The organism is Variovorax sp. J22P240, from assembly GCF_030316855.1.
GTDB lineage: Bacteria > Pseudomonadota > Gammaproteobacteria > Burkholderiales > Burkholderiaceae_C > Variovorax.
This window is the reverse complement of the sequence record NZ_JASZYR010000012.1, coordinates 1-177,360: the sequence shown is the minus strand read 5'-3', so window position 1 is coordinate 177,360 and position 177,360 is coordinate 1. Positions and strand designations below refer to the sequence as shown.

Below are 177,360 nucleotides of genomic sequence, written 5' to 3'. Positions count from 1 at the left end.
CCGTGAAGTGACCAAGAGCGAACGCCCTGAACTGACGGCCGCCAAGATCATCGTCTCGGGCGGCCGGGCGCTGGGCAGTGCCGAGAAGTTCACCGAAGTGATGGCGCCCCTCGCGGACAAGCTCAACGCAGGCCTCGGTGCGAGCCGCGCGGCAGTGGACGCAGGCTACGCCCCGAACGACTGGCAAGTGGGCCAGACGGGCAAGATCGTCGCGCCGCAGCTCTACATCGCAGCGGGCATCTCGGGCGCGATCCAGCATCTGGCGGGCATGAAGGACTCCAAGGTGATCGTGGCGATCAACAAGGACGCCGAAGCGCCGATCTTCTCGGTCGCCGACTACGGCCTGGAAGCCGACTTGTTCACGGCCGTGCCCGAATTGGTCGCCGCCGTCTAGATAGAGACACCTCCATGGCCTTCCTGCGTCAGTGCCTCTGGTCGAAGTATGAGCAAGGGGTCGTGCTCCATGGACCGAGTCGCGGGGTCATCGAACAAGTCGGTCCCGTTGTCCGCATGGGCGGCGCAGGCGCCATGAGCCAAAGTGATTTCTTCCGCAAATAGGCCGAGCGCCTTTGGGTTTCGTTGTGCGCGCGCGACGCATCCCGCAACGATTGGAACGAGGGCCCCGGCGCGGGCAATTAAGATCATGCAGATGTGCACCCACCCAGAGGTGGCGGTCCGCAGCGGTACGAAATACCGTCTAGCGTTTCATTTTGCGAGCCATAGCGCCGCACATGCAAGGCCCCTCGCGAGGGGCCTTTTTTGTGGCCGGGCTGACAAGGGCGGTAAGCCATGATTGGAAATTCGTCGTTCGCAGGGCTGGGCAACTCGTCCTTCGCCAGCCTCACGCCCGCGCCGGCCTCGGCCGACGAGGCCGAGCCGTGGGTGCGCGGCGAGCTGATCCGCAGCCTGATGCGGGCCTCCCGTGGCTCCTACCTGCTGGCGGCAGCGCTGATGCCGGCGATGGTGGGGCTGAGCTGGGGGCACGTGCCGCCATGGCAACTGATCGTGTGGTTCTGCATCGGCATCGCCGCCACGGGCTGCCGGATCTGGGGCGAGCAGCTCTACGCACGGCACTACGCCGACCGGGATTCGGCCGCGCAGCAGTACTTCGTCGAGCGCTATCGCTGGCTCTGGAGCACGAGCGCGTTCGCCTGGGGCCTGTCGATACTGATCTTCTTCGAGCGCACGCCGCTTGTGAACCAGTTCATGAGCTGGCTGATCGTCGCCGGGGTGGCGACCTTCCCACTCAACGGCCTTGCCTTGCATCCGCCGCTGCTCAAGCGCTACGTGAACACGCTGTTCTTCACGATGCTGGCGGCGATCCTCCTGCGGATGATCGAGCTCAATTTCGAGCGTCCGCATTTCCACTACGGCTTCCTGATGCTGCCCGGACTGCACTGGTGGCTCCTGCTGCGTGCGGGCCGGCGCATCCACGAAACGGCGCGCAACAGCTTCGAACTGCTCTTTCACAACCACATCCTGATCAACTCGCTCACGCAGCAGCGCCAGGCGGCCGTCTCAGCCGTCGCGATGAAGAACCGCTTCCTCGCCAGCGCCGCGCACGACATGCGTCAGCCGGTGCTGGCGCTCTCGCTCTATGCCGACTGGCTGCGCAACGAACCCGAACTCGTCGCCGAGATCGCACCGAAAATCGTGCGGGCCACGCACGCGGTCAACGCGCTCTTCGATTCGCTCTTCGATCTGGCACGGATCGATTCGGGTCAGGTGAGGTTGCACATCGAGCGCGTCGACGTCGCCCAGCTGCTGCACGACCTCGAACTGCAATACCGCCCCGTCGCGGAAGCCAAGGGGCTGGCCTTCCGCATGCACGTGACCCCAGGCACCGTGCTGACCGATCCGATCCGAGTTCGCCGCATGATCGGCAATCTGCTCGCCAATGCCATCAAGTACACGGCCGAAGGCGGCATCCTGCTGGCATCCAGGCAGACCCGCGACGGCCTTCGCGTGGAGGTGTGGGACACGGGTATCGGCATCGCGCGCGAGCATCTGCGCGACGTGTTCCTGGAGTTCTACAAGGTGGCCGACCATGCCGGCACCTCGGACGGCTTCGGCCTGGGCCTGGCCATCGTGGCGCGCCTGTCGCACGCATTGGGACACCCCGTCAGCGTCCGATCGCGCCTGAGCCGCGGCAGCGTCTTTCGCGTCGCACTGCACGACGCCGACGAGACCCAAGCCCAAACCCGCATCTCAGGGGCCGTTGGCTAGGGGTCGCGTAGCGTGCCCCTTTGATGAGCCGCCGCGGAACCGGCTTCGCCGGGCCGCAGGGCGGCGGTCAGCCAGAAAGCAAGCCGTTCGTGCGGGCGTGGTGGAGGGCTTGGGTGCGGCTCTTTACACCGAGCCTGCGGAACAGCCGCCACAGGTGCACCTTGACCGTGTGCTCGCTGATGTCCAGCTCCGTCGCGATATCGCGGTTGCTCATGCCCTGGTCCAGCATCGCGATCAGCTGGGTCTGGCGCTTCGACAGCTTGCTGTTCGCAGCGGCAACGGGCTCTTCGGCGTCGGTATCGGCCATCAGCAGCCCACGCAGCACCGCGGTGAGTTCGGCCGAGCTGGCCGACTTCTCGATGTAGGTATCGGCACCGGCTTCGATGCACGCTTCTTCCATATCGGCCGACGGCGATGCGGAGTACACCGCGATCGGGACGTCCGGATAGGCACGCTTCACCTCGACCACGCCGGAAACGCCCGTCGTGTCCGGCAGCTTCAGGTCAAGGCAGAAGAGGCCCGGCGCACCGTGCTGCTTGACCGCGGCAGCCAGCTTGTCCAGCCGCTCGAGCTCGACGATGTTCTCAGCCGGACGTAGGCGCCGCAGCACCATCACGATGGCGTCGCGCATCAGGGGGTGGTCGTCGATGACATAGATACTCATGGTTTTCTCACTGTGTCCGCAGGTCGGGGATGGCCCATCGCCGCGTGTTGGCTGTCACTTGAATTAGCTCCCGCTTGCTGCGTCGGCAGCCAGCGCCTCCAGCGCGGCAGATGCCGCACTTGTTCCTTCATTGTCGATGGGCTCGAGCTGTGCGGCGAGTAGGGCAAGTGCGGCCCCGCGCTGCTCTCGCAGCATGCCGATCGCGCGACCCGCTTCCTGCGGTGACGCGAACCCCCGGCTTTGTACCAGTTGCGCGCCGCTCGCATCGAGCAGCTTGAAATAGAAAAGCCCATCGCTCTCGCGGTACTGCTTGAAACTCGGGCGTGCGACCTTGGCCGCCTTCTGCCTTGCAGTCTTGTCCTGGGTCGCCAGATTGCGAAGGCCGACCGCGTGGCGCAGCTCGGCCATGAACGGACGCGAAATCTCGCGTGCCTTGTCGGCACCGGCGCGCAGGACCTTCTCGATCTGCGCCGGATCGTTCAACAGGGCTTCGTAGTGCTTGCGCATCGGTGCGACCTCGCGGTCGATGCGCTCGAACAGGATCTGCTTGGCGTCGCCCCAGCCGATGCCGTCGGCATAGGCCGCGCGCAAGGTCTCGGTTTCCTCGCTGTCCGCGAAGGCCTGGTAGATCTGGAACAGGGCGGAGCCTTCGGTGTCCTTGGGTTCGCCGGGCGCGCGCGAGTCGGTCACGATGCCGGCGATCAGCTTCTGCAACTGGGCGCGCGGCGTGAAAAGCGGAATCGTGTTGTCGTAGCTCTTGCTCATCTTGCGGCCGTCGAGGCCGGGCAGCGTGGCCACGGCATCGTCGATCTCCGCCTCGGGCAGGGTGAAGTGCTCGCCGTAGAGATGGTTGAAGTGCTGCGCCATGTCGCGCGCCATTTCGATGTGCTGGACCTGGTCGCGGCCCACCGGCACCCTGTGCGCGTTGAACATCAGGATGTCCGCGCCCATCAGCACCGGGTACATGAAGAGGCCCGCGTTCACGTCGGCATCGGGGTCGTCGCCCTTTGCAGTGTTCTTGTCGACCGATGCCTTGTAGGCATGGGCGCGGTTCAGCAGGCCCTTGCCCGTGACGCAGGTGAGGAACCAGGTCAGCTCCGGGATCTCGGGGATGTCGGACTGCCGGTAGAAGGTGACGCGCTCGGGGTCCAGGCCGCAGGCCAGCCAGGTTGCCGCGATTTCGAGGGTCGAGCGCTGGATGCGCGCAGGTTCGTCGACCTTGATCAGCGCGTGATAGTCCGCCAGAAAATAGAAGCTCTGCACATCGGCCCGGCGGCTGAAACGCACGGAATGGCGCACCGAGCCCACGTAGTTGCCGAGGTGCGGCGTACCGCTTGTCGTGATGCCGGTGAGGAAGCGAATGGTTTCGGGAGAAGACGAGGCCATGGGAGAAGACTCAGCGGATCAGGGCGGCGATGGGCGTGAGCAGCAGGTCGATGGCGCCGTAGCCGAAGCCCATCAACGGCCTCAGCCAGTAGGTGCTGACGATGCCCGCGAGGACCAGACCCATCACGATGAAGAAGCCATAAGGCTCGATGCGCGCCAGAAAGTTCTGCGCGCCGCCGCGCGGAAGCAGGCCAGCCAGCACGCGGCCGCCGTCGAGCGGGGGCAGGGGAAACAGGTTGAAGGCCCACATCACGAGGTTCACGAGCACGCCGCCCTGCGCCATCTTGATGAAAAAGGGTTCATTGATGCCTGCTCCGACGAGCCCGTAGAAGAACAGGGCCCAGATGATCGCCTGGATGAAGTTGGATGCGGGGCCGGCCAGAGCGACCCAGATCATGTCGCGCTTCGGATTGCGCAAATGGCCGAAATTGACCGGCACCGGCTTCGCATAGCCGAACAGGAAGGCGCCCGAAGTCGCGAAGTACAGCATCAGCGGCATCAGGATCGTGCCGATGGGGTCGATATGCTTGATGGGGTTGAGCGTCACGCGGCCGAGCACGTAGGCCGTGTTGTCGCCCAGGTAGCGCGCCACATAGCCGTGCGCGGCTTCATGCACGGTGATCGCGAAGATCACGGGCAGTGCGTAAATGAGGACGGTTTGGATGAGGTTGGAGAAATCCACCGCTGGATTGTCTCAGACCGTTGCCTGTCCCCTGCGGGACTCAGAGACCGAGCACCGCGAGCGGTCCGCGGCCTTGCCGCACCAGCACGGGATCGCCGCCCGTGCCCATCGGCGTGAGGTCGACCACGGTGGTCGGTTCCGAGGGGCAGGCGCCGGAGTCGATCACGGCGCCGATCTGCTTTTCGAAGCGCTCGCGGATCTCCGCGGCGTCGTTCAGGGCCTCGGTTTCGCCGGGAGGGATGAGCGTGGTCGCCAGCAATGGCTCGCCGTGCAGCATGAGAAGTTCGCCGAGCACCCTGTGGTCGGGCACGCGCAGGCCGATGGTCTTGCGCTGGGGATGGCTCACGCGCCGCGGCACTTCCTTGGTGGCTTCGAGGAGAAAGGTGTAGGGGCCAGGCGTGGAGGCCTTCAGGAGCCGGTATTGCTTGTTGTCGACCCGCGCGTAGTTGGAAAGCTCGCTCAGGTCGCGGCAGATCAGCGTCAGGTGGTGCTTCTCGTCGACCTGGCGAATGCGCCGCAGTTGGTCGACCGCATCCTTGTCGTCGAGATGGCAGGCCAGCGCGTAGCTCGAGTCGGTCGGCACGGCGACGATCTCGCCGCGCGCAAGCAGCGCCACGGCCTGCTTCAGCAGGCGCTGCTGGGGATTGTCGGGATGGACTTCGAAGTACTGGGCCATGGCGTCACTGGATCTGAAGGTGCAAAGTATCGGGCCTCAGGACTCCGCCGGCTCGATCGGCACGCGACGTTCGCGCACCGTGAGCCAAGCGCCGGCGGCGCCGCAGATGGCGATCAGCGCCATGCCGGTCAACGAGATCGTGTCCGGAATCTGCGAAAACATGAGCCAGCCGCCCAGCATCGCGAACGCGATCTGCGCATAAAGATAGGGCGTGAGCGTCGATGCCGGCGCGCGCTGGTAGGCGAGGATCAGGATGAAGTGGCCCACCGTCCCCATGAACCCCATGAGGCACAGCAACGCCCACCAGTGCCACGAGGGCAGGGTCGTCCACGCGAAGGGCAGCGCGACCGACGCGAGCAACGCGCCCACCCAGCCGGTATAGAAATGCATCGTGAGCGGGTTCTCGGTGCGTGCCAGCTTGCTGGTCAGCACCTGGAACCAGGCGTTGGTCAGCACCAGCCCGATCGGCAGCAGCATCGCCCAGCTGAACGCCTCGCCGCCCGGCCGCAGAATCACGAGCGTACCGGCGAAACCGCCCGCTACCAGGGCCCAGCGCAGTGGCGACACCTGTTCCTTGAGGGTGGTCGCGGCCAGCAACGTGATGACCAATGGCGCGATCAGCACGATCGAGGTGAACTCCGCCAACGGCATGTAGCGCAGGCTCAGGAAGGCCAGCGTGCTCGACGCGAGCAGCAGGGCGCCGCGCAGCAACTGGTATTTGGGGTGCTGCGTGCGCAGCAGTCGCGGGCCGTGCTTCGGCAGCAGCACGAGCGTCGTCGCGACCGCCTGGAAGGCATAGCGCACCCAAACGCCCATCAGGATCGGCACGGCAGCCGTCGAGAGCTTGGTAGCGGTGTCCAGCGTGGCAAAGCACGCGACGGCGAGCAGCACGAGGCCGATGCCGGCGAGGATGCGCTCCGATTCGAGGTCGCGCGTGCTCTTTCTCGCGGCGATGCCGCCGCTTTCCAACGCGCTCACTGGATGCGGTGCTCCAGCAATTCCCACACCGGCGTGAGCTTGCCCGGGAGCCAGGGCAGCTTGCCGAGGTCGCAATGGCTTTCGTCGGGGCTGTGGAAATCGCTGCCGCGCGAGGCGGCAAAGCCGAACTCCAGCGCCTTGTCCGCGTATTCGACGTACTCGGCGGGCGTGTGGCTGCCGGTCACGACCTCGATCGCCTTGCCGCCATGCGCCTTGAATTCGACAAAGAGCGCGTATTCCTCATTGGCGGTGAACTTGTAGCGCCCGGGATGGGCGATCACGGCGAGCCCGCCCGCGGCGGTGATCCACTGCACCGCGTCCTTCAGCGTGGCCCAGCGGTGCGGCACGTAGCCGGGCTTGCCCTCGGTGAGGAACTTGCGGAATACCTCGGAGGTGTCCTTGCAGTGGCCCGCTTCCACCAGAAACCGGGCGAAATGGGTGCGCGAGATGAGTTCGGGATTGCCAACGAACCTGAGCGCTCCTTCATAGGCGCCGTGGATGCCGACCTTGGCCAACCCCTCGGACATCTCCTGCGCCCGCTTGCCGCGGCCGCCGCGTGTGTCGTAGAGGCCTTCGCTCATGGCCGCGTCGTCGGGGTCGAAGCCCAAGCCCACGATGTGCACGGTTTCGCCGGCGAAGGTGACCGAGATCTCGGTGCCGGTGAGGTACTTCATGCCTTGCTCGCGGGCCGCGGCCGCCGCCCGGTGCTGGCCGCCGATTTCGTCGTGGTCGGTCAGGGCCCACAGCTCGACGCCATTGGCTGCTGCGCGGGCCGCCAAAGCTTCGGGCGTCAGCGTGCCGTCGGATACCACGGAGTGACAGTGCAGGTCGGCGTTGAGGATGGAAGTCACTCCGCGATCTTATTCTTTCTCGAAAAGGCTTGCAGAGCGCATGGCGTCTGCGGAAGCTGCTACCAAATGGATAGCACTTGTGCGGCTCCGGCCTTGCGGATGCCGCCGTTGCCCCTCAGCGCTTCTTGCGGAAGGCCACCCATGCCGCGACAGCCGTGAAGCTCAGCACGATGGCCACGACGATCCAGAACCCATGCTTGTGCTCGGCCAGTGGAATGCCGCCCACGTTCATGCCGAACAGCCCGGCGAGGATATTGATGGGCAGCGCCAGCACCGTCACCACGGTGAGCACGAACAGGCTGCGGTTGTTGTCCTCGTTCACGTTGTCGGCGATCTCTTCCTGCAGGAGCTTGATGCGCTCCTGCAGAGCGCCCATGTCGCGCAGCACCACTGAAAACTCCTCGGTCGAGCCGCGCAGTTCCTGGGCATCGGGCTCGGCCATCCAGGCGGGCGGGTTCTGAAGCAAGCGGAAGAGGGCGGCCGGCTCTGGTGCCAGGAGGCGCTGCAGCCGCACGAGCACGCGGCGCAGCACGCCCAGCCGCGCGCGCTTGTGATCGAGACGGCCGGCCAGCAGTTCGTCCTCGATGCGGTCGATGCGCGTCGTCACGCCGCGCACGATGTTTACCAGCACGTCGGCCTGCACCCGCAGCAGGTGTTCGAGCAGTTCGGTGCTGGAGCGCGGCGCGTCACCGGCCTTTACCGCCGTGCGCAGCGCATCGACCGAGCGCAGCGGCTGCGTGCGCGCCGTCACCACCAGGCGCGGGCCGACGCTGATCCACAAGGTCGAGATGTCCGAGGGCTCGAAGCTGAATTCGAAATGCACGTCGTTGATGACGGCGATCAGCGAGTCGTCGGCGCGCTCGATCCGGGTCGAGTGCAGTCCTTCCTTGAGCGTCTCGAAGAACAGGTCGGAGAGACCGGCATGCCGCAGCAGCCAGCGTTCGGCCTGCGCATGGCTCAGGTTGAAGTGGAGCCACATGTAGGCACCGCCTGTTTGCGGGCCCGCATTGCCGTGCCGGGCGAGCCATTCGGCGGCCTGCGGCGAATCGACGGAGCGCGACGGCTCGGGCGAGTCCGCATCGAACAGGTAGCCGCAGATCAGTCCGGCTTCGTCGCTTCCATACGCGCCGGCCATTGAAACTCAGGGTGTCCTTGTCATGAACGCGCCATCCTGGCCGGGGCGTGTGTCAGCCGTGTGACGACGCCGAGTGGGCACACTTTCTGTCACATGACAGTCATGCTGCGGGATGAGCATGCGGTTTTCCCTTGCCTTCATCCAGAGAACGACCATGACGCTGCCCACCACCCTCGGAGACCAGGACGACCTGATCGAGCGCATCGCGCGCGACCTGATCGACAGCTATGACGAGGAGATCGAACTCGAACTCGAGGACCGCAGCCTCGACGAGCTCGAATCCGGCAGGATCACCGACAAGGCCGGCCGGCAGGCCTATTTCAAGGAGCTGTTTCGCCTTCAGGGCGAGCTGGTCAAGCTGCAGGATTGGGTGCAGCACAGCAGGCAGAAGGTCGTGATCCTGTTCGAGGGGCGCGATGCGGCTGGCAAGGGTGGCGTGATCAAGCGAATCACGCAGCGGCTCAATCCCCGCGTGGTCCGCGTAGCCGCGCTGCCGGCGCCCAACGACCGCGAACGCACCCAGTGGTATTTCCAGCGCTACGTGGCGCATCTGCCCGCCGCGGGCGAGATGGTGCTGTTCGATCGCAGCTGGTACAACCGCGCGGGCGTCGAACGGGTGATGGGCTTCTGCACCGACGACGAATACGAGGAGTTCTTCCGCACCGTTCCAGACTTCGAGCGGATGCTGGTGCGATCGGGCATCAAGCTCATCAAATACTGGTTCTCCATCACGGACGAAGAACAGCACATGCGCTTCCTGGGCCGCATCCACGACCCGCTCAAGCAGTGGAAGCTGAGCCCGATGGACCTGGAATCCCGCCGCCGCTGGGAGGAATACACCAAGGCCAAGGAGACGATGCTGGACCGCACCCACATCCCCGAGGCACCCTGGTGGGTCGTGCAGGCGGTCGACAAGAAAAAGGCCCGCCTGAACTGCATCACCCATCTGCTGGGCCAGTTGCCCTACCAGGAGGTCGAACACGCGCCGATCACCTTGCCGGCGCGCGTGCGCAATGAGGACTACCTGCGCCACCCGGTGCCGGCCGACATGTACGTTCCCGAGGTGTACTGACCCGAGCGGCCGGCCGGATGAGCGGCTCGTTTGGGTGGAAAGGTGCGGTCGAAGCTGCTACCGTGCGTCGACCGACCCACGCGCACTTCGATGCCCCGCCGCCTCCTTTCCCCGCTCACGCGTGCCTATCAGCGCAACCTCAAGGCGCTCACCAAGGCCACGTTGGGTAGCAGCAAGCGCATCGCCAACCAGGTCCAGCGCGCGGCAGCGAAGCAGCTCAAGCCGCCGCCCGGCAGCGGGGACTGGCTTCCGGGCGTGGCACTGGGTCCGGCCGGCGCGCGGCGCTATCACGTCTACCGTCCGCCGGACCTGCATCTGCAGCTCGGCGAAAAGCTGCCCCTGATGGTCATGCTGCACGGCTGCGGCCAGACCGGGCGCGACTTTGCCGTCAGTACCCGCATGAACCGGCTCGCCGCGCGAGAACGCTTCCTGGTGCTCTACCCCGAGCAGGACCGACTTGCCAACGCGCAAGGCTGCTGGAACTGGTACGACCGCCGCTCAGGCAAGGCCGACGCCGAAGCGGCGACGCTGATCGCGGCGATCGACCAGGTTCAGATGCTCTATCCCGTGGACCGTGAGCGCACGGCGCTCGCCGGTCTTTCGGCCGGCGCCAGCATGGCGGCCCTCCTGGCGACGCGGTATCCGTTGCGCTTCAAGGCACTGGCCATGCACTCCGGCGTGGCGCCCGGCGCGGCCAAGTCGCCCGCCACGGCACTCGGCGCCATGCGGGGGCAGCACGTGCCGCCCATGCCGGCGACGGCGGTGGGCAAGGCCATGGGCGCCGCAGCGGCGTTCACGACGCTGCCGCCCCTGCTGATCCTTCATGGCGATGCCGATACCGTCGTGTCGGCCAGCAATGCCGGCAGCACCGCCGAGGTCTGGGCCGTGGCCACCGGCGCACGGCCCGGCACGAGCCGGGTGCTGCAGCGCGGCAAGCGCCACGCCATGCGCATCACTGACTACACGCGCCGGGGCCGTACCGTGGTCTCGTTGTGCGAAATCGCGGGGCTCGGGCATGCCTGGAGCGGTGGCGTGCCTAGCATGCTCTTCACCGACGCCTCCGGCCCCGACGCGACCAAGCTCGTGTGGGCGTTCGCGTCGCGGCAGTTCCGGTTGGCCGGGGAACCGCAGTAGAGTGGATGCGCGAGGCTCCAGCCCATGCCCCTCATCTCCTACGACGCAAGCCGATCGGCGCTTTATTCGCCCGAGCGGCATGAGGCGTTGTTCGAGCAGGGCCGCAATTACACGCCCACGCAATGGGCCATCGAGGCTTCCCGCCTGGCGTACTACCGCGCCGAGACGTCCGAGGCCGAGCAACTGCGACTGACCGACGCGCTGGCCAACGCAGGCTTCGGTGCCCCGACGCTGTTCCTGGATGGCGCGACCTTTGCGTTCGGCACCTTGCATGCAGGCGACCGCAGTGCGCTCATCGCCTTCCGCGGCACCCAGCCCGATGAAATCCGCCACCTCGCGACCAATCTGCAGGCGCAGCAGTCGGCCTGGAGCGAAAGCGGCGGCCGAGCGCACGCCGGCTTCGCCAAGGCGGCACGTGGCGTCATGCCGCAGTTGAGCGAATGGCTGGCGGGCGAGGGAATCAGCCGAAGCCGCCTGATCCTTGCCGGCCACAGTCTGGGTGCGGCGCTCGCCACCTTGACCACGACAGTGCTGCGGCCGGAATTGCTCGTTACGCTCGGCTCACCCCGCGTGGGTGACGCGGATTTCGTGGCGGCGCTGGCGGAGACGAACATCGTGCGCCTCGTCGATGGATGCGACGTGGTGACGCAGTTGCCGCCGGCCCTGTCGTTCTATGCGCATGCCGGCGCGGTGACTTACATCACCTGCCTGGACGGCGTCTGCGTCGACGATCCGGCGCCGCCCATGATCGAGGCAGATCGCATCGAGGGCCGCGCCCGCTATGCGACGGAACATGCATGGAAGCCCGGCGCCGTGCTGCTGCGCGAGTTGGCGGACCACGCACCGATCAATTACGCGCGAGGGTTCTTTTAGAGCCTTCTAGCTCGCCCCCAGCCTTGCCCGCTTCGTGTGGCTCGGACACCCCCGACCGGGGGCAACCGGCGGCCCTGGCTTCGCCGGCCGGGAAACAGAGGTGCGCGCACATCGGGGGCAGCCGCGGAACCGGCTTTGCCGGGCCGCCGGCTTCGCCCCCGGCAGGGGGTGGGAGGGCTACACGCAGTGAGCCCGACCTGGGGGCGAGCAAACCCCCGTACGCCACCCGGCGTATTCCCGCCCCGAGACCTCTTCCGCAGACTCCTCTCCATCGTTCACACCACACCAGGAGAAGGAAATCACCATGCAACGTCGTTTCACCCTCAAGGCGCTCACCGCCGCTGTCGCTCTGGCGAGCCTTTCTGCCGCGCCTGCTTTCGCACAGGACACCATCAAGGTCGGCGTGCTGCACTCGCTCTCCGGCACGATGGCGATCTCGGAGACCGTGTTGAAGGACACGGTGCTGATGGCCATCGATGACATCAACGCCAAGGGCGGCGTGCTCGGCAAGAAGCTCGAGCCCGTGGTGGTCGACCCGGCTTCCAACTGGCCCCTCTTCGCTGAAAAGACCAAGCAGCTGCTCGGCCAGGACAAGGTTTCGGTGATCTTCGGCTGCTGGACCTCGGTCTCGCGCAAGTCGGTGCTGCCGGTCGTCGAGGAAATGAACGGCCTGCTGTTCTACCCCGTGCAGTACGAAGGCGAAGAACTCAGCAAGAACGTGTTCTACACCGGTGCCGCGCCGAACCAGCAAGCCATTCCGGCCGTCGACTACCTGATGAGCAAGGAAGGCGGCGGCGCCAAGCGCTGGGTGCTGCTGGGCACCGACTACGTCTATCCGCGCACCACCAACAAGATCCTGCGTGCCTACCTGAAGAGCAAGGGCGTGGCCGACAAGGACATCGACGAGAAGTACACGCCCTTCGGCCACAGCGATTACCAGACCATCGTCGCCGACATCAAGAAGTTCTCGGCCGGCGGCAAGACCGCAGTGGTCTCGACCATCAACGGCGACTCCAACGTGCCCTTCTACAAGGAACTCGGCAACGCCGGCCTGAAGGCCAAGGACGTGCCTGTGGTCGCCTTCTCGGTCGGCGAGGAAGAACTGCGCGGCGTGGACACCAAGCCGCTGGTCGGCCACTTGGCTGCGTGGAACTACTTCATGAGCATCAAGAACCCGACCAACACGGCGTTCATCAAGCAATGGAGCGACTACGCCAAGGCCAAGAACATCGCCGGCCACAAGGACAAGCCGCTGACCAACGACCCGATGGAAGCCACCTGGATCGGCATCCACATGTGGAAGCAGGCAGTCGAGAAGGCCAAGAGCACCGACACCGACAAGGTGATCGCCGCGATGGCCGGCCAGACCTTCACGGCACCCTCGGGCATCGTCTCGAAGATGGACGAGAAGAACCACCACCTGCACAAGAGCGTGTTCATCGGCGAGATCAAGGCCGACGGCCAGTTCAACGTGGTGTGGAAGACGCCGGGTCCGGTCAAGGCCAAGCCGTGGAGCCCGTACATCGAGGGCAACGACAAGAAGCCTGACCAGCCTGCCGGAAAGTCACTCTAACCCCCAGCCTCGCCCACTTCGTGTGGCTCGGACACCCCCTTTCAGGGGGCAACACCAGCGGGCCGGCAGAGCCGGCCCGCGGTGTTTCTGGAAACTGAGAACGGCCGTCACACATCTATGCGTCTTATCTACCTCTGCGCAGCGGCACTGTTGCTGCTGACGAACATTCCGGCCCACGCGCTGACGACCGATGAGGCGAAGGCCATCGCTTCTGGCGAATCCGAAGCGCGCATTGCGGCGCTCAACAAGGCCGTTGCGACGGCTGACGAGAAGACTGCTGCCTTCATCCAGGCGATGTCGGACGACGCGGTCAAGTTCACTGAGAGCAAGGTCTTCGTCATCAAGGACGACAAGGCCTACGATCCGGTCACAGGCGCGGAGCAGAAGCTGCCCGACGATGCCGAGGACGTGGTCAACAACAACATGATGCGTGGCGCGCTCGATGCGGCGCAGGCTGCGCTCAAGCTCACGAGCAAGGACGACGCGGTGCGCGCGGAAGCGGCGCAGGCGCTGTTCAAGGAGCCCGACGAGTCGCGGTTGCCGTTGGTCGAGAAGGCGCTGGCTGCCGAAACGAATCCGAAGATCAAGGCACAACTCGAACTGGTGCGTGCAGCCAGCATGCTCAGCAGCGCGGACAAGGGCAAGCGGCTGGTCGCGGCCAAGGACCTTGGAGAGAGCCGCAGCCCCGACACCAAGCTGCTGCTCAACCAGCGCCTCGCCGAAGAGACCGAAGCGGACGTCAAGGCGGCCATCGTCTCGTCGATCAGCAGCATCGACGGATCGCTCGTCTGGGGCGACCGCATCAACGCGATCTTCAGCGGCATCAGCCTCGGCTCGGTGCTGCTTCTTGCCGCTCTGGGTCTCGCCATCACCTACGGGCTGATGGGTGTGATCAACATGGCGCACGGCGAATTGATGATGATCGGCGCCTACGCGACCTACGTCATGCAGGGCATCTTCCAGCGCTACTTCCCGGAGTCGGCCTTCGGCTGGTACCTGGTCGCGGCAATCCCGGTTGCCTTCCTCGCCTCGGCGCTGGTCGGTGCGGTGCTCGAACGCGGCGTGATCCGCTTCCTCTACGGCCGGCCGCTCGAAACGCTGCTCGCCACCTGGGGCATCAGCCTGATGCTGCAGCAACTGGTGCGCTCGCTCTTCGGTGCGCAGAATGTCGGCGTTGAGAATCCCGCATGGATGAGCGGCGGCTTCACCATGCTGAGCAACGTGACGCTGCCATGGAACCGCATCTGCATCATCATCTTCGCGGGCCTGGTGCTGCTCGCGATGGGATGGCTGATCGGTCGCACGCGGCTGGGGCTCTTCGTGCGTGGCGTGACGCAGAACCGGCCGATCGCCTCCTGCATGGGCGTCAATACGGCGCGCATCGACACCTACGCCTTCGCGCTGGGCTCCGGCATCGCGGGGCTTGCGGGTTGCGCGCTTTCGCAGATCGGCAACGTCGGCCCGGATCTGGGCCAGAGCTACATCGTCGATTCGTTCATGGTGGTCGTGATGGGCGGTGTCGGCCAGCTCGCCGGAACAGTGTACGCGGCCATGGGCCTGGGCATCCTGAACAAGTTCATCGAAGGCTGGGCCGGTGCGGTGCTCGCGAAGATCGCGGTGCTCGTCTTCATCATCATCTTCATCCAGAAGCGTCCGCAAGGAATCTTCGCGGTGAAGGGCCGGAGTGCCGAGGCATGAGCAAAGTCGTACTTCCTTCCAAGGGCCCGCTGCTCAGCGGCAAGGGCTGGACCACCTTCTTCGTCGTGCTGATCGTCGTCTGCGCCCTCGCGCCCGTGCTCAACATCGTGGTGCCCCCCGGCGGCGCGCTGCACATGAGCGACTACGCCGTGGCTCTGGTCGGCAAGATCATGTGCTACGCCATCTGCGCGCTGGCCATGGACCTGATCTGGGGCTACACCGGCATCCTCTCGCTGGGCCACGGCCTCTTCTTCGCGCTGGGCGGCTACATGATGGGCATGTACCTCATGCGCCAGATCGGCCGCGACGGCAACTACAAGAGCGACCTGCCGGACTTCATGGTGTTCCTCGACTGGAAGACGCTGCCCTGGCACTGGACCTTCAGCGACAGCTTCATCGCCACGCTCATCCTGATCGTCGCGGTGCCGGGCCTCATCGCCTTCGTGTTCGGCTTCTTCGCCTTCCGTTCGCGCATCAAGGGCGTGTACTTCTCGATCATCACGCAGGCAATGACATTCGCGGCGATGCTGCTTTTCTTCCGCAACGAGACGGGCTTCGGCGGCAACAACGGCTTCACGGACTTCAAGCGCATCCTGGGCATTCCGTTGGCGACGCAGGAGATGCGGATGACGCTCTTCGTGCTCACGGGCCTGACGCTGCTCGGCTTCTTCCTTTTCTCCAAGTGGCTGATCGGCAGCAAATTCGGCCGCGTGCTGCAGGCGATTCGCGATGCCGAGTCGCGCGTGATGTTCTCGGGCTACAACCCGCTGGGCTACAAGCTCACGATCTGGGTCATCTCTGCCGTCATGTGCGGCGTGGCCGGCGCGCTCTACGTGCCGCAGGTCGGCATCATCAACCCCGGCGAGATGAGTGCGGCCAACTCGATCGAGATCGCGATCTGGGCGGCGGTCGGCGGTCGCGCGACGCTGATCGGGCCGATCATCGGCGCCTTCATCGTCAACGGGGCGAAGAGCTGGCTCACCGTGGCTTATCCCGAGTACTGGCTGTACTTCCTCGGGGCACTGTTCATTGCCGTGACGCTGTTCTTGCCCAACGGCATCGTCGGCCTGGTCAAGAAATGGGCGACGAGGGAGAAGGCCGCGCCGAGCGAAGGCCGCCGCGAGGTGCAGCGCGCCATGGCGGCGGAGCAGGGCGTCGAGCCGGCTGCGCTCACGCCCCCCCTTGCCGTCGAACCGAAGGGAGCGCGCGCATGACCCCCGACCTGATGGACGCCGGCGCGGAACGCGTCGCCAGGCACATCGCCTTCGACCACGCCCTGCAGACCGAATCGGGCGGCCGCGCGGCAGGCTACGGCCGACACACGACGGCGGGCGAAGTGGACACGACGCACGGCCGCATCCTCTATCTCGAAGACGTGAGCGTGAGCTTCGACGGCTTCAAGGCGATCAACAAGCTTTCGCTCGACATCGCACCGGGCGAGTTGCGCTGCATCATCGGGCCGAACGGCGCGGGCAAGACCACGATGATGGACATCATCACCGGCAAGACGCGTCCCGACGAAGGCACCGTCTTTTTTGGCAGCACCATCGACCTGCTGCGCCACAAGGAAGCCGAGATCGCCCAACTGGGCATCGGACGAAAGTTTCAGAAGCCGACCGTGTTCGAGCATCTCACTGTGTTCGAGAACCTCGAACTGGCGCTCAAGACGGACAAGGGCGTGAAGGCGTCGATGCTCTTCAGGCTGGATTCGGCGCAGTGCGACCGGCTGGCTGAAGTGCTGCACACCATTCATCTGGAAGGCAGCGTGTTGCGGTTGGCGGGCAATCTGAGCCATGGGCAGAAGCAGTGGCTGGAGATCGGGATGCTGCTGATGCAGGACCCGAAGCTGCTGCTGCTTGATGAGCCCGTCGCGGGAATGACTGATGAAGAGACCGCGCGGACGGCCGAGCTGTTCCTGTCGTTGAAAGGCAAGCATTCGTTGATGGTGGTGGAGCACGACATGAGCTTCATCCGGACCATCTCGGAGATCGTGACGGTGCTGTGCGATGGGTCCGTGCTCGCGCAGGGAACTCTGGATGAGGTCCAGGCCGACGAGCGTGTCATCGAGGTTTATCTGGGGCGTTGAGGATCGCATGCTGAGCGTAAAAAACATCCACCAGTACTACGGCGGCTCCCACATCCTCCGGGACGTCGGCTTCGAAGCGCGCCTGGGCAAGGTCACCGTACTCCTGGGCCGCAATGGCGTAGGCAAGACCACCCTGCTCAAGTCCCTCATGGGCCTGGTCCCCATCAAGAGCGGCAGCATCGAGTTCGACGGCGCCCCCATCCAGAAGAGGACGCCGTACGAAAGAGCCCGTGCCGGCATGGGCTTCGTCCCGCAGGGCCGCGAGATCTTCGCGCGCCTCACGGTCGAGGAGAACCTGCGCATGGGCCTTGCCTACAAGTTGGGCAGCACGCCGATCCCTCCGGAGCTTTACGAGCTCTTCCCGGTGCTCAAGCAGATGTTGAACCGCCGCGGCGGCGACCTCTCCGGCGGCCAGCAGCAGCAACTGGCCATCGCCCGCGCGCTCGCGCCGAAGCCCAAGCTGCTGATCCTGGACGAGCCGACCGAAGGCATCCAGCCCAGCATCATCAAGGACATCGGCCGGGTGATTCGCATGCTGGCCGACCGCGGCGACATGGCGATCGTGCTTTGCGAGCAGTACTACGACTTCGCTCAGGAGCTGGCCGACGACTACCTTGTGATGGAGCGCGGCGAGGTCATCGCGCGCGGCCTCGGCAAGGACATGGAAGCGCAGGGCGTGCGCCAACTGGTGGCGATCTGATCAGCGCGCAGCGCTTTCCGCAGTCGCCATTCGATCTCGCACGAGCGTAGCGAAGGCTTGCAGTTCGGCCGGATTCAGGTCGGATACCGCCCAGGCCTGCATGCCGCCTCCCGTCCAGTGCGCAAGGTTGTAGCCGCGCCTTGCCAGCAGCTGCGGGGCTGCCGGATTTTCATCCGGAGCAGGCCAGACGAACAGGTTGATGACGTGCGGCCCCGACTGGTAGACCAGCGCGGCGACCGACCGACCGGCGATGTAGTCGAGCCGCGCGCCGATCAGCGGCAGGCCCTCCGCTGCGAGGTCGACCACGGGCGGCGAGAAATCGAGCTTGCCGGCAAACCAGGGCTTGACCGTGTGGCGGTCGGAAGACAGCACATCGGCGAGGTGCGATCCCATCAACGAACGCACATGGCTGTCGGTGATGGAGTCGCTCATGACCTCCTGCGCCGGCATCACCAGCAGGCCCAGCGCGATGCCCCAGGCGGTGGCGGCACCTGCGACGAACATCGTGATGGCCTGAAGCCAGGGCCACGCAGTCGGACGGCGCTGTGGGCGGAGCGGTTCACGCACGTCTGCCTTGTGCAAGTCGGCAAGGATGCGCTCGGCCAGTGCCGCGGGCGGCGCATGTCGCGTCGCTTCGCGCCGGATCAGGGGTCCGAGTTCGTCGTCGTCAGTTGCTGGCATCACGCTTTCCTCCAACCTGCGCGCGAGGCGCCTCCGCGCCAAGCGCGGCGCGCAACAGGGCACGGGCACGCGACAGGCGCGACATCACCGTGCCGATGGGAATGCCGGCGATGCGCGCGATGTCCTCGTACGACAGGTCCTCCAGTTCCCGGAGCACGATCACCTCGCGAAAGGCCGGTGCCAGCGCCTCGATCGCCGCATCGACGCGCTGGCCGGTCGCACGCTGTTCCCATAGCGCGGCCGGGTCGCCCCCGCCCGGCGGGCTCGACCCGATGCCGGGCTCGTCGACGCTGCTGTCGCGCAGTTCGTCGAATTCCACCTGATCCGCCAGATGGCGATGCTGGCGCATCCAGTCGTAGCAGGCGTTGCGAACGATGCCCAGCAGCCAGGGCCGCGCGTCTTCGCCGCGCAGGTTGTCAAAGAAGCGAAAGGCGCGCAGGCAGGCCTCCTGCACGGCGTCCTCGGCCTGCTGGTCGTCGCGCAGAAGCCAGCGCGCGAGGTTGTACGCGGCGGGCAGGTGCGGCAAGGCGGCGGCCTCGAATCGACGGGTGCGGTCGTTCAACGGATTCCTTCCCCTGCATGACGGGCGGGCGGATGGCTTTATTCCGCCATTCGTTTTTCGCTCGGATCGGGAATAGCCGGCGCGCCCGGTCCGTCATGCGTGATGGCGATTCTGTTCCTTCTTTACCCACTCGGGAGTGTGCTCATGAAGCTGCATTCGATTCTTGCGCCAGCGTTCGCGGCGCTGTTTCTCGCCGCACCGGCCTGGGCCGCGGGGCCCAAGGCCTACGTCGGGAACTTCAAGGACAACTCGGTCAGCGTGATCGATGCCGCCGCCTTGCGCGTGGTGGCCACGGTGCCCGTGGCCGCGGGGCCCGATGGCATCGCCGTCGCGCGCGACGACACCCAGGTCTTCGTGAGCGGATCGAGCGCATCGAGCCTCAGCGTGATCGACACGGCCAGCGATCAGGTGGCGGCGACGGTCGAGGTCGGCAAGGGGCCACAAGGCCTCGCGATCACGCCCGACGGCCACTGGCTGCTGGTGGCAGTCAACGGCGACGACCGCGTGGCCTTCGTCGACACGGCCACCCGCGCGGTGAGTGCGACCGTGCCGGTTCCCAAGCCGCACACCATCGCAATCCGTCCGGACGGCCAAAAGGCCTACGTCTCCTCGCAGGCGCCGGGGAATTTCGCGCTGGTGGTGATCGACCTCCCGACGCGCGCGGTGACGGCCAGCGTGCCGGTAGAGAAGACGCCGCGCGACCTCGAGTTCGGCCCCGATGGCAAGGCGCTCTACGTGACGCTGGCCGGCGTGAGCGCGGTGCAGGTATTCGACCCTGCTTCCAACCGCGTGGTGGCGCAGATACCCACCGGCGTTTCGCCGCATGTCGCGCATCACTTCGCCGGCACGCCGGCGGGCGTGGTGGTGGTGCAGGGGCCCGGCGAGCTCATGCTCTTCGATCCGGCGACGCGCGCAGCGTCCGGCAGCATCGCGGTGGGCAAGCAACCGCATTGGGTCGACGTCCTCCCCGACCGCAAGAAGGTGCTGGTGACCAACGAGGGATCGAACGACGTCAGCGTGGTCGATCTCGCCGGCGGTCCGGTCGCCACCATTCCCGTCGGCAATGCGCCGCGCAAGGTGGCTGTCCAGCATCGCGCCGGGACGGGCGCCGAGGCGAAGGTCTCGATCGACAACTTCGCCTTCGCTCCGGTGGAACTCGCCATTGCCGTGGGGCAGAGCGTGACCTGGACCAACAACGACGGTGCGCCGCACGGCATCGCCTTTGCGGATGGCGCCAAGGGCATGGACCTGATGTTGCCGGGCCAGTCGTTCAAGCGCACGTTTTCCAAGCCCGGCGCGTACGAGTACGTCTGCTCCGTGCATCCCTACATGACGGCGCGGGTCACGGTCGGCGCCGCGCATTGAGCTTTCGCTGCAGCGCGGCCGGGCCGGCGGTACGCTCGGGGGTTTCCTTCGCCCGAGAGACCCATGCCCAAGCTCCCGACCTCCTGCCGTCAGCCACCGACCGGGAGCGCAGCGTGCAGGAACTGATGCTGCTGATGGTCGGCCACGCGATTCCCGTGGTGTTCCTCGTGACCTTCGCGGCAAGAGTCGGGTTGCCCGTGCCGGCATCGCCGGTGCTCGTGGTGGCCGGTGCGCTGGCGGCTGTGGCGGAACCGGCGTTGCTGATCTACATGGTGGCTGCAGCCGTGCTGGCGAACGTGCTCGGCGACGCCGTCTGGTTTTACGCAGGGCGCATCTACGGCTACCGGTTCATGCGGCTGTTGTGCAAGATCTCGATCTCGCCGGATTCCTGCGTGCGGCGCAGCGAGACACTGATCGGCCGATGGGGTGGCCTGTCGCTCGTGGCGGCCAAGTTCGTGCCCGGCGTGTCGGTGGTGGCGCCTCCGATGGCCGGCGCGCTGGGCATGTCGTCATGGCGCTTTCTGGTCTTCGAGGTGGCGGGCGCGTTGTTGTGGGTGGTCGTGTTCCTGGGTTTGGGCTGGCTGTTCCGCGACGAGATCCAGGCCGTGCTGGAAGTCATCGCGGACGCTGGCACCCTCGCGACGGTGGCGCTTGTGGTGGTGCTCGCCGCGATGCTGGTCGTGCGCTACTTGCGGCGGCGGGCCTTCCTGCGGCTCACCGGCATGCCGCGCGTCACCGTCGGCGAGCTTCGGGCGTTGATGAGTGGCGAGCCGCCGCCCATCGTCATCGACGTGCGCGGTGACGCCGGGGTGCAGGTCGACCCGCGGCGCATCCCGGGCGCACTGCCGGTATCGCTCAAGGAACTCCAGCAACGGCGATCCGAGCTGCCTTTCGACGGTGGCGACCGCGAGATCATCCTGTACTGCAGTTGCCCCAATGAAGTCTCGGCCGCGCTGGCCGCACAAGCACTCGCGGCAAGGGGCATGAAGCGCGCGCGTCCGCTGTTGGGCGGGCTGGAAGCGTGGGTGGACGCGGGGCATCCGACCACGCTTCATTGAAAGCGTTCAGCGACCGCCGGTTCGCGCTTCCGTTTCCGATCCAAGCGGCGGCGCGACCTCTTCCAACGGCTTGCGCTCGGCGTTCACCGCATAGCGCAGCGCGAGCAGGCCCGCCACGATGACCAGCGCCGCGCCGATCGCGTAGCCCACCGCCACCGCACCGCGGCTGCCGGTCTCGATCAATGCGCCGAAGAGCACCGGCGCCACGAAGCCGCCGGCGCCCGTGCCCACCGCATAGAAGAGCGAGATCGCGATCGCGCGCATCTCGAGCGGGAACACTTCGCTCACTGTGAGGTAGGCCGAACTCGCCGCCGCCGATGCGAGGAAGAACACCGCCGACCAGCACAGCGCCTGGCTGCGCGCATCGAGCCAACCTTCCATGAAGGCCCACCCGGTGATCGCCAGGCCCACGCCCGACAGCACATAGGTCAGCGCAATCATCCGGCGCCGGCCCACCCGGTCGAACAGCGGACCCAGCAGCAGCGGTCCGAGCACATTGCCGAGCGCGAACGGAAAGATGTAGAGCGCCACCTTGCCTTCGGGCACCCCGTGAAAACGTGTCAGCACCAGCGCGTAGGTGAAGAAGATCGCGTTGTAGAAGAAGGCCTGCGAGATCATCAGCGCCAGAGCGACCATGCTGCGCTGCGGGTAGCGCCGAAAGAGCACTTGCGCCACTTCGCGCCAGCCGGGGTTGGCGCGGCGGCCGAATGTCACCTGGCCGATGGCGCTCGGCAGCGCACCGTGCTGCGCACTCACTTCGGCTTCGATGCGCTGCACGATGCGCTCCGCTTCCTCGACCCGGCCATGGGCGATCAGCCATCGCGGGCTTTCCGGCACGTCGCGCCTCACGAGCAGGATCGCCACGGCGAGCAACGCGCCGAGTGCAAAGCCCACGCGCCAACCCAGGACTGGCCCCAGCACACGTGGGTCGAGCAGCCAGAGACTCAGGCCGGCTCCGAGCGCGGCGCCGATCCAGAAGCTGCCGTTGATGGCGAGGTTCACGCGGCCGCGCACCCGAGCGGGGATCAGCTCATCGATGGCGGAGTTGATCGCCGCGTACTCGCCGCCGATGCCCAGACCGGTCGCGAAGCGGCACAGCGCGAAGAAGGCGAAGTTGGGCGAGAAGGCCGTGGCCAGCGTCGCCAGCGCGTAGACCGCCAGCGTGATCAGAAAGAGCTTCTTGCGGCCCAGCCGGTCGGCCAGCCGGCCGAACACCAGCGCGCCGATCACCGCGCCGCCGATGTAGAGCGACCCCGTCCAGCCGATCTGCGCGGCACTCAGCCCCAGCGTGTCGGGCCGCTCCAGCACGCCGCCCAGCGAGCCGACCAGCGTCACCTCCAGCCCGTCGAGCACCCAGGCCACGCCGAGCGCGATCACCACTCGCCAGTGCCAGCGCGACCACGGCAGACGGTCCAGGCGGGCCGGTATGTCGCTGTGCGTGAGGCTCATGGCAGGGCCGTCCCGATGGTCTACATCGACCAGATCCGCGGCGCTTGGCCGGGCAGCTTCCACAGCTCGGAGCGCCACGCCATCCACACCTGGCGCAGCAGGTGCATGGCGGGCTCGACCACCGGTGCGAGCGCGCGCAACACGATGATTTCCGCATGCGGGCTGGTCGCGCCTGCGCTCTCGTGCAACGCATGGGCATCGATCAGCGAGCGCGCGATGTCGAGCGCGGCATCGCGACGCGCCCGGTCGATGGGCGATCCGGCGACGAAGAAGATCGACGCGATGCACCGATGGCCCGCGAAGCCGACCGGGCTCTGCAGCAGTCGATGATCGGCGGCATCGATGCGCCCGCGCTCCAGCCATACGCCCGGCACCTCGATGTGCTGCTGCAGCGTGCCGAGTTCGAAGGGCTTGCCGGCATGCGGCAGGCCGAGGGCGGTGACGTCCCAGCCGATCAGCTCCGCGCCCGCGGCGACGCGCAGGGTCAGCCGGTTCTCGGCACGGCAGCCGCTGTAGCAGATCGCCTCGAGCGGCAGCCATTCGAGGCGCGAGCCGGCGTCCGCGGTCAGATCGGCGCGTTGCAGCGCCAGTTCGCCGTCGGAGCGGTAGAAGCGGCTGGCACCCGGCGTTGTGATCAGGCCGTGGGCGCCGGCCTTCGCGTGCACGCGGATGTCCAGCGTGTCGCCGCCGACCAGGCCACCCGGGGGATGCACCAGCACGTTGTGGCACACAGCGTCGCCCTCGGGGTAGAGGCTCTGCAGGATGCGCAGCGGCCCGTCGTGGCGAAAGCGTGCGACGCTGCGTTGTTGTTCAAGTTGGTAGTCGAGGTCGAGTCGAGCGTGCCATGGCATGGGCGGAGTGTAGGGTGCAGGAAGCCTCAGGTCTTCCAGGCCCCCACGTGCGCGGCACTCGCCTCGTCGATCAGCGCGGGCCCGATGCATTCGATCGTATGCGGCGACGCGCGGAACACGTCGCGACACGACAGTTCGGCGTCGCGCTGGTCGCCGCGCTCCCCGCGAAAGAGCCGCAGCCGCTCGGCGTCGATGCCGAACACCACGCGGCCGATGTTCGACCAGAAGATCGCGCCCGCGCACATCACGCAGGGTTCGCCCGACGAATAGATCGTCGCGCCGGCCAGCTCTTCGCGCGAGAGCTTGCGATCGGCCAGCATGCGCACGGCGTTGGTCTCGGCGTGACCGGTGACGTCGCCAGTCTCCGCCGTATTGCAGTAGGCCTCCGCCAGCACTTCGCCGGCGGCCGACACCACCACCGCGCCGAAAGGCCGATTGCCGCGCCGTCGCCCCGCGTGCGACCACACGATCGCCTTGCGGAGATAGCGGCCGTCGCGTTCGTCGAGCTGGTTTTCCGGGGAAAAGTTGCCTGGAGGATCTGAGCTCATGCCTTGATGTTACGTTCGCCGCGTGCGGGCAGCATCGAGCTGTTGAAGATCGCATCCGCCGAGGGCCTGGTCTTCAGGCCGAAGACCTCTGCCACCTCGTCGACCTGCTGTTCGAGCGTGAGCTTCTTGATGTCGCCGAGCCCGTGCGTGCGCGTATCGGCGGCACCCACGTACTGTGCGGTGATGCTCCAGCGGTCCAGTTCCACCTTGGCGTCCAGGATGGGTTCGCGCTGGCGCATCGCGGCAATGCTCGGGGCCGGATTCGCAAAGGTCTCGACGATCGCGCGGTTGGTCGCGCGCAGGAAGGCCGCGACCGCCTTCGGGTTCTGCACGATCAGGTTGCTGCTCGCGAGGATCGCATTGCCATACAGGTTGACGCCGGCATCCGAATACTTGAGCACCGCGAGTTCATCGGTCTTCATGCGCGCGAAGAGCGACACGGCCGAGTCGTGGAAGTAGGTGGCGGCATCGACGTCGCCGCGCACCATGACGTTGTCGCGCGCGCTGAAGTCGGTGGTCTGCCACTGGAAGGCGTCGGGCTTCATGCCTTGCTTGCGGGCCACCATGGGCCAGGCGCGGCGTGTCGATTCCACCGCGGCGGCGGCGACCTTCTTGCCCTGGAGGCTCTTGAACTCGCCGGTGACGCCGCGGTCCTTGCGGCCGATGATCACGAACGGTGCGCGGTTGTAGTACTGGTACACCGCCTGCACCACCGGCGTGCCCGAATTCTGCGCATTGAACTCGACCAGCGAGCTGATGTCGCCCAGGCCCAGCTGGTACACGCCGCTGGCGATGCGTGTGATCGAGGCGACCGAACCGGCGCCCGTGTCGATCGTGACGTCCAGGCCTTCGTCCTTGTAGTAGCCCTTGCTCTCCGCGAGGAAGAAGGGTGCGGTCTGCCCGTTGATGCGGAAGTCGAGCGTGAACTTGAGCGGCGTCAGCTTGGGTGCGCCCTGTGCGAAGACGCTGGGAGCGACAAGGGCGGCGGCGCTGGTTGCGCCTGAGGCGAGGAAGGTACGGCGTTGCATGGAAAGTTATCTCCGGAAGATCGTGGAACTTGAACGCCCGCCGTTGCGGCCGGGCACTTCAAGAGCAATTTCCGGGCGGCGCACTGACGCTGTGCGTGCGCTGCTGAACGCTTCTACTCTTGGGTTCGTTCATGCACGACGCATGCCAAGGTGATTCGCCCGGGATGAGGCCGCTCGCCTGGCCTTGCGCACCGGCACGGCGGGACAATCCGGGCGCGCAAATTGCATCGACGCTGGCGCAGAGTAGAAGCGTTCAGCCGGATGTCCCGGCGGGAAATTGCTCTTTCATGGTCGTCCCCAACGCACACCCGAAGGAGTCTTTTTTCATGCTCGTCACGCAACAATCCGTCTTCCGCAAGTTCTGGCATGCCGTCATGCCTCTGGTCGATCTGCAGCAGGGCCCCAAGCCTTTCACGCTGCTCGGCGAGAACATCGTTCTCTTCCTCGATGCGGACGGCCAGCCCGCCGCGCTGCGCGACCGCTGCTGCCACCGCACCGCCAAGCTCTCCAAGGGCTGGTGCGTGGATGGCGAAGGCAAGGCCTGCGGGCAAGGCGCGATCCAGTGCGGCTACCACGGCTGGACCTACGACCGCAGCGGGCAGGTCATCCGCATCCCGCAGTACGAGCCGGACCGCAAGATCTCGCCCGAGTACAAGACCACGGCCTACCACTGCACCGCACGCTACGGGTACGCGTGGGTGGCCCTCGAGGAGCCCATTGCCGACATCCCCGAGATTCCAGAGTTCGCCGATCCGGCTTACCGCACCATCCACCAGTTCCACGAAGAGTGGCAGACCAGCCCGATGCGCGCGCTGGAGAACTCCTTCGACAACTCGCACTTCAGCTTCGTGCACCGCGCGACCTTCGGGGTGGCGGCGAGCCCCAAGCCGAGCAAGTACGAGCTGGTCGAGAACGACAGCGGCTTCTACGCCGAGACGGTGATCGAAGCGGTGAACCCGGCGAAGTTTCATGCGATCAGCGGTGTGACCGATCCGATCACCACGCGCCACATGCGCAATGCCTACTTCCTGCCGTTCTCGCGCCGGCTCGACATCGAGTACCCCTCGGGGACCCGCCACATCATCATCAACTGCTTCACGCCCATCGACGATGGCCGCATGCAGCTGTGCCAATGGCTGTTCCGCAACGACACCGAAGCCGACTGCGCCGCACAGATGCTGATCGACTTCGACGAGGAGATCACGCGCGAGGACAAGGACATCCTCGAATCGACCGACCCCGATGCGCTGGTCGACACCCGCCGGCGCGGCGTCGAGTACTCGATGGAGTCCGACCGCCCCGGCATGCTGATCCGCAAGCACCTGATGCAGCTGCTGGCGAAGCACGGCGAGGCCGAGGTGCACCGCGGCATTGATTGAGTTCGCCCCCAGCCTCGTCCACTTCGTGTGGCTCGGGCACCCCCTTCCGGGGGCAACCCCTGCGGCCCGGCCGAGCCGGTTCCGCGGGATTACTGGGATTGAGCGGGGCTACCATCGCCGGCTGATCATCAGGAGACTTTCATGAGCATCACCGTTCGACGCGACAGCACCACCGCCACCCGGCACACCGTGAAGGTTCGCGCGCACGAGATCCCGGTCGACGCGTCGCCGGACGCCGGCGGCAAGGATGCGGGGCCGTCGCCGCACGATCTCTACGATTCGTCGCTGGGGGCCTGCAAGGCGCTGACCGTGCTGGTCTATGCGCAGCGCAAGGGCATCCCGGTCGAGGACATCGAAGTCGTGGTCGATCGCGACGCCAGCGAGGAGCGCAAGGGCACCTATCGCCTCAAGACCTCGCTGCGCGTGACGGGCAATCTGAGCGACGAGCAGCGCGCCGAGTTGCTGCGCGTGGCCGGCAAGTGCCCGCTGCACCGGCTGATGACCGAGGTGAAGACGGAGATCGAGACCGTGCTTGCCTGAGTCGCCGACGTTCAGCCCACGACCACTTCGCTGATCTGCATCACTGGCTGGAGGTCCGTGTAGTTCGGGATGTCCCCCAGGATCTCCTTGGCATGCGGCCCGAAGGCGGCTTGAAAGGACTCCACGGAGTCGCAGAAGATGTGGCACATGCCAACATAGGTCGCCGGTGCGCCCGGCGCGCCGCCGGCGATTCCCTTGTCGATCGTGTAAGACTTGCAGGCATCGCCCATCCTGGCTTTCAGCAGCGGCATGTGCTTGTCGCGGTAGTAGTCGTGGTCGAATCGCGCTCCCGGGGTGTTGGGGTACATCACACTGACCTTGATCATGGCTTGTCTCCTTGTCGGGTTCGCGAGCATAGGAGAACCCGCCGCGGGAGACAAGGGCACACTCCGGCGCCCTTGCCGCGCCTCACTCGTTCTGCGAACCGCGGTGCGCCCAGGCCGTGGTGTGCTTCTCGACCGCGCTGAAGAGTTCGTACATCCCCATGGCCATCGCGCCCACCACCATCAGGCCCGCGAAGGCCAGCCCCATCTGCATGGAGGAGCCGGCGGAAATCAGCAGGTAACCGATGCCCTCGTTGGCGGCCGTCATCTCCGACACCGTGGTGCCGACGAAGGCGAGTGTGATCGCCACCTTGAGCGAGCCGTAGAAGTAGGGCATCGAACGCGGCAGGCCGACCTTCGTCAGCACATCCCAGCGCTTGGCGCCGAGCACGCGCAGCACGTCTTCCAGCTCGGGCTCCAGCGTCGCAAGACCGGTCGCGATGTTGACCATGATCGGAAAGAAGCTGATGAGAAACGCCGTGAGGACCGCCGGCCCGATGCCGATGCCGAACCACACCACCAGGATGGGCACGAAGGCCGCCTTGGGCAGCGCGTTGAAGGCCGTCATCAGCGGGTACACCGCCGCGTAGGCGAGCCGCGAGCTGCCGATCACGAAGCCCAGCAGCACGCCCACCACGATCGCGATGCCGAAGCCCGCCATCGTGACCCAGAAGGTGCGCCACGCATGGCCCGCGATGATTTCCTTGAACTCCCAGAACTGCGTCCAGATGCGCCACGGGCTCGGAAAGATGAACTCCGAGACGCCGAAACCCGAGCAGATGACCTGCCACAGCACGAGGACTGCCACCAGCAGGAGCCACGGCGACCAGCGTTCGAATTGCTTGTTGTTTTTCATGAAAGGCTTACTGCGGGATCACGGCGGGCGCCGATGCGGCGGTCGCATTGCTGCGGATCGCGCCGATGTGGCTGCGCAGCTCGAGCACGATGTCGGTGAACTCCTTGGTGTAGGTCAGTTCCAGCTCGCGCGGGCGCGGCAGCTCGATCTCGCGCTTCACCACGAAGCGGCCGGGGCTCTTGCTCATCACGTAGACCGTGTCGGCCAGGAACACCGACTCGCGCAGGTCGTGCGTGACCAGGATCACGTTGAACTGCTGCTCGGTCCAGAGGTCGCGCAGGATGCACCACAGCTCCTCGCGCGTGAATGCGTCGAGCGCGCCGAAGGGCTCGTCGAGCAGCAGCATCTTGGGCTCGTGGATGAGCGCGCGGCAGATGCTCGCGCGCTGCTGCATGCCGCCGGAGAGCTGCCACGGGAACTTGTCCTCGTACCCGCCGAGGCCGACCTTCTGCAGCAGCCTGCGCGCACGCTCGACGTATTCCTTTCGCTTCGCCTTGAAGGTCGAGCGGTAGGGCTCGACGATTTCCAGCGGCAGCAACACGTTGTCGACCGTCGTTCGCCAGGGCAGCAGCGATGGCGCCTGGAAGGCCATGCCCGAGATCTTCAGCGGCCCGGTCACGGGCTCGCCGTCGATCCGGATCTTGCCCATCGACGGCATCTTGAGACCCGTCGTCAGCTTCATGAAGGTCGACTTGCCGCAGCCCGAAGGCCCGACGATGGCGATGAATTCCCCGCGCTTCACCTGCAGGTCGATGGCCTCGACAGCGAAGTGATTGGCGCGAAGCAGTTCCTCGTTGTAGGCGAGCCAGACGTCTTGGAAATCGACGAAGGGGGTGTTCCCGGTGTCCTCCATCACTTGCGAAGGATGTTCAGCTCGGCCGCGGTGGGCAGCAGAGAGCCGTTCCACACTGCATCGGGATTTACGCGGGTCTTGGTCGCGAAGGCGTCCGACACTTGGGAGGCCATCAACGACAAGCGGCCGGCGTTGATCTGGCCGAAGCCTTCGGCGCGTGCATCGGGCGTGTTGACCACGGTGTCGATCGCGAGCTTGAGGCGGCGCGTCTCCAACTCGCTGTTGACGATCCCGTCGCGTGCCTTGATGGATTCGATGGCGACCGCGGGGCTGGCGATCACTTCCTTCGCGCCCTTCGTGAAGGCCAGCAGGAAGGCCTTTACCGCCGCCGGGTTCTCCTTGATGAGCTTGGGCGAGACGATGATCGCGTTGCCATAGAGCTTCACGCCGAATTCGGGGTAGGGGAGGATGACCACGTCCGCCGTCTTGGCGCCTCGCGCCTCGAGGTTCAGCAGCGAGGTGAAGGTGAAGCCCGTGATGGCGTCGATGTCGCCGCGCATCAGCATGGTCTCGCGCAGGGTCGGGTCCATCGCGGTCCAGTTGACCGCGCCGACGTTGTTGGCCTTGGCGAAGATCGGGAACGAGCGGCGGCCCGCATCGAACACCGGCGCGCCGAGCTTCTTGCCCGTGAGGTCGGCGGGCTTGGTGATGCCGCTCTTCTTGAGCGCCATGACCGATGCCGGCGTGTTGTTGTAGACCATCATGACCGCGACCGGCTTGTTCGGGCTGTCAGGGTTGTTGGCGTGGAACTCCATCAGCGCCGCCAGGTCGGCGAAGCCCATGTCGTAGGCGCCCGATGCCACGCGGGTGACCGCGCCGCCGGACCCGTTGCCCGCGTCGACCGTGACGTCGAGGCCGCTGGCCTTGAAATAGCCCTTGGCGGCAGGGTGCGTGAAGAAAGCGCCCGGCCCCTCGAAGCGCCAGTCGAGCTGGAACTTGATCGGCGTGGTCTGGGCGTGGGCGGTGCCCAGGCCGAAGCTCAGAGCCGATGCGGCGAGGAAAGTCTGGATCAGTTGGCGCTTGTTCATGCAGGATTCCGTGAAAGATGAGTGCACGGGATTCAAGCAAAAACGGTGCCGGCACGCGATTGGTGCGAACCCTTCCGATGAGCCAATGGGGTGCATGTCGGGGCCTTGCCTCGAGGCCGCCCAGGAGGCGGCCGGACGTGACAACGCCCCGCCGCGTGCACCGCTGCGGGGCGTCACTTTGGTGCGCGACTCAGCGCGGCGAGCTGGCGTTGGCCACGGCCAGTGCCGTCATGTTGACGACGCGCCGCACAGTGGCCGAAGCCGTGAGGATGTGGGCTGAGCCTTGTGCGCCCATCAGGATGGGGCCGACTGTCACGCCGTTGCCGCCGGTCATCTTCAGCACGTTGAAGAGGATGTTGGCCGCGTCGAGGTTCGGGCAGATCAGCAGGTTGGCCTCGCCCGTGAGCCTGCTTTCAGGTAGGGCCTTGCGCCGCACTTCCTCGGAGAGCGCGGCGTCGCCGTGCATCTCGCCGTCGCATTCGATGTCGGGCGCCATCTTCGCGAACAGTTCCTTGGCGAGCCGCATCTTGCGCGCCGAGCCGCGATCCGACGAGCCGAAGTTGGAGTGCGACAGGAAGGCCACCTTGGGCGGCAGGCCGAAGCGGCGCACTTCTTCCGCGGCCATCATCGCGATGTTCGCGAGCGTCTCGGCGCTCGGGTCTTCATGCACGTTGGTGTCGGCGATGAAGAGCGTGTACTTCTCGAGCGTGAGCGCATTGAGCGTCGCGAAGCCCGGCGCGCCGGCCTTGAGGCCCAGCACGTTGTCCAGGATCTTGAGGTGGCTGTCGAAGCGCCCGACCAGGCCGCACAGCATCGCGTCGGCGTCGCCCAGGTGCACCATCAGCGAGGCGATGGTCGTGTTGGAGCGGCGAACCATGGCCTTCGAGGCTTCGGGCGTGATGCCCCGGCGGCCCATGAGTTTGTGGTACGTCTCCCAGTAGGTCCGGAAGCGCGGGTCGTCTTCGGGGTCGACGCACTCGACGTCGGTGCCCACGCGGATGTGCAGCCCGGCCTTCTTGATGCGCGCCTCGATCACGGCCGGACGGCCCACGAGGATCGGCTTGGCCAGGCCTTCGTCGACGGCCAGTTGAGCGGCGCGCAGTACGCGGTCGTCCTCGCCTTCGGCGTAGGCCACGCGCTTGGCGGTCCCGCACTTGGCGGCGCTGAAGACCGGGCGCATGAACATCCCGGTCTGGTAGACGAAGCGCGTCAGGTGCTGGCGGTAGGTTTCCAGGTCCTCGATCGGCCGCGTCGCCACGCCCGACTCCTCGGCTGCCTTGGCGACGGCGGGCGCGATGCGCAGGATCAGCCGCGAATCGAAAGGCTTGGGGATGATGTAGTCGGGCCCGAAGGAGAGCTCCTGCCCGGCGTAGGCGTTGGCGACTTCCTCGCTGATGTCGGCCTTGGTCAGATCGGCGATCTCGCGCACGCAGGCGAGCTTCATTTCTTCCGTGATCTTGCTCGCACCGCAGTCGAGTGCCCCGCGAAAGATGTACGGGAAGCACAGCACGTTGTTGACCTGGTTCGGGTAGTCCGAGCGGCCGGTCGCGATGATGCAGTCGGGGCGCACGGCCTTGGCGAGTTCGGGCCGGATCTCGGGCTCTGGGTTGGCGAGCGCCAGGATGATCGGCTGGCGGGCCATGCTCTTGACCATGTCCTGCGTGACCACGCCGGGTGCCGAGCAGCCGAGGAACACGTCGGCGTCCTTCATGACGTCGGCCAGCGTGCGGGCGCCGGTGTCCTTCTGGGCGTAGCGCGTCTTCGAGTCGTCGAAGCCGCCTGCGCGCCCGACGTAGATGAGACCCTTGGAGTCGACCGCGTAGATGTTCGAATGCTTGGCGCCGAGGCCGACCATCACGTCGAGGCAGGCGATGGCCGCCGCGCCCGCGCCGGAGACGGCGATCTTCACGTCCTCGATCTTCTTGTCGACGAGTTCGAGCCCGTTGATGAGCGCGGCCGCCGAGATGATGGCCGTGCCGTGCTGGTCGTCGTGGAAGACGGGGATGTTCATGCGCTCGCGCAGCTTCTTCTCGATGTAGAAGCACTCGGGCGCCTTGATGTCCTCGAGGTTGATGCCGCCCAGCGTGGGTTCGAGCGCCGCGATGATGTCGACGAGCTTGTCGGGGTCGGTCTCGGCGAGTTCGATGTCGAACACGTCGATGCCGGCGAACTTCTTGAACAGGCAGCCCTTGCCTTCCATCACGGGCTTGCTTGCCAGCGGGCCGATGTTGCCCAGGCCGAGCACTGCGGTGCCGTTGGTGACGACGCCGACCAGATTGCCGCGAGAGGTGTATTCGGCTGCGAGCGACGGGTCGGCCTCGATGTCGAGGCAGGGGTAGGCGACGCCCGGCGAATAGGCCAGGGAGAGGTCGCGCTGGTTGAGAAGAGGCTTGGTGGGCGAGATCGAAATCTTGCCCTTCACCGGCGAGCGGTGGTATTCACGCGCCGCATCGCGCAGTGCCTGTTCGGCGGGGGATAGTGTGTTTGCCATCAGTGTCTCCTTGCTTCTTGGCTCAGGACAGAGGCTACCCCAAAGTCTGGCGATGCAGGGGAGAAGCGGCCCGTAGTTGCCCTGCTTTTTCAGCTGGGTTTTTCATACGTGGAACGTCGAGCCATTGCGCCGGTCGCGGTGAGCGCCCGGGCTTCGGGCATAGCTCTTTTGTCTGATGCGCCATGGCCGGTGGCGCGTCACGATCCGTGTCGGGGGGAGTGAACCATGGCCACCAAGAAACCCATCGACCCCGCCGATAGCCCGAAGCTCGTGCTCCAGGGCCGCGTCGTCACGATGAACGGCAGCTTCAAGGTGATCGCCGACGGCCGCGTCTACACGCAGAACGGCGACATCGTCGCGGTGCAGGAGGCATCGGCGCCCGCGCCCGCCGGCTTCGGCAACACGGCGGTGACGAACTCGGGGGGCACCATCTACCCCGGACTGATCGACCTGCACAACCACATGCCCTACAACGTGCTGCCGCTGTGGCAGGTGCCGAAGAAATTCAGCAACCGTGGCCAATGGGCGCGCCACGCGGAGTACCAGAGCAAGATCTCCGCGCCGATGCAGACGCTCGCGGCCACGCCCGATTTGCTGGCGTCCATCTGCCGTTACGTCGAGGCCAAGGTGCTGATTGGCGGCACCACCACCGGCCAGGGCATCACGCTGGCGAACCAGTCGGGCATCCGGCGCTACTTCCGTGGCGTGGTGCGCAACGTCGAGGCCACCGACGACGAAGCCGCCCTGCCTGCAGCCTCCACGCGCGTGCCCGACGTCGCGGCCAAGGACGCGAAGACCTTCCTCACCCGGCTGAAGAAGGAGAAAACCTGCTACCTGCTGCATCTCTCCGAAGGCACCGACCCGACCGCGCGCCGCGCCTTCCAGTCGCTGCGGATCGGCGACGACAACTGGGCGATCACGTCCTCACTGTGCGGCATCCACGCGGCGGCGCTGCAGGCGCCCGATTTCCAGGTGCTGGCAGCCAACGGCGGCAGCATGGTCTGGTCGCCCTTCAGCAACCTGCTGCTGTACGGCGGCACCGCCGACGTCGCCGCAGCCAAGGCGGCCGGCGTGCCCATCTCCCTCGGTTGCGACTGGGCGCCCTCGGGCAGTCGCAACCTCCTCAACGAACTCAAGGTCGCGCAGCTTTTCAGCGAGGCCAACGGCGGGATCTTCGCGGCGCGCGAACTGGTGGCGATGGTCACGCGCGAGGCGGCCGGACTGCTCGGCTGGGAGCGCGTGGTCGGCACGGTCGAGGCCGGAAAGCGTGCCGACCTCATCATCGTGCAGGGCGCTTCGGGCGACCCCTACCAGCAGCTCATTCGCGCCAAGGAATCGGACCTTCTGCTCGTGATGATCAGCGGCGTCGGTCGCTTCGGCGACGCGACGCTGATGCGCAAGCTGGGCTTCGCGGGCGAGGCGATCACGATCGGCGGCACCAAGCGCATGCTGTTCCTCGCGCACCCGGCCGAAGATCCGCTGACGCAGAACCTCACGCTCGCCGGCGCGGGCGAGCGACTGACCCGCGCATTGCGCGGCCTGCCTGCGCTCGCACGCCAGGCCGAGCGACCGCGGCCGATCTCGCGATTGGCGATGGCAAGCGCCGGCGCCAACACCTGGCGGCTGGCGCTCGACGAGGTACTCGACACCGGCGTCGAGATGCGCGTCGACCTGCCGGTGAGAACGCCCGGCGGCCGATCGCTGCGGGCCGCGGCGATGCGGCCGGTGTTCGCCCAAACGAAGAAGCTCTCGGCCACCGTCATGCCACTCGCCATCGATGCGTTGACCGTCGTCGACGATGCCGCCTACCTCGACGCCCTGGACACGCAGAAGAACGTTCCCGACACCATCAAGGAGGGGCTGCGCGACCTCTGGTCGTGAACGCCGCACCACCATGGCCTTGCTGCGCGACGCACTGAACGACTTCACCGTCAACTGGCGCAACGACCTCACGCCCGCCTGGCGCACCGTGCTCGCCGGCGCCAGCCCGAACCCGACCGCCGTGGGCAGCACGCTCACCTACGATGACCTGCAGCCCATCTATCCGTCGCGGCGTGACAAGCCGCTGCCCGGTGCGCGGGCCGATGCCCACGTGTTCCGCGCCTTCGACGGCATTGCCCCCGCGGACGTGCGCTGCGTGCTGATCGGCCAGGATCCCTATCCGGCGCTGAGCCGTGCGACCGGCCGCTCCTTCGAGCAGGGCGACATCGACACCTGGAGCCTGCCAGCGGCCGCCGTCGCGAACAGCCTGCGCGCGCTGCTGCGCATGATGGTCGCCGTGCGCACCAACGATCCGGCCGTACTGAAGATGAACTGGGCGGCCTTCGCTCGCCACATCGCGACGCCCGCCGTCGCGCTCGAACCGCCTCGCGCCTTGTTCGACAGGCTTCAGCAGACGCAGGGCGTGCTATTTCTCAATGCCGGCCTCACCATCACGCGCTACAAGTCAGGCGGTGCGCCGGAGCAGACGCGTGGCCACATTCCCTTCTGGAGGCCGGTCGTCGGCCAGGTGCTGCGATCCACGGCGACACGCCAGAGCGGACAGGTGGTCTTCCTCTGCCTCGGCGCACTGGCGCAGAAGCTCCTGGCGAGCGAAAGCGTGAAGCTCGCGGCCACCCAGGCGGGCACCTGGGACACCCGCGCCGGCGAGGTCGCGATGCCGCACCCGGTGGCGCCCGGCTTCATGAACGGACCGAATCCGTTCGAAGCGGTCAACGCCAAGCTCGTGGCCTTCGGAGCGGAGCCGATCGCCTGGTAGATCAGCCAGCATCCGGCGCAACAGGGTGCTGTGCCATCGCCTCCAGCGCACGGACGAGCGCCGAGTGGTCCTGCTGCCCATACCCCAGAGCAGCGCAGGCATTCATGAGCTGTGCCGCGCTCGCCGTCTGTGGCAGCGCCACGCCGAGCGCTCGTGCACCCTGGAGCGCGAGGTTCAGATCCTTCTGGTGCAGGGCGATGCGGAAGCCCGGCGCGAAGGTGCGCTTGATCATCCGCTCGCCATGCACTTCGAGAATGCGCGACGACGCGAAGCCGCCCATCAGCGCCTGTCGAACCTTCGCAGGGTCGGCGCCGGCCTTCGACGCGAAGACCAGTGCCTCGCCAACCGCCGCGATGTTGAGCGCCACGATGATCTGGTTGGCGACCTTGCAGACCTGGCCGTCGCCCGCAGCGCCGACCAGCGTGATGTTCTTGCCCATCTTTTCGAGGAGGGGCCGCACGCGCCCGAAGGTGCCTTCATCGCCGCCGCACATGATCGTGAGGCTCGCCGCCTTGGCGCCTACCTCGCCGCCGGAGACCGGTGCGTCGATGTAGCCGCAGCCGAGGTCGGTGATCTTCTTCGCGAAAGCCTTGGTCGCGATCGGGTCGATCGAGCTGCAGTCGACCACGGTCTTCCCCTTGGTCAGGCCCGCGGCGACGCCGCCTTCGCCGAACAGCACCTTCTCCACGTCCGGCGTGTCCGGCACCATGATGAAGACGATGTCGGCCTGGCGCGCGACCTCGGTGGCCGTGGCGCAGACCATCGCCCTCGAAGCGAAGGGTTCGGGCGTGTTGCCGTGCGTGTTGACGAAGAGCTGGTGGCCCGCTTCGAGCAGGTGGCCCGCCATCGGGGCGCCCATGATGCCGAGGCCGATGAATCCGATCTTTTGTGCGGTGGATGCCATGTCGCTGGATTTCCTTTGTTGTCGCGTCTCTTGCGTCTCTTACTGGGTGAGGGTGATGCGCCACTGGAGGCCATCGAGGGTCGTGGCGCGTGGCTTGTATTCGCAGCCGATCCAGCCGGCGTAGCCCAGCGAGTCGATGTGCCTGAAGAGCCACGGGTAGTTGATCTCGCCCGTTCCCGGCTCACCGCGCCCGGGGTTGTCGGCGAGTTGGATGTGGCCGATGCGCGTGATGTTCTTCGTCAGCGTGGCGCCCAGCTCGCCTTCCATGCGCTGCGCGTGATAGATGTCGTACTGCAGCAGCAAGTTGGGCGAGCCGACTTCGTCGATCAGCGAGACCGCCTGGTCGGTGCGCGTGAGATAGAAGCCGGGGATGTCGAAGCTGTTGATCGGCTCGATCAGCAGGCGGATGCCCGCGCCCTGCAGTTCCTTCGCGGCGAACCGCAGGTTGTCGACGACCACCTTGCGCGCATCGCCGTTCGTCAGGCCTTCGGGAAGCTTGCCGAGCAGACAGTTGACCTGTGGGCAGCCGAGTGCGGTCGCGTAGTCGATCGCACGGGCCACGCCTTCGCGGAACTCGCCCGCGCGCTCCGGGTGGCAGGCGATGCCGCGCTCGCCGCCGTCCCAGTTGCCCGCGGGCAGGTTGTGCAGGACCTGCTCGAGGCCGTTCGCATGCAGCGCGGCGGCCAGCTCCTTCTTGTCGTAGGCGTAGGGGAACAGGTATTCGACGGCCTTGAAGCCCGCCTTGGCGGCGGCCTCGAAGCGCTGCATGAACGGCAGTTCGTTGAACAGCATCGTCAGATTGGCTGCAAATCTAGGCATGATTTTCTCTTTCCATTCGATTCGGGAAGCACCGCGGAACCGGCTTTGCCGGGCCGCTGATGCTGCCCCCTGCAGGGGGTTGGCGAAGCGACACGAAGTGCGCGAAGCCTGGGGGGGCGCTTAATCCAGCATGGCGGCAGCGACGGCCGTGGGTGCGTCTTCTCGGCTTTCGGCGAGCGCTTCGAATTCATTGATGGCATCGATCTCCGTGCCCATCGCAATGTTGGTCACCCTTTCGAGCATCACCTCGATCACCACCGGCACGCTGAACTCGGCCATGAGCGCTTCGGCGCGCTGGATCGCCGGCTTGATCTCTTCCTGCTTGTAGACGCGGATCGCCTTGCAGCCCAGGCCCTCGACCACCTTGAGGTGATCGACGCCGTAGCTGCGCTCGACTCCGCTGTCTTCCGTGGCATTGATGTTGTCGAAGCCGAGCTGCACACAGTAGTCCATCTCGAAGCCGCGCTGCGCCTGGCGGATGAGGCCGAGGTAGGAGTTGTTGACCACGATGTGGACGTAGGGCAGCTTGAACTGCGCACCCACGGCCAGCTCCTCGATCATGAACTGGAAGTCGTAGTCGCCCGAGAGCGCGACGATCTTGCGGGTGGGGTCGGCGGCACGCACTCCGAGCGCCGCTGGGATGGTCCAGCCCAACGGCCCGGCCTGCCCGCAATTGATCCAGTGGCGCGGGTTGTAGACGTGCAGGAACTGCGCCGCCGCGATCTGCGAGAGCCCGATGGTGCTCACATAGCAGGTGTCCTGGCTGAAGTTATTGTTCATGCACTGGTACACGCGCTGCGGCTTCATCGGCACGTCGTTGAAGTTGGTCTTGCGCAGCATCGTCTTCTTGCGCTCGAGGCATTCGCCGGCCCATGCGCGGCGGCTGGGCAGGCGGCCCTCGGCCTTCATTTCCTCCGCCACCTGGACGAAGAGTTCGAGCGCGGCCCTGGCGTCGGACACGATGCCCAGGTCGGGCGTGAAGACGCGGCCGATCTGCGTCGGCTCGATGTCCACGTGCACGAAGGTGCGGCCCTTGGTGTAGACGTCGATCGAGCCGGTGTGGCGGTTGGCCCAGCGGTTGCCGATGCCGAGCACGAAGTCGCTGGCGAGCATCGTCGCGTTGCCGTAGCGGTGGCTGGTCTGCAGGCCGCACATGCCGGCCATCAACGGATGGTTGTCCGGAATGACGCCCCAGGCCATGAGGGTGGGAATCACCGGAACGCCCGTGGCCTCCGCGAAGCGCACCAGCAGGTCGCTGGCGTCGGCATTGATGATGCCGCCGCCGGCCACGATCAGCGGGCGCTCGGCCGCGTTCAGCATGGCGATGGCTTTCTCGACCTGCGCGCGCGTGGCGGCCGGGCGGTAGGGCGTGAGCGGGGTGTAGGTGTCGATATCGAATTCGATCTGCGCCATCTGCACGTCGAAGGGCAGGTCGATGAGCACCGGGCCGGGCCGGCCCGAACGCATCAGGTGGAAGGCCTGCTGGAACACCTGCGGTACCTGGCCCGGCTCGCGCACCGTGACGGACCACTTGGTGACGGGCTTGGAGATCGACTCGATGTCCACCGCCTGGAAGTCTTCCTTGTAGAGCCGCGCACGTGGCGCCTGGCCGGTGATGCACAGGATCGGAATCGAGTCGGCCCAGGCCGAGTAGAGCCCGGTGATCATGTCCGTGCCGGCGGGGCCGGAGGTGCCGATGCACACGCCGATGTTGCCGGCGACGGCGCGCGTGTAGCCTTCGGCCATGTGCGATGCGCCTTCGACGTGGCGAGCGAGGATGTGGGCGATGCTGCCTTGCTTGCGCAGCGCGGAATAGAGCGGGTTGATGGCGGCGCCGGGTACGCCGAAGGCTTGTGTCACGCCTTCTTTTTCCATCACGAGCACGGCGGCCTGGGCCGCGGTCATTTTTGCCATGTTGATTCTCCTTGGGTGTCTCGACTGTAGGAATTCGAGGCATCCGGCAGAAGATGGCGTGCCGCCATAAAGCCTATTCCGTGGCGGAATAAGTGGCTAGGATGGCGCGATGGACCGACTGCAAGCGATGGAGATGTTCGTGCGCGTGGTGGAGACCGGCAGTTTCTCCAAGGCGGCGCGCGAGTTCAACACCACCCAGCCCACCGTGACCAAGCAGGTTGCGGCCACCGAAGCGCGCCTGAAGGTGCGCCTGCTCAACCGCAACACGCGCGGCGTGAGCCTGACCGAATCCGGCGCGCTTTACTACGAGAAGTGCAAGGCCATCGTGCGGGATGCGGAGGAGGCCGAGAACATCGTGAAGCTGCGGCAATCCCAGGCACAGGGGCTTCTGCGCATCGGCACGTCGACGGCCTTCGGGCGCCGCGTCGTGGTGCCGCTGGCGCTCGAATTCATGGCGCGGCATCCGCAGGTGCAGGTCGACCTGAGCTTCGAGGACCGTTATGTCGATCTCGTGGCGCAGGGCATCGATGTCGCGATCCGCATGGGCAAGCTCGCCGACTCGTCTCTGGGGGCGCGCTTCCTCGGCATGAACCCCTGGGTGATGGTGGTTGCGCCGGCTTACCTCAAGAAGCACGGCACGCCGAAGAAGGCACAGGACCTGAGCGCGCACGTGGCCCTGATCTACAGCAGCGTGGTCGGCGACGACGTCTGGCACCTGCAGACGCCCAAGGGCGAACCCGTGACGGTGCCGGTGTCGGGCCGACTGCGGTCGAACAACGTGTCGGCCGTGCTCGCCGCCGCGCGCGCGGGGCTGGGCATCGCGCTGATGCCGCGCTACGTCGCGAGCGATTCGCTGGCTTCAGGGCATGTGGTGGAGGTGCTGGCCGACCACGCGCTCGCCGCGCAGGAAATCCATGCCGTGTTTCCGTCGCCCAAGCTGGTGCCGGGCAAGGTGTCGAGCTTCGTCGCGTTCCTGCAGGGCCGCTTCGGCGAGAACTGGTGGAGCAGTCGCTCAGGGTAGGGGCGGCATGCCGTGCTCGTCTTCGCTCGAGGAGGCGAACAGGTCCCACGCCGCCATGAAGAGCGCGGCAATCACCGGCCCGATCACGAAGCCGTTGATGCCGAAGAGCGCGATACCGCCGATAGTGGACATCAGCACGATGTAGTCCGGCATCTGCGTGTCCTTGCCCACCAGCAGCGGCCTCAGGATGTTGTCGACCAGACCGATCACGAAGACGCCGATGAAGATCAGCGTCAGCGACTTTCCGATCTCGCCGACCGCCAGGAAGTAGATGGCCACCGGCGCCCAGATCAGCGCCGCGCCGACCGCGGGCAGCAGCGACAGGAAGCCCATCAGCACACCCCACAGCAGCGCGCCCTGAACGCCGAGGAAGGAGAAGGCGATGCCGCCGATGATGCCCTGCGCCGCCGCGACCGCGATGTTGCCCTTGATCGTGGCGCGGATGACGGTCGTGAACTTGTTGAGCAGGTAGTGGGTGTGCGGCTTCGCCAGAGGGAGCGAGTTGCGGATGGTCTTCGACAGGTCGCCCCCGTCGCGGAGCAGGAAGAAGAGCAGGTACAGCATGATGCCGAAGCTGATCAGGAACTCGAAGGTGTTCTGCCCGATGGAGACAGCATGCGTCGCAATGAGCTGGCTGCTCTTCAGGGCGGATTCGGACACGCGGCCGATGAAGCCCTCGACATTCCCGAGCCCGAAGCGGTTGAGCAGGTCGAGCGCCCAACGGGGAAGGGCGTTCACGATTTGCTGGAAGTAGCTGGTGAAGCTGATGTCGCCGGAGCGGATCATCTGCTGGACGACGGACACCTCGTCGACCACGGACACGGTGATGGCCACCAGCGGGATGACCACGATGATGGTCGCGAGCAGGAGCGTCGTGAAGGCGGCGAGGTTGCGTCGCCCGTCCATCTTCTTGACCAGGCGCCGATAGATCGGCGTGAAGAGGATCGCGAGGGCAACGCTCCACATGACTGCCCCGAAGAAGGGAAGAAGGATCCAGCCGAACGCGATCGTGACTGCGGCCAGAAGTAGGAGGAAGGTGCCGCGCTGAAGGGCCGGAGAGTTCATAAAGTATGTTAGCTCGCCCCCAGGCTCCCTCACTTCGTGTGGTCGCCCACCCCCTGCCGGAGGCAACACCATCGGCCCGGCCAAGCCGGTTCCGCGGTGTTTGCGGAATCTCGCGCGGCCTAGCGCAGCGCGCGTGGCAGTGCGACGGGGGACAGCGTGGCGCGCAGTCGTTCGTCGGCCGTCGGGTCGGCGGTGACGTCGACCTGCAGCGCTTGCTCGACGTTGCCGATGTGGTCGAGCATGAGTTGCCGGGCGCGCGGTGTATCGCCGTCTTCGAGGGCTTCGACGATGGCGGCGTGCTCGGCGCAGGACTGCGAGGCTTCGTGCTTGGACTGGAAGAGGGTGGCCGCGAGCGTGGTGCGCGCGGTGAGGTCGCGCAGCACGTCGCAGAGCAGGCGGTGGCCCATCTGGTCGGCCAGGCAGACATGAAAGTCCGCGAGGAGGAAAGCGCGGGTGGCGGCATCGGCGCCGGCAATGGCGCGCTTCTCGTCGGCAATGTGCTCGCGCAGCTTGCGGATCACCCTGGACAGCGGGCGGCCGGCTTCGGCCAGGATGCCCGACTCGACGATGCGCCGTGCCGCGAAGGCATCGCGCGCCTCTTCGGCCGAAGGCTCCACCACATACCAGCCGCGGCGCGACTGCACCTCCACGAAGCCGCGGGCCTGCAGCTGCATCAGCGCTTCGCGCACCATGGTGCGGCTGACGCCGAAGTTCTCCGCCAGTGCCTGCTCGCCGAGGCGCTCGCCGGGCGCGAGCTTCTGCGCCAGGATGGCTTCGACCACGCGCTCGGCGATGGTGGTGGGGGAGACTTCGGTCATTCGGGGAACCTCAATGTGCTGGCTGGATGGCGACTGGGCCGGGCTCCGCCTCGGCCAGCGGTTCGTCTTCGGGCGAGTGCGTGCCGTTCAGCACGGCATGGGCGCGTTCGCGATCGATGTCACCTTCCCAGGCGGCGATCGCGACAGTGGCGACGCAGTTGCCGATGAGATTGCCCAGCGCGCGGGCGATGCCCATGAACCAGTCGACGGACAACACCAGCACGAGTCCGATCGCGGGGATGGCCGGAATGGCATGCAAGGTCGCGGCGAGCACCACGATGGCCGAACCCGGCACGCCATGGGCGCCCTTCGAGGTGACCAGCGCGATCGCCAGGATGGTCAGCAGGTCGGCCATCGAGATCGGCGTGTTGGTCGCCTGTGCGATGAACACCGCGGCGAGCGTGATGTAGATCGAGAAGGCGTCGAGGTTGAACGAGTAGCCGGTCGGGATCACCAGGCCTACGGTCGAGTCACGGATGCCCATGTGGCGCAGCTTGGCCATGATCTGCGGCAGCACGCTGTCCGACGAGGTGGTGGCGAAGACGATGGTGAGTTCTTCGCGGAGGTATCGCAGCAGCTTGACGAGGCTGAAGCCGGAAAGCCGCATCACCAGGCCGAGGATCACGAAGACGAAGAGCAGCACCGATGCATAGAACAGCGCCACCAGCATGCCGAGTTGCTTCAGCGAGCCGACGCCGTACTGCCCCACCGTGAAGGCGATGGCGCCGAGCACACCCAGCGGGGCCAGCTTGATGATGATCCCCATGATCTTGAACAGCACTAGCGAGAGCGCATCGACCACCAGCCCCACCGGCCGGCCGCGCTCGCCGAGCAGCGCAAGCGCGCAGCCGAAGAGCACCGCGAAGAGCAGCACCTGCAGCACGTCGCCCGTGGCGAAGGCGTTGACCACAGTGGTCGGGATCAGCTTCATGAGGAACTCGACCGTGCCGCCGCTGGTGAGCTTGTCGGCATTCGATGCGTAGGCGCTCATGGCTGCGGGGTCGAGCTTCGTGGGGTCGACGTTCATGCCCACGCCGGGCTTGAACACGAAGGCCAGCACGAGGCCGAGCGCCAGGGCGATGGTCGTCAGCACCTCGAAGTAGATCAGCGCCTTGACGCCGACGCGCCCGACGCGCTTCAGGTCCCCCGCGCCGGCGATGCCGTGCACCACCACGCAGAACACCAGCACCGGGATGATCATCTTGATCAGCTTGATGAAGCCGTCTCCCAACGGCTTGAGCTTGACTGCGAAATCAGGAAAGAACAGGCCCGCCACCACGCCGAGAACCAGCGCGATGACCACCTGACCGAAGAGCGATTTGGCGAAACGAGGCATGGGGGATCTCCGTGAGGAAGGTTGCATGCAAGTCTTTCGCTTTCTTGCATACAAGCAATGTAGGCAAGATTTGAGTTTTTTCTGTGCGGGTATTCCCGGGGTGCACCCGTAGTGCGTCGAAGCACCGCGCTCACGACGCACGACACAACGCGCTGCTGGACGTCAGATTTTTTGACCTATGCGGGTGGTCCCCGCTTGCGTCCGTTCACCATGGTCGCCGAAAGGTTCTCGCGCCACCACCAACTCATCAGGCCGATGCCGAGAAGATGGAGAGCCACGGCGACCAGCAAGGCATCGGCGATCCATGCATGGACTTCTTGCAAGCGCTCGTCACCCCAGAAAGTGTCGAGGCGGCTCATCCACCCGGTGAGCCCAAGAAGCAATACGAGCGACCAAAGCAGCCACACCATCCACAGGCCGAGAGGATCGTGGCCAACGCAACGCGGCGCGCCGGCACGAACATAGGTGAGCGCCGCAGTCGCGGACGGCTTGAGGGCCGCCAAGCTGCCATGACCATTCGCAAATGCCGCCCACAACAGGCGTGTGACTACCACGCCGGCTGCTGCATACCCTGCGATGCGATGCACTTGACCGCCGTCGTCCTGAATCGTGCAGAAGATGACCAATCCGGCCAGCGTCCAATGATGAAAACGGACAACGACGTCCCAGACAAGGACTCTGCTTCGCAGTGCATCCGCATCGCGCGAAGTCGACATTGGTTACTTTTCGATCTCGCTCTTCACCGGCTCGAGTGTCTTGGCGTCATAGTAGATCTCGACTTTCTTCCCGGCCTTGTTTCTGCCGTAGATCTCATAGCAGTTGCCGTCGACCTTGAACTTGGAGATCGTGTAGCCCTGTGCCTCGATCTTGGCCTTGGCATCGGCTTCCGACATCCATTCAGATTTCGGATAGGCCTTGCAGTTCGCCTTGGCGAAGGCGGGTGCCGATACAAAGGCGAAAAGGCTGAGAGCGACAGCGAAGATGAATTTTTTCATCGATTTCTCCTGGCTCAGTGAAGGAGCGTAAAAGCTTAGCATTGGATCGACCTCGCCGATGGAAGGCCGCTACGCGTTGGAGCGAGTAGGGCCCCGTGGGAGCCCTCGACCGCGATGCCGCTGGGCTCCATGGCGATATGCGAGTGGTTGTGCAGTCAGTCTGCTGCGCACTCCAGCGCGAAGAGCGGCACGTCGGATTGCCGGCTGAGCCACACGCCGCCGCCAATCTCCTTGAACTGCCGGGACAACCCGCGGCGGTAAACCTCGGCACGGTGGCGGAAGAGGCGCGGGTCCGTGAGATCTTCGTCCACGATGTCGCGTTCGTAGTCCTCACGCACCACGGCTTCCATGTAGAGAGCACCCTTGCTCAGCGTCCCGAGGTTGCGTAGCGCGCGTTTCAAGTCTGGCGGGCTCAGGTAGGCCAGCACGCCCTGACAGATGACAAAGTCGAATGGATCCCTGGCCTGGTAATCCACGACCGAACCGCGCTCCCACCCGTAGCGTTCGCACAGGTAGTCGCTGAACTCCACGCCGTGATAGGTGGCTTGCGGGAAATGCCGCGCCACGATGTCGCGCCAAAGCCCGACGCCGCAGCCCACGTCCAGCACCCGACGCACGGGTACTCGAAGGTATTTGAGATAGGCGCAGACAAAGGCGCCCAAGCGTTCGATGTGCTGCGGGTCCGCCACCTTGGTCTTCTTGTTGAAGTAGTAGCGTCGATAGTAGGACTCGTCGAAAGCGGCGGCGCTCACTGATTCCATTTGGGGGTCCCTTCCCGGTTTGTCGGCCCGATGCGTCGGCATCGTCACGTCCGAGCATCTCGCCGGAGCCGCATTTTGCTTGGCTTTCATTGCGATGCCCGTCGAACAGGCAGTCGCATTGCCAAGCGGAAGTCCGCGAGGCGCCGTGCTATCTTCCCCGGCCATGAACCGCACCATGCGCCTCCTCTCTATCGCCGCGTCGCTGCTCGTCGGCGCCGCTTCCCACTCCCTGCACGCCGCCGAACTTTCGCCGGCTGCGGCCACCCAATACTCGCAGGCCACATTCCGCGACTACTTCGAACTCCTGGCGCTGCCCAACGACGCCATCGTGCCGGCCGATATCCGCAAGAACGTCGACTGGCTCGAAGCCGCCTTCCGCAAGCGCGGCTTCACCACGACGCAGTTGGCCAACGAAGGCAAGCCGATGCTGTTTGCGGAACTGCCTGGCAGCGACCCCAAGCGGAAGACCGTGCTCTTCTACATGCACCTGGACGGCCAGCCGGTCATTCCCGAACAGTGGGCGCAGAAGAGCCCGTGGACGCCGGTGCTCAAGCGCAAGACCGCGAAGGGCGATTGGGAAGAGATCGACTCGGCGCAACTCTTCAGCGGCCCGGTAGATCCCGAATGGCGCGTGTTCGGACGTTCCTCGGCCGACGACAAGGCGCCGATCATGATGTTCCTGGCCGCCATCGACGCCCTGAAGGCGAGCGGCGACAAGCTGGGCGTCAACGTCAAGGTCGTGCTCGACAGCGAGGAAGAAAAAGGCTCGCCGTCGATCGGCAAGGTCATGCTCGCGCACCGTGACCTGCTGCGCAGCGACGCGATCGTGATCCACGACGGGCCGATGCATGCGACCAACCGGCCCACGCTGATTTTCGGCAACCGCGGCGCGGCGATGGCCCGAATCACCGTGTACGGCGCCAAGGTGTCGCTGCACAGCGGCCACTATGGCAACTACTCGCCGAACCCGGCGCAGCGGTTGGCCACGCTGCTCGCCTCGATGAAGGACGACACCGGCCGGGTCTCGGTCCCGGGCTACTACGACCATGTAAAGCTCGGCGACGCGGAGCGCAAGATCATGGCCGCGGTACCGGACGACGAAGCGGCGCTGAAGAAGCGGCTGGGCATCGCGCGGACCGATCAGGTCGGCGCCAACTACCAGGAGGCCATGCAGTACCCCTCGCTCAACGTGCGTGGCATGTCGTCGGCGGCGGTGGGCGACAAGGCCGCGAACATCGTGCCCGACCAGGCGGTGGCCGAGCTCGACCTGCGCACCACGCCTGATTCGAACGCGGCCTACCTCGGCAAGCTGGTGGAGGCGCACATTCAGAAGCAGGGCTATCACCTCGTCAAGGGCATGCCCACCGACGACGACCGCAGCCGCTACGAGAAGCTCGCCAGCTTTGCCATGCAGACCGAAGGGGGCGATGCGGCCGGCACACCGATGGATTCAGCCGTCGGCCAGTGGGCCTACGCAGCGATGGTCAACGCCTTTGGAGCCAAGCCCGAACCAGTCCGCATCCGCATGATGGGTGGCACCGTGCCCACCGCCGAGATCGTCGGGGCACTGCAGGTTCCCTTTGCGATCGTGCCGCTGGTCAACGCCGACAACAACCAGCATGCGAGCAACGAGAACATGCGCATGGGCAATTACATCGATGGCGTGCGCACCATCTACAGCTTGATCACGCATCCGTTCACGGGGAACTGACGCCGCCTCCCGGGCGAATGCCGGCTCCGGACCCGCTGCGCCGGACGAGCCAGGCGTCCGGTCTTCTCCACGTACGTGGGCTACGTGGCCGTCGGGATATTCAATCCCTGGCGCCCGGCACATGATGCGGAGGATTCGCGGTTCCTGGAGCCATGCACCATGCCCCTGCCTGATTTCGCCTCGCTCGTCTCCAGCCAGCGCGCCTTCTTCCTCGAAGGCCACACGCGCCCGGTGGCGTGGCGCAAGACCCAGCTCGAAGCGGTCAAGGCCCTGTTCACCGACCACCACGACGAGTTGTGCGACGCGCTCTGGAAAGACCTGCGCCGCAACGTCAACGATGCCGACCTCATGGACGTCGACTACTGCGCCAAGGAGGCGGCCTACGCGCTCAAGCACATCGATGCGTGGATGACGCCGCTGCACGAGCCGATGCCGCTGGTGTTCGAGCCGGGCTACATCCGCGTGAACCGCGATCCGCTCGGCGTGTCACTGATCATCGGCGCGTGGAACGAACCCTTCATGCTGGTCTTCGGCCCGCTGGTGGCGGCGCTGGCCGCGGGCAACACCGCGGTGCTGAAGCCTTCGGAGATCGCAGCCCACTGTGCGGCGGCCGCCGCCCGGCTGGTGCCCAAGTACTTCGATCCGCGCGCGGTCACGGTCGTCGAGGGCGCCGTCCCCGAGACGACCGCGCTGCTGGCGCAGCAATGGGACATGATCTTCTTCACCGGCAGTCCGCCCGTCGGCAAGATCGTGCACCAGGCCGCAGCGAAGAACCTGACGCCGTGCGTGCTCGAACTCGGCGGCAAGAACCCGACCATCGTCCATTCGTCGGCCAACCTCAAGGCGGCGGCGCACCGCATCGCCTACGGGCGCTACTTGAATTCGGGCCACATCTGCACCGCACCCGACCACGTTTTGGCATGGCCGGAGGTGAAGGACGAGTTCTTGCAGCGCATGAAGGACACGATCCGAGAGTTCTATGGCGACGACCCGAAGCAGAGCCCGGACTACGGGCGCGTGATCAACCGCCGCAACTTCGATCGCCTGGCCGCGCTGCTCGGCAGCGGCAAGGCCGTCGCCGGCGGCCAGACCGATGCCGATGAGCTCTACATCGCGCCGACCGTGCTGGTGGATGTCGCGGTGGATTCGCCGATCATGAAGGAAGAGGTCTTCGGACCGATCCTGCCGGTGCTGGAGATCGATTCAGTCGAATCCGTCATCCAGTGGGTCAACAGCAGGCCGAGCCCGCTCGGCCTCTACATCTTTGCCGAGGACACGGACGTGGTCGACCGGATCCTGTCGGCCACGCGCTCTGGCGATGCGGAGGTCAACGACTGCGCCATCCATCCGCTCTTTTCCGAGCTGCCGTTCGGCGGCGTAGGCAACTCGGGCATGGGCAAGTACCACGGGCGCTGGGGCTTCGAAGCCTTCACCAATGCGCGCGGCGTGCTTCACCACAGCAGCACCGTCGACCCGGGCGTGCGCTATCCGCCTTACGCGAAACACGGCCTCGAACGCGTCGTCGTCAACAAGCTGATGCCGTAGAGGCCGCTGGTTCGAATCAACTCATCGATACCCGCTTCGAACCTTGCCGCGAAAGACCCAGTAGACGCCGATGGTGTAGATGGCGATCACCGGCAGCACCACCACGCCACCGTAGAACAGGAACCGAAGCGATTCCTCCGGCGCCGCGGCACTGGCCACGGTGACTGCATACGGGACCATGTAGGGCCAGAACATCGTGCCGAGCGTCAGGTACGCCGCCGCGATGAACACCACGGTCAACGCATAGGCGACGCCATCGCGGCGCGCACGGGCCCCCGTCACGACGCCGATCAATGAGGCGATCGCCAGCGCGACAAAGGCCCACCCCCATGGCCGATCCTTCAGGTGGCTCTGCGCGATCGCGCCTGCATCGACGCTCAAGGACACGGCGAAGGCCAGGCCGAGAATCACGAGGACGGCCGCGGCGAGCCACGGAATGCGGCGATAGGCCCAGGCGCGCAGATCGCCTTCGCTCTTGAGCACGATCCAGGCAGCGCCCAGCAGCGCATAGCCGAAGACGAGCCCGATGCCGGTCAGCACCGAAAAGGGATGCAGCCATTCGAAAGACGTGCCGGCGAACTGACCGTTCGCCACCGGGAGCCCGCGCATCAGCGCGCCCACGGCAGCCCCCTGCACGAAGGCGACCACCGTCGAGCCGAGGAAGAACCCCAAGTCCCACAACCAGCGTGTCTTCACGCTGCGGTAGCGGAATTCGAAGGCAATGCCGCGAAAGATCAAGCCGACGAGCAGCAGCAGCACCGGCAGATAGAACGCCCCCAGGAACACGGCATACACCACCGGAAAGGTCGCGAACAGTCCCGCGCCGATGATCACCAGCCAGGTCTCGTTGCCGTCCCAGAACGGCGCGATGGTGTCCATCATGTGCAGTCGGTGGTTTTCCTCGCGCGTGGTGCCGAACAGGATCCCGACGCCGAGGTCGAAGCCGTCCAGGATCACGTAGATGAGGATCGAGCAGGCAATCACCGCCGCCCAGAAAAGCGCCAAGTCGCTGGGTGGGGCCTGGGTCACGGCTTGCCTCCGGATCTGCCATTGGACGTGCCATTGACTGCGGTGTCCGTGCGCGCGGCGATGGCCAGCGGCCGGCTGCCGGTCACGTTGGCCGTGCCTTGCGTCCTGGATCGCGGCCCCTCGCGCAGCAGCTTGTAGATGTAGTAGATGCCGAAGGAGACGAATAGCCAGTAGACGGCGACGTAGATGATCAGCGAGGTGAGAACGTCGCCGGTGGTCAGGGACGGCGTGACCGCGTCCTTGGTCCGAAGCAGCCCATAGACCACCCAGGGCTGGCGTCCGATTTCGGCGGTGTACCAGCCCGTGAGGATGGCGACGAAGCCGGTCGGGAAGGACGCGAGGGCGCACCACAGGAACCAGCGCGACGACTCCAGCTTGCCGCGCCATCGCAGCAAGTTGCCGAGCCACGAGACGGCCAGCATGATGAGCCCCATGCCGACCATCAACCGGAAGGTCCAGAAGGGAATCAGCACCGGCGGCCAGTCTTCGCGAGGAAAGGACTCGAGACCCCGCTCGGCGGAGGTGAAGTTGCCTGATGCGATGAAGCTGCCCAGCTTGGGCACCGAGATGGCGAACAGGTTGCGCTGGTTCGCCTCGTCGGGAATGGCGATCAGGACCTCGCTCGCGGGTTGCTCGTTCTTCCAGCGCGCCTCGATCGCGGCGAACTTGGCGGGCTGGTGCTTGAGCACGTACTCGCCCGTCAGGTGGCCGAAGAAGAGCTGGACCGGGATCAGCACCGCGGCCAGACCCAGGCCCCAGTGCAGCATCATCCGGCCTTCGTCGAAGTGCACCCGGCGCAGGAGATACCAGGCGCCGGTCGCAGACACGCACATCGAGGTCGTCAGCAACGCGGCGAGCAGCATGTGCGGCCAGCGCACCATCTGTACCGGCCCGAGCACGATCTGCTTCCAGTCGGTCGGAATGATCTTGCCGTCCACCACCGTGTGGCCGAGCGGCACCTGCATCCAGCTGTTGTTCGCGAGAATCCAGAAGGACGAGAACATCGTTCCGAGCGACACCATGCAGCACGAGAAGAAATAGAAGCGCGGCGACACCCGGTCACGCCCGAGCAGCATCACGCCGAAGAAGGTCGCCTCCAGCATGAAGGCGGTGAAGCCCTCGTAGCCGAGCAGCGGACCCTGGATCGAGCCGGTCTTCACGGCGAGCACGCCCCAATTCGTGCCGAACTGGAAGGCCATCACGATGCCCGTGACCACCCCCATGCCGAAAGAGACGGCGAAGATCGGCAGCCAGAAGTCGAACACCCGGCGATAGAGCATGTGACCCGTCGCCAGCCGCGCACCCTCGATCGTGGCCAGCCACGCTGCCAGCCCGATCGTGAATGCGGGAAAGATGATGTGGAAGCTGATCAAAAACCCGAACTGGATTCGTGACAGCAGGACTGGGTCGAGGTCCATGGTTCGGACTCCGGTGTCACTTCTTCGCTGCGGCGCTGTCGAGTCCCAGGACCACCACCCGTGCGCGCCTCGGCTTCGTTGGCCACGCGACCATGGTGAATCCGTCTGCGACGGCCACTTTCTGAACGCCATCCACGGTATAGGTGATCACGCCGCCGCCGATCCCGCCGCCGGTCCCGAGCGGCCCGCCCCAGAGTTTCTGGCCCGTGGAAGAGTCCAGCGCATAGAAATTGCCGCCGAGGTCGGCGAAGAACACGATGCCACCGGCCGTCGGGGTGATGGCGGCGACGACGGGGTAGTTGGACTTGACACGCCATTTCCACACGCCGGTGTCGGCGTCGCTGGCGTAGATCCATCCGGCCCAATGTCCGTCGGTACGGTCTTCCTTGCCGAACATGTTGATGGGGTTGAGGGTTGCCATGCCGGTCCAGGGCTGGCCGACGTCCACCTTCCGCATTCTCTCGTCGGTCTTGATCGTCACCGTATCGCACCAGTCGACGGTACCGGTGATGATGAGATTCGTCGTCGGATCGAAGCCCGGAGTGTTCCATTCGGTACCACCCACCGGACCCGGACAGAAATGAACATCCTGACCGACGGCGAACGCGCCTTCCGCGTTCTCGATCGTGGTCACCGGCACGCGATAGAGCAGCTTGTTGGTGGGAAGCTCGTAGCCATAGAGATGCCCATCCTTCGGTGCGACCGACATGAGCTGCTTGCCGCCCATGGTCTGGTGCAGGATGGGGGGACTGGACACGTCCCAGTCATGCCAGTCTTTCTTGACGACCTTGAAGTTGTTCTTGTAGTCGCCCGTCTTGGCGTCGAGCACCACGACCGAGTCCGTGAAGAGGTTGTCGCCCTCGCGTGCCCCTGAAGCGAAGTCGGGAGCCGGATTGCCTCCGGGCACGTACAGCAGGCCGTTCTTGATGTCGAGGGTGTACGAGGTCCAGGTTCCGCCGCCGCTGATGGGGATGCCTTGCGCGTTGTTCCAGGTCTTCGTGTCGAGCGGCGACTTGCCCTCAGGGCCTCGGACGATGTCCCCGTCGGTCTTGGGGACCAGAAAGAACTGCCAGACGATCTTGCCGGTCTTTCCGTCGAGGGCGTAGACCTTGCCCTTGCCACCCTTGTAGTCTCCGCCGGCATTGCCGACGTAGACGAGGCCATCCCACGCGATCGGCGCCGACGGCACGGATTCGCCCCGCTTCGGGTCGGCGATGGTCGTCTCCCACGCCTGCTTGCCGGTCTTGAAATCGAAGGCCAGCACCCGGCCGTCCTGGGTGCCGCGAAACAGCATGCCGTCCATGTAAGCGGCGCCGCGGTTGGCTGGCAGGAGACCGCCGGGATAGCTCAGGCGCGTGCGCCAGTTTTCGGTGCATGTGGCCGGGTTGATGGAGAAGATGTCGAACTCGGTCGTGCCGATCAGAGCGTTGTTCACCATGATCAGACCGGACTCGAAGGCGGTGAAGATGTCCAGGTCGTAGGTGCACTGAACCTTCAGGTTCCCCACGTTTTTCGTGTTGATCTCGCCGAGCGGCGAGTAGCGCTGCGATGACGGTGTCCGGTTGTAGCTTGGCCAGTCTCCAGCCGCCGCGTTCGGCCATGCCGCGTCGGCGAGAGGCGGGGAGGGTGCCGCGGCGACGGGTGCCTTGTACGCGGGATTCGATTCGAGGGTCAGCGTGCCCGTCGGCGCGGACAGCGATTTGAGAAAGTTCAGCCCCATGCCCCCATAGGTCGTCATCTGCACCGGAAAAGCGACGTAGAGAGCCCCCGCGATGGCCGCTCCTGCCACGGCCAGCACGCCGACGGTGATGAGGATCTTTTTCATGCTTCTACCCCGTTTGTGTGGGACGGAAAGACGATGTGGAACCTGGACAGGGACGCGAACCGGCGGCGCGAGAGAAAGTCGGAATCGAGGTCCAGGGTTTGAAGACCAGGCACTGGCGCGAACGCTCCAGGCCCGAATTCTCAAGGGAAGGCATCAAACGAGGTATCCCGGCGAGCACTTAGGTTCACGTACGTGGCGGGCCGCCAAGTAACACCCGAAAGAGCTACCGCAGTCGCGTCTCGCGGTTGTGGAGCAACCAGGCACCAATGCCGAGCACGGGGTCGAGAATGGCAAATGCTCCCAACGTATGAGGAAATATTCCAGCGATCGCCAAGGGCACGAGGACCAGAGGAAGCAAGAGCGTCTGCACCGCGCCCGGCCAGACAATGAGCAATGCCCCCGCCGCCAGGTAAACATGGCCATTCATCACCTTGTACTTCGACGCCATGGATAGGTTGGCTGGCTGCGCGAGAAGATCACTCATGAACGACATATCGTGCCCCTTGGTTGATTTCGCTGGTGCCAATGCCGATTCACACCCGATCGCCTTCGGTGCGCGCCGGCTTCCGCTCGACGCATCTCGGACATCCTCCACATGTCCAGCGGGCTGCGCATCAATGCATTCACGTGTGCGGAGACCCGGCAACCCTGCCGACTTCGGAGTCGGGTCTGCAACTTTCTTCAGGTGGCGGTGGCTGGCAGCAGTCGCTCTTGCGGGCCTGCTGGCCGGATGTTCCCTGCCGTCGCTCGAGGGGCGCAGCCAGTCGAAGGCGCTGCCAGCAGCCGAAGCGCGCGATACGCGGCTTGGCCGGGCGGTCGGCGTCGTCACGGCGCAGCATCCGGGACTGACGGGCATCCATTCGCTGGAAGACCCGCGCGAAGCATTCGCGGCGCGGGTGCAACTGGCGCAGCATGCCGAGCGCACATTGGATGTGCAGTACTACATCTGGCGCAACGACACCACCGGCCATCTGTTGCTGGAGGCGTTGCACTCGGCCGCCGATCGAGGGGTACGCGTACGCTTGCTGCTGGACGACCACGGCCATGCGGGGCTCGACGAAGAGTTGGCTTCTCTGGACGCGCATCCCAATGTGGAAGTGCGTCTGTTCAATCCATTCCTGTTTCGTCCGTTCAAGCCTCTGGGCTTCCTGACCGACTTCTCGCGCGCGAACCGGCGGATGCACAACAAGAGCCTTACGGCTGACAGCGTGATCACCATCGTGGGCGGCCGCAACGTCGGCGACGAGTACTTCGGCGCCACCGACGGCGTACTGTTTGCCGACCTCGACGTGTTGGCGATGGGGCCGGCGGTCGAGCAAGTCTCGAGCGCCTTCGATGCCTATTGGGCCAGCGCATCGGCATATCCGATCGCTTCGCTGGTGACGCCGCCCTCCGCTGAAGCCCTGACCGCCTTCCGGCACCGGACTGCTTTGGTCGAGCGGTCCGAGTTTGCTGCCTCCTACAAGCAGGCGGTGCGTGATTTGCCTTTCTATGAAAGCCTGATCCGGAAAGACTATTCACTCGTCTGGGCCCCTGCGCATCTGCTAGTCGACGACCCGTCCAAGGGTCTGGCGCTGGCCGAACCGGAGCAATTGCTGTTGCATCACATGACGGAGGCCGTCGGGGTGCCAATGCGCACCCTCGATCTGGTGTCGCCGTACTTCGTGCCTACCGATGCCGGCACTGACTACTTCGTCGGCCTGGCCGTCCGCGGTGTGCGGGTGCGCATCCTCACCAATTCGCTGGCCGCTACCGACGTTCTGGCGGTGCATTCGGGTTACGCACGCCATCGGCAGCGGCTGTTGGCGGCAGGTGTCGTGTTGTACGAACTCAAGCCTGACCCGACGGATCGAGTCGTCAAGGCAGCGCCGAGGGAGGATAGTCGGCGCATGCCCGGCAGTTCGGGCAGTTCCGGCTCCAGCCTGCACGCCAAGACTTTCGGTGTGGATACGGAACGTGTCTTCGTCGGCTCGTTCAACTTCGATCCGCGCTCGGCCCGGCTGAACACCGAATTGGGCCTCATCATCGACAGCCCGGAGTTGGCGGCTGCCATGGCGCAAGTCTTCGAAGTACGCGTTCCGCGCAGCAGCTGGGAGGTGCGCCTGGATCCCGAGAGCGGGGCACTGCGGTGGGTCGACGGCATTCGCCAACCCTTGTCCGTCGAGCCCATGTCGAGTTGGTGGCAGCGTGCTGCCGTGCGCCTGCTTGAACTGCTGCCGATCGACTGGATGCTTTGAACTGCTATTCCGCCACGATACCTGCCGTCTTGATGATCTGGCCCCAACGATGGAGCTCCGACAGCTGAAAGCGAGCCAGTTCGTCGGGCGTGGACAGTGCGACTTCCATTCCGGCCTGATCGGCCGCGTTCCGTACGGCCGGCGTTTTCATGGCGCCTTGCATCAGGGCATTCAATCGAATGACGACAGGCGCTGGCGTGCCCGCAGGCGCGTAGACCGCGTTCCAATAGCCGAACTCGTAGCTCCGCAGCGACTCGGCAATGGCGGGAACGCCCTGCACCAAGGGCAGGCGCTGTTGGCTGGTCACTCCGAGGGCGCGCAGTTTGCCTGCCTTGACCTGCGGCAAGGTCGTGGCGATGTCCGCGATCATCAGGTCAGTCTGGCCGGCGACAAGGTCCATCACTGCCGGCGGGTTGGCCTTGTACGGCACATAGTTGAACCGGGTCCCCGTCATCTGCTGGAACAGTTCGGTGGCCACTTGCGCGGAGGAACTGCCGGAACCGTAGTTGAGCTTGCCAGGATCGGACTTCGCCAGCGCGATCAACTCCGCCACGCTGTTTGCCTTGACCTTCGGATTCACCACGAGCAGCTGATAGCCCTTGGTTAGCAACGATACCGGTGCAAAGTCCTTGATGGGGTCGTAGGACAGCTTCTTCTGGAGATGGGGGTTGGCGGACTGGGTCGTGTTCGTCGTCATGAAAACGGTGTAGCCATCCGGCTGAGCACGCGCTGCGAACTGGGCCGCGATGCCGCCGAAAGCGCCTGCCCGGTTGTCGACGATGACGGCCTGGCCGGTCTCCTTGGTCACTTCGAGGGCGACAGCCCGTGCGAGAGCGTCGGTGGCGCTTCCGGGGCTGGAACCCACGACGATGGTGATGGGCCGCGCAGGAAATTCCTGGGCGGCAGCACCGCCGCACAGCGAAAAGATAGTGGTCAGCACGAGCAGAGATCGCCGATTCATGATTTGTCCTTGATAGTTATGGGGAGCTTCGAACTTCGGTGACGGCGCGAGGTCAGTGGAGCAAATTCCACTTCGACATCAGCGCGTGGAGCTGCTGATGCTGGCCGTCGGTCAAAGGCCAGGCAGAGGGCGCTCGCGTCGCGCCGCAATCGTTGCCCATCATCTGCAGCGCAGTTTTCACCACGGTCACGTTGGTCCCGTTGTTTTCCTGGGCGCGAAGGTCTTCGAACGGCAACATCTCGCCGATCAGCCGCATGGCCTGCGCGTAGCCGGCTGCCTCCAGTGCGTCGTAGATGGCCACCGAGCGCTCCGGCAACACGTTGATGAGGCCCGACGTGAAGCCGCGAGCGCCCACCGCATAGAAGGGTGGCGCCCAGACTTCGGCGAGACCGCCAACCCAGGCCAGTCCCCGGTCGGCGGTGCGACGCATGGCTTCGGCGAGCACCAGTGGCGTCGGTGACGCCCACTTCACGCCGATGATCTCCGGAATGCGACACAGCTCTTCGATGGCGGCGAGGCCGATGTTGTCGTTCCGGAGATAGAGCACCATGGGCAGCCCATCGGCGGCCTCGGCAATCTTCCGGAGGTATGTCACCACGCCCCGCGGCGCCACGAAGGGATCGGGCGGCTGATGGACCATCAAGGCGTCGGCGCCGGCCTTGCGCGAGGCGCGCGCCAGTGCACAGGCTTCGTGGACGCTGCGGCCCACGCCGGCCAGTAGGGGCGCGCGTCCGGCGACGTACTCGGCCGCCGCATTCACCAGCAGCTCGGCCTCCTGAGCCTGCAGGCCGTAGAACTCACTCGTGTTGCCATTGGCCACCAGCACGTGGACCCCCGCCTTGAGCGCGCGATCCACCACCGTCTTGAGTGGCGCCACCGACACGTTGTCGTTTGCGTCGAAGGGCGACACGAGGATGCCCGAGATGCCGTTGAGTGCCGCGCGCAACTCGGTGCCATGGAAAGAACTCATCTTGTTGTCAGCGAATGAAGGTCGAGGAAGCGGCTACTCTAGAAGGCGCCTCGAAAGGCGTCCAATCCATATACCGGATCCTGCAATCCAAGAATTGAATCGTGTTCCAGCTCACCCAACTCCGCTGTTTTGTGGCCGTGGCCACCGAACTGCATTTCGGCCGTGCCGCGGCGTCCCTGAACATGACCCAGCCGCCCCTCACGCGGCAGATCCAGCTGCTGGAGCACGAAGTGGGAGTTCGCTTGCTCGAGCGTTCCGGTGGGAACGTGCGCCTGACACCGGCAGGCGCCGTGTTCCTGCACGAGGCAGAGGACATCCTGCGCCGCAGTCAGGCGGCCACGCTGGCCGCGCGCCGCGCCATGCGTGCCGATGCCGGGAGCGTCACGATGGGCTTCATTCCTGCTGCAAGCTTCACCCTGCTTCCGCAGTTGCTGGCTGCGGTTCATGCGCAACTGCCGGACGTGCAGGTCGTGCTCCGCGAGATGCAGACTGTCGAACAGGTCGAGGCGATCGGCACTGATCGCATCGAACTGGGCATCGTGCGGCCGTTCGCCCCGCGCAGCTTTACCGAATCGGTCGCGATCTTTCGCGAACCCTTCGTGCTCGCGATGCCGGCCGAACACCGGCTGGCCGATCAAGCCTCCATACCGTTGTCCGCGCTGGAAGGGGAAGCTTTCATCGAGTTCTGCCCCTCGGAGTCGCGCTACCTCTACGAGTTGGTCGCAGGACGCTTGCGAGCCGAGGGTGTCGCACCGGAAACGGTTCAGACCCTGAGTCACACGCACTCGATACTTTCGCTCGTGGATGCGGGAGTTGGGGTGGCGCTCGTGCCCCGTTCTGCGCAAAGACTGCGCTACGCCGGGGTGGAATTCAGATCGCTGCGGGATGCCGACAGCTTCGATGTCGAACTTCACCTGGTCTGGCGCCGCGGTGGTCGGCGAGGCGTCTTGGACACCCTGCGCAATCTGATTCAACAGGCCTATCCAATGCCAACCAGGCAGTAGCCCGGGAGGAATCAGAAGGCCATCGGCGATACGCCGACCAACCAGGCATGCCCCCAGAAGATGAAGACGACATACGCGGTCAGCCCCACGGCGAGAGCGATCAGGTCGTTGAGGGCGCCGGGCGGAGCGCCCGGCACCTTGTGCTGCACGGCGCGGTGCTTGACCGAAATGCGGTCAGCCACCGCCCAGATGAGAAAGCCGCCGAACAGGAGCACGTCGGCAAGCGTACCGTTGGCCAACAAATGCGATGCTGCCCACAGCTTGACCGCAAGCAGCATCGGATGCCTGGCCGTTCGTTGGATGCGTCCGGGCAGATAGGCTGCGAACAGCAGCGGAAACACGGGCAGCATCAGCAGGAGTGCGACATGGCGCATCGCCGGTGGCGGCGTGTACAGCACGACGGGCGTTTGTCGGGCCAGGCCGTAGCCATAGATGAGCAGCATCAGACCGACCAATGAGGCAAGGGCGTACATGCCTTTCCACACTCTCTCGCCGAGGCGTGCGACCTGGGCATCTCGCCAGGCAGGTGCGACGATGGATACCGAGTGAATGCCAAGAAACAGAATGAGACCCAGGACAAGAAGGGACATGAGAACTTCAGCGCGCCCGAATCACGTCCGACACGTTGCCGTTCTCGTTCACGGTGCAGTTGATCAACGGCTGTCCCGCGCCAATGCTGAGACTGACGACATAGATGCCATCGATCATGGTGCTCGCGTCGTTGATCGGCTTCACGTTTTCCTTTGGCACCTTGAACTCGCGGGAGACGGAGTCGACGCAACTGTTGCGCGCCACCAGTGGCGACGAGAAGCCGGCAAACGCCGCCGGCGGCTGGTAGTTGGCGCAACCACTGGCAATGGCACAAAAGGCAGCGATGGCCGCTGCGGAATGACTGCGACTTGGCATAGGGACTCCTTCGGCTCCGACCAGCTCGAGGATCAGGAACAGGTCGTAGGGCATCACGGCCGAACCTAGCCAGATGACGGTCGCGCGCGGGGTCCGGTGCTCGGCATTCTGAAACTCGCGCTTCGGGCGGACTATCCCGGCGGCTACTTAGTCCACGTACGTGGACTGAGGATCGGGCAGATCTAGTCGGCGCGGGTCGGCACGTCGGGCAATTGAGACTCGCGCTGCGAGCCCGACGTCGCGAGAATTCTGAGCCGGCCTGCGCGGTGCATGTCGATCAAGTCCGAGATCGACGAGATGCCGGCGGGAACCGTGCCGCCGATGAGGTCGATCGACATCGGGGCGAATCCCCTGTAAGCCACCTGAGTCATGTCGATGCCGATCGCCTTGGAAATGAGTACGCCCAGGAAATGAGGGAGACTTCCAGCCGCAGGCGATCCATAGAATGCTTGCGACGGGTGGGATTTCAGCCAGGCGACAAAGTCAGGAAACGACTGCGCGGGGTGGTTCGCAGCAACCGCAAACGCAAAGCGATAACTGGCGATCTGCGAAATGGGGGAAAAGTCATGCATCGCGTCGTATTGCACGTCCCTGAAGGTCATCGGCGCCAGCACCGGCACTGCGATGGGAAGCATTGCCACGGTCGCCCCGTCGGGTGCCGCGTTTTTCAGAGCCAGTGCGCCAACGCGCCCTCCCGCCCCTGGCCTTTCCTCTACGAACACCGGCCGCTTGAGCGGCTCTCTCATTCGCTCGGCCAGGTACAGCGCGACGTTCCTTGCCGAGCCGCCCTCGAAGACGCATACAACCTCTTCTTCTGAAGTCATGCACGAGGACAGGCCGGATTATCCGTTCCGAAGGGCGATGACGGAGCAGATCGCTTCGGTCACGGCGCACGCTTCGCTCCAGGAAATGCTGAGCTTCGAGCGCCTGCTGTCGGATCTGTCGGCCGCATTCATCGCCATTCCTATTCAGGACATCGATCACGCCATCGAGCAGGGCCTCGCACGGATCGTGTCGGCGTTGGGCATCGATCGTTCCACGCTGAGCCGTGTCTTCCCCCTGACTGGCCGCGCCGAGGTCACCCACTCTTTCGCCGTAGAGGGGGTGGATCCAGTGCCCAAACGACTGCTCCCCGCGCGGGATTCGAATCCGTGGGCCCTCGCGAAAGCGACTGCCAACGAACCGATCGTTTTTGCCAGTCTGGATGAGCTTCCGCCGGAGGCGAGCCTCGACAAGGAGAACTGGCGCAAGATCGGACTGAAGTCCCACGTCATGATGCCCATCGTCGTCGCAGGGCAATTGCACGGCAGTCTCAACTTCGGCTGCGTCCGCAGCGAGCGCAGTTGGCCGGACGATCTTGTCGCTCGCATGCGTCTGCTGGCGGAGATTTTCGGCAGTGCCCTGGCACGCAAGCGCGCGCAGGAAGAACTCGATCTGGCGGTCGGCTTCGAGCGGCTCGCGAGCAACATTCTCGCGTCGCTCGTCCTGTCGAGGCCCGGCGAAGAGAATCGGGCGATCGCGATGGGTCTACGGCAGATCGGCGAGTTCGTGGGCGCCGAGCGGGTGGCGCTCTGGCACAGCGGGGTCGGCGTGCCCTTCGGTGTGACGCAGCAGTGGAACGCGGACGGCTTTTCCGGACCGGCTGCGGAAGGCAAGTCCGTCGATTTGCCTTGGATCTATGGATTGGTCGAGCGCGGCAGCGTCGTGCGAATCAGTCACCTCGCGGATCTTCCGCCGGAGGCACAGGCCGACGCTGCCACGCTGCGACAGATCGGCGTGCGTTCCCTCCTCGCGGTGCCTATCACGGTGCAGGGCAGCAACGCTGGGGCACTCACCCTGGCGAGCATCGAGCGGGAACACGAATGGCCCGCGGCGGTGACGCCCGGTGTGAGCCTGCTTGCCGAAGTGTTCGCCAATCTGCATGCGCGCGAGGCCGCGGAGCGCCGCAAGCTGGCGGCCGAGGTCGAGGCCGCGCACTGGCGTGAGCGGCTGGCGCACCTCGTGCGTGTTCACACGGCGGGCGAGATGTCCGTGGCGCTGGCGCACGAGATCACCCAGCCGCTCGGCGCGATCGAGAACTACGCGCTGGCTGCGCGTCGGCGGGCCGCCGAAGCCGTGCCCGACATGTCCCGCCTGGTCGACCTGCTCGACAAGGTGATCGGGCAAGCCACGCGGGCGGGCGACGTGGTGACACGCATGCGCGGCATGGTTCAGCGGCATGAGCTGGAGCCGAAGCTGATCGACATCGAGCGCGCGGTGGCCGAGTGCGTGGGCATGGTGAAGATGGATTGCGAGCTGCGCGACATCCACATCAGACTGGCGCCGGAAGACTCCTTCCCGGCGGTGGTGGTCGACGAGATCCATTTGCAGCAGGTCATCCTGAACCTGTTGCGAAATGCAATGCAGGCGATCGAGGGCGCGCCACCGGGTGGCGCCCGCGAGATCACCGTCACCCTCCGCGTGAAGGATCACGAAGAGGTCGTGGTCGAAGTCTCGGATCGCGGCACCGGTATCGCTGAAGGCGACCTGGAGCGGATTTTCGAGTCGTTCTATTCGACCAAGTCCGATGGCCTGGGCGTCGGACTGGCGATCTGCCGCAAGCTGATCGAGGCGCACGGAGGCAAGCTGTGGGCGTCGCATCGCGACGGCGGTGGCGCGATATTCAGTTTCACACTCCCGACCGCTACTTCGGTAGACTGACACGATGGCAGAGCCGACCGTATTCATCATCGATGACGACGAGGCCTATCGCGACTCCGTCCGGGAGTTGGTGAGTTCCGTTGGCCTCGCGACCGAGGCGTACTGCTCGGCGGTCGACTTTCTGGCCACTTTCGACGCGACGCGCCCCGGTTGCCTGGTGCTGGACGTGCGCATGGCGCGGATGAGCGGCCTGGCGCTGCAGGAGCGTCTCGCGGCGATGGGCGCGCGCATTCCCATCGTCTTCATCAGCGGCCACGGCGACATCGCGATGGCGGTCAAGGCCGTCAAGGACGGGGCTGTCGATTTCGTCCAGAAGCCTTACCGGGAACAGCAGCTGCTGGATGCCATCGACGAGGCCTTGCGCCGCGACGCGACCATGCGCAATCGCCCGGCCACCGAGGGGGGCAAGCGCCTAGACAAGGAGATCGCTGCGTTGACGCTGCGCGAGCGCGAAGTGATGCAACTGGCGCTCAAGGGCTTGCCGAGCAAGGTCATTGCCAAGGACCTGGACATCAGCTATCGCACCGTGGAGCAGCACCGAAGCCGGCTGCTCGAGAAGCTGGGCGTGAGTTCGATCACGGAGTTGATGCGGCTTCATTCCGAGCGATCGCCCGACTAGCCGGGTCCGGCGCAGCCGACCACGTACGTGGGGGTACGTGGCAGCCCGGCTGGATTTGCCGAAGAGCCGCTTCCACAATGATTGCGCCAAGCCATCGCGCAAGTACGGAACTGGCGCAAGGCAGCGTCCCGATGCCCTGGAAGACACTTTCATGGCAGAGAGGCCCTTCAATCTGTTCACCTTGGGGAAACGCAATGACCAGACTTCTCGCAGCCATGATCGCCGGCCTGTTCGCCGCCGGCGCCTACGCGCAAAACCCGCCGGGTACGACGTCGCAGGAACAGATGATCACCAACAGCAAGCCGCAGCAGCGCGCGCAAGACAAGGCCAATGCACGCCCGCAGGACAAGGTGAAGAAGCCGACCGGCGACTGGGCGAAGTCGCCCGAGAACGATGCCATCGGGACCGGCAAGGCCGCCGCCGCCGGTCAGGCACGTGTAGAGACGCGGGACGACAAGCATCCCAACAGGAAGCAATCGAAGCAGGGCGGCACACCGGACATGCCCGGCGCCAAGTAAGCCAGGCCGAAGCCCGGTTCGTGCCGCCAGACACGGACCGGCGACGCATCGGGCCGGTTCATGCACGGCACTGGATCCATGGCTCCAACAACTCGGTACACAACCATGAAGCACCTGCCTGATCTATGGAATAGAGTCGCCGCAGTCGCCTTGATCGTGTTGGCCGCGGGCTGCGCCACCACCGACACGCTCAACAACGACAACCTGGCCATTGCTGCCGGCTTCAAGGTCATCACGCCCAAGAACCCGGGGCAGCAGGCAATCCTCGCCAAGCTTCCGAAGGACAAGGTCAGCCCCGTCAAATACCAGGGCTCCACCTACTACGTCCTGCCCGACTCGATGAACAACCTGGCCTACGTGGGCGGTCCGCCGCAATACCAGGACTACCAGCGGATGCGCGTTGCCAAGCAATTGAGCAACAACAACCTCGAGGCGGCCCAGATGAACGAGATGGATGCCATGGACTGGGGCGGCTGGGGCGGCTGGGGCGGTCCCGCATTCATCGGATTCCGTCGGTAGCAACGAGGCGGCGAGGAGCCGCTGAAGGAGATCTCAGTGAAGTGTAGATTTCAGCTCCTCGCCCAGGCGTTGCTGTTTGCCGCGAGCGTGACATTCGTGATCGGGGCGCATGCCCAGGCCACCCCAGCCAAGGCTTCCGCGCCCAAGAGCAAGGCAGCCAGCGCTGCACCGCAGTTGGAAGCCAAGGTGATGGAATTGCTGCGAGCGATGAGCGGCGCCCTCACCGCATCGTCGTCGATGGCTTTCACGGCCGTCGCGACGTATGAAAGCCCCTCCACCGTCGGGCCGCCGTTGGCCTTCACGACGACCTCCGAAGTCCTGATGCAGCGGCCGAACAAGCTGCGCGTGATCACGAGCGGCGACGGCGGGGCTTCGGAGTATTTCTTCGACGGCAAGACGCTCACCGCCTTCGCACCCTCCGAGAACCTTGTTGCGGTGGCGCCCGCGCCGCCCACCATCGATGCCATGCTTGAAATGGCGTTCAAGGACGCCGCGATCTATTTTCCCTTCGCCGATTTGTTGGGTGCCGACCCGTTCAGGAACATCGCGGAGGGCCTGACGAAGGCCTTTTACGTCGGCCCGTCCACCTCGGTCGGCGGAACGACGACCGACGTGGTCGCGGTGGTCAGCGACGAACTGTTCATGCAGATCTGGATCGGTGCCGAGGACAAGCTGCCGCGCAGGCTGCGTGCGACCTACCGCGGCGACCCGCTTCTGTTGCGCCACCAGGTGGATCTGTCGAACTGGAAGCTCGACCCCGTCGTGGCCGCGGAGGCTTTCGCATCGGTCAACGCGGCCAACGCGAGAAGGATCCCGTTCGCTGCGCCGCGGGTGCCCCCCGCCACCGGCAAGGCAAGGAGTGGCAAGCCGAGAAATGCGCCATGAGGCATGCGCGAGGACTGTCGAAATGAAACCGATGAAACCCATCCTTCCTTTGCTCGCCGCGGTACTTCTGACCACGGGATTCCACACGTCCGCCTCGGCCTGGGCGCGGGCGAATGCCTGGGGCGGCCGCACGGCGGGCGGCTTCGGCGGATTCACCCACGACAACGCGTTCGGCGGAAGCACCACGCACAGTTGGTACGGCGGAACCAGTCACACCAACCGCTACGGGGGAACCACCACGGGCGCCTACGGCATGGGGGCCGTACACACCACGGCCGGCGGCTTCACCACTTACCACCCACCGGCCTACGGGTACGGAGGCTACGCGCCTTATTACCGGCCAGTGGCCGTGCCGTACTACCACCCAGGCTGCTACTACGACTGCGGCGCTGCCGTCGCTGCGGGCGCCGCCGTCGGCCTGGCGGCAGGCGCGGTGGCGGGTGCTGCGGTGGCTCGGGCCAACACGATTCCCGCCTACCCGCTGGGCGCCAGCTTCGCCGCGCTTCCGACAGGCGCGGTCTATGTCGATCGCGCCGGCGTCACCTACTACCAGGTCGGCAACTCCTGGTTCAGGCCCTCGTTCGGCGCCAACGGCGTGTACTACAGCGTCGTGCCGGCGCCTTGAACTCGTACTGTTCGATCCCACACTCGCACGAGTCCCAATGATTTTCTTTCGCACCTGCGCACCACCACATCCTGAGGCCGACAAGCCATGCGCACGTCAAGATACTCGCGCACCCTGATGAAGAATGCCGGCGGCCTGGCCGTGGTTCTCGCGTGCTCTTCGGCCGCGGCGCAGGGCATCCCGGCGGCCGACGCATGGCAGTTCGAGTTCATTCCCTATCTCTGGGCTCCCGGCATTTCCTCGGACCTCCGGCTCGGTCCCTTGCCCGGAAGCACCTCCAGAGTGAGCTCCACGAGCGTCCTGAGCGCACTCGATTTCGGCGCGATGGGGACGCTCGAAGCACGCAAGGGCCCCTGGGGTGCGCTGCTCGACATGCAGTACGTGAAGCTCGGCGTGTCCCGTGAGGGGATCTTCGGCGTCCCCGTGGGCCTGAACGTCGACTATGAACAGCAGATCTACACCCTGGCCGGCCTCTATCGGGTCTTCGACGGTCCCGTCGCGGTCGATGTCCTGGCGGGCGGGCGCTACGTGAACGCCAAGACCGACGTGGATTTCGCGCCGAACCTGCCGGGGCCGGGACGTCACGAATCCGTGGGCTGGTGGAACGGCATCGTCGGTGCACGCGTGATCGCGCCCATCAACGAGAAGTGGTCGCTGATGGGCTACCTCGATGCGGGTTGGGGGGAACATTCGACGTCGAGCTGGGAAGCCATCGCCGGCGCCAGCTACCAGTACTCGCCGACCATCTCGTTCAAGTTCGGCTATCGCTACCTGAGCTTCGAGCGGGACGAGGGGCTCCTGAGCAAGGTTGCACTCGGCGGCCTGTTTGCGGGCGTCGGATTCAAGTTCTGATCGCACCGGCGCACGGACATGAAAGACGGTCCCCAATGGCTCCGAACGTGAACCCCGAAACCGGCGCGCCGCCGCCGAAGACATCCAGCGAGCTGGCGCAGCTCAACACCGACCTGGCCGTCGACCGGACCGTCATGGCCGCGGACCGGTCGCTCATGGCCTGGGTGAGGACGGCGCTGTCCATGATCAGCTTCGGCTTCACGATCTACAAGATCATCGAGGGCTTGCAGCACGAAGCCGCCCACACCATCAAGGCCGAGATGCCACGCGACGTGGGCCTGTTCCTCACCGGCCTGGGCACCGTGGCGATGGTGATGGGGACGATCGAGTACTGGCTGCGGCTCAAGCACCTGCGAGAGAACAAGAAGATGCGCACGCTGCAGCCTTCGCTCGTCATGGCGCTGATCATGTCTGTGGCCGGGCTGTTCATCTTCGTCGGCATCGCCTTCAAACTGCTGTGAGGCAACCATGCTTGACGTGATGCTGGATATCTGGACCCGCATCTGGGACGACATCACGAGCGGCCGGCACGCGCCGCTGGCTTTCCGTTTCATTCTCCAGCCGGCGGTCGCCGCCTTCTTCGCTTTCAGGGCCGGCAGGCAGGACGCGCGAGACGGGCGGCCGCCCTACATGTCGGCGCTCGTGCGGGATCGCGGGCAACGCAAGGCCCTGCTGCGCGAAGGCTGGCAGCACATCGGGAAGGTTTTCATCGTGGCGATCGTCATGGATGCCGTCTACCAGTTCATCTCGGTGCGCTGGTTCTACCCGGGCGAGGCCGTGATGGTCGCGGTGGTCCTGGCGGTCCTGCCTTACCTGGTGTTTCGCAGCCTCGTGAATCGCATCCTGCATCGACGGGGACCGCACCCCTGAGCCACATACCCCAGGGCCATTTCAGAGGTGACCTGGCACCTCGCCAACGTTGAGGAAGAACCATGACGACGACGAAAAAGCCCAACATCCTGATTCTTTGGGGTGATGACATTGGCTTCTGGAACATCAGCCACAACAGCCGGGGCATGATGGGCTATCGGACGCCAAACATCGACCGCATCGCGGAAGAAGGGGTCACCTTCACCGACTACTACTCGCAGCAGAGTTGTACCGCGGGCCGTGCCTGCTTCATCACCGGCCAGAACCCGATCCGCACCGGCCTGACCAAGGTCGGCATGCCCGGCGCCACGGTCGGCCTGCAGAAGGAAGACCCGACCATCGCCGAACTGCTCAAGCCGCTCGGCTACGCCACGGGCCAATTCGGCAAGAACCACCTGGGCGACCGCGACGAATTTCTGCCCACTGTGCACGGCTTCGACGAATTCTTCGGCAATCTCTATCACCTGAACGCCGAGGAGGAGCCCGAGCTTCCCGACTATCCCAAGGATCCGGAGTTCAAGAAGCAATTCGGCCCGCGCGGCGTGTTGCACTGCCTGTCCGACGGCAAGGGCGGACAGACCATCAAGGACACAGGTCCCTTGACGAAGAAGCGGATGGAGACCATCGACGAGGAAATCACCGACGCCGCCATCGGCTGGATGGAGAAGCAGGCGAAGGCGGACCAGCCCTTCTTCCTCTGGTACAACTCGACGGCGATGCACTTCCGCACCCACGTCGCGGAGAAGAACCTCGGCAAGAGCGGACAGGACCCCTACAGCGATCGCATGGTCGTCCACGACGAGCAGATCGGCCAGATACTCGCCAAGCTCGACGAGTTGGGCATCGCCGACAACACCATCGTCATGTACTCCACCGACAACGGTCCGGAGAACGACACTTGGCCGGATGGCGCGAGCACCCCGTTCCGCGGCCAGAAGGACTCCAACTGGGAAGGCGGCTGGCGGGTGCCGTGCTTCATGCGCTGGCCCGGCAAGATCAAGGCCGGCTCGGTGTTGAATGGCATCGTGTCGCACATCGACATGTTCCCGACCTTGCTCGCGGCTGCCGGCAATGAGGATGTGACAAAGCAGCTCCTCGATGGCTGCAAGGTGGGCGACAAGAAGTTCAAGGTCCACCTCGACGGCTACAACCAGATCCCCTACCTGAGCGGTGCGGCGAAGGAGAGCCCGAGAAACGCCATCGTGTACTTCAGTGATGACGGCGAGGTGATCGCGGTGCGTGTTGGCGACTACAAGTTCCATCTGGCGGTGCAACGCGCCAACACGATGAGACAGTGGGCCGAGCCCTTCGTGAAGCTTCGGCTGCCGTACATCCTGAACCTGCGTCGCGACCCGTTCGAGCGGGCCGAATACAACTCGAACACCTACCTGGACTGGATGGTCGACCACGTGCCGCAGATGTACCAGATGCAGGCGGTGATCGCCGCGCAGATCGCGGACTTTGCCAAGTTCCCGCCGCGCCAGAAGCCCGCATCGTTCAATCTGGACGCGGTGCTGGCGCAGGTGGCGGGTCACGGTAACGGCTGATCTCGACGAGGTGCGCAAGGCTGGCGGGGCAGTGTCCAGGGCCTTGCTCGACCACCGCGCGGCCATGTTGACAGACCACGAAGCACACGGTTCGGGCGCCGCCCGGGTGGCGCAGGAGGTGAGCGCCTTTTACGAACGTCATCCCTACCCGCCACCGGTCGACGATCTGGAGAGCTACCGAAAATCGTGGAGTGAGGATCGGCGTCGCGCCGAGGCCTGCCTGTTCTGGCCGGATGAACCCTACCGGCAAGACCGGAGCATCCTGGTTGCGGGATGCGGCACGTCGCAAGCCGCCAAGCACGCGATGCGCTGGCCTCGCGCGAAGGTGGTGGGCATCGATGTCAGCGTGACGAGCATCGAGAAGACCGAAGCGCTCAGGCGCAAGCATGGACTCGACAACCTCGAACTCCATCGTCTGCCGGTGGAGCGCGTAGCTGAACTGGGGCGCACGTTCGAGCACGTCGTCTGCACGGGCGTGCTGCACCACATGACGGATCCTGATGCCGGGTTGCGAGCGCTGCACGATGTGCTCGAGCCCGGCGGCGCCATGCACCTGATGGTCTATGCACCCTATGGCCGCGCGGGGGTGTATCTGTTGCAGGACTACTGCCGCCGCATCGGCATCGGTACGACGGCCGACGAGATCAAGGCACTCACCGCGAGTCTTCGGGCGCTGCCGCCGGATCACCCGCTGATGCCGCTGCTGCGCAGCGCGCCCGACTTCAAGAGCGAAGCGGGGATCGCTGACGCGCTGCTCCATCCCCAGGATCGGGCCTACGCGGTCCCGCAACTCCTCGATTTCCTTCGCGCGGGGGGCTTCGCCTTCGGACGCTGGATGGAACAGGCGACTTACCTGCCGCAATGCGGAGGGCTGGCATCCTCCGCGCACCATCCGCTTCTGGACCGGCTCCCGGTGGAACAGCAGTACGCCGCCGTCGAGCTGTTCCGTGGATCGATGGTCCGGCACAGCCTCGTGGCTTACCGAGACGACGGACCGGATCGCGCACACGTCGACTTCGCGGGCGACGCATGGCTGGGCTATGTGCCGCTGCGTCGGCCGGACACGGTCATGGTCCAGGAACGTCTGCAGCCGGGCGCCGCGGCGGTGCTGATCAACAGGCACCACAGCTACACCGACCTGTACCTGCCGATCACCGCGCAGCAGAAGACGCTCGTCGACGCGATCGACGGCAAGCGCTCCATCGGCGAGATCGCGCCGGATCCCGCGCTTCGCCGTGTCGCGCGCGTCCTGTTCGAGGGCCTGTGGTGGTACGACCAAGTGGTGTTCGACCTTTCACGGGCACGTGCGGGGAGGTTGATGTGACAAACACTGATGCGCGCGCGGTGCGCAACGTGCGCAGCGACTACAACACGCCGGCAAAGGCTGCAGCCATCTCCTGCATGGCCGCGGTTCTGTTCGCGGGCCTGCCGGCGCGCGCAGAGATGAGCGCCGAAGAGCTCGCGAAGCTTGCACAGAATCCGGTGGGCAACATGGTCAGCTTGCCCTTCCAGAACAACACCAATCTCAACTACGGCCCGGAGAAGGGAACGCAGAACATCCTCAACATCCAGCCGGTGATCCCGATCTCCGTGAACAAGGACTGGAACATCATCACGCGCACGATATTGCCGGTCATCTCGATGCCATCCCTGGGCCCGGGCATCGACAGCACGAGTGGCGTCGGCGATATGGTGGTGACGGCGTTCCTTTCGCCGGCGAATCCCGGCAAGTGGATCTGGGGCGCGGGCCCGGTGATCCAACTGCCCACCAACAGCAATTCAGAACTGGGGAACAAGAACTGGGGCCTGGGCCCGTCCGCCGTGGTGCTGCACCTCGACCACGGCAGCCCGTGGGTCTACGGCGCACTGTTCAACAACATCTGGTCAGTGAGCAGCAGCGGGCAGGGCGGCTCGTACAACAACTTCCTGCTCCAGCCGTTCATCAACTACAACTTCCCGGGGGGGCTCTATCTCACCACCGCCCCGATCATCACCGCCGACTGGAAGGCCGACAGCAGCCAGCGATGGACCGTGCCCCTCGGCGGAGGCATCGGCAAGATCTTTCACCTGGGCAAGTTGCCGGTGAACACGCAGCTCTCGGCTTACTACAACGTGGTCAAGCCGGACAACGGCGCCAATTGGCAGATCCGGGTGCAGGTGCAGTTCATGTTCCCCAAGTGAAGCCGGGGCCCGACGGGCCCGCTCGGCTTCAAGACGAGGCTAACTAGCCCTTTCTCACCACCGAAGTGGCAATGGCCTGTGTGATGGTCATCTTCATCTGGTCCCCGACCTTGACGCCACTGAGCATCGACGGATCCTTCAGCTTCACTTCGGTGAAGTGACCGAACGGACCCCGGACCATCACGGTGCCCTTGGCTTGGTCGATCGCCCAGATGTTCGACAGTAGCGTTGTCTGCTTCATTGCTGCTCCGCCGGGAAGCTGTCCGACCTGGGCGCGGTCGACGGCGCTCGTTTGTGTCGCCACACGGATCCCGTCGCCCTTCTGGAAGTCGAGCGCCACGGACTGGATGTAGGTGGCGTCCACCATGTCGCCGACCTTGACCAGGTTCAGGTTCTTGACCCTCGCGTCGACCATCACCGCGAATTCATTCCCCTCTGGTCCCTTGAGGGTCACGATGCGGTTCTTCGGGTCGATCGCCGTGACCAGTGCGGAGATCTGGATCTCCTTCATGATCTCTCGGACGTCCAGCACCTTGGGATTGGCTGAAGGTGTGTTGGGCTGCGCCAGCGCCGGCACGGTGAACGTCAGGGCCGAAGCCAATGCCAGAAGTGCGTAGTGGGTCGCTTTCATTTCACGTTTCCTTTCACGTTCAGGTAGATCGGGTGGACGGAACGCGTTCGCCACGTGCGACTTCGACGAGATCGGACCTCCCGCGCAGTGATCGCTTGCACTCCGGTCGATGATTCTCACCATTGCCGCGCGTCACGCCATCCGCACGGCCACGCACGAACACGTACGTGCCGGGGCTCGGCCTTTCAAGCGGACTGAACCAGGCGGGGCCATTCCAGTGCCAGGGCCTGGCATTCGCGTATCGCCAGGTCCGCCGCCGGCGACAGGGTGCGGCCGCTCAGCCAGATGACGTGGATGTCCGCGAACAGCGCCGATTGCGCCGCAGCGATGGGCAATCGGCGCAAGTCCATGCCGAAGTCGCCAGTCAGTCCTTGAGGGAGCAGTGCCAGCAGGTCGCCCTCCAGTGCCAACCTGGACAGCGTGTGCAGATCGTCGCATTCGACCGCCAGTGGAAACGTCTCGATGTTGTCGAAGCCGAGCGTTTGCGCGACATGAAGAAGAAGGTCCGACCTGGCAGAGACCATTCCGATGCCATAGCGGCGCAGGTCCTCGGGCGTTGCCGTGCTCTGCTGCAGGAGTGGATGGTCGGGCCGGCCATAGAGCCCGCCGACAATCTTCATGAGCGGCACCATGTCCAGCCGGGTCTCGCGAACGATCAGGCGTGGATCTGCGACGAAGAAGTCGATCGCTTCGGCCTGCAGTAGCGCCAGCAGGCTTTCGACGTTGCCGTTGCGGACTCGCGCGATCACCTTCGGGGCCTTGCGGCGCATCTCGGCGAGTAGCCGTGGCACCAGGACAGCGGCCGGAATGGGCCCGACGCCGAAGCAGAGTTCGCCCAGTTCGCCCTGGCGCAGCAACTGGGCATCGCGTTCCAGGCACCGGCTGTCGAACATCAGACGTCGGGCCCGCTCGACGAGGGTACGGCCGGCCGGCGTCAGGGTGGCGCCCTGCGGCCCGCGTTCGAACAGACGCAAGCCGAAATGCTCTTCGAGCGACTGGATGCTTCGGCTGAAGGCGGCCTGGCTGAGATGCACCCGCTCAGCCGCGGCAACGAATCGGCCTTCGTCGGCCAGCGCGATCAGATGGCTCAGTTGCCGCAGATTCATCATGCGCTCCACGCAATGAATGCTTCTTCATTATGCATTGGACGTCTGCATGTCCTTTCGGCATTCTTCGAGGCTACGGCCCGGACAGCGGCCCCCAACAGACTATTCAGGAGACTTCCATGACGCCATTTCTCAAGGCGCCGCTCGCGGCGGCACTCATCCTCATGCTGGGCGCTTGCGGCCAGGGCGGTGGCGCAGCGTCGGGCGACGCGACGGCGCCGACCGTCGCGGCCAATGCGGTCTTCGAGGAGATCCTGCCGTTGAACGAGCGGCAAAGCTTCGAAGACGCGCAGCGTGGCTTCATCGCCCGCCCCGAAGGCAAGATCATGGGCGCCGATGGCAGCGTGCTGATCGACTTCGACGCGTTCAAGTTCGTCGATGGTTCCGCGCCGTCGACCGTCAACCCGAGCCTATGGCGCCATGCCCAGTTGAACGCGCAGATCGGGCTGTTCAAGGTCACCGATGGCATCTACCAGTTGCGTGGCTTCGACATCGGCAACATGACGCTCGTCGAAGGCAAGACCGGCTGGATCGTCATCGACACGCTGACCGCCAAGGAAACGGCGGCGGCCGCGCTGGCCTTCGCGCGGAAGCACCTGGGCAACAAGCCCGTCACCGCGGTGGTCTTCTCGCACAGCCACATGGACCATTTCGGCGGTGCGCTGGGCGTGATCTCTCCCGAGGAGGCCGCTGCGCGCAAGGTGCCCATCGTCGCTTCGGCCGGGTTCATGGAAGAGGCGACCAGCGAGAACGTGATGGTCGGCACGGCCATGGGGCGGCGCTCGAGCTACCAGTTCGGCAAGGACCTGGAGCGGTCGGCCAAGGGCCTGGTCGACACGGGCCTCGGCAAGGCGGTGGGCTACGGCACCTTCGGCATCCTGCCGCCGACCACCCTGGTCACCCAGCCGACCGAGGCGATGGAACTCGACGGGGTGCGCTTCGTGTTCCACAACGTGCCGGGCGCCGAGGCGCCGGCCGAGATGACCTTCTCGATCCCGGCTCTGAAGGCCTACGGGGGCGCCGAGAACCTCGCGCAGACCATGCACAACCTGCTGCCCGTTCGCGGCGCGAAGGTGCGCGATTCGCTGCGCTGGGCCGACTACATGCAGCAGGCGCTCGACCAGCTCGACGGGGCCGAGGTCTACTTCGGCCAGCACAACTGGCCGATCTGGGGGAACCAGCGCATCGTCGACTTCATCACCAAGCATCGTGACGTCTACAAGTACACGCACGACCAGACGGTGCGCCTGATCAACGCCGGCCTGACGCCGCGGGAAATCGCCGAGAAGGTGAAGCTGCCGAAATCGCTGCAGACTCACTTCGGGGCGCGGGGCTACTACGGCGACCTTCGCCACAACGTGAAGGCGGTCTACCAGTTCTACCTTGGCGCATACGACGGCAACCCCGCCAACCTCGATCCGCTGCCGCCGCAGGAATCGGCCAAGCGCTATGTCGCGCTGGCCGGCGGCGCCGACAACGTCATGAAGGCGGCGCAAGCAGCCTTCGACAAGGGCGACTATCGCTGGACGGCCGAACTGCTCAATCACGTGGTGTTCGCAGACAGCGGCAACAAGGCTGCAAAAGAGCTGCTGGCGCGCACCTACGAACAACTCGGCTACGTGGCCGAGGCTTCCACCTGGCGCAACAGCTACCTGAGCGCCGCGGCGGAGCTGCGCCAGGGACCGCCGAAGAAGGGCGTCGATCGCTCCGGCTTCGTCGACATGCTGACGCACACACCGGTGGAGCGCTTCCTCGACGCCATGGCGGCCGGTCTCGACGGCCCTGCCGCCGAGGGCAAGGACATGAAGATCAACCTGGTCTTCAGCGACACCAAGGAAAGCTTCCAGCTCTGGGTCGAGAACGCCGTGCTGCACCATCGCAAGGCCGCGCCGGCCTCCGATGCCAACGCGACGCTCACGCTGACCAAGCCGATCTTCGTCAAGATGATGGCCGGTACCGCGGGCGTGAAGGACACGCTGCTGTCCGATCAGCTGTCGATCGACGGCAGCAAGATCGACCTCGTGCGTTTCCTGTCGCTGATCGACAAGGCGCCGGGCACCTTCCAGATCGTCACCCGGTAGTCTTCCTGGCCATTGCCGGCGCAAACCGCTGCACCAGCAAGGGCCCGAGGATGGATGTGACCGTCCACGTACGTGCTCGATCGGGCCCGAGGCTGCCGGCGAATGCGCGTCGGACGAACAGGATGAATCGCCTACGTACGTGGTGCTGCGTGGCTGCCGGGATAGGCATATCGCGTGGTAGAGACCACCATTCACGGGGTCCAGTTCGGCAAATGTGATTGGAGAGCCGGTCTCCCTCTACGCCTCGCGAGACGAACGCCTGAAGCCATGTCCACCATCGTCCACGTCTTCGGTTTCAAGCCGGATGAGCGCGTGTGGATCGAATCGGCACTCGGGCGAAGCGTCGAGTCCGTGGCCTTCGTGGATGACGGCGAAGCGTTGCTTTCCAGTGTGCCGGGCGCTGCGGGCCACTGCCTGATCGCGTCGGCCGATGTCGACGGGGCGGCAACGCTCAAGCTGGTGCGTGACTTGAGGAACCGCGGCGCGGCGCTGCCGGTGATCGTGCTGGGTCCGCATACCGCATTTCGCACCGCCATCGACATCGCGCGACTCGACGCGACCGACTTCCTGGAACGACCGGTGAGCGTGCGCCAGTTGCGATCGGCCGTGCGACGCGCGTGCATGGATGCCAAGTGAGGAAGGACGAATCTAGGCTGGAACCACCGGGGAGATCGACATGCCCGAAGTGAAGTCATCGGTGCCTGAGCCCCTCAAGTACCCGGTCATCTATGTCAGGGGCTTCGCGTTCAGCGCCGACGAGCGCGACGACACCGCCGCGGACCCTTACTGCGGCTTCAACGTGGGCTCCACCGTGTATCGCGCAACTGCGGACAAGGAAAAGCCGAAGTCCTACTTTTTCGAGTCTCCGCTGGTGCGCCTGTCATCCGAATACGGCTACCACGTCCTCTACAAGGACGGCATGGAGATCGTCGATCCGGCGTACGCAAGCGGCGAAGCGGGAAAGAAGCGGCTGGAAGAGGGCATTCCGATCGCATCGATCATCATCCATCGGTTCTACGACGCGGGGTCGAGGCTGCGTGGAACGGGGCAGACCTCCTCGATCGAAGACTACGCCAAGGAGTTGGCGAGCCTGATCGCCATGGTGCGGGAACTCGTGCGGCCCACGGCGCGCGCCGTGGCCAAGGCCGACGGGCGGAATGCGACGGACGAGGAACTGGACGCCGCATTCCGCTGCTATCTCGTGGCGCACTCCATGGGCGGGCTGGTGGTGCGAACGCTCATGCAGAACGACAGGAACGACGTACCCGAGCTCGAGATCGACGAGGTCAGGAGGATCTATCCGAAGGTGAGGGGCTGCGTCGCAAAGGTCTTCACCTATGGCACGCCGCACAACGGCATCGATTTCGCGGGCCTGAACGTCCCGGCATTGCCAGGCTTCCTGAAGGACGTAGGCACCTTCAATCGCGACACCATGAGGGCCTATCTCGACCAGGTGCCCATCGGCGGCAAGGTGAACTACCTTCCTGCCGACGTGATCCCGCCGCCATCGCATTGGTTCTCCATGATCGGGACCAACCGGATGGACTACGAAGTGGCAAAGGGCCTGTCCCGCACCTTCGTGGGCCGGGGAAGCGACGGACTCGTGCGCATCGACAACGCAACGCTCTGGTATCAAAAGGAAGGGGGCGGGAAGAAGACGGAGGAGCCGGTGGCCTGCGCCTATGCCTACCGCTCGCATTCCGGCTACTTCGGCATCGTCAACAGCGAAGAGGCCTACCAGAACCTGGTCCGCTTCCTGTTCGGGAACTTCAGGGTGGACCTCTGGCTGGACATCGAGGGAGTCACCTTGCCCGATGGCGTGCAGGCCGAGGAAAAAAAAGGGCGGAAGGTCGACGCCGTCTACCAGATCGAGCTGGTCGTATCGACGCACGGTAAGACGTGGTCGCTGAGCAGGCGAAAGGCGGAGGAAGACTCGCCCGCGTGCAGGACCTACCAGGGGTTGAAGGCCCAGGCGCCTGCTGTCGACCCGGTCCACCTTTCGACTGTCTTCATGATGAAGGCGGCCAAGGTGAAGGCGGACAAGCCGGGCATCTCCTACAGCGTCACGCTCGGCATCAGGGCTCCGGACTACGAAGTGGCCAAGGCGTTCTGGCCCGATGGTCACTTCGAAGGCGTCTCGCTGTTTCGCGATTCACTCATCGTGACCTTGTTCGACCCGGATGACCTGCGACAGCTGGATCCGAACCAGGGCCCCGCGAAGGACTGGATGGTGCGCTACACCTGGGCTGAGCACGGCGGCGCCGTGGACAAGCGCTTCACCCCGGTCGACATCACGCAGCCCATCGTCGTGGAGGTTTCCTTGCCCGCGCCCATTGCGGCCGTTGTGGCACGCAACGGCGCCGTGACAGCCAAGCTGAGGATGGAAGCCCGCGCCTGGCGATAAGGGGCGTGCCCGACGGCGCGCCAGCATCGCTGCGCTCAGAGCGCCATGCGAATGATGGTGAAGTCGTCCTCGAGCGCGCCGGGGCCATGCACGTCGCGCGCGCAGTCCAGCAGGCCATCCAGCTCGGACTGCCCCTCGCGCACCGGCCGCGTGAGCATCTCGGCGAAGGCGGCGTAGTCGAGCATCGAGCCATCCGGCCGGGTGATTTCGTAGGCGCCATCGCTGAAGACGAAGAGCCGGGCCGGCGAAGGCAGCACGCATTGCTCTTCCTGGTAGCGGGCCGCCGGGGAGATGCCGACGCACGGGCCCGATGCCGGCAAGGGTCGGCCATCGCCGATGGCATCGCAGGGGCCGCTCACGAGGATGGCCGGCGGGTGGCCGGCGGAGGCATAGCGAAGTCGACCGGTCGCACGGTGATAGACGCCGTACCAGACGGTACAGAACAGCTCGCCGTGGCTTTCCATCTGGTAGGCCAGATTGAGTGCGGCGAGGACCTCCGCGGGGTTGCGGAAGTCGGTGCGCGCCAATGCCTCCGAGCGAAGCGTGTCGGCGACCGCTACCGAGAGCAGGGCGGAGCCCACGCCATGGCCGCAGACGTCGATGAGATAGAGCGCGAAGTGCTCGTCGTCGATCCAGTGGTAGCCGAAGGAATCACCGCCCAGTTCGGTGGAAGGAACGAAGCGCCAGTCGACGGCCAAGGGCTCCGACACCGGCGCAGGCAGCATCGCGCGCACGTAGCGTTCGGCGTCGCGCAACTCTTGCTGCAGCCGGTCGTGGGTGAGCTGCAGGGTCTCGCGGGATGCGGCGAGTTCGCCGTGGGCGCGCGTGAGTTCCTGGTTGGCGGATTCGAGCTGTGCGATGAGCCGGGCCTCGCGCTGGCTCAGCAGGGTCATGTCATAGGCCTTCTGCTGCACCAGCCGGGCTTCTTCGTATTCCGCCGTCACGTCGAGCAGCAGGACCCATACGGTGCCGTCGTCCGCGAAGAAATGGATGTCCGCCACGCGGCCGCTGGGCATTTCCATGGAGCGGATGAGGAAGGGCGTTTCCACGAGCGGCAGCAGGCCTTCCAGGAAAGGAATCTGGTCGCTCGCGGGGCCGCCGGATTGCAGGCCGTCCAGGCCGTAGTGTTCGAGGTGTCCACCAGCCTGGACCAGGTTCTGCGCATCGTCGATGACCAGATGCGCAAGCACGCGCTGCGCATGCAGCAGCATCAGCAGCGAGTCGGAAATCCGCGGGGGCAGGTCGAGCATGACGGGATCGCCGACTAGCGCGCCAGTTGGGCCGCCAGTTCCGCGAAGGTCTCTTCGACGCCGTCGCCCGTCTTGGCGCTGGTGCGGCGAAAGGTCCAGCCCGCAGCCTCCAGCGTCGCGATGCGCTCGGGCGGGATCGCCCAGTCCTCCTGCAGGTCTGCCTTGTTGAGCAGGGCGAAGAACGGCACGGCGCCGATCTCGGCGTTGACGCGCGACTGGATCGAGGCCGCGGTGTCCAGCGTCTCGGGTCGCGTGCCGTCGACCACGAGCAGATAGCCCGCCGCGCCGCGCAGGTAGCTCACGCGCACGGCCGCGACCTCGTCCTCACCGGCGATGTCCCAGAGGATCAGCGCCACTTCTTCCGCGCCGACGGTCAGCACCTTCTTGTCGATCTTCACGCCCACCGTCGTCAGGTAGGCATCCGAGAAGATGGTGTGGACGTAACGGCGCACGAGGCTGGTCTTTCCCACGCCGAACGCGCCGAGCAGGCAGATTTTCTTTTGCATCATGGCTATTCGCCGGAACTGACGACGAAGGAAACGCGCCGGTTCATCGACAACTCGTCCTCGCTGGCGCCGGGCTTCAGCGGCTCCAACGGGCCGGCGCCGCGCACGGCGAGGAATGTCGGGTCCACGCCGCGCGTGCGCAGCATGGAGCGAACGACTTCCGCGCGCCCCAGGCTGAGGGCGAGGTTGGAGTTTTCCTTGCCGGTGGCATCGGCGTGCCCGACGATCGTGACCTTCACCGGGAATCCGAAGGTGCGCGACACCTGGATCAGCTCGCGCACTTCGGCGGCCACGGCGTCGAGCATGCCTTCCTGGTTGGGTGCGGGCCGCGCGACGTTGTTCTCGAAATGAATGAGGCGGGCCTGGATCGCGTCGTGCAGGCGGACGTATTCCGGATCCTGCACGTCCTGCAGTGCACTCAGATCAACCTTGGGCGCGCCGGCAGGCAGGGTCAGCAGGAAGGCACGCGCCTTGTCCATCCAGTAGGGGGTGGCGCTGCCCGTCGCGCGGACACCGCCCGCCTCCTGTGTGAGGGTGACCGTCGGCGGTGGGTTGAGGGTCGCCTGCAGCCGCTTCAGGATGATGGCCGGATGCAGCGCCTGGTAGGGCTCCCAGCGGCCGGCGACGCGCGACGGGTCCAGGCGTGTCTGCGCCAGCAAGCTTTCCGGCGGCGTGGCGAGCGGGTCGCGCAGTCCGGACACCAGCCACTTCCCGTCGCGGCGCTCCGAGCCTGTCACGACGATGCCGGGCTGGTCCTGCAGCGCCGCGATGTAGGCGTTGACGCGCTGGCGCTCGATGACCCGTTGCGTGATCCAGTAGCCCAGCGCCACCAGCAGCGCCAGCGGGATGGCCCAGAGCAGGGGCGAAACTTTCCTGCGGGACTCCGCGTCCTGCGACAACAGGCAGGGGCGCAGCCGTTCGGCGGTCTCTTCGAAGGGTGCGGTGTCGCCGTTGAACTCTTCGAGCGCCGTGCGCCATTGCTCGTGGACGGCGCCCAGCGTCTCCCCCAGCCGCGTGCGAATCATCGCAGGGGGATTGCCGTGGATCACCGCGGCGAGAAAGGCCTGCGGCCCTTCCTCACACCACAGGAGCAGATCGCCGAGGCGCAGGCTGTCGATGCTGCGGCCGCTGGTGCCGCCGGTGCCCGATTCATCGAAGGAATCGCGCACGAAATCCTGGATCGCGGAGAGCATTGCGGACACCAGCTGCGGGTCGCGTGTGGTCGCATCGTCGCGCGCGACGTGCGTGAGCAAGAGGCCCGTCTTGCGGTGGATCAGGAAGAGGTGTTCGACGCGGAAGACGGCCGTGTGCTGGAGCACCACTTCGCCAAAGGTGCTCCCGCTGCGCCAGGCCTCGATGCGCCATTTGAGGCCGCGCCATGAGAGGCTGTGCTTGAGCGCCTGGTTGACCGATTGCAGCGAGCCTTCGACGCTCTCCGCAATCGCCTTGCGGATCGCCGGCCCCATGACCGGGTACAGGATGTCCACCATGGTGCCCGGGTTCTTCTGAATCGACGCCTGGGCCGCGCGCTCGACGGTGGGAGCGATCGCATGGCCGAGTTGGGCGTCCTGTGCCGCCAGCGTGAAGGCGGCGGGCAGCACGGCGCCCACCGCACTGGCGAACTGACGCGGGTCATCCACCTTGTGCTGCAGCCTCGCGAGCGCCACCTGCTCGCGTTCGAACAGCACGCCGCGCATCGCCTCCAGCCGCGGATCTTCCTGCAGGCGGCTCGGGACTTTCGCGGCCACCTCCGGATCGACGCAGCGCGCCAACTCCAGCAGCAAGCTGGCGAGCCGCTGGTTCGGGTCTTCATCGGAAGCGCTGCCGGGCGCACTCGTCGCGGTCAGCGACAGGCGCGCGTTCACCGCGCCTCCGCTCCGGCGCGCGATCGGTCGAGTCGAGCTGTCGCGCCGGCAGCGCGCATCAGCCGCGCTCGATGCCGTTGCCGCCCTTGGGTGTGACGTCCTGGTTCAGGCATTTGGCGATCTCGACGAACAGGCCCGCGAGCAGGTTGCGATCGGTCTTGACGTTGCTGAGCTCGGCGAACATGCGCTCGGTGGTGGCGCGGCTGTCGTCCTGGCGCCGCTTGATGTCCTCGCGCAGCGCCTGGACCTCATGGCTCAGCCGGTCCGTGAACTCGCGCTCGTGCCGCGCGAGCTGCTCGGACACCTGGGCGAGGCGCTTCTCCAGCGCCTGCGTGTGATCGCGCAGGCTGCGCTCCAGCTCCTTGTCGGCATCGGAGCGCAGGTCCTTTTCCTCGCGGAACTGGCCGGCGACCGACTCGAGCTGCTTCTTCATCGTCGATTCGAGGCTGCCCAGGCTGCGGGTCGACTCCGCCTCCAGGTCGCGCAGCCTTTGCTGGAAGCGATCCTCGAGGATGGAAAAGCGCTTGTCGTAGTCCTGCATCTGGTTGCCGAACAACAATTCGCGCATCTTGTCGACGCCGGAGCTTTCGCCCGCGCCGTTGGGTTGGCCGGCGGCGAGCGCCGCCTGAGCCGCCAACGCGCTTTGCGCATCGATGGTGGGTGAGTTTTTGGCTGCCGTTCCCATTTGAGAAGTCTCCTCGGTGGTGATTGACGGGGTTGGTGAAAGTCGATCAGTGCGGCGGCGACGCCCGGAACAGGAGCGTCAGGCAATTGCGTCCGTCTTCGTGGCGGTAGCGCACGCCATCGGAGAAGTGGCGAACGATGGGAATGCCCCAGCCGCCGATGCGCGCGTCCTGAAGTTTGGTGGGCCGAGGCGGCTCGGGGACCTGCCTCGGATCGAACTCGCCGCCCTCGTCCTCGACGTCCAAGGCCACGTCCTCGCCTTGCCAACCCAGGTGCAGAAAGATGCGCTGCGCGCCTTCGCTGCAGGCGTAGGTCATGATGTTCGTGAGCACCTCGACGGAGCAGAGATCAAGGTTCTGCGCGACCCGTGCCGGAAGGTGCTGATGCTCGGCCCAGTCGTGCACCCAGGCGCTGACGCGCGGGAGTTCGCGCAGCTCGCTGCCGACGATCAGGGATGCCTGCGGCTCCCCGTCGATGGAGGACATCAGCGACTTTCGGCTGCCGCCATCAGCGCGCTGCAGGCGGTATCGACATCGGGGTAGACAGGAATGATCGTGTCGATCCCTGCCATCTTGAGCACCTCAGCCACCAAGGGCTGAGGGTTCGCGAGCGCCATCACGCCACCGCGCGAGGACTGGGCCCTCGCATTGATGACAAGGGTGCGAATACCAATGGATGCCAGAAAGGACACCTCGGACATATCGACCACGGCAAGAAGCTTTCGGGTGGCGACGAGTGCGGCGAAGCGCATATCGATGTCATGGCCGCCGATGCTGTCCATGCGTCCGACCAGACTGATCTTCTCGACGCCGTCGGCCAGTTGCTCGCTTCTCAGGTCCATACGTTCTCCGCAATCGATATCGATGGGGTCCGAAGTGGTTCTTGCTGCAAGAACTGTCTCGTTTGTGAGTTGTTCTTGTTTCTAAAACCAAACAAGATCGTCTTACGAGCAACAGATAGAACCTTTTTCTAGCTTACGCCCAAATTGAGGGCGCGTCGACAAATCGTCCTACACCGAAATGTGGATGCGTCCGATGGTCGGATCGACCGTTCAGCGATCTTTGCGCGCAGGCACGTTGTGCAGGGCCTCGACCAGGCGGTCGACGCGGATCGGCTTGGTCAGATAGTCGTCCATGCCCGCCGCGAGGCACATCTCCTGGTCGCCCTGCATTGCATTGGCGGTCATCGCCACGATGCGCGGGCGCTGCGCCGGCGCCAGCAGCGTGCAGATCTGGCGCGTGGCGTCGAGCCCGTCGAGTTCGGGCATCTGTACGTCCATCAGCACCACGTCGTAGGTCTGGCGCTGCACCGACTCGACGGCTTCGATGCCGTTGGATGCGAGGTCCGCGCGATAGCCCATCTGCTGCAGCAGGCGCATCGCGAGCTTCTGGTTCACCGCGTTGTCTTCGGCCAGCAGAATGCGCAGCGGATGGTGCGTGGCCATTGCCGGATCGATCTGCGGCTTGGCCGCAACGCTCGGTGCGGGCCGTGCAGCCGGCTCGTGTGCCAGCAGGTTAACGAGTGTGTCAAAAAGTTGTGACTGGTGAATCGGCTTCGACAGGTAAGCGTTGAACAGCGATTCGGCATCGCCCGCTTCGCGCCGCCCCAGCGAACTGAAGAGCACGAGCGGCAGCGTCTTGTCGTTCACGCGGATGCGCCGCGCCAGATCGACGCCATCCATCTCCGGCATGTGCATGTCGAGAATGGCGATGTCATAGCGCTCGCCCTGTTCGAGCCAGCGAAGGGCTTCGGCAGGCGATTCGGTGTCGCGTGAATCCATGCCCCATCGGCCGGTCTGGAGCGTGAGCACGCGGCGGTTGGTGGCGTTGTCGTCGACGACGAGCACGCGCTTTTCCTGCAGGTCGACCTGCACGCCGGTGACGGCGGGGCGCCTGCTCGGCGGCGTGTCCGCGATCTGCGCATCGATGGTGAAGAAGAAGGTCGAGCCGGTGCCCGGACCATCGCTCTCGACCCACATCGTCCCGCCCATCAGTTCGGTCAGCCGCTTGCTGATGGCCAGTCCCAGGCCGGTGCCGCCGTACTTGCGCGTGGTGCTGGAGTCGGCCTGCGAGAAGGACTGGAACAACCGGCTCATGCCCTGGGGCGACAAGCCGATGCCGGTGTCCCGCACCGCAAAGGTCAGTGCGACCTTGCATGCGGAGACGGGCTCCGCGCTCACGGTCAACACGACCTCGCCGGCCTCGGTGAACTTCACCGCATTGCTCAACAGGTTCAGCAGGATCTGCCGCAGGCGCGTCAGGTCGCCGTTCACGCCCACCGGAACCTCGCCTTCGAAAACGTAGGCGATGTCGAGGTGCTTCTCGGTTGCGCGGGAGCTGACGAGGTCGAGTGCCGACTCCACGCACTCGCGCAGGTCGAAGGGGTGCTCCTCGATGTCCATGCGGCCCGCCTCGATCTTGGAGTAGTCGAGGATGTCGTTGATGAGCGTCAGCAGCGCATCGCCCGAATCGCGGATGGTCGAGACATAGTCCTGCTGCTCGGCGTCGAGCGGCGTGTCGAGCAGCAGGCCGCTCATGCCGATCACCGCGTTCATCGGTGTGCGGATCTCGTGGCTCATCGTCGCGAGGAAGGCGCTCTTGGCCTCGTTCGTGGCCTCGGCGGCAGCGCGGGCTTCCTTGGTCTCGTTGAACAGGCGCGCGTTCTGGATGGCGATCACGGCCTGGTCGGCGAAGGTTTCGAGCAGCCTGATTTCCTTGTCGGCAAAGGGCCCCGGCGGCTGGCGCGCGACGTGGATCGAGCCGATGTAGCGGCCCTCCCAGGTCAGCGGGGCAATCAGGACCCCGTAGTCGCCGATCTGCTCGGCGACCTCGCGCATGAACAAGGGAAGCTGCGGCTCGGCGAGCGCATCCGGAATGTGGACGACCTCGGGGCCGGCCATGGCATCTCCGATGGGCGAATGGTCGATGGGCCGGGGATAGAAGCGCTCGAGCGTTTCGCGGGCGGAGCCGCGATGCGCGCCCAGGTGGACCAACCCGTCGTCGCCGATCAGCGAAATGCCGAGCTGGGTGCCGGAGAACAGGCGCTGGCAGCTCTCCAGGATCTTGTTGAACACGGGCTGCGCGTTCTCCATCGATTCGCTGATGACCTGCAGCACGTCCGCCGTCGCGGTCTGGCGTTCGAGCGCCTCACGGGTTTCGTGGATCAGCCGCACGTTCTCGATCGCGAGCACGGCCTGGTCGGCGAAGAGCTGGAGCAGGTCGATCTGGCGTTGGGGCGTTTCGCCGGGCGCGGGCCAGGCGGTGGTGATCGCGCCGATCGGCACGCCGTCCTTGAGCATGGGCGCGCAGATCATCCGGCGCCGGTTGCCGCTGTTCGCCAGCCGGCGGTCGTAGGTTGGGTCGGACCACGCGTCCTCGATGCTCAGGGGCCTCCGCTCCAATATGACGCGGCCGTTCAGCTGGCGCGGGTCCGGCGGCGCGGGCCACACGGTGCGCGCTGCCTCCAGCGCCTCCGGGGACCAGTTGCGGGTCGCGGCCAGATGAACCATGCGGCCGTCGAAGCTGAAGATCGCGGAAGCCGGGCCCTCGAACAACCACATGGTGCAGTCCAGGATGGCCTCGAACACCGGCATCACGTCGGTGCGTGATTCACTGATGACGCGCAGCACGTCGCTGACGGCGGTCTGGTATTCGAGCGACTCGGTCAACTCGGCGGTGCGGACCTCGACCTTGCTCAGCGCCGCCTGTGTCTCGTTGAATAGCTGCGCGTTCTGGATCGCGATGACGGCCTGGTCGGCGAAGGTCTTGAGCAGCGCGCGCTCACCGGGCCGGAACGGACCGACCTTGGTGCGCTGCATGCTCAGGATGCCGATGCCACGGCCTTCCCAGATCAGCGGTGCGGAAAGGTTCGCGAAGCTCATGCCCGCCACCTCGGCATTGCGCCGCAGTACCAGCGGCGCCGCGGGGTCGTCGAGCACGTCGGCGAACTCCACGAGATCGCCCGTGCGGAACGAGAGCTCAGCCGATGTACCCGAGATCGGCATGGGGTAGTTCGACTTCATCGACGCTCTGATTTCGGCCAGCCGTTCCTCGCTGATCGCCGCGCGTCCGGCGGCCGTCATCACCCACCGCGTGAGCGCGAGCTGCCCTTGGTCGTCGACCATCATCAGGGCGAAAGAACTGACGTCGAACAGCCGCTCGCAGCACTCGAGGATCTTGTCGAACACGGGGCCGGGGTCGGCCACGGAACTGCCGATGACCTTCAGCACCTCGGCGGCGGCGGTCTGGTGCGCGAGCGCCTCGTGCATCTCGCGGCCGTGGCGCTGCGTCTCGTCGAAGAGGCGTGCGTTTTCGAGCGCGAGGCCCATGTTCGCGGCCACGGTTTCGAGCAGGCGGATCTCGTGCGGGCCGAACGCATATTCGCGCTCGTGGTTCTGCAGCGCGATGATGCCGAGGGCGCGGTCGCTGCCGATGATCGGCACGGCGGCGATCGAATGCGCCCAGTCGGTTCCCGGCGCGGGATGGAGGCCGACGCGGGTCTGCTCCTCGCGAGTGTTCGCGACGCCGATCTTGCGTTCGAGCAGTATGCGTACCAAGGGTTCGCCCGGCTTCAACGGGCGTGCCGGCGGAAGCGGCAGGGGCCGGTTGTGCTCGTAGCGGTACAGCACCTGCACGAGGTTGGTCTTGTCGTCCCACCACACGATGTTCAGGTCGCCGGAGCCGAACAGCTCGCGCAGCCTGTCGCCCACGAGGTCGACGATGGCCTGAAAGCCCAGCTTGGCTGCCATGCCCTGTTGGATGCCGTTCACGAGCGTCAATTCTTCGGCGCGCTGCATGCGCTCGCTCTTGCAATCGGACAGCTCGCGCTGAAGGCCTTCGCTCATACGGGTGTGGGCCAGGGCGCCGGCGGCCTGGCGCGCCAGTGTTGCGAGCAGGTCGCGATGCACCTGCTCGAAGCGATCGAATCTGCCTTCGATGTCGGCGTAGAGGTAGCCGATCAGTTCCCGCTGCGCGACCAGCGGTGCGATCAGGCAGGAGCGCTGTTCGGCCTCGGCCGCACCCTCGGGCCCGTGCCGCAGGCTCGGCTTGCGGGTGCGGCGGGTTTCGTCGAGCCATGGCGCGATGGCGCGGAGCAGGTCGCCGGCGTCTTCGGCGGGCGGGAGCATCGCGCCCGCATGGAGCAGGCCGCTTTCGGTGTCGAGCACCAGCAGCACGCGCTGGGCGCCGATGAGTTGGGTGGCTTCGTCGACCAGGAGGTCGCACACCTCGCCGGTGCTTCGCAGTTCGTTCAGCCGCACACCGGCGTCGGCTAGCCGCTCGAACGGGTCGCGCAATGGGCTGCCCGCACGCGGCGCGTGCTTCGACAGGGGTCGAGACCGGGACTCAGCCATGGGCATTTGCCTTCAGCGATCAGCGGGTTGATGCGCGATCGGCGCGCGCCACGGCGTGGAGTCTAGCGGTGAAGGGGCAATCTCTGCACGCGGGCGCTCGCCCCGCTGGGCATTGGCCCGCTCAATCGAAGTTCAGCAACACCTTCATCGCCTGCGACCGGTCCGCCGCCAGGGCGAAGGCGCGCGCCGAATCGCGGTACGACAGCGTCGCCGAGATCAGAGGCTTGACGTCCACCAGCCCCTTGTTGAGCAACTCCACCGCGACCGCGAATTCCTCGTGGAAGCGGAAGGCGCCGCGCAGGTCGAACTCCTTGGCGACGATCGTGTTGATCGGCAGCTGGATCTCGCCACCGGCCAACCCGAGCTGCACGATGATGCCTCGCGGGCGCAGCGCCTCGAAGGCGCCGACCAGGGCCCGCGGGTTGCCGCTGGCCTCGAGCAGCACGTCGAAGCTGCCCTTGTCGGCCGTGAAGCGCCGGAGGCCCTCGGGCTCTTCGGCCACGTTGATCACCTCGTCGGCCCCGACCTTCAGCGCCTTGTCGAGCGTGAGGGTACCGACGTCGGTGGCCACGATGTGGGCGGCGCCCGCGCGGCGAGCCGCAATGATCGCCAGTGCGCCGATCGGCCCGCAGCCGGTCACCAGCACGCGCCGGCCCAGCAGCGGCCCCGCGCGCCGCACCGCGTGCAGCGCCACCGACAAGGGCTCGGCCATCGAGCCCTCGCCATCGCTGAGCGAATCCGCGAGCTTGTGCGCCTGGTGCGTCTCGACCACGATCTGCTGGCGGAACGCCCCCTGCACGTGCGGCGTGCGCATCGCGCTGCCGTAGTAGCGCATGTCCAGGCAGTGGTTCTGCAGACCTTGCTGGCAGTAGCGGCACAGGCCGCACGGCCGGCTCGGGCTGATCGCGATGCGCTCGCCGGCTTGGAAGCCCGTGACGGCCGAACCCACCGCCTCGATCATCCCGGCCACCTCGTGGCCCAGCACCATCGGCTGCTGGATGCGCACGGTGCCGAAGCCGCCATGCTGGTAGTAGTGCAGGTCCGAGCCGCAGATGCCGCCGCAGCGCACGCGCACCTGCAGCTGGTCCGCGCCGAGCTCGGCGGTCTCGATCTCCTCGACGCGCAGGTCGCCGGGGGCGTGGATGACAAGTGCTTCCATGGTCTCTCTCAAAGGGTTGCGGTCACGCCGCCATCGACGTACAGGATGTGGCCGTTGACGAAGTTGGAGGCGTCGCTCGCCAGGAACACGGCCGCGCCCACCAGGTCTTCCACATCGCCCCAGCGCCGCGAGGGCGTGCGCCCGACCAGCCACTTGGTGAACTCCTCGTTGTTGACGAGCGCCTCGGTCAGCTCGGTCTTGAAGTAGCCGGGCCCGAGCCCGTTGACCTGGATGCCGTGCTGGCCCCAGTCGATGGCCATGCCCTTGGTCAGCATCTTCACTGCGCCCTTGCTGGCGGTGTAGGGCGCAATCCCGGGTCGGCCCAACTCGCTTTGCACCGAGCAGATGTTGACGATCTTGCCGCGCCCGCGCGGAATCATGCGCTGCGCCACCGCCTTGCCGACGAGGAACACGCTGTCCACGTTGGTCTTCATCAATTCGTGCCAGTGGGCTTCCTCGAACTGGTCGAGCGGCCCGCGGCGCTGCATGCCGGCGTTGTTGACGAGGATGTCGATGGCACCGATGTCGGCTTCGATGCGTGCCACTGCGGCGTTCACCGCATCACCCGAGGTCACGTCGAAGGCGGCGGTCAGCACCTGCAGGCCCTCGCTGCGCAACACCTCGGCAGCGCCTTCGAGCTTCGCCGCGTTGCGCGCGTTGAGGATCACGCGGGCGCCGGCACCGGCGAGGCCGCGCGCGAGCGCGAAGCCGATGCCGGCACTCGATCCGGTGATGAGCGCGGTGCGCCCGGTGAGGTCGAACTTCTTGAGGATGGATTGCAACAGGAGCTCCAGCAGTGAAAGAGTTCAGGAAGAAAGCCCGGCCGCCCATCGGGCCACACCGTCGAGGACTTCGGTCAGCACCTCGTCATCATCGCGCCCCGAGCGCTTGAGGACGTGGAAGGAATGGTCCGCATGCTCAATCACCATCAGCGTGGCGCGCGAGTCCAGTTTCGCGACGACCGGGCGAAGGTGCTCCAGGTCCGCCAGCTTGTCCTGCGTGCCCTGGACGAAGAGCATCGGTATCTGCACTTTGGAAAGATGGTCCGCGCGCGAAGTCGCGGGCACGCCGGAGGGGTGCAGGGGAAAGCCGAGGAAAACCAGGCCTTCGACCCGGGGCAGCGGCTCGATTGCCTGCGCCTGAGAGGTCATGCGGGCACCGAAGGACTTGCCGCCGGCCAGCAGGGGCATCGGCCCGAACATCTGCGCCGCGTACGCCACCGCCGCGCGAACCGCGGCGTGGGCTGTGGGCGGCAGGTCCGGGCGCTTCTTGCCGAGTTCCATGTAGGGGAACTGATAGCGCAAAGTGGCGATGCTGCGTTGGGCCAGGCCATTGGCCACGGCAGTCATGAACGCATGGTCCATGCCCGCGCCAGCTCCGTGAGCGAACACGTAGCAGGCGCTCGGGTTCGGCGGGGCCTGCACGATGCCCGAGACGCTCAGGTCATCGTTGATTCGGATCGAGACTTTCTGCATGTCGGGTCCAGTGTCGTGCGGATCAGTTGAGGCGGGCTTCCTTCAGGCGCTGGAGTTCCGCCTGCTCCTCGGCGAGTTTGCTCCGGCGGCGCGCGATCTTCTCGGCGCTGGCGTTGCGTTCGGCTTCCCTCAGCTCGCGTTCCCTCGCGGCGACCTTCTTCTCCTGCTGCGCGACACGACGCTGATGCTCGGCCTGCAGCTTCTCGTCGCTGCAGTTGCGGTTGACCTCCTTCAGCGCGCGCTCCAGGCCCCGGACCCGCTGCTTCTGGCCCTTGGCCTTGGCATCGTCGAGGTCGCGGCTGATGGCCTCGTGCTTGGCGCGACAGGTTCCGCCCGGTGCCGCTTGCGCAGCGGCCCCGAAAGACGATGAGGCGAGCGCTGCGGCCAACAGGAAAGTCGGGATCTTCATGAATGCTCCGTGTGCGGGGTGCCGAAGCCTCCATCATGAATAATGGAAGTTCTGTAACAAGGAGTTTCAAACGTGACTTTGAGGATCCCTCCCACTGGCGTCGCCATCGCAGCCGCCGTGACGGTCTTGCTCGCTGGCTGTGCCGCACAGCACGCGCCTTCCGCGGGTGCTGGACCCGCTCCCGCGCCGGCGCCCGCCCCGGCAGCGCCCGTTGCCGACACCATCGCCCGCAAGGGTCCGGCCGCCATGACCTACGGAGAAATCACCCAGACGGTGAGCGACGGCGCCGCCAAGGCGAAGAAGGCGCTCGTCGGAAAGGTCGTGGCGTTGAACCTCACGAAGGCCTCGACGAAGGGTCTCCCGGCGGGCTTGTACGAAGTCCAGGCGGATGACGACACCTATTTCCGTTGCAAGGCCTCGGCTTCGGGATTCAAGGGTGGGGAAGTCACGGCCAAGGTCAGCAACTACAGCTTCACGCAGAAGACCAACCGGTCGGTCGTCGAACTCGATCGCTGCGCGGTGACCGTGGCCGAAGCAAGCGCCCCGGTGGTCGCAGCAGCGCCTGCACCGGCCGCGGCTCCCGCGTCTGCACCTGCCGTTGCAAAGGGCGGTGCCAAGCCCGGCATGGACAGCCAGGGCAATGTGATCGACTCCACCAAGGTGGAGGCAGGCAGCGGACGCACCGTCAAGGGCATGAACGACTACGAGGGCGAGATCACCGGCAACCCGGCCAGGAACTCGAAGTTCACGCAACTGCAGATCGGCATGTCGTGGAAGCAGGTGGTGGACCTCGCCGGTGAGCCCACGGACAGCGGTGCCTACATGACGGGCAAGGCGTGGATCCCGTTCTACTTCGGCGGCGACCGCCATCGCCTGGAGATGACCTACAAGGGCCAGGGCCGCCTGATCTTCGCGGGCGGCAGCCTGGGCAACGTGTCCGGCGGCAACTTGATCTGGATCATCCACAACCCGAACGAAACCGGCTACCGTTGATTGGGCGCGCTAGCATCCTCGTCTGGCAGGCGACCCAGCCTGCCTTCCAGCACAAGGATGTGTGATGCGATACCTCGATCTTCCCGGCGGTTCGTCGATCCCTACGCTGGGCCTCGGCACCTGGCACGTGGGTGAAGCCGCCGGGGACCGCAAGGCCGAAGTGGCCGCGGTGCGCGCCGCCATCGACATGGGCTACCGGCTCATCGACACCGCCGAGATGTACGGCGAGGGCGGTGCCGAGGAAGTCGTCGGCCAGTCCGTGGCCGACGCTCTTCGCGCCGGCGACGTCCGGCGCGAAGACCTCTTCATCGTCAGCAAGGTCTACCCCCACAACGCAAGCCGCAAGGGCACCCCCGCGGCCTGCGATCGGAGCCTGTCGCGCCTGGGCCTCGACCAGATCGATCTCTACCTCCTGCATTGGCGCGGCGAGCACCCGTTGACCGAGACATGCGACGCTCTGCGCGCACTGGTCGCGAAAGGCCGCATCCGCCATTGGGGCGTCAGCAATTTCGACATCGACGACATGGAAGAACTCGCCACCGTCTCCGGCGACGTAGCGGGCTGCGCGGCAAACCAGGTCTATTTCTCCGTCAGCGAACGCGGCCCCGAGTTCAGCCTGTTGTCCTGGCTACGAGAAAGCGGAATGCCCCTGATGGCCTACAGCCCCATCAACCAGGGCGCACTGGCCACGGACGCAGGCCTCTTGAAGATCGCGCAGCGCCTCGGCGTCACCGCCGCGCAAGTCGCGCTCGCATGGGTACTGTCGCGACCGGGCGTTGTCGCCATACCGAAGGCCGTGCGGGAAGCCCATCTCCGGCAAAACCTCGCGGCCGCCGACCTGGAACTGAGCCCGGACGACCTCGCGGAAATCGACCTCCTACACCCACCCCCGCGCCGCAAGAGTCCCCTGGCAATGATCTAACCCGGCCGCAAAGCCAGCCCCTTTCGTGAACACCGCGGAACCGGCTTCGCCGGGCCGCAGGTGTTGCCCCCGGCAGGGGGCGGGCGGCTACACGAAGTGAGCAAGCCTGGGGGCGAGCAACAGTCAATGCGCTTCGGCCTGCTTGGCCGCAGCGATGATCGCCGTCTCGTCGTGCTTCGCGCCATTGAGGAACAGGTTGAGCAGCACCGCACTGATCGACGCCAGCAGGATGCCCGATTCCACCAGCGAGTGGATCGCGTGCGGCATCCACTGCTTGAAGTTGGGTGCGATCAGCGGAATCATGCCGATGCCGATCGACACCGCGACGATCATCGCGTTGTGGCGGTTGCCCTTGAAGTCCACGCCGGAGAGGATCCGGATGCCGGTGGCGGCCACCATGCCGAACATCACCAGGCCCGCGCCGCCCAGCACCACCGTGGGCAGCGATTCGACCAGCGCCGCCATCTTCGGCAACAAGCCAAGCACGATCAGGATCACGCCACCGGCCACGCAGACGAAGCGGCTCTTGATGCCCGTCACCGCCACCAGCCCCACGTTCTGCGAGAAGCTTGTGTAGGGGAAGGTGTTGAAAACGCCGCCGATCAGCGTGCCGAGACCGTCGGTGCGCAGGCCGCGGGCCAGGTCCTGCTGCGTGATCTTGCGGTCGGTCATCTCGCCGAGGGCCAGGAACATGCCGGTCGACTCGATCATCACCACGATCATGATCAGCGACATCGTGAGGATCAGGATCGGGTCGAACTGCGGCATGCCGAAGTGGAAGGGCATCACCACGTCGAACCACTCGGCCTTGCCGACCTTCTCGAAGGTCATGAAGCCGAAGATCGTCGCGACGACCGCGCCGATCACGATGCCCAGCAGCACCGAGATGTTGGCGATGAAGCCCTTGGCGTACTTGACGATCACCAGGATCGACACCAGCACCAGCGCGGCGATGCCGAGTCCGCCGAGGTCGGCGTACTTGGGGTTGGGCACCGAGGGCACGATCGACAGCCCCTTGGGCACGGGCGGCACCGAGGAGCCCGGCGAGGTCACCTCGGCCAGCCACTTCGCATAGACCGGATCGACCAGCGCCGGTGCGGTGGGCCCGACCGGGTTGCCGAAGATCCAGTTGATGCCCACGCGCATCAGGCTGATGCCGATGACCGCGATGATCGTGCCCGTGACCACCGGCGGAAAGAAGCGCAGCATGCGCGACACCATTGGCGCGATCAATATCGAGATGATGCCGGCGCCGATGATCGCGCCGAACAGCAGTTGCGCGCCGGCCTGGCCCGGGTTTGCGTTGGCGATCGCGACCATCGGCGCGACCGAGGCGAAGGTCACGCCCATCATCACCGGCAGCTTGATGCCGAACCACTGCGTGGCGCCGAGCGCCTGGATCAGCGTGGCGACGCCGCAGCAGAACAGGTCGGCGGAGATCAGCAGCGCAACCTCCTGTGGACTGAGCTTGAGCGCGCGGCCGACGATCAGCGGCACGGCGACCGCACCGGCGTACATCACCAGCACGTGCTGCAGGCCAAGAGCCGTGAGCTTGCCTGCCGGCAGGCGCTGGTCGACCGGGTGGATGGAAGGCGAGGCAGCCGTCATTGCGTGATCTCCTGATGCGTCGGAACTTTAGCGAGATGATGGGGCGGAAGGTGTGTGCAGACAACCGTCCACCGTTCTGTACGCCAAACTGTATACACATCAGGCGTCGCGCTGTATGGCGGAAAACCCGGGGCGACCGACGTCCGGCAGGTCACGCCCGCGTTGTCGTGCCGGGGACGACAATGCCCCGATGAAGGCACCCGCAGGCCCATCCGGTGAAGTTGCTCGCCCCGTGAGCGGCGCATGGCACCGTGCATGGCTCATCTCCGGCATCGTGCTGGCGATGATCGTCCTGCTGCTTGCCACGGCCGTGGTCGCGCTGCGGCGGGCCTATCCGCCGGATCGCTTGGCTGCCCTACTCTCCGAACAGGTGACGGCCGCGACGGGGCGCGCCTTTCGGATCGACGGCGACCTGTCGATCCATCTGCTGCCGACCATCGCGGTGAAGGCGAACAACATCGTGCTCGGCAATGCCGAATGGGGCTCGCAGCCGGACATGATCCGGCTCCGGCGCGCGGCTTTCGAGGTGTCCCTTCGGGACCTGCTGGATGGGCAGATCCGCATTCTCAGCGTCGACATGGAAGAAGCGGACGTGCTGCTCGAATCTGACGGCGCCATGCGGTTCAATTGGCATCTGGCCCCGCGCCGGTCATCGGGCGGCAAGGCGGCAGAGCGGGTCGCGCTGGAGGGGCTTTCTGTCTCTGTTTCCAACGCACGCATCATCTATCGAGACGGCAACAAAGGCGTGCTGGGCACGGTCACCATCGACATGCTCGACGTCCATGCGCAGGGCGGGCAGACGAGTTTGAGCGCGACCTTCAAGCTCGGATCCCGGCCATGGAAGGCCGAAGGACAGATCGGGGCCATGGGTGAGTTGCAGGCGGGCAAGGGGGAATGGCCGTTCGATCTTCGTTTCACCACGGATGGCACGACTGTCTCGGCGGCAGGCAACATGGGGACGGGGCCGCGCGCGGGGCTTCTGGAGGCCAGGCTATCGGCTCGCCTGGACACTGCAGCTGCGCTTTCCGAGTTTTCCGCTGCCGCAGCCAACTTGCCGATGCCCGTCGAGGCCAGTGCGACGGTGCGGCGAGATGTCAGCGAATGGCGAGCAGAGTCGATGCAGTTGTCGATGGGCGGACAGATGCTGACCGGCCAGGTCAACTTCCACGCCGGACCGTCATCGCGTCTGGATGCGGATCTGTCGGCGGCCTCCATTGATCTCGCCAAGTGGCACATAGGCAAGGCCGGGACCAGGACGCCGGCGGCGGCTTCCGCGCAGCGGGCGCAGTTCTTCGGCGACACGCCGCTGCCGTTCGATGCGTTGCCGCAATTCCCCATGCAGATTGCGCTGAAGGTGGCGCGCCTCGACATGCCCGGCACGCCGACGCTGTCGGCGCTCAACCTGCGGTGGGTGTCGGAAGCGGGGCGGGCGACGGTCGAGCCGCTGTCCTTTGCAGCTGCGGGCGGCGAGGTCCGGGGCCGGATAGACGTCGCGCTGCCAAAGAATGCGCCGCCGCGCACCGACCTGCTGGTGAACGCCAAGTCGCTCTCCGTCGAGTCGCTCGATGCGCAATGGGGCGGGGGCACGCGCTTCAAGGGCGGTCGCGCGAATCTTGATCTGAAGCTGGCCATGACAGGACGCACGCCGCGAAGCCTTGCTGCCTCGTCGACCGGTGAGGTGCACTTGACGATGCGCGAGGTCTCCCTCACGGGCAAGGCAGCCGCGCTCGATCGCGACATCGTGGCGCGCCTGCTCGAAATGCTGGTGCCTAGACAGGGAGGGCGTCCGGATCTGATCGTGCAGTGCGCCGTCGCGCGCCTGCCCTTGCGCAATGGGGTTGCCGTGATCGACCGGTCGATCGCCATGGAGACGTCGCAGCTCGCCGTCACGGCCAGCGGCGAACTGAATCTGGCGAAGCAAACGATCGAGCTGGCGTTCCGGCCGAGGGTGAAGAAGGGACTGGATCTCAACCCGGCCAGCCTGGTTCAACTCATGCTGGTGAGGGGACCGCTGGAAAGGCCCGAGTTGAGCATCGACCCGAAGGGCACCGTGCGCCAGGCCGCTGACTATGGCGTGGCCGCGGCGACGGGCGGCCTGTCGCTGCTGGCGCCCGCCTTGCTGGGAGGGGGCGCCGAGGCCGGAGGGTGTGATTCGGCGGCCAAGGCGCCCGGCCCCGGCGCCAAGCCGAAGACGTCGACCGCGAGCCGGGGTCTGAAGCTGCCGCGGCCTTTCTCGGGCCTCAAGCACGCAGCGCCTTGAGCCGGGTGGCCCGAGCGGCCGCGTTCAGTGCGAAAAAGAAGAGTAAGAAGAAAGTCCAGGAAATATCTTGTTACTTCGCTGCAGATTAGGCACAATGTATTACATGGAATCAGAGAATTTTTCCAAGCTGCAATGGTCCTCGTCGGGGTTGCTGGGGCTCCTGCGATCCACCCTCCAATCCGTCGACGAGGCCGCGGCGAAGCGGGAGGTCAGCGCGCCTCCCGAGCGTCTCAGCAGCGCCCAGTTGTCCGAAGTAGCCAACGAGTGGCGCCACCGCGCTTCGGATGGCGACCAGGGTGCCGAGTCCGTGGCACAGGCGCTCGAACTCGTGGCGAGCCATCGTTCGCAGGAAAAGCAGAAGCGGATTCACGCCATGGGGCGTCGACTGTCCGAATTCATGGGCTTGAATTGAGCTGCCCGTTGACCGCCCGCGTCCGGCAGCGATTGGGCAGAATCCGCCGATCACGATTCCCTGAAAACTCTTCGACGCACATGAAGACTCAAATCGAAGCAATCCATGAAGGCTACGACGTCGACTTGTCAGGCCCCGGCCGGCCCATGGGTGCGCGCGGCAAGTATCCGGAGTTCGAAGTGATTCCATTGCTGACGGACATGGAGGCGGAACTGCTCAACACGCTGAGCCTCATCCGAAAGCTGCTCACCGAGGGAACACCGACCAAGGAGTCCCAGGAGGGCGTGGTGCTCGCGATCGACGGACTGCTTTCCGTCGCCCGTTCCTGAAGCGCCGACACTTCCTTCCAGGGAACAACCATGAACACCTATCCAACCGCCAGCCAGGCGACCGGTGTTGCCCGCACTCTCAGCAAAAGTGCAGCCTGCACCATCGTCGTGTACCAGGCGGGACCCGGCAAGTACGTGACCGCGCGGCCCACGGATTCGGTCCGTGGGCTCGTGATCGGCATCTACCGCAACGGCTACCTCATGCCGAGCGGCCAGCGCGCGGCCTGAGCCTCAGCCCATCAGGTCGCTCAGTGTTCTTGCGATGACCTTGGTCGCGCGCCGCAGGTCTTCCAGCACCACGCGTTCGTCGTTTCGCTTGGCGTGCGATTCCAGCACCGTGCGCGGCCCTGCGCCGTAGATCACGCCGGGGATGCCGGCCTCGCCGTAAAGGCGCACGTCGGTGTAGAGCGGCGTGCCCATGGCCTTGATGGGCTCGCCGAAGATCGCCTGGCCGTGCTTCTGGATCGCATCGACCAGGGGCTTGTTGCCGGGCAGCGGCTTCATCGAGTTGGCCAGCAGCATGCGTTTGATGTCGACCTTGATGCCAGGCATCTGCGCTGCCGCATCCGCGATGACCTTGCGGATGTTGGCTTCGACCTCGACCGGATTCTCTTCCGGGATCATGCGACGGTCGAGCTTGAAGACGACCTTGCCCGGGACCACGTTGGTGTTGGTCCCGCCTTCGATGCGCCCCACGTTGAGGTAGGGGTGCGTGATGCCCTCGACCTTGGACGTGACCTGCTGGTACAGCGCGTTCTGCGCATAGAGCGCATTGAGGATGTGCACCGCGGCCTGCAGTGCATCGATGCCCGTGGTCGGTATGGCGGCGTGCGCCATCTTGCCGTTCACGGTGACTTCCATCTGCAGGCAGCCGTTGTGGGCCGTGACCACTTCGTAGCTGAAGCCCGCGGCGATCATCAGGTCGGGCTTGGTCAGGCCCTGCTTGAGCAGCCAGCCCGGGCCGAGGATCCCGCCGAATTCCTCGTCGTACGTGAAGTGCAGTTCGACGCTGCCCTGGGTGGGCTTGGCGACCGCTTCGAGCGCGCGCAGCGCAAAAGTGAAGCTCGCGAAGTCGCTCTTGCTGACCGCGGCCGCGCGGCCGTAGAGGCTGCCGTCGTCGATCTCGCCGCCGTAAGGGTCGTGCGACCAGCCCTCGCCGGGCGGCACCACGTCGCCATGCGCGTTGAGCGCCACGGTGCGGCCGCCGCTGCCGTACTTGCGGCGCACGATCAGGTTGGTGATGGATTCGAGGCCGTAGTCTTTCACTTCCTGTGCGGGCACGGAGTGCTTCTCGGCGTCGAAGCCGAAGGTGTGGAGCAGTTCGGCCGTGCGCTCCGCGTGCGGTGCGTTGTTGCCGGGCGGCGTGTCGGTGGGCACGCGCACCATTTCCTGCAGGAAACGCACCTCCTCGTCGAAGTGGGCGTCGATCCAGGCGTCGAGTTGCTTGTAGTCAGTCATATCAGTTGTTCCACGGTGGGCGGCCACGCGAAGTGGGGCAAGCCTGGGGCGAGATTCATTCCTTGAGGTTGTCGAGAAGCAGTTGGAAGGCTTGTACCGCCAGCTGCATGTCGTCGTTGGTGCTCGATTCGAGCGGGTTGTGGCTGATGCCTGAATTGATGCCGCGCACGAAGAGCATCGCCTGCGGCATGACTTCGTGCAGCTTCATCGCGTCGTGGCCGGCGCCGCTGGGCATGCGAAAGAGCGGCACGCCGAGCGTGTCGACGGCCTGCTCCCATCGCTTCTGCCAGTCGGGTGCGCTGGGCGCGGCGGCGGCGCGCATGGTTTCCTCCAGCGTGTGCCGGACGCCGCGTCGCTCGCAGATCTCCTTGAGTGCGTCGACCACATCGGTGGCCAGCGCATCGCGTTGCGCGTTGTTCGGCGCGCGCAGGTCCAGGCTGAACTTGCAGCGGCCCGGCACCACGTTGATCGAGCCGCTCGGCACTTCGAGCATGCCGACGGTGGCGACCGAGTCGCCATCCTTCGCTGCGCGCCGTTCGGCGAACAGGATCAGCTCAGCCACGGCCGCGGCGGCATCGCGGCGGCGGTTCATCGGAGTGGTGCCGGCGTGGCTCGCCATGCCGATCACTTCGCCCACGTAGCGAACGCTGCCGTTGATGGAAGTGACGATGCCGAGCGGGAGGTCCAGCTCGGTGAGCACCGGGCCCTGCTCGATGTGCACTTCGACGAAGCCGAGGTATTTCGAAGGATCGCGTTGCACCTTGGGGATGTCTTCGTCCTTGAGGCCCGCGTGTTGCCGCGCCTCGCGCATGGTGATGCCGTCGGCGTCCTTCTGGTCGAGCCACTTCGGGTCGAAGTGCCCGATCAGCGCACCCGATCCGAGGAAGGTGGCCTTGTAGCGCTGGCCTTCCTCTTCGGCAAAGCCCACGACTTCGAAGGCGAAGGGCAGGCGGCGGTTCTGCTGCTTGAGTTCGCGAACGCAGGCCATCGGCACGAAGATGCCAAGACGGCCGTCGTACTTGCCGCCGTTGCGCACGGTGTCGTAGTGCGAGCCCGTCAGCAGGGTCCTGGCGCCGGGCGTGGCACCTTCATAGCGGCCGACCACGTTGCCGACCGCATCGATGTGCACGGTGTCGAAGCCGGCCTCGCGCATGTCCTGCGCGATCTGCTGCGCGCAGGCACGGTGCGCGTCGGTGAGATAGGTCACGGTGAGCTGGCCCTTCTCGGCATAGCCCGGATCGGTGTGCACCGACAGCTTCTCCTGCCAGTCCCAAACTCGGTTGCCGAGCGTCGGCTCGGCGCCGAACTTGTCGTCGAGGCGAATTTCCGCGATGCGATGGATGTTGCGCAGTGCCTCGCCGAGCTCGAAGTCAGGGTGATGGTGTAGCCGGCGCTCGAAGGTGTCGATGATCTCGCGCTTGGCCAGTCCCGTGCCGCGCGGCCCGCGCACTGCGAGGATGAACGGAAAGCCGAACTTGGCGTTGTAGTCGGCGTTGAGCTGCTGGATCTTCGCGAATTCTTCGGGCGTGCAGTCGGTCAGGCCCGCCTTGCTCTGCTCGTGGGTCGATTCGGCGGTGAGGTTCTTGCTGACCATCGCCTTGCCTGCGAGTTCGGGGTGGGCGCGGATCAGGCCGAGCTGCTCGTCGGTCGATGCGCTGGTCACGACCTTGACCAAGGCGTGCTTCAGGTGCGGCAACGAGCGAAAAGGGCGTTCCGACAGCGCGCGCTTCGCGATCCACGGCGAGTGCTCGTACACGCCGTCGAGGAGTGCGACGGCTTCGTCGGCCGAGGCGGCATTGAGTTGGTCGATGGTCAGGGCCATATCAGTCTCCGTTGTAAGGGTGCGTCGCCTTCCAGTGCCGCGCGATATCCAGCCGGCGGCAGACCCAGACGCGATCGTGCGCGGCGATGTGATCGAGGAAGCGCTGAAGCGCCGTGATGCGCCCCGGGCGGCCCAGCAAGCGGCAATGCATGCCGATGCTCATCATCTTCGGCGCTTCGTCGCCTTCGGCGTAGAGCGCATCGAAGCTGTCCTTCATGTACTGGAAGAAGGGGTCCGCGTGCGAATAGCCTTGCGGCAGCGCGAAGCGCATGTCGTTGCAGTCGAGCGTGTAGGGAACGATCAGTTGCGGCACGACGTCGCCATCGGTCTTCCGAACCTTCATCCAGAAGGGCAGGTCGTCGCCGTAGTAGTCGCTGTCGTATTCGAATCCGCCGTAGTCAGCCACCAGCCGGCGCGTGCGCGGGCTGTCGCGGCCGGTGTACCAGCCGAGCGCTCGCTCGCCGGTGAGCTTTTCGAGGGCCTCCATGCCAAGCCGCATGTGCTCGCGCTCGGTGGCTTCGTCGATGCCCTGGTAGTGGATCCAGCGCCAGCCGTGGCAGGCGATCTCGTGGCCCAGTTCCTTGAACGCCACCGTGAGCTCGGGATAACGCTCCAGCGCCATGCCGACGCCGAACACCGTGAGCGGCAGGTTGCGCTTCTCGAATTCACGCAGGATGCGCCAGACACCGGCGCGCGATCCGTATTCGTAGATCCCCTCCATGCTGATGTGCCGGTCGGGGAAGCTCGCGGGATTGAACATCTCCGAGAGGAACTGCTCCGAGCCGGCGTCGCCGTGCAGCACGCAGTTCTCGCCGCCTTCCTCGTAGTTCAGCACGAACTGCACGGCGATGCGCGCGCGTCCGGGCCATTGCGCATGCGGCGGATTGCGGCCGTAGCCGACCAGATCGCGCGGATAGGGCAGGGTGGTGTCGTAGGTGCTCATGGGCGGGTTCAGGCCAGTGCCAGTGAGATGTCGTGGGTGGGGACCTTGCGGTCGAAGGTGAGGTTGGCCTCGACATGCTCGAGGTGCTCGGTCATCAGGCGCACGGCGCGTTCCTCGTCCTTGGCGGCCAGCGCCTTCACGATGTCGGCGTGCTCGTCGTTCGAGTGCTCGGCGGCGCTGGCGCTCTGGTACATCAGCGTGATGAGGGCGCAGCGCGAGATCAGTTCGCCGAGGATCTGCGCCAGCACCGTGTTGCCCATCAGCTCGGCCATGCGCACGTGGAAATCGCCGAGCAGTTCGGTGCGGCCCGAGACGTCTTCGCCGGAAACGGCGGCTTTCTCTAGCGCGACGTGTTCCTTGAGCGCCTTGATCTTGGCCGGCGTCACGCTGCGCACGAAGGCGCGCGTCATCTCGGCCTCCAGCATGCGGCGCACCGCGAACACCTGCTTCGCTTCGTCAACCGCCGGTGCCGCAACGAAGGCGCCGCGGGCGGGCTCCAGGCGGATCAGCTTGTTCTGCGAAAGCTGGAAGAGGGCTTGCCGAACCAAGGTGCGCGACACGCCGAAGTGGTCCGCCAGCTTTTGCTCGGCCAGCTTGCTACCGGGTTGAAGCCGGTGCTCCACAATGGCCTTGGTGAGTGCGTCGACGATCGCGCGGGTGGTGGTCGAGTCCATGCTTTTCATGATAGACCCAAAGGCAAGAACTGTATACACTTTTGTCGACCGGAATTTCCCCAATGCACTGAAGGAGCACATCCATGGGCCTGAGCACCCACGTACTGGACACCATGCACGGTAGCCCCGCGGCTGGCATGGAGGTCGCGTTGTTCACCACCGACGGCACTGGCGAGGACGCGCGCGCCACGCTCGTGCGGCGCTTCACGCTGAATGCGGACGGGCGCAGCGATGGCCCGCTCTACGACAACAGCACGCTGAAAGCAGGGACCTACCGCCTGGTGTTCGATGTGGCGGGCTACTTCAAGGCGCGCGGCGTCAAACTCCCCGAGCCGAACTTCCTGAATCGCGTGGCGCTGGATTTCGGTGTGGCGCGTACCGACCAGCACTACCACGTGCCGCTGCTGGTGAGCCCGTGGAGCTATTCGACCTATCGTGGATCATGAGATGTCGATTTCGTTGGAACGCCGCGGCACCGGCTTTGCCGGGCCGCTGGCGTTGCCCCCGGCAGGGGGGAGGCGTAGCGACACGAAGTGCGCGCAGCCTGGGGGCGAGCTAAAGCTAGAGCTGACCTTCGCTGAGCGTATCGAGCTGGAAATGGCCGCCTTCATCCCACAGCCATGTGTCGGTCCACGTGACTTTGCCCAGTTGCGTGGCGACGGGGAAGGGCGCGGCGCTGAGCACCGTGCGTTCGATCTCGGCGATCACTTCGGGCGCGTGCGTCGGCGCCCTCATCCAGTGCATCGAGAGCACCTTGCCGCTGGTGTCGAGGTTGACCTGCAGCGTACCGACCGCATAGAGCAATGGCGGCAGCTTGCCGCTGTAGACGCGTTGCTTGTTGATGTCGTAGACGTGGCGCGCCGCGTCGCGCCGATAGTCGCGCGGGGTTGCCGCGCTGGATGCGCGAGGCTTGGGCCGGCTGCCGTCGCTCGGGTCGGGCGTGGCGTTGCTGAGTTGGCCGGGGAGGGTTCCGGTACGGGATGTCGGGCTGGTGCCGCAACCGGCGAGCCACAGGCTCGAAAGAAGGGCAGCCGCCAGTGCGAGGCGGCGCGTCGTGGACTGAAAATTCATCGGCGCGGTTATACCGTGCCCGCGACGCGCTCGCGCAACCGGAGGTTTCGGGCATGACCGGCGCCGTCGACGAACTGCTCGCGCGTCTGCAGCGTGAGAACGGCGTGCTCGTGCGCGTCGAATCGACCCAGGGCTCCGCACCGCGCGAGGCCGGCACGTGGATGGCCGTCTGGGGCGATGGCCTCACTGCCACGATCGGCGGCGGCCAACTCGAATTCCAGGCGACCGATGAAGCGCGCGTCTGGCTCGCGGGCGGGCCGGCCATCGAAGGCGTTCGGCGCTATCCGCTCGGCCCCACCCTCGGGCAGTGCTGCGGCGGCGTGGTGTTCCTGTCGTATCGGCGAATCTCCGCGTCGGACGCCAAGGCGCTGCAGACCGAACTGCTCGCGCACCTGGAGCCGGTCGCGCTCTTCGGCGGCGGCCACGTCGGCGCGGCGCTCGCGCGGCTGCTGTCGACGCTGCCCTTTACCGTGCGTTGGATCGACAGCCGAGACGGCGTGTTTCCCGACGCGCTGCCCGCGCAGATCGAAACCGAGCATTCCGAGCCCGTGCAGCAAGCGGTCGCGCAACTCGCGCCCGGCTCGCGCGTGCTGATCATGAGCTTCAGCCATGCGGAAGACCTCGACATCGTGATCGCCTGCCTCAAGCGGCTGCGCGATCGCGACGATCTGCCCTACGTCGGGCTGATCGGCAGCAAGACCAAGTGGGCGACCTTCCGCCATCGCCTGGAGGCGCGCGGTTTCACGGCCGCCGAGATGGACCGCGTGACCTGTCCGATCGGCGTGCCAGGCATCACCGGCAAGGAGCCCGAGGTAATCGCGGTGGCCGTGGCGGCACAGTTGTTGCAATCGCTTCCAGCCGCGTGAAGGTGATCAGGGTTTTCCAGCACACCGAGTGACGCAAAACCCGAGAAAGACCCTTTAAAAGTGTATACACTTCAGTCCACAAGCCGCAGCGGAGCGAGGTCCACTCCATGGCCTGCGTTCGCGGCACTATCTCTGCTTACAGCGCCCGCAGTGGTGAGCAGGCCGGAACTCCACGGCGCCCCCACGCGCCGACAAGGTTGAGCGTCAATGGAAAGCTACTACCTCGACTGGGCCAATCTGCTGCTGCGCTGGGTCCACGTCATCACCGCCATCGCATGGATCGGCGCCTCCTTCTACTTCGTGATGCTGGACAACAGCCTCGAGAAGCCGCAGGACCAGGAGTCCCTGGACAAGGGTGTCGGCGGCGAGCAATGGGCGGTGCACGGCGGCGGGTTCTACAACATGCAGAAGTACGCGCTGGCGCCGAAGAAGCTGCCGGACCACCTGCACTGGTCGTACTGGGAGAGCTATTCCACCTGGATCACGGGTTTCGCGCTCTTCACGATGTCGTACCTGTGGAACGCGAGCACCTACCTGATCGACAAGTCCAAGATGGACTGGCAGCCCGGCGCCGCCATCGGCGTGGCGCTGGCTTTCTTCGTCGTGTTCTGGATGGTCTACGACGGCATCTGCCAGGTCTTCGGGCGGCGCAAGAACGGCGACACCATCGTGGGCGTGCTGGTGGCGGTCTTCATCGCCTTCGCGGCCTGGCTCGCATGCCAGTGGTTCGCCGGCCGCGCGGCCTTCCTGCTGGTGGGCGCGATGATGGCGACGACCATGAGCGGCAATGTCTTCTTCTGGATCATTCCCGGCCAACGCAAGAACGTGGCGGCACTGCGCGAAGGCCGGCCGGTCGATCCGATCCACGGCCAGCGCGGCAAGCAGCGCAGCGTGCACAACACCTATTTCACGCTGCCGGTGCTGTTCACGATGCTGAGCAATCACTACAGCTTCACCTACACGCACAAGTACAACTGGATCGTGCTGCTGCTCATCATGCTCGGCGGCGCGGCGATCCGGCAGTTCTTCGTGGTGCGCCATCGCTTCAAGCTCGGCAATGCGCGCAATCCGATTCCCTATGCGCTTTTCGGCATCGCCGTGCTTGGCCTGACCATCATCTGGATGAAGCCGGAGCCGGTCGCGGCGCCTGCCGCTGGTGCGGCGCCGCAAAAGGTATCGTTCGGCGAAGTGCAGAAGGTGCTGGAGCAACGCTGCTACATGTGCCACGGCGCGCAAGTGCAGATGAAGAACGTGCGGCTGGATACGCCGGAGCAGGTCGCTGCACATGCGCAGAGCGTGTATCAGCAAGCCGTGGTCACGAAGATCATGCCGATGAACAATTCGACCGGCATGACGGATGCAGAGCGCGCGCTGATCAGCAAATGGTTCCAGGGCGGCGCGAGTACCAAGTAGTCCCGTCGCGGGTGGGCGGGGCGGTAGGGAGACAATAGTTGGAGACCTAGGCAGAACATGACCTCATCGAACCCGCAGCAAATCCCAGACCCGCGCGGCGCGCCACGCGAATTCCTCGAACACATCTACCGCGTTGCCGTCGAGCGTGCATTGCCCTTGGCAAGCATGGGCCCCTGCCTTCCCAGGCCGCCCAGAGGCCGGACGCTGGTCCTCGGCGCGGGCAAGGCCGGCGGGTCGATGGTGCAGGCACTGGAGGCGCTGTGGCCCGCCGATGCAGAGCTTTCGGGGCTCGTGGTGACGCGCTACGGACACGTTCCACCGCGGCCCGAAGGTCTCACGCAGCGCATCGAAGTGGTCGAGGCCGCGCATCCCGTGCCTGACGAAGCGGGAATGAAAGCCGCCGAGCGCATCCTCGCGCTCACGAAGGGACTCACGGCCGACGACCTCGTGCTGTGCCTGATCTCCGGCGGCGGCTCGGCCCTGCTCACGTTGCCGGCCGAGGGCTTGACGCTGGCCGACAAGCAGCGCATCAACAAGCAACTGCTCGAATCGGGCGCGCACATCGGCGAGATGAACTGCGTGCGCAAGCATCTCTCGCGCATCAAGGGTGGGCGTCTAGCGGCCGCGTGTGCGCCGGCGCAGGTGGTGACGCTGACCATCAGCGACGTGCCGGGCGACGATCCCGCCGTGATCGCGAGCGGACCCACCGTCCCTGACGCCACGACCTGCGCCGATGCGCTCGCCATCCTCGATCGCTACCGCATCGAGGTGCCTCCGTCCGTGCGGGCGCAACTCGAAAGCGGTGCGCTCGAAACGCCCAAGCCTTCCGATCCGGTCTTCAAGGGCCATGCCACGCACCTGATCGCCACGCCCCAGCAGTCGCTGGAAGCGGCTGCCGCGGCGGCGCGCGCGGCCGGCATCGAGGCGCACATCCTCAGCGATGAAATGGAAGGCGAATCGCGGGAAGTCGGCAAGGTCCACGGTGCGCTGGCGCGTTCGGTGTCCTTGCGCGGCGCGCCGTTCGCCAGGCCTTGCGTGATCCTGTCGGGCGGCGAAACGACCGTCACCATCCGTCCACGTCAGCCCGGACAGGCCAAGGGCCGGGGCGGACGAGCGGGCGAGTTCTGCCTCGGGCTTGCGGGCGCGCTGGCGGCGCGAGAGGACGTCTGGGCTCTCGCGGCCGACACCGACGGCATCGACGGCGTCGAGGACAACGCCGGTGCCTTCGTCGCGCCGGACACCCTGCGCCGCGCCGAGGCCGCCGGCTGCAAGCTGGCCGATCACCTCGATCGCAACGATGCCTACGGCTACTTCGATGCCATCGGCGATCTGCTGGTCACCGGGCCGACACATACCAACGTCAATGACTTCCGCGCGTTGTTGATTCTTTAATTCGGGTTTGCGGTTCAGGCGGTCAGCAGGCATGCTCGGTGCCTGACAAGACCCACAACGCCGAATTCATGAATCAACCGATCGACCTGTATCTCGGCCTGCTCCCGTCGCAGAACTGGACCGCCGAGATCGGTCTGAGGATTCGCCGGCACCTGTTCCTGAAGGTGGTTGGCACCACCGCATTCACCTGGCTCTTCTTCATCGCCTATTTCCACTTGCTGCGCGAGCCGGTCTTCCCGACGACGGTGATGCCGTTGACCGCGCTCGATCGTGTGGTTCCGTTCCAGCCTCAGGCGCTGATCGCGTACTTCTCCCTGTGGGTGTATGTGGGCGTCGCGCCGGGGCTGCAACTGACCTTCAAGGAGCTGGTCGTCTACGGCTTGTGGGTCGGCGCGCTCTGCCTGACCGGGCTCGGCTTCTTCTACCTGTGGCCGACCCAGATCCCGCCCATGCCCACGGAGGCGACCGACTTTCCGGGCTTCGCGATCCTGCAGGGCGTGGATGCGGCCGGCAATGCGTGCCCGTCGATGCACGTGGCCGTTGCGATATTCACGGCAATCTGGGTGGAGCACATCCTGCGCGGGGCCCGCGCGCCGGTGCTGCTTCGCCTCGTCAATGGCCTCTGGTTCGCCGCCATCGTCTACTCGACGCTGGCGGTCAAGCAGCACGTCGTGCTCGACGCGCTGGCCGGCGCGGTACTCGGCATCGCCTTCGCCATCCCGTCCCTGCGCTGGCGACCCGGGAGGGCATCACGCCCGGTGGGGCCGAGCGGATATCATGGAACGTCACTGCCCGCGGGCCGATTCGACGGCCGTCCCAGGAGGGGTTGATCTGCTGGCAGGCCATACCAACATCACCATCGACGCGGATCGGTCGGTGGCCAGAACGACACCGGATACCCGCACCATGAGTTCGCTGAAGGAATTGCAGGACCTGATCCACGAGAAGTACGGCATCGAAGCCTCGGAGCTCGACCCTCAGGCCTCCATGCGCGAAAAAGGATTCGACTCGCTGGCGCTGGCCGAGTTCGTGTTCGCGATCGAGGACCGCTTCGCCATCACGGTCCCTGACGACGACCCGAACATCGACACGCTGGCCCAACTGGCCGCCGTGGTCGACAAGGTCAGGGCGGCGCAAACAACGTGAGCCGGGTCGCCGTCACCGGACTGGGCGTGATGGCACCGCACGGCGACGAACCCCGTTTGCTGTTCGAGGCCCTCCTGCGCGGGGAATCGGCGCTCGGGCCGATCTTTCCCGAGTTGCCCAGGCCGGCCGCGGCAGCGACGGTGGCCTTCGACGAATCACGCTGGTTCACCAAGCTGCAGCTCGCAGGCGTCGATCGAGTGAGCCAGCTTGCGGTGGCCGCTGCCGACCTCGCGATGCGCGATGCCGGCATCCACGGCGACTTCGATCCGGAGCGCATCGGTGTCTACGCCGGATGTGGCATGGGCGGCGCGGCGGCGCTCGATGCGGCCTACCGCGGCGGTGGACGCGTCCCGCCGCTGACCATTCCCGCCTTCATGCCCAATGCGCCGGCCTCGCACGTGGCGATGCGCCAGGGCGCCCAGGGTCCCGTGCTCACCTACTCGGTGGCCTGCGCCTCGTCGGCCATCGCGATCGCCGAGGCCGCCAAGGCGGTGCAGCGCGGCGAGGTTGACGTAGCCATCGCGGGCGGCAGCGAGGCCCTCATCGTTCCAGGCGTCGTGCTCGCGTGGCAGGCCATGCAGACGCTCGCCAGCTTTGCGCCCGGCGAAGAGGCGACGGCGGTCCGTCCGTTCGCGAGCGATCGCAATGGTTTCGCGCTCGGTGAGGGCGCCGCGTTCCTCGTTCTCGAATCGGCCGATCGAGCCCGCCGGCGCGGCGCACGGATCTACGCCACCCTCGATGGCTGGGGGCAAAGCTGCGACGCCACTCACCTGACCAAGCCCGATGCGCACGGCCAGGCACGTGCGCTGCGCCAGGCCCTGCGCCAAGCCGGTCTTCAGCCCCGGGACGTGGGCTATTGCAACGCCCATGGCACCGCCACACGCATCGGCGACATGGTCGAGCGCGATGCACTCGCGCAAGTGTGGGGAGATGAACTCGAGCACCTGAGGGTCAGTTCCACCAAGGCGTTGCACGGCCACCTGCTGGGCGCCGGCGGTGCACTCGAAGCGGTGATCACGGTGCTCGCGCTGCATCGCCGGGAGTTGCCTCCCAACGGACATCGCGGCGAAGTGGACCCGGCTTGCAGCCTCAATCTGGTTCCGGAATCCGGCGCCGCCGCACCCGGACTCGAAGCCGCGATCAGTAGTTCGTTCGCCTTCGGCGGAACGAACGCCGTACTGTTGTTCGGCCGCGCCTGAGCACCGCTAAACTGACTTCGACGTTGCAGATCGCTCGTCAGCCAACTTTCATCAACAGCCTCTGGAGTCAACATGATGGGACGATTTGCTGCGCTGGGATTTGCCGTGTTCCTGTCGGCTTGCGCGAGCACGCCGACGAGTGTCAAGACCGATTTCGACCCCGGCACGAACTTCGCCCGCTTCCGCACCTACAGCTGGATAGCGAGGCCGGAGGGTGTCGCTTCGCCGCTGGTGCAGCAGCGCATCGTCGACGGCGTCGATTCGCGCCTGCAGCGCAACGGATGGAAGCTCGTACCCAACGGCGACGTGCACGTTGCCGCGCGGGTCACCACCTCGGAGCGGCAGACCGCGAACACCTCCAGTGTCGGCTACATCGGTTGGGGCGGCTTCGGCCCTCCCGCGACGGGGGCGCGGGTCGACACCTATGAAGTGGGCACTCTGGTGGTCGACATGTACGACGGCTCGCGCAAGCAGGCGATCTGGCGCGGCTCGGCGAGCGGAACGCTGGACAGCGATACCGCCAGGATGACGGCCCTGCTGCAAGCGGCGCTCGACAAGATGTTTGCGGGCTTCCCGCCGGGTGGCGCGCCGGCGAAATGACCTGACGCGGGTTCCGTGGCCTCGTCGGGATAGGTGGCACTACGTACGTGCTAGGTAAGTGCGCGGACCGCTTTCGCGCGCGCGTTCCGCGCCTACCATTCGTCGGAAGGCCCGCGACCGGGCCATCGGATGGTCCATCGCATGTCCCAACCCATTCCCCCCGTCCCGCCCGTGTCCACGGAAGCGGGAACTGCGCCGGAACGGACGGCAGCGTCCGCGAGTTCCGGCCAACGCGCAGAGCAATCGCAAAAGCAGGAAATGCGACGCATGGTGTTTGGCCTGGTCAAGCCCTACCGCGGCTGGCTGGCCATCGTGCTCGCCGCGATGGTGGTCGAGATTCTCATGAGTCTGGCATCGCCCTGGCCGCTCAAGCTGGTGCTCGACGATGCGCTGGGCAACCACCACCTGCCCCCGTGGCTCGAATGGGCGCACCAACTCGGCATCGGCCGGCACACGCTCGGCGTGGCGCTCTTCGCCGGTATCGCGACCCTGATGATCGCCGTTATCGGCGGCATCGCCACCTACATCGACAACTACTACACCACCAGCATCGGGCAGTACGTTGCCAACGACCTCCGCCTGCGAATCTACGAGCACCTGCACCGGCTGTCGCTCGGCTACTACGACAACGCCAAGACCGGCTCACTGATGTCCACCATCACCAGCGATGTCTCGACGGTGCAGAGCTTCGCCTCCTCCTCGACCCTCGGCATCCTGGTCGACGTCGTGACGATCGTCTTCATGCTCGGCTTGATGATCTGGCTCGATTGGGACTTCACCCTCATCGCGATCGCGGTGATGCCTTTCCTGCTGCTGTTCGTCTTTCGCTTCAAGAAGGCGGTGAAGGAGGTCACGCGCGAGGTGCGCCTGCGCCAGAGCGAGATCGTCGCCGTCGTTCAGGAAGGGCTGGGCCAGGTGCGCGCGGTCAAGGCATTCGGCCGGCAGGATCTCGAAGTGACCCACATGGAAGCTGCGAGCCTGGCCTCCACCGAGGCCGCATTGCGCGCCCGCCGCATCAAGTCTCTGCTCTCACCGGTGGTTGCGGTGGTGGTGGCGCTGTGCACCGGCATCGTGCTCTGGAAAGGCACCGCGCTGATCGTCGCCGGCACCATGACGGCGGGTGCGTTGACGGTGTACCTGGCCTATCTGAGCAAGTTCTTCAAGCCGGTGAAGGACCTCGCCAGCATGGCCAGCACGATCGCCCAGACCACCGTCGCACTGGAGCGGATCCAGAAGATCCTCAGCGCCGACAACATCATCCACGAGCGTCCGGACGCCACGGAGCCGGGTCGAACCCGCGGCGAGATCACCTTCGAGCACGTGGCCTTCGGCTACGGCGACGAGCCGCTGGTGCTGCGCGATGTCTCCTTCAACATCAAGCCGGGCCAGGTGGTGGGTATCGTCGGGCCGACGGGCAGCGGCAAATCGACGGTGGTGAGCCTGATGCCGCGCTTCTACGACCCGAAGGGCGGGCGGGTGCTGATCGACGGCGTCGATATTGCCAGCCACAAGCTCTCGGGCCTGCGCTCGCAGATCGGCTTCGTGCTGCAGGAGACGGTGCTTTTCCGCGGCACCATCGGCGAGAACATCGCCTATGGCAAGCCCGGCGCGAGCAGGGAAGAAATCATTGCCGCCGCCAAGCTCGCCAACGCCGACGAGTTCATCAGCCGCATGCCGCACGGCTACGACTCGCTGGTCGGGGAGCGCGGCGACACGCTCTCGGGCGGCCAGCGCCAGCGCATCGGGATCGCGCGTGCCGTGATCCGCAACAGCCCGATCATGATCCTCGACGAGCCGACCGCGGCGCTCGACACCGAATCCGAGCGCCTCGTCATCGAGGGGCTGGAGCGGCTGATGCAGGGCCGCACCGTGATCATGATCGCGCACCGCCTCAGCACCCTGCGCAACGCTGACAAGATCATCGTGCTGAAGGACGGCATCGTGGTCGAGGAAGGCACCAACGACGAACTGGTCGCGCTCGGCGGCGTCTATGCCGAACTGCACCGCATTCAGTATGAAAACCCGGCCGCCCCTGCGGCTGCTTCTGCCTGAGGCCATCATGTCCCATCGTCTGATCGTTCTGCCCGACGACACCGCCAAGCCCATCCTCGACGCCATCAACGCGGCCAAGGATGCCCTGCAGATCCGGATGTTCCTGTTCACCGACGAAACCTTGCTGTCGGCGGTGATCGCCGCCAAGCAGCGCGGCGTGAAAGTGCGCGTGATGCTGAATCCGGCGCGTCGCAGCGGGGAAAGCGAGAACGAGGAAGCGCGCAAGGCATTGATCGATGCCGGCATCGAAGTGCGCGACAGCAACCCGAAGTTCGATCTCACGCACCAGAAATCGATGGTGGTCGATCATCAGGTCGGCTTTGTCGAGTCGCTCAACTGGGAGCCCAGGGACCTGACCGAGACGCGCGACTACGCGGTCATCACCACCCATGACCTCGAAACGAAGGAAATGGTGGCCTGCTTCGATGCCGACTGGGAGCAGCAGGACTTCAAGCCGCACCCGGAGTCGCCGCTGATCTGGTGTCCGGACAACGGCCGCGTGCGTGTCGCGGCATTCATCGACGGGGCGAAGCATTCGCTCTGGGTGCAGAACGAGCGTTACCAGGACACCGTCATCATCGAGCGCCTGGTGCGCGCCGCGACGCGGGGTGTCAAGGTTCACATCCTGACCAAGCCGCCGCATTCGCTCAAGGCGGAAAAGCTGATCGAAGGGGTCGGCGGCCTGCGCATCCTGCAGGACGTGGGCGCCAAGGTTCACACGATGAAGCACCTCAAGCTGCATGCCAAGATGATGCTTGCCGATGGCAAGCGCGCGATCGTCGGCTCGATCAATCTGGCGCCGGGCAGCTTCGACGGCCGTCGCGAGTTGGCCATCGAGACCGACCATGCCGGCACCGTGCAGCGGCTGGAGGAAACGGCGCGCGCCGATTGGGAACTGTCGCACCGCATCGATCTCAGCGACGAGGGGCTGATGAAGGATCTCGCGAAGCGCGAACTCGATCCCGCCAAACTGGTGCTGGACGGCAGCGCGTCCCGCGAGAAGAAGCACAAGTCCAAGGGCTGACTCCGAAGGCATCGATGGCCGTCGCACCGTCATTGAAAGCGTGGTCGGGTGCGCTGCTCGCTGCGGTCGCCTCGGCATGCGTCGCACCGGCGGCGCTGGCAACTGGCGGCGCCGAGTACGCGCTGCGCTGGGCGCCAGCCGACGGCGGCCCCGGCAGCATCGAAGAAGTTGCCACCCTGCTGCGGCTCCCGGCGGGAAAGCACGAGAAGTTCGAGGTCCGCTATTTCTCCACCGCGCAGGCCTCCGACCTGCCGCCGGGCGCCAGCGTCATCGTGCGAGAGCGCAGCAGCGGCTCCAAGACCGAATCGATGTACAAGCTCCGCAGTGCCGCGCCCTTGCAGGGCAATGAAGTGGGCACCGCCTTGCGCTGCGCCTTCCCGGCGGCAACCAAGCGCAAGAGCGAGGTGGATGTCGGCTGGACGGCCGAGGGCGCTCTCAAGAAAAACTATTCATACAGCTGCACGGCCGACGGCCTTGTCCGCACCGTCGCGCCGCCGGGCTTCGAGGCGCGGCCGACCGGCTGCAGCAGCAAGGTGCTGCGGATGGAGGCCAAGGACGTCAAGATCGAACGCTGGAGCTTGCCGGGCGGCGCACTGGCACTGGAGGTTTCGTGGAACGGCGAGGACACCCCCAAGGACCTGCGCCGATTCACCACTCGGGTCGCGCAGCCCTTGCTCGCCCGCGGCGTCAGGCCGCTGCAGGAGAGCAAGACCGAGTTGGGGAGCCGATGCTGACGATGCTCGCGCGGCCCTAGTGGTTGTCCCGCGGAATCCCGAAGGTCGCGTGAATCTTCTGGTACTTCACCGCAGGCTTCAGGACCATTCCTTCGGACAGCTCATCGACGATGCCGCGCTGGATTTCCTGCCACGGCGTCTGGCTCGCCGGGTACGGATAGCCGCCCGCAGCCTCCAGCCTGGCGCGGCGCTTGGCCAGTTCCTCATCGGACACCAGCATGTTCGCCGTGCGCTTCTTCAGGTCGATGCGTACGCGATCGCCCGTTTGCACCAGCGCCAGTCCGCCGCCGGTCGCCGCTTCGGGTGAGGCATTGAGGATCGACGGCGAGCCCGAGGTGCCCGATTGCCGGCCGTCGCCGATGCAGGGCAGGGCCGTGATGCCCTTCTTGAGGAGGTACGACGGCGCGCGCATGTTGACCACCTCGGCCGCGCCCGGATAGCCGACGGGCCCGACACCACGCATGAAGAGCACGCTCTTAGGGTCGATCTTCATCTTCGGGTCGTCGATGCGGCGGTGATAGTCCTCGGGGCCGTCAAAGACGATGGCGGTGCCCTCGAAGGCCATCGGGTCCTTCGGGTCCTCGAGGTAGCGCGAATGGAATTCCGGCGTGATCACGCTGGTCTTCATGATCGCGGAATCGAACAGGTTGCCCTTGAGGTTGAGGAAGCCGGCGTTCTTCTTCATCGGCTTCGCATACGGGAAGATCACCTTGCGGTCGCTGGTGAACTGGCCTTCGCAGTTCTCGACGAGCGTCTTGCCGTTGGCGGTGAGGGCTGGCTTGATCTTGCCCTGCGCGATCAGCTCGGCGACCACTGCAGGCACACCGCCCGCGCGGTAATAGTCTTCGCCGAGGTACTCGCCCGCCGGCTGCAGATTGACGATCAGCGGAATCTTGTAGCCGTGCTTTTCCCAGTCGTCCGCCGTCAGCTCGACGCCGACATGGCGCGCGATGGCGATCAGGTGCACCGGTGCGTTGGTCGAGCCGCCGAGCGCGGAGTTCACGACGATCGCGTTCTCGAATGCGGCGCGGGTGAGGATGTCCGAAGGCTTCAGGTTCTCGCGGACCATCTCCACGATGCGCTTGCCGGTCAAATAGGCCATCTCCTGGCGGTCGCGGTAGGGCGCCGGAATGGCGGCACTGCCCGGCAGCGTCATGCCCAGTGCCTCGGCGAGGGAGTTCATCGTCGACGCCGTGCCCATGGTGTTGCAGTGCCCGGTGGACGGTGCGGACGATGCGACCAGCTTCAGGAATTCCTGATAGCCGATCTTCCCCGCCGCCATCATCTCGCGCGCGCGCCAGACGATGGTGCCCGAGCCAGTGCGTTCGCCCTCGTACCAGCCGTTGAGCATCGGCCCCGAGTTGAGCGCGATCGCCGGAATGTCCACCGTCGCGGCGGCCATGAGTTGGGCCGGCGTGGTCTTGTCGCAACCGGTTGTCAGCACCACGCCGTCGATCGGATAGCCGTACAGCACTTCGACCAGCGACAGGTATTGCAGGTTGCGGTCGAGCGCGGCAGTGGGGCGCTTGCAGGTTTCCTGGATGGGATGGATCGGAAACTCGAAGGCGATCCCGCCCGCATCCCGAATGCCCTCGCGCGTGCGCTCGGCCAGCACCAGATGATGGCGATTGCAGGGTGCGATGTCCGAACCGGTCTGCGCGATGCCGATGATCGGCCGGCCCGACTGCAACTCGTCGAAGCCGAGGCCGAAGTTCATCGTGCGCTCCAGGTAGAGCGCGGTCATGTCGGCGTTGGCCGGATTGTCGAACCAGGCTTGGGAGCGCAATGCCAGCGCGCCCTTGGGTGCGTTCTTGGCCTTGTTCTTTGTCTTCTTGCTTGTGGGTTTCATCAGGACATTCCCTTCAGGGTCTCGCTAGCATTTGGCAGGGCCGCGCAGTCGTCGATGTACTGCTGGACGATGTCGGCGAAGTTGTCATGCGGATGCAGCCCGAGCCGCGCGGCGCGTGCGGCCGACGCGCCACTCGGCCAGTTGGCCACGATGCCGGCGATGCGCTCGTCGCGCTCGAAGCGAACGCGGGCGCGTACGGCCGGGCCCGCCACCTTTTCGAGTGCATCGAGCATGTCGCTGACACGCACGTTGAGCGCCGGCAGATTGAGCGCGGTGCGGCCGCAGAAAGCATCGCGGCTGGATTCGTAGACGGCGATCAATCCATCGACCGTGCGCGACGGCGACGACACCGGATGCGACACGTCGGGTGAAACGGGGCAGATCGAGTCCACGCCCGCCAAGGGCTCGCGGATGATGCCGCTGAAGAAGGACGACGCTGCGCCGTTCGGCCTGCCGGGGCGCACGGTCACGGTCATGAGCCGCGCGGCACGGCCGTCGACGTAGCCCTTGCGCGTGTAGTCGGCAATGAGGTGCTCGCAGATCAGCTTCTGCGTGCCGTAGGACGTCTGCGGCGCGGGCAGGGTGTCGTCGGCCACGATCTTCGGCAGCGGCACGGCCGGGTCGGGCCCGAACACCGCGACCGAACTGGAGAACACCACGCGCGGCACTTTGCCGCCGGCATTGACGTGCGCCCGGATGGCATCGAGCAGCGCACGCGTGCTGTCGAGATTCGAGCGCAGGCCCAGGTCGAAATCGAGCTCGCATTCGCCGGAGACGGCAGACGCCAGGTGGAAAACGCCATCGAAGGGCTCTTCGCGCAGCGCGTCGGTCTGCGCAAGCAGGGGTCCGGTGCGCGCTTCGACGCGCGCATCGGCGAGCAGGTCGGCCGGCGGTGGGGCGATATCGGTCAGGACGAGGCGATCGATGCGCTCGCCCGCCAAGATGCCGCGCTTCAGCAGCGCGCGTGCGAGGCGCGCGCCGACGAATCCCCCGCCCCCGGTGATCATGAGTTTCATGGAGTCTCCTTCATTGCTTGCGAGGTCGTGGGGTGGAAGAGACCGCAGCGCGCACGGCCCTGGCCGCTGCCTGCCGACGGCGGCCATCGATGATGCCGCCTTCGACAAGCCGCTGCTCTCCGCGGATCAGATGTTCATTTGCACGAAGTCGCGCCGCGACGGGGTCGTGCGCGGCAATGGCCTCGAAGATGGCGCGGTGCTCGCCCTGCACCGCAGTCATGAAGTCGATGCGCCGGGCTTCATTGCCGCGCGTGATGCGCATGCCTTCGCGCAGGTATTGCTCCAGGAAGCCGAGCAGCAGCCGGAACTGCGGGTTGCCGGTCGATTCGCCAATCACGCGGTGGAAGGCCAGGTCCTCGGCGACGCCGTCGCGGCCGTCCGCCACGGCCTCGTCGATGGCCTTGAGCGCCCGGCGCAATGCCGCGATCTGCGCGCGGGTGGCCCGCTCGGCGGCCAGCGCGGCGATCTCGCCTTCGAGCACGCGCCGCACCTCGACCACGTGGACGACGGCCTGCACGGAGGTCAGCACGGTCGGGTCGAAGGCCAGGGGCAGGTTGACCGGCCGCGGCGCCACGTAGACGCCCGAGCCCTGGCGCGACTGCACCATTCCCTTGGACTTGAGTTGATGCACGGCCTCGCGGACCACCGTGCGCGAGACGCCGTGCGCCGAGGCCAGTTGCTGCTCGGTCGGCAGCCGATCGCCGGGCTGCAGGGTACCGGACTCGATCTGAGCGCTCAACAGCGCCGCCAACCGATCCGACAGCCGATCGACGATCAACTGCAGGGGCTGGGATGGGGCCGAAGTCCGGACGGCGGTGGAGGAAGTGAGCTCGGTTATCAGGTCATCATACAAATTTACGGGGGTTAATGCGTACCGGTTTGCCCTGATGCGCGGGTTTGTCGCAATGCCAATACTCCGCGGTTGCGACGTGGAGCCTTCCGTGTCGTTGCGTCGACCCGCGAACTTTCAGGACTTCAGTGCATGGCCAGTGTCACGATCCAGGCAGTCAAGAAGAACTTCGGTGATGTGCCCATCCTCCACGGGGTGGACATCGACATCAAGGACGGCTCCTTTACCGTGCTGGTGGGCCCGTCGGGTTGCGGCAAGTCGACGCTGCTGCGCATGATCGCCGGACTGGAGGAGATCAACGGCGGCGAAATCCGCATCGGCGACAAGCGCGTCAACGACCTGCCGCCGAAGGAGCGGGACATCGCGATGGTGTTCCAGAACTACGCGCTGTATCCGCACATGACGGTGCGCGACAACATGGCCTTCGCACTGGCGCTGGCAAAGACCGACAAGCCAACCATTGAGGCCAAAGTGGGCCGCGCGGCGGAGATCCTCGCGCTCACGCCGCTGCTGGAGCGCTATCCGCGCCAGCTCTCGGGTGGCCAGCGGCAGCGGGTGGCGATGGGCCGGGCCATCGTGCGCGACCCACAGGTCTTCCTATTCGACGAACCGTTGTCCAACCTCGACGCCAAGCTGCGCGTGGCGATGCGCAGCGAGATCAAGGAACTACACCAGCGCCTGAAGACCACGTCGATCTACGTCACGCACGACCAGATCGAGGCCATGACCATGGGCGACAAGATCGTGGTGATGCGCGACGGCCGCATCGAGCAGACGGGCAGCCCGCTCGAGCTGTACGACCATCCGTCCAACCAGTTCGTCGCCGGCTTCATCGGCTCGCCGGCCATGAACTTCCTGCCGGGCACGCTGCGGCGCAGTGCCGGCGCGGCGAAGGTCGAACTGGCGGACGGCACGCACCTCGATGCTCCATTGCTTGCGGGCGGCGTCGACGGCCAGCCCGTCGTCTATGGCACCCGCCCCGAGCACCTGAGCCTATCGGACAACGGCGGCATACCCGCAAGAGTGGTCGTGCTGGAACCGACCGGCATGGACACCTTCGTCGCATGCCGTCACGAAGGCGCCGAGATCTCGGCGGTCTTCCGCGAGCGCTACGACTTCGCACCGGGCAGCACGATTCGCCTGCAGCCCGACCTTCAGCGAGCGCACCTTTTCGACGCAGGCACCGGCCAGCGGCTGGTGGCTTGAGTTTCTTTCTGGCCGTTCAACAACAGGAGACATGAATGAGTGACTTCAATCGCCGCAAGATTCTGAAAAGTTCGGCCGGGATTGCCGCCGCTGCCTCGCTCGGCGTCGGCACCGCGATCTTCTCGCCGCTGGCGAATGCCCAGACGCTGACTTTCAAGCCCGAGAAGGGCGCCAAGCTGCGCGTGCTGCGCTGGAGCCGCTTCGTGCAGGGCGACATCGACGCCTACATGGCGAACGTCAAGAGGTTCACCGAGACCACCGGCGTCGAGGTGCGCGTCGACAACGAAGGCTGGGAAGACGTGCGGCCGAAGGCGGCCGTCGCAGCGAATACCGGTGCCGGCCCGGACATCATCCTGTCCACCAACGACGACGCGAACCTGTATCCGGACAAGCTGCTCGACGTCACAGACCTCGCCGAATACCTCGGCAAGAAATACGGCGGCTGGTATCCGGCTGCCGAGATGTTCATGCGGCCGGACGGCAAGAAGTGGATCGGCCTGGCGCTGGGCGCATCCGGCTCGCTGATCGTCTATCGCGAGAGCATGGTCAAGGCGGCAGGCTTCGACAAGTTTCCGACGAACACCGACGACTTTCTCAAGCTCTACAAGGCGATGAAGGACAAGGGCACCCCCGGCGGCATGGCGCTCGGCAACGCGACCGGTGACAGCGTGTGGACCAACTGGCTCATCTGGTCCTTCGGCGGCAAGCTGGTCGACAAGAACAACAAGGTGGTGATCGACAGCCCCGAGACGCTCAAGGCACTGGAATACGCCAAGGAGCTCTATGCCAACTTCATCCCCGGCACGCTGTCGTGGCTGGACCCGAACAACAACAAGGCCTTCCTCGACGGGCAGATCGGCGTCACCAACAACGGCATCTCGATCTACTACACCGCCAAGAACTCGTCCGATCCGAAGGTCAAGGAGATGGCCGCCGACATCAACCACGCCGTGTTCCCCGTCGGGCCGGTGGGCGTGCCGACCGAGTCGCATCTGTTCTTCAACCAGATGATCATGAAGTACACCAAGTACCCGCAGGCCTCCAAGGAGTTCCTGCGCTTCATGATGGAGCGCCCGCAGTTCGACGACTGGCTCAAGGGGGGCGGCGGCTATGTCGCGCAGCCGTTGCGCGCCTACGAGGCGAACCCGATCTGGACGTCGGATCCGAAGAACACGCCCTACCGTGACTCGGTCAAGAACCTGCGTCCGGCAGGCTACGAGGGCAAGCTGGGCTACGCATCGGCCGGCGCTGCAGCCGACTTCATCATTCCCAACATGGTGGCCGAGGCAGCGAGCGGCTCCAAGACGCCCAAGGAAGCGGCGGAGCGCGCTCAAAAACGCGCCGAGCGTTACTACAAGGTTTGAAGCCTTCCGACGGGACTCGATGACCACGCGACTGGCCAAGCTCCAGAACAGCCGCAACGCCCTCGGCTTCATGTTCATGTTGCCGGCGGCGGTGCTGTTGCTGCTGTTTCTCACCTATCCGCTCGGGCTCGGCACCTGGCTGGGCTTCACCGACGCCAAGGTCGGCCGGCCGGGCGAGTGGATCGGGCTGGAGAACTACCAGTTCCTCTGGAACGACGCCGTCACGCGGCTGGCCTTGTTCAATACGCTCTTCTACACGGCAGTGGCGAGCGTGTTCAAGTTCTTCCTCGGCTTGTGGCTGGCGGTGCTGCTGAACAAGAACATCCGCTTCAAGACCTTCTTCCGCGCCGTCATCCTTCTGCCCTACATCGTGCCCACCGCGCTGTCGGCGATCGCGTTCTGGTGGATCTACGACTCCCAGTTCTCGATCATCAGCTGGGCGCTGATGAGGATGGGGTTGATCGACAAGTACATCGACTTTCTGGGCGATCCGTGGAATGCGCGCTTCGCTGTCATCGCCGCCAACGTGTGGCGCGGCGTGCCCTTCGTCGCCATCACCTTGCTCGCGGGCCTGCAGACCATCTCGCCGTCGTACTACGAGGCATCGGCCATCGATGGCGCGACGCCGTGGCAGCAGTTCCGCCACGTGACGATGCCGCTGCTCACGCCGATCATCGCGGTGGTGATGACTTTTTCGGTGCTGTTCACCTTCACCGACTTCCAGTTGATCTACGTCATCACGCGCGGCGGGCCGCTCAATGCGACGCACTTGATGGCGACGCTTTCCTTCCAGCGCGCCATCTCGGGCGGTGCCCTGGGCGAAGGCGCGGCCATCGCGATTGCGATGGTGCCTTTCCTGCTGGCCTGCATCATGTTCAGCTTCTTTGGCCTCCAGCGGCGGGCGTGGCAACAGGGGGGATCTGACAAATGAGCACGAAGCCCGGCCAGATCGACGTTGTCGGCATGAGCTATCTGGAGACCGTGCCGCGCAAGGCGATCACGGTGTACCTGCCGCTGCTCGTGTTTCTCATCGTGCTGCTGTTCCCGTTCTACTGGATGGCGATCACCTCGGTGAAGCCCGAAGCCGAACTGCTGTCGCGCGAAGGCAATCCCTTCTGGGTGATCGGGCCGACGCTCGCGCACTTCCACAAACTGCTCTTCGACACTGCCTATCCGGAATGGCTCTGGAACACCGTGCTGGTCTCCGTGGTCTCCACCTTCTTCTCGCTGGCGGCGTCGGTGTTCGCTGCCTATGCCATCGAGCGGCTGCGCTTCAGGGGCTCGCGCCAGACCGGGCTCGCGATCTTCCTGGCCTATCTGGTGCCGCCGTCGATCCTGTTCATTCCGTTGGCGAACGTAGTCTTCAACCTCGGCCTCTTCGACACGCGCCTGGCGCTGATCCTGACCTATCCGACCTTCCTGATTCCCTTCTGCACCTGGCTGCTGATGGGCTACTTCCGCTCGATACCGGCCGAGCTGGAGGAGTGCGCGCTGATCGACGGTGCCAGCCGCTGGCAGATTCTCGTGAAGATCGTGCTGCCGCTCGCAGTGCCCGGGCTGATCTCGGCCGGCATCTTCGCCTTCACGCTGTCGTGGAATGAATTCATCTACGCACTGACCTTCGTCTCGTCGTCCGAGATCAAGACGCTGCCCGTGGGCGTGGTGACCGAACTGGTGCAGGGCGACGTCTACCAGTGGGGCCCGCTGATGGCCGGCGCGCTGCTGGGGTCGTTGCCGGTGGCCTTCATCTACTCGTTCTTCGTCGAGTACTACGTCTCGGGCCTGACGGGCTCCGTCAAGGAGTAGGGGCAGGGGAAGGGCCGGACACAGCCCTGCGCTTCGTCGCGAGCACGATGAGCGACAGGGGCGCCACCTCGGTGTCTTCCAGCACGGCCTCGCGACGACCCGGTGCCGTCCCGGCCGTCGGCTCGCCCAGTTTCTCGATCGCGAAACCGGCGCCGACGACAAGGTCGATCCACTGACTGAGCGTCCGATGGAAGATGGGCGTCTGGAACGGCGCGACCTTCTGCCGCTGCTTCCTGGACAGCATCGAGAACCACCAGGTGTCCACTCTTCCCGTCGTCGTTGCGAAGTAGTCGCCGATCTCGATGGCGCGCGTCTTGCCATTGCGCCGGCGCAGCACCTTGCGATGCGGCGGCACAAAACAGGGATGAAGAATGGAAAACTGGAGAAAACCGCCGGACCGCAGCACCCGGTTCGCTTCCCGCAAGGCGCGCTGAGGGTCGGGCATGTCCATCAGCGACATGAAGGCCGTGACGAAATCGAAGGACTCTTCAACGAAGGGCAGCGCCATGCCGTCGCCGACGCGGAATTCGATGCCCAGCGGATCCTTGCACTCAGTCTCCTGCGCATGCCGGACGAAGGTCGGGGCGATGTCGACCGCCATCATCTTTGCGCCGCGCCGCGCGAGTTGCCGTGTATTGGAGCCTTCGCCGCATCCGACGTCCAGGCCTTCCCGCCCCTGGATGGCCGGCAACTGGGCCATGAAGGCGGGCGTGTTGACCGCATCGCGAAAGATGTCGAAGCCGCTGCGGGCCTGCCGGGTCCAGGCTTCGGCGTTGGCTTCCCAATGTCTGGCTACGTCGGTTGAATCCAAGGCGCGTTCCCTTTCAGAGGGTGGGGTCTGTGTGTCTCCGTTCGCCGGTGGCCACGCATTGCGCCGCGTGTTGGTGGCTGGGCCGGTGATGATGTCCAGACTATTGGGAAGTCCGGGGATGACGACGTCATCCTCCAAAGTGTGGACGGTGTCGTTTACTTTGTTTCGCACTGTCTGCGCGTTTGTACGGAACCCTTGCGCTTGCGACCTGTCAGAGGGAGGCTGAACTTCAAGAAGGAGGGCGCCATGTCCAGCCCCTTCAGTTTCGCGGCCGTCGCGATGCTTGCCACGTGCGCCAGCGTCGCTGCACATTCGGCGGATCTGTCCGTCGTCTTCGTGCATCCGGAAACCTTCAGGGATGCCATCTACTCGCGCCCGTATGGCGGCGAGCAGGAGCGCGCACCGGTGCTGCGCGATATCGAGCGCCACCTGAGGCAGCTCGCCGATCGCGGTCTCCCGCCGGGCGATTCGCTGCGTATCGAGGTGCTCGACATCGACCTTGCCGGCTGGTTCGAGCCTTTCCGGTATCGCACGTACCCCGATATCCGCATCCTGCGCGAAGTTACTTGGCCGCGCATCCAATTGCGCTACACGCTGACGCGCGGCGACCAACTGCTGTCGAGCGCGGAGGAGCGAGTGTCCGACCTGAACTATCTGATGACCGTCAACCGCTATCCGGTCGGCGACCGCCTGCGCTACGAGAAGGCGATGCTGGACGACTGGTTCGACCGGCGAATCGTCAAGCCGGCGGAACACGGCTGATCCTGCGTAATCCAACCAATTGCCGCTTGGCGCGCTCCGCGGTCTGTCCGGCGGCAGGAGGTGTGTCATGAAGCGACTGAAGCATTGGCAGGATGTGGTCAATGCCCTGCTGGGGGTATGGGTTGTTCTATCGCCCTGGGCGCTGGGCTTTCAGGACGTGGTGGCGCCCACGGCCAACGCCGTGTTGGTGGGCGTGGCGCTCATTGCGGCCGCGCTGGGCGCGATGATCGTGCCGCGCGCCTGGGAGGAATGGACCGAATGCGCGCTGGGCGTGTGGCTGGTGATCTCTCCCTGGGTTCTCGGTTTCAGCGCGCTGCAAGTGGCGATGCTGGCCGCGGTATTCAGCGGCATCGTGATCGCTGCGCTGGCGCTCTGGACGCTGTACACCGACAAGGACTACAGCAGCAGCTGGCAACGGCCAGTCCACTGAGCCTGCGACGGGCACTTCGCCGGCCAGCCCGCCGGCGTCGCCCCCCGGCCGAGCGACGCGTGCATCGCACGCCGGCCGCAATTGATGACCAGCGCGATGAGGCCATCGGGGACGCGCCGTCGAGCCTGCGGCCGCGCCCAAATCCTACAAAGGGTCTGAGCGTGCAGGGGTAGGTTAGGGTTCATCATGACCACTTCCGCGTTCACCCTCTACGGCGCCCCGGGCTCCGGCGCAACGCCTGTGTACGCCGCATTGAGCTTGATCGGCGTGCCCGTGAAGCTGGTGGACGTTGCCCCTTGGGAGGGCGACTCGGAGCGCGAGAAGCTGGACCCGGTCAATCCGATGCGGCAGGTCCCGGTGCTGGTTCTGCCTTCGGGAGAAATCATGACCGAGAGCGCGGCGATCCTGATTTGGCTTGGCGACCGATACCCCGAGGCCGCCCTGGCGCCTCGTCCCGACGACCCATCGCGCGCGCAGTATCTGCGATGGATGGCATTCGTCTCCGGGGCCATTTACGCGATGTACTGGGTGCGGGACGATCCGTCCCGGCTCGCCGACTCGCCGGATGCAGAGGCCGTCGTTGCGGAGCGGAGTGCAGAACGTATCGCGCAGTGCTGGCGGATCATGGACGCGCAGATGCCTCACGGGCCGCGCTACCTGCTGGGCGATCGCCTCAGCGTGCTGGACTTGTATGTGACGGTGGTCTCGCGCTGGCAGCCTCGCCGCCTGCGCTTCTACCGGGAGGCCCCGCGAATGGCGGAGGTCGTCAGGCGAGTCGATGCGGAGCCGCGCCTCGTGGAATCGTGGGAGGCGCGCTACCCGTTCACGGCCGGCTGGGAGAAGGACGGGCCTTGAACTTGCTGGACCTCGTGCAATGGCCTGCTTTCGCTGTCTCTCGCTATCGGCATCGGTAAACCAATAGCCGCCGGACGCGCAGCGTAGGAAGTTGCTGACATACAGCGCGCGGCAGTCGTGCAAAAAGAGAGTTTCGCTGTCTTTCAGGGGGTTGATGTCAATGTCGGAGTCGGTCGTTTGTAGCGCCTGCGGAAGCCCCAACCGGGCGAAAGCCAAGTTCTGCACCGGATGCGCGCGTCCCTTGCCCGGCTTCGAGCCGTCCGGGCCGTCCGCGCTCGACCCTGTGATGTCGCATCGCCCGGCTTCCGGCGCGTCGGCGCGAGGCAACGCGGCCGTGCCGGTGCTGCCTGCGGAGACGGCAGCCTTCTGGCTGAAAGCGGGTTACTGGGGCATCGCCATGATCGTCGGCTTCACGTTGTGGTGCCTGTACGTCACGAACAGGCCTGGTGCGCCGCCACTGAAAGCGGAGATCATGGGCTTGCTGGCTCCGGTCATGAGCATGTTGCCGAGTTCGTCGGCACCTGCAGCGCCGGCGCCCCCAGTTGCCGACGGCACGGCACCGGCGGCAATCCGGCCCGACGAGTCCACGTCGCCCCTCCATGCCTTGCTTCCGGGGCGCGGCGCCGCAGGCGGCTCTTCTGAATCGTCCTCACCGCCTGCCGAACAGCCTGTTGCCATCACGCCGAGCGTCAGGACCGAGGCTCGCCCCACTGCGCGTACTTCGAAGGGAAGCTCCTATGCGGGCAGAGCCCGCCGGGATCGCGACGACGACCCACCCATCAGCGCAGTGGCACCACCGCTCGAGCGTCGTAGCGGGGAGCCTGACCCCGGTCCGCCGATCGCCGCCGGTCCTGGCCCGTTGTACGACTATTCGCGTTTGCCGCTCGGCGCACCGGTTGCCGCTGGCAGCAGTCCGGCGCTGCCCAGGCAGGCAGTCCCGGATCCGGGGCCGCCGATCGTTCCCGGACCTGGACCGAGGTACGAGCCCGTGCGCGCACCTCCCCAGGCCTCCTCTTTGCCGAGCAATGATCCGGGCCCGCCGATTGCCGTCGGCCCGGGCCCTCTGGTGAACTATTCGACGCGCGGGGCGGGGACGCGATAACTACGATCCGCTCGATCGCCAGAACGCGAACGCGATCGAGACGAACACCACGACGATGCCTGTGGCGAGGGCCAGCCGGTCGGCGAACAAGCGGCGCATCGGAACCTCCTAGACGAAGCTGTAGCGCTCCGAGTGGTATTTGGAGAGGGGCACCTTCATCTCGCCGAGCGCCGCTTCGATGGCATCCATCATCACGTTCGGGCCGCAGATGAAGTACTCGTGGTCGGCATAGCCCGGCGGGAGGTGGCGCCTGAAAATCTCGGCGTTGATGTAGCCGCTATCGCCGACCCAGCCCTCCGGAGGCAGCGAGAGCACATGCACCACCGTGAGGTCGATGCGCTTCTGCAGCGCCTCCAGTTCCTCGCGAAAGGTCACGGACTCCCAATCCTTGCTGCCGTAGAGCAGGATCAACGGTCGCTTGTCGCCGCGGTCGACCAGCGTGCGGATCATGCTCACCATCGGCGTGATGCCGATGCCGCCCGCGATCAGCACGTGCATGTCCGCCGGATTGCCGATGGTGAAGGCGCCGTAGGGCCCGTCGAGGTACACGCGCTGGCCGACCGGCACCTTGGCGATCGCGCTCGTGAAGTCGCCGAGGTTGCGGATCGTCATCTCGACGCGGCCATCGTCGACCTCCGCGCTCGACGAGAACGAGAACGGGTGCCCGGTGATCTTGAACGGGCTTCCCCACAGCGTCAGCCAGCCGAACTGGCCGGGCCTGAAGCGGAAGCCTGGATGGCCTTCGGGCCGCATCACCAGCGTCGTGGTGTCGCCGCGTTCCTGGCGCACCTCCGCCACGCGGTACGGCCGGCGCAACATGAAGAGCGGCTTGACGAGGCGCACATAGAGCAGCAGGCCGATCCAGAAGATCGTCATGCCGATCCACAAGGCGCGCTTCCACGGATCCGCAAGGTAGAAGCCCCATCCCACCATGTGGACCAGCCCGCCGCCGACAGCGACCACTGCGAGCACGATGTGGGCGATGTGCCACAACTCGTAGCTGATCTTCAGACGGGTGCGCCACAGGGCCATGATCACCAGCGTGATCAGAGAGCCGATGGAGATCACCGCGAAGACCGCGCCAAGTGGCACGTCCCGGAGCGACTCGGGCGGTGCGAGCTTCTCGGATCCGGCCGCAATCAGGATGAGCGGATGCACCACCACCAACCCGACCGCGATCAGCGAGATGCGGCGATGGAAGTGGTAAATGACGTCCTCGCCCCACGGGTCGGTGACGTGGCGGAAGCGCGCCGTCAGGCCGAACTGCAGGCCCATCATCGCCAACCCCGAGTAGCCGAGCGCGACCGAGAACTCCGTCCAGAAATTGCGGCTCGGTGGCAGAGCCCCCGTGAGCAGCGCGAGCAGCGGAGCCAGGATGAATAGCAGATAGATCACGGACCACACGGCTTTGCGCACGAGATCGCGAAAAGGCATGGGTCACCTCAAATGCATGTGGTGAGCAGCAGCGGGGGCCCGAGGGCGAGCACCCCACTGGCGAAGGCGGCAATGGTCGCCCAGACGATGGCGTCGTGCAGGAAGCTGCCGGTCTTGTCCGTCGCGGGGTCGGGCGATCCCTTGGCGAACTTGCCCCACATCCATCCGATCACGGCCAGGTGCGCGAGGAACACGATGACGAGGCTCCAGCGCAGCGCGCCGGCTGGCCAGCCAAAGGCGCAGCCGATGGCGTGCAGCGCGTAGAGGATCACGAGCGCGATGCACCAGACGACGAAGCCGGCCGCGAGCCACCAGAGACGCCGCGGCGGAACCCATACGGCGCTCATTGGACAACCTCCGTGCTTCGCACTGCGGTGCGAGCTTGCTTGGAGCGGTCCGGCGCGTCGCTCATGGCCGCACTCCAAGCACCGTCACCAGCGCAGGCAGTGCGAGCACCAGTCCCAGCGCGATCACGCCCGTCGCCAGCGTGTAGTCGATCCACAGGCGCGTCAGTCGCAGGTCCGTGTGCCGCCTTTGCGAGACGAAGCCGGCGCCGATGCGCAGCACGTTGCTGATGAGGAAGAGCAGGCCGATGAAGGCATGCAGCCCCACGTAGCCGAGCAACGCCGCAGCAGTCGACCCGAGCGCATGTTCGGTGGGACGCGGCGCGAGGCCCATGATCAGGCCCACGGTGGCGACGATGGTGGCCAGCAGCATGAGCGCCGTCAGCCCGATCCAGCCCATCGCGCTGCGCCCCGCGATGACCGCCTTCAGCGCGCCGCGTGACGCCACCGCCGCGACCGCGAGGCCGGCGATGGCGCCGAAGGCCAGCAGGCGGCTCGGTTCGGGCGGCGTCATCGTCTGCCAATGGGCACCGGCGAGCCGCAGGTAGAAGGTGCCGAACACCAGCGAAGTGAACAGCGTGCCGTTGGCCACCAACGAGCAGATAAGCGACAGCCAGGCCGGCGAACTGGCCACCTCGGTGTGGGGTGGCACGGAGACGCCGAGCCCCACAGGCAGCGGGCCGTAGTCGCGCGGCAGGCCGGCACGCTGCCCCGCGAAGATGAACAGACAGAAGGTGACCAGCGCCAGCGCGAGCGACAGGAAGTAGAAGCTGAACAGCATCGCCAGCACGGCGCCCGCGGTGACGATGGCGGTGACCAGCGGCAGATAGGTCGGATTCGGCAGCACGACCAACTGGTCGGGCTTGCCACTCGTCGCGTGCACGCCGATGGTCTCCTGCCAGCCGTTGCGCACGAAACCCAGATAGCCTTCGCCGCGTGCGAGGCTCAGTGCGAGATCGCCCGGTGCGACGCCATCGGTCTGCACGCCCACGTGCGGGATCGATGCAAAGGCATAAGGCGCCGGCGGAATCCGCATCGCCCATTCGAAGGTCTGGGCACGCCAGGGGTCGCGCCGCGCGCGGCGCCCGTAACGCAGTTGCACGATCAGGTCGATCACCAGCAGGCCGAAACCGATCGTCATCACGAAGCTTCCGACCGAGGACAGCAGGTTGAGTGCGTTCCAGCCTTCGTCGCCGTTGTAGGTGTAGATGCGCCGCGGCATGCCCATCAGGCCGGTCAGGTGCATCATGAAGAAGGTCAGGTTGAAGCCGATGAAGATCAGCCAGAAGGCAGGCACCGACAGGCGATGCACCGCGGCGCGCCCGGTCAGCAGCGGCAGCCAGTAGTAGAGCCCGGCCATCATCGGGAAGGCGAGCGCGCCCGCCACCACGTAGTGCATGTGGGCGACGACGAAGTAGGTGTCGTGCGCCTGCCAGTCGAAGGGCACCATCGCGAGCATCACGCCGGTCAGGCCGCCCATTGCGAAGACGAAGAAGAAGCCGAAGATGTAGAGCATCGGCACGTCCCAGCGAGGCTTGCCGTGCGACAGCGTCGCAAGCCACGCGAAGATCTGCACCGCGGTGGGCACCGCGACGATGGCCGACCCCGCGGAGAAAAAGGCGAGGGCCAGGTGCGGGATGCCCACGGTGAACATGTGGTGGACCCAGATGCCGAAGCTCAGAAAGCCGAGCGCGATGATCGCGACGACGATCGCGCGGTAGCCGACCAGCGACCGGTTGGCGAAGACCGGAATGATGGTTGACAGGACCGCCGCCATCGGCAGGAAGATGATGTAGACGTCCGGATGGCCGAAGAGCCAGAACAGGTGCTGCCACAGCAGCGAGTCGCCGCCGCGCGTCGGATCGAAGAAGGGCAGGCCGAATGCACGCTCGATCTCGAGCAGGATCGAGCCCAGGATCAGCGGCGGGAAGGCCACGATCATCATCATCGCCGTCACCAGGATGTACCAGCCGAAGATCGGCATGCGGTCGAGCGACATGCCCGGCGCGCGCATCTTGAGGATCGAGACGGTGATCTCCACCGCGAGCGACAGCGCCGAGATCTCGACGAAGGTGATGCCGAGCAGCCAGACGTCGGAGTTGATGCCCGGCGTGAAGGCCCTGGAGCTCAACGGCGTGTACATGAACCACCCGCCGTTGGGCGCGACGCCGGCGATCAGCGACCAGGTCAGGATCGTGCCGCCGAACAGATAGCACCAGTAGCCGTAGGCGGTCAGCCGCGGAAAGGCGAAGTCGCGCGTGCCGAGGATCTTCGGCGTCAGGTAGACCGCGAAGCTTTCCACCATCGGAATGGCGAAGAGGAACAGCATCATCGAGCCGTGCATCGTGAAGACCTGGTTGTAGGTCTCCGGGTCGAGAAAGCCTGAGTGCGGGGTGGAGAGTTGCACCCGCGTCAGCATGCCCAGCACACCGGCGATGGCGAAGAAGACGAACGACGTGACCATCATCCGCACGCCGATGACCGAGTGATTGACGGCGGCGAAGCGCTGCCATCCCGGCCCGGTGGCCCAGATCCGGCTCAGTTGCCGGTGCAGGCGCAATGCGCTGCCCTCTGCCCGCGCGTCGTCGGTTCCGCTCATTGCTTGGCCTCCGGTGCCGTGGTGGCCTGCGTCAGCGCTGCGGAGAAGTCCTCCGGTCGATGCACGATGATGACGAAGCGCATGCGCGCATGGCCCGTGCCACAGAACTCGTCGCAGGTTCCTTCGTAGCGTCCCGGCTCGTTGGCCTGGATGCGCAGCCGGTTCACCTTGCCGGGCACCGCATCGATCTTGCCGGCAAAGCGCGGCACCCAGAAGGCATGGATCACGTCCTTGCTCGTCACCACCATGTCGACCGGTGTGCCGGCGGGCAGGAGCAGGACGTTGCGCGTCTCGATGCCGCCGCGCTCGGGGTAGCGGAAGGTCCAGGTCCACTGCTGCGCCACGGCCTCGATGCGTTGCGGCGGCGCGCTGCCCGGCAGCGCCAGCAGTCGCTCGCCGACCACCAGGCCATACGCCAGCAGAGGCAGCAGCACCACGGCCGGCAGCACCAGACCGCCCATCACGATCCAGCGCGTGGGCGAAACGCTCGATCCCCAACCCGGACGGCGGACGACCTGAATGAACAGCGTCATGAGCAGCAGGAAGAGAACCCCGGCGCCGATCAGCATCACCCACCACATCGTGGCGATCGAAGCAGCGGCCGGTCCCGAGGGGTCGAGGGTAGACAGCGGACCCTTGCAGCCCGCGAGCGCCGCCATCGATCCGGCTTGGAGCATCCGAAGCAAGGGACTACGATGATTCCACATCCGCCGCACCCGGCGCGAAGGAGGAGAACCATGGCGAAAGGCGACAGCACCGCACCTCCCAGCGAGGTTCTCCTGGAACTGAACCGGCTCGACATCGGCTCGGCGGTGGCCCTCGTCGGGCACCCGATCCACGTGATGATGGTGCACTTCCCGGTCGCCTTCGTCGTCGCGACGCTGGGCGTGGATGTCTTCTACTGGTGGACGGGCGATGCGTTCTGGCTGCGGACGGGCCTCTGGTCGGCCGGCGCCGCTTTCTGGACCGGCGTGGCCGCCAGCATCGTCGGCACGGGCGAACTGCTGCTCGTGCGCGGCATCCGAATGCTGGAGGCGAGCTGGTCCCATGCCGTGGCGGCGATGACGCTGGTTGCAATCGCGGGGGCCAACTGGGGCTTGCGACTGGTCGACCCGGTGTCCGTCCTGCCGCACGGTCTGGCCCTGTCGGCCCTGTCCTCGGTGATGGTGGGCTTTGCCGGCTGGCATGGAGGCAAGCTCGTGTTCGATCATGGCGTCGGCATCTTGGTCACGCCGAAGGATTGATGCATCCATCGGCCGAGCGCACCGGGCTCGAAGAGATGCGCGGCGAACGCGTTCGAGTCGAAGTGCGGCTTGGCCAGCACCACCCAGAGAATCCCCGCGATCACCACAACGTAGGCGCTCATCAGTGCCACATAGGAAAGCCGCCCGAACCGGCCCGTGGGTGAGAAGAGCTGCAACAGCACGAGACCGGCCAGTACGTGCAGCATGGCCATGACACCGACCAGCACGATCTTCACGGAGAACCATTCCACGAAGGTGGCCTGCAGAAAGATCAGCGCCGTCCCGGTGCCGATCGCGATGAAGGCAGCGGGCGAAGTGAGCTCCACGAAAACCAGACGCGTGATGCGATGCAGTCGATCGAGATCCGGACCCGCGGTGAGCGTCCTGCGCTGCCAGAACAGGAAGGGCAGGGCGAGCAGGCCGCCCGACCAGATCGCGATCGCGGCGAGGTGGGCGAACTTGAGGAAGGTGGTCACAGCGCCGGCTCTCTGGGGCGAAGGCTGGACCACGCGATCCACAGGCCCACGCCAAGATAGGGCAGCATCGCGGGCACCCACATCAGCAGCCCGGCCAGTTGCTGGTCGGTGAGCGGCGTGAGTCCCCACGACGCCGTGCTCGCGATGTGGACCGCATACAGCGGCACGGACGCGAACACGATCACCGCGCCCAGAAGACCCATCTGCCCGATCGTCGCCGCGAGCGCCACCAGGGCAGGACCGGAATGCACCGCGGGCGCCAGGATCGCCCGCCACATCAGCCAGGCGCTGCCGAGCAGCGAGATCTGCATCAGCCAGTAGGCCGGCACGCTGGCCAGGCCCCAGGCGTAAGCACCGGGCGCATGCCAGAGCCACAGAATGACGGCATGTGCCGCGACCAGCGTTGCCAGGGGCACTCGGTTCGCCCGACGCTGCGGGAAAGCGCGCGCGAGCAGAGGCGCCACGGCAGAGATCAGGATGATGTGGTGCAGCACGCGCGCCGAGAACAGCGCCGACGACAGCGCGCAAAGCGGCGAGACGAAGACGATCCCCATCAGCGCGATCGCGCCCCAGCCGGCGCGGGCATCGGACGAACGCCCGCTGGCCACCGCGAATGCCAGAACGGAGAGGGCGACCAGCAGCAGCGGATCGCTATTCCAACGCGACCAGAAGTCCTCCGGGACCGCGGCAGGGCCGCAGTAGGCGATCATGAAATCCATCATGGCGCGACGTCCTCTTCCCGTTTTGCGGCCACGCCGTGGCGTGGGGCCGGAACTGTCTCCGGAACAGGATAGTCGCGGTCGTACCGGGACTCAAGTGCTTCGTCTAGGCGTTGATCAAGTCAGCAACTACTCGCACAGTCGCCTGACCTGCGGCGGAATCGGCACCGCCCGGATGCCGCCGCCCTCGCGCTTGGCCGCGAAGATCCGCACCTCCTCGCATTCGAGGATCAGATCCTCGCCGCGCGTCACGCGGTAGCGCTGTACGAAGCTCTTGTCGCGCCATTCCGGGATGGTGACGGCGATGCTCAGCGTGTCGCCATAACTGGCACTCTTGACGAAGCGGGCGTGCGTGTCGACGAGCGGCGTGCCGATCACGCCGAGCGTCTCGGCCGTTTCTTCCCAGCGCGGCACGCCGCGCTCCGCGAAGAAGTGGCGCGAGGCCGCGTCGATCCAGCGGAAGAAGTTGGGAAACCAGACGATGCCGGCGGGGTCGCAGTCGCCGAACTCGACGCGAACGGTATGGATGACTTCGATGTTCATCACCCCATTCTCGTTGGGAGCCACAAGGCAATGATGGGGAACGCGATCAGGATCACCAGACGAATGATGTCCGTCAGGATGAATGGCAGCACGCCCTTGAAGATGGTCGTGAAGCTCACATCCTTCACCACGCTCTTGATAACGAAGACGTTCATCCCCACAGGGGGATGGATCAGGCCCAGCTCCACCGTCATCACGATGATCACGCCGAACCAGATCGGGTCGAAGCCGAGATGCACGATCACCGGGAAGATGATGGGCACGGTCAGGATGATCATGGCCATCGCATCCATCAGGCAGCCGAGCACGAGGTACATCAGCATGATGAGCGCGAGCACGCCGTAACGGCCGATGCCCAGGCTCGTGAGGAACTCGGTGAGCTTCTGTGGGCTCTGCGTGATGGTGAGGAAGTAGCCGAACAGGAGCGCGCCGATCAGCACCGTGAACACCGCCGCCGCCGTGCGCGTGGCCGACAGCAGGGCCTCGCGGATCTTCGGGCCGTCGAGCTTCCGTCGCAGCAAACCGAGGATGAAAGCACCACTCGCACCCACGCCGCCGGCCTCGGTGGGCGTGAAGAATCCGCCGTAGAGACCGCCGATCACGAAGATGAACAGCACCAGCGGCGCCCACACGTTCTTCAGGTCGACGACGCGGTCCTTCCAGGGCTTGACCTCTCCGCCGGGCAGCCAATCGGGCCGGACCTTGACGATGAGCACGATGGTCAGCACGTACATCGCCATCGCCAGGATGCCGGGGACGATGCCCGCCATGAAGAGCTTGCCGATGTCCTGTTGCGTGAGGATGGCGTAGACGGCCAGCACCGTTGACGGCGGCAGGATCGCGCCCAGCGTGCCGCCCGCCGCGATGACGCCGGTGGAGAACGACTGCGGATAGTTGAAGCGCCGCATTTCCGGATAGGCCACCGCGGAGAAGGTCGCCGCCGTCGCGACCGACGAGCCGCAGATGGCCGCGAAGCCACCGCAGGCCAGCACCGTGGCAACGCCCAGGCCGCCGCGCAGGTGACCGATCATCGAGTTGGCCGCCTTGAAGAGTTCACGGCTCACGCCGGAGACGGAGACCAGCGCGCCCATCAGCATGAACATCGGGATCACGCCGAAGGTGTAGTCGGTCACCGTGCGCATGGAGGTCTGGCCGACCAGCTTGAGCGCGGGGCCGGGGCCGACGATCCATGCGTAGCCCGTCACACCTACCAATCCCATCGCCATCCCGACCGGGACGCGCAGCAGCATCAACGCAAACAGGACGACAAAGCCGAGAACTGCAATTGCATCGGTGCTCATTCGTCCGCTTTCATTTCAGGCTTCTCGTCATGGAGCAACTCGGGGTGGAAGATCAATCGATAGGTGCGAATGGCGATCAGCACAACGGCCGACACATCGCCGAGCCACGCCACTGCGTAGAAGGGCCAGGTCGGGATGTTCATGTCGTAGGTCAGCACGTGGTCGACGTAGGTCGCGCGCACCTTGTCGAACAGCGTGGCGGTCTGCACCGCGACGACGAACAGCAGCACGAGCGTGGCGAACACGTCGATCCAGCGCTTCATGCGCGGGCCGGCCGCGGTCCAGACCAGGTCGACCGTGATGTGGCCGCCCCGGTAGCTGGTCGCGGCGATGCCCCAGAAGATCAGGATGCCGAGCAGCATGCGACCGAAGTCGTAGGAGTCCGGAATCGAGGTGTCGAAGAACTTGCGCAACACGACGGCGATGAAGATGTTCAACGCGACGATCCCCACGAACATGGCCGCCAGCCATTCGATCGTGTTGATCATCTTGTCCATGACGTTTTCAGCACGCTTCGTCATTGCAACTCCATCGCACGATCGACGGGCAACCTACAGATCACAGCGCCGATTTGTTCTTGGCCAGGCTGGCCTTCAGCGAATCCATCACCGCCTTGGGATCCTGCCCGACCTTCTTCACGCCTTCCGCCCATTGCGCTTCACCGGGCGCGGTGGCCTTGCGCCAGGCGTCGAGCTGGTCCGGCGTGAGCTTGTAGATCTCATGGCCCGGCTGCGACCCGATCTTGGCGCGGCCGGCGAATTCGAAGTCGGCCCATGGCGTGGCGACCTTCTGCGCCCATTCGCTCGTGCAGTGGTCGTCGATGACTTTCTTCTGCGCGGGCGACATGCTGTCGTACTTGCTCTGGTTCATGGCCCAGACGAAGGGCGTGACATAGAGCGGCACGTCCATGTGGAAGCTCACCACCTTGTCGATGCCGAACAGGCCGATGGAGCCCCACGGGAAGGTGATGGCATCGGCCACGCCGCGCTCCAGCATGTCGCGCGATTCGGGCGCCGAGGCCTGTACGTTGGTGCCGCCGAGCGAGGTGACCATCTGGCCGATGGTGCTGGTCGCGGGGCGGATCTTCATTCCCTTGATGTCGGTGGGCAGCGTGATCTTCTTGCGCGCGTGGAAGGTGCCGGGGTCGTGCACGAAGGCGAAGCAGAACTTCACGTCCTTCATTTCCTTGGTGGCGTACTGGCGGTACCACTCGTCGATCGCGGCGGAACCGTCCTTGCCGTTGGAGAACAGGAAGGGCAGCGAGGCGCCCGCCATGATTGGGAAGCGGCCCGGCTGGTAGCCAGGGTTGATGTAGGCGAAGTCGGCAATGCCGTCGCGCGCCATGTCGTAGTGGTCGAAGGCCTTGCCGAGCTGTTCCGAAGGGAACAGCGTTGCGGTGATCGTTCCGTTGGATGCCTTCTTGATGTCATCGGCCCATGCCTGCAGCGACGGATTCAGCGGATGCTGCGCCGGCACCCAACTCGACATCTTGAGATTGACGGGCTTGTCCTGGGCCTGCACCGGCGCGGCGGTCAGGGCCAGCACTGCCGAAAGGGCCAGCACGGCGCGCATGGCGGCCGAGGTCGTGAAGCGGGTTGTCGACATGGGTTTGTCTCCTTGCGAGTGGGATGGAATCGATGATCCGTCGATGCGCTTTGTCTTCGTCTTTGTGCAGTGCGCAATCGATTATTTTTTATAAGAGTCGGGTGCGCCGTAAATCGGCGTTTACCTTGAGTCAGCGTGCACGCCTTGTCGAGTCCTGCTGGCGCTTCATCCAGCGGATCGGCTGCGCCTTCACGGGGCGGGGCGGTGCGCCATGGCGCACCAGCGCGGCATCCAGCGCGGTGCCGGCATCGTCGGCGAGTGCGGCCTCGCGCGCGGCGGCAATCGCGGTCGCTCTTGTGGAAGGCGATGCGTCCGGTAGCGGTGCGACTGCGAGGTGGTCGATCACGTGCAGCAGGTTGTGCTTGCCGCGCTCGTTGGTGCTGCCGTAGCCCTTGATGAGCCGGCCGCACGACGCAAGCTCGTGGCCGAGGCGCCAATCCTCGCGCGTGCCGCTGACCACGGCATCGAGCCAGCGGCCGATCAGCGCCTGTTCCTCGGCGAAGCGATTCCCGCGCTTGCGCAGCCAGCGCAGTGAGGCCAGCACGCGCAGCGAGGCCATGCCCAGCACCGAATGACTGCCTACCTTGAGTGGCAGCGCCCACGGAGTCTTGCGGCGACGGTCCCAGGCGGTCACGCGATGGGCGAGCGATGCCGGGAGCAGTGCCGCGAACTCGGGTGCGCCGGGCTTGAAGTGGTCATAGACCTTGACGATGTCGCCGTCGGCCGCCTTCACTTCGTTGCGTACGCGCTGCGCACGGCTGGCACGGCTCTTCAGCTCGGCGACGCGCACGATGTCGTCGAAAGCCATCCACAGCGCGAGCCAGCGCGCCATCTCGCGAGTGATCGCGAAGCCTTCGGCGCCCGCAGGATCGACGGCACGTTCGGCAGCCAGCACCTTCTGCAGCCGTTCGACGTACAGCATGGCGTAGTCGGCGTCCTGGTAGTCGAGCACGCGCGCATGGCCGAGCGCGAGCATGTCATGCACCGACGGTGGAAAGAGGCATGCCACCGCCGGTGACAACGCTTGCGGGGAGGGCACATCGTTCGCTGTCGTCGCCAGCAGGCTCGTGACGAGCGCAGCCTGCTGTCGCGGTGTGTTGACGGTGTCGAAAGCCTTCGCGAAGCCACGCAGGCTCGCCTCGGCCGCCTTGCCGGGCTTTTCGGGCGCGCCGGTGTCGCCGCCGCGCACCATGCGCTCGTACGCTTCGCGCGGAAACGGAAAAAGCCCGCTGCCGGCGATGGCGCCGAGCATCACGGCGCTGACCACCGTGCCGGCTTCGCGCGCCGCGGTGCCCATGTCGAACACGTGATGCTCGCGGCTGAAGGCCTTGACGACATCCAGCAGCCGCTGCGCGTCGGCGCGGCCGTCGCCGGGCTGCATGCGCTCTGCCGTGGTGAGCGTCCGACTGGACGAGGTGATGACGAGGGTTCGTTCCGGCGCGCTCATGCCGTTGCTGATCTGGCGTGTGGTCTCCAGCAGCTCCGACGAGATGATGGCGTCCAGCGTACCCGGCACCGGGCTCAGGCTGAAGACCGGCTTGCGTCCGCTCAGTTCGGCCAGCGGCACCGGGAACACTTCGACGTAGTAGGTGGTGGCGCCCGTGCGCTGCGCGACGCCGGGGATCGAGGTGCTCTGCGCCGCATAGCCGGCATGGCGCGCTGTGTCGACCAGCCATTCGGTCAACACGCCGCCGCCTTCGCCGCCGAGGGCGCAGACCAGCAAGGTGACGGGTTGCGTGCGGTTCATCGCGTCAAGCCGGTTGAAGTGCACGGACCACCGCACCGCGCAGGCTGTGCAGAAGCCGTTCGTGCCACTTGGGGTTCTGCACCACCTCCGCGCGATAGAAGCTCGGGCACAGGGTGGCCGCATGCGCATTCGCGCCGCACAGTCCGCAGCCCACGCAGCCGTCGATGACCACCGCCACGGGGTCGACTTTCAGCGGGTCCGGATTGTCCTTGATCGTGAGCGTGGGGCAGCCCGACAGGCGGATGCAGGCATGGTCGCCATTGCACACATCTTCGTCGACGCCGTACTTCACGCGCACCACGCGCTCGCCGCGCTGAAGCAGGCTGGCGATCCACGGCTTGATGCGGCGCTGGCGCTCGAGCTGGCATTCGCCCTCGGCAATGATCACCTTCAGCCCGTTGAAATCGCTGGTGAAGGCGTCGTTGAGCGTCTTGCGCATCCTGTCGACGTCGTAGGTGTACACCGTGCGCAGCCACTGCACACCGAGACCCTTCAGCGTCGACTCGATGGTCTGGTTCTTGTCGACCAGGCTCTGCTGCTTGTCGACCGCGCGCTCCTTCACCTCGTCGTCAGGCGTGGAGATGATGTCCTGCGTGCCGGTGGCCGAGGTGTAGCCGTTCTTGAAGATCAGCAGCACAGCGTCGTCGTCATTGAAGAGCGCGCTCTGTACGCCGGTCAGTAGTCCGTTGTGCCAGAAGCCGCCATCGCCCATGATCGACAGTGCCCGGCGCTGCATCATCGGCGACACGCCCGCGCGGCTCGCGAGGCTCATGCCGTAGCCGAGGATCGAATGGCCCATCGAGAAAGGCTCGAAGGTGCCGAAGGCATGGCAGCCGATGTCGGCCGCGATGTGCACCGGCCCGCTGTCCTGCTGCGCGAGCTTGAGCGCCGCGAACACAGGGCGCTCGGGGCAGCCGATGCAAAAGCTCGGCGGGCGGTTGGGCAGCGGCGCCTGGAGCTTCGTCGCGACGGCGGCGCGGCGATCGCGGTTGCCCATGAGCCAGCCCTTTGCCGAGTCTTGCGCGTGTTGGGGCAAGTAGCGGGCGGCGAATTGGCTCAGGCCCGTCGCGAGCACCTCGACGCCGTACTCGCCCGCTGCCGGCAGCATGTCGCAGCCGTGCAGCGGCGTCTGGACGTCGCGGCGGCGCAGAAGGGTGGCGATCTCCTGCTCGATGTATTCGGGCTGGCCTTCCTCGACCACCAGGACCGCGCGCTTGCCCACGCAGAAGTCGGCGACCTGCTCGGGCACCAGCGGATAGGCGACGTTGAGCACCAGCAAGGGGATGTCCGTCGCGCCGAAGGCATCCGCCAGGCCGACCTGCTGGAGGCTGCGGATCAGCGCGTTGTAGAGGCCACCTTGAACCACGATGCCGAGGTCGGCATGCGTGCCGGGGACCAACTCGTTGAGCCGGTGTTCGGCGATGTAGCGCCGCGCGGCGGGCAGCCGCTCCTCCCCCTTGAGCTTCTCGTGGCGGAAGGTCACGGGCGGATGTGCGAGGCGCATGTAGTCGAAGCCGGCCGGCTCTTCCATCAGCGCGCGGGTGGAGACCGGTGGCGGCACGTTGTCCTTGCATTCGAAGCTGCCGCGCACGTGGCAGGTGCGGATGCGCAACTCCATCATGCAGGGCATGTTCGAGTGTTCGGAGAGGCGAAAGCCGTGCTCCACCATGTTCACCATCATGCCCAGGTCGGGCCGCGGATCGAGCAGGCACATGCTGGACTTGAGCGCGTAGGCATGCGTGCGCTCCTGGATGACGGAGGCGCCCTCGCCGTAGTCCTCGCCGACCACGATCAGTACACCGCCCTTGACGCCCGGCGATGAAAGATTGGACAGCGCATCGGCCGCGACATTGGTGCCGACGATCGACTTCCATGTCACGGCGCCGCGCAGCGGATAGTGGATCGACGCGCCGAGCATCGCCGCCGCCGAGGCCTCGTTGGAGCAGGCTTCCACATGCACGCCGAGTTCGTCCATGTATGGCTTGGCCTGCACCATCACGTCGAGCAGGTGCGACACCGGCGCGCCCTGGTAGCCGCCGACGTAGGCCACGCCCGATTGCAGCAGCCCCTTGGTGATGGCGAGGATGCCCTCGCCGTGAAAGGTGTCGCCCGCACCGAGGCGCAGTGCCTCGATTTCCTTGCTGAATGAAACTTCCAAGCGTCTTGACTCCGTTGGCCTGTGTTGTCGTGGGTTCGGGTGCGCGGAGCTGGCGTCGTGACCGTGCCGACGCCGCTTTCCTCGATCCGCTCCTATTTGCCGGCTGGTTTGGCTGGTGCGCTGGGAAAGTGCGCCACGTAGTAGGCGATGGTGTCCAGGTCCTCGGGTGGGATACGGCTCACTGCTTCGCCCATCGCCTGCGTGTAGCCCGGTCGCTTGCCCGACTTGAACTCACGCAGCGTCATCTGCAGGTAGTCCTCGCGCTGCTGCCCGATGCGCGCCACCTGCTGCCCGCCGCTCAGGTCGGCACCGTGGCACATCACGCACCGGTGCTCCTGTGCCAGGGCCTGTCCGCGCGCCATGCGCGCCGCGTCGGGCGGCGTGGCAGGCGCAGGGGCCGGTACCGGCGGCAAGGTGCCGATGTAATCGGAGAAGCCGCGCAGGTCCTGGTCGGTCATGGTCTTCGCCACTGCAGTCATCGCTTCGTTGGCGCGACGGCCTTCACGAAACAAAAAGAGCTGCGTGATGGCGTAGAAGGAATGCTGTCCGGCCAGGGCCGGCGTTCCCGGCATGTCGCTGCGCCCATTGGCGCCATGGCACGCCGCGCACAGCGACGCGAATCGCTGTGCATAGCTGGCGCTGGCGGGACTGCCAGTGCCCTTGCCCTGCTGCGCGCTGGCGGGCAGCGCCGCGAGGCTCAGGCACGCCGCCGCCCCTAACGAAATCGCGAGTCGTGCCTCTCGCCTCATTTGCCGCCGTAGCTGATGCGGTAGATCGCACCGGCATGATCGTCGCTCACCAGCATCGATCCGTCCTTGAGCACGAGGAAGTCGACAGGCCGGCCGAGGTAGGTGTTGTTCTCGACGAATCCGGTCATGAACGGCTCGACCTTGGCGCCGCCCTTGCCGTCGGGCCAGGCGACCGCGACGTCGGCGTACTTCACCGAGCGGTTCCAGGGGCCATGGCGAGCGATGAACATCGCGCCCTGGTACTTGGGCGGGAACATCTTTCCGCGATAGAAGGTCAGGCCCAGTGCGCCGGCATGTGGGCCGAGTAGCGCGGCGGGCTTGGCGTAGTCGTTGCAGCTCTTGCCCCAGCCGAATTCGCTGTCGAGGATGTTGCCCTGGTGGCAGAACGGATAACCGAAATGCTGGTCCTTCGCTGTGATCTGGTTGAGCTCGTCGTTCGGCAGGTCCTCGCTGAACCAGTCGCGGCCGTTGTCGGTGAACCAGAGGTTGCCTGTCTTCGGGTCGAAGTCGAAGCCCACCGTGTTGCGCACCCCTTGCGCGACCGTCTCGATGTTGCTGCCGTCGAGGTTCATGCGGAAGATGCGCGCGTGCCGTTCATCGGGGTTGCAGAGGTTGCAGGGCGCACCGACCGCGTAGTAGAGCTTGTCGTCGTGAACGCGCAGGTAGCGCCAGCTGTGGTCCTGGCCGCCAGGCAGCTTGTCGAACAACACCACCGGCGTGCCCAAGTTGTCGAGCTTGTCCTCGGCGTTGTCGTACCGCATGATTTTTGTGTTGGTCGCGACATAGAGCGAACCTTTGTAGTACTCGATGCCTGTGGCCATCTCCATCTTGTCGATGATGGTCTTGGGCTCATGCGGGCCCTTCTCGGGGATCGCGTAGACCTTGTTGCCGACGAACAGCGTGCTCACGAACACATTGCCCTTGGCGCCCTGGCGCAGTTCGCGCGCGTCGAGCACGCCCGACGCCCAGGTCTCGACCTTGAAGCCCGGCGGCAGCTTGAACTTCTTCGTCGGCAGTTGGTCGACTGCGGTCGGTATCGGAAAGGCCGGCACCGGCGCCAGGCGGTTGGCGGCTTCGGTTTTTGGTCGGCCCTTGGCCCAGCCGGGTTCATCGGCCGGTGGCTGTTGGGCCCATGCGGCGGTGGTCGCGCAGAGCAGTGCGGCAATTGCCGCATACGGACGGATGGTGGCCATGTCGTGTCTCCTTCTCGTTGTAAGTCGGCTGGATGCCGCTTGCGAGTTTGCGGTCGCGGCGAATCGGCTTCAATAGAATAATCGAGCTAAGCAACATGAATGCTATGCATATTGATGCCATCGACCTGAACCTCCTGCGCCTGTTCGACGCCGTCTACCGCGCCCGAAACGTGAGCCGGGCGGCCGAGTCGCTCGGGCTCACGCAGCCCGCGGCCAGCCATGGCCTGGGCCGGCTGCGGCTTTTGCTGAAGGACGCGCTTTTCATCCGCGCGCCGGGCGGCGTATCGCCGACGCCGCGTGCCGACCGGCTGGCGGTGGCGGTGCAGTCGGCATTGGGCACGCTGGAAGTCGCCTTGAATGAGCCCGACCGCTTTGAGCCGGGCGACTCGCGCAAGACCTTCCGCATCCACATGAGCGACATCGGCGAGGGCCGCTTCCTGCCGTCGCTGATGGCCCGGCTCGGCGAACTGGCGCCCGGCGTGCGGCTGGAGACATTGCCGCTGCAACCCACCGAGATCGCCCCCGCGCTCGACGGCGGCCGGGTCGACTTCGCTTTCGGCTTCCTGCCCAAGGTAGGGGATACGCAGCGCGTGACGCTGCTGAAGGATCGCTACATCGTGTTGCTGCGCAAGGGCCATCCCTTCGCGCGTTCGCGGCGCAACGGCCAAGCGCTGCTGGCATCGCTGCAGAAGCTGGAGTACGTCGCGGTGCGCACGCATGCGGAGACGCTGCGCATTCTTCAATTGCTGAATCTCGAAGACCGCGTGCGCCTGACGACCGAGCATTTCATGGTGCTTCCGGCCATCGTCCGCGCGACCGACCTGGCGGTCGTGATGCCGCGCAACATCGCGCGCGGCTTCGCGGAGGAGGGCGGCTACGCGATCGTCGAGCCGGCGTTTCCGCTCAGGGATTTCACCGTGTCGCTGCACTGGAGCAAGCGCTTCGAGGCCGATCCGGCGAACCGGTGGCTGCGGCAGGTAATCCGGGACCTGTTCATCTAGCGCCGCGAAGCGATCCCCCGCGTCGGCGGCGCGCAGCACTGTTCCCGGAGCTCTCGCGGGAACACAATGGAACTCGGCCCAAGGGTTTTCCCGAGCGTCACATACCAACCCCCACATAGGCGCTATGGCCGCGACCGTATGCATTCGGCGCGCCAAAGCACTAACTTCCAGTTGGCCCGATTTTTGATCGCGATAACCAAGCCCCCACGAGCATGAGCATGACCCCGAGCACCCAACCCATCCGCTTCTTCCACCGCGGCCGGATCGTCGATGTCAGCGGCGTGCATCCGACGCGTTCGGTGCTCGACTGGCTGCGCGAGGACGCCCGCTGCACCGGCACCAAGGAGGGATGCAACGAGGGCGATTGCGGTGCGTGCACCGTGGTGATCGGCGAGCTGGCCGACAACGACGAGAAGGGCGCCATCGGCGGCCTGCGCCTGTCGACGGTCAACGCCTGCATCCAGTTCCTGCCGACGCTGCACGGCAAGGCGCTGTTCACGGTCGAGGATCTCAAGGCGCAATGCAGCCACGGCCACGACCCGCAGCAGCACGACAAGCACCCGGTGCAGCGCCTGCATCCGGTGCAGCAGGCGATGGTCGACTGCCACGGCTCGCAGTGCGGCTTCTGCACGCCGGGCTTCGTGATGTCGCTCTGGTCCACCTACGAACACCACCAGGCCGACGGCACGCGGCCGACGCGCCAGCAGCTGGCCGACGATCTCTCGGGCAACCTGTGCCGCTGCACCGGGTACCGGCCGATCCTCGACGCCGGCCAGCGCATGTTCGACCTGCCCGACGTGCGTCTCGAAACGCAGCCCGTGGTGGATGCGCTTTCCAGCCTGCGGCACGACCAGACCTTCGAATACGCCGCCCCTCTGGGCCAGCGCCTGGACCGCTTCCATGCCCCGACCACCCTGGCCGAACTCGCCGCGCTGCGCGAAGCCAAGCCGACGGCGCAGCTCCTCGCCGGCTCGACCGACGTGGGCCTCTGGGTCAACAAGCAGTTCCGCGATCTCGGCGACATCATCTTCGTCGGTGACGTGGCCGAGATGAAGACGGTCGAGGAGCGCGGCGACGCCCTCTATATCGGCGCCGGGGCCTCGCTGGAGATCGCCTTCCGCGCGCTGACCCAGCGGGTGCCGAGCCTCACGGACGTATGGCTTCGCTTCGCATCGCCACCCATTCGCAACGCCGGGACGATGGGCGGCAACGTCGCGAACGGTTCGCCCATCGGCGATTCGCCGCCGGTGCTGATGGCGCTCGATGCCGAGATCGAATTGCGCCGAGGCGAGAAGGTGCGCCGCATGCCGCTGCCGGATTTCTATGTCGACTACATGAAGAACCGGCTGGAGCCTGGCGAGTTCGTCCAGGGACTTTCGGTTCCGCTCGCAGCGCTCCAGCGCCAGGTGCGGGCCTACAAGATCAGCAAGCGCTTCGACTGCGACATTTCCGCGCTGTGTGGCGGCTTCGCTGTCGAACTGGACGGGGACGTCGTCAAGGAAGTGCGCCTCGCCTTCGGCGGCATGGCTGCAACCGTGAAGCGCGCCGCGCAGGCCGAGGCTGCGCTGCTCGGCAAGCCCTGGACGCAGGCCAGCGTGAACGCCGCCAAGCTGGCGCTCGCGCAGGATTTCAAGCCGCTGACCGACATGCGCGCGAGTGCGGACTACCGCCTGCAGGTGGCGCAGAACCTGCTGCAGCGCCTGTGGCTGGAAACACGCACGAACGATCCGTTGCCGGTGGAGGCCACCAGCGTCTGGAGCGTGATGCCCCACGAAACGAGCGTCGAAGGAGCATGAGATGAACAAACCCCTCGATCCCAGCCTGTTCAAGTCGGCCGAGGCCTTTGCCGACTACCTGACCAACGCGGCCGCGCGCATCGACGAACGCGCTGAAGCGAAGGCACACGGCGACGGCGCGCGCGTCGGCATCAGCAGGCCGCACGAGTCGGCCCAGTTGCACGTCGCGGGTGAAGCGACCTACATCGACGACATTCCCGAACTCGCCGGCACGCTGCATTGCGCGCTGGGCCTGTCACCCGTGGCCAATGGCCGGCTCAAGGACATGAAGCTCGACGCCATCCGCGCCATGCCGGGCGTGGTTGCCGTGATCACGGCAGCCGACATTCCGGGCAGCAACGATTGCGGATCGATCATCCATGACGACCCCATCCTGTGCAGCGGCGACATCCGCTACATGGGCCAGCCGGTCTTTGCAGTCATCGCCGAGACGCGCGACGCCGCTCGTCGTGCCGCAGCCCGCGCCAAGGACGCGCTCGACATCGAGGCCGCGCCGCCCGTGCTCACGCCGCAGGACGCGCACGCCAAGGAGCAGTACGTCGTGCCGCCGATGCACCTCGTGCGCGCCACGAACGAAGGCGGCGCGCAGGCCGCGATCGTGAAGGCGCCGCACCGGCTCAAGGCCGAGCTCGATGTCGGCGGTCAGGAGCAGTTCTATCTCGAAGGCCAGATCAGCTACGCCATCCCGAAAGAGGGCGGCACGATGCACGTGTACTGCTCGACGCAGCACCCGAGCGAGATGCAGCACCTGGTGGCGCACGCGCTGCATCTGCACGCGAACGAGGTGCACGTCGAATGCCGTCGCATGGGCGGTGGCTTCGGCGGCAAGGAATCGCAATCGGCGCTCTTCGCCTGCGTGGCATCGGTCGCCGCGAACAAGCTCAAGCGCCCCGTCAAGCTGCGGCTGGACCGCGACGACGACTTCATGATCACCGGCCGTCGCCATTGCTTCTGGTACGAATACGAAGTCGGCTACGACGACGAAGGCCGCATCCTCGGCGCCGAGATCACGATGGTTTCGCGTGCCGGTCATTCCGCCGATCTGTCGGGCCCGGTGATGACGCGTGCGCTGTGCCACTTCGACAACGCCTACTGGCTGCCCGACGTGGCCATGCACGGTTTTTCGGGCAAGACCAACACGCAGAGCAACACCGCCTTCCGGGGCTTCGGCGGTCCGCAGGGTGCGATCGCGATCGAGAACATCCTCGACAGCGTGGCGCGCGAGCTCGGGCGCGATCCGTTGGATGTGCGGCGCGTCAATTTCTACGGCAAGGGCGAAAACAACGTCACGCCGTACGGGCAGATCGTGAGCGACAACATCATTCACGAACTGGTGGCCGACCTCGAAGCGAGCAGCGACTACCGCACGCGGCGCGAAGAGATCGCCGCGTTCAATGCGAAAAGCCCGGTGCTCAAGCGCGGCATCGCGCTGGCGCCGCTGAAGTTCGGCATCTCGTTCAACGTGAAGCACTTCAATCAGGCCGGCGCGCTGGTCCATGTCTATACGGACGGTTCGATCCTCGTGAACCACGGTGGCACCGAGATGGGGCAGGGCCTCAACACCAAGGTGGCGCAAGTGGTTGCGCACGAGTTGGGGGTGAGCTTCGACAGCGTGAAGGTCACGGCCACCGATACGCAGAAGGTCGCCAACACCTCGGCCACCGCCGCATCGACTGGCGCCGACCTGAACGGCAAGGCCGCGCAGGACGCCGCGCGGCAGATCCGCGAGCGGCTCGCCGCCTGCGCCGCCAGCCGCCATGGCGGGGATGCGTCGGCGGTGCGCTTCGCCAACGACAAGGTCGAGGTCAACGGCCGCACGCTCTCCTTCAGCAGCGTGGTGGGCGAGGCCTACCTCGATCGCGTGCAGCTCTGGTCCGACGGCTTCTACGCCACCCCCGGCCTGAGCTGGGACAAGGACAAGATGTTCGGCCGCCCGTTCTTCTATTACGCGTACGGCGCGGCAGTGAGCGAGGTGATCGTCGACACGCTCACCGGCGAATGGAAGCTGCTGCGTGCCGACATCCTGCACGACGCCGGCAAGTCGCTGAATCCGGCGGTCGACATCGGCCAGGTCGAGGGCGCCTTCATCCAGGGCATGGGCTGGCTTACGACCGAGGAATTGGTGTGGCATCCCAAGACGGGCCTGCTGACCACGCACGCGCCGAGTACCTACAAGATCCCGACGGCCAACGACTGCCCGCCGGTGTTCAACGTGCGGCTGTTCGAAGGCCAGAACTTCGAGGACTCGATCCACCGCAGCAAGGCCGTCGGCGAGCCGCCGCTCCTGCTGCCGTTCTCGGTCTTCTTCGCGATCCGCGACGCGGTGTCGGCAGTGGGGGATCACAAGGTCGATCCACCGTTGCGCGCGCCTGCCACGAGCGAGTCGATTCTCCGCGCGATCACCGCGGTCCAGAACACCGCCGCCTGAGGGCACCTCCATGTGAATGCAGCGCTGTATAACTGCCCGCACATTCCAGACCACCGTGGGCAGCTATGAGAGACCAAGCGCTTCTCGACAAGATCGATCTTCATCTCATCCGGGTTCTACACACCGTGCTCACCGACCGCAGCGTCTCGCGTGCCGCCATCCGATTGGGGATGTACCAGCCCGCCGTCTCCGCAGCCCTCAAGCGGCTGCGCGAACTGTCGGGCGACCCGTTGCTGGTGCGCTCCGGGTCGGGCATGGTGCCGACCGATGCGGGCCTGCGGATGATCGAACCCGCGGCGGCGATCCTGCGTTCGGCCGAGGTGCTGTTCAGCGATGCACGCGGCTTCGATCCGCAGACGGCGGCCACCACCTTCCGCATCGCGGCGAGCGACTACATGGACCCGATCTTCCTGCCGCAGCTGGTGGCGCAGATCAAGAGCCAGGCGCCGTTGTGCCACATCGAGATCCATCCGCTGACCTCCGATTCGGACTATCACGCGCACCTCTCGCTCGGGCAGGTCGACGTCGTCATCGGCAACTGGCTGAAGCCGCCGGAAGACCTGCACATGGCGCGCCTGTTCGGCGACGAGATCGTCTCGCTGGTCAACAAGGACCATCCGGCCGTGCGGCGCGGCTGGGACCTGGAGAGCTGGCTCGCGGCCGAGCACATCGCACCGACGCCGACCCATCCCGGCGCGCGCGGGATCATCGACCAGATGCTCGACGAGATGGGCCGCCAGCGCAACATCACGGCACGCTGCGCGCACTTCGGTCTCATCCCCGACATGGTGGCGTCCAGCCTGCTGGTGTTGACCACCGGCCGCCAGTATTGCGAGCGCTTCCTCGACCGGCTGCCGGTCGCGATCCTCGAATGCCCGGTGCCGCTGCCGCGCCTCATGTACTACCAGCTCTGGCATGAGCGCACGCATTCGTCGAGCTCGGCGCGCTGGCTGCGCGAGCGGGCGAAGGCCGTGGCGGCATCGCTGCGGCCCCAGGCGGTGGCGGGCGGCCCCGAATAGATAGATCTCGCGCCGGCGTCGCGAGCAAGGACAGACAACGCCATCGATCCATAAAGACTCGGAGACAAGACGATGAACCGGACAGAACAAGTGCTCGACATCAAGGAGCACGGAGCCCCAGCGCAGCCCACCTCGACAGGCTTGCTGGAACGGGTGTTCAAGCTCAGGGAGCACAACACCACGATTCGCACCGAACTGGTGGCGGGCCTCACCACCTTCCTGACGATGGCCTACATCATCTTCGTCAATCCGTCGATCCTCGGCGACGCGGGCATGCCGAAGGACGCGGTGTTCGTCGCCACCTGCCTGATCGCCGCTTTGGGCACGGGCATCATGGCGCTCTACGCCAACTACCCGATCGCCTTGGCGCCGGGCATGGGGCTCAACGCCTACTTTGCCTACGTGGTCGTGCTGCAGATGGGCTTCACGTGGCAGGCAGCGCTGGGAGCGGTGTTCGTCTCGGGCTGCCTCTTCCTGCTGGTCACGGTGTTCAAGCTGCGGGAGCTGATCATCCGCGGCATCCCGCAATCGATCCGCATCGCGATCACGGTCGGAATCGGTCTCTTCCTTGCGATCATCGCGCTCAAGAGCGCTGGCATCGTGGCGCCGTCGAAGGCGACCTACATCACGCTCGGCGACCTGCACACGCCGCAGGTCGTCCTGGCGACGCTGGGCTTCTTCCTGATCGTGGTGCTCGACCGGCTCAAGGTGCCCGGCGCGATCCTGATCGGCATCATCGCGGTCACCGTGCTGTCCTTCTTCTTCGGCGGCAACACCTTCCACGGCATCTTCGCGGCGCCGCCGTCGATCGCGCCAACCTTCCTGCAGTTGGACATCAAGTCGGCGCTTTCGGGTGGCATCCTGAACGTGATCCTGGTCTTCTTCCTGGTCGAGCTGTTCGACGCCACCGGCACGCTGATGGGCGTGGCCCGGCGTGCCGGCCTGCTGGTCCCGGGCAAGATGGATCGGCTCAACAAGGCGCTGCTGGCCGACAGCGGCGCGATCTTCGCGGGCTCGCTGCTGGGCACCTCCAGCACGACCGCCTATGTCGAGAGCGCTGCGGGCGTGCAGGCCGGCGGCCGCACGGGCCTCACGGCGCTCACGGTGGCGGTTCTGTTCCTCGCGGCGCTGGTCATTTCGCCGCTGGCTGGCGCGGTGCCGGCCTATGCCACCGCACCCGCTCTGTTCTTCGTGGCCTGTTTGATGCTTAGGGAACTGACCGAACTCGATTGGGACGAGACGACCGAGGTCATCCCGGCTGCCGTGACGGCACTGACGATGCCTTTCACTTATTCCATCGCCAACGGCCTGGCCTTTGGCTTCATCACCTATGCGGTGCTCAAGCTGTTCACCGGCCAGGCCAAACAGGTGCACTGGATGGTGTGGCTGATCGGCGGCGTGTTCCTTTTCAAGTTCATTTACATCGGCGGACACTGACGACAATAAGGCGATCGCCCCGGGGGGCGATTCAGGGCTCGAACGACAACCCACAGGCCAGGCATAGGCATGACAATCCACAGATTACAGCTCGCGCACATCACCAAGCGCTATCCCGCGGTGGTCGCCAACAGCGATGTTTCGCTGACGGTGGCGCCCGGTGAAACCCACGCGGTTCTCGGCGAAAACGGCGCCGGCAAATCCACGCTGATGAAGATCATCTACGGCTCTGTGAAGCCGGATGAAGGCAGCGTGATGTTCAACGGCCAGCCGGTCAACGTGCGCAATCCGCAGGAGGCGAGGGCGCTGGGCATCAGCATGGTGTTCCAGCACTTCAGCCTCTTCGACACCCTGACCGTGGCCGAGAACGTCTGGCTCGGGCTCGACAAGAGCCTGGCGTTGGCCGAGGTGGCGCGCCGGGTGGAGGCCAAGGCAGGCGAGTACGGACTGGATATGGATCCCTCGCGGCCGGTCCACACCCTGTCGGTCGGCGAGATGCAGCGCGTCGAGATCATCCGCGCGCTGCTGACCGATCCCAAGCTGCTGATCCTCGACGAGCCGACCTCGGTGCTGACGCCGCAGGCGGTGCAAAGGCTCTTCGTCGTGCTCAAGAAGCTGGCCTCCGAAGGGTGCAGCATCCTCTACATCAGCCACAAGCTGCACGAGATCCGCGAACTGTGCACGGCCTGCACGGTGCTGCGCGGCGGCAAGGTGACAGGGGTGTGCAACCCGCAGAACGAATCCAACGAATCGCTGTCGCGCCTGATGATCGGCGCCGAGCCGCCGCCGCTTACGCACCGGCCGATCCACGCGGGCGCGGTAGCGCTGCAGGTCAAAGGCCTGACGCTGGCGCGCGAGGACCAGTTCGGCGTCGATCTCGACGGCATCTCGCTCGACGTGCGCGCCGGCGAGGTGGTGGGCATTGCCGGCGTGTCGGGTAACGGCCAGAAGGAACTGCTCTACGCGCTCTCAGGCGAAGACACGCGCGCCGAGGCGCCGATGATCCAGGTCTTCGGCCAGCCGGCCGCGCATTTCAGACCGCGCCGGCGGCGTGCGCTGGGGCTGCATTTCGTGCCGGAAGAAAGATTGGGCCGCGGCGCGGTACCGACGCTCGGTCTGGCGCACAACCTGCTGCTGACCCGCGGTAACGCGGTCGGCAAGGGCGGCTGGATTCGCACCCGCGCGCTGCAGCAGCATGCGAGCGACATCATCCAGCGCTTCAACGTCAAGGCCGGTGGGCCCAACGCGGCGGCACGCTCGCTGTCGGGCGGCAACCTGCAGAAGTTCATCGTCGGTCGCGAGATCGACGCGAATCCGAAGATCTTCATCGTCTCCCAGCCGACCTGGGGCGTGGATGTGGGCGCTGCGGCGCTCATCCGCGGGGAGATTCTTGCGCTGCGCGACGCCGGTTGTGCGGTGCTCGTGGTGAGTGAGGAACTCGACGAACTCTTCGAGATCAGCGACCGGCTGCACGTGATCGCCAAGGGCCGGCTCTCGCCTTCGATCGACCGCGCCGCAGCCACCGTGCCGCAGATCGGCGAGTGGATGAGCGGTTTGTGGGACAGATCGCATCACGCCGCCACGGCGTCCGCGGAGGTGGCACATGCTTAAGCTCGAACCCCGCCCGCAGCTCTCGCGCTTCTGGAGCTACGGCTCACCGATCCTGGCGTTACTGGTCACGGTGGTGATCGGCATGGTGCTCTTCGCGCTGCTGGGCAAGGACCCCGTCAAGGGGCTCCTGGTGTTTTTCTGGGAGCCGATCAAGAGCGGCTACGCGCTGGGCGAACTGATGGTCAAGGCGACGCCGCTGCTGATCATCGCGCTCGGACTTGCGGTGTGCTTTCGCTCGAATGTGTGGAACATCGGTGCCGAGGGCCAGTTCGTTTTTGGCGCGATCGCCGCCGGCGGCGTTGCGCTGCTGGCCGACAAGACCACGGGATCGTGGATCGTCGCGGCGATCCTGGTCGCGGGCATCGCCGGCGGCATGGTGTGGGCCGGCATCGTCGCTTTCCTGCGCGACAAGTTCAACGCGAACGAGATCCTCGTGAGCCTGATGCTGGTGTACGTCGCGACGTTGCTGCTGGGCTACATGGTCTACGGGCCATGGAAAGACCCGCAGGGCTACAACTTTCCGCAGACCAAGACTTTCGAGGCGGTGACGCAGATCCCACGGTTGATGAAGGGCTCGCGGGTGAGCATCGGCCTGCTGATCGCGCTGATCGGTTCGGCGGCGCTGTGGGTGTTTCTCTTCCGCACGCGCGCGGGCTTCGCGCAGCAGGTCGGCGGGTTGGCGCCGGCCGCCGCGCGCTACGCGGGCTTCTCGGCACGGCGCGCGGTGTGGATCGCGCTGCTGACCTCGGGTGGGGCGGCGGGCCTTGCCGGGGCACTCGAAGTGGCGGGCCCGATCGGCCAGCTCAACCCTTACGTGCCGGCCGGCTACGGCTTCGCTGCGATCATCGTGGCCTTCGTCGGGCGGCTGCATCCGGTGGGGATGATCTTCTCGGCGCTCCTGATGAGCATGTTCTACATCGGCGGCGAGCTTGCGCAGTCGCGGCTCGGGCTGCCGAAGTCGCTGACGGGTGTGTTCCAGGGGCTGCTGTTGTTCACGCTGCTGGCGTGTGACACGCTGATCGCCTATCGCATCCGGCGCAAGTCGGCGCCCAAGGCTGTCGCGGCGATGCCGGGCACCTCGTCGCTGCAAGCCAGCACACCTCTCACCGCACCCGTTGCCCGTCCCACCGAAGGAGCCGCATGATGGAAAGCTACGCACTCCTCCTAGGGTCGACCCTCAGCGCCGGCACGGTGCTCGCCATCGCGGCGCTGGGCCTTCTGATCAACGAGAAGGCCGGCATCGTGAACCTCGGTGCCGAGGGCATCATGCTCTGCGCCGCCATCGCCGGCTTCGCCACGGTCGTGACCACGCACAACAACTGGCTCGGATTCCTTGCCGGCATGGCGGCGGGTGCGCTGCTGTCGGCCTTCTTCGGCGTGCTGGTCATCTGGCTCAACACCAACCAGTACGCGACCGGGCTGGCGCTCAGCCTTTTCGGCGTCGGCTTCTCGGCCTTCCTGGGCATCAACTTCGTGCAGGCCAAGCTGCCCCAGAGCGTGTCGTATGCGCTGCCGGTGCTCGGCGACATCCCGCTCGTCGGGCCGGCGCTGTTCAGGCACCACCCGATGGTGTATTTCGCGGTGCTGCTCACGATCGGGCTGATCTGGTTCCTCTACCGCACGCGCGCCGGGCTGGTGCTGCGCTCGGTGGGCGAATCGCCGGAGTCCTCGCACGCGCTGGGCTACCCGGTGCGGCGCATCCGCTTCATGGCGGTGATTGCGGGCGGTGCGCTGTGCGGTTTGGCAGGGGCCTACCTGTCGACCGTCTACACGCCGCTGTGGGTCGAGGGCATGGTCGCCGGTCGCGGCTGGATCGCGCTTGCGCTCACCACCTTTGCCACCTGGCGGCCGATCCGCGTGCTGCTCGGTGCCTACCTGTTCGGCGGCGTCTCGATGCTGGGGTTTCACCTGCAGAGCACCGGGGTCAACGTGCCCAGCCAGTTCCTCAGCATGCTGCAGTACATCGCGCCGATCGTGGTGCTGGCGCTGATCTCGCGCAACCCGGCCTTCATCCGCGTCAACATGCCGGCCTCCATAGGAAAACCGTTCTACCCCGGCTCATAATCGCGTTTCGTTTTGTTTCTCCGCCAACCTGTCCTTTGAGGATTTCAAACAAATGAATGATCTGAACAAGCGTTCCCTGCTCAAGCTGGCAGCCCTGACGGCGGTGGCTTCGGCCGCACTCATCGGCTGCGGCAAGAAGGAAGAAGCGCCGGCACCCGCACCCGCCGCCCCGGCCCCGGCGCCGGCTGCCGCGGCACCCGCCTCCGCAGCGCCGTTGAACATCGCCTTTGCCTATGTCGGCCCAGTCGGCGACGGCGGCTGGACCTTCGCGCACGACAACGGCCGCAAGGCCATCGAGAAGGAATTCGGCGACAAGATCAAGACCACCTTCGTCGAAAGCGTGCCCGAGGGCGCCGACGCCGAGCGCGTGTTCCGCGACATGGTGAGCCAGGGCAACAAGCTGATCTTCGGCACCACCTTCGGCTACATGGAGCCCATGCTCAAGGTCGCGGCCGACAACAAGGACGTCAAGTTCGAGCATGCCACCGGCTACAAGACCGCCGAGAACATGCGCACCTACGACAGCCGCACCTACGAAGGCGCGTACATGGCCGGCATCATTGCCGGCTCGATGACCAAGAGCAACACGCTGGGCGTGGTCGGTTCGGTGCCGATCCCCGAAGTGCTGCGCAACATCAACAGCTTCACGCTCGGCGCGCAATCGGTGAACCCGAAGGTCACGACCAAGGTGGTGTGGGTCAACGAATGGTTCAGCCCGCCGAAGGAAACCGAGGCGGCGACCGCGCTGATCAACGGCGGCGCCGACGTGCTGTTCCAGAACACCGACTCGCCGGCCGTGCTCAAGACCGCGCAGGAAAAGGGCAAGCGCGCCTTCGGTTGGGACTCGGACATGACCGCCTACGGCCCGAAGGCCCACCTGGCCTCGGCGACCATCAACTGGGCGCCGTACTACATCAAGGCAACGCAGGACATGCTGGACGGCAAGTGGGTCACCGGCCAGAGCTGGTGGGGCGTGAAGGAAGGCGCGATCGACCTGGTGTCGATCGCCGAAGACGTGCCGGCCGAGACCAAGGCCAAGGTCGAGGAAGTCAAGAAGGGCCTGAAGGACGGCAGCTTCGTGATCTGGAAGGGCCCGATCGTCGGCCAGGACGGCAAGGAGCTGGTGGCTGCCGGATCCGCGGCGGACGACAAGTTCCTGAGCGGCGTCAACTTCTACGTCAAGGGCGTTGAAGGCTCCGTGCCCGGCGGCGAGAAGAAGTAAATCCGTCACTGACGGAAGGAGTGGAGGGTTGCCAAGTGCAACCCTTTTCCTTTGATGGGGGTGAATCGCGACTCATGATGATTGAAAGACAACTCTGGCATCCGGTCGCGCTGGCGGAAGACGTGGCAGCAGCACCCGTCGCCGTCCGCGTGCTCGGCGAAAGCCTTGTGCTGTGGCGCGACGATGTGGCAGCCGTTCATGCATGGACGGATCGCTGCCCGCATCGCGGCGCCCAACTCTCGCTCGGCCGGGTGGTGCAATGCGAGGGCGGCGCACGTCTTGAATGCCCGTACCACGGCTGGCGTTTCGAGGCCGGCGGTCGCTGCATGCAGGTTCCGGCGCTGCCAGAGTTCGTTCCCCCGGCCACGCACCGCGCCATGACCCATGCGGCGCGCGAGGCGCATGGCCTGGTGTGGGTACGGCTCGATGCCCCGGCCGACGGCGAGGGCGATGCGATACCCGCATTCGCGCCCGAGGACGACATGCGCCTGCGCAAGCTCACCTGCGGCCCCTACGACGTAGAGACCAGCGCGCCGCGCCTGGTCGAGAATTTCCTCGACATGTCGCATTTCGGCTTCGTGCATGAGGGCTGGCTCGGCGCGCGCGACATGACCGCGATCGACGACTATCGCGTCGAAGCCACGCCGCACGGCTTGCTCGCAACGGGCTGCAAGGCCTGGCAGCCGCAATCCACCATCAACTCGACCGCGCCCGCGCAGGTCGAGTACACCTACGAAGTCACCGCACCCTATACGGCGGTGCTCACCAAGATCCCCGAGGCCGCGAGCGTCGGGATCGACGACTACCGCGAATCGATCGCGCTTTACATCTGCCCGATCGACGCCGAGCGCAGCCGCGTCTGGTTCCGCCTTGCCACCGCCGACTTCGAGCGCGACGACACGGCGCTGCGCGCCTTCCAGGACACGATCTTCCTGCAGGACAAGCCGGTGCTCGAATCGCAGCGCCCCAAGTGTCTGCCGCTGGACTTGCGCGCCGAACTGCACACCGTGGCCGACAAGGCCTCGTCCCTCTACCGCCGCCACCTCAAAATGCGCGGCATCACCTTCGGAGTCTGCTGATGAACACGCCCCGCCACACCGTTCGCGACGTTCCCGCGGACCGCCTTCCGGCGCTCCTGCGCGCCATGCCCAAGGCCGAGCTGCACATGCACATCGAGGGCTCGCTCGAGCCCGAGCTGATCTTCGCGCTCGCGCAGCGCAACGGTGTCACCATTCCGTATGCGAGCGTCGAAGACCTGCGCCGCGCCTACGCCTTCACCAACCTGCAGAGCTTCCTGGACATCTACTACGCCGGCGCCAGTGTGCTACTGAAGGAGCAGGACTTCTACGACATGGCCTGGGCCTACCTGGAACGTGCCGCGACAGACAACGTCATCCGCACGGAGATGTTCTTCGACCCGCAGACGCACACTGAGCGCGGCGTGTCGATGCAGACCGTGATCGACGGCCTGCACCGCGCCTGCGTCGATGCCAAGGACAAGCTCGGCGTCGATGCCGCGCTGATCCTGTGCTTCCTGCGCCATCTGAGCGAGGAGGATGCCTTCGCCACGCTGGAGCAGGCGCTGCCGTACCGCGATCGCTTCATCGGTGTTGGCCTGGATTCCAGCGAGCTCGGGCACCCGCCCGAAAAGTTCGCGCGGGTGTTCGCGCGCTGTCGCGAACTCGGCTTTCACCTCGTCGCGCATGCGGGCGAGGAGGGGCCGCCGGCCTACGTGTGGAGCGCGCTCGACGTGCTCAAGGTCGAGCGCATCGACCACGGCGTGCAGAGCACCAAAGACGCCGCTCTGATGAAACGCCTCGCGCAGGACCGCATTCCGCTGACCGTGTGTCCGCTGTCGAATCTCAAGCTCTGCGTATTCCCCGACCTGGGGCAGCACAACCTGCGCGAACTGCTCGACGCCGGCCTGGTTGCCACCGTCAATTCGGACGACCCGGCCTACTTCGGCGGCTACATGAACCAGAACTTCGTCGAGACCTTCGCCGCGACCGGGTTGACGGCGCAGCATGCGTGGCAGCTTGCAGCCAACAGCTTCGAGGGCAGCTTCGTCGATGCGACGGCCAAGCGGGCTTACGTCGATCGGCTCAACGCGGCCTTCGACGCCTTCGCCTGATCGACGCGCCGACAGGCTTCAGAGATCCGGCTTGCCGCCCTTGACCCGGACGACCCGCGGGCCATCGTCGCGATAGGCCTTGGCCTGTAACGGCCACCACCACAGGCGGCGCAAGTCACGCGGACGATGGAGGGTTTCTGGCGCCCGGGTAAAATACCCGCCCGGCGCTGCTGCCCCGCAGCGCCATTTTTCATTCCGGGGCCATGTAGAGGACTACCATGTATAAAAACCTCGCAGCCGCGCTCGCGGCCGCCTGTTTTTTCCTTCCAGCTTTTTCCCAGACCGCGCCGAAGGCCGATCCACTCAAGATCGGCTTTGTGTACGTCGCGCCCATCACCGATGCCGGCTGGGTTCGTCAGCATGAAAACGGTCGCAAGGCCGTCGAGACCGCGCTCGCCGGCAAGGTGAAGACCACTTATGTCGAGAACGTCGCCGAGGGCGCGGACGCCGAGCGCGTCATTCGTGATCTGGCACAGCAGGGCAACAAGCTCATCTTCACGCCCAGCTTCGGCTACATGGAACCCACCATGAAGGTCGCGCGGGACTTTCCGGACGTGAAGTTCGAGTCGATCACCGGCTACAAGACCGCCCCCAATGTCGCGACCGCGAACGCGCGCTACTACGAAGGGCGCTACCTAGCCGGTGTCGCGGCCGGCCGCATGACGAAAACGAACGTCGCGGGCTATGTCGCAGGCTTCCCGATTCCCGAAGTGCTGCAGGGCATCAACGCCTTCACGCTGGGCATGCGTTCGGTCAACCCGAAAGCGCAGGTCAAGGTGGTGTGGCTGGATGTCTGGTTCGATCCGCCGAAGGAGCGCGACGCGGCCATGGCGTTGTTCAACCAGGACGTCGACGTGATCGCCTTCCACACCGGCTCGACCGCCGTGATGACCGCGGCCCAGGAGCGCGGCAAGATGGCTGTGGCCTACCACTCCGACATGCGCAAGGTCGCGCCCGAGGCGCAGATCGTCGCCGTCACCCACCAATGGGGCGGCTACTACACGGAGCGCGCGCGCGCCGTGCTCGACAGCACCTGGAAGAGCGGCAAGGTCTGGGGCGGCGTCAAGGAAGGCATGATCCGCGTCGGCGATTTCGGTCCCAAGGTGCCGAAGGCCGTGCAGGACGAGGTGCTGGCGCGGCAGCAGGACATCGCCGCTGGCAAGGTGAAGCCGTTCCAGGCCGCAGCCGATGTGCGCGACAACGAGGGCCACGTCGTCATCCCGAAAGGACAGAACCTCAGCGACGAACAGATCCTGAATATGAACTGGCTCGTCGAAGGCGTGCAAGGACGAGTCTCCCGCCGCGGGTAACCCGCGCTGAGGCTCCCTCAGTGGACGAAGCCGCGCTTCCGATTGAAGTACGCGGCTTCGGGATCGAGGCCCTTGACCTTGACCGCAGGCTGGCCGGCGTACACCGCGCATTCTTCGGTGTGGGCCTTGTTCAGCACCGAGCCCGCGCCGAGCACCGACCGGTCCGGCAGCGCCGCGCCACCCAGCACCGTGACACGCGTTCCGACCAGGCAGTAGGCGCCGATGCGGATCGGCTTGCAGTCCTGCCGTCCCTCCGCCACGTTGATGCCGTGCGTGATGAACTGCGAGTGGTAGCCCGCGATGGTCGCGAAGGGCCCGATCTCGATCTTGTCCGTGCAGTCGATGATGTGCGACTTGGTGATGGCCGCATGCTCGCCGACGACGAGCACCGGCTCGCGCTGCGTGCGGTGCGTGAAATGGGCGCCCTTGGGCGGATGGCCGGTGATCCAGTTGGAGCGGTCGATCACCGAGTGCGCCCCGCATTCCAGCTTGCCGAGATGGATGGCCACGTTGAAGTGCCCGATGTAGGCGCCTTCGCCCATGACCAGTTCGCCGGGGAAGACGTAGGACAGGCCGATGCGCGCCCCGTCCGCGATCCGGTAGCCCCAGAAGCGCCGCAAGACCCAGCGCTTCAGCTTCCAGGGGAGGAAGACGACACCCAGCGCCAGCAGCTTCTTCATGGCTGGGTCGCGGGCTGGGTCGTGCGCTCCCTGATCGCGCGCTGGTAGGCGGCCACGTAGTTCGCCGCCATTTGCGCCGAGGTGTAGTGCGCGGCGTTGTCGAGCCCGAGGCGGCGCATCTCACCCAGCCGCTGCGCGGCCTGCTCGATGGCCGCGGCCATGGCGGTCGGGTCGCCGGGGTCGAGGTACACCGCGCCCTCGCCGCCGATCTCGTTCATCGGTGCGAGGTCGGACGTGAAGACCGGGCAACCGCAGGCCTGCGCCTCGATGATCGGCCAGCCGAAACCTTCCTGGAGCGATGGGAAGAGCAGGGCCGTGGCGCTGGAGTAGATCGCGCGCAGTTCCTCGTGCGATATCTTGTGCACGGTCTTGATCTTGTCGGCGACCCCATGCTCCTGAGCGAGCTTTGCGGATTCGGGCGACAACTCCGGTCCCACGAAGAGCAGTCGGTCCATCACCGGCGCGACGCCGGCCGCTGCCGCGCGCTCCTGCAGTGCGATGAACGCCTCGAGCACGCCCCGCCGGTTCTTGCGATCCAGGTCCCAGCCGACGTGCAGCAGGAACCTGTCCTGCACCGAGATTCCCAGACGATTCACAAGGCGCTGCGCCTCGTCCGGCGCCACGGGCGCGAAGTCGTCGTTCAGACCGTTGAGCACGGTCGTCACCTTGCGCTCGTCCGCGAAGCCCATGGCCAGCACTTCGCGCCGGGTCATCTCGGACACGCAGGCGACGAGGTCGGCGCTGGCCATTCCATTCACGATCAGCCGCTGGAACAGCCTGCCGGTCCAGCCGACGTTCCAGCCGTCCACCAGGCCCTTGGCGGCCTGCACCGCGATCACGTCGTGGCAGGTGATCACGTTGGGCTTGGCCTTCACCCGCGGGATGTACATGCCGTTGGAGTGGTCGGCGACGTGCACCACGTCGGCCCAGCGCACGTGGCCCGCGAGCGAGGGGAGGAAGAGGATGAACTTGTCGACGTAGCCCAGCCACTTCCACCAGCGGGAGGTATAGGACCCCCGAAGCACGCGCTTCGGAGGGGAGACCACCCGCAGTTCGCAGCCGATTCGGGGAAGCTCGCGTTCCAGGACGCGTTTGAAGGCGAGCATGCTGGTCTGGCCGTCGGGCTCATAGTTCGCGATCAGAAGCACTTTCATCTGCACTGGGCGCTCTTCGCGGCGTCACGTGAAGGCATACTTTTCCTGTAATGAATTGGCCGAATTATGTTCGACCGCGGAGGGGGCCTGCCGGAAGTACGATCGTGCGATCGCGCGTGGCGGCAGCGCTGCCGCCATATAGCGTCCATATGAGCTAGCACATTGCATACCGGCGTCGCTGCCTTACCCTCCGTGCCCATGCAAGCGTACCGTGCCTCCCTTTTGCGATTCGACGCCGCCGGCCAGCCGGTTTTCGACGAAGACGGCCTGTTGGTCGTCGGCCCCGATGCCGATGGGCGGCAACGCGTGCAGGATGCCGGCGACTTCGCCACCGTCGCGGCCCGCCATCCGGGCATGGCCATCACGCACTGGCCGGGGCGAATCCTTTCGCCGGGCTTCGTCGACATGCACATCCACTTCCCGCAGACCGACATCATCGGCGCACCCGCGGATGGCCTCTTGCCCTGGCTCGAGAACTACACCTTTCCGGCCGAGAGCCGGTTCGCCGATCCCGCCCATTCGGCGGAAGTGGCGGAGGTGTTCTTCGACGAGCTGCTGCGCAACGGTGTCACGACCTCGCTGACCTTCGCGACCTCGCATCCGCAATCGGTGCAGGCCTTCTTCGAGGCCGCCCAGCGCAGGCAGCTGCGCATGATCACGGGCAAGGTGTTGCAGGATCGTCATTCGCCCGATGGTGTACGCGACCAGACCGAACAGAGCCTGATCGACACCGAATCCCTCATCCGCCAATGGCACAACGTGGACCGCCTGGGCTATGCGATCACCCCGCGCTTTGCGCCCACCAGCACCGATGCGCAACTGCGCGGTGCGGGCGAACTGGCCGCGAAGTACCCCGACACCTGGATTCACTCCCATGTCGCGGAGAACAAGGACGAGGTGAAGTGGGCGCGCGAGCTGTTCCCGCAGGCGCGCTCGTACCTCGACGTCTACGCGGGCTTCGGCCTGATGCGCGAACGCGCCGTCTACGCGCACTGCATTCATTTCGACGACGACGACCGCCGCTTGATGCGCGAGACAAAGACCGCCACGGCGGTGAGCCCGACCAGCAACCTTTTCCTCGGCAGCGGCTTCTTCGACTTCGAAGGCGCGAACCGCATCGGCTACCGCTACGGGCTGGCCAGCGACGTCGGCGGCGGCACCAGCTTCAGCCCCTTCGCGACCATGCTCGCGGCCTACTACGCGGGCCGCGAAGGCCAGACCAAGCCCGGCGTGAGCATTCCGCCATCGCAGCTCTGGTGGCGCCACACGGGCGGAGCGGCGCGCGCGCTTGGCCTGGATGGCGTCATCGGCAACCTGCAGCCGGGCTGCGAGGCGGACTTCGTGGTGATCGATCCAAAGGCCACGCCGCTGCTGGCCCGCAAGACCGCGCTCGCGAACAATCTGGAGGAACTGCTCTTCGCGATGATCGTGCTGGGTGACGACCGGCTGATCGAGCGAACCGTGATCTCGCAGGCCCTGGGCAACTGAGCGCCGAAGGGGTTGGGCGGCTGCTGCCTAGAATAGCGCCCCCGAGGAAGGACCCTGACATGAGCATCAAGAGCGACAAATGGATCCGGCGCATGGCCGAGAAGAGCGGGATGATCGAGCCCTTCGAGCCCGGCCAGATCCGCGAACAGGACGGCCACCGGATCATCAGCTACGGCACCTCCAGCTACGGCTACGACATCCGCTGCGCGCCCGAGTTCAAGGTCTTCACCAACATTCACAGCACGGTGGTCGACCCCAAGAACTTCGACGAAAAGAGCTTCGTCGACTTCCATGGCGACAGCTGCATCATCCCGCCCAACAGCTTTGCGCTGGCGCGCACGGTCGAGTACTTCCGCATTCCGCGCAATGTGCTGACCATCTGCCTCGGCAAGAGCACCTACGCGCGGTGCGGAATCATCGTCAACGTCACGCCCTTCGAGCCCGAGTGGGAAGGCTACGTCACGCTGGAGTTCAGCAACACGACGCCTCTGCCCGCAAAGATCTACGCGGGCGAGGGGTGCGCCCAGGTCCTGTTCTTCGAGAGCGACGAGGTCTGCGAGACCAGCTACAAGGACCGCGGCGGCAAATACCAGGGCCAGCGCGGCGTCACGCTTCCCAAGGCCTGAGGCCTTCGCAAAGCCTGCGGATCGGCTTCGGCGCGGTCCTACAGCGTCTAGCGGCCAGCGCGTCGGGTGCGGCGCGCCGCCGATCGGCAGCATCTCCTTCCATCCCACGCAGGAGGCGTGGCTTCAGGAGCGAGAACATGTCGATTTTCCAGAACGTGCGCGAGATGCACCCCTATCGCCGTCTGCTGCTCGCGGCCCTGGCCGCCATCGCGCTGGTGCAGGTCGTGGCGATGGTCGTGGTGACGCGGTCACAGGTGCAAAAGGCCGAGGCGCATTACGCGCAGGAGCGCGCCGCGCTCGCTGCAGCGGCCGCCGAAAGAAGCGCCGAAAAAAGTGCCGCCATGGCCCGCCCGGGCACCCATGACGGCGTCATGAATGTCGGATACGTGGTTTCCCGCTGAGCGCGTACCATCCTGCGAGCGCCGCCCGATAGCGGCAAGGAGAGCGAGATGAGATGGGAAGGCAACGAACAATCCGACAACGTCGAAGATCGGCGCAGCGGTGGGGGTGGAGGGGGCGGTTTCCCGATCGGGGGGCGCAGCGTAGGCATCGGCACCGTGGCCGTGGCGTTGATTGCCGGCTGGATTTTTGGCATCAACCCGCTCACGGTGCTGGGCCTGCTGAGCGGTGGGGAGCCGGCCCCGCAAGTGCAGCAAGGGCCGGCGCAAAAGCCGCCTGCCAGTGACCGCGAAGCGGCCTTCGTCTCCACCGTGCTGAAGAACACCGAAGTCGTCTGGAGCGACATCTTCCGCCAGCACGGCGGCTCCTACGCAACCCCTAAGCTGGTGCTTTTCCGCGGCGCGACGCCGACCGCCTGCGGCACCGGCCAGTCGGCCATGGGCCCGTTCTATTGCCCTGGCGACAAGAAGGTCTACATCGACCTCGGCTTCTTCGACACGCTCAAGAACCAGCTCGGCGCCCCCGGCGTCTTCGCGCAGGCCTACGTGATCGCCCACGAGATCGGCCACCACGTACAGGACGAGCTGGGCATCACCGACAAAGTCGATCAGATGCGCGGCCGCCTGAGCCAGGCGCAGAACAACGCCATCAGCGTTCGCGTGGAACTGCAGGCCGACTGCCTCGCCGGCGTCTGGGCCCACCATTCGCAGCAATCCAAGCAGTGGCTGGACCCCGGTGACATCGAAGCCGCCATGAACGCCGCCCAGAAGATCGGCGACGACGCCCTGCAGCGCTCCGCCGGCCGCGCGGTCGTGCCGGACAGCTTCACCCACGGCACCAGCGCCCAGCGCCAACGCTGGTTCGGCGTCGGCTACAAGAGCGGAAATCTCCAGGACTGCGACACGTTCGCCGCCAAGAACCTGTAGCAAGTAGGGTCACCAACGAGGTCCAGAAACACCGCGGAACCGGCTCCGCCGGGCTGCCGGAGTTGCCCCCGGAGGGGCGTGGGCGAAGCGACACGAAGTGCGCGAAGCCTGGGGGTGAGCCATAAATGCGACAATAGAGGGCTTCATGACAAGCTCCTTCTCCAATCTTTCCCTGGCCGAACCGCTGGCGCGTGCCGTAGCCGAAATGGGCTACGAGACCATGACGCCCATCCAGGAACAGGCCATTCCGGTGGTCCTGGCGGGCCAGGACGTGATGGGCGCGGCGCAAACCGGCACCGGCAAGACGGCCGCGTTTTCCCTGCCGCTGCTGCAGCGGATGCTCAAGCACGAGAACAGCTCGACCTCGCCTGCGCGCCATCCGGTGCGCGCCCTGGTGCTGCTGCCCACGCGCGAACTCGCCGATCAGGTTGCGCAGCAGGTCAAGCTCTATGCCAAGTACACCAATCTGCGCAGCTGCGTGGTGTTCGGTGGCATCGACATGAAGCCCCAGACGCTCGAACTCAAGAAGGGCGTCGAAGTGCTGGTCGCCACGCCCGGGCGTCTGCTCGACCATATCGAGGCCAAGAACGCGGTGCTCAACCAGGTCGAGTACGTCGTGCTCGACGAAGCCGACCGCATGCTCGACATCGGCTTCCTGCCCGATCTGCAGCGCATCCTCTCCTACCTGCCCAAGCAGCGCACCACGCTGCTCTTTTCGGCGACCTTCTCGCCCGAGATCAAGCGACTGGCCGGCAGCTACCTGCAGAACCCGGTCACGATCGAAGTGGCCCGGCCCAACGAAACGGCCTCCACGGTAGAGCAGCGCTTCTACAGCGTGAGCGACGACGACAAGCGTCGTGCGCTCAAGCAGATCATTCGCCAGCGCGGCATCACTCAGGCTTTCGTGTTCGTCAATAGCAAGCTGGGCTGCGCGCGCCTTGCGCGCTCGCTCGAACGCGAGGGCCTCAAGACCACCGCGCTGCACGGCGACAAGAGCCAGGACGAGCGCCTCAAGGCACTCGCAGCCTTCAAGGCTGGCGAGGTCGACCTGCTGGTGGCAACCGACGTTGCCGCCCGCGGTCTCGACATCAAGGACGTTCCGGCCGTCTTCAACTTCGACATTCCGTTCAACGCCGAGGACTACGTGCACCGTATCGGGCGCACCGGCCGTGCCGGCGCGTCGGGTCTCGCCGTGAGCTTTGCCAGCGGTGGCAACGACGTGCGGTTGGTCGCCGACATCGAGAAGCTGATCAAGAACAAGATCGAACTCGAGGCGATCGAATTCGAGGAAGACCGCCCGCGCGGCCGCATCAACGACGGGCGCCGCCATTGGCGCGAAGAGGGCGAGGCGGGCGATGCACGCGACGTACTCGACACGCTGGACCGCCCCCGCGAGCGCAGCGAGGCGCGTCCCGTGCGCGGTGGTCGTCCGCACCGCGCTCCGGCCGCGCCGCGCGATCCTTTCTTCGAGCAGCCCTACGAGACGCCGGATCGCGAAGCTGCTCCCGCGTGGGAAGCTGCGGCCAAGACCACGCCTGCGCGTGGCATCTCAAGCAACATCAAGACCAAGCGCAAGGTTCCGGCTCTTTTCAAGAGCGCCGAACCGAGCTGATCACCGGGCGTCTCAGCCCGGCTTTCGTGCCTGCGGGCACTTGACCTGAATCAGCTCTCGCTCCTGTGGCGTTGCGCCGATGCGCACGGCGCTCAGGCAGCCGCCCCACACGCAACCGGTGTCGGTCGACAGCAGGTCGGGTCGCGAGACCCAGCCCAGCGTCGACCAATGACCGCACGCCACGGTGGCTGCGGCCGTACGGCGGCCAGGCACGTCGAACCACGGCATGTAGCCCTCGGGCGCGGCACCGGCGCCATCCTTGGTCTCGAACTCCATCATGCCCTCGCGGGTGCAGAAGCGCAGCCGCGTCAATGCATTGACGATGACGCGCAGCCGCGCATCGCCGGTCAGTGCGTCGTTCCATTGCGCGGGCTCGTTTCCATACATCGTCTGCAGGAATTCGGACAGCGCGGGACCGCGCAGCACCGCTTCGACTTCGGCGGCGAGCGACAGGGTATCGCCGACGCTCCACTGCGGCAGCACGCCTGCGTGCACCATCAGCAGATCGTCGCCACCGATCGTCTGGTGAAGGGCCATGTGCTGCTGGCGCAGCCAATCGAGCATCGCGTCCCGGTCGGGCGCCTCCAGCACGCTGGCGAGCGTGTCCTTGCGGCCGGCCTTGCGCGCGCCGTGGATCACGCCGAGCAGGTGCAGGTCGTGGTTGCCGAGCAGGCTCCGCGCCGATGCGCCCAGGCGCTGCATGCGACGCAGCACGTCCGCCGAAGCGGGGCCGCGATTGACCAGGTCGCCCAGCACGACCAGCGTGTCGCGACTCGGCGAAAAGGCGATGTCGTCGAGAAGGCGCTGCAGGGGCCCGTCGCAGCCCTGCACGTCACCGATCAAGTAAAGTGCCATGATCCCCATTCTCTCCCGCGTTCATGGATGTTTTCCTCCTGGCTTTGCTGACCACGCTCAACGCGTTGTTCGCAATGTCCGAAATGGCCCTCTCCACCAGCCGTCGCGCGCGCCTTGCTGCGCTGGCCGAAACAGGGGACGCGGGCGCCGCTGCGGCGCTCAAGCTCATGCAGGATCCGACGCAGTTCCTGTCGAGCGTGCAGATCGGGATCACCTCCATCGGCATGCTCAGCGGCATCGTGGGCGAGGCTGCCTTCGCGGAGCCGCTGGCGGCCTGGATGCGCGAGGTCGGCATGGGCGCCGGCACGGCCAGCGTTGCTTCCACGGCGGTGGTGGTGAGTTGCATCACGTTCTTCACGATCATCTTCGGCGAGTTGGTGCCCAAGCGCATCGGTCAGCTCTATCCCGAGCCCGTCGCGCGCTACGTGGCGCGGCCGATGCGAGGTCTGGCCACTGCGGGCAAGCCCTTCGTGCTGCTGCTGTCGGGAGCAACGGCCACCGTCCTCAAGCTGCTGCGCATCGACTCGAATGCGGCAAGGGTGGTGACCGAGGAGGAAATCTCCGCCAGCCTGGAAGAAGGCGTCGATGCGGGCGTGATCGAGATGCACGAGCACCAGATGGTGCGCAACGTGTTCCACCTCGACGACCGCCGGCTCACGTCGCTGATGGTTCCGCGCGCCGATATCGAATGGCTCGAAGCCTCCTTCACCATTGCCCAGTGCCTGCAGAAGGTCTCGGCGGCTGGTGCGCTCAACCTGGTCCATTCCTGGTATCCCGTGTGCCGCAACTCGCTGGACGACGTCGTCGGCGTGGTGAGCGTTGCGCAACTGCTTCGGCTCGGGCCGGACCATGAGGGAACGGTCGAAGAGGTCGTTCAGCCGGCCGTGTTCGTGCCCGAGACGCTGACCGGCATGGAACTGCTCGAGCAATTTCGATCGCGCGCCGGGCGGCTGGTGTTCGTGGTCGACGAATACGGCGTGGTGCAGGGCCTGATGACACCGCGCGACCTGCTCGAAGCAATCACCGGGGAACTGCAGGTCGCCACCCACGCCGAGGCCTGGGCGCGCGAGCGACCGGACGGCGTCTGGGAACTCGATGGCCTGATGCCCGTCTCCGAACTGCGCGCGCGGCTTGGAATCCGCGAACTGCCGGACGAGGACCGCGGGCGCTACAACACGGTGGCCGGCCTGCTGATGTCCGTGTCCGGCCAACTGCCGGAGGTTGGCGAGCGAATCGACTGCGCGGGCTGGTGCTTCGAGGTTGCCGAACTGGATGGCAGGCGGATCGACAGGGTGCTGGCCTATCCGGATGCGGGGGCGGCGGATCTGGCGCCCTGAGCTGGCGAATCCCCTCAAGACCTTCTCAAAATAACTGAAGGATGCCTTGGGTTTCCTGGGAGGATGCCCATGGACAATCTTCTCAACAATCTTCTCGAAAAGAGCTGGCCAGCGGGGTCTGACCCCCGACTCCTATACTGGCCGCCCCCAGCCCCGGAGACCCCCCATGACCCTGCCCGCTACCACGCTCCAGATCCGCACTCTCGTCCGCAGCAACGGCGAACTCGAACTGTCGCTGCAGGAAGAACCGATCCCCCAACCGGCCGCCAACGAAGTCGTCGTTCGCGTCGAGGCCGCGCCGATGAACCCGTCGGACCTCGGACTGCTCTTCGGCGCCGCCGACATGCGGACCGCGAAGGCCTCCGGCACTGCTGCCAGGCCGGTGGTGACGGCCAGCATCCCCGAACTCGCCATGAAGAGCATGGCCGCGCGCCTGGACCAGTCCATGCAGGTCGGCAACGAGGGCGCCGGCGTGGTGATCGCCGCGGGCGCCTCTCCCGCAGCGCAGGCGCTCATGGGCAAGACGGTTGCGATGATCGGCGGCGCGATGTACACGCAGTACCGTTGCATCGACGCCGCCCAGTGCATGCCGCTGCCCGAGGGCACGACGCCGGCCGAAGGTGCGTCCTCCTTCGTCAACCCGCTCACGGCGCTGGGCATGGTCGAGACGATGCGCCGCGAAGGCCACAAGGCGCTGGTGCACACAGCCGCGGCCTCCAACCTGGGCCAGATGCTCAACCGCATCTGCATCCAGGACGGCATCGGCCTGGTCAACATCGTTCGCAAGAAGGAGCAGGAGGACATCCTGCGCGCCATCGGCGCCAAGTACGTGTGCAACGCCACGTCGCCCGACTTCATGCATGAGCTGACGGACGCGCTGGTCGCCACCGGCGCCACGCTCGCTTTCGACGCCATCGGCGGCGGCAAGCTGGCCGGGCAGATCCTGACCTGCATGGAAGCGGCCATCAACAGGACGGCCAAGGAATACAGCCGCTATGGCTCCTCGATCCACAAGCAGGTCTACATCTACGGCGGGCTGGATCGCGGCCCGACCGAGTTCACGCGCGGATTCGGCATGACGTGGGGCATGGGGGGCTGGCTGCTGTTCCCCTTCCTCCAGAAGATCGGCGCCGAAGGCGCGCAGAAGCTGAAGGCGCGCGTGCCGGCGGAACTCAAGACGACCTTTGCGAGCCACTACACCAAGGAAGTCTCGCTGGTCGAAGCGCTGGGGCTGGACGAGATCGCGGTGTACTCGAAGCACGCGACGGGCGAGAAGTACCTGCTCAATCCGAACAGGTAACGAGTTGGCAGGCGCGCCCCTCGGGGCACCTGCCGGGCGATGCCATCAGCCCAGGGCGAGGCGCGTGCCGTTGCTGGAGGTCTTGCGCACGCCGTCCGGACCATAGAACAGCTGCACGCTGGACTGCAGGAACTGCAGCGCCTTCTGCGTGAAGTCGAGGTGCGTGTAGACGATCGTGCCGTTGCGCAGGTTGTGCGCGCGGGCGCGTTCGGCGAGTTCGAGCAGGGCGGCCCAGGCCTGGCGGGTCGCTTCGCCACCGGCCGCCGCGGCGGCTTCCGCGCCGTCGGCACCGGGTTCGAATCCCAGGGCGGCCTGCGCGGCTTCGCGTTGGCGATCGAGTTCGGCGATGCGCTCCAGCAACTGGATCTTCTGTTCCGAGATCGACGCCAGTTCGCCAAAGTGGCCATTCGACATGGCCTGCTCTTCAGTGTCCAGGACCGTGAGGAACTCCTCGACGCAGGATTTCTCCGCGTGGAGGTAGAGCAGCATGGTGTTCATGGATTTTTCTTGGAGTCGAGCAGATCGCGAACGCTGTCCAGCAAGCCGCTGGCGATGCGCTCGGGGTTGACCTGGTAGCGGCCGGCGCGGATGTCCTCGCGGATCGCTGCGACGCGCGCCGCGTCGAAATCGCCGCCACCCGGTGCGGCCGGCAGGGCATGAATCTGGCCCGACACTTGTCCTGCCTCCTTGGCGCGCTCCGTGGCTTCGGCGCCGGACGCAGGGGCGGTGACCGCCTTGGAAGTGCGGGGGAGGGGCGTTGCCGAGGGCGCGGGTTGATCAATTTTCAAGATGGTTCCTCAAAGGGCTGACCCGTATATCGGCCGGCTGGACGGGATCTTTAGGCTTCGTATGTCACAAATTGCGAGTTCAGGCTACTGCGCCAGCCGGATCTGCCCATCTTCGCCGGCGATGCCCGTCAGCAGGCGGCCGTCGCGGGTCTTGGCCTGCACAGTGGCGCCGACTTCCGCCCGGGTCATGGCCTTGCCTTCGGTGCTGACGGAAAACCCCTGTCCCTGTGCAACCAGTTGCACGGTCTGCCCCTGCTGGATCACCACCAGGCCGCGCATCAGTTCCTTGCGCAGAGGCGCGCCGGCGCCGACGCGGTTGGCGGTCACGACTCCACGCAGCGCGGCAGCGTCGGTAATGACGGATCGCGGCAAGGCGCTGAGATCGCCCGTGCGCTCGGTGACGTCAGCGGCGCCCACGGCCTCGCCCGCCTCGATCGCGCGCGCGGCGACGAAGTAGCGGCCCTCCACGGCAACGTGGACTGGCACGAATCGCATCCACGGCTTCTCGCCGCGACACCGCAAGCCGATGGATACGCGCCCCCAAGGCGCGGTCCCGGCCGGCATGAAAGCCTCGAAATCTTCGCAAGGCGGAAGGGCGGTCGACGCGGACGCCTTGATGCCGAACGTCACCTTGCCCGGCAGGCCGGCCGTCTGCACCTGCAGAAGCTTGTCGATCGCGGAACGCGCCGCGTCCGGCAGCGCCGCGGCGGCCGATGCGGTCGCCGAGCCCACGCCCGCCATGACTGTCGGCAGGACGATGCACAGAAGGCGGCTCCAGGGCTTGCGTAGTTCCATCGCGGTCGATTCTAGGAAGGCACCCCTCCAGGCGAAGGTGCGAAGTACTGGAGAAAACCCCCTTTGTTCGACCCATTGCAAAAGAGAGGCGTGCATAGACTCGCTTTCCATCAGTCGCCATGCCTTCGTGCGGACGCGATGCCTCAAATGGTGGAACCACATGATCGACAAGCTGGATGCAGCGCTTCGCTTCAATCGCGAAGCACTCAATCTCAGGGCGCAGCGCCAGGAAGTGCTGGGGGCCAACATCGCCCACGCCGACACGCCGAACTACAAGGCGCGCGACTTCGATTTCAACAGCCGGCTCACGCAGGCCGTGGAGCAGGGGCGACAGTCCCAGTCCGTCGCAATGGCCACCACGTCGTCGCGCCACCTGGAAGGCGTTGCCAAGGCGATGCCCGACCAGGACCTGCTCTATCGCGTCCCGAGCCAATCCAGCATTGACGGCAACACCGTCGAGATGGATGCCGAGCGCATCAACTTCGCCGACAACGCGCTGCGCTACGAGTCGAACCTCACGGTGCTCGGTGCCAAGATCAAGACGCTGTTGTCGGCGGTCCAGCAGTAAGCACCCGGAGACCCGCATGCCGTATCCCAGCGCCTCCATGAACATCTTCAGCGTGGCGGGGTCCGCCATGGCCGCGCAATCGCAGCGCATGAACGTGACCGCGAGCAACCTCGCCAACGCCGAAAGCGTCGCCGGCCCCGATGGCCAGCCCTACCGCGCCAAGCAGGTCGTCTTCGAAGTGGCCGCCTCGGGCCAGCAGGACATCGGCGGCGTCAAGGTCTCGAGCGTGGTCGAGGACTCGTCGCCCGCCAGGATGGTCTTCGATCCCAAGAGCCCGCACGCCAATGCCGAGGGCTACGTGGCGATGCCCAACGTCAACGTGGTCGAAGAGATGACCAACATGATCTCGGCCTCGCGCAGCTACCAGGCCAACGTCGAGGTGCTCAACACCGCCAAGACGCTGATGCTCAAGACACTGACCGTCGGCCAGTAAACCCTTACAGGAAAGCCCTTCATGGCCATCGCAGACACCTCCTCCATCACCGGCTCCAACGCTGCCAGCGCGGCGGCGAGCACCGCCAGCGTCACGAACGCGGACAGCGAGCAGCGTTTTCTCAAGCTGCTGGTGACGCAGCTCAACAACCAGGATCCGCTCAATCCGATGGAGAACGCCGAACTCACCTCGCAGCTCGCGCAGATGAGCACGGTCAGCGGCATCGAGAAGCTCAACGCCACGCTGTCGGGCCTGGTGAGCCAGACCGGCTCGAACCAGGTGCTGCAGGCGGCATCGCTCATAGGCTACAACGTGCTATCGCCCGGCGACACCCTCCAGACGACCGCGCCCGAGGACGGCAAGGATCCGGCGGTCCAGGCTTTCGCGGTGCAGCTGCCTGGCACGGCCGGCGACGTGGAAATCAAGATCGTCGATGCCACCGGCAAGACCGTGCGCACCATCGATGCCGGCTCCATGACCGAAGGCGTCAACGCCGTGACCTGGGACGGCAAGGACGACGCGGGCAACGTGGTGCCTGCCGGCGCCTATCAGTTCAAGGTGGCCGCCACCAATGACGGCGCCACCGTGGCAGCGACTTCGCTCACCTTCGCGCAGGTGGCCGCGGTCAAGCAGGGCGCGAGCGGCGTCACGCTCGAACTCGCATCGGGCAAGAGCATCGGCCTGTCCGACGTGCGCATGTTCCTCTGATATCCCATCCGGTCTTCTCCCCCCGGCAGCAGCGAGGCGCTGCAGTCCGTTCATTCATCGCATTGAAACAAGGAATCCCTCATGAGTTTCTCCCAAGGCATCAGCGGGCTCGGCGTGGCCGCCGCGAACCTCGACGTCATCGGCAACAACATCGCCAACTCGGGCACCGTGGGCTACAAGTCCGCCGCCGCGACCTTCCAGGACGTCTACGCCGGCTCGCGCGTCGGCCTTGGCGCATCGGTGTCGGGCGTGGTGCAGAACTTCACGCAGGGCGTGACGCAGACCAGCAGCCGCCCGCTCGACGTCGCCATCGTCAACGGCGACGGCTTCTATCGCCTGGCCAGCGCCAGCGGTGAAGTCATGTACTCGCGCAACGGCCAGTTCACCAAGGACAAGGAAGGCTACATCGTCAACGCCTCGGGCCTGCGCCTCACGGGCTACGGCGTCAACGCCAGCGGTGGCATCAGCGGCGGCACGCCCACCGCGATCCAGATCCCGACGAGCGGGATGGCGCCGAAGGCAACCACCGGCATCCAGGCCGAGTTCAACCTCGATTCGCGCGAAGCGGTACCGACCAAGTCGCCCTTCAACGCGACCGACTCCGATACCTTCAACTACTCGAACGCGGTAGGCCCGGTGTACGACTCGCTCGGCAATCCGCACGACCTCGCGGTGTACTTCGTGAAGTCCCCTACGCCCGCCAACACCTGGAGCGTCTACGGCACCATGGACGGTGCCACCATGAACGGCGGCGCTGCCCTCTCGACCCTCACCTTCGACGGCAACGGCAGTCTCACAGCACCCACCGGTGGCCTGATCACGCTGCCGCCGCAGACCTACACGACCGGTGCCAACGGCGCCAACATGACGGTCGACCTCTCGGGCACGACCCAGCGCGGCGCCATCAACGGCATGAGCGCCCTCGCGCAGGACGGCTACACCTCCGGCGAACTGACCTCCTACTCGATCAACCCCGACGGCACCATCACCGGCAAGTTCTCGAACGAGCAGACCCAGTTGCTGGGCCAGGTCGTTCTCTCGTCCTTCGCCAATCCCAACGGCCTGGAGCCCAAGGGCGAAAACATGTGGGCCGAGACGCTGGCCTCGGGCCAGGCTCTCACCGGCACGCCGGGCGAAGGCACCAAGCTGGGCTCGCTCGAATCTGGCGCGCTGGAGTCCTCCAACGTCGACCTGACCTCCGAGCTCGTCAATCTCATCGTCGCGCAGCGCAACTACCAGGCCAACGCGCAGACGGTGAAGACGCAGGACCAGGTCATGCAGACGCTGATGAACATCCGCTGATCCTCGCGCCTGAACACACGCAGTCCCCCATTTCCAGGAGCAAGCAGTGGATCGAATGCTGTATGTCGCGATGAGCGGCGCCAAGCAGGCCATGGAACAACAGGCCTCGGTCGCCAACAACATGGCGAACGTCTCGACGCCGGGCTTTCGCGCGCAGATCAACAGTTTCCGCGCCGTGCCTGTGGTGGGCGAGGAATCGTCCACACGCGCCTTCGTAGCTGCCACCACGCCCGGCGCCGACTTCACGCACGGTCCGCTGACTGAGACCGGCCGCGAACTCGACGTCGCGGTGCGCGGCGAAGGCTGGTTCGTGGTGCAGGTGCCCGGCGGCGGCGAAGCCTACACGCGCGTCGGCAACCTGCAGGTGGGTGCGGACGGGCAGGTAATGACCATGGGTGCGCGCCCGGTCGTCGGCGATGCCGGCGCCCTCGTGATCCCGCCAGGGTCCACCGTCACGATCGCGTCCGACGGTTCCATCGCTGCGCGCGGCGTCGGCGATCCGGCCACCGGGGTGGCCCAGGTCGGCCGGCTGAAGCTCGTCACCCCCCCCACCGCCGACCTCGTGCGCGGCGACGACGGACTCTTTCGCATGCGCGAAGGCCTGCCGCCGGCCGAAGCCGACCCGGCGGTGACCGTCGCGCCCGGCGTGATCGAAGGCAGCAACGTCAATCCGGTCGAGGCCATGGTCGCCATGATCGCCAACGGACGCAGCTTCGAAATGCAGATGAAGGCGATCTCGACCGCCGACACCAACGCGCAGTCGGCCAACAAGCTGCTGGCCTACGGCTGAGCCGGGCCCAGCGCGCAACCCCCGCAGGAGTAATTCAATGATTCGTTCCCTCTACGTCGCCAAGACTGGCCTCGAAGCCCAGCAGACGCAACTCGACGTGGTGTCCAACAACCTCGCCAACGTCGGCACCACCGGCTTCAAGAAAAGCCGCGCCGTGTTCGAGGACCTGATGTACCAGAACCTGCGCCAGGTCGGTGGCCAGACTTCGGACCAGACGCGCCTGCCTTCGGGCCTGCAAGTGGGCACCGGCGTGCGCGTGGTCGCTACCGAGCGCATGCACTCGCAGGGAAACATGACCAAGACCGACAACCCGAAGGATCTCGCCATCAACGGTGCTGGCTTCTTCCAGGTGCTGATGCCGGACGGCACGACCTCGTACACCCGCGACGGCAATTTCCAGACCGACCGCGACGGCCAGCTTGTGACGGCGAGCGGCTTCCCGATCCAGCCGGCCATCACCATTCCGCAGAACGCTACCAGCCTCACCGTGGGCCGTGACGGCATCGTGTCGGTCACGCAAGCGGGTAGTACTGCCACTGTGCAGGTCGGGCAGCTTCAGCTCGCGACCTTCCTCAATCCGACCGGCCTGCAGAGCATGGGCGAGAACCTCTACACCGAGACCGATTCGTCCGGCGCGCCGAACCTGGTGAACCCCGGCGTCGACGGCGCCGGCATTCTGAGCCAGGGCTACACCGAGGCGTCGAACGTGAATGTGGTGGAAGAACTGGTCAACATGATTGCGACGCAGCGCGCGTACGAAATCAACAGCAAGGCGATTCAGACGTCCGACCAGATGCTGCAACGTCTGACCCAGCTGTAGACATGCACACCCCCAGTCTTCGCGCACTTCGTGTCGCTTCGCCAACCCCCTTGCACGGGGCAACACCTGCGGCCCGGCAGAGCCGGTTCCGCGGTGTTTCTGGCTTGGGGCATTTCGTGCTCTTGTTCATCATCGTATTGGCGACGGGCTGCGCGCAGCTTCCGCGCGATCCGCTGGTGCACCAGCCGATGACGGCGCGCGCGGATGCGATGGCTGCGGTGCAGACACGGCCCGCGACGGGCGCGATCTTCCAGGCCGCAGGGCGCGACGTCGCATTGTTCGAAGACCGCAGGCCGCGCAACGTGGGCGACATCCTGACCATCGTCATCAGCGAGAAGCTCAACGCCAGCAAGAACTCCGGGGCCAACGCGAGCCGCAACGGAAGCATGGGCGCGACCTTCGAGGCGGTTCCCAAGGTGCTCGGCGGGCTGCTGCGGGACCAGGACGCCAAGATGTCCGGCACCAATGCCCTCATCGCGAAGGGCGGCGCCAATGCGGCCAACAACTTCAACGGCGTGATCACCGTCACGGTGACCGACGTGCTCGGCAACGGTAATCTGCTGGTGAGCGGCGAGAAGCAGATGGGCATCAACCAGGGGACCGAGTTCATTCGCTTCTCGGGCGTGGTGAACCCGCGCACCGTCACCGGCAACAACACCGTGCTGTCGACCCAGGTGGCCGACGCACGCATCGAATACACGGCCAAGGGCTACATCGACGAGGCGCAGCACATGGGCTGGATGCAGCGCTTCTTCCTGAACGTCATGCCGTTCTAGATATGAAACACCCCCAGTCTTCGCGCACTTCGTGTCGCTACGCCTACCCCCTTGCAGGGGGCAATACCAGCGGCCCGGCGAAGCCGGTTCCGCGGTATTTCTGGAAGTGGCCTCTCAACGGCTTGCTTCGTTTGGGATTTGCGGCCGCTTGTTCCGTTGCTTTGTTTTCGCCTGCGCACGCGGAGCGGCTGAAGGAGCTTGCCAGCATTCAGGGCATGCGCGACAACCCGCTGATCGGCTACGGGCTGATGGTGGGGCTGGACGGCACGGGTGACCAGACGATGCAGACGCCGTTCACGACGCAGAGCCTGAACAACATGCTGCAGCAGCTCGGCATCACGATCCCGCAGGGCGTGAACATGCAGCTCAAGAACGTGGCGGCGGTGATGGTCACGGCCACGCTGCCTTCGTTTGCGCGGCCCGGTCAGAGCATCGACGTGACGGTATCGTCCATGGGCAATGCCAAGAGCCTGCGCGGCGGCACGCTGCTGATGACCCCGCTCAAGGGTGTCGACGGCTCGGTGTATGCCATCGCGCAGGGCAACATGGTCGTTGGCGGCGCGGGTGCGTCGGCCAACGGCACCAAGGTCCAGATCAACCAGCTCAGCTCGGGCCGCATTCCCGCCGGCGCGATTGTCGAGCGCGCGGTTGACACTTCCGTCGGCGGCGATGGCATGTTCGCGCTGGAGCTCATGCGCTCCGACTTCGGTACGGCACAGCGCGCGGTCGAGGCGATCAACCGCCAGTTCGGTCCCGGCTCGGCCGACGCCGTGGACGGCCGAGTGATCCGTGTGCGGGCGCCCGACACGCCGCAGGAGCGCGTCAGTTTCCTCGCGCGTCTCGAAAGCCTTGAAGTCACGCCCACGCAGGCGGTGGCGCGTGTCGTCGTCAATGCGCGCACCGGGTCCGTGGTGATGAACCAGGCCGTGCGCGTGGGCGACTGTGCGGTCGCTCATGGCAGCCTGTCGGTGGTCATCAACACCGAGCCGGTCATCAGCCAGCCGGGTCCGTTCTCGAGCGGCAGGACGGTGGCCACGCAGACCTCGGAAGTCTCGGTCAACCAGGCTGGCGGTGCGTTGCAGATGGTGCGCGGCAGTGCTTCGCTCGCGGACGTGGTCAAGGGGCTGAACGCACTCGGCGCCAATCCGCAGGACTTGGTGTCCATCCTCCAGGCCATGAAGTCGGCCGGCGCCCTGCGCGCCGAGCTCGAAATCATCTGAGGCCGCCATGGCGATTTCAGCAGCCAACCAGTGGACCGGCGCGGACGTGGCGAGCCGCACCGGCGCGCTCGACCAGCGCTTTGCGCTCGACGTGCAGGGGGTCGATGCGCTGCGGCGCACCGTCCGCGCGTCGCCCGAGGAGGGCCTGAAGCAGGTCTCGCGGCAGTTCGAGGCCCTCTTCATGGGCATGGTGCTGAAGAGCATGCGCGAGGCCTCGCCGTCCAGCGGCCTGATCGACAGCCAGAACGAGAAGATCTACACGTCGATGCTCGACCAGCAGCTCACGCAGAGCCTGTCGGGCCGCGGTGTCGGCCTGGCCGACGCGATGCTCGCGCAGCTGCAGCGCAGCATCGCCGCGGGCGCTTCCGACGACGGTGCGGAGCCGACAGTCATGTCGCTGCTGCCGCGCGGCGGCATGCCGTTGCACGCGCAATCGGGCATTCCGCTCGGCTCCTCGCCTTCACAGCCCTCGCAGCCCGCGCCGTCTTCGTCGCCGGCACGGGTCGACCTGAGCCTCTACCAGGTCAACAACGACCGCTCGGGCAACGGATCGAACGCCACCGCGAACCTGCAGAGCCACGTCGACCAATTCGTCAACCGCATGGGCGCATCGGCGCAGGCTGCGAGCAATGCGAGCGGCGTTCCCGCACCGCTGATCCTGGCGCAAGCCGCGCTCGAATCCGGTTGGGGCAAGCGCGAGATCCGCGCGGACGACGGCACGCAGAGCTTCAACCTGTTCGGCATCAAGGCCGATCGAAGCTGGCAGGGCCCGGTGGTCGAAACGACGACCACCGAATACGTGGACGGCGAGCCTCAGCGCATTCGCGCGAAGTTCAGGGCCTACGCCTCGTACGACGAGGCCTTCACCGACTACGCGCGCTTCATGACCCGCAATCCGCGCTACGCCAACGTGCTGGCCACCGACAACCCGACCGAAGCCGCACATGGATTGCAGCGTGCCGGGTACGCGACCGATCCGCAGTACGGGCAGAAGCTCGTTCGGATCATGCAGAAGTTCGGCTGATCGGCGACGGCCGGCTACTTCCGTTTTTTGAACACTTTCTCGAGCCTACGCAAAGGACACCCATGGCAGAGATCACAAGCCTTCATCAACACGCGGGCCGCGCTGCCTCCGCTGTCCTCGCGAACGCGAACCGGCTGGAGGTGGTCACCTTCACGCTGGGCGAAGAGGAGTACGGCATCGACATCCAGAAGGTGCAGGAGCTTCGCGGCTACGACGCGGTGACGCGGATCGCGAACGCGCCGGACTACATCAAGGGCGTGGTGAACCTGCGCGGGATCATTGTTCCGATCATCGACATGCGCATCAAGTTCGCGCTGGGCACGCCGAGCTACGACCAGTTCACGGTGGTGATCGTGCTGAACATCGGGGGGCGCGTGGTGGGGATGGTGGTGGACAGCGTGTCGGACGTGATCACGCTGGCGGCCGAGCAGATCAAGCCTGCGCCGGAGATGGGCTCGGTGCTGGACACGGACTATCTGATCGGCCTGGGCACGCTGGATGACCGGATGCTGATCCTGGTGGACATCGACCGGCTCATGTCCAGCGAAGAAATGGGCCTCATCGAGAAGATGACCGCCTGAGACAACGAACACAACAGACGAATTTGGAGAAGCGATGAAGGACTGGAAGATTGGTACCCGCCTGGGTGGCGGCTTTGCGCTGGTGCTCGCCCTCGTGGCCGTCATCGCGGGCACTGGCGTGGTGCGGCTGCAAGGCGTGGGTGAAGCCACGCACGAGCTGGCGCGGAGTTCGCTGGAGAAGGAGCGCCTGGCCGCAAGCTGGCTGCTCTCCACCAGCACGAACAGCGTTCGCACCTTTGCGTTGCTCAAGAGCAATGACCCCGAGGTGCAGGAATTCCTGCAAAAGAACATGAGCAAGACCAGCGCTGCCATCTCGGAGACGCAGAAGAAGCTCGAAGATGTGCTGTCGTCGCCCGAAGAGCTCGCGCTGAGCGCCGACATCAAGAAGAAGCGCGCGGAGTACGTCGACCTGCGCAACACGATCCTCAAGCTCAAGGCCGAGGGCAATCTCGCGGAGGCCACACGGCTCAGCGGCGAGAAGCTGCTGTCCACGCTCGAGAACTACGACGCGAGCATCCGCGCCATGCTGAGCCACCAGCAGGCGCAGATCGACAAGTCGGCCACGGCGATCGAAGAGCTCTACCGCACGGGCCGTACCAACGTGATCGTCCTGGCGCTGCTCGCCATCGCGCTCGGCACGGTGCTGGCGTGGCGTCTGACGCGCAGCATCGTCCAGCCGATCGAGGAGGCGCTGTTCATCGCCGAGACCGTCGCTTCGGGCGATCTCAGCCAGGAGTTCGAGACCCAGCGCGGCGGCGACTTCGGCCGGCTGCTGCGCGGCATGGGCGAGATGGAAGACACGCTCACCGACCTTGTGACCCGGATCAAGAGCGCGACCGATTCGATCGTGGTGGCGTCGAAGGAAATCGCAGCCGGCAACCAGGATCTCTCGTCGCGCACCGAAGAGCAGGCGAGCTCGCTGGAGCAAACGGCGGCGTCGATGGAAGAACTCACCAGCACCGTGAAGCAGAACGCGGATAACGCGCGTCAGGCCAACCAGCTGGCGGCCTCGGCCTCCGAAGTGGCGGTCAAGGGCGGCAGCGTGGTCAGCCAGGTGGTGGACACCATGGCGTCGATCAACGCGTCGTCGAAGAAGATC

General features: G+C 65.8%; 170 protein-coding genes and 1 pseudogene. 91 read left to right on the top strand and 80 right to left on the bottom strand.

Annotation, left to right across the window (positions count from 1 at the left end):
• Window positions 1–394, top strand: a 394-nt coding sequence (locus QTI24_RS24120) for an electron transfer flavoprotein subunit alpha/FixB family protein (protein WP_286603871.1), incomplete at its 5' end; no start/stop codon positions are given.
• 395 nt (window positions 395–789) lie between these two features.
• On the top strand, window positions 790–2,226 hold the full coding sequence (shkS, locus tag QTI24_RS24115) for a surface-behavior sensor histidine kinase ShkS (protein ID WP_286603870.1): 1,437 nt from the start codon (window positions 790–792) through the stop codon (window positions 2,224–2,226).
• Between the two features lie 67 nt (window positions 2,227–2,293).
• Here shkS and QTI24_RS24110 read toward each other — a convergent pair whose 3' ends face one another.
• The 7 genes from QTI24_RS24110 to QTI24_RS24080 all read right to left on the bottom strand — a co-directional run bounded on the left by QTI24_RS24110 (window position 2,294) and on the right by QTI24_RS24080 (window position 8,598).
• Window positions 2,294–2,890, bottom strand: coding sequence for a response regulator transcription factor (locus QTI24_RS24110; protein ID WP_286603869.1), 597 nt, complete (start codon window positions 2,888–2,890; stop codon window positions 2,294–2,296).
• A gap of 63 nt (window positions 2,891–2,953) precedes the next feature.
• A complete protein-coding gene (locus QTI24_RS24105) occupies window positions 2,954–4,276 on the bottom strand; it encodes a tryptophan--tRNA ligase (protein WP_286603868.1) in 1,323 nt (440 codons plus the stop codon).
• Between the two features lie 10 nt (window positions 4,277–4,286).
• The gene (locus tag QTI24_RS24100) at window positions 4,287–4,958 is read right to left on the bottom strand and encodes a site-2 protease family protein (protein WP_286603867.1); all 672 of its coding nucleotides are present in this window, start codon (window positions 4,956–4,958) and stop codon (window positions 4,287–4,289) included.
• A gap of 40 nt (window positions 4,959–4,998) precedes the next feature.
• Window positions 4,999–5,634, bottom strand: a complete 636-nt coding sequence (locus QTI24_RS24095; RefSeq protein WP_286603866.1) for an L-threonylcarbamoyladenylate synthase — start codon at window positions 5,632–5,634, stop codon at window positions 4,999–5,001.
• Between the two features lie 36 nt (window positions 5,635–5,670).
• Window positions 5,671–6,603 (bottom strand): DMT family transporter, encoded by a 933-nt coding sequence (locus QTI24_RS24090; protein WP_286603877.1) that lies wholly within the window; start codon window positions 6,601–6,603, stop codon window positions 5,671–5,673.
• Window positions 6,604–6,608: 5 nt separating this feature from the next.
• Window positions 6,609–7,463: a 3',5'-nucleoside bisphosphate phosphatase gene (locus QTI24_RS24085; RefSeq protein WP_286603865.1), complete on the bottom strand. Its 855-nt coding sequence runs from the start codon at window positions 7,461–7,463 to the stop codon at window positions 6,609–6,611.
• 115 nt (window positions 7,464–7,578) lie between these two features.
• Window positions 7,579–8,598, bottom strand: coding sequence for a transporter (locus QTI24_RS24080; RefSeq protein WP_286603864.1), 1,020 nt, complete (start codon window positions 8,596–8,598; stop codon window positions 7,579–7,581).
• A gap of 154 nt (window positions 8,599–8,752) precedes the next feature.
• Between QTI24_RS24080 and ppk2 the strand changes: the two genes are divergently transcribed.
• The 8 genes from ppk2 to urtE all read left to right on the top strand — a co-directional run bounded on the left by ppk2 (window position 8,753) and on the right by urtE (window position 17,734).
• Window positions 8,753–9,670, top strand: coding sequence for a polyphosphate kinase 2 (gene ppk2, locus QTI24_RS24075; RefSeq protein WP_286603862.1), 918 nt, complete (start codon window positions 8,753–8,755; stop codon window positions 9,668–9,670).
• 90 nt (window positions 9,671–9,760) lie between these two features.
• Window positions 9,761–10,804, top strand: a complete 1,044-nt coding sequence (locus QTI24_RS24070) for an extracellular catalytic domain type 1 short-chain-length polyhydroxyalkanoate depolymerase (protein WP_286603861.1) — start codon at window positions 9,761–9,763, stop codon at window positions 10,802–10,804.
• A 24-nt stretch (window positions 10,805–10,828) separates the two neighbouring features.
• A complete protein-coding gene (locus QTI24_RS24065) occupies window positions 10,829–11,677 on the top strand; it encodes a lipase family protein (RefSeq protein WP_286603860.1) in 849 nt (282 codons plus the stop codon).
• A 304-nt stretch (window positions 11,678–11,981) separates the two neighbouring features.
• Complete coding sequence (urtA, locus tag QTI24_RS24060) at window positions 11,982–13,250, top strand: urea ABC transporter substrate-binding protein (protein WP_286603859.1); 1,269 nt, start codon at window positions 11,982–11,984, stop codon at window positions 13,248–13,250.
• 117 nt (window positions 13,251–13,367) lie between these two features.
• On the top strand, window positions 13,368–14,948 hold the full coding sequence (gene urtB / locus QTI24_RS24055; RefSeq protein WP_286603858.1) for an urea ABC transporter permease subunit UrtB: 1,581 nt from the start codon (window positions 13,368–13,370) through the stop codon (window positions 14,946–14,948).
• The gene (gene urtC / locus QTI24_RS24050) at window positions 14,945–16,162 is read left to right on the top strand and encodes an urea ABC transporter permease subunit UrtC (protein WP_286603857.1); all 1,218 of its coding nucleotides are present in this window, start codon (window positions 14,945–14,947) and stop codon (window positions 16,160–16,162) included. Before urtB ends, urtC begins: the two co-directional genes overlap by 4 nt.
• Window positions 16,159–17,034, top strand: coding sequence for an urea ABC transporter ATP-binding protein UrtD (urtD, locus tag QTI24_RS24045; protein ID WP_286603856.1), 876 nt, complete (start codon window positions 16,159–16,161; stop codon window positions 17,032–17,034). The genes urtC and urtD overlap by 4 nt, the downstream gene beginning before the upstream one ends.
• Before the next feature lie 7 nt (window positions 17,035–17,041).
• Window positions 17,042–17,734 (top strand): urea ABC transporter ATP-binding subunit UrtE, encoded by a 693-nt coding sequence (gene urtE, locus QTI24_RS24040; protein ID WP_286603855.1) that lies wholly within the window; start codon window positions 17,042–17,044, stop codon window positions 17,732–17,734.
• On the opposite strand, the gene QTI24_RS24035 is transcribed toward urtE, so the two are convergent.
• Together QTI24_RS24035 and QTI24_RS24030 are read right to left on the bottom strand one after the other, a co-directional pair.
• Window positions 17,735–18,415, bottom strand: a complete 681-nt coding sequence (locus QTI24_RS24035; RefSeq protein WP_286603854.1) for an anti-sigma factor family protein — start codon at window positions 18,413–18,415, stop codon at window positions 17,735–17,737.
• Entirely contained in the window at window positions 18,402–18,977 is a 576-nt protein-coding gene (locus tag QTI24_RS24030; protein WP_286603853.1) for a sigma-70 family RNA polymerase sigma factor, read from the bottom strand. The genes QTI24_RS24035 and QTI24_RS24030 overlap by 14 nt, the downstream gene beginning before the upstream one ends.
• Window positions 18,978–19,121: 144 nt before the next feature.
• On the opposite strand from QTI24_RS24030, the gene QTI24_RS24025 reads away from it, so the two are divergent.
• A complete protein-coding gene (locus tag QTI24_RS24025) occupies window positions 19,122–20,342 on the top strand; it encodes a YVTN family beta-propeller repeat protein (RefSeq protein WP_286603852.1) in 1,221 nt (406 codons plus the stop codon).
• 113 nt (window positions 20,343–20,455) lie between these two features.
• Window positions 20,456–21,400 carry a VTT domain-containing protein gene (locus QTI24_RS24020; protein ID WP_286603851.1) on the top strand — a complete coding sequence of 315 codons (945 nt, stop codon included), beginning with the start codon at window positions 20,456–20,458 and terminating at the stop codon, window positions 21,398–21,400.
• A gap of 6 nt (window positions 21,401–21,406) precedes the next feature.
• On the opposite strand, the gene QTI24_RS24015 is transcribed toward QTI24_RS24020, so the two are convergent.
• The 4 genes from QTI24_RS24015 to QTI24_RS24000 are packed head-to-tail and all read right to left on the bottom strand — an operon-like array spanning window position 21,407 to window position 25,276.
• Window positions 21,407–22,849: an MFS transporter gene (locus QTI24_RS24015; RefSeq protein WP_286603850.1), complete on the bottom strand. Its 1,443-nt coding sequence runs from the start codon at window positions 22,847–22,849 to the stop codon at window positions 21,407–21,409.
• A gap of 20 nt (window positions 22,850–22,869) precedes the next feature.
• Window positions 22,870–23,700 carry an urease accessory protein UreD gene (locus QTI24_RS24010; protein ID WP_286603849.1) on the bottom strand — a complete coding sequence of 277 codons (831 nt, stop codon included), beginning with the start codon at window positions 23,698–23,700 and terminating at the stop codon, window positions 22,870–22,872.
• A gap of 26 nt (window positions 23,701–23,726) precedes the next feature.
• Entirely contained in the window at window positions 23,727–24,248 is a 522-nt protein-coding gene (locus QTI24_RS24005) for a nucleoside deaminase (RefSeq protein ID WP_286603848.1), read from the bottom strand.
• Window positions 24,245–25,276 carry an ABC transporter substrate-binding protein gene (locus QTI24_RS24000; protein WP_286603847.1) on the bottom strand — a complete coding sequence of 344 codons (1,032 nt, stop codon included), beginning with the start codon at window positions 25,274–25,276 and terminating at the stop codon, window positions 24,245–24,247. Before QTI24_RS24000 ends, QTI24_RS24005 begins: the two co-directional genes overlap by 4 nt.
• A gap of 326 nt (window positions 25,277–25,602) precedes the next feature.
• Between QTI24_RS24000 and QTI24_RS23995 the strand changes: the two genes are divergently transcribed.
• Window positions 25,603–26,655: an aromatic ring-hydroxylating dioxygenase subunit alpha gene (locus tag QTI24_RS23995; protein ID WP_286603846.1), complete on the top strand. Its 1,053-nt coding sequence runs from the start codon at window positions 25,603–25,605 to the stop codon at window positions 26,653–26,655.
• Window positions 26,656–26,796: 141 nt separating this feature from the next.
• Window positions 26,797–27,195 carry an OsmC family protein gene (locus QTI24_RS23990; protein ID WP_286603845.1) on the top strand — a complete coding sequence of 133 codons (399 nt, stop codon included), beginning with the start codon at window positions 26,797–26,799 and terminating at the stop codon, window positions 27,193–27,195.
• A gap of 11 nt (window positions 27,196–27,206) precedes the next feature.
• Here QTI24_RS23990 and QTI24_RS23985 read toward each other — a convergent pair whose 3' ends face one another.
• From QTI24_RS23985 to QTI24_RS23965, 5 genes are all read right to left on the bottom strand, one after another.
• Entirely contained in the window at window positions 27,207–27,521 is a 315-nt protein-coding gene (locus QTI24_RS23985) for an EthD family reductase (RefSeq protein ID WP_286603844.1), read from the bottom strand.
• Between the two features lie 82 nt (window positions 27,522–27,603).
• Complete coding sequence (locus QTI24_RS23980) at window positions 27,604–28,374, bottom strand: ABC transporter permease (protein WP_286603843.1); 771 nt, start codon at window positions 28,372–28,374, stop codon at window positions 27,604–27,606.
• 7 nt (window positions 28,375–28,381) lie between these two features.
• A complete protein-coding gene (locus QTI24_RS23975) occupies window positions 28,382–29,227 on the bottom strand; it encodes an ABC transporter ATP-binding protein (RefSeq protein WP_286603875.1) in 846 nt (281 codons plus the stop codon).
• A complete protein-coding gene (locus QTI24_RS23970) occupies window positions 29,227–30,255 on the bottom strand; it encodes an ABC transporter substrate-binding protein (protein ID WP_286603842.1) in 1,029 nt (342 codons plus the stop codon). The genes QTI24_RS23975 and QTI24_RS23970 overlap by 1 nt, the downstream gene beginning before the upstream one ends.
• Window positions 30,256–30,445: 190 nt before the next feature.
• Window positions 30,446–32,746 carry an NADP-dependent malic enzyme gene (locus tag QTI24_RS23965; RefSeq protein ID WP_286603841.1) on the bottom strand — a complete coding sequence of 767 codons (2,301 nt, stop codon included), beginning with the start codon at window positions 32,744–32,746 and terminating at the stop codon, window positions 30,446–30,448.
• Between the two features lie 225 nt (window positions 32,747–32,971).
• On the opposite strand from QTI24_RS23965, the gene QTI24_RS23960 reads away from it, so the two are divergent.
• Both QTI24_RS23960 and QTI24_RS23955 read left to right on the top strand, forming a co-directional pair.
• Window positions 32,972–34,627, top strand: a complete 1,656-nt coding sequence (locus QTI24_RS23960) for an amidohydrolase family protein (RefSeq protein ID WP_286603840.1) — start codon at window positions 32,972–32,974, stop codon at window positions 34,625–34,627.
• 13 nt (window positions 34,628–34,640) lie between these two features.
• Window positions 34,641–35,504 (top strand): uracil-DNA glycosylase family protein, encoded by an 864-nt coding sequence (locus QTI24_RS23955; RefSeq protein WP_286603839.1) that lies wholly within the window; start codon window positions 34,641–34,643, stop codon window positions 35,502–35,504.
• A gap of 1 nt (window position 35,505) precedes the next feature.
• Here the strand turns inward: QTI24_RS23955 and QTI24_RS23950 are convergent.
• From QTI24_RS23950 to gcl, 3 genes and pseudogenes are all read right to left on the bottom strand, one after another.
• Window positions 35,506–36,414, bottom strand: a pseudogene (locus QTI24_RS23950) (2-hydroxy-3-oxopropionate reductase); the annotation flags it as partial.
• 33 nt (window positions 36,415–36,447) lie between these two features.
• The gene (gene hyi / locus QTI24_RS23945) at window positions 36,448–37,227 is read right to left on the bottom strand and encodes a hydroxypyruvate isomerase (RefSeq protein ID WP_286603836.1); all 780 of its coding nucleotides are present in this window, start codon (window positions 37,225–37,227) and stop codon (window positions 36,448–36,450) included.
• Between the two features lie 120 nt (window positions 37,228–37,347).
• Entirely contained in the window at window positions 37,348–39,141 is a 1,794-nt protein-coding gene (gcl, locus tag QTI24_RS23940; protein ID WP_286603835.1) for a glyoxylate carboligase, read from the bottom strand.
• A gap of 109 nt (window positions 39,142–39,250) precedes the next feature.
• Between gcl and QTI24_RS23935 the strand changes: the two genes are divergently transcribed.
• Window positions 39,251–40,162 carry a LysR family transcriptional regulator gene (locus QTI24_RS23935; protein WP_286603834.1) on the top strand — a complete coding sequence of 304 codons (912 nt, stop codon included), beginning with the start codon at window positions 39,251–39,253 and terminating at the stop codon, window positions 40,160–40,162.
• On the opposite strand, the gene QTI24_RS23930 is transcribed toward QTI24_RS23935, so the two are convergent.
• The 6 genes from QTI24_RS23930 to QTI24_RS23905 form a co-directional block, all read right to left on the bottom strand.
• Entirely contained in the window at window positions 40,154–41,227 is a 1,074-nt protein-coding gene (locus QTI24_RS23930; protein ID WP_286603833.1) for an AI-2E family transporter, read from the bottom strand. The genes QTI24_RS23935 and QTI24_RS23930 overlap by 9 nt on opposite strands.
• 119 nt (window positions 41,228–41,346) lie before the next feature.
• Window positions 41,347–42,045: a GntR family transcriptional regulator gene (locus tag QTI24_RS23925; RefSeq protein WP_286603832.1), complete on the bottom strand. Its 699-nt coding sequence runs from the start codon at window positions 42,043–42,045 to the stop codon at window positions 41,347–41,349.
• 10 nt (window positions 42,046–42,055) lie between these two features.
• Entirely contained in the window at window positions 42,056–43,381 is a 1,326-nt protein-coding gene (locus QTI24_RS23920; protein WP_286603831.1) for a C4-dicarboxylate transporter DctA, read from the bottom strand.
• Between the two features lie 176 nt (window positions 43,382–43,557).
• The gene (locus QTI24_RS23915; RefSeq protein WP_286603829.1) at window positions 43,558–44,097 is read right to left on the bottom strand and encodes a cytochrome b/b6 domain-containing protein; all 540 of its coding nucleotides are present in this window, start codon (window positions 44,095–44,097) and stop codon (window positions 43,558–43,560) included.
• Window positions 44,098–44,100: 3 nt separating this feature from the next.
• On the bottom strand, window positions 44,101–44,376 hold the full coding sequence (locus QTI24_RS23910) for a PepSY domain-containing protein (RefSeq protein ID WP_286603827.1): 276 nt from the start codon (window positions 44,374–44,376) through the stop codon (window positions 44,101–44,103).
• A 155-nt stretch (window positions 44,377–44,531) separates the two neighbouring features.
• Complete coding sequence (locus tag QTI24_RS23905; RefSeq protein WP_286603826.1) at window positions 44,532–45,137, bottom strand: class I SAM-dependent methyltransferase; 606 nt, start codon at window positions 45,135–45,137, stop codon at window positions 44,532–44,534.
• 175 nt (window positions 45,138–45,312) lie between these two features.
• Here QTI24_RS23905 and QTI24_RS23900 point away from each other — a divergent pair, with 175 nt between their 5' ends.
• Together QTI24_RS23900 and QTI24_RS23895 are read left to right on the top strand one after the other, a co-directional pair.
• Window positions 45,313–46,848, top strand: a complete 1,536-nt coding sequence (locus tag QTI24_RS23900) for a M20/M25/M40 family metallo-hydrolase (protein ID WP_286603825.1) — start codon at window positions 45,313–45,315, stop codon at window positions 46,846–46,848.
• 159 nt (window positions 46,849–47,007) lie between these two features.
• Complete coding sequence (locus QTI24_RS23895; RefSeq protein WP_286603824.1) at window positions 47,008–48,393, top strand: aldehyde dehydrogenase family protein; 1,386 nt, start codon at window positions 47,008–47,010, stop codon at window positions 48,391–48,393.
• 21 nt (window positions 48,394–48,414) lie between these two features.
• On the opposite strand, the gene cydB is transcribed toward QTI24_RS23895, so the two are convergent.
• From cydB to QTI24_RS23875, 4 genes are all read right to left on the bottom strand, one after another.
• The gene (cydB, locus tag QTI24_RS23890) at window positions 48,415–49,422 is read right to left on the bottom strand and encodes a cytochrome d ubiquinol oxidase subunit II (protein ID WP_286603822.1); all 1,008 of its coding nucleotides are present in this window, start codon (window positions 49,420–49,422) and stop codon (window positions 48,415–48,417) included.
• Window positions 49,419–50,840, bottom strand: coding sequence for a cytochrome ubiquinol oxidase subunit I (locus QTI24_RS23885; RefSeq protein WP_286603821.1), 1,422 nt, complete (start codon window positions 50,838–50,840; stop codon window positions 49,419–49,421). Before QTI24_RS23885 ends, cydB begins: the two co-directional genes overlap by 4 nt.
• 16 nt (window positions 50,841–50,856) lie before the next feature.
• Window positions 50,857–52,665 carry an outer membrane protein assembly factor BamB family protein gene (locus tag QTI24_RS23880; RefSeq protein ID WP_286603820.1) on the bottom strand — a complete coding sequence of 603 codons (1,809 nt, stop codon included), beginning with the start codon at window positions 52,663–52,665 and terminating at the stop codon, window positions 50,857–50,859.
• Window positions 52,666–52,888: 223 nt separating this feature from the next.
• Window positions 52,889–53,149 (bottom strand): hypothetical protein, encoded by a 261-nt coding sequence (locus tag QTI24_RS23875; RefSeq protein WP_286603819.1) that lies wholly within the window; start codon window positions 53,147–53,149, stop codon window positions 52,889–52,891.
• A gap of 145 nt (window positions 53,150–53,294) precedes the next feature.
• Here QTI24_RS23875 and QTI24_RS23870 point away from each other — a divergent pair, with 145 nt between their 5' ends.
• The gene (locus QTI24_RS23870; protein WP_286603818.1) at window positions 53,295–54,902 is read left to right on the top strand and encodes a phospholipase D family protein; all 1,608 of its coding nucleotides are present in this window, start codon (window positions 53,295–53,297) and stop codon (window positions 54,900–54,902) included.
• A 4-nt stretch (window positions 54,903–54,906) separates the two neighbouring features.
• Here the strand turns inward: QTI24_RS23870 and QTI24_RS23865 are convergent, their stop codons facing one another.
• Window positions 54,907–55,863 (bottom strand): Bug family tripartite tricarboxylate transporter substrate binding protein, encoded by a 957-nt coding sequence (locus QTI24_RS23865; protein ID WP_286603817.1) that lies wholly within the window; start codon window positions 55,861–55,863, stop codon window positions 54,907–54,909.
• A gap of 52 nt (window positions 55,864–55,915) precedes the next feature.
• Complete coding sequence (locus QTI24_RS23860) at window positions 55,916–56,833, bottom strand: dihydrodipicolinate synthase family protein (protein ID WP_286603816.1); 918 nt, start codon at window positions 56,831–56,833, stop codon at window positions 55,916–55,918.
• Window positions 56,834–56,934: 101 nt separating this feature from the next.
• Between QTI24_RS23860 and QTI24_RS23855 the strand changes: the two genes are divergently transcribed.
• Complete coding sequence (locus QTI24_RS23855; protein ID WP_286603815.1) at window positions 56,935–57,837, top strand: LysR family transcriptional regulator; 903 nt, start codon at window positions 56,935–56,937, stop codon at window positions 57,835–57,837.
• 11 nt (window positions 57,838–57,848) lie between these two features.
• Here QTI24_RS23855 and QTI24_RS23850 read toward each other — a convergent pair whose 3' ends face one another.
• From QTI24_RS23850 to QTI24_RS23840, 3 genes are all read right to left on the bottom strand, one after another.
• A complete protein-coding gene (locus QTI24_RS23850; protein WP_286603813.1) occupies window positions 57,849–58,427 on the bottom strand; it encodes an NnrU family protein in 579 nt (192 codons plus the stop codon).
• A 7-nt stretch (window positions 58,428–58,434) separates the two neighbouring features.
• Window positions 58,435–58,743, bottom strand: coding sequence for a hypothetical protein (locus QTI24_RS23845; protein ID WP_286603812.1), 309 nt, complete (start codon window positions 58,741–58,743; stop codon window positions 58,435–58,437).
• A 182-nt stretch (window positions 58,744–58,925) separates the two neighbouring features.
• Complete coding sequence (locus tag QTI24_RS23840) at window positions 58,926–59,567, bottom strand: tripartite tricarboxylate transporter substrate-binding protein (protein ID WP_286603810.1); 642 nt, start codon at window positions 59,565–59,567, stop codon at window positions 58,926–58,928.
• Window positions 59,568–59,604: 37 nt separating this feature from the next.
• Here QTI24_RS23840 and QTI24_RS23835 point away from each other — a divergent pair, with 37 nt between their 5' ends.
• From QTI24_RS23835 to QTI24_RS23780, 12 genes are all read left to right on the top strand, one after another.
• On the top strand, window positions 59,605–61,443 hold the full coding sequence (locus tag QTI24_RS23835) for a GAF domain-containing sensor histidine kinase (protein WP_286603809.1): 1,839 nt from the start codon (window positions 59,605–59,607) through the stop codon (window positions 61,441–61,443).
• A gap of 4 nt (window positions 61,444–61,447) precedes the next feature.
• The gene (locus QTI24_RS23830; protein WP_286603807.1) at window positions 61,448–62,062 is read left to right on the top strand and encodes a response regulator transcription factor; all 615 of its coding nucleotides are present in this window, start codon (window positions 61,448–61,450) and stop codon (window positions 62,060–62,062) included.
• A 194-nt stretch (window positions 62,063–62,256) separates the two neighbouring features.
• Window positions 62,257–62,580: a cell envelope biogenesis protein TolA gene (locus QTI24_RS23825; RefSeq protein ID WP_286603806.1), complete on the top strand. Its 324-nt coding sequence runs from the start codon at window positions 62,257–62,259 to the stop codon at window positions 62,578–62,580.
• A gap of 105 nt (window positions 62,581–62,685) precedes the next feature.
• Window positions 62,686–63,099: a hypothetical protein gene (locus QTI24_RS23820; RefSeq protein WP_286603805.1), complete on the top strand. Its 414-nt coding sequence runs from the start codon at window positions 62,686–62,688 to the stop codon at window positions 63,097–63,099.
• A gap of 36 nt (window positions 63,100–63,135) precedes the next feature.
• Entirely contained in the window at window positions 63,136–63,984 is an 849-nt protein-coding gene (locus QTI24_RS23815) for a DUF2092 domain-containing protein (protein WP_286603804.1), read from the top strand.
• A gap of 31 nt (window positions 63,985–64,015) precedes the next feature.
• Window positions 64,016–64,609, top strand: coding sequence for a hypothetical protein (locus tag QTI24_RS23810; protein ID WP_286603803.1), 594 nt, complete (start codon window positions 64,016–64,018; stop codon window positions 64,607–64,609).
• 87 nt (window positions 64,610–64,696) lie between these two features.
• Window positions 64,697–65,461 (top strand): YfaZ family protein, encoded by a 765-nt coding sequence (locus tag QTI24_RS23805; RefSeq protein ID WP_286603802.1) that lies wholly within the window; start codon window positions 64,697–64,699, stop codon window positions 65,459–65,461.
• A gap of 35 nt (window positions 65,462–65,496) precedes the next feature.
• Window positions 65,497–65,922, top strand: coding sequence for a YidH family protein (locus QTI24_RS23800; protein ID WP_286603801.1), 426 nt, complete (start codon window positions 65,497–65,499; stop codon window positions 65,920–65,922).
• Window positions 65,923–65,929: 7 nt separating this feature from the next.
• Window positions 65,930–66,331: a hypothetical protein gene (locus QTI24_RS23795; RefSeq protein ID WP_286603800.1), complete on the top strand. Its 402-nt coding sequence runs from the start codon at window positions 65,930–65,932 to the stop codon at window positions 66,329–66,331.
• A gap of 62 nt (window positions 66,332–66,393) precedes the next feature.
• Entirely contained in the window at window positions 66,394–67,878 is a 1,485-nt protein-coding gene (locus QTI24_RS23790; RefSeq protein ID WP_286603799.1) for an arylsulfatase, read from the top strand.
• 64 nt (window positions 67,879–67,942) lie between these two features.
• Window positions 67,943–69,202, top strand: coding sequence for a class I SAM-dependent methyltransferase (locus QTI24_RS23785; RefSeq protein ID WP_286603797.1), 1,260 nt, complete (start codon window positions 67,943–67,945; stop codon window positions 69,200–69,202).
• Entirely contained in the window at window positions 69,199–70,059 is an 861-nt protein-coding gene (locus tag QTI24_RS23780) for a transporter (protein ID WP_286603796.1), read from the top strand. Before QTI24_RS23785 ends, QTI24_RS23780 begins: the two co-directional genes overlap by 4 nt.
• Window positions 70,060–70,102: 43 nt before the next feature.
• Here QTI24_RS23780 and QTI24_RS23775 read toward each other — a convergent pair whose 3' ends face one another.
• Entirely contained in the window at window positions 70,103–70,690 is a 588-nt protein-coding gene (locus tag QTI24_RS23775; RefSeq protein ID WP_286603795.1) for a hypothetical protein, read from the bottom strand.
• A gap of 185 nt (window positions 70,691–70,875) precedes the next feature.
• Window positions 70,876–71,796 (bottom strand): LysR family transcriptional regulator, encoded by a 921-nt coding sequence (locus QTI24_RS23770; RefSeq protein ID WP_286603794.1) that lies wholly within the window; start codon window positions 71,794–71,796, stop codon window positions 70,876–70,878.
• Between the two features lie 119 nt (window positions 71,797–71,915).
• Here QTI24_RS23770 and QTI24_RS23765 point away from each other — a divergent pair, with 119 nt between their 5' ends.
• The 3 genes from QTI24_RS23765 (at window position 71,916) to QTI24_RS23755 (ending at window position 76,281) form a co-directional block, all read left to right on the top strand.
• On the top strand, window positions 71,916–73,877 hold the full coding sequence (locus tag QTI24_RS23765; RefSeq protein WP_286603793.1) for an alkyl/aryl-sulfatase: 1,962 nt from the start codon (window positions 71,916–71,918) through the stop codon (window positions 73,875–73,877).
• Window positions 73,878–74,144: 267 nt separating this feature from the next.
• Window positions 74,145–74,513, top strand: coding sequence for a response regulator (locus QTI24_RS23760; protein ID WP_286603792.1), 369 nt, complete (start codon window positions 74,145–74,147; stop codon window positions 74,511–74,513).
• Between the two features lie 40 nt (window positions 74,514–74,553).
• Window positions 74,554–76,281: an esterase/lipase family protein gene (locus tag QTI24_RS23755; protein ID WP_286603791.1), complete on the top strand. Its 1,728-nt coding sequence runs from the start codon at window positions 74,554–74,556 to the stop codon at window positions 76,279–76,281.
• A 35-nt stretch (window positions 76,282–76,316) separates the two neighbouring features.
• Here QTI24_RS23755 and QTI24_RS23750 read toward each other — a convergent pair whose 3' ends face one another.
• The 11 genes from QTI24_RS23750 to QTI24_RS23700 all read right to left on the bottom strand — a co-directional run bounded on the left by QTI24_RS23750 (window position 76,317) and on the right by QTI24_RS23700 (window position 88,979).
• Window positions 76,317–77,531 carry a PP2C family protein-serine/threonine phosphatase gene (locus QTI24_RS23750; protein ID WP_286603790.1) on the bottom strand — a complete coding sequence of 405 codons (1,215 nt, stop codon included), beginning with the start codon at window positions 77,529–77,531 and terminating at the stop codon, window positions 76,317–76,319.
• 14 nt (window positions 77,532–77,545) lie between these two features.
• Window positions 77,546–78,040: a Rab family GTPase gene (locus tag QTI24_RS23745; RefSeq protein ID WP_286603789.1), complete on the bottom strand. Its 495-nt coding sequence runs from the start codon at window positions 78,038–78,040 to the stop codon at window positions 77,546–77,548.
• Between the two features lie 2 nt (window positions 78,041–78,042).
• On the bottom strand, window positions 78,043–79,902 hold the full coding sequence (locus QTI24_RS23740; RefSeq protein WP_286603788.1) for an OmpA family protein: 1,860 nt from the start codon (window positions 79,900–79,902) through the stop codon (window positions 78,043–78,045).
• Window positions 79,903–79,960: 58 nt separating this feature from the next.
• Window positions 79,961–80,587 (bottom strand): hypothetical protein, encoded by a 627-nt coding sequence (locus QTI24_RS23735; protein WP_286603787.1) that lies wholly within the window; start codon window positions 80,585–80,587, stop codon window positions 79,961–79,963.
• Window positions 80,588–80,633: 46 nt separating this feature from the next.
• Window positions 80,634–81,071, bottom strand: coding sequence for an ATP-binding protein (locus QTI24_RS23730; RefSeq protein WP_286603786.1), 438 nt, complete (start codon window positions 81,069–81,071; stop codon window positions 80,634–80,636).
• Entirely contained in the window at window positions 81,071–81,427 is a 357-nt protein-coding gene (locus tag QTI24_RS23725) for an STAS domain-containing protein (protein ID WP_286569115.1), read from the bottom strand. Before QTI24_RS23725 ends, QTI24_RS23730 begins: the two co-directional genes overlap by 1 nt.
• Window positions 81,428–81,637: 210 nt before the next feature.
• Window positions 81,638–85,936, bottom strand: coding sequence for a GAF domain-containing protein (locus tag QTI24_RS23720; RefSeq protein WP_286603785.1), 4,299 nt, complete (start codon window positions 85,934–85,936; stop codon window positions 81,638–81,640).
• A gap of 121 nt (window positions 85,937–86,057) precedes the next feature.
• A complete protein-coding gene (locus QTI24_RS23715; RefSeq protein ID WP_286603783.1) occupies window positions 86,058–87,095 on the bottom strand; it encodes an L-idonate 5-dehydrogenase in 1,038 nt (345 codons plus the stop codon).
• A gap of 8 nt (window positions 87,096–87,103) precedes the next feature.
• A complete protein-coding gene (locus tag QTI24_RS23710; protein ID WP_286603782.1) occupies window positions 87,104–87,877 on the bottom strand; it encodes a glucose 1-dehydrogenase in 774 nt (257 codons plus the stop codon).
• Between the two features lie 24 nt (window positions 87,878–87,901).
• Window positions 87,902–88,570, bottom strand: a complete 669-nt coding sequence (locus QTI24_RS23705) for an alpha/beta hydrolase family protein (RefSeq protein WP_286603781.1) — start codon at window positions 88,568–88,570, stop codon at window positions 87,902–87,904.
• A gap of 22 nt (window positions 88,571–88,592) precedes the next feature.
• Window positions 88,593–88,979 (bottom strand): DUF1090 family protein, encoded by a 387-nt coding sequence (locus QTI24_RS23700; protein WP_286603779.1) that lies wholly within the window; start codon window positions 88,977–88,979, stop codon window positions 88,593–88,595.
• Between the two features lie 72 nt (window positions 88,980–89,051).
• Between QTI24_RS23700 and QTI24_RS23695 the strand changes: the two genes are divergently transcribed.
• Both QTI24_RS23695 and QTI24_RS23690 read left to right on the top strand, forming a co-directional pair.
• On the top strand, window positions 89,052–89,972 hold the full coding sequence (locus QTI24_RS23695; RefSeq protein WP_286603778.1) for a hypothetical protein: 921 nt from the start codon (window positions 89,052–89,054) through the stop codon (window positions 89,970–89,972).
• 64 nt (window positions 89,973–90,036) lie between these two features.
• Window positions 90,037–90,894: an aldo/keto reductase gene (locus QTI24_RS23690; protein WP_286603777.1), complete on the top strand. Its 858-nt coding sequence runs from the start codon at window positions 90,037–90,039 to the stop codon at window positions 90,892–90,894.
• A 123-nt stretch (window positions 90,895–91,017) separates the two neighbouring features.
• On the opposite strand, the gene QTI24_RS23685 is transcribed toward QTI24_RS23690, so the two are convergent.
• The gene (locus tag QTI24_RS23685; RefSeq protein ID WP_286603776.1) at window positions 91,018–92,502 is read right to left on the bottom strand and encodes a nucleobase:cation symporter-2 family protein; all 1,485 of its coding nucleotides are present in this window, start codon (window positions 92,500–92,502) and stop codon (window positions 91,018–91,020) included.
• A 52-nt stretch (window positions 92,503–92,554) separates the two neighbouring features.
• Here QTI24_RS23685 and QTI24_RS23680 point away from each other — a divergent pair, with 52 nt between their 5' ends.
• From QTI24_RS23680 to QTI24_RS23665, 4 genes are all read left to right on the top strand, one after another.
• On the top strand, window positions 92,555–94,762 hold the full coding sequence (locus QTI24_RS23680) for an AsmA family protein (protein ID WP_286603775.1): 2,208 nt from the start codon (window positions 92,555–92,557) through the stop codon (window positions 94,760–94,762).
• A 103-nt stretch (window positions 94,763–94,865) separates the two neighbouring features.
• Window positions 94,866–95,174 carry a hypothetical protein gene (locus QTI24_RS23675; RefSeq protein WP_286603774.1) on the top strand — a complete coding sequence of 103 codons (309 nt, stop codon included), beginning with the start codon at window positions 94,866–94,868 and terminating at the stop codon, window positions 95,172–95,174.
• 80 nt (window positions 95,175–95,254) lie between these two features.
• Window positions 95,255–95,503: a hypothetical protein gene (locus tag QTI24_RS23670; protein ID WP_286603773.1), complete on the top strand. Its 249-nt coding sequence runs from the start codon at window positions 95,255–95,257 to the stop codon at window positions 95,501–95,503.
• Between the two features lie 30 nt (window positions 95,504–95,533).
• A complete protein-coding gene (locus QTI24_RS23665) occupies window positions 95,534–95,731 on the top strand; it encodes a hypothetical protein (RefSeq protein ID WP_286603772.1) in 198 nt (65 codons plus the stop codon).
• Between the two features lie 3 nt (window positions 95,732–95,734).
• Here the strand turns inward: QTI24_RS23665 and QTI24_RS23660 are convergent, their stop codons facing one another.
• Genes QTI24_RS23660 through QTI24_RS23645 form a run of 4 tightly spaced genes read right to left on the bottom strand, consistent with a single transcriptional unit; the run spans window position 95,735 to window position 100,409 of the window.
• Window positions 95,735–96,961, bottom strand: coding sequence for a M20 family metallopeptidase (locus tag QTI24_RS23660; RefSeq protein WP_286603770.1), 1,227 nt, complete (start codon window positions 96,959–96,961; stop codon window positions 95,735–95,737).
• 55 nt (window positions 96,962–97,016) lie between these two features.
• A complete protein-coding gene (gene uraD / locus QTI24_RS23655) occupies window positions 97,017–98,783 on the bottom strand; it encodes a 2-oxo-4-hydroxy-4-carboxy-5-ureidoimidazoline decarboxylase (RefSeq protein ID WP_286603769.1) in 1,767 nt (588 codons plus the stop codon).
• Between the two features lies 1 nt (window position 98,784).
• Window positions 98,785–99,726, bottom strand: a complete 942-nt coding sequence (gene puuE / locus QTI24_RS23650) for an allantoinase PuuE (protein WP_286603768.1) — start codon at window positions 99,724–99,726, stop codon at window positions 98,785–98,787.
• Window positions 99,727–99,734: 8 nt separating this feature from the next.
• Complete coding sequence (locus QTI24_RS23645; protein WP_286603767.1) at window positions 99,735–100,409, bottom strand: GntR family transcriptional regulator; 675 nt, start codon at window positions 100,407–100,409, stop codon at window positions 99,735–99,737.
• A 74-nt stretch (window positions 100,410–100,483) separates the two neighbouring features.
• Here QTI24_RS23645 and uraH point away from each other — a divergent pair, with 74 nt between their 5' ends.
• A complete protein-coding gene (uraH, locus tag QTI24_RS23640; protein ID WP_286603766.1) occupies window positions 100,484–100,846 on the top strand; it encodes a hydroxyisourate hydrolase in 363 nt (120 codons plus the stop codon).
• Between the two features lie 115 nt (window positions 100,847–100,961).
• Here uraH and QTI24_RS23635 read toward each other — a convergent pair whose 3' ends face one another.
• Window positions 100,962–101,471, bottom strand: a complete 510-nt coding sequence (locus tag QTI24_RS23635) for a hypothetical protein (protein WP_286603765.1) — start codon at window positions 101,469–101,471, stop codon at window positions 100,962–100,964.
• 53 nt (window positions 101,472–101,524) lie between these two features.
• Here QTI24_RS23635 and xdhC point away from each other — a divergent pair, with 53 nt between their 5' ends.
• The 10 genes from xdhC (at window position 101,525) to QTI24_RS23585 (ending at window position 111,897) form a co-directional block, all read left to right on the top strand.
• On the top strand, window positions 101,525–102,337 hold the full coding sequence (gene xdhC / locus QTI24_RS23630) for a xanthine dehydrogenase accessory protein XdhC (RefSeq protein ID WP_286603764.1): 813 nt from the start codon (window positions 101,525–101,527) through the stop codon (window positions 102,335–102,337).
• Between the two features lie 207 nt (window positions 102,338–102,544).
• The gene (locus QTI24_RS23625; RefSeq protein WP_286603762.1) at window positions 102,545–103,750 is read left to right on the top strand and encodes a urate hydroxylase PuuD; all 1,206 of its coding nucleotides are present in this window, start codon (window positions 102,545–102,547) and stop codon (window positions 103,748–103,750) included.
• A gap of 57 nt (window positions 103,751–103,807) precedes the next feature.
• Window positions 103,808–105,142, top strand: a complete 1,335-nt coding sequence (locus QTI24_RS23620) for a glycerate kinase type-2 family protein (protein ID WP_286603761.1) — start codon at window positions 103,808–103,810, stop codon at window positions 105,140–105,142.
• Window positions 105,143–105,180: 38 nt separating this feature from the next.
• Window positions 105,181–105,972 carry a phosphatase PAP2 family protein gene (locus QTI24_RS23615; RefSeq protein WP_286603760.1) on the top strand — a complete coding sequence of 264 codons (792 nt, stop codon included), beginning with the start codon at window positions 105,181–105,183 and terminating at the stop codon, window positions 105,970–105,972.
• A gap of 76 nt (window positions 105,973–106,048) precedes the next feature.
• On the top strand, window positions 106,049–106,288 hold the full coding sequence (locus tag QTI24_RS23610; RefSeq protein WP_286603759.1) for an acyl carrier protein: 240 nt from the start codon (window positions 106,049–106,051) through the stop codon (window positions 106,286–106,288).
• Window positions 106,285–107,487, top strand: coding sequence for a beta-ketoacyl-[acyl-carrier-protein] synthase family protein (locus QTI24_RS23605; protein WP_286603758.1), 1,203 nt, complete (start codon window positions 106,285–106,287; stop codon window positions 107,485–107,487). The genes QTI24_RS23610 and QTI24_RS23605 overlap by 4 nt, the downstream gene beginning before the upstream one ends.
• Window positions 107,488–107,559: 72 nt before the next feature.
• Entirely contained in the window at window positions 107,560–108,087 is a 528-nt protein-coding gene (locus tag QTI24_RS23600; protein WP_286603757.1) for a DUF4136 domain-containing protein, read from the top strand.
• A 267-nt stretch (window positions 108,088–108,354) separates the two neighbouring features.
• Window positions 108,355–110,139, top strand: a complete 1,785-nt coding sequence (locus tag QTI24_RS23595; protein WP_286603756.1) for an ABC transporter ATP-binding protein — start codon at window positions 108,355–108,357, stop codon at window positions 110,137–110,139.
• A gap of 7 nt (window positions 110,140–110,146) precedes the next feature.
• A complete protein-coding gene (locus QTI24_RS23590; protein WP_286603755.1) occupies window positions 110,147–111,163 on the top strand; it encodes a phospholipase D-like domain-containing protein in 1,017 nt (338 codons plus the stop codon).
• 14 nt (window positions 111,164–111,177) lie between these two features.
• Window positions 111,178–111,897 (top strand): hypothetical protein, encoded by a 720-nt coding sequence (locus QTI24_RS23585; protein WP_286603754.1) that lies wholly within the window; start codon window positions 111,178–111,180, stop codon window positions 111,895–111,897.
• A gap of 16 nt (window positions 111,898–111,913) precedes the next feature.
• Here the strand turns inward: QTI24_RS23585 and QTI24_RS23580 are convergent, their stop codons facing one another.
• Genes QTI24_RS23580 through QTI24_RS23570 form a run of 3 tightly spaced genes read right to left on the bottom strand, consistent with a single transcriptional unit; the run spans window position 111,914 to window position 115,513 of the window.
• Window positions 111,914–113,746: an IlvD/Edd family dehydratase gene (locus QTI24_RS23580; RefSeq protein ID WP_286603753.1), complete on the bottom strand. Its 1,833-nt coding sequence runs from the start codon at window positions 113,744–113,746 to the stop codon at window positions 111,914–111,916.
• Window positions 113,746–114,762, bottom strand: a complete 1,017-nt coding sequence (denD, locus tag QTI24_RS23575; protein ID WP_286603752.1) for a D-erythronate dehydrogenase — start codon at window positions 114,760–114,762, stop codon at window positions 113,746–113,748. Before denD ends, QTI24_RS23580 begins: the two co-directional genes overlap by 1 nt.
• 10 nt (window positions 114,763–114,772) lie before the next feature.
• Complete coding sequence (locus QTI24_RS23570; protein ID WP_286603874.1) at window positions 114,773–115,513, bottom strand: FadR/GntR family transcriptional regulator; 741 nt, start codon at window positions 115,511–115,513, stop codon at window positions 114,773–114,775.
• 231 nt (window positions 115,514–115,744) lie between these two features.
• On the opposite strand from QTI24_RS23570, the gene QTI24_RS23565 reads away from it, so the two are divergent.
• Genes QTI24_RS23565 through QTI24_RS23550 form a run of 4 tightly spaced genes read left to right on the top strand, consistent with a single transcriptional unit; the run spans window position 115,745 to window position 119,988 of the window.
• Window positions 115,745–116,818 (top strand): ABC transporter ATP-binding protein, encoded by a 1,074-nt coding sequence (locus QTI24_RS23565; protein ID WP_286603750.1) that lies wholly within the window; start codon window positions 115,745–115,747, stop codon window positions 116,816–116,818.
• 35 nt (window positions 116,819–116,853) lie between these two features.
• Window positions 116,854–118,182 carry an ABC transporter substrate-binding protein gene (locus QTI24_RS23560; RefSeq protein ID WP_286603748.1) on the top strand — a complete coding sequence of 443 codons (1,329 nt, stop codon included), beginning with the start codon at window positions 116,854–116,856 and terminating at the stop codon, window positions 118,180–118,182.
• Between the two features lie 19 nt (window positions 118,183–118,201).
• On the top strand, window positions 118,202–119,113 hold the full coding sequence (locus tag QTI24_RS23555; protein WP_286603747.1) for a carbohydrate ABC transporter permease: 912 nt from the start codon (window positions 118,202–118,204) through the stop codon (window positions 119,111–119,113).
• Entirely contained in the window at window positions 119,110–119,988 is an 879-nt protein-coding gene (locus QTI24_RS23550) for a carbohydrate ABC transporter permease (RefSeq protein WP_286603746.1), read from the top strand. Before QTI24_RS23555 ends, QTI24_RS23550 begins: the two co-directional genes overlap by 4 nt.
• Here the strand turns inward: QTI24_RS23550 and QTI24_RS23545 are convergent.
• Window positions 119,978–121,141: a class I SAM-dependent methyltransferase gene (locus QTI24_RS23545; RefSeq protein WP_286603745.1), complete on the bottom strand. Its 1,164-nt coding sequence runs from the start codon at window positions 121,139–121,141 to the stop codon at window positions 119,978–119,980. The two genes, QTI24_RS23550 and QTI24_RS23545, sit on opposite strands and share 11 nt — an antisense overlap.
• On the opposite strand from QTI24_RS23545, the gene QTI24_RS23540 reads away from it, so the two are divergent.
• The 3 genes from QTI24_RS23540 (at window position 121,136) to QTI24_RS23530 (ending at window position 122,846) form a co-directional block, all read left to right on the top strand.
• Window positions 121,136–121,561, top strand: coding sequence for a DUF3016 domain-containing protein (locus QTI24_RS23540; RefSeq protein ID WP_286603744.1), 426 nt, complete (start codon window positions 121,136–121,138; stop codon window positions 121,559–121,561). The two genes, QTI24_RS23545 and QTI24_RS23540, sit on opposite strands and share 6 nt — an antisense overlap.
• A 67-nt stretch (window positions 121,562–121,628) precedes the next feature.
• A complete protein-coding gene (locus QTI24_RS23535; protein WP_286603743.1) occupies window positions 121,629–121,991 on the top strand; it encodes an SPW repeat protein in 363 nt (120 codons plus the stop codon).
• A gap of 186 nt (window positions 121,992–122,177) precedes the next feature.
• On the top strand, window positions 122,178–122,846 hold the full coding sequence (locus tag QTI24_RS23530; protein ID WP_286603742.1) for a glutathione S-transferase family protein: 669 nt from the start codon (window positions 122,178–122,180) through the stop codon (window positions 122,844–122,846).
• A 381-nt stretch (window positions 122,847–123,227) separates the two neighbouring features.
• On the opposite strand, the gene QTI24_RS23525 is transcribed toward QTI24_RS23530, so the two are convergent.
• The 5 genes from QTI24_RS23525 to coxB form a co-directional block, all read right to left on the bottom strand.
• Window positions 123,228–123,434 (bottom strand): hypothetical protein, encoded by a 207-nt coding sequence (locus QTI24_RS23525; RefSeq protein ID WP_286603740.1) that lies wholly within the window; start codon window positions 123,432–123,434, stop codon window positions 123,228–123,230.
• Between the two features lie 622 nt (window positions 123,435–124,056).
• The gene (locus tag QTI24_RS23520; RefSeq protein WP_286603738.1) at window positions 124,057–125,382 is read right to left on the bottom strand and encodes a ferredoxin reductase family protein; all 1,326 of its coding nucleotides are present in this window, start codon (window positions 125,380–125,382) and stop codon (window positions 124,057–124,059) included.
• 8 nt (window positions 125,383–125,390) lie between these two features.
• Entirely contained in the window at window positions 125,391–125,729 is a 339-nt protein-coding gene (locus QTI24_RS23515; RefSeq protein ID WP_286603737.1) for a hypothetical protein, read from the bottom strand.
• 61 nt (window positions 125,730–125,790) lie between these two features.
• Window positions 125,791–128,325, bottom strand: a complete 2,535-nt coding sequence (gene ctaD, locus QTI24_RS23510; protein WP_286603736.1) for a cytochrome c oxidase subunit I — start codon at window positions 128,323–128,325, stop codon at window positions 125,791–125,793.
• On the bottom strand, window positions 128,322–129,002 hold the full coding sequence (coxB, locus tag QTI24_RS23505; protein WP_286603873.1) for a cytochrome c oxidase subunit II: 681 nt from the start codon (window positions 129,000–129,002) through the stop codon (window positions 128,322–128,324). The genes ctaD and coxB overlap by 4 nt, the downstream gene beginning before the upstream one ends.
• A 60-nt stretch (window positions 129,003–129,062) precedes the next feature.
• Here coxB and QTI24_RS23500 point away from each other — a divergent pair, with 60 nt between their 5' ends.
• Window positions 129,063–129,569, top strand: a complete 507-nt coding sequence (locus tag QTI24_RS23500) for a DUF2231 domain-containing protein (protein ID WP_286603735.1) — start codon at window positions 129,063–129,065, stop codon at window positions 129,567–129,569.
• Here QTI24_RS23500 and QTI24_RS23495 read toward each other — a convergent pair.
• The 10 genes from QTI24_RS23495 to QTI24_RS23450 form a co-directional block, all read right to left on the bottom strand.
• Window positions 129,533–130,045 carry a HemJ family protein gene (locus QTI24_RS23495; RefSeq protein WP_286603733.1) on the bottom strand — a complete coding sequence of 171 codons (513 nt, stop codon included), beginning with the start codon at window positions 130,043–130,045 and terminating at the stop codon, window positions 129,533–129,535. The two genes, QTI24_RS23500 and QTI24_RS23495, sit on opposite strands and share 37 nt — an antisense overlap.
• The gene (locus tag QTI24_RS23490) at window positions 130,042–130,767 is read right to left on the bottom strand and encodes a cytochrome c oxidase assembly protein (RefSeq protein WP_286603731.1); all 726 of its coding nucleotides are present in this window, start codon (window positions 130,765–130,767) and stop codon (window positions 130,042–130,044) included. The genes QTI24_RS23495 and QTI24_RS23490 overlap by 4 nt, the downstream gene beginning before the upstream one ends.
• Before the next feature lie 126 nt (window positions 130,768–130,893).
• The gene (locus QTI24_RS23485; RefSeq protein WP_286603730.1) at window positions 130,894–131,307 is read right to left on the bottom strand and encodes an acyl-CoA thioesterase; all 414 of its coding nucleotides are present in this window, start codon (window positions 131,305–131,307) and stop codon (window positions 130,894–130,896) included.
• Window positions 131,307–132,608, bottom strand: a complete 1,302-nt coding sequence (locus QTI24_RS23480; RefSeq protein ID WP_286603729.1) for a TRAP transporter large permease — start codon at window positions 132,606–132,608, stop codon at window positions 131,307–131,309. Before QTI24_RS23480 ends, QTI24_RS23485 begins: the two co-directional genes overlap by 1 nt.
• Window positions 132,605–133,129, bottom strand: coding sequence for a TRAP transporter small permease (locus QTI24_RS23475; RefSeq protein ID WP_286603728.1), 525 nt, complete (start codon window positions 133,127–133,129; stop codon window positions 132,605–132,607). The genes QTI24_RS23480 and QTI24_RS23475 overlap by 4 nt, the downstream gene beginning before the upstream one ends.
• 37 nt (window positions 133,130–133,166) lie before the next feature.
• Window positions 133,167–134,213, bottom strand: coding sequence for a TRAP transporter substrate-binding protein (locus QTI24_RS23470; RefSeq protein WP_286603727.1), 1,047 nt, complete (start codon window positions 134,211–134,213; stop codon window positions 133,167–133,169).
• A gap of 130 nt (window positions 134,214–134,343) precedes the next feature.
• Window positions 134,344–135,960 carry an indolepyruvate oxidoreductase subunit beta family protein gene (locus QTI24_RS23465; RefSeq protein WP_286603726.1) on the bottom strand — a complete coding sequence of 539 codons (1,617 nt, stop codon included), beginning with the start codon at window positions 135,958–135,960 and terminating at the stop codon, window positions 134,344–134,346.
• Between the two features lie 4 nt (window positions 135,961–135,964).
• Window positions 135,965–138,118: a thiamine pyrophosphate-dependent enzyme gene (locus QTI24_RS23460; protein WP_286603725.1), complete on the bottom strand. Its 2,154-nt coding sequence runs from the start codon at window positions 138,116–138,118 to the stop codon at window positions 135,965–135,967.
• Between the two features lie 92 nt (window positions 138,119–138,210).
• Window positions 138,211–138,867 (bottom strand): c-type cytochrome, encoded by a 657-nt coding sequence (locus QTI24_RS23455; protein ID WP_286603724.1) that lies wholly within the window; start codon window positions 138,865–138,867, stop codon window positions 138,211–138,213.
• Complete coding sequence (locus tag QTI24_RS23450) at window positions 138,864–140,060, bottom strand: PQQ-dependent sugar dehydrogenase (protein ID WP_286603723.1); 1,197 nt, start codon at window positions 140,058–140,060, stop codon at window positions 138,864–138,866. The genes QTI24_RS23455 and QTI24_RS23450 overlap by 4 nt, the downstream gene beginning before the upstream one ends.
• A gap of 95 nt (window positions 140,061–140,155) precedes the next feature.
• On the opposite strand from QTI24_RS23450, the gene QTI24_RS23445 reads away from it, so the two are divergent.
• The 12 genes from QTI24_RS23445 (at window position 140,156) to QTI24_RS23390 (ending at window position 156,079) form a co-directional block, all read left to right on the top strand.
• Entirely contained in the window at window positions 140,156–141,061 is a 906-nt protein-coding gene (locus tag QTI24_RS23445) for a LysR family transcriptional regulator (RefSeq protein ID WP_286603722.1), read from the top strand.
• 212 nt (window positions 141,062–141,273) lie between these two features.
• Window positions 141,274–142,857 carry a xanthine dehydrogenase small subunit gene (gene xdhA, locus QTI24_RS23440; protein ID WP_286603721.1) on the top strand — a complete coding sequence of 528 codons (1,584 nt, stop codon included), beginning with the start codon at window positions 141,274–141,276 and terminating at the stop codon, window positions 142,855–142,857.
• 1 nt (window position 142,858) lies between these two features.
• Entirely contained in the window at window positions 142,859–145,285 is a 2,427-nt protein-coding gene (gene xdhB, locus QTI24_RS23435; RefSeq protein ID WP_286603720.1) for a xanthine dehydrogenase molybdopterin binding subunit, read from the top strand.
• Window positions 145,286–145,350: 65 nt separating this feature from the next.
• Window positions 145,351–146,304: a LysR family transcriptional regulator gene (locus tag QTI24_RS23430; protein ID WP_286603719.1), complete on the top strand. Its 954-nt coding sequence runs from the start codon at window positions 145,351–145,353 to the stop codon at window positions 146,302–146,304.
• Between the two features lie 72 nt (window positions 146,305–146,376).
• Window positions 146,377–147,741, top strand: coding sequence for an NCS2 family permease (locus QTI24_RS23425; protein WP_286603718.1), 1,365 nt, complete (start codon window positions 146,377–146,379; stop codon window positions 147,739–147,741).
• A 69-nt stretch (window positions 147,742–147,810) separates the two neighbouring features.
• A complete protein-coding gene (locus QTI24_RS23420; protein WP_286603717.1) occupies window positions 147,811–149,352 on the top strand; it encodes an ABC transporter ATP-binding protein in 1,542 nt (513 codons plus the stop codon).
• Complete coding sequence (locus tag QTI24_RS23415) at window positions 149,345–150,496, top strand: ABC transporter permease (RefSeq protein ID WP_286603716.1); 1,152 nt, start codon at window positions 149,345–149,347, stop codon at window positions 150,494–150,496. The genes QTI24_RS23420 and QTI24_RS23415 overlap by 8 nt, the downstream gene beginning before the upstream one ends.
• Window positions 150,496–151,416 (top strand): ABC transporter permease, encoded by a 921-nt coding sequence (locus tag QTI24_RS23410; protein WP_286603715.1) that lies wholly within the window; start codon window positions 150,496–150,498, stop codon window positions 151,414–151,416. The genes QTI24_RS23415 and QTI24_RS23410 overlap by 1 nt, the downstream gene beginning before the upstream one ends.
• 52 nt (window positions 151,417–151,468) lie before the next feature.
• Entirely contained in the window at window positions 151,469–152,638 is a 1,170-nt protein-coding gene (locus tag QTI24_RS23405) for a BMP family ABC transporter substrate-binding protein (RefSeq protein ID WP_286603714.1), read from the top strand.
• 77 nt (window positions 152,639–152,715) lie between these two features.
• On the top strand, window positions 152,716–153,717 hold the full coding sequence (locus QTI24_RS23400; RefSeq protein WP_286603872.1) for a Rieske 2Fe-2S domain-containing protein: 1,002 nt from the start codon (window positions 152,716–152,718) through the stop codon (window positions 153,715–153,717).
• Complete coding sequence (locus tag QTI24_RS23395) at window positions 153,717–154,769, top strand: adenosine deaminase (RefSeq protein WP_286603713.1); 1,053 nt, start codon at window positions 153,717–153,719, stop codon at window positions 154,767–154,769. The genes QTI24_RS23400 and QTI24_RS23395 overlap by 1 nt, the downstream gene beginning before the upstream one ends.
• A gap of 218 nt (window positions 154,770–154,987) precedes the next feature.
• On the top strand, window positions 154,988–156,079 hold the full coding sequence (locus QTI24_RS23390) for a BMP family ABC transporter substrate-binding protein (protein WP_286603712.1): 1,092 nt from the start codon (window positions 154,988–154,990) through the stop codon (window positions 156,077–156,079).
• A gap of 17 nt (window positions 156,080–156,096) precedes the next feature.
• Here QTI24_RS23390 and QTI24_RS23385 read toward each other — a convergent pair whose 3' ends face one another.
• Both QTI24_RS23385 and QTI24_RS23380 read right to left on the bottom strand, forming a co-directional pair.
• Complete coding sequence (locus QTI24_RS23385; RefSeq protein WP_286603711.1) at window positions 156,097–156,759, bottom strand: LbetaH domain-containing protein; 663 nt, start codon at window positions 156,757–156,759, stop codon at window positions 156,097–156,099.
• The gene (locus tag QTI24_RS23380) at window positions 156,756–157,913 is read right to left on the bottom strand and encodes a glycosyltransferase family 4 protein (RefSeq protein WP_286603710.1); all 1,158 of its coding nucleotides are present in this window, start codon (window positions 157,911–157,913) and stop codon (window positions 156,756–156,758) included. The genes QTI24_RS23385 and QTI24_RS23380 overlap by 4 nt, the downstream gene beginning before the upstream one ends.
• A 198-nt stretch (window positions 157,914–158,111) precedes the next feature.
• Between QTI24_RS23380 and guaD the strand changes: the two genes are divergently transcribed.
• From guaD to QTI24_RS23355, 5 genes are all read left to right on the top strand, one after another.
• Window positions 158,112–159,401 carry a guanine deaminase gene (guaD, locus tag QTI24_RS23375; protein ID WP_286603708.1) on the top strand — a complete coding sequence of 430 codons (1,290 nt, stop codon included), beginning with the start codon at window positions 158,112–158,114 and terminating at the stop codon, window positions 159,399–159,401.
• Between the two features lie 59 nt (window positions 159,402–159,460).
• On the top strand, window positions 159,461–160,027 hold the full coding sequence (gene dcd / locus QTI24_RS23370; RefSeq protein WP_286603707.1) for a dCTP deaminase: 567 nt from the start codon (window positions 159,461–159,463) through the stop codon (window positions 160,025–160,027).
• A 137-nt stretch (window positions 160,028–160,164) separates the two neighbouring features.
• Window positions 160,165–160,428, top strand: a complete 264-nt coding sequence (locus QTI24_RS23365) for a hypothetical protein (protein WP_286603706.1) — start codon at window positions 160,165–160,167, stop codon at window positions 160,426–160,428.
• 48 nt (window positions 160,429–160,476) lie between these two features.
• A complete protein-coding gene (gene ypfJ, locus QTI24_RS23360) occupies window positions 160,477–161,352 on the top strand; it encodes a KPN_02809 family neutral zinc metallopeptidase (RefSeq protein WP_286603705.1) in 876 nt (291 codons plus the stop codon).
• A 145-nt stretch (window positions 161,353–161,497) separates the two neighbouring features.
• Window positions 161,498–162,964 carry a DEAD/DEAH box helicase gene (locus QTI24_RS23355; protein ID WP_286603703.1) on the top strand — a complete coding sequence of 489 codons (1,467 nt, stop codon included), beginning with the start codon at window positions 161,498–161,500 and terminating at the stop codon, window positions 162,962–162,964.
• Window positions 162,965–162,976: 12 nt separating this feature from the next.
• Here the strand turns inward: QTI24_RS23355 and QTI24_RS23350 are convergent, their stop codons facing one another.
• On the bottom strand, window positions 162,977–163,819 hold the full coding sequence (locus tag QTI24_RS23350) for a symmetrical bis(5'-nucleosyl)-tetraphosphatase (RefSeq protein WP_286603702.1): 843 nt from the start codon (window positions 163,817–163,819) through the stop codon (window positions 162,977–162,979).
• 23 nt (window positions 163,820–163,842) lie between these two features.
• Between QTI24_RS23350 and QTI24_RS23345 the strand changes: the two genes are divergently transcribed.
• Together QTI24_RS23345 and QTI24_RS23340 are read left to right on the top strand one after the other, a co-directional pair.
• Window positions 163,843–165,156 carry a hemolysin family protein gene (locus tag QTI24_RS23345; protein ID WP_286603701.1) on the top strand — a complete coding sequence of 438 codons (1,314 nt, stop codon included), beginning with the start codon at window positions 163,843–163,845 and terminating at the stop codon, window positions 165,154–165,156.
• A gap of 166 nt (window positions 165,157–165,322) precedes the next feature.
• Window positions 165,323–166,456, top strand: a complete 1,134-nt coding sequence (locus tag QTI24_RS23340) for a zinc-binding dehydrogenase (RefSeq protein ID WP_286603699.1) — start codon at window positions 165,323–165,325, stop codon at window positions 166,454–166,456.
• 45 nt (window positions 166,457–166,501) lie between these two features.
• On the opposite strand, the gene QTI24_RS23335 is transcribed toward QTI24_RS23340, so the two are convergent.
• From QTI24_RS23335 to flgA, 3 genes are all read right to left on the bottom strand, one after another.
• Window positions 166,502–166,954 (bottom strand): flagella synthesis protein FlgN, encoded by a 453-nt coding sequence (locus QTI24_RS23335; protein WP_286603698.1) that lies wholly within the window; start codon window positions 166,952–166,954, stop codon window positions 166,502–166,504.
• Window positions 166,951–167,244 carry a flagellar biosynthesis anti-sigma factor FlgM gene (flgM, locus tag QTI24_RS23330; protein WP_286603697.1) on the bottom strand — a complete coding sequence of 98 codons (294 nt, stop codon included), beginning with the start codon at window positions 167,242–167,244 and terminating at the stop codon, window positions 166,951–166,953. The genes QTI24_RS23335 and flgM overlap by 4 nt, the downstream gene beginning before the upstream one ends.
• Window positions 167,245–167,328: 84 nt before the next feature.
• The gene (flgA, locus tag QTI24_RS23325; protein ID WP_286603696.1) at window positions 167,329–168,039 is read right to left on the bottom strand and encodes a flagellar basal body P-ring formation chaperone FlgA; all 711 of its coding nucleotides are present in this window, start codon (window positions 168,037–168,039) and stop codon (window positions 167,329–167,331) included.
• Between the two features lie 160 nt (window positions 168,040–168,199).
• On the opposite strand from flgA, the gene flgB reads away from it, so the two are divergent.
• From flgB to QTI24_RS23270, 11 genes are all read left to right on the top strand, one after another.
• Complete coding sequence (gene flgB, locus QTI24_RS23320) at window positions 168,200–168,607, top strand: flagellar basal body rod protein FlgB (protein WP_286603695.1); 408 nt, start codon at window positions 168,200–168,202, stop codon at window positions 168,605–168,607.
• 16 nt (window positions 168,608–168,623) lie between these two features.
• Window positions 168,624–169,040, top strand: a complete 417-nt coding sequence (gene flgC, locus QTI24_RS23315) for a flagellar basal body rod protein FlgC (protein WP_286603694.1) — start codon at window positions 168,624–168,626, stop codon at window positions 169,038–169,040.
• 21 nt (window positions 169,041–169,061) lie between these two features.
• Window positions 169,062–169,748, top strand: a complete 687-nt coding sequence (locus tag QTI24_RS23310) for a flagellar hook assembly protein FlgD (protein ID WP_286603692.1) — start codon at window positions 169,062–169,064, stop codon at window positions 169,746–169,748.
• 81 nt (window positions 169,749–169,829) lie between these two features.
• A complete protein-coding gene (flgE, locus tag QTI24_RS23305) occupies window positions 169,830–171,050 on the top strand; it encodes a flagellar hook protein FlgE (RefSeq protein WP_286603691.1) in 1,221 nt (406 codons plus the stop codon).
• 46 nt (window positions 171,051–171,096) lie between these two features.
• Window positions 171,097–171,840 carry a flagellar basal body rod protein FlgF gene (locus QTI24_RS23300; protein WP_286603690.1) on the top strand — a complete coding sequence of 248 codons (744 nt, stop codon included), beginning with the start codon at window positions 171,097–171,099 and terminating at the stop codon, window positions 171,838–171,840.
• Window positions 171,841–171,877: 37 nt separating this feature from the next.
• Entirely contained in the window at window positions 171,878–172,660 is a 783-nt protein-coding gene (gene flgG / locus QTI24_RS23295) for a flagellar basal-body rod protein FlgG (RefSeq protein ID WP_286603689.1), read from the top strand.
• A 116-nt stretch (window positions 172,661–172,776) separates the two neighbouring features.
• Entirely contained in the window at window positions 172,777–173,436 is a 660-nt protein-coding gene (locus QTI24_RS23290) for a flagellar basal body L-ring protein FlgH (protein ID WP_286603687.1), read from the top strand.
• A gap of 122 nt (window positions 173,437–173,558) precedes the next feature.
• Window positions 173,559–174,656 (top strand): flagellar basal body P-ring protein FlgI, encoded by a 1,098-nt coding sequence (locus QTI24_RS23285; protein WP_286603686.1) that lies wholly within the window; start codon window positions 173,559–173,561, stop codon window positions 174,654–174,656.
• 7 nt (window positions 174,657–174,663) lie between these two features.
• A complete protein-coding gene (gene flgJ / locus QTI24_RS23280; RefSeq protein ID WP_286603684.1) occupies window positions 174,664–175,680 on the top strand; it encodes a flagellar assembly peptidoglycan hydrolase FlgJ in 1,017 nt (338 codons plus the stop codon).
• A gap of 62 nt (window positions 175,681–175,742) precedes the next feature.
• A complete protein-coding gene (locus QTI24_RS23275; protein WP_286603683.1) occupies window positions 175,743–176,261 on the top strand; it encodes a chemotaxis protein CheW in 519 nt (172 codons plus the stop codon).
• A gap of 34 nt (window positions 176,262–176,295) precedes the next feature.
• A partial coding sequence (locus tag QTI24_RS23270; protein WP_286603682.1) for an MCP four helix bundle domain-containing protein occupies window positions 176,296–177,360 on the top strand: 1,065 nt, incomplete at its 3' end.

Bases quoted from the DNA above. Each gene is read 5' to 3' on its own strand.
- shkS (WP_286603870.1), top strand. From the start codon at position 790: ATGATTGGAAATTCGTCGTTCGCAGGGCTGGGCAACTCGTCCTTCGCC.
- QTI24_RS24110 (WP_286603869.1), bottom strand. From the start codon at position 2,890: ATGAGTATCTATGTCATCGACGACCACCCCCTGATGCGCGACGCCATC.
- QTI24_RS24105 (WP_286603868.1), bottom strand. From the start codon at position 4,276: ATGGCCTCGTCTTCTCCCGAAACCATTCGCTTCCTCACCGGCATCACG.
- QTI24_RS24095 (WP_286603866.1), bottom strand. From the start codon at position 5,634: ATGGCCCAGTACTTCGAAGTCCATCCCGACAATCCCCAGCAGCGCCTG.
- QTI24_RS24080 (WP_286603864.1), bottom strand. From the start codon at position 8,598: ATGGCCGGCGCGTATGGAAGCGACGAAGCCGGACTGATCTGCGGCTAC.
- ppk2 (WP_286603862.1), top strand. From the start codon at position 8,753: ATGACGCTGCCCACCACCCTCGGAGACCAGGACGACCTGATCGAGCGC.
- QTI24_RS24070 (WP_286603861.1), top strand. From the start codon at position 9,761: ATGCCCCGCCGCCTCCTTTCCCCGCTCACGCGTGCCTATCAGCGCAAC.
- QTI24_RS24065 (WP_286603860.1), top strand. From the start codon at position 10,829: ATGCCCCTCATCTCCTACGACGCAAGCCGATCGGCGCTTTATTCGCCC.
- urtA (WP_286603859.1), top strand. From the start codon at position 11,982: ATGCAACGTCGTTTCACCCTCAAGGCGCTCACCGCCGCTGTCGCTCTG.
- urtB (WP_286603858.1), top strand. From the start codon at position 13,368: ATGCGTCTTATCTACCTCTGCGCAGCGGCACTGTTGCTGCTGACGAAC.
- urtC (WP_286603857.1), top strand. From the start codon at position 14,945: ATGAGCAAAGTCGTACTTCCTTCCAAGGGCCCGCTGCTCAGCGGCAAG.
- urtD (WP_286603856.1), top strand. From the start codon at position 16,159: ATGACCCCCGACCTGATGGACGCCGGCGCGGAACGCGTCGCCAGGCAC.
- urtE (WP_286603855.1), top strand. From the start codon at position 17,042: ATGCTGAGCGTAAAAAACATCCACCAGTACTACGGCGGCTCCCACATC.
- QTI24_RS24035 (WP_286603854.1), bottom strand. From the start codon at position 18,415: ATGCCAGCAACTGACGACGACGAACTCGGACCCCTGATCCGGCGCGAA.
- QTI24_RS24025 (WP_286603852.1), top strand. From the start codon at position 19,122: ATGAAGCTGCATTCGATTCTTGCGCCAGCGTTCGCGGCGCTGTTTCTC.
- QTI24_RS24015 (WP_286603850.1), bottom strand. From the start codon at position 22,849: ATGAGCCTCACGCACAGCGACATACCGGCCCGCCTGGACCGTCTGCCG.
- QTI24_RS24010 (WP_286603849.1), bottom strand. From the start codon at position 23,700: ATGCCATGGCACGCTCGACTCGACCTCGACTACCAACTTGAACAACAA.
- QTI24_RS24005 (WP_286603848.1), bottom strand. From the start codon at position 24,248: ATGAGCTCAGATCCTCCAGGCAACTTTTCCCCGGAAAACCAGCTCGAC.
- QTI24_RS24000 (WP_286603847.1), bottom strand. From the start codon at position 25,276: ATGCAACGCCGTACCTTCCTCGCCTCAGGCGCAACCAGCGCCGCCGCC.
- QTI24_RS23995 (WP_286603846.1), top strand. From the start codon at position 25,603: ATGCTCGTCACGCAACAATCCGTCTTCCGCAAGTTCTGGCATGCCGTC.
- QTI24_RS23990 (WP_286603845.1), top strand. From the start codon at position 26,797: ATGAGCATCACCGTTCGACGCGACAGCACCACCGCCACCCGGCACACC.
- QTI24_RS23985 (WP_286603844.1), bottom strand. From the start codon at position 27,521: ATGATCAAGGTCAGTGTGATGTACCCCAACACCCCGGGAGCGCGATTC.
- QTI24_RS23980 (WP_286603843.1), bottom strand. From the start codon at position 28,374: ATGAAAAACAACAAGCAATTCGAACGCTGGTCGCCGTGGCTCCTGCTG.
- QTI24_RS23975 (WP_286603875.1), bottom strand. From the start codon at position 29,227: ATGGAGGACACCGGGAACACCCCCTTCGTCGATTTCCAAGACGTCTGG.
- QTI24_RS23970 (WP_286603842.1), bottom strand. From the start codon at position 30,255: ATGAACAAGCGCCAACTGATCCAGACTTTCCTCGCCGCATCGGCTCTG.
- QTI24_RS23965 (WP_286603841.1), bottom strand. From the start codon at position 32,746: ATGGCAAACACACTATCCCCCGCCGAACAGGCACTGCGCGATGCGGCG.
- QTI24_RS23960 (WP_286603840.1), top strand. From the start codon at position 32,972: ATGGCCACCAAGAAACCCATCGACCCCGCCGATAGCCCGAAGCTCGTG.
- QTI24_RS23955 (WP_286603839.1), top strand. From the start codon at position 34,641: ATGGCCTTGCTGCGCGACGCACTGAACGACTTCACCGTCAACTGGCGC.
- hyi (WP_286603836.1), bottom strand. From the start codon at position 37,227: ATGCCTAGATTTGCAGCCAATCTGACGATGCTGTTCAACGAACTGCCG.
- gcl (WP_286603835.1), bottom strand. From the start codon at position 39,141: ATGGCAAAAATGACCGCGGCCCAGGCCGCCGTGCTCGTGATGGAAAAA.
- QTI24_RS23935 (WP_286603834.1), top strand. From the start codon at position 39,251: ATGGACCGACTGCAAGCGATGGAGATGTTCGTGCGCGTGGTGGAGACC.
- QTI24_RS23930 (WP_286603833.1), bottom strand. From the start codon at position 41,227: ATGAACTCTCCGGCCCTTCAGCGCGGCACCTTCCTCCTACTTCTGGCC.
- QTI24_RS23925 (WP_286603832.1), bottom strand. From the start codon at position 42,045: ATGACCGAAGTCTCCCCCACCACCATCGCCGAGCGCGTGGTCGAAGCC.
- QTI24_RS23920 (WP_286603831.1), bottom strand. From the start codon at position 43,381: ATGCCTCGTTTCGCCAAATCGCTCTTCGGTCAGGTGGTCATCGCGCTG.
- QTI24_RS23915 (WP_286603829.1), bottom strand. From the start codon at position 44,097: ATGTCGACTTCGCGCGATGCGGATGCACTGCGAAGCAGAGTCCTTGTC.
- QTI24_RS23910 (WP_286603827.1), bottom strand. From the start codon at position 44,376: ATGAAAAAATTCATCTTCGCTGTCGCTCTCAGCCTTTTCGCCTTTGTA.
- QTI24_RS23905 (WP_286603826.1), bottom strand. From the start codon at position 45,137: ATGGAATCAGTGAGCGCCGCCGCTTTCGACGAGTCCTACTATCGACGC.
- QTI24_RS23900 (WP_286603825.1), top strand. From the start codon at position 45,313: ATGCGCCTCCTCTCTATCGCCGCGTCGCTGCTCGTCGGCGCCGCTTCC.
- QTI24_RS23895 (WP_286603824.1), top strand. From the start codon at position 47,008: ATGCCCCTGCCTGATTTCGCCTCGCTCGTCTCCAGCCAGCGCGCCTTC.
- QTI24_RS23885 (WP_286603821.1), bottom strand. From the start codon at position 50,840: ATGGACCTCGACCCAGTCCTGCTGTCACGAATCCAGTTCGGGTTTTTG.
- QTI24_RS23880 (WP_286603820.1), bottom strand. From the start codon at position 52,665: ATGAAAAAGATCCTCATCACCGTCGGCGTGCTGGCCGTGGCAGGAGCG.
- QTI24_RS23875 (WP_286603819.1), bottom strand. From the start codon at position 53,149: ATGAGTGATCTTCTCGCGCAGCCAGCCAACCTATCCATGGCGTCGAAG.
- QTI24_RS23865 (WP_286603817.1), bottom strand. From the start codon at position 55,863: ATGAATCGGCGATCTCTGCTCGTGCTGACCACTATCTTTTCGCTGTGC.
- QTI24_RS23860 (WP_286603816.1), bottom strand. From the start codon at position 56,833: ATGAGTTCTTTCCATGGCACCGAGTTGCGCGCGGCACTCAACGGCATC.
- QTI24_RS23850 (WP_286603813.1), bottom strand. From the start codon at position 58,427: ATGTCCCTTCTTGTCCTGGGTCTCATTCTGTTTCTTGGCATTCACTCG.
- QTI24_RS23845 (WP_286603812.1), bottom strand. From the start codon at position 58,743: ATGCCAAGTCGCAGTCATTCCGCAGCGGCCATCGCTGCCTTTTGTGCC.
- QTI24_RS23840 (WP_286603810.1), bottom strand. From the start codon at position 59,567: ATGACTTCAGAAGAAGAGGTTGTATGCGTCTTCGAGGGCGGCTCGGCA.
- QTI24_RS23835 (WP_286603809.1), top strand. From the start codon at position 59,605: ATGACGGAGCAGATCGCTTCGGTCACGGCGCACGCTTCGCTCCAGGAA.
- QTI24_RS23830 (WP_286603807.1), top strand. From the start codon at position 61,448: ATGGCAGAGCCGACCGTATTCATCATCGATGACGACGAGGCCTATCGC.
- QTI24_RS23825 (WP_286603806.1), top strand. From the start codon at position 62,257: ATGACCAGACTTCTCGCAGCCATGATCGCCGGCCTGTTCGCCGCCGGC.
- QTI24_RS23820 (WP_286603805.1), top strand. From the start codon at position 62,686: ATGAAGCACCTGCCTGATCTATGGAATAGAGTCGCCGCAGTCGCCTTG.
- QTI24_RS23810 (WP_286603803.1), top strand. From the start codon at position 64,016: ATGAAACCCATCCTTCCTTTGCTCGCCGCGGTACTTCTGACCACGGGA.
- QTI24_RS23805 (WP_286603802.1), top strand. From the start codon at position 64,697: ATGCGCACGTCAAGATACTCGCGCACCCTGATGAAGAATGCCGGCGGC.
- QTI24_RS23800 (WP_286603801.1), top strand. From the start codon at position 65,497: ATGGCTCCGAACGTGAACCCCGAAACCGGCGCGCCGCCGCCGAAGACA.
- QTI24_RS23795 (WP_286603800.1), top strand. From the start codon at position 65,930: ATGCTTGACGTGATGCTGGATATCTGGACCCGCATCTGGGACGACATC.
- QTI24_RS23790 (WP_286603799.1), top strand. From the start codon at position 66,394: ATGACGACGACGAAAAAGCCCAACATCCTGATTCTTTGGGGTGATGAC.
- QTI24_RS23785 (WP_286603797.1), top strand. From the start codon at position 67,943: ATGTTGACAGACCACGAAGCACACGGTTCGGGCGCCGCCCGGGTGGCG.
- QTI24_RS23775 (WP_286603795.1), bottom strand. From the start codon at position 70,690: ATGAAAGCGACCCACTACGCACTTCTGGCATTGGCTTCGGCCCTGACG.
- QTI24_RS23770 (WP_286603794.1), bottom strand. From the start codon at position 71,796: ATGAATCTGCGGCAACTGAGCCATCTGATCGCGCTGGCCGACGAAGGC.
- QTI24_RS23765 (WP_286603793.1), top strand. From the start codon at position 71,916: ATGACGCCATTTCTCAAGGCGCCGCTCGCGGCGGCACTCATCCTCATG.
- QTI24_RS23760 (WP_286603792.1), top strand. From the start codon at position 74,145: ATGTCCACCATCGTCCACGTCTTCGGTTTCAAGCCGGATGAGCGCGTG.
- QTI24_RS23755 (WP_286603791.1), top strand. From the start codon at position 74,554: ATGCCCGAAGTGAAGTCATCGGTGCCTGAGCCCCTCAAGTACCCGGTC.
- QTI24_RS23750 (WP_286603790.1), bottom strand. From the start codon at position 77,531: ATGCTCGACCTGCCCCCGCGGATTTCCGACTCGCTGCTGATGCTGCTG.
- QTI24_RS23745 (WP_286603789.1), bottom strand. From the start codon at position 78,040: ATGATGCAAAAGAAAATCTGCCTGCTCGGCGCGTTCGGCGTGGGAAAG.
- QTI24_RS23735 (WP_286603787.1), bottom strand. From the start codon at position 80,587: ATGGGAACGGCAGCCAAAAACTCACCCACCATCGATGCGCAAAGCGCG.
- QTI24_RS23730 (WP_286603786.1), bottom strand. From the start codon at position 81,071: ATGTCCTCCATCGACGGGGAGCCGCAGGCATCCCTGATCGTCGGCAGC.
- QTI24_RS23725 (WP_286569115.1), bottom strand. From the start codon at position 81,427: ATGGACCTGAGAAGCGAGCAACTGGCCGACGGCGTCGAGAAGATCAGT.
- QTI24_RS23720 (WP_286603785.1), bottom strand. From the start codon at position 85,936: ATGGCTGAGTCCCGGTCTCGACCCCTGTCGAAGCACGCGCCGCGTGCG.
- QTI24_RS23715 (WP_286603783.1), bottom strand. From the start codon at position 87,095: ATGGAAGCACTTGTCATCCACGCCCCCGGCGACCTGCGCGTCGAGGAG.
- QTI24_RS23705 (WP_286603781.1), bottom strand. From the start codon at position 88,570: ATGCAGAAAGTCTCGATCCGAATCAACGATGACCTGAGCGTCTCGGGC.
- QTI24_RS23700 (WP_286603779.1), bottom strand. From the start codon at position 88,979: ATGAAGATCCCGACTTTCCTGTTGGCCGCAGCGCTCGCCTCATCGTCT.
- QTI24_RS23690 (WP_286603777.1), top strand. From the start codon at position 90,037: ATGCGATACCTCGATCTTCCCGGCGGTTCGTCGATCCCTACGCTGGGC.
- QTI24_RS23685 (WP_286603776.1), bottom strand. From the start codon at position 92,502: ATGACGGCTGCCTCGCCTTCCATCCACCCGGTCGACCAGCGCCTGCCG.
- QTI24_RS23675 (WP_286603774.1), top strand. From the start codon at position 94,866: ATGGAATCAGAGAATTTTTCCAAGCTGCAATGGTCCTCGTCGGGGTTG.
- QTI24_RS23670 (WP_286603773.1), top strand. From the start codon at position 95,255: ATGAAGACTCAAATCGAAGCAATCCATGAAGGCTACGACGTCGACTTG.
- QTI24_RS23665 (WP_286603772.1), top strand. From the start codon at position 95,534: ATGAACACCTATCCAACCGCCAGCCAGGCGACCGGTGTTGCCCGCACT.
- QTI24_RS23660 (WP_286603770.1), bottom strand. From the start codon at position 96,961: ATGACTGACTACAAGCAACTCGACGCCTGGATCGACGCCCACTTCGAC.
- uraD (WP_286603769.1), bottom strand. From the start codon at position 98,783: ATGGCCCTGACCATCGACCAACTCAATGCCGCCTCGGCCGACGAAGCC.
- puuE (WP_286603768.1), bottom strand. From the start codon at position 99,726: ATGAGCACCTACGACACCACCCTGCCCTATCCGCGCGATCTGGTCGGC.
- QTI24_RS23645 (WP_286603767.1), bottom strand. From the start codon at position 100,409: ATGAAAAGCATGGACTCGACCACCACCCGCGCGATCGTCGACGCACTC.
- uraH (WP_286603766.1), top strand. From the start codon at position 100,484: ATGGGCCTGAGCACCCACGTACTGGACACCATGCACGGTAGCCCCGCG.
- QTI24_RS23635 (WP_286603765.1), bottom strand. From the start codon at position 101,471: ATGAATTTTCAGTCCACGACGCGCCGCCTCGCACTGGCGGCTGCCCTT.
- xdhC (WP_286603764.1), top strand. From the start codon at position 101,525: ATGACCGGCGCCGTCGACGAACTGCTCGCGCGTCTGCAGCGTGAGAAC.
- QTI24_RS23625 (WP_286603762.1), top strand. From the start codon at position 102,545: ATGGAAAGCTACTACCTCGACTGGGCCAATCTGCTGCTGCGCTGGGTC.
- QTI24_RS23620 (WP_286603761.1), top strand. From the start codon at position 103,808: ATGACCTCATCGAACCCGCAGCAAATCCCAGACCCGCGCGGCGCGCCA.
- QTI24_RS23610 (WP_286603759.1), top strand. From the start codon at position 106,049: ATGAGTTCGCTGAAGGAATTGCAGGACCTGATCCACGAGAAGTACGGC.
- QTI24_RS23600 (WP_286603757.1), top strand. From the start codon at position 107,560: ATGATGGGACGATTTGCTGCGCTGGGATTTGCCGTGTTCCTGTCGGCT.
- QTI24_RS23595 (WP_286603756.1), top strand. From the start codon at position 108,355: ATGGTGTTTGGCCTGGTCAAGCCCTACCGCGGCTGGCTGGCCATCGTG.
- QTI24_RS23590 (WP_286603755.1), top strand. From the start codon at position 110,147: ATGTCCCATCGTCTGATCGTTCTGCCCGACGACACCGCCAAGCCCATC.
- QTI24_RS23585 (WP_286603754.1), top strand. From the start codon at position 111,178: ATGGCCGTCGCACCGTCATTGAAAGCGTGGTCGGGTGCGCTGCTCGCT.
- QTI24_RS23580 (WP_286603753.1), bottom strand. From the start codon at position 113,746: ATGAAACCCACAAGCAAGAAGACAAAGAACAAGGCCAAGAACGCACCC.
- denD (WP_286603752.1), bottom strand. From the start codon at position 114,762: ATGAAACTCATGATCACCGGGGGCGGGGGATTCGTCGGCGCGCGCCTC.
- QTI24_RS23565 (WP_286603750.1), top strand. From the start codon at position 115,745: ATGGCCAGTGTCACGATCCAGGCAGTCAAGAAGAACTTCGGTGATGTG.
- QTI24_RS23560 (WP_286603748.1), top strand. From the start codon at position 116,854: ATGAGTGACTTCAATCGCCGCAAGATTCTGAAAAGTTCGGCCGGGATT.
- QTI24_RS23555 (WP_286603747.1), top strand. From the start codon at position 118,202: ATGACCACGCGACTGGCCAAGCTCCAGAACAGCCGCAACGCCCTCGGC.
- QTI24_RS23550 (WP_286603746.1), top strand. From the start codon at position 119,110: ATGAGCACGAAGCCCGGCCAGATCGACGTTGTCGGCATGAGCTATCTG.
- QTI24_RS23545 (WP_286603745.1), bottom strand. From the start codon at position 121,141: ATGCACGAAGACGACGGACAGATCCGCCGAATGTGCAGCGACGCTGGC.
- QTI24_RS23535 (WP_286603743.1), top strand. From the start codon at position 121,629: ATGAAGCGACTGAAGCATTGGCAGGATGTGGTCAATGCCCTGCTGGGG.
- QTI24_RS23530 (WP_286603742.1), top strand. From the start codon at position 122,178: ATGACCACTTCCGCGTTCACCCTCTACGGCGCCCCGGGCTCCGGCGCA.
- QTI24_RS23520 (WP_286603738.1), bottom strand. From the start codon at position 125,382: ATGCCTTTTCGCGATCTCGTGCGCAAAGCCGTGTGGTCCGTGATCTAT.
- QTI24_RS23515 (WP_286603737.1), bottom strand. From the start codon at position 125,729: ATGAGCGCCGTATGGGTTCCGCCGCGGCGTCTCTGGTGGCTCGCGGCC.
- ctaD (WP_286603736.1), bottom strand. From the start codon at position 128,325: ATGAGCGGAACCGACGACGCGCGGGCAGAGGGCAGCGCATTGCGCCTG.
- coxB (WP_286603873.1), bottom strand. From the start codon at position 129,002: ATGCTCCAAGCCGGATCGATGGCGGCGCTCGCGGGCTGCAAGGGTCCG.
- QTI24_RS23500 (WP_286603735.1), top strand. From the start codon at position 129,063: ATGGCGAAAGGCGACAGCACCGCACCTCCCAGCGAGGTTCTCCTGGAA.
- QTI24_RS23490 (WP_286603731.1), bottom strand. From the start codon at position 130,767: ATGATGGATTTCATGATCGCCTACTGCGGCCCTGCCGCGGTCCCGGAG.
- QTI24_RS23485 (WP_286603730.1), bottom strand. From the start codon at position 131,307: ATGAACATCGAAGTCATCCATACCGTTCGCGTCGAGTTCGGCGACTGC.
- QTI24_RS23480 (WP_286603729.1), bottom strand. From the start codon at position 132,608: ATGAGCACCGATGCAATTGCAGTTCTCGGCTTTGTCGTCCTGTTTGCG.
- QTI24_RS23475 (WP_286603728.1), bottom strand. From the start codon at position 133,129: ATGACGAAGCGTGCTGAAAACGTCATGGACAAGATGATCAACACGATC.
- QTI24_RS23470 (WP_286603727.1), bottom strand. From the start codon at position 134,213: ATGTCGACAACCCGCTTCACGACCTCGGCCGCCATGCGCGCCGTGCTG.
- QTI24_RS23465 (WP_286603726.1), bottom strand. From the start codon at position 135,960: ATGAACCGCACGCAACCCGTCACCTTGCTGGTCTGCGCCCTCGGCGGC.
- QTI24_RS23455 (WP_286603724.1), bottom strand. From the start codon at position 138,867: ATGAGGCGAGAGGCACGACTCGCGATTTCGTTAGGGGCGGCGGCGTGC.
- QTI24_RS23450 (WP_286603723.1), bottom strand. From the start codon at position 140,060: ATGGCCACCATCCGTCCGTATGCGGCAATTGCCGCACTGCTCTGCGCG.
- QTI24_RS23445 (WP_286603722.1), top strand. From the start codon at position 140,156: ATGAATGCTATGCATATTGATGCCATCGACCTGAACCTCCTGCGCCTG.
- xdhA (WP_286603721.1), top strand. From the start codon at position 141,274: ATGAGCATGACCCCGAGCACCCAACCCATCCGCTTCTTCCACCGCGGC.
- xdhB (WP_286603720.1), top strand. From the start codon at position 142,859: ATGAACAAACCCCTCGATCCCAGCCTGTTCAAGTCGGCCGAGGCCTTT.
- QTI24_RS23430 (WP_286603719.1), top strand. From the start codon at position 145,351: ATGAGAGACCAAGCGCTTCTCGACAAGATCGATCTTCATCTCATCCGG.
- QTI24_RS23425 (WP_286603718.1), top strand. From the start codon at position 146,377: ATGAACCGGACAGAACAAGTGCTCGACATCAAGGAGCACGGAGCCCCA.
- QTI24_RS23420 (WP_286603717.1), top strand. From the start codon at position 147,811: ATGACAATCCACAGATTACAGCTCGCGCACATCACCAAGCGCTATCCC.
- QTI24_RS23415 (WP_286603716.1), top strand. From the start codon at position 149,345: ATGCTTAAGCTCGAACCCCGCCCGCAGCTCTCGCGCTTCTGGAGCTAC.
- QTI24_RS23410 (WP_286603715.1), top strand. From the start codon at position 150,496: ATGGAAAGCTACGCACTCCTCCTAGGGTCGACCCTCAGCGCCGGCACG.
- QTI24_RS23405 (WP_286603714.1), top strand. From the start codon at position 151,469: ATGAATGATCTGAACAAGCGTTCCCTGCTCAAGCTGGCAGCCCTGACG.
- QTI24_RS23400 (WP_286603872.1), top strand. From the start codon at position 152,716: ATGATTGAAAGACAACTCTGGCATCCGGTCGCGCTGGCGGAAGACGTG.
- QTI24_RS23395 (WP_286603713.1), top strand. From the start codon at position 153,717: ATGAACACGCCCCGCCACACCGTTCGCGACGTTCCCGCGGACCGCCTT.
- QTI24_RS23390 (WP_286603712.1), top strand. From the start codon at position 154,988: ATGTATAAAAACCTCGCAGCCGCGCTCGCGGCCGCCTGTTTTTTCCTT.
- QTI24_RS23385 (WP_286603711.1), bottom strand. From the start codon at position 156,759: ATGAAGAAGCTGCTGGCGCTGGGTGTCGTCTTCCTCCCCTGGAAGCTG.
- QTI24_RS23380 (WP_286603710.1), bottom strand. From the start codon at position 157,913: ATGAAAGTGCTTCTGATCGCGAACTATGAGCCCGACGGCCAGACCAGC.
- guaD (WP_286603708.1), top strand. From the start codon at position 158,112: ATGCAAGCGTACCGTGCCTCCCTTTTGCGATTCGACGCCGCCGGCCAG.
- dcd (WP_286603707.1), top strand. From the start codon at position 159,461: ATGAGCATCAAGAGCGACAAATGGATCCGGCGCATGGCCGAGAAGAGC.
- QTI24_RS23365 (WP_286603706.1), top strand. From the start codon at position 160,165: ATGTCGATTTTCCAGAACGTGCGCGAGATGCACCCCTATCGCCGTCTG.
- ypfJ (WP_286603705.1), top strand. From the start codon at position 160,477: ATGAGATGGGAAGGCAACGAACAATCCGACAACGTCGAAGATCGGCGC.
- QTI24_RS23355 (WP_286603703.1), top strand. From the start codon at position 161,498: ATGACAAGCTCCTTCTCCAATCTTTCCCTGGCCGAACCGCTGGCGCGT.
- QTI24_RS23350 (WP_286603702.1), bottom strand. From the start codon at position 163,819: ATGGCACTTTACTTGATCGGTGACGTGCAGGGCTGCGACGGGCCCCTG.
- QTI24_RS23345 (WP_286603701.1), top strand. From the start codon at position 163,843: ATGGATGTTTTCCTCCTGGCTTTGCTGACCACGCTCAACGCGTTGTTC.
- QTI24_RS23340 (WP_286603699.1), top strand. From the start codon at position 165,323: ATGACCCTGCCCGCTACCACGCTCCAGATCCGCACTCTCGTCCGCAGC.
- QTI24_RS23335 (WP_286603698.1), bottom strand. From the start codon at position 166,954: ATGAACACCATGCTGCTCTACCTCCACGCGGAGAAATCCTGCGTCGAG.
- flgA (WP_286603696.1), bottom strand. From the start codon at position 168,039: ATGGAACTACGCAAGCCCTGGAGCCGCCTTCTGTGCATCGTCCTGCCG.
- flgB (WP_286603695.1), top strand. From the start codon at position 168,200: ATGATCGACAAGCTGGATGCAGCGCTTCGCTTCAATCGCGAAGCACTC.
- flgC (WP_286603694.1), top strand. From the start codon at position 168,624: ATGCCGTATCCCAGCGCCTCCATGAACATCTTCAGCGTGGCGGGGTCC.
- QTI24_RS23310 (WP_286603692.1), top strand. From the start codon at position 169,062: ATGGCCATCGCAGACACCTCCTCCATCACCGGCTCCAACGCTGCCAGC.
- flgE (WP_286603691.1), top strand. From the start codon at position 169,830: ATGAGTTTCTCCCAAGGCATCAGCGGGCTCGGCGTGGCCGCCGCGAAC.
- flgG (WP_286603689.1), top strand. From the start codon at position 171,878: ATGATTCGTTCCCTCTACGTCGCCAAGACTGGCCTCGAAGCCCAGCAG.
- flgJ (WP_286603684.1), top strand. From the start codon at position 174,664: ATGGCGATTTCAGCAGCCAACCAGTGGACCGGCGCGGACGTGGCGAGC.
- QTI24_RS23275 (WP_286603683.1), top strand. From the start codon at position 175,743: ATGGCAGAGATCACAAGCCTTCATCAACACGCGGGCCGCGCTGCCTCC.